Raw genomic sequence first — 179884 nt, forward strand, 5'->3', positions numbered from 1 at the left:
GAAATACCTCTTTTCGGCAGGGTTCGCGCTGCTGGTGGCGGCGACCTCAGCCTCGATCACCATGATGACGCCGCCGGCTTTCGCCAGCCAGATCAAATACGTCGTCAACAACGTACCGATCACCACTGGCGACATCCAGCATCGGGCTGCCTTCCTGCGCCTGCAGCGCAAGAAGGGCAATGCCGCCGAGGAAATGATCGAGCAGACGCTGCGCGTCGCCGAAGCCAAGCGTCTCGGCATCCGCATCAGCGACGCCCAGGTCGAGGCCGCCTATCAGCGCTTTGCCACGACCAACAAGATGCAGCTCAAGCAACTCGATGGCGTCATGGCGCAGTCCGGCGTCGGCAAGGAGCATTTCAAGGAGTTCATCCGCTCCCAGATGGCCTGGAACCAGGCGCTGACCGCGCGCCATCGCTCAGAGAGCGGCGGCTCCCTGAGTGAGCAGGACGCAGTCAGGCGCATGCTCGACAAGGGCGGCAACAAGCCGACCGCCATGGAGTACATGCTGCAGCAGGTCATTTTCGTCGTGCCGGCGGCCGAGCGCAGCGCGACGCTGTCCAAGCGCAAGCGCGAGGCCGACGCCATGCGCGCCCGCTTCAACGGCTGCAACACCTCGCGCGAATTCGCCAAGGGCCTGATCGACGTCACTGTTCGCGATCTCGGCCGGATACTGGCGCCGCAATTGCCGCCGGACTGGGCCGACCAGATCAAGGCCACCAAGGTCGGCGGCGCCACCCCCACGCGCGAAACAGACCGCGGCGTCGAGTTCATCGGCATCTGCTCGTCGCGCGAAGTGTCCGACGACAAGGCCGCCCAGATGGTGTTCCAGAGCGAAGGCTCGAGTGGCAAGGACGCCGACGAGCTCTCCACGAAATATGTCGAGGAGTTGCGGAAGAAAGCCCGCATCGTCGAGCGCTGAAGTCGCCAGAGGCAGCGCTGGCGCTGAGCGCCGGCGATCCATCCGGCGTCGGGCCGGAAATCGCCATTGCCGCCTGGCAGGCGCGTGACAGCGCTGGTGTGCCGCCCTTCTACCTTATAGCCGATCCGGCGCTGATTGCCGCACGGGCGCGCCTGCTCGGCGCCGATGTGCCAATCACGGAGACAGTGCCAGCCGAAGCGGAGCGCGTCTTTGGGCGCGCCCTGCCCGTCATGCCGCTTGCCGCCCGCTTCGTCGACGACCCCGGCCGGCCGGACCCGGCCAACGCCGCCGGCATCATCGAGGCCATCGACCGCGCTGTTGACGACTGCCTTGGCGGTCGCGCGGCGGCGGTCGTTACGTGCCCGATCGCCAAGAAGCCGCTCTACGATGCCGGCTTCCGTTTTCCCGGTCACACCGAGTATCTGGCGCATCTGGCGACGCTCCACACCGGCGCACAAGCGATGCCGGTGATGATGCTTGCCGGTCCCGAGTTGCGCACGGTTCCGGTCACCATCCACATTGCGCTGCGCGAGGTGCCGGAAGCGCTGACGACGGAATTGATCGTCGCGACCGCCCGCATCACCGCCGCCGACCTCGAATACCGCTTCGGCATTGCCAAGCCGCGGCTTGCCGTTGCCGGCCTCAATCCGCATGCCGGCGAAGGCGGCGCGATGGGCGCCGAGGACGAGCGCATCATCCGCCCGGCGATCGAAAGGCTGAGGGCGGAGGGCATCGACGCTTTCGGGCCGCTGCCGGCCGACACGCTGTTCCACGCCCGCGCCCGAGCCGGCTACGATGTGGCGCTGTGCATGTATCACGATCAGGCGCTGATCCCGGCCAAGGCACTGGCGTTCGACGAGGCGGTCAACGTTACGCTCGGCCTACCCTTCATCCGCACTTCACCGGATCACGGCACCGCTTTCGATATCGCCGGCAAGGGCATAGCCCGGACCGACAGCCTGATCGCGGCGCTCAGGCTCGCCCGCAGGCTTGCCGACATCGGGGCGAAGGCTGCCGCCGCATGAGGCTTTGCATGAGAGCGGTCGCATGAGCATCGACGGGCTGCCGCCGTTACGCGCGGTGATCGAACGCCATGGGTTGCAGGCGAAAAAGGCGCTCGGCCAGAATTTCCTGCTCGACCTCAACCTTACCGGCAAGGTCGCGCGTGCCGCCGGCGACCTGACCGACGCCACGGTAATCGAGGTCGGTCCGGGTCCAGGTGGCCTGACCCGGGCGCTGCTTTCCCACGGCGCGGCTCGGGTCATCGCCATCGAGCGCGACGAGCGCTGCATGGCAGCGCTCGCGGAGGTGTCAGATCACTATCCGGGCCGTTTGGAAATCATTGCCGGCGACGCGTTGAAGACGGATTTTGCGGCGCTTGCCGAAGGCGCACATGGGGGCAATGGATCTGTGAGGATCGTCGCCAACCTGCCCTACAATATCGGCACCGAACTTTTGATACGCTGGCTGACCGTCGCCGAGTGGCCGCCCTTTTACGCATCGATGACGCTTATGTTCCAGCGCGAGGTGGCCGAGCGCATCGTCGCCCGCCCCGGCAGCGATGCCTATGGCCGGCTGGGCGTGCTGGCAGGCTGGCGGACGGAGGCAAAAATCGCTTTCGACGTGCCGCCGCAAGCCTTCACGCCGCCGCCCAAGGTGGTGTCGTCGGTGGTGCATCTGGTGCCGCGGGCAAATCCGCTGCCCGCCGAGGTCAACAAGCTCGGCCGCGTTACCGAAGCGGCCTTCGGCCAGCGCCGCAAAATGCTGCGGCAGAGCGTCAAGAGCCTCGGCGGCGAAGCCCTGCTCACCCGCGCCGGCATCGATCCGACGCGGCGGGCGGAAACCTTGAGCGTCGAGGAATTCGTGCGACTGACCAACGCGGTGTGATTGCGCGGCCCCTAGTCCGTCTTCTCGTCGAGCAGCCCCGAGACAAAATCGAACAGGCCGGGCCGGCGGTCGCGTCTGAGCCGCTCGGCTATGACTATGCCGCGTACCTCGGCGAAGGCACGGTCGAGATCGTCGTTGATGATGACGAAATCATATTCCTTCCAGTGCTCGATCTCGTTGCGAGCGTTCTTCAGACGCGTCTCGATCACCGATTCCTGGTCCTCGGCGCGGCGCTTCAGCCGCGCCTTCAACTCTTTCATCGAGGGCGGCAGGATGAAGATCGAGACGATGTCGGCGCGCATCTTCTCCTTGAGCTGCTGGGCGCCCTGCCAGTCGATGTCGAACAACATGTCGCGGCCCTGTGCCAGCGCCAATTCGGCCGGCTCACGCGGCGTAGCATAGCAATTGCCATGCACTTCGGCCCATTCAAGCAGTTCGTCCGAATCGCGCAGCCGCTCGAACTCACGCATGGTGCGAAAATGATAGTGGACGCCTTCGATCTCGCTGCCGCGGCGCGGCCGCGTGGTGACGGAGACCGACAGTTCGAGACTGGAATCGCTTTCCAGAAGATTGCGCGCGATCGTCGACTTGCCGGCGCCGGACGGCGACGACAGCACGAGCATCAAACCCCGGCGGCGAATGCGGGAACCCAAATCCCTGGCAACCATAGGCTCCTTGGCGACCATCAGGGTTACTCCAGATTCTGGACCTGTTCGCGAAACTGGTCGACGACCGCCTTCAGCTCCAGCCCTATGGCGGTGATCGCAGCGGCGTTCGACTTCGAACACAGCGTATTCGATTCGCGGTTGAATTCCTGCGCCAGAAAATCGAGCTTGCGGCCGACGGCGCCGCCGCCTGCCAGCAGCACCCGGCCGGATGCCACATGCGTCTTCAGCCGGTCGATCTCCTCGCGGATGTCGGCCTTGGTGGCCAGGAACGCCGCTTCCATATGCAACCGGCTGGCGTCGAGATTGGCGGAGGCATCCATCAGCAGCCGCACCTGCTCGGTAATCCGTTCGCGGATCACCGCCGGCTCGCGCGACGGATCGGCCTCGGCGCGCAGTGTCAGCGCCTCGATAGCGTCGATATGACCGGACAGCAGCGAGCGCAGGGCGGCGCCCTCGCCCTGGCGTGCCTGCTCCAGCCCGCCCAGCGCCACTTCGAGCGCCGAGAGTATCGCGCTGTCGAGCGCCGCCCGCGCCTCTTCGGTTTCGACGGTTTCGGGGATGTCGAGCACGCCGCGCAGCGAAAGCAGCCCGTCGGCTGTCGCAGGCGCTGCGCCGAACATCTCCTGCAGCCGCTTGGCCAGCCCCGCCAGATCTCTCAGGAAGGCCTCGTTGACCACGGGCTGCGCCTGCTGGCCGGCTGCGCGGCCGACGGTCAGTGTTGCCTGGAAATTGCCGCGCGCAAAGCGCTTCTGCACCGTCTGCCTGACGGCCGGCTCAAGCCGCTCGAGGCCTTGCGGCAGCCGCAGCCTGACCTCGACGCTCTTGCCGTTGACCGACTTCACCTCCCAGGCGATCGACGTGCCGTCATGTTCGGCGACGGCCCGTGCAAAACCGGTCATGCTCTGCAAATTCATGATGCCCTTGCTTCCCCCTGGCGCATGATCCCGGAAGCGGTTCCGGGCCAGATCGTGCGCGGCTTCAAAATCCGGAGCGCCTGTTCGCGTCGAATCGGACGCAGGGCGCTCCTGATGACAAAATCAGCACGTCCCGGCCGTCAGACGAATCGGAGGGACGACTTCACAACCGTCCGGCGCTACTGCGCCGCCGCTCCGGCGTCGCCATCGCCGTCGTCAACCGGCGCGTCGGTCTGACCTTCCACCTTGGCGGCGTCGGCCTTGGCAGCACCGGCCTTGGCGGCTTCATCGGCCAGTTCCTTCTGCAGCGCCCGGTAGCGGGCGACGTTCTCGTTGTGCTCGGCCAGCGTCGCGGCAAAGACGTGACCGCCGGTGCCGTCGGCAACGAAATACAGGTCGTCGGTCTTCGACGGATTGGCGACGGCTTCCAGTGCCGCACGGCCAGGATTGGCGATCGGCGTCGGCGGCAAGCCGTTGATCAGATAAGTGTTGTAGGGCGTCGGCTTCTTGATGTCAGACTGATAGATCGGGCGGTCGGCGGGTTTGCCCTTGCCGCCGAACAGGCCGTAGATAATGGTCGGATCGGACTGCAGCCGCATGCCCTTGGCCAACCGGTTGAGGAAGACCGCCGCGACCCGCGAGCGTTCGTCGCCCTTGCCCGTCTCTTTCTCGACGATCGAAGCCAGGGTGACGAAGTCTTCGACACTGGCCAGAGGCAGATCGGGGGCGCGCCGCTGCCAGACTTCCTCGACAAGGTTCTTCTGGTCCGCCAAAAGCTTTTCGACCATCTGCTGGCGTGTCGCGCCGCGGGTGAAACGCAGCGTGTCGGTAGCAAGGCTGCCCTCGGGTGGAATGGTCCCCGGCATATCGCCGTCGAGCGCTGCCTGGTCGGCGATGCGCTGCAGCGCCTGCTCGACCGTCAGCCCCTCGGGGACGGTCAGCGAATACATCACCGACTTGCCGCTCTTCAGCAACTCCATGATGTCGCGCATCGAGGCCTGCGGCTTGATCTCGTATTCGCCGGCCTTCAGGGCGGAATCATTGCCAAAAGCGCGCACGCCAAGGCGGAAGATGCGCGCGTCGCTGATCAGTCCGCGCCGCTCGAGCTGCTCTGCAATCTCCTGGACGCCGGTGTTCGGCTTGACCAGGAAGGTGTCGGCATTGGCCGAAGGGCCGGGCTCGTTGAATTCCTGCTTGCCGAAATACAAGGCAAAGCCAGCCGCCAGAACCATCAGCATCACCAGGGAGATGACGAAGTTCATGAACACCACGAACTGGCTGCGCGAGGCGCGCGAGCGCTTGGGCGGCGGCGTGCCGGCTTCAGGCCGCAATGCCTCGCTGGCCGTTTTCGGCACGATCGGGCCCGACGGTGCGGACCGTTGCCCGAATTGCCCGTTGTCCGCCGAATTTGTGCTCATGGCGCCCTACCGTTTGGTCTTGCAACGAATCCCCCTGGGCACAGTAGGGGCGAATATGGCAAAATTGACGACACGCATAGACCGTGCCGGTCGGCGGACCGGTCAGCCATTGTAGCGCTGGAAGACCAGCGAGGCGTTTGTGCCGCCGAAGCCGAAAGAATTGGACAGCGCCACATCGATTTGGCGGGCGCGCGGCTTGTGCGGCACCAGGTCGATCGCCGATTCGCGCTCCGGGTTGTCGAGATTGATGGTGGCCGGCGCGATGTTGTCGCGAATGGCGAGGATCGAAAAAATCGCCTCGGCGGCGCCCGCCGCCCCCAGAAGGTGGCCTATCGACGACTTGGTCGATGACATCGATATTTTCGACGCGGCGTTGCCGACCAGCCGCTCGACGGCGCCGAGCTCGATCGTGTCGGCCATGGTCGAGGTGCCGTGCGCATTGATGTAGTCGACGTCTGCGGGCGTCAGCTTGGCCCGGTTCAGCGCCGCAACCATGCAACGAAAGGCGCCGTCACCATCTTCGGCCGGCGCGGTGATGTGATAGGCATCGCCGGTCAAGCCGTAACCGGTGACCTCGGCATAGATCTTTGCGCCGCGCGCCTTGGCGTGTTCCAGTTCCTCCAGAATGACGACGCCGGCGCCCTCGCCCATGACGAAGCCGTCGCGGTCGCGGTCATAGGGACGCGAGGCCGTTTCCGGAGCGTCGTTGCGGTCGGTCGACAGCGCCCGGCAAGCGGCGAAGCCGGCGATCGACAGCCGCGTCACCGGCGCTTCCGTGCCGCCTGCGACCATCACGTCGGCATCGCCCCACATGATCAGCCGGGCGGCATCGCCGATGGCATGCGCGCCAGTGGAGCAAGCGGTGACGACGGCGTGGTTGGGGCCTTTCAGCCCATGCCGGATCGAAACCTGGCCGGATACGAGATTGATGATCTGGCCGGGGATGAAGAACGGGCTGATGCGGCGCGGACCGCGCTCCTTCAGGATCATCGCGTTCTCGGCGATGCCTTCGATGCCGCCGATGCCGGAGCCGATCAGCACGCCGGTGGCGCACTGCTCCTCATGCGTCTTCGGTGCCCACCCCGAATCCTTCAGCGCCTCGTCGGCGGCCGCGATCCCGTAGAGGATGAAGTCGCCGATCTTGCGCAGTTCCTTCGGCTCGAGAACGGTCTCGGGATTGAAGGTGGCATTCTCACCATTGCCGCGCGGGATGACGTGGGCGACCTTGCAGGCAAGATCCTCCACCTCGAACTCGGTGATGCGCTTGGCTGCGCTGCGGCCGGTCAGAAGTTCCTTCCAGCCATGCTCAAAGCCTGCGCCGAACGGCGAAAGCAGCCCAAGGCCCGTGACGACGACACGCCTCATCGCAGGTCCTCCTCGGTGATGACTGCAAATAGCGTCAGGCCGATGCCTTGTCGATGTACTTCACCGCATCGCCGACAGTCAGGATGGTTTCGGCCGCATCGTCCGGGATCTCGACGCCGAATTCTTCTTCGAACGCCATGACGAGTTCGACCGTGTCGAGACTGTCCGCGCCCAGATCATCGATGAAGCTCGCCTGCTCCGTCACCTTGTCGGCATCGACGCCAAGGTGCTCGATAACGATCTTCTTGACGCGCTCTGCGGTGTCACTCATTTGGGCATCCTCGTCTTTTGTTTGTCTGTCTTCGTTAGCGGGCAGAATGCCGCTAATCAAGCTGAAAGATGGTCCTGTCGGAAACGCAACGGCACCGGACCGGTTTTTGCCCGAACCGCCGGGTTGCGGGCCGCATTACACGAAAATCGGCCGGGCTCCAAGGTGAAAAGGGGTGTTTTCCCGCAACTGTCAAATCATCGCCATGCCGCCATTGACGTGAATGGTCTGGCCGGTGACATAGGCGGCTTCGTTGGAAGCAAGGTAGGCGACGGCGGAGGCGACTTCGGCGCTGGTGCCCATGCGCCGTGTCGGAATCGCCGCCATGATCGCCTCTTTCTGCTTGTCGTTGAGCTTGTCGGTCATCGCCGATTCGATGAAGCCCGGGGCGACGCAGTTGACGGTGATGTTGCGCGTGGCGATCTCCTGCGCCAGCGACTTGGAAAAGCCGATCATGCCGGCCTTGGAGGCGCAGTAGTTGGTTTGGCCGGGATTGCCGGTGACGCCAACCACAGAGGTGATGTTGATGATGCGGCCATGCCGGCGCCGCATCATCGGATGGGTGAGTTCGCGGGTCAGCCGGAACACGGCGGTCAGGTTGACCTCGAGCACCGAATCCCAGTCGGCGTCCGCCATGCGCACGAACAGCCCGTCCTTGGTGATGCCGGCATTGTTGACGAGAATGTCGACGCCTTCGAGATCGGCCTCGGCCTTCTGGCCGAGCGCCTTGACCTCGTCGCGATTGGAAAGGTTCGCCGGGAACAGCTTGACCCGGTCGCCGAACTCGGCCGCCAGCGTTTCCAGCTTCTCGACGCGGGTGCCGTGCAGGCCGACGACAGCGCCCTGCGCATGCAGCACCCTGGCGATCGCCTCGCCGATGCCTCCCGATGCGCCTGTGACGAGCGCCTTGCGGCCGGTCAATTCAAACATGTCTTATCCTCTTCTCAATCGTACAAGCCGGTGAGTTCGGCTACCTCTAAACGTCGCCGCGCCAGAAGTCCTCGGCTTTCACGGTAGTTCCCTCGCCGCGCCTGATCCGCTCCAGCAGACGACGGGCCTTGCTGCGACCAGTCTTGGCCGCGAGAAAATCCAGGCGCTGCTCGACTTCAGGGGAAAGGCGGACGTGGCCATGCCCACACCTCGCTGGGATACGTGTATTCATGTGGCCAAGCGTCGGTGAATTCAAGCTTGCGTGGTTCACCCCAATGCCGCCAGCGCTGCCTCGACATCGGCCGGCGTGCCGACCGCGCCGGTGGCGAAGTCGCGGTTGATGCGCCGCGCCAGTCCCGACAGCACTTTGCCGGCGCCCACCTCGTACAGCGTCGCAATGCCGTTGGCGCCAAACCATTCCACCGTTTCGCGCCAGCGCACGCGCCCCGTCACTTGTTCGACCAGGCGGTGGGCGATCGCATCCGGATCGCTGGACGGCGTGACCGACACGTTGGAAACCACGGGCACGAACGGCGCGTTCTTCGTCACGCCGGCCAGCGCCTCGCGCATGACCTCGGCCGCCGGTGCCATCAGCGCCGAATGGAAGGGCGCCGAGACCTGCAGCATCAGCACCCGCTTGGCGCCCTTTTCCGTGCACAGCTTCGCCGCCTGCTCGACGGCCGCCCTGGCGCCGGAGATCACCAGTTGGCCACCGCCATTGTCGTTGGCGATCTGGCAAATCGACTCTTTGGCCGCTTCAGCGCAGGCGGCTTCGACATCGGCCTGTTCCAGCCCGATGATAGCCGCCATGGCGCCCTCGCCGGCCGGCACAGCCGCCTGCATGGCATTGCCGCGGATACGCAAGAGCCGGGCGGCATCGGCGACCGAAACGAAACCGGCGGCGGCAAGTGCCGAATATTCGCCGAGCGAATGGCCGGCGACATAGGCGACCTTGTGCTTCAGCGAGAGGCCGCGCGATTCCAGCGCCCGGATGGCGGCGAGCGACACAGCCATCAGCGCCGGCTGGGCATTGACGGTCAGCGTCAGCCTCTCTTCCGGCCCTTCCCAGATCAGCTTCGACAGGTTTTCGCCGAGCGCGTCGTCAACCTCTTCGAAGATCTTCCGCGATTCCGGAAAGGCGTCGGCGAGGTCCTTGCCCATGCCGACAGCCTGGCTGCCCTGTCCCGGAAAGGTGAATGCGACTGCCATGCGTGCCTCCCAAGCGGCTGATTTTTCCTGCCTGTGACGCAAGGCGGGCGGACAAGTCAAGTCCGCTAGCAGCCCGACCCGGGCCGCTCCGGCTCGGTATCGCTGGCCGAGTACCTGTTCCAAAAGGCTTTTTTTCGATCACTCATGATGAAAATCGCTCACGATTCGTTTGCTGGCTCTTCTTATTTCAGCCACAGACGCTAGCTTTTCGTGACATATCGATGACAGCTCAATGACACTTTTGTGTATGGTCGGGGGAATTGTAAGGTGGCAAGAATCAAGAAAGGCGTTGGCAAATCCGCGCCACAGTTTCTAGAAGGCGATCCGGCCACCGGCTATCTGCCGGGCCGGAAATGGCCTGTTATCCGCTATGGCCTCGTCAGCCTTCTCGCCGCCACCATCCTGGTTTTTGCCATCGAACTGATCGTGCGCGGCGACTTTGCCGGCACCGTCGGCTTCTTCCTGCAGCCCTTCAAGCCGGGCTGGACCACCATCATCATCTTCGCGCTGATCCTGATCGGCCTCGATGCCGTGCTTGGCCGCAGCCACCAGAGCCTGATGATCGTCGCGCCGCTGACGCTGGTGCTGGCCTTTGTCGGCCACCAGAAATCGCTCTATCTCGGCGATCCGCTCTATCCGACCGATTTCCTCTATTCACGTCAGATCGTCGCGCTGATGCCGCTGCTGGTGCGCGAACGTCCGGGAACCGCCATCGCTCTGGCGGTCGGCATCGTCGGCAGCCTCTCGCTGCTCGTTTATGGCTGGCGGCTGTGGCGCCGCCGCGTACCGGCGCTCGGTCGCAAGGGGCGCCTGGCCCGGCTGACGCTGACCGTGCCGCTGCTCGCCTTCTTCGTGTCGATCATGGATTACGCGACGTTCTCGTGGACCCGCGACCGGCTGCAAATCATCCCGATCATGTGGGACCAGAAGGAAAATTACGCCTCCAACGGCTTCGCACTGGCCTTCGCCCTCAACGTGCCGATGGCCCATGTCCCCGCGCCTGCCGGCTACTCCGAGAAGGCGATCGCGGCGATCGAAAGACCTGATGTGAAGGCATCGGTGCCGGCCGAGAAGCCAGACATCATCATCGTCATGAGCGAATCCTTCTGGGATCCGACCGAACTGCCCGGCGTCACCATCACGCCCGATCCGATTCCCAATGTGCGGGCGCTTCGCTCCGGCCACGTGTTCTCGCCCGAATTCGGCGGCATGACCGCCAATGTCGAGTTCGAGGCGCTGACCGGCTTTTCCAACGCCTTCCTGCCGGCCGGCAGCATCCCCTACCAGCAATATGTCCGCGCGCCGGTGCCGTCGATGGCGACGTTCCTGAAGAGCCAGGGCTATGAGACGCGCGCCATCCATCCGGGCACAAGCTGGTTCTGGAACAGAACGCCGGTCTATGCCGATTTCGGCTTCGATGACTTCAAGTCCGAAGAAAACATGCCATATCTCGAAAAGCGCGGGCCGCTGACGTCGGACGCGGCGATGACCGACGAGATCATCCGCGAAGCCGACGCCACGGACGATCCGTTCTTCTACTTCGCCGTCAGCCTGCAAAACCACGGACCCTATGAACCGAATCGCTATTACAATCCGACCCACAAGGTGCAGGCTCCGACCAGCCAGTGGGCAAAGGATTCGCTGCTGAGCTTCACGGAAGGCGCATCCGACGCCGACAAGAGCCTCGAGCGCCTCATCGAATGGGCGAAGAACCGGCGGCGACCGACGGTCATCGCCTTCTTCGGCGACCATCTGCCGCCGCTCGGTCCGGTCTATGTCGAGACCGGCTTCCTTAGGGATAACGTCGCGCCACGCAAGGAGCCGCCCGACCAGATGCTGCTGCATCACCGAACACCGCTGATCGTATGGTCCAACCGCACCGGTCCGGTCGCGGACATGGGCACTGTCAGTCCAGCCTTTCTGCCCTACCATGTCCTGACCACGGCCGGGATCAGCCACCCCTTTTACACCGGCTTCCTCGGCCAGATGCGCGAGCGCTACAGCGTCGTCGACCGCAATTTGTTATTGACGCCGACGGGCGAGGACACGCCCGACTGGGCGCGCAAGAAGCAAATCGACCCGGCGATTCGCGATTTCCGTCTGCTGCAATACGACATGATGTTCGGCAAGCGCCGTGCAGCGCCCGATTTCTTCCCGGAGACGGTGAACAAGCGGGTCCCGCATACAAGCTGAAGATGCGCGACATGTCGTCCTGAGCGCGGCGGTTTTTCGGCTCGCCCTTGTCTTGCGGCCAAATTCCTGTATAGACGCCCGCAATCTGCCGGTCCTTGCTGGGGGCTGAACGGAGGGCCGGAGGTTTTTCGAAACCTTCGTGTGGAGCCAGAAGCGCTTCCGCCTCCCGTGTCTCCGCTCTCGACCGTCTCGTCATGCTCCTTTCTTCCCCGCCCCGCCAGGGATCGCCGGGTCAGAGAAGTTGCAGAGGCTTTTGCCGCCGGGACCGGGAGAGAAACGAAGAAAGGCAAAGAACAATATGGCTCTTTACGAACATGTGTTTCTTGCCCGGCAGGACCTCTCGCAGCAGCAGGTCGATGCGCTTGTCGAACAGTACAAGGGCGTCATCTCCGCGAATGGCGGGTCCGTCGGCCGGGTCGAGAACTGGGGACTGAAGTCCCTCACCTACCGGGTCAACAAGAACCGGAAGGCATACTATACGCTGATGGACATCACCTGCCCGCCGGCCGCGCTCAACGAGATGGAGCGCCAGATGGGCCTGTCCGAGGATGTGCTGCGTTTCCTCACCATCAAGGTCGATGCGCATGAGGAAGGCCCGTCGGCGATGATGCAGAAGCGCGAAGAGCGCTCGGAACGCGGCGGATTCGGCGACCGTGACCGTGGCCCACGCTCGTTCGGCGACCGCGACCGCGGCGATCGCCCGCCGCGCAGCTTCGGTGGCGATGGTGCAGACCGTGGCCCGCGCCGTCCGCGCGAAGCTGTTGAAGGGGGTGCAGAATAATGGTCGACATCAACCAGATCCCGACCCGGCGCCCGTTTCATCGCCGCCGCAAGACTTGCCCGTTCTCCGGCGCCAACGCGCCCAAGATCGACTACAAGGACGTGCGTCTTCTGCAGCGCTATATTTCCGAGCGCGGCAAGATCGTGCCGTCGCGCATCACCGCCGTCAGCCAGAAGAAGCAGCGCGAACTCGCCAGGGCGATCAAGCGTGCCCGCTTCCTCGGCCTGCTGCCCTACGTGGTTCGCTAACACTGATCAGTTGACCATGATCTTATCCGAAAACCGGTTTCCACTTTTCGGGATCATGGTCTAGCCAGCGGGCGGTTCGCCGCCCGCTTTTCCCACGGCGACGGGCGCCGCGGGGTTGCCATCAAATCCCGGGTTGGGGTGAAGACCTCTAACTGCCGCGACAGGCAGGACAGCGACATCGGCGGCGACGCCCTCAGCTTCCTGACCTGTTCCAGTCAATTCGGCGTCGATGCCAGTGATTTGGCGCCCAAACGAAGGAACAAAACCATGGAAGTCATTCTTCTCGAACGCGTTTCCCGCCTCGGCCAGATGGGCGATACCGTCAAGGTCAAGGATGGATTCGCCCGCAACTTCCTGCTGCCGCAGGGCAAGGCGCTGCGCGCCAACGAAGCCAACAAGAAGAAATTCGAAGGCCAGCGCGCCCAGCTCGAAGCCCGCAACCTCGAGCGCAAGTCCGAGGCCATGCAGATTTCGGAGAAGCTGGACGGCAAGAGCTTCATCGCCGTGCGTTCGGCCGGCGAAACCGGCCAGCTCTACGGCTCGGTGTCGACCCGCGACATTGCCGAGTTGCTGACGGCGGAAGGTTTCTCGGTCAACCGCAACCAGATCCTGCTCAACCAGCCGATCAAGACCATCGGCCTGACCAATGTGGCGATCGCGCTGCATCCAGAAGTCGAGGTCACCATCACGCTCAACATCGCCCGCACGGCCGACGAAGCCGAGCGCCAGGCCAAGGGCGAGACGCTGACCACAGCCGAAGCCATCTATGGCGACGACATCAACGACAATGCGCGCCCGGACAACTTCTTCGATCCCAATGCCGAGTTCGAAGGCGGCGAAGACAACGGCTGATTGCACGTCACAAGGCGTCAGAGCGGCGCTTTAAAACGTTTCGTCGGCTTCCAGTCATTTCTGGACCAACGCCCGGGCGCCTCGCCCGGGCTTTTTTGTGCCAAACGGAACTTTTCGACCCCCTATATCTTGATGCAGACTATAGCGCCGCGCGTCGTTTGGACGCGCAAAGGACGCTGCAGGACTTTGGTTCGGCGCATGATCCTTTCCGAAATCGATTTCGATTGTCGGGTCATGCGCCGAGACAGCGTGTGACCGAGAGGGGACATTGTTTATGAATATTCTGCTGAAACGCATTCTCGACCGCCTGGTGCGCACCGGCAATCTCAAGGTCACCGGACCGAAAGGCCTCTCGGTGACATTCGGTGACGGCAGCGGTGATCTGGTGCACATGCACATCAAGACCACGCATGCCGAGCGCGCCATCAGCTTCGACCCGATGCTGGCGGTGCCGGAAGCCTATATGGACGGTGAGCTCGACATACTCGAGGGCGGCGTGCTGGGGGTGATGCGCATCGCCTTCCAGAACATGGATAGCGGCGGCATCGATGCCACCTGGTCGAAGGCGATAGAAGGCCTGCGTCACGCTTTCCGCCGCCTGCAGCAGATCAACACGGCGGCGCGCGCGCGCCGCAACGTGCAGCGCCACTATGATCTGTCAGGCGACCTCTACAGACTCTTCCTCGACGACGACATGCAGTATTCCTGCGCCTATTTCGAGCAACCTGACATGACGCTCGACGAGGCGCAGGCAGCCAAGAAGCGCCATATTGCCGCCAAGCTCAGGCTGAAGCCCGGCCAGACGGTGCTCGACATCGGCTCCGGCTGGGGTGGGCTCGGTCTCTATCTCGCCAAGTCCTTCGACGTCGACGTGCAAGGTGTGACGTTGTCGACCGAGCAGCATGGCGTCGCCACCGACCGCGCCCATGCGCAAGGCCTGGAAAACCGCGTGCATTTCGAAGTGAGGGATTACCGCGAGCTCAACGAGCGCTTCGACCGCGTCGTCTCGGTCGGCATGTTCGAGCATGTCGGCGTCAACCACTACCGCACCTTCTTCGACAAATCGGCGACGCTCTTGAAGCCGGACGGCGTCATGCTGCTGCACATGATCGGCCGCTCCGGCGCGCCGTGGGCAACCAGCGCCTTCATCCGCAAATACATTTTCCCGGGCGGCTACGTCCCCTCGCTCTCGGAAGTGATGCCGGCGATCGAAAAGTCGGGCCTCATCGTCACAGACATCGAAGTCCTGCGGCTACATTATGCCGAGACGCTGAGACATTGGAGCCAGCGCTTTGCCGCCAACCGCGACAAGGCCAAGGCGATCTATGACGAACGGTTTTGCCGCATGTGGGAGTTCTATCTGGCAGCCTCGGAAGCCGCTTTCCGCTGGCAGGATCTGGTGGTCTTCCAAATCCAGATCGCCAAGAAGAACGACACGCTGCCGATGTCTCGTGACTATATGGCCAAATGCGAGAAGGCGTTGCAGCTGCGCGACATGGGGCATCGTCCAAAAGCCCCTGCCGCCAAGCCCGCCCGGCGCCGCAAGGTGGCGGATATGGAATAGACCGCCGGCGATCACGCCATTGCCGCTTGCCATTGCCGGCCCACACGCTGAAAAAGGTCTCGCCGTCGCCGCGAGACTTTTTTCATGACCTATCTCATCTACATCGTTGCTGCCCTTGCCGAGATCGCCGGCTGCTTTTCGATCTGGGCATGGTGGCGGCTGGAAAAGTCGCCGCTGTGGCTGGCGCCAGGCCTGGTCTCGCTCGCTTTGTTCGGCTTCCTGCTGGCGCTGGTAGACATCAGTGCTGCGGGCCGCGCCTATGCCGCCTATGGCGGCGTCTACATCGCCGCCTCGCTCGGATGGCTGTGGCTGGTGGAAGGCGTGCGCCCCGACCGCTGGGACCTTGCCGGTTCCGCGCTCTGCATCGTTGGCGCCTCGGTGATCCTGCTCGCACCTCGGGGTGCCTGAGCTATGGAACTGCCTATCCCGCTTCGACAGGGCGTCGAGCGCCTCCTCGAAAAAGTGCCGCTGCCGACGCTGAAGCAAGCGGCAAAAACGCTGTCGGACCGCTATCGCGCCGAACTGCGCGACGGCCGCCTGCATATGGCCGAGGAGATCGCGGTCAAGGCCTATCTAGCGACGCGGCTGCCGGCGACCTATGCCGCCATCCGTGCCAGTCTCGATGCGGTCGGCGAGGCAAGGCCCGATCATGCACCCAAAACCCTGCTCGACGTCGGCGCCGGCCCTGGCACCGTGCTTTGGGCTGCGCTCGATCTCTGGCCCGACCTCGAGCAGGCGGTGCTGATCGAGGCGAGCGCCGCGGTGCGCCGGGTTGGCACGGCGCTTGCCGCCGAGGCGATGACGGCCAGGGTCGCCTGGCTGGCCGGCGATGCCACTCTCGATCTCGCCGATCTCAAGCCGGCCGAGTTGGTCACCTGCGCCTATGTGCTGGACGAGATCGGACCGGCGTCGCTGCCAAAGCTGATCGACCGGCTCTGGCAGCTGACCGACGACACGCTTCTGGTCGTCGAGCCGGGCACGCCGGCCGGATGGCAGCGCATCCTTGCCGTGCGCCGACAACTGATCGAGGCGGGCGCGCACGTGCTTGCGCCTTGCCCGCATGCGGCTCCCTGCCCGCTCGTGCCGCCCGACTGGTGCCATTTTTCGCGCCGTGTCGCGCGTTCGCGTCTGCACCGGCTGGCCAAGGACGCCGATGTACCGTGGGAGGACGAGAAATTCATCTATGTCGCCGCCTCCCGCCACGCTGTCGCCCCACCGCAGGCGCGTGTGATCGCACCGCCGAAATCAGGCTCGGGCAAGGTCCTGCTGAAACTTTGCGAAAGGGACGGCGGTGCCGACGAGAAACTGTTCACCAAGCGCGACGGCGATGTGTTCAAGGCCGCGCGGCGGCTCGACTGGGGCGACGCACTGCCGGAGTGATTGGCAGCTATTTTCCTGTTTTGTTCTCGCCCGAGAACGGCTAGGCTCGCCGTCTTGATTCGAGTCAATCGAGATTCTTTCCACCGAAAAATCTTGGCTGTGAATCGCGGGCACCGAAGCTGATTGAATGAAGACTGATGCAGATAAGTCATCACCGACCTATCCCGTTCTGATATCGAGAGACCGGCATCGAAATCGGGGACGTTATGGCAGAGGCAGCACGAAAATTCGGCGTGGCGGAAACACCGCTCTATCGCGAGGCACCGAACAACATCGAAGCCGAGCAGGCGCTGCTCGGCGCCATCCTCGTCAACAACGACGCCTTCTACCGCGTCTCGGATTTCCTGAAATCCGGCCATTTTTACGAGCCGCTGCACAGAAAGATCTTTGACGTCGCCGCCGAGCTCATTCGTATGGGCAAGATAGCGACGCCGATCACGCTGAAGACCTTTCTGCCGGCCGACGAGAGGGTCGGGGACATGACGGTTGCGCAATATGTGGTACGGCTGGCCGTCGAGGCGGTCACCGTCGTCAATGCCGCCGACTACGGCCGCGCCATCTATGATCTCGCCACGCGACGCGCCCTGATCACCGTCGGCGAAGACATGGTCAACATCGCCTACGACGCGCCGGTCGACATGTCGCCATCCGAGCAGATCGAGGACGCCGAGCGGCGCCTGTTCGAACTGGCCGAGACCGGCCGCTACGATGGCGGTTTCGAGAGCTTCACCGACGCGGTCAAGACCGCCGTCGACATGGCCAACGCCGCCTATATGCGCGACGGGCACCTGTCGGGCGTCGCCACGGGCCTGCGCGATCTCGACCGCCGCATGGGAGGCCTGCAGCCGTCCGATCTGATCATCATCGCCGGCCGCCCAGGCATGGGCAAGACCTCGCTTGCCACCAACATGGCCTTCAACATCGCCGAAGCCTATGTGCCGGCGCAACAGGCCGACGGTTCGTTCAAGGCGGCAAATGGCGGCGTCGTCGGCTTCTTCTCGCTCGAAATGTCGTCGGAACAGCTCGCCACCCGCATCATTTCCGAACAGACCGAAATCCCGTCGTCGAAAATCCGCCGCGGCGAGATCAGCGAAATGGATTTCGAAAAGCTGGTCGCCTGTTCGCAGACCATGCAGAAGATCCCGCTGTTCATCGACCAGACCGGCGGCATCTCGATCGCCCAGCTGTCGGCGCGGGCGCGGCGGCTGAAGCGCCAGCGCGGCCTCGACGTCATCGTCATCGACTATATCCAGCTGATGCAAGGGTCGAGCGCCAAGTCCTCGCAGAACCGCGTGCAGGAGATCACCGAGATCACCACCGGCCTGAAGGCGCTGGCCAAGGAGCTTGCCGTGCCGATCATCGCGCTGTCGCAGCTGTCGCGTCAGGTCGAAAGCCGCGACGACAAGCGCCCGCAGCTCTCGGACCTGCGCGAATCGGGTTCGATCGAGCAGGATGCCGACGTGGTGATGTTCGTCTACCGCGAGGAATACTACCTGAAGAACCGCGAGCCGAAGCCGGGCACCGACGAATACATCAAATGGGAACACGAGATGAACGAGATGCGCGGCAAGGCCGAGGTCATCGTCGCCAAGCAGCGCCATGGACCGACCGGCTCGGTCAGCCTCGCCTTCCAGGGCGAGTTCACCCGCTTCTCCGACCTCGCCGAGGAGCATCATATTGCGGAGAGGTTTGAGTAGCCGCTTGTCCGACGTCGCACCCAAGATGCGGGATAGCAGCGCTCTACGGCGCCCCCCTCTGTCCTGCCGGACATCTCCCCCACAAGGGGGGAGATTGGCCGTCACCCGCGGCGGGGATCTTTTCTGCAACGCTGAAAATTGGCGAAACCCGACGCGCAATCCGATCTCCCCCCAAGTGGGGGAGATGTCCGGCAGGACAGAGGGGGGCGCGAAGGATCACAGCTCTCACCAGCAGGCGGGAGGGTAAAGCTTGGCCAAGTCCCGCGTCCAGTTCATCTGCCAGAATTGCGGTTCGGTGCATCAGCGCTGGGCTGGCAAATGTGATGCCTGCGGCGAGTGGAACACGCTGGTCGAGGAGGGCACGTCCGGCGGCATCGGGTCGGGGCCGGCCAACACCCGCAATGCGCGCAAGGGCCGCGCGGTGGTGCTCACGACTTTGTCCGGCGACATCGAGGACGCGCCACGCATCGTTTCCGGCATCGGCGAGCTCGACCGCGCCACCGGCGGCGGTTTCGTGCGCGGCTCGGCCCTTCTGGTCGGCGGCGATCCCGGCATCGGCAAGTCGACGCTGTTGACCCAGGCGGCCGCAGCACTGGCGTCCAAGGGCCACCGCATCGTCTACGTCTCGGGCGAAGAGGCGGTCGCCCAGATCCGGCTCCGCGCGCAGCGGCTCGGCGTCGCCGATACTCCGGTGGAGCTTGCCGCCGAAACCAATGTCGAGGACATCCTCGCCACCATCGCCGACGGCAAGCGGCCGGACCTGGTGATCCTCGATTCGATCCAGACCTTGTGGACCGACATGGCCGATTCGGCGCCCGGCACCGTCACCCAGGTGCGTGCCGCCGCCCAGGCGATGATCCGCTATGCCAAATCCACAGGCGCGGCGATTGTGCTTGTCGGCCACGTCACCAAGGAAGGCCAGATCGCCGGGCCGCGCGTCGTCGAGCATATGGTCGACGCGGTGCTTTATTTCGAGGGCGAAGGCGGCCACCACTACCGCATCCTGCGCACGGTCAAGAACCGCTTCGGACCGACCGACGAGATCGGCGTCTTCGAAATGTCTGATATGGGCCTGCGCGAGGTCGCCAATCCATCCGAGCTTTTTCTCGGCGAACGCCATGCGAAAGCGCCGGGCGCCGCGGTTTTCGCCGGCATGGAAGGTACCAGGCCGGTGCTGGTCGAGATCCAGGCGCTGGTGGCGCCGTCGTCGCTGGGCACGCCGCGCCGCGCCGTCGTCGGCTGGGACGGCGCCCGGCTGTCGATGATCCTTGCCGTCCTTGAAGCCCATTGCGGAGTCCGCTTCGGCACGCATGACGTCTATCTCAACGTCGCCGGCGGCTACCGTATCTCGGAGCCGGCCGCCGATCTGGCGGTGGCGGCCGCACTGGTTTCCTCGCTCACCGGTCTTGCCCTTCCCGCCGATTGCGTCTATTTCGGCGAAATCAGCCTTTCGGGCGCCGTGAGGCCGGTTGCGCACGCGCAGCAGCGCCTGAAGGAAGCCGAAAAGCTGGGTTTTGGAAGCGCGGTTCTGCCCTTGGGCAGCGAGGAACTTGCCGGGGGGATAGGGGCCGGCGCTTTCCAGCCCACCGAGCTTGCCGATCTCGTGGCACGCATAGCCGGCTCACGGCGCAGCCGCGCCGACGAGCAAGAATGACGCGGCTCATGAAGTGGGGCAAAAGACATGCCGATTACGCTGCTTGACGGAATTCTCGTCGGCTTCACCTTGGTCTCGGCGATGCTCGCCATGGTTCGCGGCTTTTCGCGCGAGGTCCTTTCCGTCATCTCCTGGATAGCGGCGGCCGCGGCAGCGTTCTTTTTCTATCAACCGGTCCTGCCTTACGTTCAGCCCTATGTCGACAATGAGAAGATTGCCATGGTGGTGGCCGCCGGCATCGTCTTCATCGTCGCGCTGATCGTCGTCTCCATCATCACCATGAAGCTCGCCGACTGGATCATCGATTCCAGGGTCGGCGCGCTCGACCGCACGCTTGGTTTCCTCTATGGCGCGGCGCGCGGCATCCTGGTCGTCGCGGTGGCCCTGCTGTTCTTCAACTGGCTGGCCGGCCCCAAGGCTCCGGGCTGGGTCGCAGATGCCAAGTCAAGGCCGCTGCTCGAATCGATCGGCGCCAAGCTCGAAAGCCTGCTGCCCGAGGATCCGGAAAACGCGATCCTCAACAGGCTCAATCCGAATCAGCCGGCACCCGAGACCGGCACCGAGACACCTCCGGCAGCGGATGCACCCGCGGCGGACGCACCGGCAACCGGCGACGATGCTCCGGCGCCCGACGGCAGCGAGACCGACGCGCCACCGGCTGACAATGCACCGGCCAATCCGGCGCCTGCAAACTGACGATCATGTGAAGGCCGCAAACTCTACGTTGCTCTCGAGCCGTCATCACACTATATAGCGACTTTAGCGGAGCTGAAGATGGCAGACGCAGACGACGTGCTTTCCGCCGAAGCTGACGATCATTTCCATGACGAATGCGGCGTGTTCGGTATTTTTGGCCGGCAGGACGCTGCGGCTATCGTCACGCTCGGCCTGCATGCGTTGCAGCACCGCGGCCAGGAAGCGGCCGGTATCGTTTCCTATGACGGCACGCAGTTCCATGTCGAACATCATGTCGGCCTGATCGGCGATACGTTCACCAAACAGCGCGTCATCGACAGCCTGCAAGGCAACCGCGCCATCGGCCACACGCGCTACGCCACCACAGGCGGCGCCGGCCAGCGCAACATCCAGCCGTTTTTCGCCGAACTCGCCGATGGCGGCTTCGCCGTCGCCCACAACGGCAACCTCACCAACGCCATGACGGTGCAGCGCGCGCTTCAGAAACAGGGCGCGATCTTCTCGTCGACCTCCGACACCGAGACACTGCTGCATCTGGTCGCCACCAGCAGGGAACGCGATCTCAACTCGCGCTTCATCGATGCGGTGCGCCAGGTCGAAGGCGCCTTCTCGCTGGTGGCGATGACTTCAAAGAAGATGATCGGCTGCCGCGATCCGCTCGGCATCCGGCCGCTGGTGCTCGGCGATCTCGACGGCGCCTGGATCCTGGCTTCCGAAACCTGCGCGCTCGACATCATCGGCGCGCGTTTCGTGCGCGACCTGAAGCCCGGCGAGATGGTCGTCGTCACCGCCAAGGGCATCGAGAGCCTGTTTCCGTTCGAGCCGCAGAAGACCCGCTTCTGCATCTTCGAATATGTTTATTTCGCGCGTCCGGATTCGTCGGTCGAGGGCCGCAACGTCTACGAGGTGCGCAAGCGCATCGGCGCCGAGCTGGCGCTCGAAAGCCCGGTCGAGGCCGACATCGTCGTGCCGGTGCCGGACAGCGGCACTCCGGCGGCGATCGGCTTTTCGCAAGCCGCGGGCATCCCGTTCGAGCTCGGCATTATCCGCAATCACTATGTCGGCCGCACCTTCATCCAGCCCGGCGATTCGATCCGCCACATGGGCGTCAAGCTCAAGCATAACGCCAACCGCCGTATGATCGAAGGCAAGCGCGTGGTGCTGGTCGACGATTCGATCGTGCGCGGCACCACCAGCCAAAAAATCGTGCAGATGGTGCGCGATGCCGGCGCCAAGGAAGTGCACATGCGCATCGCCTCGCCGCCGACGCGCGCTTCCTGTTTCTATGGCGTCGATACGCCGGAGAAGTCGAAGCTGCTGGCGTCGCGCATGTCGGTGGAAGAGATGGCCGAGTTCATCCGCGTCGATTCGCTCGGTTTCCTGTCGATCGACGGGCTCTACCGCGCCGTCGGCGAGGCCGGCCGCGACAATGAGCAGCCGCAATTCTGCGACGCCTGCTTCACCGGGCAATATCCGACCCGGCTCGCCGACTTCGAAGGCTCCGACAATGTGCGCACGCTGTCGCTGCTGGCGGCGGGCGGGGCGTAGGATTGCCGGAGCACCAATTGCCTTCCCGAGTTTACCCCCTCTGTCCTGCCGCACATGTCCGGCAGGACAGAGGGCGGTGTTTTCACGCCTGCTCACGGAGGCCCTCGCATGATCCCTGCCCCTAGCCTCGACCTTTCCGGCCGCGTCGCGGTCGTCACCGGCGCCTCGCGCGGCATCGGCTACTTCATCGCCCTGGAACTTGCCGCCGCTGGAGCGCACGTCATCGCGGTTGCCCGCACCGTCGGCGGACTGGAGGAACTCGACGACCAGATCAAGGCAACGGGCGGACAGGCGACGCTGGTGCCGCTGGACCTCGCTGACATGGCCGGCATCGACCGGCTGGGCGGCGCCATCCATGAGCGATGGGGCAAGCTCGACATCCTGGTCGCCAATGCGGCGGTGCTCGGCGTCATCTCGCCGATCGGCCATGTCGAGGCCAAGACCTTCGAGAAGGTGATGACCATCAACGTTACCTCGACATGGCGGCTGATCCGCTCGGTCGACCCGTTGCTCAGGCTCTCCGACGCCGGCCGTGCCATCGTGCTTTCCTCCAATGCCGCCCATTCGGCGCGGGCCTTCTGGGCGCCCTATGCGGCGTCGAAGGCGGCAGTCGAGACGATGATGCGTTCCTGGGCGCATGAGACGGAAAACTTGGCGCTCAGGGTCAATGCCGCCGATCCCGGCGCCACCCGCACCGCCATGCGTGCGCAGGCGGTGCCCGGCGAGGATCCGGAGACGCTGCCGCATCCTTCAGAGATCGCCAAACGCATCGTGCCGCTGGCCAGCCCTGCGCTTACGGAAACCGGGCTGATCTTCCAGGCCAAGCACAACCGCTTTGTTGCCTACCGGCAACCGGAGTAGACGCATCGCGCATTTCGACGGAAGAATTGCGCCGCCGCCGACGTTATTGGAATGCCAGATTTTCGAAACGGAGGACCACCATGCGCAGACTGCTTCTCGTCACCGCCGCTGCATCTCTGGCAGCCATCGGCGTTGCATCCTCGCAGGATGCGACGATGAGCTTCTTCGTCACCAGCGTCGGCTCGGGCAAGGGCGCCGATCTCGGCGGCCTCGCGGGCGCCGATGCGCATTGCGCCTCGCTGGCTGAAGCCGCGGGCGTTACGGGCAAGACATGGCACGCCTACCTCTCGACCAGCGACACCGATGCACGCGATCGCATTGGCACGGGACCGTGGTTCAACGCCAAGGGCGTCAAGATCGCCGACGATGTCGCTTCGCTGCATAGCGATGCCAACGCCATCACCAAGCAAACAGCGCTCAACGAAAAGGGCGAAGTGGTCAACGGCCGCGGCGACAAGCCCAACCGGCACGACGTGCTGACCGGCTCCAAGCCCGACGGCACGAAAATTGCCGACCAGACTTGCGGCGACTGGACGCTCAGCGGAGCGGAAGGCGCGGCAATGACGGGCCATCACGACCGCACCGGTCTCGACGATTCGGCCGCCGCCAAATCGTGGAATTCCTCGCACGCTTCACGCGGCGGCTGCAGTCAGGAGGCCCTGAGGAGCACCGGCGGCGACGGCCTGTTCTATTGCTTTGCCGTGAACTGATCTGGCCCAACAAACGCAGAACATCACGCTGGCGTGGCGACCCACCGCGCCCGGCCGCGCTTTCGCCGATCGCCCGGAGTTGATAGGATCACCCGACTCCCACAACAAGCGAGGAAATCTCCATGGCTTCGAGCGTAGCGCTGGTCTGGTATCTGGTGATTGCCGGCCCGCAAGGCGGCATGGTGGTGCTGCCCAGCACGTTCGACACTCGCGAACAGTGCGCCTTCGCCGTCACCGAATATCAGAAGCAGCCAACGCCGGCCGGCTGGTCGGTGCAGTGTGTGCCGAGCGCCTCGCCGTTCGCCGACGAGGGCGAAAGTGAGTAGCTGGGGGCGCGCGTTTCAACGCTGCGCGCTGACCGTCAGTTCCGGCCTGGTGTTGATGGTCTGAAACACCACGCAATAGCGTTCGGTCAGCTTGAGCAACGCGTCGACGCGCTCCTGTGGCTCGTCGGTGTCGAGGCCGAAATTCAGCCGGATGGCGCGGAAGCCGACCGGCGCATCTTTTGCCACGCCTAAGGTGCCGCGAAAATCGAGATCGCCTTCGGCCTCCACCGTGGCGGCGCCGAGTTTGAACTCCAGCGCCGTCGCCACTGCCTTCAGCGTTACGCCAGCGCAAGCGACCAGCGCCTCCAGCAGCATGTCGCCCGAGCACAGTTCGAGCCCCGAACCGCCGGTAGCCGGATGCAGACCGGCAACGGCGAGCGCCCTGCCGGTCTCGACCTTGCAGGCGATCGACTGGTCGTCGATCGAGCCCTTGGCCCGAAGCGTGATCAGCGCGCATGATGCGTCGTCACGATACGCCTCCTTGAGCGGCGCCTGCGTGGCCTTCAGTCCGGTCGCGTCCATGTCAAACCCTTTTCGGCAGTCAGCTTTAGCGCTCGTCAGGATACTCGAATAGAACCGGCCTCGATTTCACGACATTTGGATCGGACTGACAAGCTGTCCAGACATTGCCGCGTCGTTAGACCTGGTGCCCTTTCATGCGACCCGGGGCCGCCACGCGATGACGCCATCCGTCCGCGCCCGCACCTCGGGTGAGGCCAGGCAGGTGGCGACGGCCTCGTAGCCGGGAGTGCCGGGGTACCGGGCGACGCAGGTTGGCGGGCTGTGATTGGCGGGGCAGAGGATGATCGCTTCGTCGGTGCCGACCGCCGCCAGGTCCAGTATCGCGCAGGAGCGCGTGAGCAGAAAAAGCGGTCGACCGCCGGGGCCGCGGCGACGCAAATGGGCAATCAGGGCTTCTTGCGAGGCGTGATCCAGCCCTTGTTCGATCATGTCGACGACCAGGATGGCCGGACCTTCGGCTTCCAATCCGACGAGTAGAGCGATCATTGCGTCGGACACCGCGGCACCGTCCTCGACGAGCCAGGCTAGCGTCTGATCGACCCGCGACCTGAGAGCTGGGTCGGCGTCCACACGAGCCAGAGCCGCCGCACAGCCATTCGCCAGTCGGTCCAAGCCAAGGAAGGCGGCGTCAGGCAATGTCTCGGCCAGGCGCTGAGCCAGCCGGGTCTTGCCACTGCCCAGCGGGCCGATGATGTAGTTCAGCGGTCGGATCTGTCCCAGTTCGAACCGCTCGCCTCCCCAAGGCCAGGGAAGGTCGAAAGCGACGCTGAGCGTAGCCTCTGGCGCCAGCAGGCGCGCCAGTTCCCCGGCGCTTGGCGCTTCGACTCGAGCGAGGTCGTCCCGCAGGCTACCGATCTTCTCTATTACGCCGACAAGCTGGCGCAGCCGGCTCTCGAGTGCTGACTGGTGCGCGGCCAAGGCCGGCTCCATGCCCCGCGAGTCACCCTCCAACACCCGCGCCACCTGGGCCAAGCTGAAGCCAAGCGCGCGCAGGGCCGCGATCTCTGCGCCCCGGCTCATTTCGACAGGACCGTAGGCCCGCCATCCGGCCGCGGTGCGGATCGGAGCGATCAGGCCGCGCTGCTCATAAAGCCGCAGGGCCTTGGCCGACACACCGAGCCGGCCGGCGGCTTCGGAAGCATTCAGGAACTGGGCGGAAGAGCTCACGAATCACCTCGTTGCTGTGGACCGCCTTTCTATCGGGCTGACCCAGGGGCCGAGCCAACAGGGATGTTCGCGGTCCGCAGGAGCCGTGCGAAAGGGATGGACATTTCGTGTCGAGCTGACACATCGGCCTTTGATGAGATGAATCGACTTGCAACGAACATTTCCGCAGGCGGCTGCAGGATACGGCAATCCTGCTGACAGTATGGTGTCAGGACAAGGCAGCATAGTCTGGTGACATGACGGGATCCCTAACCATGCCTGAGACCACCGCCGAGCGCACCCTTGGCATCATCCTGGTTTCGGCGTCGGCGGCGGTGTTCGGCCTTACCGGCGTATTGACCAAGTCGATCCATGCCGATCCGCTCACCATCACCTGCTGGCGCGGCTTCGTCGGCTCGATCCTGATCAGCCTCTATGTGCTTTGGCGCCGCCAATCCAGTGGGCGTGAAAGCCTGCGCCTCGGCTGGCGCGGCTGGCTGTTGGCGATCGAGGGCGCGCTAGCCAGCATCGCCTTCATCGCGGCGTTCAAGTTCACCTTCGTCGCCAATGTTGCGATCATCTACGCCACCGCGCCCTTCGTCACCGCGCTGCTTGCCTTCATTCTGGTTCGTCAGCGCTTCCGGCTGCAGACGCTTGCCGCCGCCGCCGTGTCGCTCAGCGGCGTGGCGATCATGGTCTGGTCCGGCTTCGGCACCGGCCATCTGTTCGGCAACGGGCTGGCGCTGCTGATGACAATCGGCAGCGCGCTCTACATGATCATGGTGCGGGCTTTCCGCGACACGCCGGTGGTGTGGGCCGGGGCGGTGTCGGCATTCCTTTTGTTCGTGCTCGGTTGGTTCGTCGCCGATCCATTGGCAGTCTCGGCCAGGGACGCAGTGTTGCTCGTCACCTTCGGCACGTCGTTCGCGCTGGCCTCTATTCTGTGGACGGAGGGCGCGCGGCTCATTCCGGCTGCCGAATCCGGCCTGCTGGGCTCGGCTGAAGTGCCGTTCGCGATCCTGTTCGCCTTCCTGTTCCTGGCCGAGGTCCCGCCAGCAGCCAGCATGATCGGCGGCGCCATCGTGCTCTGCGCGGTGTTCGCCCATGGCGGGCGCGACTGGCGGCCAGGCAGCGCTCTGCCTGAGAAAAATTAGCCCCCGAAAATAAATCTGCGGGTGCAAATAAATTAGCAAGGTCATGGAACCATCAACAGGTTCAGGCATTGTTGGCTTTGACGGGTCATCCAAGTCCCCCCAAACCCCTCGGCCCGTCTAACCTATAGCCGACCGCAAGGTCGGCTTTTTCTTTTGCGAAATCAGCTCGGTGCGCCTGCCAAGGCAAGGTTGCCGCTGAACAGCGCAGCCAGATCCTGGGCCGGGGGCTCGGCATCCTGGCGCAGCCGGATGGCGAACTCGGCGATGGGAACCTGCGGCAGCCCAAGGTCGCGCGGCGCCTCGACGATGCCGGAATGGGCAAAGCGCGCCGTCCGCAGCGTCAGGGCAATGCCGGCATTCACCGCCGTGCGCAGCCCGGCCAGGCTGGCACTGCCGGCGGCGATGCGGTAGCGGCGACCTGCCCTGTCGAGTGCAGCGATCGCCGCTTCGCGAAAGCCGCAATGCGGATCGAGTAGCGCCAGCGGCAGTTCGTCCTGGTGTGTGGCCAAGCCTCTTTGCGAACAGAGCCACATCATCGGCTCGCGGAGCACACTGATCTCGTCCGGCGCCGGAGCCTGTCGCATGGCGACCATCAGATCGAGGATGCCGGTTTGCAGCGCCTCGGCCAATTCGGCGGAGCGGCCGACGCGCAGTTCGATCCTGACGCGCGGATAGCTCGCGGCAAAGGCCCTGAGCAAATCCGGGAGGCCGCTGTCGGCGAAATCTTGTGTCGTGCCGATGGCCACGCGCCCATCCGCTCGCACGCCCTTGAGGGCCAGCCACGCTTCGCGATGCACAGCAAGGATGCGCCGCGCATGACCGGCCAGATCTTCGCCCGCCGGCGTCAGGACGCGCCCTCTTCCCTGCGGCACCAGAAGTGGTTCGCCGACAATCTCCTCAAGCCGCTGCATCTGCGTGGTCACCGCCGACGCCGAGCGCCCGACAAATGACGCCGCCTGCGCCAGCGAGCCGCGGTCGACGAAGGCGAGAAAGGTTTTGAGGAGGTCGGGGTCGAGCATTGTCATAATTCGACAGTATCAAAGTTTTCCCTGAAAACAATTCGATTTTCATAACGCAGGAGCGATGGCAAAGATTTCTGACGGCGAACAGACGCCGCGTAACCCGAGGAGAGAAATTATGCCGATCATCAATGTCAGCGTCACCGGCAAGCCCGATGCCGCTTTGTCCGCCGCTATCGCCAAGCAGGTGACCGAACTGACCGCGACGCATTTGCGCAAGGATGCGACGATCACAGCGGTGGCCATTTCCTATCATGACCCCGAGCACTGGTTCGCCGGCGGAAAGTCGCTGGCCGAGCATGGCGCCAACAGTTTCTGGCTCGACATCAAGGTGGTCGACGGCACCAACACCAAGCTTGAGCTGGAGGCCTATCTCAAGGCGCTCTTCCTTGGCTTTGGCAGCCTGCTGGGCAAGCTGCATGAGGAGAGCTATGCCTTCGTGCATGAAGTCCCGGCCGCCGCCTATGGCTATGGTGGCAAGACACAGGAATTCCGCTTCATCAGCGGGAGATTGAAGGCGGCGTGAGCCGCCCCCATCAATCCAGGCTCATGCCGCAGGCGCTTTCTCCGTCACAAGGAAACATAGACGCCGCACTTTTCATGGCCGGCCGGGCCAGTAATGCGAAGGTACCGCACCTCCGCATTGACGTTGAGCCCACTTCGTCTAGGTTCTCATCGAAGCGGTCACGAAGAGCCGCGAGGTCAAAATCTGTTGGGAGAGACGCGGCATGATCCTGACACTGGCGCTGCTTGCGGGTCTCGTCGCGGCCTGGCTGCTGATCGGCGTGGTGGAAAAATTCCGCCTCGGCCTGCGCTTCACGCAGGCGCTGCTCTATGTGCCGTTCAAGCTCGCCTACCGGATTGCCGATGATCGTATCAAGATCGCCCGCAGAACAGCCGCCCCGGTCATTTACGTCATTTCGCACCAGTCGCGTCTCGAACCGGCGCTGATGCTGTCGCTGCTGCCGGAAGACACGCTGCACATCCTCGACGAGGTCTCGGCGCGATCTCCCTGGCTCGAACCATGGCGCGAGCTTGGCCGCACCATCGCTTTCAACGCCGAGCATGTCTTCGTCAGCCGCCGGCTGGTGCGGGTGCTGAAGGGCAAGGGCCGCCTTGCCGTCTATCTGCCGGATGCGGTCGAGCCTGACATCAAGACATTTCGCCTGTTTCGCGCCGTCACCCGCATCGCCATGCAGGCCGACGCCCGCATCGTGCCGATCTTCGTTGCCGGCGCGCGCACGCTGCCGGTATCGCTGACGCCGGCGGACAAGGCGCCGCGGCGCTGGTTTCCAAGCCTGTCGATCAGCGTGCTGGAGCCGATGACCATCGCCGAGTTGGTAGCGCGAAACCCTGATCAGTCTTCGAACACCAATGCGCTGTTCGACCGTTTCGCCGAAGCCCAGCTTTTCGGCAGCGATCTTGACCGCGGCCTGTTCCTCGCCATACGCGACGCCGCCGACCGTGTCGGCGCCTCGCATCCTATCGTCGAAGACGTGGTCAGCGGCACGCTGAATTACAGAAAGCTGTTCATCGGCGCGCGGGTGCTGGGCCGCCGCTTCGAGGCGGTGACGGCGCCGAATGAAGCGGTTGGAGTGCTGCTGCCCAACGCCAACGGTGTCGTGCTGTCACTCGTTGGCCTGTTGTCGGCGAGCCGGGTGGCGGCGATGATCAACTACACCGCAGGCCCGGCCAGCGTCACCGCCGCCGTGCGCACGGCGGAGATCCGCACCGTGGTCTCGTCGCGCGCCTTTGTCGACAAGGCCAGCCTCGCTGACATCGTCGCGGCGGTAGAAGAAGGCGGCGCCAGGCTGTTGTGGCTGGAGGATGTGCGGGCCAGCGTAACCGTACTGGACAAGCTCGCCGCCGCCTTGCTGTGGCGCTGGCCGCTGCAGCCGCAGAATGCGGCCAAACCAGCGGTGATCCTGTTCACCTCAGGCTCGGAAGGCACGCCGAAGGCGGTGGTCCTGTCGCACAGAAATCTTCTCGCCAACGCCATGCAGGCTGAGGCCCGCATCACCATCTCGCCGGCAGACATCCTGCTCAACGTGCTGCCGGTGTTCCACTCGTTCGGGCTCACCGGCGGCACCATCCTGCCGCTGGTCACCGGCGTGAAACTGTTCCTCTACCCCTCGCCGCTGCACTACAAGCTGATCCCCGAGGTCGCACGCAAGGCAAGGCCGACGGTCATGTTCGGCACCGACACGTTCCTCGCCAACTATGCGCGCACCGCCAAGGACGGCGATTTCTCCAGCCTGCGCTTCATCGTCGCCGGCGCCGAAGCGGTGAAACCGGAGACGCGCCGCGTCTACCGGGAGCGCTTCCAGGCCGAGATCATCGAAGGTTTCGGGCTGACCGAGGCAGCGCCCGTCGTTGCCGTCAACACCGCCATCCACGGCCGCGACGGCACGGTCGGGCGACTGTTGCCGGGCATGCGCATGAAGCTCGAGCCGGTCGAGGGCATCAGCGGCGCCGGACGGTTATTGCTCAAGGGGCCGAATTTGATGATGGGCTACATGACCTCAGATCGGCCCGGGGAATTGCAGCCGCTCGACGGCTGGCACGATACCGGCGACATCGTTTCTGTCGACCGCGAGGGCTTCATTACCATTCGCGGCCGGGCCAAGCGCTTCGCCAAGATCGCCGGCGAGATGGTGTCGCTGGGCGCGGTCGAGATGCTGGTGCAGTCGCTGTGGCCGGAAGAGCACCACGCTGTGGTGGCGGTGCCGGACAAGCGCCGCGGCGAGCGTATCGTGCTGGTCACCACCGCCGATGACGCCGACCCCGATGAATTGCGCAAATTCGGCAGACAAGCCGGCGCGGCCGATCTGATGGTGCCGAACGACATCGTCAAGGTCGAGGAAATCCCGGTGCTGGGCTCTGGCAAGACCGACTACGTCTCGACCCGCAAACTGGCGATTGACCGACTGGGGCTCAGCGCGGCGGCCTAGCGCCTAAAGCGCGTCGCGTCTGAAGGGATTTATGCGAGGCGCTTTAAGTTCTTGCTTGAATGCATCTCGTTGTCCCAAAACCGCTGCGCACTTTTGGGCGACATGCATTAGAGGACCACCACCGACAACAGCAGGATGAACCCGACCGCCATCATCAGCAGGCCCGGCCAGTTCTGCGACAGGCCGAGGAAACCGAGGCCGCGCCGCCGCGGCTCAAGTGTCGGGCCTGGCGTTGCAAGATTTGGCGTCGAGCGATCCGGCGCCGCGCGAGCAGGCGCCGGATCGCTGAGCCGCCCACGCCAAAGGGCTGCGCCGGCCATATACACCACGCCAGCGACAATGAGCAACGCGCCAATGAGGACGACAGCCATTTCTCCTCACTCTTCTTTAAGCTCCTGCGCCTGGGACAGCAGCTTCAAGGGCTGATAGCGAGGCGTTCGCGACGTCGCTCGCCTCGCCCGCTGAGACAGAACGGTCAAGACGCCGGCAGGTTCCCGCTAGAGCGGGATGCGTCCGACTTGAACTAATTGAACTATCAGCGAATTGGCGACAGATCTGTCAGCCGAAGTCCGAAGGCGGCACCTTCTCGCCTTCGCGCTTGGCGCGCCTGGAATAGGCGCGGATGCTGAGCGGCAGGAAGAGCAGATAGCCGGCAACCGACGCCGTCAGCGTGTACCAGGGATAGGTCATCAACAGCAGGATGTAGAGGACCACACCGAGGATGATCGGCAGCACCTTGTCGCCCGGGACTTTCAGGCTTTTTCCGGAATAGACCGGCAGCCGGCTGACCAGCAGGAAGGCTATCAGAACGGTGAAACCGGCGGCGATGAAGGCGGCAGGGCGGGACGGCTCCACACCAAGCCGCAGGAAGTACAGGTAAAGCGGCAGCATCACCAGCACGGCGCCTGCCGGCGCCGGCACGCCGACGAAATACTCGGCCTGCCACTGCGGGCGATCAGTATCTTCGTCGAGCACGTTGTAGCGAGCGAGTCTCAGGCCGCAGGCGATGGTGAACAGGAGCGCGGCAATCCAGCCCGGCGAGCCGGCCTGGTCGAGCAGGAAGGCATAGAGCACCAGCGCGGGCGCTACGCCGAAATTGACGATGTCGGCGAGCGAATCCATCTGCGCGCCGAATTTGGACGTCGCCTTCAGCATGCGTGCCAGGCGGCCGTCGATGCCGTCGAGGAAGGCGGCCAGCAGCACCATCACCACTGCCGGCTCGAAACGGCCTTCGAAGCCGAAGCGGATGCCCGAGAGGCCGGCGCAGATGGCGAGCACTGTGACGAGATTGGGCAGCACCATGCGCATCGGAATTTCACGGATGCGCGGGCCGCCGCTGCCATGCGCCTCGAATTTCTTGAACGGCGCGCCCACGGCTCAGGACACCCGCACGAGCGGCGTTGCGGCAACGCCGCCGAATTCGGCCAGTATGGTTTCACCGCCGACCGCAGTCTGGCCGACGGCGACACGGGGCGTTGCGGTCGACGGCAGGAACACATCGACGCGCGAGCCGAAGCGGATCAGCCCGAAGCGCTCGCCGATGCCGATCGTGCCGCCGGTCTCGGCCCAGCAGACGATGCGCCGCGCCACCAGACCGGCGATCTGCACCGCGGCCACCGTGCCGTTGGGGCTGTCGATGACCAGGCCGTTGCGCTCGTTGTCGGCACTCGCCTTGTCAAGTGCGGCGTTGAGGAACTGGCCGGGCCGATGCTCTATCCTTGTGATGCGGCCGCGCACCGGAGCCCGGTTCACGTGGCAGGAGAAGACGTCCATGAACACCGAGATGCGGGTCATCTCGCCGCCGCCGAGGCCAAGTTCGCGCGGTGGCACTGCCGGACCGACCGCCGTGATGATGCCATCGGCCGGGCTCACCACCAGCCGGTCGTCGACCGGCGTGACGCGCTCGGGATCGCGGAAGAAATAGACGCACCAGGCCGTCAGGATGAGGCAGACCCAGAACAGGATCGAAGAGAAATAGCCGAGGAAAAGCGTCACCGCTGCGAAGGCGGCGATAAACGGATAGCCTTCGCGATGGATCGGAACCAACGTTTTCTTGATCGTGTCGACGAGGTCCATGGAATGGAAACAGCCTAGTTTCAGGTCCGGCCTCAATAGCGGAAACACCCTGTGGCCGCAACGCGACAATGAGGGAACGCCGGATCCGGCGTTCTCGTCCGCATTAGCCGATCGCGGGCGTTGGAAGGGTCCAATGCGCCTGTCCAAAAAAGGCATGACTGGTGTCGGGGCGAACCGGCCTCATGCGTCCTTGGAGATACGGGCCTTGTCAAAGCGCCCGCCGAACGAAAGCTGGAGGCAACAAATGCTGTCACGGAAATCAGCAGCAAAGGAAGCGCGGGTCGTGATGAACGGTCTGGCGTTCGGCGAATCGCCGCGCTGGCATGATGGCAGGCTTTGGTTCTGCAACTGGGGAACGGGCCAGATCATCGCCGTCGATGCCGACGGCAACAGTGAGATCATGCTCACCGTGCCGGCCACCCTGCCCTATTCGGTCGACTGGCTGCCGGACGGTCGCCTGGTCGTCGTCTGCGGGCGTGAGGGCTTGGTGCTGCGGCAGGAAGCAGACGGGACGCTGGTCACCCACGCCGATCTGCGACACCTCTCAGGGAACGCCTGGAACGAGATCGTCGTCGACGGGCGCGGCAACATCTACGTCAATGGCGGTGGGCCAGCGCCGGTTCCCGGCCAGCATTTCGGCCCCGGCACCATCGTGCTGATTGCACCGGACGGGTCGGTGCGGCAGGTGGCGGACAAGATCGCCTTCGCCAATGGGATGGCGGTGTCGCCTGACAACAAGACGTTGATCGTCGCCGAGTCCCACGCCAACAGGCTGACCGCCTTCGACATCGCCGCCGATGGCGGCCTTGCCAACCGGCGGCGATGGGCCGACCTCGGCAACGGCTTTCCCGACGGCATCTGCCTCGATGCCGAAGGCGCCATCTGGTATGCCGACGTCCCCAACCGGCACTGCGTGCGGGTGCGCGAGGGCGGGGCGATGCTCGACAGTGTCGATGCCGATCGCGGCTGCTTTGCCTGCATGCTCGGCGGCGCCGACGGCAAGACGCTGTTCATCGTCGCTGCCGAATGGCGCGGCTTCGAGCACATGATCAGCGATGCGCGCACCGGCCAGGTGCTCAGCATCGAAGCTTCCGCGCCGGGCGCTGGCTGGCCGTAGGGGCTACGACACCTCGGAGGGGCGGCGGCGGACGACAACGCCGAACTCGTCGCGCTCGCGAGCAATGCGCAACCGCTCCTCGGCCTCGGTTGCCTCACGCTGGCGATCCCACATCGACGCGTACAGGCCGGCCTTGCGCATCAAGGCGGCATGTGTGCCGCGCTCGGCGATCTGGCCGTCCTGCAGCACGATGATCTCGTCGGCCGAAATCACCGTCGACAGCCGGTGGGCGATGACGATGGTGGTGCGACCCTTGCTGACGAGGTCGAGCGCCGCCTGGATCTCCTGTTCGGTATGGCTGTCGAGAGCCGAGGTCGCCTCGTCGAGCATAAGGATCGGCGGCGCCTTCAAAATGGTGCGGGCGATCGCCACGCGCTGCTTCTCACCGCCGGACAGTTTCAGTCCGCGCTCTCCGACCATCGAACGGTAGCCGTCGGGCAGCCGCTCGATGAACGGCCCGATCTGGGCGAGTTCTGCCGCCTTGCGCACATCCTCCTCGCTGGCATCGACGCGGCCGTAGCGGATGTTGTAGGCGATGGTGTCGTTGAACAGCACGGTGTCCTGCGGCACCATGCCGATCGCCGCGCGCAAGCTCTGCTGAGTCACGTCGCGAATGTCCTGGCCGTCGATCAGAATCTTGCCGCCCTGGATGTCGTAAAAGCGGAACAGCAGCCGCGAAATGGTCGACTTGCCGGCGCCCGATGGCCCGACAATGGCAACCGTCTTGCCGGCCGGCACTTCGAAGCTGATGCCTTTCAGGATCTTGCGGTTGGGATCGTAGGAAAACTGCACGTCGCGGAACTCGACTTTGCCGGAGCCGACGACCAGCGGCTTGGCCCCCGGCTTGTCGACGATCTCCTGCGGCACATCGAGCAGATCGAACATCTGCTCGATGTCGGTCAGGCCCTGGCGGATTTCGCGATAGATGAAGCCGATGAAGTTTAGTGGCACCGAAAGCTGGATCAGCATGGCGTTGATGAAGACGAAGTCGCCAACCGTCTGCGTGCCCGCCTGCACCTCCAGCGCCGAAAGGCACATGACGATAACCGTTCCGAGACCGAAGATGACGCCCTGGCCGAAGTTCAGCCAGCCGAGCGAGGTCCATATCCTGGTGGCAGCGGTCTCGTAGCGCGCCATCGAACGGTCGAAGCGCTCGGCTTCCATGCCCTCGTTGTTGAAATACTTGACCGTCTCGAAATTGAGCAGCGAGTCAATCGCCTTGGTGCTGGCATCGGTGTCGCTGTCGTTCATGTCGCGGCGAATGACGATGCGCCAGTCGCTCGCCCTGATGGTGAACCAGATATAGAGCCAGACCGTCACCGCCACCACAGCCACGTACTTCCAGCCATAGGTGACCGCGAAGATGCCGGCTGTCAGCGCGAATTCGAGGATGGTCGGCAAGGTGTTGAGCACGGTGAAGCGGACGATCGTCTCGATGCCCTTGGTGCCGCGCTCGATGATGCGCGACAGGCCGCCGGTGCGGCGCTCGAGATGGAAGCGCAGCGACAATCGATGCATGTGGATGAAAGTGCGGAAGGCGAGCTGGCGCACCGCATATTGGCCGACGCGGGCAAACAGCGCGTCGCGCAGCTGGTTGAAACCGAGCTGCACCAGCCGCACGACATTGTAGGCGATGACCAGCATGACTGGCGCCAGCAGGAAGGCCGGCAGCGGCGGCGCCGACTTGGCGTCACCAGCCAGCGCGTCGGTCGCCCATTTGAAGAAGTACGGACCGGCAACCAGTGTCAGCTTGGCGACGACCAGAAGCACGGTCGCCCACACCACCCGCGCCCGAAGGTCGGCACGGTCGGCCGGCCACATATAGGGCCAAAGATTGCGCAATGTCTTGAAGGTCGAGCCAGAATCGGCGGAGACGGTTTTTTTGGCCATTTTATCGCCTTTTCGTATTTCTTATTGCTTGACCACGATCTTTTCCGAAAATCGGCTTCCACTTTTCGCTGACGCGGTCCGGGATGATGGTCTAGCGGCCGGAGCAGCACGAATTGACCAGCGCGGCGAGCGATGCGGAAACATCTTCGAGCGCATCGCTGTCGACTTCATAGCGCGAGCGTTGCCGATCCGGCTGGTAGCGGACGAGCCCGGCATCGACCAATATCTTTAGGTGCTGCGAAACGGTGGACTGCGCCAGGTCGAGATGGTCGACGACCTCGCGGCAGCAGCAGGAGCGGCTGGCCGAAAGGTGCCGGAGAATTTCGATCCGGGTCGGATGCGAAAGCGCGGCGAGCTTCGCGGCGACGGTCTGGCTGTCGGCGAAGCCGCAGGTCTTCTCGGTCAAGGGAGCGTTCATCGTCTATCGGCGATAGACGATGAATGCACTTTCCGCAAGAGCCCGCTAGAGAAGAAAAGGATTTCTAGTTGGCCTTTGTCGGGGCCGTCGTCATCTGGTCGCCCATCGCCTTGAGGTTGGCGGCTTCGCCTTCCTGCGATTTTCCGGGGACCTTGAACACCTGCCCCGGCCAGATGCGGTCGGGATTCCTGATCTGATCCTGATTGGCGAGGTAGATGGTCGAGTAGCGAACGCCTTGGCCGTAGACGCGCCGCGAAATCCGCCACAGCGTATCGCGGCGGCGGATGATAACGGCGCTGTCGGCGTGTTCGAGCTTCGGCGCCGCGGTCTCGGGCACTCCGGTCGGGGGCGTCGCAGCCGCCACATCGGCTGGCGCCTCGGTCGCGGGCGCCGCAGGCGTGGTTGCCGGCGCGGCCGGCTTTGCCTCGGCAGGCGCCACGGCGGCGATCGACTCGCCCGGCTCGCGCTCGAACGGCACGGCGGCACGGGCCACCACCTTGACCCCGTCGGCATCGAGCGCATCGACGTGGATCGTATAGGTGCCGACCGGAATGTTGCGCGTCGCCTCGACCAGGAAATGACCGTCGGGCGAAGTCTTCGCGTCGCCGAGCAAGATATCGTTGGCATAGGCGCGCACCTTGCGGCCGGGGTCGGCGAGCCCGGCGACGAAGATCTTGTTGCCGTCGATCTCGATCGCTTCGACGACGACCTTTGGCCCTGCAGCTAGTGTCGCCGGTGCGGCCGGCCCGCCCGGAGCGGGCGCGGGGGCGGCGTCGACGGTGGCCGGCGCCGTGGCAGCCGGTGCGGCTGGTGCTGCGGCAGCGGAGTCCCCGGCAGCGGAGTCCTCGGAAGCCGGGGCGGCCGCCTTGTCGCCGGCAGGCGGCGATTCAGGCTTTGTCTCGGGTGGAGGAACGGTGAGCAATTCGGAGGCCTTGCCCGGCTCCTCGATCATCGCCAGCACCTGGCCAGCAGGACTCTTGGGAATCGAGACGATAGCCGTCTGCGCCGAGGGGGTCACGACATTGCCGGTCATCGAGCGCAGCGCGATCGTGTAATCGCCGGGTTTCAGCGCATCGTCGAGAACGATGGCAAAAGCGCCATCGGCACCGGCGACCGTCGAGCCGAGAACCGTCGAACCGTTGAGAATCTCGACCTTGGCGTTGGGTGCGGCTTTGCCGGCGACGACAATAGAGCCCTTGATCTCGACCCGAACGATGTCGAAAGTCGGCGCAATCGCATCGGCCGCCGCCGGCGCTGCCGGTGCCATCGCACCAGCGGCAGGCGCCGGCGGCGGCGGTGCATCGGTCACTGGTTCGGCCGGCGTCTCCACCGGCGGCGTCAGCGATGCCACTTCCGCCGGCGGCGTGCGAGTGAGATACGGATCGAGCGCGCCCGACACATAGGCGGTTCCCGCCGCGGCGACGGAGCCGCCGACGACGAACAAAAACGCCTTCAAAGGATTAATTGCCATATTTCCCTGCCCTTAGCCACCTAATGCGGTCTAGCCTGTTTTGCCCAAGGCGACAAGAACAAGGGGGACCGACAAGAAAAAGGGCCGATACGAATAAACGGGGCCGACAAGAAAAAACCCGCCCGGGCTTGACCGCGAATAAAGACCCAATCACCAATCATCTCATGAACACGATTCGATCCATCTGCGTCTATTGCGGCTCGTCTCCGGGCCGCGATGTAACCTATGCCAAGGCCGGACACCTGCTTGGGCGTTCGATCGCCAAGTCCGGCCTGCGTCTGATCTATGGCGGCGGCACCAGGGGCATCATGGGAGCCGTCGCCGAGGGCGCAATGCGGGCCGGCGGCAAGGTGACGGGGATCATTCCGCGCTTCCTGATCAACAGGGAGGCCACCGAAACCGCGCTTGACAGACTTGACGAGCTCGTCATCACCGAAAACATGCACGAGCGCAAACATACGATGTTCGAGAAATCCGACGCGTTTGTGGCGCTTCCGGGCGGCATCGGCACGGTCGAGGAAATCATCGAGATCATGACCTGGGGCCAGCTCGGCCATCATCGCAAGCCGATCGTCTTCGGCAACGTTGGAGGATTCTGGGACCCGATGCTGGCGCTGCTCGACCATATGATGGCCGAAGGCTTCATCCACACCGCGCAGCGGGTCAGGCCGCTGGTGGTCGACGATCCGGAAGCGATCGTCGCTGCCATCATGGTCGCGGGATCGTCGGTCGACGCACCGACCGAAGGCGTGCAGTCGGTGATCGACAAGCTTTAGGGTATAGGGGAGTATGTAGTGCATGCCGCGCTCATGAGGCGCTGCCCTACTGCCCTACTGCCCTACTGCCCTACTGCCCTACTGCCCTACTGCCCTACTGCCCTACTGCCCTACTGCCCTACTGCCCTACTGACCTACTGACCTACTGACCTACTGACCTACTGACCCGCCAGATGACATTGCCGACATCGTCGGCGACGAGCAGTGCGCCGCTCTGATCGATAGCAACGCCGACCGGACGGCCCATCGCCCTGCCGTCACGCCCGACGAAGCCAGCGAGCACATCTTTCGGGGGACCGCTCGGTTTACCACCGCGGAACGGCACGAAGATCACCTTGTAACCGCTGAGCACACTTCTGTTCCACGAGCCGTGCTGACCAACGAACGCGCCGTTGCCGTAGGCTGGGCCGAGCGACGCCCCTTTGGAGAAGGTCAGTCCCAGCGAGGCGGTATGGGAACCCAGCGCGTAGTCGGGCTTGACCGCCCTAGCCACGAGACCGGGGCGCTGCGGCTTGACGCGTTCGTCGACGTTCTGTCCGAAATAGCTGTAGGGCCAGCCGTAAAAAGCGCCGTCACGAACCGAGGTCATATAGTCCGGCACAAGATCGTCGCCGATCTCGTCACGCTCGTTCACGGCGACCCAAAGCTTGCCGGTTTCAGGGTTCCAGGAGAGCCCGTTCGGGTTGCGCAGCCCTGACGCGAAGACCCGGGTACGGCGGGTCGACCGGTCCACTTCAAGGACGGCGGCGCGGTTCTTCTCCGCGGCCATGCCGTTTTCTCCAACGTTACTGTTGGAGCCGACGGTGACATAGAGCTTGCGTCCATCCGGACTTGCGATCACATCCTTGGTCCAATGATGGTTGAGATCTCCGGCCGGTAAGTCGACGATCTTTTCCGGCGGCGTTGTGGCTCGGGTCTGGCCATTGGAGTAGGGGAAAGCGACAAGCGCGTCGGTATTCGCTACATAGAGAATGCCTTTGGACAGCGTCATACCAAAGGGAGAATTGAGGCCTTCTGCGAACGTCCTGCGCACATCCGCAATGCCGTCGCCATTGGTGTCGCGCAGGAGCGTGATGCGGTTGGCGCTTTTGGTCGCGGCCCCGGCGCGCTTCATAGCCAGGTCCATAAAGACCTTTCTAAGGCGGAAGCCTTCGTCATGCTTGGCAGGGGCATTGGTTTCGGCAACCAGCACGTCCCCGTTCGGAAGCACGTGCAGCCAGCGCGGATGGTCGAGGCCGGTGGCGTAGGGGTTCACCGTCAGCCCGTTCGCCGGGGTCGGCATACCACCTTTCTGCCAGCCTTTCGCCTCGGCGATGTTGACGGTCGGGATCAGCGTCGGTCTTGGTTTCGGTAAGGTTGGGTTGGGGCCATAGCCGGTTATTGCCCCCGTTTTCTGCGCCGAAAAGCCAGCGCAGCCCGCAATGACGGCTCCCAATACCGCTATGAGTAGGCTTCGTGGGAAGCCGGCATGCATCGGACGTCCTCCGCATGGATTGCGTCGTGCTCTTTACGCAAACGCGAGTCAACGACGTATTATTCCAAACTGGCTCCAAACAACGGCGTTGGTACGCCGCCTCGGATGACCGTCAAAACAGTCACACGAAAACGGTTCGCCCGTGCTAATAATCACAGTCTAGGTCGCCGCCACGCGGCGTATTCGAGAGACTGGCGACGCGATCATGAACATCCCTCTCAATCCAGACGGCAGCGATCTGTCGCCTTACCTGCCGGACGAGCACGGGCTGTTCTTCGTCTATTACTTCACCGCCGAAGGCGCGAGAACCAAAGACGCGACCGCCACACACTGGACCTGGCGCAGCTACCAGCTTTCCGACATGCGCGCGCGCCACGAGATCGCCACCGAGCCGGCTTTGCCGCCGCCGGTGCGCGATGCCTTCCTGTCGGCCGGCCATGGCTGCCATATCGACCTCGAGGGCGACTGGCTGTACGGCGATTTGCCGGACCTGCGCCACGACTATTCGGCGGAGGCGCGCGGGCTTGGCCATTTCCGCTTCGCCTTCAACGACACGATGCTGATCGGCGGCCGCAAGCAACCGCTGCAATCGGTCGACAAAATCCGCAAGGCGATCGACAACGGATCGCGAAAGTTCCGCTCTCCGGCCGAACTGATCGAGGCTGTCATGGGCCAGTCGCTCGACGGCATGACGACGGAACTCGCTGGCCTTGGCGACACGCTCGATGGCATCGAGGACCGCATCGTCTGCGATGCATGGCACAATGAGCGGCAGGCGCTGGTCGATGCGCGCCGGCAACTGGTGGTGATCCATCGGCAGATGGCGACGCTGACCAGCCTGTTCCGCCATCTCGACCATTCGCATCGCAATGACCTGCCGGACGCAATCAACGACATGGCGGCACGGCTTTCGCACCGCGCCCATACGTTGCATCATGACGGCGAGCAATTGCAGGCCCGCGCCCGGCTCTTGCAGGACGAGCTGATGGCCAAGCTGACGACGCAGTCGAACCAGTTGCTTTACATGCTGTCGGTGATGACCGCGGTGCTGTTGCCGATGACGATCGTCTCAGGCCTGTTCGGCATGAATGTCGGCGGGCTGCCGCTGGTCGACACGCCGGTGGGCTTTTGGGTGGCGTCGGCGATATCGCTCGCGGTCGCGGTGGTCGTCTATCTGTTCGTCAGGCGGCTGGGGCGCGGGATGTAGCGGCACCGTTACAAGGTCGCGCGAAAATCCTCGATGACAGTGCCGGCAGCGCGCACCTCTGCCTCGTGGTTCGGCTCGCGCCACACCTCTGCAAGGGCTGCCGCGTACCATTCGCGCATCGCCGGCAGAGCCAGTAATCGCGCCGGATAGGTGGCAGCTGCGCCCTCGAAGGACAGTCCGTAGGACTGAGCCCTAAACGCCACCGGGGCAAAGAAGGCGTCAGCGGCAGTGAAGCGATCGCCAGCCAGGAACGGTCCGCCGAAGCGGCGAAGCCCATCGTCCCAGAGATCGCCGAGACGAAAGAGGTCGTGCTTCAGCGCATCCGACATCGGCACCGGCGCGACGCGGACACCGCAGTTCATCGGACAGGAGCCGCGCAAGGCGGTGAAGCTCGAATGCATTTCGGCCGCTGCCGACCGCGCCCAGGCTCGCGCCTTCGCGTCGGCGGGCCAGACGCCAGCGTGGCGCTCGGCCAGATATTCGGTGATGGCGAGCGAATCCCAAACTGCCCAGCCGTCGTCAATCAGGCACGGTACGAGGCCGCTGGGCGAGAACGGCCGGTAGAGGCTCCAGCTCGATCCGGTCGGAAACGGTGTCAGCCGCTCCTCAAAGGGGACGCCCAATGTCCGCATCAGCACCCATGGCCGCAGCGACCACGAGGAATAATTCTTGTTTGCTATGTGCAGCACGTACATCGAAAATCCTCGCTCTAACGCATTGCCGGCCGGATCTCGCGGCCGCGGAACATCGACCAGGAATAGATCGCCAGCGCCGCCCAGATCAGGCCGAAGGCGATGGCCTGGGTGCTGCCGAAGGGTTCGCCGAAAATCAGCACGGCGATCAGGAACACAATGGTCGGCGCGATATACTGCATGATGCCGATGGTGGAGAGACGCAGCAGCTTGGCCCCGAAGCCAAACAGCAGCAGCGGTATGGCGGTGACCGGGCCGCAGCCGATCAGCAGTGCGGTATCGTTCAGGGAACTGGAGACGAAATGGTCCTGCCCGGTGACGATGAGGAAGATGATGTAGCCGAGCGCCGGCACCGACAGCAAAAGCACTTCAAGCAAGAAACCCTGGCTGGGACCGATCGGCAGCGTCTTGCGGAAGAAGGCGTAGGCGGCGAAGGAAAACGCCAGCACCAGCGACACCCAGGGCAGCTTGCCGGCGTCGATCGTCAGCACCGCGACCGCGATGGCCGCCAGCACCACCGCCGCGATTTGCAGCCGGTCGAGCCGTTCGCTGAGCAGCAGCGCGCCGACGACGACGCTGACAAGCGGGTTGATGTAGTAGCCAAGCGCGGTCTCGATGGTACGGTCGACCGCGATGGCCCAGACATAGATGCCCCAGTTGACCGAAATCAGCGCCGCCGTCAGCCCCGCCATGGAAATGATGCGCGGCGAACGCAACGCCGCTTTGAAATCCGCCGTGCGGCCGGCCCAGATCAATACGGCCGCCGCGATCGGCACCGACCAGACGATGCGGTGCGCGATGACTTCGGCCAGCGGCAGATGTGCGACCGCCTTCATATAGAAGGGCAGCAACCCCCACAGGAGATAGGCGCCCAGCGCCAGCAGGAATCCGCGCCGGGCCTTTGAGTCTGCTTCGAGCTGAATTGCGTCCGTGGCCATGGCCCAACGCTATGCGCCAGCCGCCGGGCCAAGACCATCGCAAAGTTCTGATGGATCAATGGACTTTCGCTGATGGTTCAATCCTACTCCGCCGCGACCAGCCCGGCCATTTCGCGGTTCTTCATCAGCTTGTAGACGATCGAATCCATCAGCGCCTGAAATGAAGCGTCGATGATGTTTTCGGAGACGCCGACCGTCCACCAGCGGGCGCCGGTCGCATCGTGCGATTCGATCAGCACACGCGTGATCGCCTCGGTGCCGCCATTGAGGATACGCACCTTGAAGTCGGCAAGCTCGAGGTCAGCGATCTCGTTCTGGAATTTTCCAAGATCCTTGCGCAGCGCGATGTCGAGTGCGTTGACCGGACCGTGCCCTTCCGCCACCGACATCTTCTCCTCGCCATCGACCAGCACCTTGACGATCGCCTCTGAGACCGTCTTCAGCTGGCCATTGGCGTCGAAGCGGCGCTCGACCATGCAGCGGAACGAGGTGACGCTGAAGAATTCCGGCAGGCCGTGCAGCATCTTGCGCGCCAGCAGCTCGAAGCTGGCATCGGCGCCTTCATAGGCATAGCCCTCGGCCTCGCGCTCCTTGACCACTGATATCAGCGCGTCCAGCCGGTGATCGTCTTTCGGCATTTCGATGCCGCGCCGTTTCAACTCGGCGAGGAAGTTGGCCTTGCCGCCCTGGTCCGAGACCATGACCCGGCGGCGGTTGCCGACCGCTTCCGGCGGCACATGCTCGTAAGTGGCCGGCTCCTTGGCCAGCGCCGAGGCATGGATGCCGGCCTTGGTGGCGAAGGCGGAAGCGCCGACATAGGGCGCCTGCGCTTCCGGCGCGCGGTTCAGCAATTCGTCGAAGGCGCGGGACAGGCGCGATATGCCGGCCAATGCTTCGGCCGAGATGCCTGTCTCGAAGCGGTTGGAAAAGGCCGGCTTCAGCGCCAGCGTCGGCACGATCGAGATCAGATTGGCGTTGCCGCAGCGCTCGCCGATGCCGTTCAGCGTGCCCTGGACCTGGCGCACGCCGGCCTCGACGGCGGCCAGCGAATTTGCCACCGCCTGGCCGGTGTCGTCATGGGCATGGATGCCGAGATGGTCCCCCGGTATGCCTGCCTCGATGATCTTCTCGACGATGGCGCGCACTTCCGACGGCTGCGTGCCGCCATTGGTGTCGCACAGCACCACCCAGCGCGCGCCGGCGTCGTAAGCGGTCCTGGCGCAAGCCAGCGCATAATCGGGATTGGCCTTGAAGCCGTCGAAGAAATGCTCGCAGTCGACCAGTGCTTCCTTCCCGGCAGCAACCGCCGCCTCGACCGACGCCTTGATCGCCTCGAGGTTTTCTTCGTTGGTGCAGCCCAGCGCGACGCGGACATGGTAGTCCCAGCTCTTGGCGACAAAGCAGATGGCGTCCGACTTCGACTGGACCAGTGCCGCAAGGCCTGGATCGTTCGAGGTCGACACCCCTGCCCGCTTGGTCATGCCGAAGGCGACGAATTTGGCGGTGGCCGTGCGGTGCTTGGCAAAGAAGGCCGTGTCGGTCGGATTTGCGCCGGGATAGCCGCCTTCGATATAATCGACGCCGAACCCGTCGAGCAGCCCGGCGATGGCGATCTTGTCCTCGACCGAAAAGTCGATGCCCGGCGTCTGCTGGCCATCGCGCAGTGTGGTGTCGAAGAGATAGAGGCGCTCGCGGCCCATGATCATTTCCCCGCAAACTTATCCGTCGCCCGGATCAGCCAGTCGAGGATGCCCGGCTCCGAATAGGCATGGCCGGCGCCCTCGACCAGATGGAAGTCCGCCTTCGGCCACGCCTTGTGCAGCGCCCAGGCATAGCGCGCCGGGCACGGCATGTCGTAGCGGCCATGGACGATGGTGCCGGGGATGTCCTTCAACTTGAAAGCATCACGCAGCAGCTGCCCTTCCTCAAGCCAGCCAGCATGGACGAAATAATGGTTCTCGATGCGGGCGAAGGCGACGGCGTAATCGTCTTCGCCAAACCGGCTGCTGGTTTCCGGATCGGGCAACAGCGTGATCGTCTCGCCTTCCCACAGGCTCCAGGCCCGGGCGGCCTCGACCTGTGCCTTGCGGTCGCTGCCGACCAGCCGCTTGCGATAGGCGGCCATCATGTCGCCGCGCTCGGCCTCAGGGATCGGCGCCAGGAAGCGCTCCCATTTGTCGGGAAACATTTCCGAGACGCCGAACTGATAATACCATTCGAGCTCCGCGCGCGTCAGTGTGTAGATGCCGCGCACGACCAGTTCGCTGACCCGCTCGAGGTGCGTCTCGGCATAAGCCAGCGCCAAGGTCGAGCCCCACGAGCCGCCGAACACCAGCCATTTGTCGAAGCTGCACATGTCGCGCAGGCGCTCGATGTCGGCGACCAAATGCCAGGTAGTGTTGGCCTCGAGCGAGGCGTTGGGCGTCGACTTCCCGCAGCCGCGCTGGTCGAACAGGATGACATCGTAAAGCTTCGGATCGAACAGCCGTCGGTGCTTTGGCGAAATGGTGCCGCCCGGTCCGCCATGCAGGAACACGGCCGGCTTGGCGCCCCTGGTGCCGGAACGCTCCCAATAGACCTGATGGCCATCGCCGACATCGAGCATGCCTGAGTCGAAGGCCTCGATCTCCGGATAGAGGGTGCGCAGGTCATTGCTCATAATTTCAGGCCCTGCTGCGGCCAATTGGCCGTCTCGTGATCCGGATGCTGGAAGGAGATGATCGATTCCTGCCGGGTGTAGTAGTCAGGATCGTCATGGACCGGCGCGTCGAAGATCTTCTCCACCCAAGGCAGCCGGGCGGCATAGTTGATCTGGATCTGCGGTGCGAGGTCGGAGCGATCGTCAAAGGCGCCGATGGCGATCTCAAGCCCGCCAGGCTGCCTGTAGGTCAACGGCGTGCCGCAGCGGCTGCAAAAGCCGCGATCGATGTTGACCGACGACTGGAAATAGCTCGGCTCCTCGCGCACCCATTCGACACCGTCCTTCGGCACCGTCACCAGCGCGCCGAAGAAGGAACCGAACTGTTTCTGGCACATGCGGCAATGGCAGATGGAAGGGCGTCCAAGCGCCCCACGAATGCGGAAACGCACGGCGCCGCACTGGCAGCCGCCGGTTCGAACGGTTTCGGTCATGATCTTTCCTCCGGCGGCCATTGATCGGTGTCGTGGTCGGGGTGCTGGTAAGTAACGAGATCGGCGAGATAGGAGGACGACGAAACATCGGCCATCGTGTCCTCGCCAGGCAATTCGTGGATGTGATCGACATAGGGGAGTTTTGCTTCGGTACCCCACTGGATGGTCGGCGCGATCTCCTCCGCATGGTCGAAGGCCGCGATGGCGAGTGCGATGCCGTCGGGCGCCTCGAAAGTCAGCGGCGTGCCGCAATCGGCGCAAAAACCGCGCCAGGCGGCGTTGGAGGAACGAAAGCGCTTGGGCGCGCCGCGCGTCCAGTCGAGTTTTGCGCCACGCACCGACACCAGCGGCAGGTAGAAATTGCCGCTTGCTTTCTGGCACATGCGACAATGACAGACGGAGGCGTCGCCCAGCGCGCCTTCGACACGGAAACGCACGGCGCCGCACTGGCAGCCGCCTGTGTAGACCGGTCTGTTATCCAGGCTCATCACTTCACTCCGGGGTATGGCAGACGGCTTCGACATTGTTGCCGTCGGGGTCGAAGACAAAGGCGCCATAGTAGTTCGCGTGATAGTGCGGACGAAGGCCCGGCCCACCATTATCCTTGCCCCCGGCGGCGATGGCGGCGGCGTGGAAGGCATCGACTTCAGCGCGGCTGCGCGCGGTGAAGGCGACATGCTGGCGGTCCTTCGGCTTGTCCTTGCCTTGATGCAGCCAGAACACCGGCCGGTCGCGGCCATAGCCGCCGACCCTGGCGCCACCAGTGTATTCCTGCGGCACCATGTAGAGCAGCGAGGCACCGAGCGGCGCCATCGCCCTGTCGTAGAAAGCTTTCGACACGTCGAAATCGGAAACGGTGATGCCAAGATGGTCGATCATGGAACTACCTCCCTCGCTGGTTCGCCGGCCGGCATTTCGGCAGCGGCCAGGCCGGCTTCGATGACGATGTGCTGGCAGACATTGTCGATGTCGCGAATGACGTCGTCGTTCCAGAAACGCAGGATGGTCCAGCCGCTGCTCTTCAAATAAGCGCTGCGTGCTGCATCGGCCTCGGCGTGTTCAGCGTCCGCGTGCTGGGAGCCATCGACCTCAACGGCCAGCCGGTGTGTCGGACAGGCAAAATCAACAATGTAAGGTCCGATCGGCACCTGTCGGCGAAAGCTAAGCCCCATCAATCGATGGGCGCGAAGCTCGTTCCACAGTTTCAACTCGGCATCGGTCATCAGGCGACGCATGGATTTTGCGTTCTTGCGCTGACGTCGCGGAACGAGATCGTGACCCATCAGGCACCCTCGTCTTCGTGATTGGCGAAAACATCGATGAGGGCCGATCTCCCCCCTTGCGGGGGAGATGCCCGGCAGGGCAGAGGGGGGTGCTGTCCCTCCAGCCTATCAACCGATCGCAGCCACGCCCTCAGGCTGGTTTCCGGTTGCGAATGGGAAACATCGAACGTTGGCGATCCTTCCCACCCCCCTCTGTCCTGCCGGACATCTCCCCCGCAAGGGGGGAGATCGGCCGTCATCAAAGCCTTCGCCAGCCTTGCCGACATTTCAACCTTCACCCTCATCGCTTTACCTCCCAGTTGGTGATGCGGGTGCCGGTGGCGGGGTCCTTGCCGTCCTTCAACTGGATACCTTGCGCCAGCAATTCGGCACGGATGCGGTCGGCCTCGGCCCAATTTCCAGCAGCGATCTGCTCCAGGCGCCTGGCAATGGCCTTGGCGATGGCATCTTCATCGACCTTGGCCGGCGCAACGTCGAAGCCGAAGAACGATAGTGCCGCCTTCAGCGAAGCGGCAGCATCGTTGCCCGCGGCGGCAGCGTTGCCGCCACCGGCAGCATTGGAATCTACAGCCTCGCCGGCCAGTTGCGTCAGCACCTGGAACGCAGGATAGGTTGCGAGATCGTCCGACAAGGCTTCCACCACTTCGACCGGCAATTGATTGGCCGCCGCCGGTGCCAGGTCCGCCGCCCGCTTCCATTTGCGCAGCGTATTTTCCGCCTCTTCCAGCTTGCGCACGGAAAAGTCGATCGGCTCGCGATAATGCGTCATCAGCATCGCCAGCCTGAGCACCTCGCCTGGCCACTTGCGGCCACCAAAGGTCTCCGTCTCCAGCAACTCGTTGATCGAGTGGAAGTTGCCCAGGCTCTTGGACATTTTCTGCCCCTCGACCTGCAGAAAGCCGTTGTGCATCCACACCTTGGCCATCACCTCGGTGCCATGGGCGCAGCGCGACTGTGCAATTTCATTCTCGTGGTGCGGGAAGATCAGGTCGAGCCCGCCGCCATGAATGTCGAAGACCTCGCCGAGATAGGCGGCCGACATCGCCGAGCACTCGATGTGCCAGCCCGGCCGGCCCCTGCCCCACGGGCTGTCCCAGCCCGGCTCTTCCGGCGAGGACAGCTTCCACAGCACGAAATCGCCAGGGCTCTTCTTATGCGGATCGACGGCGACGCGAGCGCCGGCCTGCTGTTCGTCGAGATTGCGCTTCGACAATTGGCCGTAGTCCGGCATGGAGGCCGTGTCGAACAGAACTTCGCCTGCCGCAACATAGGCATGGCCGCGTTCGATCAAGCGTTGAATCAAGGAGATCATGTCGACTTTGCCATCTGCGCGCGGCTCGACGAATTCAGTGGCGCGCGGCTCGACCGTAGGTTGCAGGCAGCCGAGCGTCGCCACATCCTTGTGGAACTGGTCGGCGGTCTTTTCGGTGACCCGCCGGATCGCCTCGTTCAGCGACAGCTTTCCCGAGGCAATCTCGGTGCCGAAATCGCGCAGTGCGCGGTCGTTGATCTTGTCGTCGACATCCGTGATGTTGCGCACATAGGTGACGTGCGCTTGCCCGTAGAGATGGCGCAGCAGACGAAACAGCACGTCGAAGACGATCACCGGCCGCGCGTTGCCGATATGGGCAAAGTCGTAGACCGTCGGGCCGCAGACATACATGCGCACATTGCGCGGATCGATCGGGAAGAAATCCTCCTTGGTCCGCGTCAGCGTGTTGTAGAGGCGCAGGCCCTTCGATGCGTCAGACATTCGTGCCTTCCCGGTGCGTTACTTTTTGGTTGGGGCCACTTGCGCCGAGACGCAAATCGGCCACCAGCCTGCTGGCCGGGGCGTTTGTCCACTCTAGAAGGAAGATAGGCGAAAACGTCCGGACCAGCGCGAAGCTAGCCAATAATGCAGATGCCACAAATGGCGAAAGACGTTCTCATGAGCGGCTTTATCGCCTCACCCAGTGTTGCCGTCAAGTCGCAACTTTCGGCAAAAGAGCCGCTGGATCACAGGTAATGACGCGGTGAAACATTTTATTAAACATCTCGGCACAGTCATGAAACATTCACTGGCTAGATCAGCAGATGTCACGATTTGGTCGGATTCGACCAGCAAACGCGGACACGAAGACGTTACCAGGGAAGAGAAAAATGCCTCGAGCCAAGCAGGACTCCAGCAGCGCCAAGCAACCGGCGCTCGCCAGTCAATACCGGGCGATCGGCCCGGCCGCGATCGTCGCCGCCCTTCTCCACACAGCGAAGAAGAAGAAGCCGGTGCAGAAGATCACCTCGCCGCGCGCTGCCTGATGTGACGTGCGGCCGGCGGGTTCGCCAGGAAATGGCAGCGCCGGCAATGAAGGCGCTGAAGCGCCCCAGAAAATAGCAGCTACTGCTGAAACAAGCTCATCTGACTGTCGTCGGCGCCCGGCTTCCGGCGCCTGGCCTTCTCGAGCTCCGGCCACCTTTCCTGAATCTCCGGTCCGGTGTTGGCGACCTTGTTGACGAGGTCGGAAACCGGGACGGCCTCGAAGAAATCGAGTTGTGCCGGTCTGAGCAGGTCGGCCACGTCGCGCGGCTCGCGCGTGCGGCAATCCAGCCAGCGGGCGAAATCCTGCGGATCTATCACCACCGGCATCCGGTCGTGGATATGGGCAATGTCGGCATTGGCGTTGACGGTCAGGATGGCGCCGGTGTCCATCTCCGAGCCGCCCGGCTCGGCATAGGTCTCGATCAGTCCGGCGAAGGCGACAAGCCCGCCATGCTTCGGCCGCCAATAGGGCTGTCCCCGCTTGCCGCCTGATTGACGCCATTCGTAGAAGCCGGAAGCCGGCACCAAAGCGCGGCGGTGGCGCGTGGCGGCGCGAAACGAGGCCTTCTCCGCTGCTCCCTCCGAGCGCGCGTTGAACAGCAACGGAAACGCGCGCGTGTCCTTCACCCACGTCGGGATCAGCCCCCAGCGCACCAGCATCGGCTGCCGGTCTTGCAGGTTCGAGTCTGGCAGGTTCGAGCCTTGCGCTCGCGGCAAGCCTGCAATCGCCATCAGCACCGGCTGCGTCGGTGCGATGTTGTAGCGGGGCGGGAAATCTTCCAGTTCTGGCAGACCGAGAAAAGCGGCGGCCCGGTCCGGCGTGGCGGTCAAGGCGAAGCGTCCGCACATATGCTGAAACTCGTTGGATTGGTCGGATGTTAAGGTGGGGATGGAACCGGCGTTGCGCAACCGCTAATGCTTGCTCTCGCCGACCGGTCCACAACCGGCTGCGGTAAATGGCGATCGGAGATCCATGGACGAGATGCGCAAAATACTCCCGGCTGTATCGGTCGCCATTGTCCGCGGCGACACGGTGCTGCTGGTCAAGCGGGCGCGGCAGCCTTCGCAAGGATTCTACGCGTTTCCAGGCGGCAAGGTCGAGGCCGGCGAAACGCTGGAACAAGCCGCGCAGCGCGAATTGCTGGAGGAAACCGGGTTGCATGCGCACAAATACCGCCGCCTTCGGGAAATCCACATCGACGGCGGCAGCGACGGGCACCCGGTCGACTATCTGCTGACGGTATTCGGCGCCACCTATGCCGGCGGCGAGCCCGTGGCCAGCGACGACGCCGAGACCGCCGCCTTCTATACACTCAGCGAAATGACGGCGCTGCCGATTGCCGCTTCGGTGTTTGCCGTTGCCGACGAATTGCTCAGGAATACAGGCGCGTAACCTCCAAAATCGCCTTGCAGGCGACAAATTGTTTGGCCACATAGATTTATGATCCGCGCATCGGTTTTCCTTGCAGCTTGCCTCGCCGCCAGTACGGCAATCGGGGCGCGGCCGGCCATGGCCGCCGAGTCGCCGTTCGAGCCGGGGCTGATGCGGCTGGCCGAGGTGCTTGGGTCGCTGCATTTTCTGCGTAATCTGTGCGGCGAGAAGGGCGACCAATGGCGGGTCGAGATGGAGAAGCTGATTGCTTCGGAAAACCCGAACCCGGAGCGGCGCGCCCGCTTCATCGCCAGCTTCAACCGCGGCTACCGCTCCTTTGGCGGCACCTACACACAGTGTACCGCCTCGGCGACCGAAGCCATCAGCCGCTACATGAAGGAAGGCGAGACGCTGTCGCGCGACATCGCCTCGCGCTACGGCAACTGAGCCTGGCTCCCCCTGCTTGTGTCCCGGCCCGCTTGTGTCCCGGCCCGCTTGTGTCTGGTGGCGTCTTGGTGCAATTGTTGTGTTGCACTTCTGCAACGGTGTTAACAAAACGTTACGGCACGGATGTGGAATTAACTCAAACTGAAGGTTTTCATCCCGCTCGCCGGCCTAATCGGCTAAGTTTTGAATCGGATCGAACGCAGGTTTGCAAAACGTGACGAACCCTTGTCGAAACGACCCCAGAAATGTCGTATTTACAAGTACTTACTTAACCTGCGAGTAAAAGGGACAGCCCAAGCCTGATCCGCATCCGCCGGATCGCCGCTTGAAAAGGGTGGACATCGCAATGGAACATGGCGTCAACGACATCGACGCGCTGGTCAGGGAAGAAAAGCGCCTGACTGCAGTGGAAAGCCACAGCGAGGCCTGGGCGGAAGGGCTTTCGGCCGGAATCGAGACGGAAATCATCGCCGAGGCGGCCCTCGAAACCGCGTTCGGCGAGATGCTGCGCGCCAATGGCGAGACCTCGGCCCTTGCCTTGCTCGACCGCATGCGTGAAAAGGTGATAGCTGGGGCCTTCGAGCCGGGACGGCTGCGGCACTGATTGGCATCAGGCTCTTCGATGACGGCGTGCCGCTTGGGCGTCATGCCCCGGGCACCTGGGCGGGCCTGGGTAGCTGGACGGAATCATGGAGAGGCAGGCGGTGAATTTTTCGACGTCAGGCCAGCCGCGTGGCTTGGCCCTCAGCATCCAGCTTGCCGCTTTTTGCGCCGCGTTTCCGCTGGCGCTTTGCCTCGCAATCAGCCCCGCCTATGCTTTGAGTGAAATCAAGCGCGAGGACCTGCCCTCGCCAGTCACGCCGCCCGCCGATGACGACATGTCGCCGCCCGGAACCGCGGTGCCGACGCCCGGCCCGCTCGGCGCGACGCCGCCTGCGGCCAGCCAACCGACGCCACCCGACGAACGGGACCAGGTCGAACCGGGCGGGCCAACAGACGATGGTGGCATAGCCAATCCGCAAGTCGACCCGGATGAACCCTTGCCTGAGGTCGTCTACGATCTCGGCAAGCTGCCGGAGCCGGTCAGGCGCATGCACGATTTGATTATCGGGGCCTGCAAGAGCGGCGACATCGAAAAACTCCGGCCGCTGATCGGCCAGGGCGATGCGATGACCCAATTGTCGCTGAGCGAAATCGAAGGCGACCCGATCACCTTCCTGAAAGGACTTTCGGGTGACACGGAAGGCCAGGAAATCCTCGCCATCCTGGAAGAGGTGCTCAGTGCCGGCTATGTCCATGTCGATGTCGGCACGCCGCAGGAGCTCTATGTCTGGCCATATTTCTTCGCGCTGCCGCTGGACAAGCTCGACGCCAGGCAGCGGGTCGAACTGTTCAAGATCGTCACCGCCGGCGACTATGACAGCATGAAGCAGTTCGGCGCCTACATCTTCTACCGCGTCGGCATCACCCCGGATGGACAGTGGACGTTCTTCGTCGCCGGAGACTGAGCGGCATTGCCTCTCCTACCCTCAAGCCCGCCCAGCGCATCGGAGTGGATACCGGAAATCCGATGCTCAAAGAGAAGATAAGCGGCGGTACGACGCGATTTGAAAGTCCGCCGCTCTAGACCGCCAGCGCCTCGGAAAACTCCACCGCCCGACCCTGTCCGGGGGTGACGATCTCGCCTTCCCACATGACGCGCCGGCCGCGCACGATCGTGCCGACCGGCCAGCCGGTCACGTTTCTGCCGTCATAGGGTGTCCAGCCGGCCTTCGAGCCTGCCTGCGCATTGGTGATAGTCTCGCGGCGCTTCAGATCGACGATCGTGAAATCGGCGTCGTAGCCGGCGGCGATGCGACCTTTCCTGGCCATGCCGAAGATGCGCTGCGGGCCGTGGCTGGACAGGTCGACGAAACGCTGCAACGTCAGCCGGCCGGCATTGACGTGGTCGAGCATGATCGGCACCAGCGTCTGCACGCCGGTCATGCCCGACGGTGAGGCCGGATAGGGTTTTGCCTTCTCGGCCAGCGTGTGCGGGGCGTGGTCGGAACCCAGCACATCGACGATGCCCTGCGCAATGCCGTGCCAAATGCCGTCGCGGTGGCGCGATGCGCGTACCGGCGGGTTCATCTGGATCAGTGTGCCAAGCTGCGCATAATCATCCGCGCTCAGCGTCAGATGATGCGGCGTCGCCTCGCAGGTCGCGACGTCCTTGTGCTGTTCGAGCAAAACAATCTCCTCGGCGGTCGAGATGTGCAGCACGTGGATGCGGGCGCGAACCTGGCGCGCAATGCGCACCAGGCGCTCGGTGCAGCGTAAGGCGGCGATCTCGTCGCGCCACACAGGATGCGAGGCCGGGTCGCCCTCGATGCGTTCGCCGAGCCGCTCGCGCAGCCGGAATTCGTCCTCGGAATGGAAGGCCGCACGGCGGCGCGTATTCCTCAGGATCGAGGCAACGCTTTCATCGTCCTCGACCAAAAGGTCACCGGTCGACGAGCCCATGAACACTTTTATGCCGGCCGCGCCCGGCAGCCGCTCAAGGTCGCCGGCGTCCTTTGCGTTCTCGCGGGTGCCACCGACCCAGAAGGCAAAGTCGCAATGCATGCGGCCGGCGGCACGCCGAACCTTGTCGGCAAGCGCAGCATCGCTGGTGGTCAGCGGGTTGGTGTTGGGCATCTCGAAGACGGCGGTGACGCCGCCCAGCGCCGCTGCCCGCGAGCCTGTCTCCAAATCTTCCTTGTGCTCCAGCCCTGGCTCGCGGAAATGCACCTGGCTGTCGACGACGCCCGGCAGGATGTGCAGGCCGCGACAGTCGACCGTCTCGCCGGCGGAAGCCCGGCCAAGATCGCCGATAACGGCGATGCGCCCGCCGTTGATGCCGATGTCGCGCCCGCCTTCGCCATCGTGGTTGACCACCGTGCCGCCTGTCAGGATGAGGTCGTAGGTCATGGCCATGCTAATCCGGTCTCTTGCGGGGGGAGTGCCAGCGGCTTACGTAATGGCCGACTGTTTTGCAAGATCAGGTTCTTTCCGCCCATGCCCTTTGCCCAGTTGAAAGACCGCGCGCTCGTTTCCGTGTCAGGCCCGGATGCCGAGAGTTTTTTGCAGAACATTCTGACCACCGACCTCGACGCACTGGCTGCCGGCGAAGCAAAGCCGGGCGCTTTGCTGACCCCGCAAGGCAAGATCCTGTTCGACTTCCTGATCTCCCGCGCTGGCGAGAATTTGTTCCGCCTCGAATGCCGATCCGATATATCAGACGATTTCATGCGCCGGCTGATGCTCTACAAATTGCGCGCCAAGGTCGAGATCGCCAAGGCAGATCAGGGACTTGTCGCTGTTGTTTGGGGGGATGATTCAACTGCTTCGCAGTTTGATTCAACGCCGGTTGCAGATGCACGGTTCCGCGACGCGTCCGTGACGCGCTTTTATGGCGGCACGGCCGCCGGCGGCGATCCGGCCACATGGCAAGCTCTGCGCATCGCCCATGGCATTGCCGAAAGTGGCAGCGACTATCAGCTCGGCGACGCCTTCCCGCATGATGTGCTGCTCGATGAAACCGGCGGCGTCGGCTTCAGGAAGGGCTGCTATGTCGGCCAGGAGGTGGTTTCGCGGATGCAGCATCGCGGCACCGCCAGACGGCGGGTGCTGATCGTTTCGGCCGAACGGCCCCTGCCCGCTCCTGGCACAGAGGTGACAGTTGCAGGGCGACCGGTCGGCACGCTTGGCACGGCCGCCGGCACGGCGGGCCTCGCCATAGCCCGCATCGACCGCGTCAAGGCAGCGCTCGACGCCGGCCAGCCGATCATGGCGGATGACGTCCCGGTGTCGCTCACCATCCCGGCCTGGGCGAAATTCACTTTTCCGATGGAAGCCGTTGGCCCGCAGGAATCCGTCGGCGCGGAGGAGGCCTGATGGCGGCCGACCGTCCCGGCGCGCCGCCGCGCGCCTGGCAGCGCATGCTGTCGGGCCGGCGGCTCGATCTGCTCGACCCTTCGCCGCTCGACATCGAGATTTCGGACATCGCCCATGGGCTTGCCCGCGTCGCCCGCTGGAATGGCCAGACCATCGGCGATCACGCCTTTTCCGTCGCCCAGCATTCGCTGCTGGTCGAGGCGCTTTTCGGCGAGCTGGTGCCGGACGCCCCAGCCGATGCGCGGCTGGCGGCTTTGCTGCACGACGCGCCGGAATATGTCATCGGCGACATGATCTCACCGTTCAAATCGGTGATGGGCGGCAGCTACAAGGAGTGCGAGCTGAGGCTGCAGCGTGCCATCCATCTGCGCTTTTCGCTGCCGGTCGAACCGGTTGCGGGCCTGCGCAAGGAGATCAAGCGCGCCGACCAGATCGCCGCCTATTTCGAGGCGACGCTGCTTGCCGGCTTTTCGACCGCCGAAGCGACCGAATTCTTCGGCCGGCCGCGCGGCTTCAATGCCGACCGCTTCGATTTCACCCCGCGTTCGGTGACCTGGGCGCAAAACGCGTTTCTCAAACGGTATGCGACAATCGAGAAATCGCGGCGGCAAACAGTGCAGCCGGCCGACTGAAAAAACGCTAAATTAGCCGGAGCGGATAACTGCGCCGTCCTCGGGCGGGGAGCCGAAGGTGTGTGCCCGCCGCGACGGATAGAAGGCTGGGGCGTCGATCGGATACACCCCCCTGCTACCGCCCCTGTCGGTCGAGCCGCTCCAGGAACCACTGCGTCAGCCGCACCCAGACCTCGTCTTTTTCGCCGGAATCTTCCCAGCCATGGTCTAGGTTGGGATTGTCGTTGACCTCTATGACGAAGACACCGTCCTTGGTCTCTTTGAGGTCGACGCCGTAGAGGCCATCGCCGATGCAGCGCGCCGCCCTCACCGCCGTCTCGACGACATGGGCCGGCGCCTCCTTCAAGGTGAAGGTCTTGATGCCGCCCTGGTCGGGCTTGCCGTTGGCCTTGTGGTTGACGATCTGCCAGTGCTTCTTGGCCATCAGGTAGTGCACGGCAAACAGAGGCTGGCCGCCGAGCACGCCGACGCGCCAGTCATATTGGGTCGGAATGAATTTCTGTGCGATCAGGAGATCGGAATCCTCCAGCCATTCGGTGGCAAGCGTCTTCAGCTCCTCAAAGGTGGCGCATTTCTTGACTCCGCGTGAAAACGACGAGTCCGGGATTTTCAGCACCAGCGGAAAGCCCAGCGTCTGCGCCGCCACTTCAAGGTCCGAGATGCCGGCGATCATCACCGTCGGCGGCACCGGCACCTTGTTGTAGGTCATCAGCTCGTTGAGATAGACCTTGTTGGTGCAGCGGATCATCGACAGCGGATCATCGATGACCGGCATGCCTTCCTGCTGGGCGCGGCGCGCGAAGCGGTAGGTGTGATTGGAGATCGAAGTCGTCTCGCGGATGAACAGCGCGTCGTAGTTGGCGAGCTTGGCCAGATCCTTTTTGGTGATCGGCTCGATTTCGACGCCCATCTTCTCGGCGATCTTGGCCCAATAGCGTAGCGACGAGATCTCCGATGGCGGCAACTCCTCATGCGGATCGACCAGCGTGGCGAAGGTGTAGCGCGCCGGCGTGCGGCCCTTGGTGTCACGCCACTCGCGGCTGGTGTAGGTCTCAAGGCACTGAAGAAAGCGCTTTTCTTCATCCTCGGTCATCCTGGCCAGCGGATGGAAGCCGATCTTGCGGATCGACGCCCATTCGGCGCTGTCCGTGATGTGGACTTCCAACGCCGGCGCCCGGAACCAGTCGAACAAAAGCTTGGCGAAGCGATCCCATATCTTCGACGAGCCGATGCCGAAAAAGATGCAGACTTTTTGCGGAAAGGCTCCGCCCAGATCCTTGCGGCATTTGTTGAGCGCGAGTTCCAGCTCCGGCAGCGCATGCTCGTAGAGCTTGCGCTCGGACAGGTCGATCATCGTCTCGACCGTCGGAATGACCTTGTGACCGCGCGAACCGGCGAGCAGCGAGGCATAGTAGCCGCGGCTTTGGTAGCCGTAATTGTTCGACAGGTTGATGACTTTCGGCCGCTGGCCGCGAAACAGCGCCGGATGCGCAAGATAGTCGCGATTGGTGATGATCTTGTGCGGTGTCGCCACCTGATCGAGATCGTTCTGCCGGCCGGTAAGGATGACCCAGGTCATTGTCTGTCGCGCTTTCCGAGGATTATGGCGGCACGCAATCCATCGCGGCCGAATTGCGCCATGTTCATGAAGATGCCGTAAGGCACCGGAATGTTGGCGGCATCAAGGATGGTCTCCTGTCTCTCGTCTTCGACCCAAGGATCGTGGATCAGGATATGGTCGCCATCGTCGCCGATGGCCAGAACCCAGTGCGGAACCTTCTTGCCGAACATAAGGAAGCCGCTGATCAGGACCAACACCAGTTTTCCTTCTGCGATTGCGGTGCGGATATCGTCGATGGCGAATGGACGGTAATTCACCGGGATGCCGTAACGTTCCGCGCGCCGGCGAAAGTCGACCTGCGCCAGTTCCATCACCCGCCGCTTGTCTTGGCTGCGCACCGACTGCAGGAACAGCGCACCATGGAAGGAGACATATATCTCGGCCGAGAGCCCGCTTTCGTGGCCGGCAACGGCGAGGCCGAACGGCTCGCAGCCGCCCGGCCCCGACATCATGAAAACGGTGGTCGACTCGCGCCACAAACGGATTTCCATCACCGGGTCGGGCACGAAGCCGGCATCGAAATTGGCCATCGCCATCATCAGGCAGCACGGGCCGCACGTGAAATCGCAGGTCTGCTGGTAGAACGGCACCCTGGTGGCGACCGGAATGTCGCCGCGCAAGGTCTTTTCGTAGCGCAGCGCCGTGGTGCCGTCCTCGTAATAGCCCGGTTCGCGGCCGATCTTGCGGTAGCCGCTCTGCTCGTAAATGCGGATGGCTCGGCTGTTGTCCTCGCGCACCTCGAGACGCAGCATCATGCGGTTGTGCTCGAAGGCGGCTTCCTCGGCCCGTTTCAACAGCATGCGGCCAATGCCGAGCCCGCCGAAAAGCGGACCGGTGGCAATGGAATAGAGCCGCGCGACTCCGCTGCCCTTGCGAAACAGCACGACCGCATAGCCAGCGATGCGGCCGTCGTTTTCGGCAACCAGCACCTCGGCGGTCTCGCGTTCGATCAACTGACGAAAGGAACGGCGGGAAATGCGGTCGCCAGAGAAAACAGCCTTCTCGATCGCCGCGAGGTCATCGACGTCGGACGCGCGGGCCGTGCGAATCTCGGCAGGCATGCGGGCTTGGAAAACCTCGATTGGATTCTTGGAAAGGCCTGGTCAGAAGTGTCGACAACACAGCCGAAGCGCCAGCATCCGTCAAGCGCTATCGCACCTCGATTCGGGCTGAATTTTTACAGTTTCGGGGCGCATGACCTCCCAAAAAATCGAAATCGATTTTCGGAAAGGATGATGCGGAAATTAAAGTGCTACAGCGTCCTTTGCGTGTCCAAAGACGCGCGGCGCTTTAGACGCAAGCTTTGAAAAACAGCGCAGCTCAGCTGGCAAGCCCGGCGACAAGCTGGCTGTAGGCGCTCTTCGCCACTGCAGCCAGCTGTGCGCGCGGCAGCGAGCCGACGACGGCGCAGCCATAGCCCTTGTCCAACCAGTAGATCGCCTCGGGGCCGTCTTCTTCCGATCCATAAGTACCCTTGGTCTTCTCGGCCGATTCCGCTGTGACGAACAGCGAGATGCGCTCGCCCTTGGCGTCCTCATAAAGCAACATCGCGGCCTTGCTCTCGCCAGCGGGCAGCAGCCGACCGCCGACGAGCTGGAATCCTTGCGCCGCCAGATCCGGTGCGACCAGCTTCAGGCCGACCCTGTTGGACAGCCAGGTCTGCAGATGATCCTTGTCGCTGGCGGGCACTTCCACCGCATGCCGCTGCTCGGCGGCATAGATGACATGGGCTGCGATCGCCTGCTCGGCGAGTTGGTCCTCGGCCGGGTCTTCCAGACCGAGATGGTCGATGCCGGCGACATAACCGCCGACACCGCCAATGGCCAGCATCGCCGCTGCGGCAGCCGCCCGCCACCAGCGCGAGCTCGATGCCGCTGTCTTGACCGGCCCCTCGCCGAATACGATATTTTGCAACCGCGCCGGCACCGGCTCGTCGACCACGCCGGCGAAGGCGGCGCGCAGCGCTGCGCGGTCGGCGACATAGCGGACGCTCCTCGCCTTCATTTCAGGATTGGCCTCGAGCCAGGCATCATAAGCCACGCGCTCGTCAACCGGCAGCTCGTCATCGAGGGCCATATGGATGTCGCGTTCGGAAAAGTCGCGCCGGGTCATTTCTCGACGATCCTTATCGCCCGGCGACGCGCGGCATCATCCAGCAACCCGCGCAACTCGTCACGCCCGCGCGCAATGCGCGACATCAGCGTGCCGGCCGGAACGCCGAGGATGTTGGCGGCCTCGGCATAGGAAAAGCCTTCGATGGCGACCATGACCAGTGCTGCGCGCCGATCGGGGCTGATCGCCTGCAACGCGTCGATGATCTCGCGCGAGGCGATGCTCTCCACCTGCTCAGCGGGCGCTGCCTGTGCCTCGCGCGCTTCCAGCGGCAGCATCGCTGCTTCGCCGCGCCGGTTCACCTTGCGCATCTGATCGATGAACAAATGATGCATGATCGTAAACAGCCACCTCCTGGGGCTTTCTCCAGTCTGCCAATTGTCGAGCCGCACAAGCGCCCGTTCGAGACAGTCCTGAACGAGATCGTCGGCGGAATCGCGATCGCGCAGCAGCGAGCGCGCATAACGGCGCAGGCGTGGTATCTCGCCCAAGATTGCTGCCTTCTTTTCGTCCATGACCGCTGGTTCTGAGGTCGCCCTTGTTCATCCGATTGAACGCGCCTTCACGGCGCGGCGCAAGCGGCCAGCGCGAAGCGGTCCGCCGCCCCGGCCACCCAAGCAATGCAATAACGCTGCCGGCGGGAAATTTATTCCCGGTGGGATTGAGAGGCAAAGCAGAGTCCTCCCATTGCGGGCGACGCGAAGAAGGCCCCGATAACCCGCCGTGGCATGTGCGGAAGGCGCAGCGAAGCGAAATATCCCACGCCCAATTGGGACTCACAGTTGAACCGCCCGACCGGGCTCGCCAACGTCAGTTTTCCGTGCCTCGTCAGTAAATGCCTTCATGTCGAAGTTGGGATCGGATAGCCTCAACGCAGCATACTTCTCCTGCAACACCGCAACCCTGTCACAAAGGCTTGCGGGCGTGGTTACGCTCAAGTTCATGCAAAAGTGCAATCCGCACTGCTTCCGTTTTGCTTGCGGCGTTGATCTCGCGCTGCAATTTAGTGGCCAGCGCAGCCACTTCTTTGTCGCGAATATAGAGAGGCATTTTTGAATATCTCCTGCTGAACCTTCAACTATTCCATTTATTGGACATTCAAACAGATGATCCCCTCGCCGCTCTTGTCAGCAGCCGCTGATAGAACAAGCCGATGCCGATCAGCACCGCGCCGAGGCCGATGAAGGACAGCGCCCTCAGCACGCCTTCCAGTTCCGACATGTCGAAGAGGAAGACCTTCAAAACAGCGACCGAGATCAGCGCGGCCGACGCAACGCGCAGCACCTGCGACTTCAGCCAGACGCCGGCGGTGAGCAGCGCCACGCCAATGATCAGCCACAGCGCGGAATAGGTGTAGGTCTCGAGCTGGCCGAGGCCGCTCCACAGGCCGACGAACTCGCCCTTGAAAAGCCGCCGCACCGACAGCGTCGCATAGACGAAGGCGAGCAGCGCCGCCATCAGCGCCAGCATCGCGGCATACCATTTCGGCCGCTTGTCACGTGAGTAAAGCGCGAGCCCGCCGGCAGCGAGGGCCGGCAAGAGATAGGCGAGGAACAGCAGGTTGAACACCGGGATCCGGCCGGTCGATTCGTCGGTAAACAGCGGGTTCAGCTCCACAAAATGCTGGATGACGATGAAGGCGACCGAGACGACGCCCGCGGCAAGCGAACCATAGCGCAGCACCAAGCTTGGCGAGCGCATGTCGATGGCGACCAGGATGGCGCCGGCGCCGATGGCGATCAGCGTGTAGATCGCCTGCTCGGCGAGCGTCGCAGCACCCGTGTCGATGACGCCGCCATGCATGGCATGGCGCACCAGTATGGCAACCGTGAGCACTGCAAACAGTGCTGCGCCCGCTTCCATGGCGAGGCGTGGCCGGCCATTTGTGGTGCGGGCGAGTTGCCAGGCGGCGAAGCCGAAGGCAAGCGCCGGCACGCCGTAGCCCAGCAGCAGCCAGTTGAACACCGGCGTCCTCGACAGGAATTCAGCGCCGACGATTGTCGGATCAAAGGCGATGCGGCCGAGCACCGCGATGACCGCAGCGACCGAAATCCAGCCGAGCACTGGGTAGGCGCGCCAGCGGGTGGCCAGCGCCGGCAGGATGGCCGCGGCACCCAGAAGCATGGTCGTCCAGCCGGACCCAAAGGCCATGTAGAGCATCAGCAAGGCAGCGACTGCTGCCCCGCCAAGCGCGAACGAGACGGCAGCACCGCCCCGTAGCGGCGGCTGTTCACCGCGCGCAATCCACTCGCCGCCGGCGGCGAAGACCACCACCAGAAGGGCTGCAACCGCCGCGTAGACAAGATCGCGGTCGAGATTGCCGAAGGTGAACCAGAGCGCCAACAGAATGACCAGCGGTGCGACAACGCCCCATGCCGCCCATGAGGCGGCGCGGATGTGAGCCGATGAAGCAAATTTGCGCGCTGCCCAGAAGCCGGCTGCGATGAACACAAGTCCGAGAAAGATGCCGATCCTGAGCACCAGCGTATCGGCAACTGCCGCCGGCAGGCCATCGACGCCGAGAGCGCCACCTGAAAAGTCTGAAACGACGGAGGTTGGCGGAATGATGCCGAGATAGACCAGAACCGTCGCCAGCCCCGCGGCGTGCAGAAGCGCCAGCGCCAGCGGCCGGTAGAGCGCTACCGCGACCAGGGCTGCGATAAGGGCTGCTCCCGGCAGAGCATCGCCGGCAGCGTATGCGGGGTCGACGAACAGCGCCATCGCCGAAAGGCCGACGAAGAAGCCAGGAGCGACCGATGGCCAGTCGAAGCCACTGGCGGGTCCTGCTTCGCCACCGCGACGGCCGAGCCAGACGAGGGCGAGCACGGCCAGGGTCACCGCGTTGATAAAGAGGATGACAGGCAGGTTGGTGCCCGGCGCATCGGTCATGTAAAGAATGGTCCACAGGCCGGTGCCGACGAACGCAGCCGCCATCAGCAATTTCCAGTCGCGCAGGCGGGCGATCACGCCGGTAGCGGCGAGCACAATCGCCAAATAGCCGAACAGCGCCCAAGGATTCGGCGCCTGCGAGGCGACCAACATGGGCGTCACCACCGCGCCGAGCAGGCCGACGCCGGCCAGTGCCTGGCCATGGACGAGGGCTGCTGCGATCGTCGCCACACCGATGGCGCCGAGCAGCGTGAAGGCGAGCGCCGGCCCGATGAAGCCGTAGACGCCATGCGCGGCATAAACCGTGCCGAACAGGATGAAAGCACCGGCCGCCGTCAGGATCGCCGGAATATAGGCGCCGGCGACTCCCTGCACCGGCACCTTGAAGCCGGTACGGCGGATGAACTCGCCGACGGCGACCAGCACCAGCCCGAGCATTGCTGCCATGCTCAGCCGCACGCCGGGACCGAAAATGCCGGCCTCGATGGTGTAGCGGATCAGAAACAGCCCGCCCAGCGCCAGCGCGATGCCGCCGACCCAGACCGCCCAGCGGGTGCCGAGCGCCGTTTCGATATCGGGTTTTTGGGCCGGTTTCGCCGTCGCGGCCACCGGTTGTGCAGGTGCAGGCCCAGCCGGCGCCGCTTCACCCGCAGCCCACGGTCCGGATGCAGCCTCCCCGGCTTCAACCTGCGTGGGCGGCTTTTCCTCAGCAGCAGCTTCGCCCGCCGATGGCGGGGCAATGTCGGTCACGGCCGCAATTGCCGCGTCTGCCGGCATGCTGTCGTTTGCGGCCTGTTCTACCGGCTTGGCCTGCGGCGGGGCCACATGGACCCCCGAAAGCACGAGGCTGCGCAGCGCACCGAGTTCGCGCTCGATCAGGCCGATGCGGCTCTGCTGGCGCGAGATAATGACGAACAGCGCGATGATCGCGACGAGGCCGATCAGGCTTTCGAACATGGCGGTTCCCCCAAACCAAGCCAGTAGTGACCGACAAATACGGCGGCCAGACGGCCAGCCGAGTCAGCCCGCCGCCAGATTGGCGGCCGGAAAGATCGAGCACGTTTCGGTGCCGAAAGCCAGCGGCGGAGCCTTGAATTTGTTGTCGATAATGCGCTGGAGCAATTCCAGGCCGGTATATTCAGCGATGTCGGCGTGCGAAATGGTGCCGAGGCGGAGCGGCGACACCCGGCCGGGATAGAGTTCCGCTTCGCTCATGTAACGGTCTCTCCCCCGATCACCTTGTGCAGCGCATGGTGCTTGCGTAGGGCGGCGAGGAAGCCGGTGCGGGCGCCGGGCGCCTCGATACCGCGCGGCTCGTAGACATGGCGGGAAAAAAAGAAGCCAGTCAGCCGGAAGGCGTCCTCGATCGCCGCCGGATCGGCGCGCAGCCCGGAGCCGCGCTGCAGGAAGGCGGGGAGCACCAGCATCTTGTCGCGCCATGGCGCGCCTGCGGCGCGCGACACGGCGCGCCCGGACTTCGGTGAGACATAGGCAAGGTCCTGCCTGGCGCCGGTCGCGGCACACTGGCTGAGATCGAGGCCAAAGCCGAGTTCGTCGAGAATCAGCAATTCGAAGCGCGCCACCAGCTCGCCGGCGGCGTCCGCATCGTCGAGATGGGCGATCATCACGGCCAGCGTCTCGTAGAGGCCGTCATGGGCGTCGCGCTCGGGCAGCAGGCGCAGATGCGCAGCCATGGTCTGCAGCCCATAGATGGCGACGGCGCTGTCCATCAGCCGGGCGGCGTTCATCTCGATCGCCTCGGCCTGGAAGGTGCCCAGATGCTCGTCGAGTCGCGCTCGCCACAACAGGTCGACGCGGTTGCCGGGCTGTAGAACCGGCTGCTGCTTGCGCGAGCGGCCGCCGCGCACAAGGCCGAGGTGGCGGCCGTGCGCACGCGTCATGACCTCAAGAATGGCGCTGGTTTCGCCATGCTTGCGGGTACCGAGAATAATTCCTTCGTCGCGCCATTCCATGAACGGAGCTTGTCACCGCTTCGGTGACGAAATCAAGTTTTTCAGGCGCTGTGTCGGTGCCCTCCGCGGCGGTCCGCGCGGAGGTGATCGGCAAGCACTTCATCGATCACGCGTCGCGACTTTTCAACCTCGACTGGATTGATGTCTATATGGCCGGCGACCGTAATCAGCGCTTTCCATAGCGTCCAGCCACGGCCTCGCGCCCAGGTTGCCTCATCGGCCTGAAGACCGGCGCGAAACACCTCTCGGCTTTTCCCTTCGAAGAGCGTCCACGCAATCGCCAAATCGCACGAGGGATCGCCCACGCCCGAAGTCCCGAAGTCGATCACGGCGCTCAAAGCACCTTGCCTGACCAACAGGTTTCCCCAACTGGCGTCACCGTGGAACCAGACGGGCGCGCCGTGCCATGTCGCGGCAAGCGCTGCTTCCCACACCGCGCTCGCGGCGACCGTATCGATCTTGCCGTCGAGGGCTGCAATTGCCTGCCGGGTCTCACCGTCGTAGACGCTCAGTGGTCCACCGCGAAAAAAATTATGCTGCCCTGGCGCCGGTCCACCGGCGGGATCGATCCGTTGCAGGGCGACCAGGAATTGGGCCAGGCCGGCCGCGAATTGCGGCAGGCTGGCAATACGCTCCAGCGTCGCCGTCTCGCCTTCGATCCAGCGATAGACGGACCAATGCCAGGGATAGTCGTCGGCCGGGGCTCCCATCGCCAGCGGGACCGGGACAGGCAGCGGCAGCAGAGGCGCAAGCCTTGGCAGCCAGCGATGTTCCTTTTCCACCTGCAAGGCATAGGCCGCCGCACTCGGCAGCCTCACCAGCATATGGTCTCCGAGATGAAAGGTCCTGTTGTCCCATCCGCCTGATGCAACCGGCCGGACAGCAAGATCCTTCCATCGAGGAAATTGCGTGGCGACCAACCGGCTCACGAGGGCTGTGTCGATAGTGACTTCTGGTTCGAGCATGATCTTTTCCGAAAACCGGCTCCCATTTTCGGGAACATGCTCTAATGCGGAAACTCCAGCCCCATCTCGCGATAGCGCTCGGGGTCGTCGCCCCAGTTCTCGCGCACCTTGACGAACAGGAAAAGATGCACCTTCTGTTCGAGGATACCGGATATCTCCATGCGTGCCGCCTGGCCGATGGCACGGATCGTCTCGCCCTTGTGGCCGAGCACGATCTTCTTCTGGCTGTCACGTTCGACATAGATGGTCTGGTCGATGCGCACCGAGCCGTCCTTCTTCTCTTCCCATTTCTCGGTCTCGATATGGGAGGAATAGGGTAGTTCCTGATGCAGCCTGAGATAGAGCTTTTCGCGAGTGATCTCGGCCGCCAGCTGACGCATCGGCAAGTCGGAGATCTGGTCCTCCGGGTAATACCAGGGGCCGGCAGGCAGGGTTTCCGAGAGATAGTCGAGCACGTCCTTGCAGCCCGACCCGGTTAGCGCCGAGACCATGAAGGTGCGCTTGAAGGGCACTCTTTCATTCGCTGCCGCGGACAGGGCCAGCAGCACCTCGGGCTTGACCCGGTCGACCTTGTTGAGGATCAGCACCATCGGCTGGCGGACATCCTTCAGCCGTTCGAGGATCGCGTCGGCGTCGCCCCTGATGCCGCGCTCGGCGTCGATCAGCAGCAGCACGATGTCGGCGTCCTTGGCGCCGCCCCAGGCGGTCGTCACCATCGCCGTGTCCAACCGCCGCTTCGGCTTGAAGATGCCCGGCGTGTCGACGAAGACGATCTGTGCGTTATTGTGAATGGCGATGCCGCGCACGATGGCGCGCGTCGTCTGCACCTTGTGGGTGACGATCGACACCTTGGCGCCGACCAATTGGTTGACCAGCGTCGATTTTCCCGCATTCGGCGCGCCGATCAGCGCAACGAAGCCAGAGTGCGTGGTGGCGGCTTCTGTTGCCGGCGGGACGTCTTCGGTGGCGGTCATACCGCGCTCCCCTTGTTCAGCCAGACGCCTTCGCGCAACAGCAGTGCAGTAGCGGCGGTTTGCTCGGCCTCGCGCTTAGAGCGCCCGCTGCCGGTCGCCGGCGTATAGGCGCCGACCTTGACTGTGACGGTGAACAGCGGATCGTGGTCCGGTCCCTCGCGGCTGTCAATTATGTAGACCGGCACGGCGCCTGCCGCCTGATGCGCCCACTCCTGCAACTCGGTCTTGGCATCGCGGCGGGCGGCGCCGGTGGCCTGCGAGCGCGGCCGCCAGTATTTGTGGATGAAGGCGCGGACCGCCTCAAGCCCGCCATCGAGATAGAGCACGGCGATCAGCGATTCCAGCGCATCGGCCCTCAGATTGACGCGCTTGCGCCCGTCCAGGCCGCGTACGTCCGAGCCGGCACGGATCAGTTCCGGCAGGCCGATCTCCTCGGCGATCTCCGCCAGCACCTCGGCATTGACCAGCGCGTTGAGCCGGAGCGACAGCTCACCTTCGGCAGCGTCCGGATACGCCGCCAGCAGCATGTCGGCGACGACCAGGCCGAGGACGCGGTCGCCCAGGAATTCGAAACGCTCATAGTCGATGCCGGCATGGCTGCTGCGGGCGCTGGCGTGGGTCAGCGCGCGCTGCAAGCGCTGTCGATCGGCAAAGGCGTGGCCGGTGCGCTCCATGAGCGCTTCGGCGAGCGCGTCGACGGTCAGCCGTTTTGTCGCCACCATGACCTATTTGACGAATTGGAGCAGGCGCGACGCGCGCATCTGCGACGGCCATTTCCAGATTTCGAGCGGGCTGGCGCTGCCGCCGATCGAGAAGAAGATGAGGTTGGCGCGACCGACCAGGTTCTCGTCGGGCACGAAACCGACGGTGAAGCGGCTGTCCGAGGAATTGTCTCTGTTGTCGCCCATCATGAAATAATGGCCGGGCGGCACGTCGAATTCCTGTGTGTTGTCACCGATCGAGTTGGGTATCAGGTCGAGCGTGTCATAGCTAACGCCATTCGGCAATGTCTCGCGATAGACGTCGACCGGCCCGCTCTCCTCGGTGATGTCGCGATTGTCGATCTGCCCGACCTTCTGGCGCTGCACGCCGACGCCGTTGATGAAGAGCTGGCCATCCTTGACCTGGATCTTGTCGCCCGGCAGGCCGACGACGCGCTTGATGTAGTCGACGGAAGGGTCCGGCGGGAACTTGAACACCGCCACGTCGCCGCGCTTCGGCTCGGCGCCCCAGATGCGGCCCGAAAACAGGTCCGGCCCGAACGGCAGCGAATAGCGCGAGAAGCCATAGGACCATTTGGTGACGAAGAGATAGTCGCCTTCGAGCAAGGTCGGCCGCATCGACCCGGACGGGATAGAGAATGGCTGGAAAAGAAGCGTGCGGATGACCAGAGCGAGCAACAGCGCCTGGACGATGACGCTGACGGTTTCGCCAAGCCCGCCGGATTTCTTCTGGGATTTTTCAGCCACGCTCATGTCGTCCTCGATTATGCGTTGGTTGGTATAGAGTCTCGGCGCGCGCTGGGCAACGTCATGCCGGTGGTCAGATGCGATCAATATGGCGCTTCTTCGACGGGCATCGCCTCGATTATCACAAAGGCTTGAGCAAGCGGAAAATCATCGGTGATGGTGAGGTGGATCGCCGCTCTGTGCCCTTCAGGCAGGATCTTGTCCAACTGCGCCGCCGCCCCGCCGGTCAACGCCATGGTCGGCTTGCCGCTGGCCAGATTGACGACGCCCATGTCGCGCCAGAACACCCCTTGCGCCATACCGGTGCCCAGCGCCTTGGCGCATGCCTCCTTGGCAGCAAAGCGCTTGGCATAAGAGGCGGCGCGGGCGCCGCGGTTTTCGGAGCGGGCCTGTTCGACCTCGGTGTAGATACGCTGGATGAAGCGCTGGCCATGGCGCTCCAGCGATTTTTCGATGCGTCTGATATCGATCAGGTCGCTGCCGATGCCAATGATCATTGAGCGGGAACTTCCCGTCCGGCCGTTCCAGCTCTGTTCGTCAGGCGCATGGAGCGCGAGAAAGAGCGGCGTGGCCATACGTAGGTGCGCACCCGCTCGAGAAGACCATCAGGCTTGCGTCGTCGAAAAAGCACTCTGTCCCTGTCCTGATCCAATACGCCGGCCCCGGCCACCCGGTAGCGGGTCTTCAAGCACGCCGGAAGGCAATCAAGGCTTCGATATAGCGACACCCAAGTCCCAAGACAACGAATCGCTGCCGCGATGGTCTGCCACAGGAGGTAACCAAATGCGACGGGTTCGCCTTACCCCGAAGCAGCAAGTTGCATGGATGTCAGCTTGCGAGCGCCAAGCTTCAGCCGCAATCCTATAGTGCACGGCCGGCGTTGCCGGTCTCGAAAACCCAGCCGTCGGGGTAATCTTGAGCAAAGCCAGCCTCGGGAATGAGCAGCGTAGCACGGTATGGCACTGTGGGAGCCTCGTAGATGTACTCGGTCTCACTCACACGATGGTAGGTTTGCGGCAGAACAACCAAACTCGACACGCCAGCCACCAGCCAGGCCACCGGAAAATCCGCCTTGTCGCCGACCTTCAGGTTCATTCTGCGAATTTGTTGCAGGTTCGTCGCCGGCGTAAAGCTGTAGTCCAGATCCACCATCGACTGAACCGCCGGCTGCCGCTGCCCATTGACAGTCCAGCCGGTCTCGTTGCGGATGCCGGTCTCGTTGCGGATTATTGTGAGATCAACTGACTGGGAACCGATGAACCCGCGAACGCTGCCGGATTTGGTCGTCCAATCTTCGGCCAGTTGCACAGTGTAGTCCAAACGTGCCGGGCCCGCATCCGACAGGTATACAGCGGCTCCATTCAAGTGCCAGCCGAGGTCTGTCTGGGTTAGCTGCACGACATCGTGCCCTGGTTCGTCCGTCCTGCGCCAGATAGCGAGTAGAGACATGCTCTCACCTCTCGATTCGTTGTTCATCACCACGATCAATTTTTCGGCCGAGGTCGGATACGAGTTGCTGAAGGCTGCCCCCCAATATGACCAGGCTCACTCCGAGCAAGGCGACATCCTTGATCAGAAAGGCACCTAACCCGTTGAGGAAAGGAAACCCTCCGGATCCCGTTTCCCAGATCGGCAGGGTGATCATTGTCGAGGATGTCAGCGCAAAGATGACTGAACCGATGGCACCCCCCACGAGGCCAGCCCAGACGCTACGGACAGATGCTATCAGCAGAAGCGCTGTGAGCAGTTCGACCACGCCCAGGAAGTAGGAGGCTCCCGCAAACCCGAGTGCGGGATAGAGCCATGCCAGCCAAGGCGTATTCTCGACGAATGGCCTAAGTGCCTCGATCTCGATTGCGGTGAATTTCAAAATGCCGATCAACAGCAGAGGAAGCACCACCCCCAAAAGGGTTACCGCGCGACCGACGGCAGCAAGGTGGTAGCCAGCTTGATTGATGCGCGCCACGAACGGAGCGTTGGCGGTTGCGGAGGTAAACATGGCCTTCTCCTTTCGTTTGTATGCTCAAAGCATATAATAATTCGACCTTGATGTATATGCTCCGAGCATATATTTTTTGGTGATGACCGATTCCAGGATTGAAAATGTGATTGGCGCCCTTGCGCTCGCCTTTGCGGACACGTTGCAGCGGGACGCTCAGGCCAAAGCACCGGAGCCCGGCCCAGCGGCTTCCGCGATCACCCTCATTGGCCACGTACCGGGCCTGTCGATCGAGAGGCTGCGCCGCGCATTGTCACTGTCCCATTCGGGCACCGTCAGACTGGTCGATCGACTGGTCGCGGAGGGATTGGCGGCTCGGTTCTCGGCGCCTGACGACCATCGCGCGGTAGCGCTAAGGCTCACTCCTTTGGGCGAGACGACCTGCAGTGCTATTCTTTCTGCTCGCCAGAAAGGGCTCGCGTCAGCGCTTGCTGTTCTGACTTCGGAGGAATTGCAGGAATTCGGTAATCTTGCCGCCAAGCTGTTGCGTGGGCTCGTCAGCACCGAGGACCATGCATACCGTATTTGCCGGCTCTGCAACTATACCGCTTGCCTCGACTGCCCTGTGGAAGCGGAACTGGCCTGAGCTGTGGCTTTGGCAAACTAAAGCGCGTCGCACCTAGACGATGGCTGCGGCAGGCGTGAACACGGTTGCCCGCAAGCCGACCTTGCCAATGCACTTCGTTCTCGCCGAAAATCCCGGTTACCTGTTGTACCAGCTGATCTCGACGAGATTGCCGTCCGGATCGCGGAAATAGACCGACATCATCGGGCCACGGGCTCCGATCCGCTCGACCGGCCCGACTTCGACCGCAACGCCGTTGGCAGCCAGGCTGGCGCATACCTCTGCGAGCGGGCGCGCGGCGACCAGGCAAAAATCCGCGGAGCCCGGCGTCGGCGCCTTGGCCTTCGGCTCGAAAGTGTGGCCTGCCTCATGCACATTGATCTTTTGCGTTCCAAACAGCAGCGCCGTCGGCCGGTCCGGCTCGTCGAGGCGATTGAAGCCGAGCACGCGCTGATAGAAGGCGCAGGTGTCCTCGACGGAGCTAACCGTCAGCACGAAATGATCGATACCGGCAATCAACGTAGCGCCTCAGTTAATGTTTGTTTTGGCAGGTCGTGTCCCCAAACCGCTGCGCACCCTCGGTTCAAGCCCCGGTTCAAGCCCAAGGAGGGCATGCTTTTGGGCGACATGCCTTATATGTTGCGGCTGCCCGGCTTGACCGGCGGTATGGCGGCAAGCTCGGGCGGCAGCCTGTCGGCCGGGTAGGCCGGAACCTCATATTCGGCTAGCGCGATCAGCGGCACGCCGACATCGGTCTTGCCGGCCGAGCGGTCGATGATGCAGGCAGCGGCAACCACCTCGGCGCCAAGCGCGCGCAGGCAGTCGATGGTCTCGCGGATCGACAGGCCGGTGGTGACGATGTCCTCGACGATGACGACGCGCGACCCGCTGGCGATCTCGAAGCGGCGGAGCCTGAACTCGCCCCCTTCCCGCTCGACCCAGATCGCCGGTGCGCCAAGATGGCGCGAGGTCTCGTAAGCCGGGATCAGCCCGCCGATCGCCGGGCCGACGACGTAATCGATCCTGCCGGACACAGCAGCGCGGATTTTTTGGGCGAGCGCCTTGCACAGGCGCTCGGTCTTGTCGGCATGCATGAAGACCCGCGCCTTCTGCAGGAAGACCGGGCTACGCAAACCCGAAGTCAGGATGAAATGCCCCTCGAGAACGGCACCGGCCTCACGGAAAACGCCCAGCACTTCGTCGGTGTTCATTGTTCGCTCCGTCCATGGTGAATGGTGAATAGTGAATGGTGAGTAGTCAGTAGTCAGTAGTCGGCAGTAAGAGCTCCCTTCTTTCACTATTCACTATTCACTATTCACTATCCACTACTCACTACTCTCACCATTCACCCATTCACCCATTCACGCGCCGTGCATCGCTGACGCTCGAATTGTCCTTGAGCTGCGACAGCAGCCGGTTCAGGTGCTTCAGGTCCCAGACTTCGAGATCGATCAGCATTTCGGTGAAATCAGGCGCGGTGCGCACCATCGACAATGTATGGATGTTGGCATCGTTGGATGCAACGACCTGCGCGATGTCGGCCAGCGAGCCCGGCGCGTTGATGGCGGTGACCGAGACGCGCGCCGGAAACCGCTCCTTGGTGCGCTCGTCAATGTCCCAGCGCACGTCGATCCAGCGTTCTGGCTGGTCGTCGAAGGCCTGCAGCGCCGGCGACTGGATCGGATAGATGGTGATGCCGGTCCCCGGCTGCACGATGCCGACGATGCGGTCGCCGGGCACGGCACCTTCCGGCGCGAAGCGCACCGGCAGGTCGCCGCGCACGCCGCGGATCGGTACGGCGCCGTCCCTTGGCTGATCCTTGTCCTTGCGTGCGGCGCGGCCCGGAATCTGGAACAGCATGCCGGCGGCGTTGCGGATCTTCGACCAGCCCTCCTCGCGCTGCTTGGGTGCGGCCAGCGTGACGCGCTCGTCCTTGTAGTCGGGAAACACCGCCTTCATCACATCGGTGGAGGCAAGTTCGCCGCGGCCGACAGAGGCCAGCACATCCTCGATGTCCTTGCGTGCCAGCCGATGCAGCACCGACTTCAGGCTTTCCTTGGTGAAGGTCTTGCCGGACCGTTCGAAGGCGCGTTCCAGAATGCGGATGCCGAGACCCGAATACTGCTTGCGGATGGCATTCTTGGTAGCGCGGCGGATCGCCGAGCGCGCCTTGCCGGTGACGACGACCGATTCCCACGCCGCCGGCGGCACCTGCGCCTTGGAGCGGATGATCTCGACCTCGTCGCCATTCTTCAGCTCGGTCATCAGCGGCATGATGCGGCCGTTGACCTTGGCGCCAACGCAGGTGTCGCCGACATCGGTGTGCACGGCGTAGGCGAAATCGATCGGCGTCGCGCCGCGCGGCAGCGCGATCAGCATGCCCTTGGGCGTGAAGCAGAAAACCTGGTCCTGGAACAGCTCCAGCTTGGTGTTTTCGAGGAAGTCCTCGGGATTGTCGCCTTCGGCAAGCTGCTCGATGGTGCGCCGCAGCCAGGCATAGGCGTTGGTCTCCTTCGAGATCGCATGGGCAGTGCCGTTCACCTTGCCGCCGCTGTCCTTGTAGATCGAATGCGCGGCAACGCCATATTCGGCGATCTTGTTCATCTGATAGGTGCGGATCTGCAGCTCGACGCGCTGCCGCGACGGTCCGACGATGGTGGTGTGGATCGAACGGTAGTCGTTCTGCTTCGGGGTCGAGATGTAGTCCTTGAAGCGGCCGGGCACCATCGACCATGTCGTGTGGATGGCGCCGAGCGCCCGGTAGCAGTCCTCGACGGTATCGACGACGACGCGAAAGCCGAAAATGTCTGACAGCTGCTCGAAGGACAGCGCCTTGGCCTCCATCTTGCGGAACACCGACCACGGCTTCTTCTGACGGCTCTTGACCTCGGCCTTGATCGCATATTTGTCGAACAGCGTGGACAGCGCCTTCTCGATCTCGGACAGCACATCCTTGTTGCGCTCGAAGATTTCGGCGAGCCGCGCGGTGACGGCGCGGTAGGCTTCGGGATTGATGAAGCGGAAGGCGATCTCCTCGAGCTCCTCGCGCATGCCTTGCATGCCCATGCGCCCGGCCAACGGCGCATAGATATCCATCGTTTCCTCGGCGATACGCAGGCGCTTGGCTTCGGGCACATGGTCGAGCGTGCGCATGTTGTGCAAGCGGTCGGCAAGCTTGACCAGAAGCACGCGAACGTCTTCCGATATCGCCAGCAACAGCTTGCGCAGGTTTTCCGCCTGCTCGGCCTTCTTGGAGACGAGGTCGAGTTTCTTCAGCTTGGTCAGGCCTTCGACCAGCTTGCCCATTTCCGGACCGAACAGCTCGTCGATCTCGGCCCTGGTCGCCGTTGTGTCCTCGATCGTGTCGTGCAGCAAGGCAACCGCGATGGTCGCCTCATCCATGTGCATTTCGGTGAGGATGGCGGCGACTTCGAGCGGATGCGAGAAATAAGGATCGCCGGAGGCGCGCTTCTGGTGACCATGCTTCTGCATGGCGTAGACATAGGCCTTGTTAAGCAGCGCCTCGTTGACGTCAGGCTTGTAGCGCTGGACGCGCTCGACAAGCTCATACTGACGCATCATGGGCGGGATCTCGCAGTGCTGAAATGAATCATGCGCCGCACTGGCGTACGGCGCATGTCATAGATAACCACGAAACCGCCGGCGCGAAAGTGTCGGCGGCCGGTGGGAAGATTAATAATCGTCGCTTTTTTCCGGCGGCACCAGACCTTCGATGCCGGCCAGGAGGTCTTCCTCGGTCATGCGGTCGAAGGTGATGTTGTCCTCGGTGTCGTCGGCGTCGGTTGCCGCAGCGGCGGTGCCGGTCTGGTCGGCGATCGCCTCGCCGTCGGCTTCCGGCTCGTCGACCTCGACATGCTTCTGCAGCGAGTGGATCAGGTCTTCCTTGAGGTCGTCGGGCGACAATGTCTCCTCGGCGATCTCGCGCAGCGCGATGACCGGATTCTTGTCGTTGTCACGAGGAACGGTGATCTGCGCGCCCTGGCTGATCTGACGGGCGCGGTGGCCGGCCAGAAGCACAAGCTCGAAGCGGTTGTTGACCTTGTCGATGCAATCTTCAACGGTTACGCGGGCCATGAGCTGCCCCTTTCATGCCTGGATTTGATGGAAAACAGGCGCGGTCCATAACCCGAACGCTGCCAAAATACAAGCTTCTTGGCAATGCCGACCCGGGGCCTGGACCCTGGGCCTGGGTCCGGGGCCTAGGCAAGGCAATCTGGGCGCGCGCCGCCTGCGACATGCGGCACCGATCACAATTGCTTGCTATGCAGCATCATACCCTTGGATTGCCGTAAAACCGGCGTTATCTCGAATGACGAAGGTCAGCCGGTTATTTCAAGCCGACCGATAGTCACGCGCATTTAGACGACCGCTTATTTTCGAAAAGGAATATTTCCATGTTCGACCCTCGTGAGAAAATCGCTCTTTTCATCGACGGTGCCAATCTTTACGCCACCTCGCGTGCGCTCGGCTTCGACATCGACTACCGCAGGCTTTTGTCGAACTTCCAGAAGCGCGGCTACCTGCTGCGTGCCTACTACTATACCGCGCTGGTCGAGGATCAGGAATATTCCTCGATCCGGCCGCTGATCGATTGGCTCGACTATAACGGCTTCAAGGTGGTGACCAAGCCGGCCAAGGAGTTCACCGACTCGACCGGCCGCCGCAAGATCAAGGGCAATATGGACATCGAGCTGACCGTCGATGCACTGGAACTCGCCGATGTCGTCGACCACTATGTCATCTTTTCCGGCGACGGCGATTTCCGCACGCTGGTCGAGGCGCTGCAGCGGCGCGGGCGCAAGGTCTCGATCGTCTCGACCATGGCTTCGCAGCCGCCGATGATTTCCGACGATCTGCGCCGCCAGGCCGATCATTTCATCGACCTGGTGACCTTGAAGAGCGATGTCGGCCGCGATCCGTCCGAGCGGCCGGTGCGCCGGCCCGAACCGGCCGAAGTCGACGAGGACGAGTATTGACGGCGGCGGCCCTGACCGCTCCCCTGGTCGCGTCCTCCGAGCCCGATCGCGATTGCCCGCTCTGCCCGCGGCTGCATGATTTTATCGCGCAATGGCGGCAGCGCGAGCCGTCCTGGTTCAATGCACCGGTGCCAACCTTTCTGCCACCCGAGGGCGAGGATGCGGTGCGGCTGCTGATCGTCGGACTGGCGCCGGGCCTGCGCGGTGCAAACCGCACCGGACGCCCTTTCACCGGCGATTTTGCCGGCGACCTGCTCTACAACACGCTGATCGCACACGGCTTTGCCCGCGGCCAATTCAAGGCGCGGCCCGATGACGGGCTGGAGCTTGTCGGCACGGCGATCACCAATGCAGTTCGCTGCGTGCCGCCGGACAACAAGCCGGCCGGCGCCGAGATCGCCACCTGCCGGACGTTCCTGGTGCCGACGATCGCGCGGTTCAAGAACCTGCGCGCCGTGCTGGCGCTGGGCTCGATCGCGCACCAGTCGACCGTGCGGGCGCTCGGCCAGCGTGTCGCCGCTTATCCGTTCAAGCATGGCGGGCAGCAGCAAACCAATGGCGTGACGCTGTTTTCTAGCTATCATTGCTCGCGCTACAACACCAACACCGGCGTGCTGACGGAAGCAATGTTCGTCAACGTCTTCAGGGAGATAGCGGCGTTTCTGGAGAGATAGATTCGGGCGGTGGCGCAAACAGCTCGGCTAGTTTCTCCGGCCCGCCCTGAAGCACATTCAGATCGACGTCGCCGGTGATGCCGTCGACGCGACCGCTGTCGTGGTACTGCCAATAGATCCAGTCGTCATGACCTGGCTGCAGCGCCAGCGAACGAACCCAGCGCCGGCGGCCGACAATCTGGCCGGCATAGGCCCGTGCCGCGTCGTCGGTCACGTAGAGGATCGCCGTCTTGCCGAAGGCTGCCTCGACAGGGCCGAGGAAAGCCGAGAGTTCAACGCTCAATTCTTCGGGCGATGGCCGCCGCGGGCAATTGCCGACGAATTCGATATCCACCACCGGCGGCAGCAGCGTTTGATCGCGCGGCACGACGGAGATGAAATTCTTCGCCTGATCGGCGCCAGGCCGGCAGAAGGTGAAGAAATGATAGGCGCCGACCGCCAGACCAGCCGCTCGCGCCTCACGCAGATTGGCGGCGAAGGCATCGTCGACGTGGTCGCCGCCTTCAGTTGCCTTGATGATGGCGAAGGCGACATCGTCGGCGGCAACACGCCGCCAGTCGATCTGTCGCTGGTGATGGGAAACGTCGATGCCCCTGACCGGATATTTGCCGCGGTCCGGAGAAAACGGCTGGAAGTAGAAATAGCCGGCGGCCGTGACAAGGCACGCCAGGATCAGGCTGGCCGCACCCCAGAGGACAATCCGGTTCTTCAAAACAGGCCTATCCCTGTTGAACCGCCCTGCCCTGCGCTATGGCTGCGGGCGTTCGTCGCTCGAAAAGCCAAATCGTTGGCTTTTCGTCCGCTTTGCGGACCAGTCCTCACCCACGCTCCTTCAGCAGCCGGCCCTTTTCGCGCGACCAGTCGCGCTGCTTTTCGGTCTCGCGCTTGTCGTGCAATTTCTTGCCGCGGCCGACGGCGAGCAAAAGCTTCGCCCGGCCCTTTTCATTGAAATAGATTTTTAGCGGCACCAGCGTCATGCCTTCGCGATCGACGCTCTGCGACAGCTTGGCCATCTCGCGCTTGTTGAGCAGGAGTTTGCGGCGCCGGCGCGGCTCATGGTTGAAGCGGTTGGCCTGCAGATATTCCGGCAGATAGGAGTTGATCAGCCAGATCTCGCCGCCCTCGACCGAGGCGTAGCTGTCCTGGATGTTGGCCTGGCCCTGGCGCAGCGACTTCACCTCGGTGCCGGTCAGCACCAGGCCGGTCTCGATCGTGTCGAGCACCTCATAGGAAAACCGCGCCTTGCGGTTTTCCGCAACGGTCTTGTTGTTGGGATCGGCTTTTCTGACCTGGTTCATGACGTCTAGAGTCCGTTTCGAAACTCGCTCCTGCGAGTCAGATGATGGTGGCACCGAGAACCGGAGCGGAGCGTACATATAGTACGTGAGCACCGGAAGCGCAGGTGACGCCTTCAGTTGGCCGCAGGAGTAGAGTTTCCAAACGGGCTCGCTAGTTAATCAAGCCGGCGTGCTTCATGGCCGCATCGATCTTCTCGGCGGTCGACGGCTCGACGGTGACCAGCGGCGAACGCAGCACATTCTCGACCTTGCCGAGCTTCGACAGCGCATATTTCGCGCCGGACACGCCGGGTTCCAGGAAGATCGCCTTGTGCAGCGGCAGCAGGCGGTCCTGCAAGTCCAGCGCCTTGGCGTTGTCGCCGGAAAGCGTCGCCTCCTGGAATTCGGCGCACAGCCGCGGCGCGACGTTCGCCGTCACCGAGATGCAGCCGACGCCGCCATGGGCGTTGAAACCGAGCGCCGAGGCATCCTCGCCGGAAAGCTGGATGAAATCCTTGCCGCAGGTGGCGCGCTGCTCGGAAACCCGCTCGACCTTGCCGGTGGCGTCCTTGACGCCGACGATGTTCTTGAAGTCATGCACCAGCTGGCCCATCGTCTCGGGCATCATGTCGATCACCGAGCGCGGCGGAATGTTGTAGATGATGATCGGCAGGCTGGTCGCCTTGGCGACGGCAGCGAAATGCGCATAGAGGCCGCGCTGCGTCGGCCGGTTGTAGTAAGGCGTGACGACGAGTGCCGCGTCGGCGCCCGCCTTCTCGGCATATTGCACCAGGCCAACCGCCTCCTCGGTGTTGTTGGAGCCGGCGCCGGCGACGACCGGAACGCGGCCCTTTACCACCTCGACGCACACTTTGACGACGTGGCGGTGCTCGTCGTGCGACAGCGTCGGCGACTCGCCGGTGGTGCCGACCGGAACCACGCCGGTCGTGCCTTCAGCGATCTGCCAGGCGATGAAGGCGCGAAACGCTTTCTCGTCGAAACGGCCGCTCGTTTCGAACGGTGTCACGAGCGCGGTAAGCGAGCCTCTCAGCATGTCGTCCAACTCCTTGGGACTGGCGCACGAGCCCGAAAATCGGAGCCGATTCACGGAAAGATCATGCGCCAAATTTAAAGTGCCACAGCGTCCCTTGCGCATCCGAGATGACGCGCGGTGCTGCAGGTGTTTTGTCGTGCGCGCCTTCTAGCCGAAAGCGAAGCGGCGCACCATAGTCTCGACATTGTTGCGCGGCAAGCATGACAAGAATGCCAGCAAGCGCAATTTGAACGACTTCGATAGCCCCGTTTACAGGCTCTTCACCACAGCCAACTAGGCTTCAGTTGATCTGTGCCTGTTGGTGATTGTGCAAGACAGGAAATGATGAAGACGATGCCGACCCGGCAGCCTCATTTTTTCGCGCTGCTTGGCGCAATTCTCCTGTTGACGCCGACCCTTGTGGCCGCCGGCAAGGTCGATGCACAGGTCACGTCGACCATTCCGAAGCCAAACCTGCTGGATACCGGCCTGCAGGGTCCGGAATCCCCTCCCGCCAGCGTCGCCAGGCTGAAGAGCGGCCTCGATGCGCTGGCGGCAAACGACATTGCCGGTGCGCGCCAGGTGCGCGACGCCCTGCCGGTCAATTCGCTCGACCAGCACATCCTTGCCTGGGCGATCGCGTTCTATGGCGGCGACAGGGTGCCAAGCGGCGACATCGCCGATGCTGCGAAAATGCTGCCGAACTGGCCGGGCTTGATCGCCTTGCGCAAGAACAGCGAGCGCGCGCTCTACCGCGAGAACCCCGCGCCTGAGATCGTGGTGCAGGCTTTCGGCGGCAGCCAGCCGCAAACAGCCGAGGGCGTGGCGATCCTCGCCCGCTCCTATGTGTCGCAGGGCAACGTCCAGGCGGCGCGCTCGGTGCTGTCGCCTTTCTGGCGCACCGAGAAACTGGAAGCCAGGGACGAGGCGGCGATCATCCAGGAATTCGGCACGCTGATCCCCGCAGCCGACCACCGTTACCGCATGGAGCGCATGTTTTATGCCGACCGGGTCAATTCGGCGCTGCGCGTCGCCGGCCTTGCCGGCGCCCGGCAACTGGCCGACGCCTGGGCCGCGGCGGACAAGGGCGACAAGAATGCGGGCGACAAGAACGCGGCCAGACTGCTGAAGGCGGTGCCCGCCGCGCAGCGTTCGGCCGGCTATCTCTTCGCCCAAGCCCAATATCTGCGCAAGCAGCAGAAGTTTTCCGACGCCGCCGCAATGGTGATGAAGGCGCCGAGCGACCGCAGCGCTCTGATCGACCCGGATGCCTGGTGGGCCGAGCGCCGGGTGCTGTCGCGCGAACTGGTCGACCAGGGCGATATGAAGACCGCCTACAGGATAGTCGCAGCACACGCCGGCGAAACTGCTGCCAACGCGGCGGATGCGGAGTTTCATGCCGGCTGGTACGCGCTGCGCGGCCTCAACGATCCCGCCACCGCTGCCAAGCATTTTGAGCGGATCGCCGGTCTCGCCCAGGGGCCGATATCGCTGTCGCGCGCCTACTATTGGCTCGGCCGTGCCGCCGCGGCCGGCGGCCCCGGCAGCGCCAGGGATTATTTTAGCCGTGCCGCAGGTTACGGCACGACGTTCTACGGCCAGCTCGCCGGTGAGCGCGTCGGCCGGCAGGTCCTCAACATCGCCCATCCGCAGCCGAGCGCCACCGATCACCGGAATTTTTCCAGCCGCGAGGCGGTCAGCGCCATCAGGCGACTGCAGCAGGCGGGCTATCAGCGCTACGCCGACACGCTTTACCGCGACCTCGCCGGACAGTTGAGCAGTCCCGGAGAGCTGGCGCTGCTGGCCGCGATGGCGGAAAAGCAGGGCAATCACTTCCTGGCACTGAAAGTCGGCAAGATCGCCGGCGCGCGCGGCATCGATGTCGGGGCGCTTTCGCATCCGCTCGGCGTCATTCCCGAGACCGCCAATATTTCCGGCTCCGGCAAGGCGCTGGCCTATGCGATCGCCCGCCAGGAAAGCGAATTCAACATCGGCGCCGTCTCCAGCGCCGGCGCACGTGGCCTGCTGCAGCTGATGCCGGCGACCGCCAGGCAATTGGCTGACAAGGCCGGAATGACCTTCTCGCAGGCGCGGCTGACCACCGACGCCGGCTACAACGCGACCTTGGGCGCCGCCTTCCTCGGCGAGCAGCTCGGCCGCTTCGACGGCTCCTATGTGCTGACCTTCGCCGGCTACAATGCCGGCCCCGGCCGCGCCGCCCAGTGGGTGGCCAGATACGGCGACCCGCGCGGCAAGGACATCGACGCCGTCGTCGACTGGATCGAGCGGATTCCCTATACCGAAACAAGAAGTTACGTCCAGCGCGTGATGGAGAATTACGAAGTCTACAAGATGCGTATTTCCGGCAAGTACGACATTGTGGGAGATTTGGTGAACGGGCGGAGTTGATCCGTTCGGGCGAAGGCTGGCTTGGCGAAGCACCCCCCTCCGCCCTGCCGGGCATCTCCCCCTCAAGAGGGGAGATTGGCAGTTACACTGGCGGCGCCTTCCTTATCAGCGTTGGCGATTGGCGAAAGCAAAGGGACAGCCAATCTCCCCCCTTGAGGGGGAGATGTCCGGCAGGACAGAGGGGGGCGCTGTCCCGCCGACATCTCGAAAATGACGCTTCGATTTGACCACCCCCGCCCTCGCCTGTAGCAGTCGAGACGATCCGACAACGGCGAGGAATCGAGTCCCAAATGTCGAGCGGTTTTTCCGACTTCTTCTACGCCTCGCCGGACGGGCTTGAACTCCACGCCCGCATCTATGGCGAAGCGAATTCCGGCCACTGGCCGGTCGTCTGCCTGCCCGGCCTAACCCGCAATTGCCGCGATTTTCATGAGTTGGCGCTGCATCTGTCGCGGCGGGCGCAAACGCCGCGAAAAATCGTCGCTTTCGACTATCGCGGGCGCGGGCAATCCGCCTACGACCCCGATATCGGCCACTACAATATCGGCGTCGAAGCCGGTGACATCCTCGCCGGGTTGGCGGCGCTGGGCATCGAGGAAGCGGCGTTCATCGGCACGTCACGCGGCGGGCTGATCGTCCATGTGCTCGGCGCGATGCGGCCGGCAGTCCTGCGGGCTATCGTGCTGAACGATATCGGCCCGGTGCTCGAGACCGGCGGTCTCGCCCATATCCGCTCCTATCTCGAGCGCGCGCCGAAGCCGAAAACCCACGCCGAGGCCGTCGGCGCCCAGCGCGGCGCGCATGGCAGCGACTTTCCTGCTCTGACCGAGGCGGATTGGGAGCGGATGGTAGCGGCGCTCTACCGAGAGACGGTTGAAGGATTATTGCCGGATTTCGACCCGAAGCTGGTCGAGACACTGGCGGGACTCGACCTGACCCGGCCACTGCCAGACATGTGGCCGCAGTTCGAGGCGCTGACGGCGATACCCTTGCTCGCCATCCGCGGCGCCAATTCGAAGCTGCTGTCCGCCGAGACCTTCGAACAGATGCGAAAGCGTCATCCTTGTGTCGAGACGATCACGGTCGAAGGCCAGGGCCATGCGCCTTTCCTCGATACCGGCGGCCTGCCCGGCGCCATCGCCGCTTTTCTGGACAGGACCGAGCAACGCTTCGCCGGGAGCCGGTTTTTTCAACGATAATGGGTCAGGCTTGTTGATTGTGCCGGCGCTTTTCTTTATCCACCAGCGCAACGGAGAGGTGGCCGAGTGGTCGAAGGCGCTCCCCTGCTAAGGGAGTAGAGGTCAAAAGCTTCTCGTGGGTTCGAATCCCATCCTCTCCGCCATCCCGCTTCGCGCTCGCCGCTTTTCGCCATGCGGCGATTCTGCGGCAATGCCTTGGCCGGCGACTCACAGACATCGCCGCAATTGCGGCAGGCAATTGCCGGAATCGGCCGGATTGCAAGGCCTGGCCCAATGGGTCTCCAACCTGTCTCCGACGGGGCAATGGTTAATGGGAGCTTTCCGAGTGAGGCCAAATCGTGTCATTTGTGCAACAAGGCAGGGTGATAGCGCCTGCACAGACCTTTCGCCGATGCGATGGTTGTTGAACGCCGCCGCCTCATGGGTAATGTCGGGTTCGAAGGAGCGGCGCGGTGCGCATCTTTTTCGGTAGTGGGGATGGGGCAGGGAACGCTGTCCTTCAGCAAAGAATACCCAGACCCGTTTTTTAACTTTTGACTGGAGGTCAGAAAATGAACATCAAGAGCCTTCTTCTTGGCTCCGCTGCGGCTCTGGTCGCAGTTTCCGGTGCGCGCGCCGCCGACGCCGTCGTCGTCGCCGAGCCGGAACCCGCTGAATACGTCCGCATCTGCGACGTCTACGGCGCTGGCTACTTCTACATCCCCGGCACCGAAACCTGCCTGCGCATCGGCGGCTATGTCCGCTACGACATCGGCGTCGGTGACGTCGGCTCGTTCGACGGTGCTGAGAACTTCGACGTCGAGGACGGCGACATTCAGGACACCTACTACAAGCAGGCGCGCTTTAACCTGAAGACCTGGACCGGCCAGGAAACTGAGCTCGGCACCTTGAAGACCTACACCGAGACCCGCTTCAACTTCGGCAACCGGAACCGGCACGTCAGCAGCACATACGTCCCCGGTGTCGATCCGGACGGCGACGGTCCGCTGCCCGCGCCGCCAGGTGAGACTATCATTGATGTCGCTAACCCTGCCGAAAACAAAGGCATTTCGCTGAACTTCGCCTGGATCCAGCTCGGTGGCCTGCGCGTCGGTAAAGACGAATCGGCCTTCGATACGTTCATCGGCTACGCCGGCAACGTCATCCAGGATACGCTGGTTCCCTACGGCGGCTTCGACACCAACGTCGTCCAGTACTATTTCGACGCCGGCAACGGCTTCTCGGCCGTGGTCTCGCTCGAACAAGGTTATGGCGACTTCACGATCGACAGCTATGTTCCGCATGTCGTCGGCGGCGTGAAGTGGACGCAGGGCTGGGGCGCCATCACCGGCGTCATTGCTTACGATGCCAACTACGAAGAAGTTTCCGGCAAGGTCCGCCTCGACGTCACCCCGATGGAGAACCTGTCGCTGTTCATCATGGCCGGCTACGGCACTGACGACAACTACGAGGATCCCGGCTTCGCACTACCCGTCGCCGGCGGCCGCGGCATGTACAAGCTGTGGAGCGGCAACTGGGCGGTCTGGGGCGGTGGCACTTACACCATCAACGAGAAGACCTCGTTCAACACCCAGATCTCGTATGACGAAGGCGAAAACCTCGGCATCGCTGCCAATATCGCTTACGATATCGTTCCGGGCCTGACGATCACGGCCGAAGTCGATTACCTGCACGCCGGCGAGTTCGGCGAGGCCGGCTTCAGCAACTGGACCGCTGCGGACGACGAAGACAGCCTCGGCGGCATGCTCCGCTTCCAGCGCTCGTTCTAATCAGCAGCCTTTGACTGAACTCGAACCCGGCGGGCAACCGCCGGGTTTTTTCGTGTCGGCGTGGCTGTCAAGGGCGCCGATACCGGTCAGGGTCGTTCTGTGATCGGGCTGAAAGCCGGGCTGCGCAGAATTTGGGCGGCAGTGATCCTTCGCGCTGTCCCTCCGGCGTTTCGAACTATTCTGCACCGCAGCAGCGCCTGGACGGAACAGGAATAGGCGTCGCTCCACCCTGCGAAAGCATGGTGGCCTGCGGCCATCGCAGTTGGGCATTCGGCGGCTGAAGATCAGCTATACGCTTGCGACCCGCGGTCCGCGCAATGCGGACCGCCTCCCCCGGTCAAATCTCAGCAAGATCGCCTAGCGACTGGATCAGCGATTGAATTTCGTTTTCATAGTTCTTCCAGCGCTTGACCGACGATTTGTAAATCGGCTGGCGAACCTGCCAGCGGCTGGGCGTGTTGACCGAGCCATCCCTGTCGAAAAAGCGCAGGCAGGCGTCATCCCAGGGCAGCCCGAGATAATCTATCAGGCGGCGTGACTGGGCTTCCTGGTCGTCGACCAGCTTCTCGTAGCGGTTTTCGAAGATAAGGCCTGGAAAGACCTCGTTCCAGTGCCGCATCAGGCGGTCATATTCGCGATAGTACAGGCCTAGTGTTGTCAGGTCGGTGTTGTAGCTGTGTGCCTCGCTGAAGTTGAGGACGAAGCAGGAGACGCAATTGTCGATGGCGTCACGACGGCAATGAATGATGCGCGCGTTGGGGAAAAGAAGCCCGATAAGGCCGATCAGTTCAAAATTGTGCGGCGTCTTGTCCACGACGCGAAGTGCGGCAGGCGCCCGCTCCCGCAAATAGGACAGATGCTCTTCGGCCAAGGTTCTGGACAGGTCTTCCGTGATCGAGGTGATCGGCTGGCTCAAATCACCAGCCGATAATGTCTTGAGGCCGATCGCATTCGCGACCCGACTCAGTTTGCTAAGCTCCCCTGCGCCATGAACGTCCGGATGGCTGGCGCAGATCTGCTCGGTGAGCGTCGTCCCCGAGCGTGGCATGCCAACCACGAACACAGGCGCTTCGGAAGGATTTCCATAGCCGGCGCGGTCAGCCAAAAAGTCCGGCGTGAAGGTTTCGATCATCGAATCGACCCACCGACGATACAGGTCGATATCGAACCTTTGGCCGGAGGCCTGTTTCGCCTTGTTGAAATGGTCGAATGCCTCGTCATAGCGCTTGAGGTCATTCAGCACCTTGCCGGCGGCGTGATGGAGTTGCTGCGCGCCTTCCGAACCAAGTTTCGGATTACCGAGCTCACGAAGGATGGATTGGAGTTCCTCAGGCTCCTCGGTGAAGCTTCGCGTCTGTACAAGGTCGTTGTAAGCAGCCGGCACGCCAATACGACGTGCGATTGCTTCTCTCAGATATGCGGCGGCTTCATCCATACGCCCCAGGCCGCTGAGCGCGCTGGCCAGCCCGGCTCGCACCTTGGGATGATCGCGGTTGATTTTCAGCGCCTTTTCGTAAAGCGGTAAAGCCATGTCGGGCTTGTCGAACGCCGTGTAAGTGCGCCCCAATGCACAAAGTGCTTCGATAAGGCCGGGCTGCAGTTCCAAGGCATACTGCATATGCTTGATTGCTGGCGAATACTCGCTGACCTTCACATAGGCCTCGCCCAGGCTGAGATGATAGTACGGGTTTTTGGGTTCCTCGCCGACCGCCCGTGCGAAATATCGCAAGGCCCTCTCATCATCGTAACCCAGGTAGATGGTCCCCAGGATGTACAAGGCGAGCGGATGATTTGGCGTGCGCTCCAAGACCCGAAGGCATAGGTCCTGAGCCTCGTCGAGCCGCTTGGCCTGCTGAAAGGCATATGCTTGTTTCAGCAATGCGTCGTCGGCCTGCGCACGCGATTGGGCGCTTGCTTTCTGCGGGCTCACCAAAGGCTTCACTATCGGCCCCTTCACTTTCGGCGCGGGTCCGGGCTTGATGTGCTTTGACCAGGCAGGCGGGAGTCGATTGTTCATGATATCTCGCTAGCAAAAAGAGATATCTCGCTAGCAAAAAGTGAGGGGGGAATCCAGCATGCTGGCTGCAGCCAAGGCGGGAGCTTGCGCGGCCACCTGTGCCGCGCTAGCAAGAAGGCCCTTTTCGAGCGAGCCCCCTTTTCGAACGAGCCTTCGCCATGCGCCAGCGCCCTCCCCTCACGCCGATCATCAGCGCGCTTCCTTCGACGGTGCCGTTTGTCGGCCCGGAGGCGCAGGAGCGGGATCGCGGTCGCGCCTTTCGCGCCCGCATCGGCGCCAATGAGAGCAGTTTTGGCCCCTCGCCGCGCGTCATCGCGCGCATGGCCGGCATCGCCCCCGACATGTGGATGTATTGCGACCCCGACAATCACGATTTGAAGCTGGCTGTTGCCGCGCATCTTGGCGTTGGCGCCGAAAACGTGGTGGTCGGCGAAGGCATAGACGGGTTGCTCAGTCTGGTGGCGCGCATGTATGTGGCGCCGGGCGACGCGGTGGTCACGTCGCTCGGCGCCTATCCGACCTTCAATTTCCATATTGCCGGCGTCGGCGGCCGGCTGGTCGCGGTCCCCTACGAGAACGACCGGGAAAGTCTGGACGGCCTGTTGGCTGCGGTCGCCAGGGACAAAGCGCCGCTGGTCTACCTGTCCAACCCGGACAATCCGATGGGCAGCTGGTGGGAGGCGGCCGAACTCATCCGCTTCATCGAAGCCCTGCCGGAGACCACCATGCTGGTGCTCGACGAGGCCTATGGCGAATTGGGTCCCGGCTCGGCGCTGCCGCCGATCGACGTGTCACGGCCGAACGTCATCCGCATGCGCACCTTCTCAAAAGCCTACGGGCTGGCCGGCATACGCTGCGGCTATGCGGTGGCCGACGCCCAGGTGATCCGCGATTTCGAGAAGATCCGCAACCATTACGGCGTCAGCCGCATGGCGCAGATCGCCGGCGTCGAGGCTCTGGCCGATCAGGACTATCTCAAAAGCGTGGTGGCGCGGGTCGCTTCCGGCCGCCGGCGCATCGACGGGATCGCCGAGGCCAATGGGCTGAAGCCGCTGCCCTCGGCTACCAATTTCGTCACCATCGACTGCGGCGGCGACGGCGCCTTCGCGCTGAAGGTGCTGCAGGCGCTGCTGTCACGCGATGTGTTCATCCGCAAGCCGATGGTGCCGGGGCTCGACCGCTGCATCAGGGTCAGCGTCGGCCTCGACCACGAGCTCGACATTTTTGCCGAGGAATTGCCCGGCGCGCTGGCGGCGGCACGGCGGAGCTGAAAGGCGCTCTTCCTTCTCCCCTTGTGGGAGAAGGTGGATCGGCGCGCAGCGCCGAGACGGATGAGGGGTGTTGGACGGAGTGCCGGCGGTGCCAAGCTGGAACACCCCTCATCCGACCTCGCTTCGCGAGGCCACCTTCTCCCACAAGGGGAGAAGGAGGAGTCGCGCTCTTGAATTAATTGAACGTTCGTTTTATTCTTACCCTCTCAACGAGGCTTGCATGGCGCGCACGACCGGTTCCGACGGCGAAAAGACCGAAGCAGCGGTCCGCGAGGCGGCGGTCGGCCTGATCGCGCGTCTCGGCTATGAGGCAATGTCGATGCGCCAGCTGGCCGCCGAGGTCGGCGTCCAGGCGGCGGCGCTCTACCGCTATTTTCCGACCAAGCAAGACCTGTTGTTCACGCTGATGCGCGAGCACATGGAAGGCCTGATCGAGGCGTGGGACGCGGCGCGCCCGGCCGCGGCCGATCCGGCGACACGGCTCGCCGCCTATGTCGAAAACCACATCGCCTTCCATGTCGAGCGTCGCCATTCCACCCATGTCTCGAACATGGAATTGCGCAGCCTGTCGCATGACCGCCTGACGCAAATCCTGCGTATGCGCACCGCCTATGAGAAGGAGCTGCGCGTCATTTTGCGCGACGGCGCGGAAGCCGGCGTCTTCGACGTCGAAGACACAGGGCTGACAGCCATGGCGCTGATCCAGATGATGACCGGCGTCATCGTCTGGTTCCGGCCGGGCGAGCGGCTATCGATCTCGGAGGTAACCGCCACATATCTTTCAATGACGATGCGCCTGGTTGGAAGCAAAGGCCCATGGCGCGACAACGACCTGCAGCGCCGCAGCCGGCGAGCAAAGGACGCTGTAGCACTTTGATTTTGCGCCCTTCCCGAAATCGAATTCGATTTCGGGGCCGTGCGCCGGGAGAAACGGCATGTACACGCACACACTCAACTTCGGGCTTGACGAAGACATCGAAGCGCTGCGCGACCTGGTGCGGCGCTTCGCCCAGGACAAGATCGCCCCGATCGCCGCCGAGATCGACCGCTCGAATGAATTTCCGGCGCATCTGTGGGCCGAGCTCGGTGGGCTCGGCCTGCTCGGCATCACCGCCGATCCGGAATTCGGCGGCACCGGCATGGGCTATCTCGCCCATGTCGTGGCGATGGAGGAGATTTCGCGCGCCTCGGCCTCGGTCGGCCTCTCCTACGGCGCCCATTCCAACCTCTGCGTCAACCAGATCAATCGCTGGGCAACACCGGCGCAGAAGGAAAAATTTATGCCTGCGCTGTGCAGCGGCGAAAAGGTCGGCGCGCTGGCAATGTCGGAATCCGGCGCCGGCTCCGACGTCGTGTCGCTCAAACTGCGCGCCGAAAAGCGCAATGATTGCTATGTGCTCAACGGCACCAAGATGTGGATCACCAACGGCCCGGACGCCGAGACGCTGGTCGTCTACGCCAAGACCGATCCAGAACTCCAGTCGCGCGGCATCACCGCCTTCATCGTCGAAAAGGATTTCGCCGGATTTTCCGTCGCGCAAAAGCTCGACAAGCTCGGCATGCGCGGCTCCAACACCGGCGAACTGGTTTTTTCGGATGTCGAAGTGCCGTTCGACAATGTGCTGCATGAGGAAGGGCGCGGCGTCGAGGTGCTGATGTCGGGCCTCGACTACGAGCGCACGGTGCTCGCCGGCGGCCCGCTCGGGCTGATGGCGGCGTGCCTCGATGTGGCGGTCCCCTATGTGCACGAACGCAAGCAGTTCGGTCAGCCGATCGGCGAGTTCCAGCTGGTGCAGGGCAAGCTCGCTGACATGTATACGACGATGAACGCCGCGCGCGCCTATGTCTATGCCGTCGCCGCCGCCTGCGACCGCGGCCAGACGAGCCGCAAGGACGCCGCCGCCTGCGTGCTGTTCGCTGCCGAGAAGGCGACGCAGATGGCGCTCGACGCCATCCAGCTGCTGGGCGGCAATGGCTACATCAACGACTATCCGACCGGCCGGCTTTTGCGCGACGCCAAGCTCTACGAGATCGGCGCCGGCACCAGCGAGATCCGCCGCTGGCTGATCGGGCGGGAAATCATGGCGGAAGGAGTCTGATGGCGCTATCTCCTGAATTTGCCATGCTGGACGATTTGCCCCATATTTCTCCTGAGATGTCATATTTCCGGACCGAGGCAGAACATGGCGAACGGAACCGAAAAGGTCGGGTTTGACGAGAACCCGCCGACACAATTCGACGCAGGAGCTCAAAAAACTCCGCTCCGGCTGCCAGCGAAACGCGAGCGCGTCAGACTTGGCGAGGGCGGACGCTTCGTGATCCCGGCTGCGATGCGCGAGGAAATCGGCGTGAAGCCTGGTGAAGACTTGATCCTTCATGTCGAGAACGGCGAGTTGCGGGTAAGGTCGTGGCTTCGGAACCTGCGGCGCGTCCAGGCCGAATTGTCAGCGTTGAAAAAGCCCGGCGAAAGTGTCGTCGACGAATTTCTGAAGGAGCGGCGGGAAGAACAGCGTCGAAGCAACAAGCGTTTCGACCGGCTTCATGCCGAAGGAACGGCGAGGAAGGGAGCGAAGTGAAACCTTACGTCATGGACAGCTCGGCGGCGCTTGCGATCCTGCTTAACGAGAAAGGCACCGATATTGCCCTGGGTTTCGCGCCGGATGCGCAATGCAGCTCCGTCAATGCGGCCGAAATCATCGCCAAGCTGATCGACAAGGGGCGCAGCATGGAAGAGGCCGCGGACGACCTCGCCAGCCTCGGCATGCCGGTCGCTGTTTTCGACGAGATGATGGGCATCGCCGCCGGTCAGCTTCGCGAGCTGACGCGGCATCGCAGCTTGTCGCTGGGCGATCGGGCCTGCCTGGCCCTGGCAATTCGCGAGAACGCCATAGCCGTCACCGCCGACCGCGGCTGGGGCGACCTGGATATCGGCTGCAAGATCGAACTGATCCGGTAACGCCAATGGCCCCCCTCACCTCGCAGATCTCGCCAGCCTCCGACACCTTCCGCGCCAATGCCGAGCGCATGCGGGCGCTGGTCGCCGACATTGCGCAAAAGGCGGCAACCGTCGAGCGTGGCGGCTCGGAGGAAGCGCGTGAGCGCCACCAGAGCCGCGGCAAGCTTTTGCCGCGCGAGCGCCTCGCCCAATTGCTCGACACCGGCTCGCCATTCCTCGAAATCGGCCAGTTCGCGGCGTGGTCGATGTATGGCGAGGATATCTCATCGGCCGGCATCATTGCCGGCATCGGCCGCGTCGAAGGCACGGAAGTGATGGTCGTCGTCAACGATGCCACGGTGAAGGGCGGCACCTATTATCCGCTGACGGTGAAGAAGCATCTGCGCGCCCAGGAGATCGCGCTGCAGAACAGATTGCCTTGCGTCTATCTGGTCGACAGCGGTGGCGCCAACCTGCCCAACCAGGACGAGGTGTTTCCCGACCGCGACCATTTCGGCCGCATCTTCTACAATCAGGCCAACATGTCGGCTGCTGGCATTCCGCAAATCGCCTGCGTCATGGGTTCGTGCACGGCGGGCGGCGCCTATGTGCCGGCGATGTCGGACGAGACGATCATGGTACGCAACCAGGCGACCATCTTCCTCGGCGGTCCGCCGCTGGTGAAGGCCGCCACCGGCGAGGACGTCAGCGCGGAGGAACTGGGCGGCGCCGAGGTCCACACGCGGCTTTCCGGCGTTGCCGATCATTTTGCGCTAGACGACGAGCATGCGCTGGCGATCGCGCGCCGCATCGTCAAGAACCTCAATCGAAAGAAGCAGATCGGGCTGGCGCTGCGCGATCCGATTGCGCCGCTTCATGCAGCCGAAGAACTCTACGGCATCGTGCCGACCGATCTGCGCCAGCCCTATGACGTGCGTGAAGTGATCGCCCGCATCGTCGACGGCTCCGAATTCGACGAGTTCAAGCAGAATTATGGCACCACGCTGGTCACCGGCTTTGCCCATCTCAACGGCATGCCGGTCGGCATCATCGCCAACAACGGCGTGCTGTTTTCCGAAAGTGCGCTGAAGGGCGCGCATTTCATCGAGTTGTGCTGCCAGCGCAAGATTCCGCTGATCTTCCTGCAGAACATCACCGGCTTCATGGTTGGGCGAAAATACGAGGCCGGCGGCATCGCCAAGGACGGCGCCAAGCTGGTGATGGCGGTCGCCACGGCCCGCGTGCCGAAGGTCACCATGATCATCGGCGGCTCGTTCGGCGCCGGCAATTACGGCATGTGCGGACGCGCCTATTCGCCACGCTTCCTGTGGATGTGGCCGAATGCCCGCATTTCGGTGATGGGCGGCGAGCAGGCGGCCACCGTGCTGGCCGTGGTCAAGCGCGAGGGGATCGAACGCAAGGGCGGGGAATGGAGCGCGGAGGAGGAGGCAAAATTCAAGAAGCCGATCCTGATGAAATACGAGCATGAAGGCCACCCGCTGTATTCCTCCGCCCGGCTCTGGGACGACGGCATCATCGATCCGGCCAAGACGCGCGAGGTGCTGGCGCTCAGCCTGTCCGCAGCGCTGAACGCCGGGATCGAGGAGACAAGCTTCGGCGTGTTCAGGATGTGACCGATGAGCGAGATCGAGGCAAGGATTCGCGTTCATGTCGGCGACATCACCAGGCTGGCGGTCGACGCCATCGTCAACGCCGCCAACACCTCACTTCTGGGTGGCGGGGGCGTCGACGGCGCCATCCACCGTGCGGCCGGCCCCGAACTTCTGGCCGAATGCCAATCCCTCAATGGCTGCAAGGTCGGCGACGCAAAACTCACCAAGGGCTACAGGCTGCCGGCACGCTATGTCATCCACACGGTCGGGCCGGTCTGGCAAGGCGGCGGCAAGGGCGAAGCCGAGTTGTTGGCCTCCTGCTACCGCCGGTCGCTCGAACTCGCCGCCGCCAAGGATTGCAGGACGGTGGCATTTCCGGCGATCTCGACCGGTGTATACCGGTATCCAAAGGACCAGGCGACGCAGATCGCCGTTGGCGCCGTGAGCGCCTTCATCAGCCACAACGCGGTTCCGGAAACCGTCATCTTCTGCTGCTTCGACCAACAGACGGCGGAACTATGCCAGCAGACGTTGCTGCGCAATGGCGGGAGCGTGACCAGCACAGGTAAGAAGAGCCATCCATAGTTTTCAGACTTTTTTTCATTACCCGATCTGGCCAGATGAAAGAATCGCGGCTATTGCTCATTGCAAATGCCAATGGGGATTGGGCGAAGATGAGACAGCAGCTTTTTCAGAAAACAACTGTATCTGTACTTGCAGGATTGCTTATATTAGCGGCACCCGGCATTGGAGCGGCGGAATCACTGGCGGGGAACAAAGGCGATACCCGGTTTTGGCCGGCTCTGTCGGGAAACCCGAAGTCCGATTGCACCAAAGCTTACAACGCCTATGTGGCAGCCAGCGGCCATTCAGCCTATGCGACCACCCCTTATATGCGGGTGACTTCGCTGTACATCATCTGCGGCACGCATCTGAATGCGCCGTCACAGAAGGCCGCCGAGGATCTGGCGTTGAAATCCTGCAAGGCCACCCGCAGCCGCTACAAGGTCACGACCGGAGGAGCTTGCGAGATCGCCGCCTCCAAGTAGGCAGGCTGGCTTACCGATCCTTTGACAATGGCCGGACTGCAAAGCAGGGTGTTGCCACAGCTCGCGTGAAGGAGCATTCGCGCCGTTGGCGGCAAGCTCTGGCTTTGGAGGTCCCATGTTCGCCAAAATCCTGATCGCCAACCGCGGCGAGATCGCTTGCCGGGTGATCCGCACCGCGCGCAGGATGGGCGTGCGCACGGTCGCCGTCTATTCCGACGCCGACGCCGGCGCCTTGCATGTCGGGATGTCCGACGAGGCGGCGCATATTGGGCCCTCGCCGGTCGGCGAAAGTTATCTGCGCGGCGACAAGATTGTCGCCGCGGCTTTGGCCACCGGCGCCGAAGCCATCCATCCCGGCTACGGTTTTCTGTCGGAAAACCCTGACTTCGTCGATCAGGTGACAGCGGCCGGGCTCGTCTTCATCGGTCCGTCGGCCGCCTCGATCCGCGCCATGGGGCTGAAGGACGCGGCCAAGCGGCTGATGGAGAAGGCCGGCGTGCCGGTTGTGCCGGGCTATCACGGCGAGGCGCAGGAGATCGTGCTGCTCGCCTCCAAGGCACGCGAGATCGGCTATCCCGTGCTGATCAAGGCGCGCGCCGGCGGCGGCGGCAAGGGCATGCGGCGCGTCGAACATTCCGACGACTTTTCCGAGGCGCTGTCGGGTGCGCGACGCGAGGCCAAGGCCGCATTCGGCGACGACCGCGTGCTGGTCGAGAAATATGTCGAGAAGCCGCGCCACATCGAGGTTCAGGTTTTCGGCGATATCTTCGGCAATGTCGTGCATCTCTACGAGCGCGACTGCTCGGCGCAGCGCCGCCATCAGAAGGTGATCGAGGAAGCCCCCGCCCCCGGGATGACGCCGGCATTGCGCAAGGCGATGACGGAGGCGGCGGTGAAGGCCGCCAAGGCGATCGACTATTCCGGCGCCGGCACGATCGAGTTCATCGTCGACGCCTCGCAAGGGCTGAAGGCCGACCGCTTCTGGTTCATGGAAATGAACACCCGCCTGCAGGTCGAGCATCCCGTCACCGAAATGGTCACCGGCACCGATCTGGTCGAATGGCAGTTGCGGGTGGCGTCCGGCGAAAAGCTGCCGAAGACGCAGAGCGAGATCACGCTCTCCGGACACGCCTTCGAGGCGCGCATCTATGCCGAGGACGCTGCAAAGGGCTTTTTGCCGGCGACGGGCACGCTGCATCACCTGAAATTTCCGGATACAGCGCCGGAGGGCGCCAGCATGCGGATCGAGACCGGCGTGCGGACCGGCGATGCCATCTCGCCGTTCTACGACCCGATGATCGCCAAGCTCGTCGTCCATGGCAAGAACAGGCAGGCGGCGCTCGAAGCACTGGGCATTTCCCTTTCGCAAACCGAGATCGCCGGCTCGACCGTCAACACCGCCTTTCTCGCGGCTCTCGCCGCTGACGCGGATTTTTCGGCAGGCGACGTCGACACCGGGCTGATCGGCAGGCACCAGCAAGCGCTGACCGCAGTGCCGCCGCCGAGCAGCGAGATCGTCGCCGCGGCCGCACTTGCAGCGTCCGGCGCCGGGGCTCAGGCGCCGACCCGCGAGCCGTGGTCGTCGCTTGCCGGCTATGCGCATTTCCACGCGATGGCGCGGCGCACGTGGCTTCGCTACGGCGAGGACGATATCCTCGCGCTTGTATCGATGCGGCCGGACGGGCGCTTCCAGGTGGCACTGGACGCACCTTATGACAGCGCGCTTGATCTTCGCGCTGCCCCTCGCCTCGCCCGCTGGCCAGGCCATGTCACTGTCTTTTCAGGCGCCGTCGGCTACAGCTTCGCGGTGCCGGACCCGTTGGCAAGGGCCGACGAAATCGCCGCCGGTGCCGACAGCCTGCGCGCGCCGATGCCGGGACTGGTCAAGCTGGTGCGCGCGGCAAAAGGCGAAACCGTCATCAAGGGCCAGCCGCTGTTGATCCTGGAAGCGATGAAGATGGAGCACACGATTTCCGCCACGCATGACGGGACGATCGCCGAGATCGCAACAGAGGGCGCGCAGGTCACCGATGGGACGGTGCTGGTGCGTTTTGCCGAGGAAGCCCACGGCTGACGCTGTTCATCCAAGGAGAGGCGACGACGGAAGACGCGCGCCGCAAACGCATGACCAAATGAAAATGGCCGGATCTGCCCCGGCCATCTCCGATTGTCGCCAGGCGAAGCCGGCGATCAAGGCTGGATCGGCGCGTATTTGCCGTCGTGCCACTGGTTGATGTCGTAGCTGACGTTCTTGAGGTCGCCCTTTTCATCGAAAGTGACGGGGCCGACGACGGTGCTGATCGGCTGGCCATTCTTCAGCGCTTCGGCAACCTTGGCCGGGTCGTCGCTGCCGGCGCGCTTGATGCCCTCGGCAAAGGCCTGGATCACGGCATAGGAGAACAGCGTAAAGCCCTCGGGCACGAAGCCGCCCGCCTTGATCTTTTCGATGGCCTGCTTGGCTTCGGGCTTCGCCTGCGGATCCGACGGGAAGACGAACATGGTGCCTTCGCCGGCCGGGCCGGCAACCTGCCAGAATTCCGGCGTGGCAATCGAGTCCGGCATGATCAGCTGGAACTTGAAGTCCTGTTCCGCCGACTGGCGCAGGATGAGGCCGGCCTCTGGGTGGTAGCCGCCGAAATAGACCACATCAGCCTTCAGCTCCTTGAGCTTGGTGACAAGCGCCGAATAGTCCTTTTCGCCGGCGTTGATGCCCTCGTAGAGGATCTCGTTGAGGCCGTTCTGGTTCATCGTCGCCTTGACGGCATCGGCCACGCCCTGCCCATAGGCGCTCTTGTCATGCATGATGACGACCTTCTTGCCGGCGTATTTCTTGGCGATCCATGGACCGATGAAGGCGCCCTGCGCATCATCGCGCGTATAAAGGCGCATGATCGTCGGCCAGCCGGATTTCGCCGCCGCGTCCGTCAGCTCCGGGTTCGACGAAGCCGGACTCATCATCATCGCACCGGCTTCGGCATAGACGGCCGAGGCCGGGATGCTCGAGCCCGAGCAGGCATGGCCATCGATGAACTTGACGCCGTTGGCGACGATGCGGTTTGCGACCGAAACCGCCTGCTTCGGATCGCACTGGTCATCCTGGACGTCGAGCTTGATCTGGCGGCCGTCGACGCCGCCGGCGGCGTTGATCGCGTCGGCCGCGGCTTGCGCGCCCTGCTTGAACTGGTCGCCGATGGTGGCAAGCTGTCCGGTCATCGGTCCGACCACCGAAAAGGTGATGTCTTCGGCGAAGGCAACCGGCGCACTCATCACCAGGCCGACTATGGCCGCGCTCAAAATACCCAACTTTTTCATGGCGATACAACTCCTCCACTCGCGCGCGGCCGCTCCGGCCACGCCTCTTCCAGAATAGGTGGGAGAATTTCACCCTTCGCCAAGCCTGTCTTGGCGCATCGGCGGCACTCGATTGGGCCTGCCGCCTTTCTGTTTGACTATGATCTTCTTCCAAAAACCGGTTTCCACTTTTTGGGATCGTGGTCCGAAACTGCGAAAAGCCGCGCCTGCCTTGTTCCGGCCGGTCGCGGCTTTGTCGATCGAACAGTCCCGAACGCTCCCACGCGCGCCCCGAAAACCGCTCGCCTTCCCTGTCGTCGCGCAGCTGGGCGTTATCCGGCCTGCCGCGTTCTTGTCATTTGTTGGCACGACCGTCTTGCGCGGCCTTGTTCTTGCCGGTCCGGCCGTCTTCGGCGGCCTTGAAGCGTCCCTGTCGGTGATCTCAGTACGTGATGAGCTCAGGCTAGACTTAGTGCATCGTCATCCATTCGCGGGCTTCGCGCAGCGCCCTGGCGATCTCGACCTTCGACATGGCGGCCGACAGTTCCGAGCGCAGTTCCGCGGCCCGGACCGAGCCCTTGATCGCAGCGATGTTGAACCATTTGTGGGCGGCGACGACATCGGTCTCGCAATCGCGGCCGGTCGCATACATCATGCCCAGTTCGAAAAGAATGTCGGCCTGGGCAGTTGCCCCCATGGCGCCAAAGCCGGCTTCAGGCATTTCAAAACGTGCCATTTCAATCCCCTGTTCTAGCCCCTGTCAGGCTCCCGAGAGCTGCCTCGTTCTGTCCCCTGGAAACCCTTGGGGCGACTGCTCTTTCGATGCTTTCGAGAATGAACCGAAGGCTTGAATCCGTCGTTAAACGGCGTGCTTAATTTGAGGAAAACAAAGCTAAAACAAGAGGTAAACGCCGAAATTTATTAACGATGCAAAGCCAGCAATTGCGCCGGTTTGCGCCAAAATTGATGAAAATTTGCGAGGCGCAAATCAAGACTCCGCTAACCACGGAAGACAAAGCCAGCATGCCCGGCATTTCATTTCTCGCCGACCAGACCGCTTCGGGCGGCTGGAAAAATCCTGAAGTCTTCCGCAGCGGCACCGCTTTTGTTTCGTCGGGAGGTGGATTAGCTTACGTTTGCGTAAGAGGCAGACCGGCGGGGCGCAACACCCGGCCGGATGCCCACAGGGAGGAGAAACATGTTTCGCAAAATCAGCATGGCCCTCGCGGCCACATTGATCATGGCCGGCACGGCTTGGGCCGACCCGATCGAAGGCAACTGGAAAACGCAAGCCGGTTCGACCGCCGCCATCACGGGCGGTGGCGACGCATTTTCCATCACGCTCAAATCTGGCAAGTTTGCCGGCAAGCGCATCGGTTCGTTCAAGGTGTCCGGCGCCAACAAATATACGGGGACGATAACCGACCCGGAGACCGACAAGACCTATTCTGGCAAGGCCTCGGTCTCAGGCGCTTCGCTCAAGATGAGCGGCTGCGTGCTCGGCGGGCTGATCTGCCGGAGCCAGACCTGGCACAAGCTCTGATCGTTTCGACTGCACCACAATGAAAACGGGGCCGCTAAGGCCCCGTTTTTGTTCGCGCCTCTGTGTTTGCGAACACCAATCGATCGCGTGAGCTGCGCCTTCTGCGCCCTAACAGCAATTTTAGCGCATCCTTCGTCCCCTGTCGGCGAGATTTGGGTCGGCAAGATTTGGTGGACGGTCGGCAGCCGGCACTCCGTCTAAATTTGAACCGCAGATGAACGCCGGCATCAGAACCGGTTCAGTAGCACCAGGGCATTCTCATGCGTGTTGAAGGAGACACCACGCCATGTTCGCCCGCCGCTTCACCATCGTCTGCCTGCTGATGAGCCTGTTCGGCATGTCGTTCGCCATCCTGGTTGCCGGGGCCGGGCGCCCGGCCCCCTCCTGGGACCAGGCCAATTCCTGCCGGTTCGGTTGCCCGAGCCACCTTCGCCATTGACGCCGACAAAACCCCTCAAAGAGAAGCAACAAGCCATGGACCGCATCGTCGCCAACGCCCTCAAGACCCTTCGGCTTGTGCCGCGGGCGACGCTCATCCTGATGGTTCTTGCAGCGCCGGTTCTGGCCGTGCCCTCGATGCGCGCCGATGCCGGCTCGACGATCGAAGCGCCGGCGCTGAAGAAGACCGGCGTCGGCTTTGTGCTGTTGGTCAGCCTGCGGCGCGGCTAGGCCAATCGGCCGTCATCAAAACCATGCAAAAAAACGACCCTTCGGCCCCCTCCCAACCGCATGGCCAAGCCTCTATATTGGGTCATGGAAAAGCGAATCTACCCCCAAGCCATAGACTCAGTCGTGATGCCGGAGCCGTTTGGCCGGCAGATCTTCAATGATGCAGCAAAGGCCGTCGCGGCCTTGCAGGCCCTCTACGACCGCAACACCAAATTCCTGCGCGATTCGTTTACGGCGCTCGCCGCAGGCGGCGACAACAACAAGCGCTACCGGGCGTTTTATCCGGAGGTCGGCGTCACCACGACTTCGTTCACCCAGATCGACTCGCGGCAGGCTTACGGCCATATGCCGACGCCCGGGCATTTCTCGACCACCATAACCCAGCCCGCCCTTTTCGAACGCTATCTCATCGAGCAGCTTCGCCTGATCATGCGCAATCACGGCGTTCCGGTCACGGTTTCGGAATCGACGACGCCCATCCCGCTGCACTTCGCGTTCCTGGAAGGCTCGCATGTCGACGGCGCGGCAGCCGAGCGCATCAGGCGGCCGATCCGTGACCTGTTCGACGTGCCGGATCTCGACGGCACCGACGACCAGATCGCCAACGGCACGTTCGAAGTGGCGTTAGGCGAAGCCAGGCCATTGGCGGCATTCACGGCGCAACGCATCGACTACTCGCTGCACCGGATGTCGCACTACACGGCGACCAGTCCCCAGCATTTCCAGAATTTCGTGCTGTTCACCAATTACCAGTTCTACATCGACGAATTCGTCGCCCGTGCGCACGATCTGATGGCGAAAGGCGGCGGCGGATACGTCGAATTCGTCGAGCCGGGAAACGTCGTCACCAAGGCTGGACAAAGCGCGCCCAGCCATGGCGTGGCGCCGCCGCGCCTGCCGCAGATGCCGGCCTATCATCTGAAGAAGCCGAACCATGGCGGCATCACCATGGTCAATATCGGCGTCGGCCCCTCCAACGCCAAGACGATCACCGACCACATAGCGGTGCTCAGGCCGCATGCCTGGGTGATGCTCGGCCATTGCGCCGGCCTGCGCAACACCCAGGCGCTGGGCGACTATGTGCTGGCGCATGCCTATGTGCGGGAAGACCATGTTCTGGACGACGATCTTCCGGTCTGGGTGCCGATCCCGCCGCTGGCCGAAATCCAGGTGGCGCTGCAGGAGGCGGTCGCCGAAGTCACCGGCCTTTCCGGCTACGACCTCAAGCGTATCATGCGGACCGGCACAGTAGCTACCATCGACAACCGCAACTGGGAGTTGCGCGACCAGCGTGGGCCAGTGCAGCGGCTGTCGCAGTCACGGGCGATCGCGCTCGACATGGAGTCGGCGACGATCGCCGCCAATGGCTTCCGATTCCGCGTACCCTACGGTACGCTGCTTTGCGTCTCCGACAAACCGCTGCATGGCGAATTGAAGCTGCCCGGCATGGCGACCGAGTTCTACAAGCGGCAAGTGGCACAGCATTTGACCATCGGCATCAGGGCGATGGAAAAGCTGGCCGAGATGCCGATGGAACGGTTGCATTCGCGCAAGCTCAGAAGCTTTTCGGAGACCGCGTTCCAGTAGGAGCGAGCGGCCTGCGACCCTGGTAACAGCGCGGCAGGGCATTTCGTAATCTTGCTTTGGGCTGCATTTCTGCCGATAAGCAAAGTAGATGGTACCCGTTCGAAACATGATGGTGTCGGCAGCATTCGTCGCAATGCTCGTCTTCTCGGCCGCGCTGGTGGCCGGGTTTTTCGGAACGCTGCATCCGGCCTTCGATTCCTTCGCTCATTTCCGCGTCCATCTTGCCGTGCTGATGGCGCTTTGCGCGCTGCCGCTGCTGGCGACCTCGTTTCGCCTGCAGGCGGCCACAGCGCTGCTCTTTGCAGTGGCTGCCTTTGCCACCACCTCGAACGCCCTGTCGGTGCCCCGCCTGTGGCCGGTCCAGGCAGCCTACGAAGCCGAGGCCGGCGACCAGCCCGTTTACCCCGGTGATCAGCCGATTCACCCCGGTGACCAGGCGGTCTACCGCCTGCTGCAGATGAACCTGCGGTTCAGCAATCCAACGCCTGAAAAAGTATTGTCGCTGATCGGCCGGACCCAGCCTGATGTGATCACCCTCGACGAGGTGTCCGACATGTGGAAGGCGAAACTTGGCCATCTTGCCAGCGCCTACCCTTACCGGATCCTCTGCCCCTACCCCAATGGCGTTTTCGGCGTTGCGCTGCTGTCCAGACGGCCGTTTGCCGCCGGCACGCAACCGCGCTGCGATGGCCGCGGCGCGATGGCCATCGCGACGGTCGATTTCGGCAGAACCGACGTCGAAGTCGCCGCCATGCACCTCATCTGGCCATGGCCGCGTAACCAGTCACGGCAGATCGGCGGATTGTCGGGGGAGTTCGCCTCGCTCGGCGAGACATCGATCATGGCATGCGACTGCAATGCAGTGCCGTGGAGCGCCGCCGTCCGGCGCGTGGCAGGTCTTGGCAAGCTGACCGTGGCGCCTTCGCCGGGGCCGACCTGGCTCCCTATCAAGCTGCCGGAATTCCTGCGCTTCGCCGGACTGCCGATCGACCTTGTTTTCAGCAAGGGCGCGGTTCTCATCCATTCGGTGTCGAGGCTAGAAAACACCGGCTCCGACCATCTTCCGCTGATGGTGGAGTTCTCGCTCAGGCAGGAACAGAAGAAGCCGGTCGACGAACAAGAAACCGCGACGGCATCGGTGAGACAGAACGGCAGGACCCGAGGCTGAGCTACTGCTTGCGCAACAGCGCCCTGATGAGGTGCTCGACATGGCCGCCGTCGCGATGCTCGCGCGCGTCGAAGGCGTTCTGTTTCGCTTCGTATTCGGCATAGACGGCCTTGATCCGGCGCCTCGCCTCGCGGTGCGTCTTGCTGCAAAACAAGTTGTCGGCGAACTCCAGTCCAGTGATCGATCTTTCGGTCGCCCGCATCATTGTCCTGGCGATGCGGCCATGGTTATGCTCGTGAGCACGAACGCCCGCGAAAAACCGCTTCCAGCGCTTCTGCAGCGCCGGTGTCGCGGCTGAGGCCAAACGCGGCAAGGTGTAGGTGAGATCGAGCGTGCCATTGGCTTGGCGCAGACGGCAGACACCACCCTCCCTTGTGACGTCAAGGTCCCAATCTACGGTATAGGCGGCCAGCGCGATGGCGTGCGTCATGAAGCCGTGCCGCTTCGGACCGTTGCGGTCCATGGCCTCGATCAGGGCGGCGCCCGTGGTTCCAGTGATGTCGTAGGTCCGGGTCTTGACCAGCACCTTCGTGTCAGCCAATGCCGGCGGTGCGAAGCCGCACAAGCCGCCAATCGCCACAAGGCACGTCAGAACCGCCAGGCGCATGGTCATCTCCCGGGTCAGAAAGAATGGAACCACAGGCGCCGCCCCGCTTCAACTTCTTTTAGACGCCGCACATATAATAGGCCTTCACGCGCTTTCATTTTGGTCAACGGGCGAGACGGCCGCCGGGCCGTTCTGGCTTGCTAGGCTACATGTTTTGGTAGACTGGTCCCTCTCCACCTTGTGGCGGCACCCAGGTAATGTTTCGGTTCGGATCCTTGATGTCGCAGGTCTTGCAGTGGACGCAGTTCTGCGCGTTGATGACGAAGCGCACGTCCTTCGCCGCGGGATCGGCGGCGGCGTTGCCATCCTTGTCGACCCATTCGTAGACGCCGGCCGGGCAGTAGCGTGTCGAGGGCCCGGCATAGACATCGTGTTCGGAGCGCTGCTGCAGGTCCATATCCGCGACCAGCAGGTGGACAGGCTCGTTTTCCTCGTGGTTGGTATTGGACAGGAACACTGAGGACAGGCGGTCGAAGGTGAGCACGCCATCCGGCTTCGGATAGGCGATCTTCTTATGCTTGGCGGCCGGTTCAAGCGTCGCATAATCGGCCTTGCCGTGCTTCAGCGTGCCGAAAGGCGAGAACCCGAACAGCGAATTCAGCCACATGTCGAGGCCGCCGATGCCGACGCCGACGACGGTGCCGAAGCGCGACCACAACGGCTTGACGTTGCGCACCTTCTTCAAATCCTTGCCGATGTCGGTCGCCCGCCATGCCGCCTCGTAGGAAGCCAGTTCGTCATTGGCGCGGCCGGCGCCGATCGCCTCGGTGACATGCTCGGCCGACAGCATTCCGGAGAGCACGGCATTGTGCGAGCCCTTGATGCGCGGCACGTTGACGAAGCCGGCAGCACAACCGATCAGCGCGCCACCGGGGAAGGACAGTTTCGGCACCGACTGCCAGCCGCCCTCTGTGATGGCACGGGCGCCATAGCCGAGCCGCTTGCCGCCCTCGAATGTGCCCCTGATCGCCGGGTGGGTCTTGAAGCGCTGGAACTCGTCGAACGGAGACAGATAGGGGTTCTTGTAGTTGAGGTGGACGACGAAGCCGACCGCCACCTGGTTGTCCTCCAGATGGTAGAGGAAGGAGCCGCCGCCGGTCTTCATGTCGAGCGGCCAGCCGAAGGAGTGCTGGACAAGGCCCGGCCGATGGTTCTCCGGCTTGACCTGCCAGAGCTCTTTGAGACCGATGCCGTATTTGCCGGGCTCGCGGCCGTCGGAAAGATGGTATTTGGCGATCAACTGCTTGGCCAGCGAGCCGCGCGCGCCCTCGCCGATCAGCACATATTTGCCCATCAGCGCCATGCCCGGCGCGAAGCCCGGGCCACGCGTGCCATCCTTCTCGACGCCCATGTCGCCGGTGACAACGCCGGTGACCGCGCCCTCGTCACTGTAAATGAGATCCACGGCGGCAAAGCCCGGATAGATCTCGACGCCCAGCGCCTCGGCCTTGGTCGCCAGCCAGCGGCAGACATTGCCGAGCGAAACGATGTAGTTGCCGTGGTTGTTCATCAGCGGCGGCATCAGAATATTGGGCAGACGGAACGAACCGGCGGGGCCGAGGACCAGGAAATGGTCTGCCGTGACCGGCGTCTTGAACGGATGTCCCTCCTCGTCACGCCAGCCCGGCAGCAGCCGGTCGATGCCGATCGGATCGACGACGGCGCCGGACAGGATGTGGGCGCCGACTTCGCCGCCCTTTTCCAGGACGACGACGGAAAGCTCGGGATTGACCTGCTTGAGACGGATAGCGGCAGCGAGGCCGGCCGGACCGGCGCCGACGATGACCACGTCGAATTCCATGCTTTCGCGTTCGATCTCGCTCATCAACCCCTCACTGGCTGCCGCATTTGCGCATCTTGCTGGCTTATCCGCTGCATAGCGCATCAATTCGCGACGCGAAACCGGCGCTGACGTGACAATGCCGATTTCGTCAAAAAGGCCGCGCATCGTACTACAAAATCGCGATTTGCGGGTCCACCAACATCGATCCGAGTCCAAAGAGAGCCGTTGCCCTGATTTTTTTTAATTGTTCGACGGCTTGCTTATCGGCCATACTTCGCACCATGCGCACATACGGGCCATCCGGCTTTTCATCGACGCGCTTTTTTTCGTCGCCCGGACGGATTTGCCGGGCGCTCGTTTTGGCCCTTTTGCCCCTGGCGTCCGTTGGCGCCCGCGCCGAGCCGCAAAGGGTCTGGGTGGCCGGAGCCTACTCCTTTTCCGACGAGCTGGGCGGCTTCCGCATCACCAGCGCCTCGGGCATCGGGACAAAGGAGGACCCGCTTGTCATCACCGAAGAGCTGAATTCGGCGACACCAGTGACACTGACGATCCGCACGACAAAGCCGATCCAGCCCTTCGGCACTGCGGGCCAATTTGCCAACGGCCTCATGTATATGCGCGTCGACGTGCTCAACAACAGCGGCCAGGCCTGGGTCGAGTTCCAGTTCGAGCTCCAGGAGATACTCCACCGGCCGAGCGTGTTCGGCGACGGCCTGTCGTTCGACCAGCGCAACAAGACGCCTGACAACATCTGGTCGAGCAGCTTTGCCGATTTCGATCGCGACTTCGAACCCTATGACCGGCTGCTGTTCAAGAGCGGCAAGATCGACCCGTTGAAGACAGCGAAATTCGATTACCTGATCACCGACTACACACCACGCTGGACGTTCTATCTGGTTCAGGATCCGCGTATACCGTCGAGCTGAACCATTTCGTCATCCAGGGCGAAGCAGGAGCGAAGCGACGTCGCTGAGGCCCTGGATGACGAAATCATGAAGCATCGCGCCAATCACGATGTTGCAAATTCCTGCCGCGCGACTGAATGTGAAAGCATGACTGCCGTTTCCCGAGACAACCGACCTGATATTGCGGAGCTGCTGGCCTTCTACGCCAGCGCCGGCGTCGATGAAGCGCTCGAAGAGGAGCCGCTGAACAGGTTTGCCGAGGCTGCGTCAAAGCCGCCTGAGCGGGGGCCAGCGACAGTTACGCCGCCAACCGGTGAGAACGCAGCGCTGCCTCGCTCGACAAGCCTGTCACGCGCCGGAATGGGCGAAAGGCAAGCTGCGGCACCGGCGGTGCGCGCGCCGTCCGGTACGGCGACAGTGCCCGACGAGCAGCAAGCGGCATTGGCGCGACACTTGGCGACGACGGCGGCAACCCTGGACGAGCTTCGCCAGCACATGGCGGCTTTCGACGGCTGCAACCTCAAATTCACCGCCAAGAACCTGGTGTTCGCCGACGGCAATCCGAATGCTGCCGTCATGCTGGTCGGCGAGGCGCCCGGGCGCGACGAGGACATCGAGGGATTGCCGTTCGTCGGCCGCTCGGGCCGGCTGCTCGACCGGATGCTGGCCGCAATCGGCCTCGACCGGACCTCGGCCTACATCGCCAATGTCATTCCCTGGCGGCCGCCGGGCAACCGCACGCCGACGCCGCACGAGACCGAGATTTGCCGGCCGTTCATCGAACGGCAGATCGAGCTGGTCAATCCGAAGGTGCTGGTCAATTTAGGCGGCCCCTCGGCAAGCACCCTTCTCAACACCACAGAGGGCATCCTGCGGCTGCGCGGCAACTGGCGCGTCCACACGACCGCCGCCGGCATTGCCATTCCCGCCATGCCGACGCTTCATCCGGCCTATCTCTTGAGAACCCCCGCGCACAAGAAGCTGGCGTGGCGGGATTTTCTTGAGGTGAAGGCGAAACTGCGGACGCTGGGTTGAGGGTGAAGGGAAGAGCGGCGCTATAACCTCCCCGGTAATTGAAATGCATCTGCGGCCGGCCTAGTCATGCGCTCATGACAGCAACCCAGACTTCCGCCGGCAGCCTCATTCGCGAATGGCGCATGCGCCGGCGCATGAGCCAGCTCGATCTCGCCATGGAAGCCGAAATCTCGCAGCGGCATCTGAGTTTCGTGGAAAGCGGCCGCGCGGCACCCTCGCGCGACATGGTGCTGCATCTGGCCGAGCAGCTGTCGATCCCGCTGAGGCAGCGCAACCGGCTCCTGCTGGCCGCAGGCTTTGCCCCTAGCTTCAGCGAGCGTCCGGTCAGCGATGCCTCGCTGGCGCCGGCGATGGCGGCGGTCGAGATCGTGCTCAGGGGGCACGAACCCTTCCCGGCTCTGGCTGTCGACCGGCACTGGAACCTGGTGTCGGCGAACACCGCCATCGGCCCGTTCCTGGCCAATGTTGCCGAGCCTTCCTTGCTGAAGCCGCCAGTCAACGTGCTGCGGCTCAGCCTGCACCCGGGTGGCATCGCGCCGCGCATCGTCAACCTGGCCGAATGGCGCGCGCATCTTCTCGACCGGCTGAAACGCCAGAACGACGCCACTGGCGACCCGGTTCTGGTCGAACTGGAGCGCGAGCTTCGGACCTATCCGTCCGGCCTGAACGGCGCACGGCCGCTGCAGGTCGAGCCGAACGCGATCGTGCACCCGCTGCGGCTTGCGCATGGCGATGCCGTGCTGTCGTTCATCAGCACCATCACCGTGTTCGGCACGCCGCTCGACGTGACGCTGTCGGAACTGGCGATCGAATCCTTTTTCCCCGCCGATGAGCAGACAAGGACCGTGCTGGTGCGATTGGCGAACGAGCGGGCCGAGCCGTCCTGATCATCCTTGCGGCGGGGTCGCCTGGCGGGTGCGGGCACGTTCGAGACCAAGCTGGCGCTCGCGCCAGATGATGAAGATGCCCGCGGCAACGACGATCACGCCGCCGATGAGCATATGAACCGTCGGGACGTCGCCAAAGGCGAGATAGCCGACAACGATGCCAAGCAGCATCGACGTGTATTCGAAAGGCGCTACGACCGAGGCCTCGGCATGGCGATAGGCGGCCGTCATCAGAATCTGGGCGAGCCCGCCGCAAAAGCCTGCAGCAATGAGCAGGCCCGCCTGCGCCGGTGTCAGCGCCCGCCAGCCGAACGGCAGCGACAGCAACGCCAGGAGGCTCGCCGTCACCGAAAACCACAGCACGATGGTTGCCGTCGGTTCGCTCTGGACGAGGTTGCGCACCAGCAGCATGGCGACGGCCGAGATCGCTGCCGCGAACAATGCGGCGATGACGCCGAGCACCTCCTGATCGCCGAGCGCTGCGCCCGAACCCAGCAGCGTCAGTTCCGGCCATGAGATGACCAGCACCCCGAACAGTCCGACCGCAACCGCGCTCCAGCGATAGACGCGGATCGCTTCGCCGAGGAAGATCGAACTGAACACCACCACCAGCAGCGGCTGTGCGTAGTTCAGCGCGATCGCTTCCGGCAGCGGCAGCCGTATCAGCGCGGAGAAGCCGAGCCCCATGGCGCAGACGCCGACAACGCCGCGCGCAATGTGGTTGAGCGGGCGCTTGGTCGAAAACGCGGTGCCAAGTTTTCCCTGGAAGGCCAGGAACACGACGATCGGAAAGATGGCAAAGAACGAGCGGAAGAAGACGATCTGGCCGGCCGGCACCGTGCCCGCCGCCTTGATGCAGGACGACATGGCGACGAAGACCGCCACCGAGACGATCTTGAGCATGATCCCGGTCAGCGTGTTGTGCCCGCCGGGATGGTCCGTCGGGTTCACTTGGCAGCTGCTTCCTGGATCGCCGCCCAGATGCGCGCCGGCGTTGCCGGCATGTCGATGTGCCTGATGCCGTAGGCGCGATAGAGCGCATCCGTCACCGCGTTGAGGGCGGCCGGCGTCGCTCCGATCGTGCCCGCCTCGCCTGCCCCCTTGATGCCGAGCGCATTGGTGGTCGAGGGCACGTTGCGGGTCTCGAAATGGAAGAACGGCAAATCGTCGGCGCGCGGCATGGCATAGTCCATGAAGCTTGCCGTCAACAGCTGCCCGTCCTCGTCATAGACCGTGTTCTCGGTCAGCGCCTGGCCGATGCCCTGGACGACGCCGCCATGCACCTGGCCGGCCAGCAGGACAGGGTTCACGGTGACGCCGAAATCGTCGACGATCGTATAGCGGACAATTTCCGTCACGCCGGTGTCGGGATCGATCTCGACCTCGCAGATGTGGGTGCCGTTTGGATAGGTGCATTTGTCCTGCACGAACTCGCCAAAGCCCTTGAGATCGTCCGGGTTCCTGGCGGCCTTGGCGATGCTCGAAAAATCGATCGTGCGGTCGGTGCCGACGATGCGGGCAACGCCGTTGGACAATTCGACGTCGTCGGCCGAGGCTTCCAGCTCATCGGCGGCGATGCGCCTGATCTTGATGGCCAGATCCTCGCCGGCGCGAGAAGCTGATACACCGCCAAGCGGAATGGAGCGCGAGCCGCCGGTGCCGCCGCCGGCCTTCAGCTCGTCGGTGTCGCCCTGGCGAACATGAATCTTGTCGATGTCGAGATGAAGCTTTTCCGAGAGGAACTGCGCATAGGCGGTCGCATGCCCCTGCCCGTTGGTCTGGGTGCCGATCTTCAGCGTCACCGTGCCGTCGCCGTTCAATTCGATAAAGGCCGGTTCGGAGCCGGGAAAAGCACAGGCCTCGATATAGGTCGCCATGCCGATGCCGCGGATTTTGCCTTCCGCCTTCGACTGCGCCAGTCGCTCCGGAAACGCCTGCCACTCCGCTTGTTCGATGGCGCGGTCCATATGGCCTGCGAATTCGCCGGTATCATAGAGGCGGTCGGTCTGCGTGCGGTAAGGGAACTGCTCGGGCCTGATGAAATTGCGCCGGCGGATCTCTTCGACTGGCAAGCCCAGATCGTGGGCGCAGGCGTCGACGAGCTTTTCCAGCAGGAATGCCGCTTCCGGACGGCCGGCGCCGCGGTAGGCATCGACTGGGCAAGTGTTGGTGTAGAGCCCGGTCACCGAAACGTCGAGCGCTTGGATGTCGTAGACGCCGGTCGACATGGTGACGCCGATATAGGGGATGAACGGGCCGTATTGCGAGATATAGGCGCCGATATTGGCGAGGAGATCGACCTTCATGCCGAGAAAGCGGCCGTCCTTGTCCATCGCCATCTCGGCGGTCACGACATTGTCGCGGCCTTGCGCATCGGTGAGGAAATGCTCGGTGCGGTCGCCGGCCCATTTCACCGGGCGGCCAAGGCGCCTGGCGGCCTCCAGCACCAGCGGATGCTCGCGATAGACGAAGCTTTTCGGCCCGAAGCCGCCGCCGACATCCGGCGTGATGACGCGCAGTTGGTTCTTCTTGATCTTGAAGACGTCGGCCAGGATGTACTGCATGGAATGCACGCCCTGCGAGCCTGTGGTCAGCACGAAGCGGTTCTCCTGCGTGTTCCACTCGCCGATCGCCGAACGCGGCTCCATGTAGTTGCAGACCAGCCGGTTGTTGATGAATTCGATGCGGGTGACATGCGCCGCCCTGGCGAATGCCGCCGCGGTCTTCGCCTTGTCGCCGATGTGGTAGCTGAAGGCGCGGTTGGAGCCGAGTTCCGGCCAGACCAGCGGCGTGCCTTCGTCAAGCGCCGTGGCGGTTCCGGACGCGGCATCCTCGCCCTCGTATTCGACCTCGATCAGTTCGGCCGCGTCCTGCGCCAGCGCGCGGCTGTCGGCGACGACGAAGGCGACGGCGTCGCCGACATAATTGACCCGGTCGCGGCAAAGGACCGGAATGTCGCGGGTCGGCGCCTTGGTGCCGTCCGGCTGCCTCTGCATGACGCCGGATTTCAGCTTGCCGAGATGAGCAAGATCCGCACCGGTCAGCACCAGATGGACGCCAGATGCCGCCTTGGCCGCCTCGGTCGAACCGAGGGTGAAGCTTGCCTTGGCCACCGGCGAGCGCAGGACATAGCCATGCAGGAGGCCGGCCGGTTGGATGTCGTCCGTATAGCGGCCGAGACCCTTGATGAAGGCCTGGTCCTCGCGACGCAGCACAGAGGCGCCCATGCCGAATTTCGGTGTGACGACGGTCATGGATACCTCGCGACGATGATTGGAAAACGAGTGCCTGAAATAGGCGCTGCGCCAGTTTTGTCGAGTGACGGTTTCGTGTAAAGAGCGCGTGCTTCACATTTCTTCGACCAGCGGACCCACCTGCCGCTGCGGGAATCGACAGGAAAACCAACGGAATGCGCACGGACACCGGCCAGGTCTTCAAGCTCGAAGACTATCGCCCCACCGACTATCTCATTCCGGAAACCGGCCTGACTTTCCGCCTGTCGCCGGAAGCCACGCGCGTCATCGCCGTGCTGACGGTCGAGCGCCGCGACGGCGTCGCGGCGTCAATGCCGCTGGTGCTGGACGGCGATGGCCTGACGCTCAGCCGCATCGCAATCGACGGCCAGACACTTGCGCCGGCCGATTTTTTCGCCACGCCCGATCAGTTGACGATCACCACGCCGCCTACAGCAGCCCGCTTCCAGCTCCTGATCGAAACCGAGCTGGCGCCGGCGCACAACGAAGCCCTGATGGGCCTCTATCGCTCGAGCAACGTCTATTGCACGCAATGCGAGGCCGAGGGCTTTCGGCGCATTACCTATTTTCTCGACCGTCCCGATATCCTGTCGGTCTATACGGTGCGCATCGAGGCGCCGCACCACGAGTCGCCACTGCTTCTTTCCAACGGCAACCCGGCTGGCGGCGGCGAACTTGCCGACGGCTGGCACTATGCAGTCTGGCACGACCCCTTCCCCAAGCCGTCCTATCTGTTCGCGCTGGTCGCAGGCGCTCTCGGCAAGGTCGCGGACAGCTTCGTCACATTGTCCGGCCGCGAGGTCGAGCTCGGCATCTTTGTCGAGCCGGGCAAGGAGCGGCTCGCCGGCTACGCCATGGACACCCTGAAACGGTCGATGAAATGGGACGAGGAGGCGTTCGGCCGCGAATACGACCTCGACGTCTTCAACATCGTCGCCGTGTCCGACTTCAACATGGGCGCGATGGAGAACAAGGGCCTCAACATCTTCAACGACAAGTATGTGCTGGCCGACCAGGAGACCGCAACGGACGCCGATTTCGCCAATATCGAGGCGATCATCGCGCACGAGTATTTCCACAATTGGACTGGCAACCGAATCACTTGCCGTGACTGGTTCCAGCTTTGCCTGAAGGAAGGGCTGACGGTTTTCCGCGATCACGAATTCTCCGCCGACCAGCGATCGCGAGCGGTGAAACGCATTGCCGAAGTGCGCACGCTCAAGGCACATCAGTTTCCCGAAGACCAGGGACCGCTGGCGCATCCAGTGCGACCGCGCCGCTACCGCGAGATCAACAATTTCTACACGGCGACAGTCTACGAAAAGGGCTCGGAAGTGGTGCGCATGATCCGCACCATTCTCGGCGCCGAGACGTTCCGGGCCGGCATGGATCTCTATTTCGAGCGCCATGACGGCGAGGCTGCGACAATCGAGGACTTCATCAAGGTGTTCGAGGATGTGTCCGGGCGCGACCTCGCGCAATTTTCGCTCTGGTACCATCAGGCCGGCACGCCCAATCTGACCATCAGTTCGACGCACAATGCGGCGGCCCAGGAATTCACGCTCGAGATCGAGCAGTCGGTGCCGCCAACGCCGTCCGAAAGCCGCAAGCGGCTGATGCATATTCCGCTGGCCTTCAGCCTGGTCGGCACCGACGGCAAAGCGATAGAATATAGCGGCGTCGAGGGCGCCAGCGTCGAGGACGGCGTCATCCATATCCGCAGGCGCCGGCACATGGTGCGCTTCTCGGGCGTCGCCGAGCGCCCGGCGATGTCGCTCAACCGCGGCTTCTCGGCGCCGGTGACGCTTTCCGTCGAGCAGAGGGCCGACGATCAGTTCTTCCTTGCTGGCCATGACAACGATACCTTCTCGCGCTGGCAGGCGTTCAATACACTTTTGACCGAGGCTCTGATATCCACCTTCCGCCAGGTCCTTGACGGCAAGCAGCCCGGTTTCGCATCGCGGTTGATCGAGCTTGCCGGCAAAATAGCCGGCGACGAGACACTCGAACCGGCCTATCGGGCGCTGGCCCTGGCGCTTCCAAGCGAAGCCGATATCGCCCGTGACATCGGCAAGAACATCGACCCCGATGCCATTTTCTCGGCCCGCGAGGCGCTGACGGTCGCAATCGCCGAGGCGAATCGGGAGATATTCTCCGACCTCTACGATCGACTGACCGACAAGGACGCTTTCAGTCCTGATGCGGCAAGCGCCGGTCGCCGGGCGCTGCGCAACACCTTGCTCGACTATCTTTCGCTGCTGCAAGGAGGTGCGACGCTTGCGGCCCGGCATTTCCAGTCCGCGACCAACATGACCGACCGCGCCGCCGCATTGAGCGTGCTTGCGCTGCGCCATGGCGGTTCGCCCGAGACGGTCAAGGCGCTGGCGGAGTTCGAAGCGAAATATGCGACCGATCCGCTGGTGATGGACAAATGGTTCCATATCCAGGCCAGCGTGCCGGGCCCGCAAACCATTCATGCGGTGCGCGCCCTGACCGGCCACCCGGCCTTCTCGATGGCCAACCCGAACCGGGTGCGCTCGCTCGTCGGCACGTTTTCCAGCGCCAACCAGACCGGCTTCCATCGCGCCGACGGCGAAGGCTACCGGTTTTTCGTCGAAACGGTCCTGCAGGTCGAAAAGCGCAACCCGCAATTGGCCGCCAGGCTGGCGACGGCACTCAGATCATGGCGCTCGCTGGAACCTGCCCGGCAGGGCAAGGCAAGGGAAGCGCTGCTTTCGATTGCCAATACCGAGAACCTGTCGGCCGATTTGCGCGACATCGTCGAGCGCACGCTGGCGTAAGGTGTGTCGATATTCAGGTGATGCCGGCCTGCGAACGGCGGTTTCCTGCGCTTCCGGTGCTCACGTACCCAAAAGTACGGTCCGCTCCGGTTCTCGGAATCCACCGTTCTCGGCACGGCCTGACCTGAATCTCAACACACCTTAGAAGGTTGCCGCCCGGCATCATCGGGCGGGAAAGTCCATTATTTTAGTCGATTTTTAATCTTTTTTCGCCGCGCCTCTGGACAAGCCGAATCACCTTTGATTCTTTAGCTGAAGATTCGGAAGTGCGGCGTCGCCGGATCGTCAAGCAGATTTAAAATCGGGGAGAGCCATTTATGGCGAAGGCGGACGCGTGGGGCGCGCCCGGAGGGACGGGTTTTGAGCAGCGTGAGGCGGGAAGCGACGGTCTCGCCGGCAATGCGCGGCTGATCGCCGAACCCGCCTACCGACGGCTTCTGGCAGCCGAGCCATTGCTGCGCCGATCGATACCGGCCCTCATCATCATTTTCCTGATTGTCATCGCGGCACTGCGGTTCCTGTCGCTGATGCACGAGCGCGACGACGTGGAACGCGACGCCAAGGCGATCCTCTCGCTCGCGGCGGGCCAACTGGCCAGTTCGATCAGCGTCGATGCGAGCATGGCCTCGACGCCTGGCGCGACGCAGGACCTGTTGGAGGGCATCAGCCGTCAGGGCGCCATGGGCCAAAGCCACGTGCTTGCGGTCACCGACAGCGCGTTCAAGATCGTTGCCGTGACACCGCAATCGACGGGCTGGGAAGGGCGGTCGCTCGACGCCATCGCCCAGGGCGGTCAACCGCTGTTCATGTTCGGCGACCGCGCCGGGGTGATGGAGGTCAGCATCGGCGGCCAGGACTGGTATGCGGCGGTGAGCCTGGCAAACGGCAGGAATGGTGCTGCCGCAGCGCTCGTCCCGCAGGATGCGGTCTTCGACACGTGGCGCAAGACCGTTTCGCTCAACGTCACGCTGTTCGTGCTGACGGCCGGCGTGCTGATCATCGTTCTCTATGCCTATTTCGGCCAGGCGGCGCGCGCCCAGACCGCCGACCGCATCTATCTCGAAGCGCACCAGCGCATCGACATGGCGCTGGTGCGCGGCCGCTGCGGCCTGTGGGATTGGGACATGGTGCGCGGCAAGATGTACTGGTCGCGTTCGATGTACGACATGCTGGGCTATGAGCCCTGCGACACGATGCTGTCGTTCGGCGAGGTCGACGGGATCATCCACCCGGAGGACGGCGACCTGTTCCAACTCGCCAACAGGATCGTCGCACGCGAGATCGACCACATCGACCAGGTGTTCCGGATGCGCCACGCCGACGGACAATGGGTGTGGATGCGCGCAAGAGCGCAGGTGATCGACCCGGAAGCGCCGGAGATCCAGTTGATCGGCATCGCCGTCGACGTCACCGAGCAGCGGCATTTGGCGCTGCGCTCCGAGGCCGCGGATCTTCGCCTGCGAACGGCCATCGAAAACATCAACGAATCCTTCGTGCTCTGGGATTCGGCCCAGCGCCTGATCATGTGCAATTCCAAGTACCAGCAGGACAACGGCCTGTCGGATCGCGACGTGATGCCGGGCGCCTCGCGCGCCGTTCTTGAAGATCGCATGCTTGCCTTCGCCTCGGAGCGCCGGCTTGCCAACACCAACGGGCAGCAAGGCGGCGTGACCTTCGAGCGGCAGCTTGCCGATGGCCGCTGGCTGCAGGTGAACGAATTGCGGACCAGGGACGGCGGCACCGTCTCGGTCGGCTCCGACATCACCCAGATCAAGCTGCACCAGGAGAAGCTGGTCGACAGCGAGCGCCGGCTGATGGCGACGATCCACGATCTCAGCCTTGCCCGCCGGGCAGAGGAAGAGCGGTCGCGCGAACTGGTCGAGCTCAATCACAAATACATGAAGGAAACCGAGCGCGCCGAGGCCGCGAACCGGGCCAAATCCGAGTTCCTGGCCAACATGTCGCATGAATTGCGCACGCCGCTCAACGCGATCATCGGCTTCTCCGAACTGATGGAACAGGCGCTGTTCGGGCCCCTGGGTTCGCCGCGCTACGAGGAATACGCCACCGACATCAACGGCAGCGGCAAATATCTTCTGGGCGTCATCAACGACATCCTCGACATGTCGAAGATTGAGGCCGGCCAGTTCTCGATGGATCAGGAGGAAATCGACCTCTGCCCGCTGATGCGGGAAACGGTGCGCGTCATCTCGCTGCAGGCGGCGGAAAAGTCGATCACCGTCGAAACACGCATTTCCGATTCGCTGACACTGTTCGCCGACCGCCGGGCGATCAAGCAGATCATCATCAACCTGCTGTCGAATGCGGTGAAGTTCACCGGCCAGGGCGGCCGCATTGCGGTAAGGGCCCGCAACACCTCCAGCGCTCTGGTGCTGACGATCGAAGACAATGGCTGCGGCATCCCGAAGGAGGCGCTGAGCAAGCTCGGGCGGCCGTTCGAGCAGGTGCAGAACCAGTTCTCCAAGAGCCATGGCGGTTCCGGCCTCGGCCTTGCCATCTCACGCTCGTTGGCCGAGCTTCAGGGCGGCGCCTTGAAAATCCGCTCCACCGAAGGCACCGGCACGATCGTGTCGGTGCGCATTCCGACCAGGAAGCCGACGCAGCCGGTCAGGGCCGCCGCCTGACCCTCTGTCGTCGTGAAGCGGTTACAACTTTCGGAAAACGCCGGACCGACAGCAACCCCGATGCTATTCGAAACAGCCGATTGGCGTTGCGCCATCACGGTCGTTTCGCACGAAGCAAAAAGCCAAAATCCTTCCTGACATTTTGCGACGTCTCCTTGAGGTGCGCTTCCAGCACGCCGAAATCCGGCAGGTCGGTGACCGCCAGTAGCAGATCCGAAAGCCCCGGCGGAACGTCGTCGCGTTCGAATACGCCGGTGAGGCAGAGCCGCGTCATCTGGGTCAGCGCCAGATAGAGCGCATAGGCATCGCAAAGCTCCTGCCTGATCTGCGCCTCGGCGAAATCCGGCGCCAGCCTCGACAGCACGTCCGCCGTCCCGGTGACCCGGCGGCCGGCTTCGATCTTTCCCGTGATCACCGCCACCTGCGCGATGAATTCGAGATCGATGAGACCACCCGGGATCAGCTTGATCTCCCAGAGATCGCGCGGCGGTTTTTCCTTCTCGATCATCGCGCGCATCTCGGCCGCCTCGGCCATCACCTTGGCGCTGTCGCGCGGCAGGGCAAGCACCTGTGCCACTTCGGTCTCGACCTCGGCGCACAGCGCTTGATCGCCGCCGATCGCGCGGGCCCTTGACAGCGCCATATGCTCCCAGGTCCAGGCGTCCTTGCGCTGGTACTTCTTGAAGGCATCGACATGGGTCGCCACCGGCCCCTTGTTGCCGGACGGCCGCAAGCGAAGGTCGAGTTCGTAGAGAACGCCCTCGGCGGTCGGCGCGGACACCGCAGCGATCAGCCGCTGCGTCATCCTGGCGTAATAGTGCGACGGGGCGAGCGGCTTGTCGCCATCGGATTCGTCGGCATCGGCGTCGTGATCATAAAGCAGGATGAGGTCGACGTCTGAGCCGGCCGTCAATTCGCGGCTGCCGAGCTTGCCCATGCCGAGCAGCGCAACCGTGCCGCCGGCGATGCGACCGTGGCGTAGCGCGAACTCGGCGATGACCGCCCGCAGCGCCGCGTCGATGGTGAGATCGGCCAGATCGGAAAAGGCACGGCCGGCGCGCGCCGGATCGATCGAGCCGGCAAGCAGCCTGACGCCGATCAGGAATTTTTGCTCGGACGCAAAGATGCGCAAGCGGTCGAGCACGTCCTCATAGGCCCTGTCGCCTTCGAGAAACGCGGCGAGACGGCCGGACAGATAGGCGCGGTCCGGCAGTTCGGTCAAAAGGGCCGGATCAAGCAGGCCGTCAAACACGTGCGGCCGGCGTGTGATGATGGCGGCCAGCCGGGGCGCCGCGCCCATGATGGTCGCCAGCAGCTTCAGCAGAGCCGGATTGGAGTGGAGCAGCGAGAACAGCTGAATGCCGGCGGGCAGACCGGCAAGGAATTCGTCGAAGCGTATCAACGCCTCGTCCGCGCGGCGCGTCTGGCCGAAGGATTGCAGCAGCGCCGGCGTCAGTTCGGTCAACCGCTCGCGCGCCTCGGCTGACTGGGTGACGCGATAGCGGCCGAAATGCCAGCCGCGGATGACGCGGCAGATGTCGCTCGCCCGCTGGAATCCCAATCTCTGCAGGGTCTGCAACGTATCGGGGTCGTCGACATCGCCGGTAAAGACCAGATTGCCGATGCCCGCCGAAAGCTCGGGCGCGGTCTCGAAAAGCGCTGCGTAGTGGCGTTCGACCTGATGGAGTGCGGCGCGGAACGCCTCGGCAAAGGTCGCCGCATCGGCAAAACCGAGCAGGCGGGCAATGCGTTCGAGCCCTTCGTCATCGTCCGGCAGTATGTGGATCTTCTCGTCGGCGACCATCTGAACGGCGTGCTCGACGCGGCGCAGGAGCCAGTACTGCCTTGTGAGCGTATCGCGCGCATCGGCAGTGATCCAGCCGCGTGCCGCAAGCTGGCCAAGCATCGGCACCGTCTCGCGGCCGCGCAGTTCGGGGAAGCGGCCGCCGGCGATGAGCTGCTGGGTCTGGACGAAGAACTCGATCTCGCGGATGCCGCCGCGGCCGAGCTTGACGTTGTGGCCCTTCACCGCGATCTCGCCAAGACCCTTGTGGGCATGGATCTGGCGCTTGATCGAATGGACGTCGGCGATCGCCGCATAGTCCATGTATTTGCGCCAGATGTAGGGCTGGAGCTCCTTCAGGAACGCAGTGCCGGCGGCGACATCGCCGGCCACCGGACGCGCCTTGATCATTGCGGCCCTCTCCCAGTTCTGGCCCCGCGCCTCGTAGTAGCGCAGCGCCGCCTCGACCGGGATCGCCAGCGGCGTCGAACCGGGGTCGGGACGAAGCCTGAGGTCGGTGCGGAAAACATAGCCGTGTTCGGTGCGGTCCTGGAGCATGCGGACCAGCCGGCGGGTCAGGCGCGAAAACAGCTCCGTCGCATCGAGCGGATCGACGACTGCTGGCGCTTGCGGGTCGAAGAAAACGACGAGATCGATGTCGGAGGAGAAGTTCAGCTCATGCGCGCCAAGCTTGCCCATGCCGAGCAGGATCCAGCCCGACCGGCGCGCCGGATCCTTGAGATCCGGCAGTTTGAGCTTGCCTTGTCGGTGCGCGTCGCGAAGCAGGAAGTCGACGGCAGCGCGGGTGCAGGCGTCGGCAAGATCGCTCAGCCGCCGTACTGTGATTGCAGTTTCGGCCTCGCCTGCAAGATCGGCCAGCGCGATCAGAACATGCGCTTCCGCTTTCCATTGCCGCAGCTCCATCATCAGGCCGTTCTCAGAGATGGCTTCCGCCCGCGCGGCCTTGTCGATGGCGGCGCCGATCGACGCCAGCCGGGCCTCGACGGTCTCGTCGAAAAGCGCATCCAGGATCTGCGGGCGGCGGCGCACCGTGTCGCGCAGGAACGGCGACAGGTCGAAAACTGCCGCGAGGAACTCCTGGACGGCGCCCTCGCCGGCCAGGAATTTCGCCACCCCGGCAAGCTCCTCTTCCTGCGCTGCGGAAGCGATCTCCGACAATTCCCGCCGGGCTCGGTTCTGATCCAGAGGCACGAGCTTTGCCGCCGGCTTCAGAAGCCAGTTGGTGTGTTCCGCAGCCGCCTTCACCGCCATCAGCGATCCTCCCGTTCGGGAAAACTCACGACGACGGATAATCCAGGATTGGCGGGCAGGAGATCAAGCCGCCCTTTGTGGAATGTCATGATCGCCTTGGCGAGGCTGAGGCCGAGACCGGAACCCGGCTGCGAGCGGCTCTTCTCCAGCCGCACGAAACGCTCGGTCGCCCTGGCGCGATCGGCGTCGTCGGGAATACCCTGGCCGTTGTCGGTGACGGAAAGCCTGATTTCGCTGCCGACGCGTTCGAGCGCCACGCGAACGGTCGGCTTGGCTGTCGAGTCGGTCGAATATTTGATCGCGTTGTCGACGATGTTCGATAGCGCCTGGCCGATCAGCTCGCGATTGCCTTCAACGGCGAAGCCATCCTGCACCGAGGTCTCGAGTGTCACTCCCGCCTCCTCCGCCACAGGCTCGTAGAGCTCGACGACATCGCGCACGGAAGCCGCCAGATCGACCCGGCTGGTGATTTCTGAGGAATAGCCCGCCTCCAGCCTTGAGATCATCAGGATGGCGTTGAAGGTCTTTATCAGATGGTCGGACTCGGCGATGGTCGCTTCCAGCGCCTGCCGGTAGTCGGCGGAGTTGTGCTTGCCGGAGAGCGTCGCCTCGGCGCGGTTGCGCAGCCGGGTCAGCGGCGTCTTCAGATCGTGGGCGATGTTGTCGGAGACCTGCTTCAGTCCTTCATTCAGCGTGGCGATCCTGGCCAGCATGGAATTGAGATTTTCGGAGAGCCGATCGAACTCGTCGCCGGCGCCGGTGACCGGCAGCCGGCCGGAAAGGTCGCCGCCCAAGATGCGGCGACTGGCCTGCGACACCGAGTCGATGCGCTTCAGCGCCGCGCGTCCGACGAAGAACCAGATCAAAATTCCGCCAAGCGCCATCATGCCGAGCGCCAACGTCAAGGCGCGGCGGATGACGGCGCGGAACCGCTCAGGCTCGCCGAGATCGCGGCCGACCAGCATGATCATCTGGTTCGGCAGGCGCAGCACCAAGGCAATGGCGTTGTGGCCCTTCTCGCCTTCGACCTGGACTTCGCTCTGGCTGGGTTCGTTCGGGTCGGCGATCGGGTTGCGTTGCCGCTCGAGCTCGCCCTCGCCAAAGCGCCGGTAGGAAAACGGCTCCGTCGTCCAGCCCTCGGCCACGAGAACGCCGGGTTCCAGGCTCTGCACGTTGCCGGTCAGGATCTGGCCGTTGGCATCGGCGATCAAATAGAGATTGGCGCCGGGTTGGCGGGAGCGCTGCTCGACCACCCGGACCAGCAGCGGCAAGCCGCCGCGCTGATAGACCCGGGCGAGGCCGAGCACCTCGTCGTTGATGGTCTCCTGCGTCTGGCCGGTCAGCATGCGCGCCGACAGCGAGGTCATGTAGAAGACGAGCAGCACCGCACAGATGGCGAACAGCAGGAGATAGAGCGCCGAAAGCCGCGCTGCCGTCGTCTTCATGATGGCCGGCATTGAAAGGGCCATGCTAGCCGCTCTTGAGCATATAGCCGGCGCCACGAACCGTGTGCAGGATCGGTTTGTCGAAGCCCTTCTCGATCTTGCCGCGCAGCCGCGAGACGTGAACGTCGATGACGTTGGTCTGCGGATCGAAATGATAGTCCCAGACATTTTCCAGCAGCATGGTGCGCGTCACCACCTGGCCGGCATGGCGCATCAGATATTCGAGCAGGCGGAACTCGCGCGGCTGCAGCGTAATCTCTCGGGCCGCGCGCCGCACCGAATGCGACAGCCTGTCGAGTTCGAGATCGCCGACCCGGTAGACGGTTTCGGCCTCCCTGGCGCTGGCGCGGCGGTTCAGCACCTCGACTCGGGCCAGAAGCTCGGAAAAGGCATAGGGCTTGGTCAGATAGTCGTCGCCGCCGGCGCGCAAGCCGGTGACCCGGTCGTCGACTTCGCCGAGCGCCGACAGGATCAGCACCGGCGTAGTCTTGCCTCGGGATCTAAGACCGGCGATGACCGACAGGCCGTCGCGGCGCGGCAGCATGCGGTCGACGACCATCACGTCATAGTCGCCGGAGTCAGCGAGCGCGAAGCCGGTTTCGCCGTCGCCGGCGACATGGGCGGTATGTCCGGCCTCGGTAAAGGCTTTCTGGAGGTAATCGGCCGCTTCGCGATCGTCTTCTATGACGAGAATCTTCATGGGACCGTTATACGCGATTTCGCTGGAAGAATGAGTGGCCGGCATAGGCATCATGGTCTCGAGGTGCATCGCGAACAAAATGATTCAAGAACGAGCAGTAAGTCTTTGTTTTGGAATGTTTTTGGCCCCGAGCCGCGGCATCCTCGGATTTGGGCGAGATGAGCATGTCAACCGCTTCACACTTTTGGGCGACATGCTTTGTTGTTTGAGCATGTCGTCATCCCAAAACCGCTTCACACTTTTGGGCGACATGCTTTTTTGTTGCTTGAGCATATCGTCATGCTTCTGTTCGAGCGGCAGCGGGCGATGGGAGCCCGCTGCCGCTGGGGCGGAACACGATGACTGACTAGTGTATTCAAGCCCCGTGCTTTCCCATGCGACGGCTCGGGGTATTTGAAACCGCCGCATGGGAAAGGCTGGAACGTCAGCCCTTGGCGACAGGCAGCGCGACGAAGCGGTTGCTGTCGTCGCGGGTGATCTGCATCAGCACCGCCTTGCGGCCCGACTTCACCGCGTCGGCCATGGCCTTGGCGACGTCGTCGGTGCCATTGACCTCCGTCGAATTGACCGAGGTGATGACGTCGCCGGGCTGGATGCCGCGATCGGCAGCATCGCTGTCGGGATCGACATCGGTCACCACAAGCCCTTTGCCATCGTCGGACCTGGTGACGGTGAGACCGAGATCGGCCAGCGTATCGGCCGTTGGCGGAGCGGAAGGCTGCTGGTCGGCCGAAGCCTGCTTGTCAGTCGAAGGCAGCGTGCCGAGGTCGACCTTGACCGTTTCACTCTTGCCGTCACGCCACAGCGTGACGTCGACCGGCTTGCCGGGCGGGTAGGCGCCGATCAGACGGGCGAGCTCCTTCGGCGAAGCGACGTCCTTGCCGTCCACCTGAGTGATGACGTCACCAGCCGATATGCCGGCGTCCTTGCCGGGACCATCGTCCTGGGCGCTGGAAACGAGCGCACCCTTGTCGGACTTCAGCCCGAGCGATTCGGCGATTTCGGAGGTGACCGGCTGGATCTCGACGCCAAGCCAGCCGCGCTGGACGGTGCCGTCCTTCATCAGATCCTGCACGACCTGTTTTGCGGTCGAGGCGGGAATGTCGAAGGCAATGCCGACGCTGCCGCCGGACGGCGAGAAGATCGCTGTGTTGATGCCGACGACCTGGCCGTTGAGGTTGAAGGTCGGGCCACCCGAATTGCCGCGGTTCACCGAGGCATCGATCTGGATGAAATCATCATAAGGACCGGCGCCGATGTCGCGACCACGGGCCGAGACAATGCCGGCAGTGACTGTGCCGCCGAGGCCGAACGGATTGCCGACGGCCACCACCCAGTCGCCGACGCGAACCTTTGAATCATCGGCGAAGTCGACATAGGTGAACTTGCCGTCGCCTTCGACGACCTTGAGCACTGCGAGATCGGTGCGCGGATCTGTGCCGACCAACTTGGCGTCGAGTTCCTTGCCGTCATGCATCACCACCGTGAAGGACGAGCCCTCTCCGACGACATGGTTGTTGGTGACGAGGTAGCCATCCTCAGAGATGAAGAAGCCGGAACCTTGAGCGACCGGCCGTGGCTGGCGGTCACGGCGTTCGAAACGTCGCATTCCATCCCGGCCATCCTGATCGCCAAAGCCACGGAACTCCCTGAAGAAGCGGCGCAATTGCGGATCGTCGGGGAGATTGCCGAAGGCGTCGGGCAGGTCGGAGCCGTCGTCGGCGGTCGATTCTATCTTGGCTTTGACGCGGACACTGACGACCGCCGGCGAAACGCGCTCGACCACGTCGGCGAAGCTCGGGACCTGAGGCGCCTCGACACGCACGGCCTCGGCCAGGACGGGGGCTGTCCCGGTGGCAACCGCGCCGAAGCCGATCGCGCCGGCAATGGCCACTGATGCGGCGGCAGCCATCAGGCGCTTGCGGGTGCGGGAATGTGAATTGGGGGCAATATTCATGGGTCTCGTATCCTCTTTCAAGGGATGCGCTTCGCTCGGCATCCTCGGGCAAGAGAAATAGAGGCGCGCACATTACGGCGCCATTTCCAGTGCATGAAACTTTGGTAATGTTTGCAGGCACCAACCCTTTGGTTGCGCCCGCCCGTTGCCCTATGTTGTACACAGTTCAGCACAAGGCTTTCACCATGACCGCAAGCGCCACCATGACGATACGGGTTTCGTCCGAAACCAAGCTGAAGCTGGAGCGGATCGCCGCCGACACGCGGCGCAGCAAATCCTTCCTCGCGGCCGAGGCGATATCGGCCTATGTCGATCGCGCGCTTGAGATCATCGAAGGCATCAAACGCGGCATGGCCGATGCGGCAGCTGGCCGTGTCGTGCCGCACGACGAAGCCATGGCGGAAATCGACGCCATCATCGAAGCGTCGGAAGCCAGGCGCGCAGACAAGGCTTGAAGCGGTTCGTCACCTGGTCGCGAGACATCGTGACACGGCCGCGGTCTTGGCGACGGGGCGGCCGGGCCGAATTAGTTATTCAGCACCTTGTCCAACGCTGCCTTCTCCTCGGCGGTGAGCATGGCCGCAGGCGTCGAACGGCGCGACCGGGCGGTCAGCACGATGAAAATCCCGCCGGCAAGCAGCAGAAGGACCGGCGTGCCCCACAACAGCGCATTGCGCAGGCTGAAGCGCGGCTTCAACAGCACGAACTCGCCATAGCGGGAAACGATGTAGTCGATCACCTGCCGGTCGGTATCGCCGGCGACCAGGCGCTGGCGCACCAGCACGCGCAGGTCGCGGGCAAGCTCGGCATCGGATTCGTCGATCGACTGGTTCTGGCAAACCATGCAGCGCAGTTCTTCCGAAAGCGTCCGCGCCCGCGCCTCGAGCGCCGGGTCGGCCAGAACCTCGTCCGGCCTCACCGCAAGTGCGGCGCCGGCAAACAACAGCGTCAGCAGCAGGATCAGGGAGGCCAGTGAAGTTTTTCTTGCGGTCATGGCAGGCTCGCCGAAGGCATGGCGCCCGCCGACTTGCGGCGGCGCGACGGTGCGCCGACCCGCAGCCGCCGGTCCATCAGCGACATCGCAGCGCCTGCCATCATGACAAGGGCGCCGCCCCAGATCAGCGTCACCAGCGGCTTCCACCACAGCCGCACCACGACGGAGCCGTCGGTCGCCTCATCGCCAAGCGAGAGGTAGAGCTGGCTGAAACCGATCGTCTTGATACCGGACTCGGTCGTCGTCATCTGCCGGACCGGATAGGAGCGCTTGGACGAGGTGATCACGGCGGTGGTGCTTCCATCAGCGCCGAGCAGGGCGAAGCGGCCGCGATCCTCGCTGTAGTTAGGCCCCTGGGCCGGATAGAGCCCTTCGAAGCGCAGTGTGTGGCCGGACAGTTGCACGGTCTCGCCGGCACGCATCGACAGGATCTTCTCGGTGCCGAAGCAAAGCGTGCCGACGATGCCCAGCGTCGTCAGCCCGACGCCGAGATGGGCGAGCGCGGTGCCGAAGACCGAACGCGGCAGGCCGGCGAAGCGCCTGAGCATGACGCCGGGCGCGACACTGCCAAAGCCGGACTTGACGGCAATATCGGTGAGCGCGCCGCAGATCAGCCAGAAGGCCAGGCCGACGCCAAGTGCAGCGAACACCGACGCGCCGTCGATGAACAAGGCCGTCACCAGCACGGCCAGAAGTGCGGCGGCGAAGGCCGCCATCAGCCGCTGGGCGACGGCGAAAATGTCGCCGCGCTTCCAGGCCAGAAGCGGCCCGAACGGAACCGCGACCAGGAGCGGCACCATCAGCGGGCCGAAGGTCAGGTTGAAGAATGGCGCGCCGACCGAAATCTTGTCGGCTGAAACGGCCTCGACGACCAGCGGATAGAGCGTGCCGATCAGCACGGTGGCGGTGGCCGTGGTCAGGAACAGATTGTTGAGGACCAGCGCCCCTTCGCGCGAGATCGGATGAAACAGGCCGCCGGCCGTCAGCCTCGAGGCGCGAAAGGCGAACAACGCCAGTGATCCGCCGATGAACAGTGTCAGGATGCAGAGAATGAACACGCCGCGCGTCGGATCGGTGGCGAAGGCGTGGACGGAGGTGAGCACGCCGGAGCGCACCAGGAAGGTGCCGAGCAGCGACAGCGAGAAGGTCAGGATCGCCAGCAACAGCGTCCAGATCTTCAGGGCTGAGCGCTTTTCCATGACGATCGCCGAATGGAGCAGCGCCGTGCCGGCCAGCCAAGGCATGAACGAGGCGTTCTCGACCGGATCCCAGAACCAGAAACCGCCCCAGCCAAGTTCGTAATAGGCCCAGTAGGAGCCCATGGCGATGCCGCCGGTCAGGAACATCCAGGCGACCAGCGTCCATGGCCGCACCCAGCGCGCCCAGGACGCGTCGATGCGGCCTTCGATGAGGGCGGCGACCGAGAAGGAAAAGCAGATCGAGAAGCCGACATAGCCGAGATAGAGCAGCGGCGGATGGATGGCGAGGCCGAGATCCTGCAGGATCGGGTTGAGATCGCGGCCCTCGATCGGCGCCGGATTGAGCCTGGCGAACGGGTTGGACGTCGCCAGGATGAACAGCAAGAAGGTGGCGCCGATCGCGCCTTGCACGGCCAGCACGTTGGCTCGAAGGGTCGCTGGAAGATTGCTGCCGAAAGCAGCGACGAGCGCCCCGAAGAAGCTCAGGATCAGCACCCAGAGCAGCATCGAGCCCTCGTGATTGCCCCAGGTGCCGGTGATCTTGTAGATCAGCGGCTGCAGCGAATGCGAGTTGTCCCAGACGTTGGCCACCGAAAAGTCGGACGTCGCATAGGCCGTCGCCAGCGCCGCGAAGGACAGAGCGGTCAAGGCAAAGCCGGTCACCGCGACCGGACCGCCGACGGCCATCATCTTCTGGCTGTTGATACGCGCGCCGAACAGCGGCACCAGCGCCTGTACCAAAGACAGCGCGAACGCCAGGACCAGCGCGAAATGTCCGGTTTCAACCATTGTGGCCAAGCCCGCCAGGTTTTTGCTTTGCCGCAGGGTCTTGCCGCAAAATCGTGGGAACCCTCCGGTCAAGCCCGAGGGCAGGCTTTTGCGGAACCTGCTTAGTCACTTTTTGCTCTCCTGCCACACGCCCCTGGACTTGAGGCCGTCGGCCACCTCCTTGGGCATGTAGTTCTCGTCGTGCTTGGCCAGCACGCTGTCGGCGACGAAGACGCCGTCCGGGCGAAAAATGCCTTCAGTGATGACGCCCTGCTCCTCGCGGAAAAGGTCGGGAAGAATGCCGGTGTAGGTGACCTTGACCTGCTTCTGGTTGTCGGTCACCGAAAAAGCGACGGTGGTCCCCTGACCGCGCTCGATCGTGCCTTTTTCGACGAGGCCGCCGAGCCTGATACGCTGCCCGGGCTGCAGGCTGGCGGTGGTCAGATCGGCGGGCATGTAGAAGTAGGAGGCCTTCTGACCGAGCGCGTAGAAGGTCAGGCCGGTGGCGGCACCGAGGAAGGCCAACCCTCCGGCGATCACCGACAGTCGTTTCTGCTTGCGCGTCATTTCTTACTCCGTCGCCGTCAGGCCAAGCGAGGCGGCAAAGGCGGTGAATTTCTTCGCTTCGTCACTATCGGAGCCAAAAACGGCGATACCGCGATTGAGCGCGTCGCGCGCCTGATCGGCCTTCCCCAGCACGACATAGGAACGAATAAGCTGCATCCATCCTTCCACATCGCGCGGGTTTTGCCGCAGTTTTTCGTCAAGCCCCGCAACCATGGTGTTGATCATCGCTTCCCTATCCTGCGGCGACATCGACGAGGCGGCGTCGACATCCCCGACGTTCGGGCCTTTTGCAGGCACTCCCGAAGCGACGCTGCGCCTGGCGGTTTCGGCCAGTGCCTGCGCGACGGCGCCGCGCCAGGGCGAGTCCTGCGGCAAGGCCGCGAGCATTTTCTGCCAGCCGGCCGTCGCCTCCTCGATGCGGCCTTCCTGCGCCATGCCCATCGCCAGATAAAAGCTGGCCTTCGGAGTCGCCGGATCGAGCTTCAGCGCCGCCTCGAAGGCTGCCTGGGCATCGGCCGAGACAATGCCGCCCGCTTCGCTGGCGATCGCCTCGCCGAGGCCGGCCTGGCGAGTTGCGCTGTCGCCGTCGAGGCGAATGGCGTTGCGGTACGCCGTCACCGCGTCGGAGAACCGCTGCATGCGCAGATAGATTGGCGCCAGCACGTCCCAACCCCTGCCATCGGACGGGTTGGCGGCAAGGTGGGCCTCGGCGCGTGCCACCAGTTCGTCGACCGAACTGTCGGCGGGATTCTTGGCCAGTCGCTCGCTGAGCGGCTGCGACGGCAGATCGGGCGAGCCGAGTTGGCTGTACAAGCCCCAGCTGACCAGCGGGACCGCCAGGACCGCAGCCGTCGCAACCAGCCTGGTCGCCATCGACGGTTGCCGCGCCGCTGCCTTGTCGGCAGCATTGTCCAGGCGAAGGATGCGACGGGCGATCTCCGCACGCGCCTCTTCGGCCTCCGCCGGCTGGATCAGGCCACGCGCCACGTCGCGGTCAAGCTCGGACAACTGGTCGCGATAGACTTCAAGGTCATGATCGCTGCTCGCCGAACCACCCTTCGGGCCGCCGGCCAGCGGCAGCAGAACCGCCAGGCTTGCACCCAGCGTGAGAATGGCGGCTATGACCCAGAACAGCATGTTTCTTCCAATAACGGCAGAGCCCTGCCCTGCCAACACAGGCGTCCTGCGACGCTTTGACGGCAGATGCGTCGCATGTCCTTGATTGATGTCAACCGGACCTTAAGCGCGTCGCGATCGACCGACGTAATGGGACGCGCCTTAGGTAGTTGTTTTCATGCATGTCGTCATCGCAAAACCGCCGCACACCCCGGGGGCACGCTTTTGCGCGACATGCACTATCCGGCCGGTCGTTACGTCAGCGGCGTCCAGCTGCCATCGGCGTTGCGGCAAGCGGTTCCGCGCGCGGTGGCGCCGGCGGCGCCGGTGAACACCGTATGGGTGTATTGTCGGCAGTCCTGCGAGCCGACGCGATAGGGCTGGGCGGGCACGACTTCACCGTAAAGAGCCGACCGATCGCTCTTCCACGTCACCTTCTGGCTGCTCGCCGTGTACTCGAGGGCCCTGTATTCCGCCTCCAGTGCCTTGCGCTTTTCGGGGCCGCTCAAGCCGGTACCGATCGATCCGCTGACGAGGCCGCCGCCCATGGCGGAAATGACCGTCGTCGCGATCTTGCCTTCACTTGGCGGCGTTGCGGCCGGCTGCGGCGCCACCGTGGGGCCAGGGTTCCTGCCCAGCGTCGTGCAGCCGGAAACGGCCAGCAGTGCGGAGACGAGCGCGACGCGAATCTTCATGCCAAAAACCGGTCTCTTGAGTTAAAGCTGGGGGCCGCGCCATCGGGGAAGTCGGCGTGGCCATAGTGTCGATGTTTGTCGGAAATTTGGCCGCGGCCGACGGCTCCGGGACCAGTCGACATGCCGCCATATCACGCACCGACGATCAATGTCGACCGGCCCAGCAAAAAGCATGGGCCTAGTGAAGGCTCCGCAATCGAACCACCGCCTTCAACCCGCCCATGCTGGACCGTTCCAGAGCCAGAACGCCTCCGTATTCGTTGACGAGGTCGGCGACAATGGCAAGTCCAAGCCCGGTCCCCGGCTTTGTCTCGTCGAGACGCCGCCCGCGCTTCAGCGCCTCGCGCGCCTTGTCTTCCGGAATGCCCGGGCCGTCATCCTCGATGCTGATCTCGAACAGGTTGACAGCACCCTCCTTGCCGGCGCCACTCTTCTTGGTGGAGCCACCCTTGCCCGAGATTGGCGCCACCGACACAGCGACCGCGCTCTTTGCCCATTTCATGGCGTTGTCGAGCAAATTGCCAAGCAATTCTTCCAGATCCTGGCGTTCGCCGGCAAAGACGATATCGACTGCCGGCAGCGAAAGTGAGAGAGCTGTCTGCGGATTGAGTTTTTGCAGCACGCGCACCATGCGCTGGACCAGCGGCGCCACCGGCGTGCGGTAGACGACGCTGTCGCGTTGCGCCGCAACGCGGGCGCGCTGCAGATAATGGTCAATCTGCTTCTGCATCGAGGCGGCCTGTTCGGCTATGAGCTGGCCCTTGGCACCGCCGAGCGCCCGTCCCTCGTTGATCAGCACCGCCAGCGGCGTCTTCAGCGAATGGGCGAGGTTGCCGACCTGCGTCCGCGAGCGCTCGACGATACGCTTGTTGTTTTCGATCAACGCGTTGGTCTCGTCGGCGAGCGGCTCGATCTCGGCGGGGAAGCGACCGTCGAGCTTTTGCGCGGTTCCTTCGCGCACCATGGCGAGAGCGTCCCTGACCCGCCGCAATGGCTGCAGGCCCAGCAGGATGGCGATGGCGTTGATGGCGATCATGCCGACGCCGAACAGCGAAAGATAGGTCAGCAGGCGACGCTGAAAGGCGCTTATCTCCTGCTCGAGCTCGGTCCGGTTGCCCATGACGCGGAAGCGCGCTGCGCGATTTTTCGCGTCGAGAACGAATTCGCTCTCGAACACTTCCAGTTCCTCGCCATCGATGCCTTCTGTCGTATAGCTGCGCTGGAAGCTGGCATTGAACGGAACCTCGGCGACGCTTGGCGACAGGATCGCCGTGGTCATCGAGGAGGAGTGCAACTCACCACTCACGCCTTCCGACGCAGGCTCCACCGACCAGTACCAGCCGGACTTCGGCTCCGAGAACCGAAGGTCGCCCAGGTCGGGAGCGCCGGTCAGCGAACCGCCTTCGGACACGCCGACCGAGCCGATCAGATTGAACAGATGCGCCGACAGCAGGCTGTCGAAACCGCGCTCGTTCGCCTGGCGATAAAGGGTCGTGATCAGCGTGAAGATGACAATCAGGGTGAGTATCGCCCAGACCGTGGAAAAGGCGATCACCCGGAACGCCAGCGAACGCGGCCCGAACCGCAGTGAAAGCGGCGTCCTTGCAGTCTGTCTGAGCGGTTCCGCCTTACGCCTCCGGCTCACGCATTCGATAGCCCATGCCGCGAACGGTTTCTATCATGTCGATGCCCATCTTCTTGCGAAGCCGCCCGACAAAGACCTCGATTGTGTTGGAATCGCGGTCGAAATCCTGATCGTAAAGGTGCTCGACCAACTCGGTTCGGGACACGACCTCGCCCATATGGTGCATCAGATAGGCAAGCAGGCGAAATTCATGCGACGTCAGCTTCAACGGCACGCCGTCGAGATCGGCCTTGGAGGCTTTGGTGTCGAGCCGCAGCGGCCCGCAGGTCAGCTCGGACGACGCATGGCCGGCCGCGCGCCGGATGAGCGCTCGGACCCTGGCCAGCACCTCTTCGATGTGGAACGGCTTGGTGACATAATCGTCGGCGCCGGCGTCGATGCCGGATACCTTGTCGCTCCAGCGATCGCGCGCCGTCAAAATCAGGACCGGCATCTTGCGGCCGCCGCGCCGCCAGCGTTCGACCACGCTGATGCCGTCCATCTGCGGCAAGCCGATGTCGAGCACCACGGCGTCATAGGGCTCGGTGTCGCCGAGGAAATGCCCTTCCTCACCGTCGAAAGCCCGGTCGACAACATAGCCGGCATCGACCAGCGCGTCTGATATCTGCCGGTTCAGATCCTTGTCATCTTCGACGACGAGTACGCGCATGCGGGAATCATACCCAGTTGAAGAATCGGCCTGTTGAAAAATCGGCCTGTTGAGGAGCTGCACGTCAGATATAGGCCGATTCCAGCGCCTGGGATACGGCAGGCATCAGTTCAGCGGAACGACGATCTCCGTGCGGCGCGGACGCTGCCCATCCTTGCCCGGAACCAGCACGACGATGACGCAGACCGGCTGGCCACCGCGCGTCGACTGCGACGCCTTGGCCAGCGTGCCGCCATTCTGCTCGGCGACCTGCTGACCGATCGCGTAGCAGTCGGAGGCGGCCAGGACGATCGGCCGGTTCTGCTCGGGCACGACGACCGGCAGCGCCGTCGCCTGCGACGCAAACAGACCGGCAGCGCAGAGAGCAAGTGTCGCGGTTGGGAAGTGGGAGCGAAGCGTTTTCATGATCAGCGTCCTAACGCATCGGTGCTGAACGTGATATGAACATTGCCTGCAACACATGCCTGTCTCACCCCCTGAAATGCGACACAACCAACCCCGGTGATTTGGCCGCCCCAACCCGGCAAATCCAGGCGCCAGTCTAGACTGTGTTGCAGCCTTATTGAAAGCGCGTCAGGCGTTTTCTTCCGTCACGGCAAGAAAGCGCAGCAGCCCGTGACAGGCTGAAAGATCCTGGTCGTAACGGACCTCGGTGAATTCGAGCCTGAGATTGACGCGGTGATGCTCGTCGAGCGCGAGCGCCGCATCCTGGAGGCGGGCGCTGACCATGTCCATCACGTCGAGCATTTCTTTCCTGGCCTCGGATTTCGACCAGAAATGCAGAGTGAAAAGCTGCTCGGCGTCTTTCTCCCTGCCTGTTACCCAATCATAGACGCTGGTCCGGCCGAACGTCACATAGGGAAACGGGATGTTTTCCGGGACATGGTCGAATAGTTTTGCGCCGCCCAGCGCCGCTGACAGGGAACCGTCAGCGTCCAGCGCCTGGAACAAGGCCTTCTGCAACGCGGCAGCCGGCGCGGTCATTGTATTCTCCCTCGCCCGTCGCGGCTGAACAGGCCTTTGTGCCGTCAACGATTCGTGCTTGCAGCGTAGCCGCGTTGAGGTGGCTGCGCCAGATCAGGGGGATCTCAGGTGGCTACCCACACCTTTCATTTGACATGCAAGGCGTTTGAAAAACGGTGCTATGGAGTGTTTGTTTCTCCAGACCTTCGAGGTTGTTTTCGTGCGCGAGCCATCGCTGCTGCCTGTTTTCGGAAAGCTTGGGATCAAGACGCCAGTCGTCGTTGCGGCGGCGCCGACCATGTCGAAAAGCATTAAGAACATTGTGTCCCGCATGCGGGAGGTTCTGTCTTCATACGGAGGCCTAGCCTTGAAGCTGTTCGTCGTCGTTTGGACGGTCCTTGTCGTGGCGGCAGTGTTCTACATCACGCAGGCCTGACCAATTGCATTCATCGATCGGGGGCGGAAACGAAACGGATGCCGGAATGGCAAACCGCTACGCACTGCGCATGGAGCATCCGCACAGCTGGACCGTCTTCGATGGCTTCACCGGCCAGCCCGTCGAGCTTAAGCACCAGGTCTTGGTTGGCATGAACACGCGCGATGCAGACGCGATGGTCGGATCGGCTGAACAGCCGAGATGTCAAGCGACGGGCAAAGGCGGAGAGCAAGCCCTGATCCTGCCGCTAGGTTCACTCGGCACATTCGTGCGCCTGGATCGGATCTGGCGCGTTGGCCCTGAACGCGATGACGTTCGGGATTTAACGAAAATCGGCCGCCGTCAGCACATATATGCTCTTGCGGGTCCGGTCATAGGCATTCCTGGCGACGTCGTGGATGGAGCTGGAAGCCGTATCGAAGGCGGCGAGATAGGTGGCTTCTGCAGTTGGTGTCCCTGACTCTGCCTTCGAGATGGCATCCGTGGCGACGGAGAAGGAAATCTGGAACATGCCGTCATGGCCGACGAAGCGGATGCGTTTGCCCGCCTCGTCGTAGCTGCGGCTTCGATTGGGAAATGTCAGGCTCATGACTTGACCTCCGTTGATGCAACGTCTGCTTTCTTGATCGCCCGCGACGCCCGCTTTTTCTTGGGGGCGACGGGATTGAGGGCCTCCGCGGCGCGGTCGGCCTCTTCCTTGGCCAGCCGCAACGCCCGCAATCTTGCCGTCTTAATGGTCCTGGCCTTGGCCTCTGAAACATATTCGGCCGTTGCCTGATTGCGTTCCGCGGTTTTCTTCTGCTTCTCCATGAAGCGCGCTTCGGCTTTTTCCATGATGTTCTGGCTAACTTCCGCCATCGATTAAAACCTCCTTTTGGCTGCAATGATGAAAATGATTTTCTCCCTTAAAATAGTCACTCGATGTGGAAAAATCAAATTCTGACCTATTTTTGATCGAGCAAATTTCTGAAGCGAAAAGGCAAAATAATACTATTCAATGTTTTACGGCGGCCAACGAATATTTTTTGGCACTCCTATCTATCGAGTGCCAACGCGCCTATAGAAGGGAGCGGCCGCCTAAGCCGGCCCCAGAAAGAAGTCTCCATGAAATTCCGGCCACTCCACGATCGCGTCGTCATTCGGCGCGCCGAAAGCGACACCACATCCAAGGGCGGCATCATCATCCCCGACAATGCCAAGGAAAAGCCGCAGGAAGGCGAAGTGATCGCCGTCGGGCCGGGCGCGCGTGACGAAAGCGGCGCGCTGATCGCGCTCGATGTCAAGGCCGGCGACCTCATCCTGTTCGGCAAATGGTCCGGCACCGAGGTCAAGATTGACGGAGAGGACCTTCTGATCATGAAGGAGGCCGACATCATGGGCATCATCGACAAGAGCGAGATGGGATCATCGACAAGAGCGAGATGGGCATCATCGAGAAGACCGGGGCTGCCAAGAAGGCCGCCTGATTGGAGCGCCGCGCGTCTTGGACGCGCAAAGGACGCTCCAAATTTTTGATTCAGGCGGTGCTGACAGCGCCCTGCCGCAACCAACCGAACTGGAAAAATCATGTCTGCCAAGGAAATCAAATTCTCCACCGATGCGCGTGACCGCATGCTGCGTGGTGTCGAAATCCTCAACAACGCCGTCAAGGTGACGCTCGGCCCCAAGGGCCGCAACGTCGTCATTGACAAGGCCTATGGCGCACCGCGCATCACCAAGGACGGGGTGGCGGTAGCCAAGGAAATCGAGCTTTCCGACAAGTTCGAGAACATGGGCGCGCAGATGGTGCGCGAAGTGGCGTCGAAGACCAACGACCTTGCCGGCGACGGCACCACCACCGCCACGGTGCTTGCCGCCTCCATCTTGCGCGAGGGCGCCAAATTCGTTGCCGCCGGCATGAACCCGATGGACCTCAAGCGCGGCATCGACCTTGCCGTTACCGCTGTCGTCAAGGAAATCCAGGCACGCGCCAAGAAGGTCAAATCTTCCGGTGAAATCGCGCAGGTCGGCACCATTGCCGCCAATGGCGACACCACCGTCGGCGCCATGATCGCCAAGGCGATGGACAAGGTCGGCAATGACGGCGTCATCACCGTCGAGGAAGCCAAGACCGCCGACACCGAACTCGACGTCGTCGAGGGCATGCAGTTCGACCGCGGCTATCTCTCGCCCTATTTCGTCACCAATGCCGAGAAGATGCGCGCCGAGCTGGAGGACCCTTACGTCCTCATCCATGAAAAGAAGCTCGGCAATCTGCAGGCGATGCTGCCGATCCTCGAAGCCGTGGTGCAAAGCGGCAAGCCGCTGCTGATCATCTCCGAGGACGTCGAAGGCGAAGCGCTGGCGACGCTGGTCGTCAACAAATTGCGCGGCGGACTCAAGGTTGCGGCCGTCAAGGCGCCGGGCTTCGGTGACCGCCGCAAGTCGATGCTGGAAGACATCGCGGTGCTCACCGCCGGCCAGGTGATTTCGGAGGACCTCGGCATCAAGCTCGAAAACATCACCATCGCCATGCTAGGCCGCGCCAAGCGCGTGCTGATCGAAAAGGACACGACGACGATCATCGACGGCGCCGGCGAGAAGGCCACGATCCAGGCGCGTGTCCAGCAGATCAAGGGGCAGATCGAGGAAACCACTTCCGACTACGACAAGGAGAAGCTGCAGGAGCGGCTGGCCAAGCTCGCCGGCGGCGTCGCGGTCATTCGCGTCGGCGGCGCGACCGAGTCCGAGGTCAAGGAAAAGAAGGACCGCATCGACGATGCGCTGAACGCCACGCGCGCGGCAGTGGAAGAAGGCATCGTTCCCGGCGGCGGTGTCGCGCTGCTGCGCGCCAAGGCCGTGCTGAACGGGCTGACCGGAGCCAATGCCGATGTGACGGCGGGCATTTCGATCGTGTCGAGAGCGCTCGAAGCGCCGATCCGCCAGATCGTCGAGAACTCCGGCGTCGAAGGTTCGATCGTTGTCGGCAGGCTCACGGACAGCAAGGATCACAATCAGGGCTTCGACGCCCAGAACGAGACCTATGTCGACATGATCAAGGCTGGCATCGTCGATCCCGCAAAGGTGGTGCGGACCGCGTTGCAGGATGCCGGGTCGATCGCGGCGCTGCTGATCACCGCGGAAGCCATGATCACCGACATTCCAGCAAAAGACGCTGCGCCTTCGGCCGGCATGGGCGGCTACTGACCACCCCTCCCGTAAATAGGCCCTGCAAGGCCTGGCCCCAGCAAGGCCGGGCGACCGATCCCAACATCAACCAGGAAGGAACTGTCCGTGGCCACACAAAGCAGCAAGCCATCTCTCGCGCGTCGATGGGAAGATTACCAGCCGGCCAAATCCACGCTTTTGTGGCATGCGCTGCAACCTTCGTCGCCACGCTGATCATCGGTTTCAACTGGGGCGGCTGGGTGACCGGCGGCACCTCGCGCGCGCTGGCGGCCACCGCCGGCGATACGGCGCGCGGCGAACTGGCCTCGGCGGTCTGCGTCGATCGCTTCAATACGGCGCCCGACGCGGCCGCCAAACTTGTCGAGTTCAAGGCCATAACTGACAGCTACAAGAAGCGGCAGTTCATCGAGACGGGCGGCTGGGCGACCATGCCCGGAAAAACCTCGCCCGACAGGCTGGGTGCGCAAAGCTGCGCGGTCGCTCTCGCCACCTAACATCTTCGACCTCTCGGAGAGAACGTGCTCTTGACGAGAGCCCGAAAGACAGCCGCCGGGGCATCCTCCGGCGCGCAGCCGTCGGCAAGGAGATCGATCCATGATTGCATTCGTCCCGAAGCCAAATGCTGTAGTAAAGACCAAAGTGGCCGAGGAAAGCCGCTTCGATCGCATTCGCAGACTCGCCGCCGACAGGCACAGGAAAGCCGATGCCGGCACGATCCGCCGCGACCCGCAGAAGGCAGGCGACAAGCGCCCCATGTAACGCGCTCGCTGAACTACATCACGAGACCGGTGCTGCGCCACCCTCTTCCGTGCGCCGCGCAATGAATTCGTCGAGAACACCTGATGTGGCAGCGGCGCAAGCCGGCGGCCGAAAATCGGCCAGCAGCCGTTTCCAGATACCGGTGGCGCGCTCCGTGGCGGTTCTTGACCCGGCCTCAGTCCAGTTGCCGAAATTCGACCAGTCGGCGACCAGCGGTTCGTAGAAAGCGGTGCGGTAGCGCGCCATTGTGTGCCCGGCCGAGAAGAAATGCCCGCCCGGCTGCACTTCAGCGATGGCCTCGAAGCCGATCGCGGCCTCGTCGCCGGGAGTCGCGGCGCAGAGTTCCGCGATGGTCTGCAGCGCCTCGATGTCGGTGATCAGCTTCTCGAACGAGACGCTCAAGCCGCCTTCGAGCCAGCCCGCGGCATGAATGCAGACAGTGGCGCCGGCGAGCACCGAGCCCCACAGCGCGAACTGCGTTTCGTGGGCTGCCTGCGCGTCCGAAACGTTGGCGGCACTGCCGCCGCCGGACCGCCAGGGAAGGCCGGTGAAGCGTGCAAGCTGACCGGCGCCGAGCGTCGCCTTGACGTGCTCCGGCGTGCCGAAGGCCGGCGCCCCGGACTTCATGTCGACATTGGAGGAGAAGGAGCCATAGACGACCGGCGCGCCCGGCCGCACGATCTGGGCCAGCGTCAGCCCGGCCAGCGCTTCGGCGTGCTGCAGCGTCAGCGCGCCGGCCACGGTGATCGGCGCCATGGCGCCGGCCAGGCAGAAGGGTGTGATGATCAGCACCTGCCCCGCCTTGGCAAAGTCGATGATGCCTTGCGCCATCGGAATGTCGAGTTGACGCGGCGAGTTGGTGTTGATGACGGTGTAGCAATGAGCGCCCGAACGGAATTCGTCCTCGGACAGGCCGCGCGCCAGCCGCAGCATCTCGAAGCCGTCTTCGACCTGCGGCGTGCCGCGCGCGAAGACGAACGGCAGCTTGTCCGACATCGTCAGCTGCGCGCGGTTGACGGCATAATGCCGGAAGCGGTTGTCGATGTCCTGCGGCTCGATGCAAGGTCCCAGCATGTGCAGCACGTCGAAATGCTGCACCAGGCGGATGAGATCCTCGAAAGCGGCAAGCGTTCCCGGCCGCCGGCCGTGCTCCAGATCGGTGACGTTCGGCGCCCCGGATCCTGCCAGGAACGTCATTGAGCCGAGTTCGAGCGTCAGGTCGCGGGCACGGGCACCGGCATGGACGCGGATCGATTTCGGCGCCGAGCCCAGCGCCGCCGAGACGATGTCGCGGCCGATGCGCACCATCTGGCTGTCCTCGTCGACCAGCACGAGCAAGAATGGCGCGCGCCTCCGGCAGCAGCACCTTGGCGCCGAGTTGCTCGAGCACGCGCAGCGCCGTGTCGTGGATCGCGGCGACCTGGTCGGCCGAAAAGATCGGCTGCGGCAGGAACGGGTTCTTCAGCGAACGATAGTCCGGCCGGCGGCTGGTCTCGCTGCCGGCCTCGCCGGTTCGCCCGCGCCTGCGTTCGCGCCTGAGGTTGCGTGCTGCGTCATCGACCATGGCGGATGCTCCTCATTGCCGTATTGCCCTGTCTTGCGGATCGTAGGCAGGAGCCGCGATGACGCACGTCGGCCGCTCGGCCCAGTTGAGGCAGGCAGGATACTTGCGCTGTACATATGTGTCTAGTACGGTTGTATGCAGTTCGCCCTCATGCCTATTGTGCGGCCATGACCATGATTGCTCCGCAGCACGAGCCGGCGCCCGGCAACATCAAGGTGACGCGCCGGGGCTGGATCAATCTTGCGCTCCAGACACTGATTTCAGACGGCATCGCAAGCGTGCGCGTGCTGCCGCTCGGCCAGAAGCTCGGCGTATCGCGCTCAAGCTTCTACTGGTATTTCGAGAGCCGTCAGGACCTGCTCGACCAGTTGCTTGCCCATTGGCGGGACACCAACACCAAGTCGATCGTCGAACGCGCGCAGCGGCCGGCCGAAAGCATCATCATGGGGGTCATGAACGTGTTCGAATGCTGGGCGGACGAGCGCCTGTTCGATCCCAGGCTCGACTTCGCCATCCGGGAATGGGCGCGTCGCTCCGAGGACGTGCGCCGGGCCATCGACCAGGCCGACAATGACCGACTGGGTGCGATCCGCGACATGTATCGCCGGCATGGCTACGGCGAAGAGGATGCCTTCATCCGCGCCCGTGTGCTCTACTACATGCAGATCGGCTATTATGTGCTCGACCTCAAGGAACCGGTCGAGGCGAGGGTCAGTCATCTCGCCGCCTATCTGCGCAGTTTCACCGGCCAGGAGCCAAGCGATGCCGACGTGGCGCATTTCATGCGCTTTATCGCGGCGCAGTAAGCGGGCGCGAGGTGGCGGAGGTGGCAGGCCCGACCCTGGTATCAACAAACTGTACCGCGAAAGCTCCCCCACCCTTGTGAGCGAGGCCAAAATGGACAAATAGTCTGGTAGGAGTGCCGCTTCTCAGTGGGAGGCGTAGCCGCAGCCGGAACTTGGAATGGCCAGTCCTTTGAAAACACGCAGGAGAAGGGGTCCGATTGCCGCAAGACTGCTGGCGGCGGATGCGTGGTTCGATTCCTCGCTCTACGAGACCGGCTTCAAGGCGCGCCGGTTCTGGGAAGCGGCCACCATTTTTTTCCGGCGCTTCCGCGTCTCCGGCTGGCGCCGCGGCATCATCGAACTGTTGAGTGAGGGCTTCACGCTCGGCGCCGGCGGCATCGTCGTCATGCTGGCGCTCGCCTTGCCGGCCTTCCAGGAAACCGCCGGCGACTGGCGCGCCCAGGGCGATTTCGCCATCACCTTCCTCGACCGCTACGGCAATGAGATCGGCCAGCGCGGCATCATCCAGCGCGATTCGGTGCCGGTCGACGAGATGCCCGACCAAGTCATCAAGGCGGTGCTGGCCACCGAGGATCGGCGTTTCTTCGATCACTACGGCATCGACGCGCTCGGCCTTTCGCGCGCGATCTTCGCGAATGTGCGGGCGAATTCCGTGGTGCAGGGCGGCTCGAGCATCACCCAGCAGTTGGCCAAGAACCTGTTCCTGACCAATGAACGGACGTTGGAGCGGAAGGTCAAGGAAGCCTTCCTGGCGCTGTGGCTCGAGGCCAATCTGTCAAAGAAGGAGATTCTGCAGCTCTATCTCGACCGCGTCTACATGGGCGGCGGCACGTTCGGCATCGAAGCGGCCGCCGATTTCTATTTCGGCAAAAGCGTCAAGGATGTGAACCTCGCCGAAGCGGCGATGCTGGCCGGCCTGTTCAAGGCACCGACCAAATACGCGCCGCACATCAACCTGCCTGCTGCCAGGGCGCGGGCCAATGTGGTGCTGTCGAATCTCGTCGAGGGCGGCTTCATGAGCGAGGGTCAGGTGCTGCAGGCGCGGCTGCATCCGGCTGAAATCGTCGACCGCGGCGAGCAGAAGAGCCCGGATTACTACCTCGACTGGGCATTCGAAGAGGTCAAGAAGATCGCCGCGAAGTCCGGCCAGCATTCGCTGGTCGCCCACACCACTTTCGACGCCAACATCCAGAAGGCGGCGGAAGAATCGATGGAGTTCCATCTCCGCCAGTTCGGCAAGGAATACAACGTCACCGAAGGCGCCATGGTCGTCATCGAAACCAATGGCGCAGTCAGGGCGATCGTCGGCGGCCGCGACTACGGTGCCAGCCAGTTCAACCGCGCCACCAAGGCGCTGCGCCAGAGCGGCTCATCGTTTAAACCCTACGTATACGCAACGGCGATGGAGCACGGCTTCACGCCGGACTCCGTCGTTTCCGGCGCGCCGATCTCCTGGGGTGCCTGGTCGCCGCACAATTACAATGACGGACGGGCCGGCAAGGTCACGCTGATCACGGCGATGGCCAAATCGGTCAACACCGTGCCGGTGCGGCTGGCCAAGAATCATCTCGGCATCAAGCCGATCAAGGCGATGGCGGAAGCCATGGGCGTCGAATCGCCGCTCGAATCGCACAAGACGATGGTGCTCGGCACATCGGGCATGACCGTGATGGACCAGGCGACAGGCTTTAGCGTGTTCGCCCAGAACGGCTTTGTCGGCTCCCGGCATGGCGTCACCCAGCTCGTCACCCGTACCGGCGAGGTGGTTTACGATTTCGCCAAGGATGCGCCGCCGCCGCGCCGTGTGCTCTCGGAGCAGGCGCTGAAATCCATGAACACCATGCTGGCGGCGGTGCCGGTGATGGGCACGGCGCGGCGCGCTGCGCTTCCCAATATCGTTTCGGCCGGCAAGACCGGCACAACGCAGTCTTACCGCGACGCCTGGTATGTCGGCTTCACCGGCAACTACACCGCTGCCGTGTGGCTCGGCAATGACGACTTCACCCCGACCAACAACATGACCGGCGGCTCGCTGCCGGCGATGGTTTGGCAGCGGCTGATGGTCTATGCGCACCAGAATATCGACCTCAAGCCGATCCCCGGCCTCGATCATCCCTTCGTCGACGAAGAGATCGCCGCCAAGGCCGAGGAAGCGGAAAAGAAGAATGCCGAGCAGGCAGCGGCCGACACCGCTGCCGAGCGCCCGCCGGTGCTGTCCAGCCAGACGACGCGGGCGCTCAGGGACATCACCAGGCTGTTCCAGTCGGCGCCCGTCCTCCAGGCGCCTGCGACACCGGAGACCCTGTCGGCGCTTTGATGCCGGCACGACGGGCCAGGCCATCCCTCGCGCCGCAATTCCACAGAGGTCCGCTTGCCATGGCCCCCTGCCCCGCGATATCCCCGAGCGGCACTCCTCTTGCCCGCGGCTCTTCATGCTCAAGAACGCATTCCTGACGCTCCTCGCGCTTGCCATAGCCATCGGCGGCGGCGGCGGCAGCGTCTGGTACGCTCTCAAGACGCAGGATGGCATTGGCGCGATCAGGATCGGCCAATGGACGGCGTTTCCCGATATCGGCACGCAGACGGCGGATCCTTATTCGAAAGCCCGCGTGGCGCGCGAGGGTGTCCTTGCACTCGGGCAGGCAGAAGGCCTGTCGTTTATCGCCGAACGCGATTCCGATGGCGAACTATTGAAACGCCAATGCGGCTATGAAATTGAAGGCGGATTTCCCACAGCCCGGTTCTGGACCCTCTATGCCGCCGATCGGTCGCTCGGCGTGGTCGAGACCGGCAAGCCAAGGCTTGCGGCACTTCAGTCCTACCAGGTGCTGCGCCAGCCCGACAATTCCGTGCTTATTTCCGTCAGCAACCGCCCCGCGCCCGGCAACTGGCTGCTTTCCGACGGCTTCGGCCGGATGTATCTCGTGCTGACATTCTACGACACGCCGATCGCCAGCAGCACGGGCCTTTCGGATGTCACGCTGCCGCAGATCGTAAAGGTCGGCTGCAATGCGTAGGCTGCTGCACGCGATCCTGCTCGGCCTGCTTGGCGCCGGCATCGTACACATCATCGTGCTGCTGCTCGCCCCGGAATTTTCCGAACGCAATGCCTGGTCGCGGCTGGCCATGGCCTCCAACCTTTATCGGATGACCAGGCTGGACGCTGAGGCCGGCGGTACGCCTGTGGTGAAATCGGTCGATCCGCTGTTTTATGCTGCGGCTTGCCGCTTCGATCTGTCCGATGGGATGGTTCGGGTGAAGGCACCGGGAAACGTCCCGTTCTGGTCCGTATCGGTCTATGACCGCAGCGGCCATAACATCTACTCCTTCAACGACCACAGCGCGACCGGAAGGGTGCTGGACAGTATCGTACTGACGCCGGCGCAGATGATCGAGATCCGCAAGGATCTCCCGGAGGAATTGCAAGGGGCAATCTTCGTTGAAGCGCCGATCGACGAAGGCATGTTCGTCATCCGCTCCTTCGTGCCCGACGACAGCTGGAAGCCGACCGTGTCGCGGTTTCTCGAGCAGAGTTCCTGCGAGCTGCAGGACTACTGACGTCAACCGAGATATGCCGCCGGTTCCGGCCCATGCCTTGCGAGCCGAACAGGGCCGCGGCTCTCATTCAACGGGATAGAGCGTCCTTTGCGCGCCCAACGGGGCGCGGCCAATCCATTCAGCCGCGACGCGCTTCAATGATGCGGAACAGGCAACGTCCCCGACGTCCCCGGCATCGTCCTTGACGAACCCGGCTTGTCCGGACCGGCGCCTGGCCGCGTCTCGCCCGTCAGTGGCGGTTGCTCGTAGCGGACGCCGGGGAAAATGATCACCGCCGCCGGCGCTCCGGTGTTTCGGTCTGCTCGATTGGTTGCCGCCGGTCGCGGCACGAAAGACAGTACCATGCCCATGGTTCGTGCATTCCTCTCGGTTGCCCCGGAGCACAACGCAACGCCTCCAACCTGATTAAGGAGCCAGTAGGTTAACGGAACGCTAACGGATCGCCGCTAATTTGATCTTTGTTCTGAGGTCAGGAAGTCCTGACCCGTGGCAAATGCGAAACCGACACAGTCCCGGTCGAGCATGGTCCAGATTGTGTCGAGTGTCAGGCGTATCCTTCGTGTCATCTGCGGATTTCAGGCAAATCGCTATACGGGCTGAACCGGGAAAGGCCGAAAGGCTGTTCCGCGCCACGGTGTCGGCGTTCTGTTCGCTGACCCGCCCTTCGCGCCGGGAGATCGCGCAACTTGAGGATCTGACGCTTCCGCTTTTCGCCGATGTGTCGGTCGAATCGCGCCGCTACGTCGCCGCCGCCCTTTCCGAATGCGAATATGCGCCCGCTGCGCTGGTCCGGCGGCTTTGCGAGGAGCCGGTCGACGTTGCCGCGCCGCTGCTCATCCGCTCGCGCGCGCTCAGCGATATCGACCTCATCGCGCTGATCGGCCGCCATGGCCTGCCGCATGCGCGCGCCATTGCGCGCCGCAAGGATCTGAACCCGACCATCGCCCACCTGATCAGGGCGCTTGAAAAGCCGACGCTGGTGAGCGTGCGGCAGCCTGAGGCGAACGCCAAGACGGTGCCCGAAAGCGCCGAAGTCGTCGCCGATAGCAGCCAGCAGGTGCCCGGCGCCGCCGCCGAGACTGCACGGCGCCGGCTGCGGTCGATGATGCGTGATGCCGAAAGCGGCGGCGCGACGATCAATCCGTTCGCCGGCGCTAACACCTATGTCAAACTGCGCGAGACGGCGCTGACCGGCAATGCCGCATTCTTCCAGACAGCACTGGCCGACGCGCTCGAGATCAATTTTTCAACGGCGCGGTCGCTCACCGCGAACCGGAACTACACGTCGCTGCTGGCCGCCCTGCGCGCGCTCGATCTCGGCGAAGAGAGGGCGTTCCTGATCACCGCCGCCGTCTATCCCACAGAGTTCTCGCATCCGCAGGCCATTCGCATCTTCCTCGACCGCTATCGGCTGCTGCATCGCGACGCAGCGCTGGACAGGCTACGCGGCTGGAAAGCCGAGACACTGTCGAAGGCCATTCGCAATGCCGGACCGATCGCGGCAAACGCCGACGTCCGCAAAGCGGACAGCGACAATGCTGCCACCAGCCCTAAAGCGCGTCGCGTTTGACCCGCCTCATGCGACGCTTTAGGCTGTTGTTTTTAAGCATGTCGTTATCGCAAAACCGCTGCACACCCTCGGGTCAGGCCCGAGGGCATGCTTTTGCGCGACATGCTTTAGGCGCGTCGCGACTGAAAAAGAGATTCAAGCGAACGCTCTAAGCCTTTGTCTGCATATCGCTACTGCGACTTGACGGAAATAAGCTCCTCGACGGGAACAGAGCCGGCCTCGATCTCGACCACCCAGATGTCGGGGTCGAATTTCTTCTCCCTCTCCAGTCGCGCGTCAAAGACGGCGGCATCGTCGCCGGCGCCGAGCAGACTGAAGAAACGGTCGTCGGGTTTGGCTGAATCGTAGCTCGTCTGCGGCGCCGGGCCAAACAAGGCAATCTCGCCCATGCGGCCACGCGCCAGCACGAAGACGGCGCCGGCCTCGGTTGCGCCGCGCTTGACCACGGCGGCAAAGCCACCGGCGCCGAAAACCCGGCGCAGCAGGGCCGACACCCACAGATCGGTGGTTACGCGCATGGCAGCATTCCGGACGACATCGGGCGGTACTTAGAGCGCTTTGCGTTTGGGTGAAACCAAAACTGCGCGCCTGCGCCCATCAGTTGGTCAGGCCGATCTCGCGCATCTTGACATAGACGACCTCGTCGGGCTCGCCGGTCTCAGGCAGCCCGAACAGCGACTGAAACTCCTTGATCGCTGCCTTGGTGCGGGCCCCGACCACGCCATCGAGCTGCATGTCGTCATTGCCGAATGCCTTCAACCCGGCCTGGATCTTGATGATGCGGGCGTCGGGTGCCTGCGCCGGCGCATCTGACGGCGAAGCCGAGACGGGAATCGCGGCCATGTCGTCCGGACGGGGTGCCGGATGCGGCACGACCGTCGAGGCGGTTGGCATGGCGCCCAGTTGATCGAGCAGAATGCTGTCGATCTCGCCGGAAGCGTTGAGCCCGACCTTCTGCTGATAGGCTTGGATGGCCTTGCGCGTGTTGGGGCCGGAAATACCGTCGACGGTGCCGGAATAGAAATCGAGATCCTTCAATATGCCCTGGACCTGCTCGACGACCGGATCGCTCTTGATCGGGGCCGGCTCCGGCCGCACGATGTTGATGGTGGTTTCAGGCTCGTCGGCGCCGGCTCGAGGAAAGCCCTCCATGCTCCTGGTCGCAAAAAACGCGCCGGCATGAGGAAAAGGCTGATACCACAAAGCGTTCGCCGAGACGTAGAACAGCGTCACCAGGAAGGCGGTCGAACCGCCAACCAGAACCGGATTGCGTGAAATCTGGCTGCCGAGGGCGACCGCGCTGCGTTGGAAGGCATTGCCGCGGCGCTTGACCGCCTTAGGCTGTTTTGCGGAGCGACCCATGCCTGTCCCCTTTCGTCTCCGCCTTGGCTGCAGGCATCGGCAGTACGCCGGGCTTGTCGTTCGAATGTCCGTTCGGTCCGTTCACCGGCAAGCTGATCGTGACCGTGGTGCCCTCCCCCGGCATGCTTTCGATCGACATCGTGCCCTCGTGCAGCGCCACCAGACCCTTCACCAGTGACAGGCCGAGCCCGGTGCCCTCGAAGCGGCGCGTATAGTCGTTCTGGATCTGCATGAACGGCTTGCCGAGATTGGCAAAGTCTTCCTCGGCGATGCCGATGCCGGTGTCCCTGACCCAGAAATGCAGTCGCGAGCCGATCCGCTTGGCGCCGACGACGACATCGCCGCCATCGGGCGTGAACTTGATGGCGTTGGAGACGAGGTTGATAAGTATCTGCTGCACGGCACGACGGTCGGCGTTTATCTCGCCTGCATCCGGTGCGATCTGGGCCTGAAGATCGATGTTCTTTGCGTCGGCCTGCAAGCGCATCATCGACTGGCACATTTCGACCGCTTCCACGAAACGGAATGGTTCCGGCTCGGTTGCGTAGGCGCCGGCTTCGATCCTCGATACGTCGAGTATCGAGGTGACGACGGCAAGCAAATGCTGGCCGGACTCCTTGACCAGGCCGACATATTCCTTCTGCCGCGGATCCTTGAAGGTGCCAAACATCTCATGCAGCAGCATGTCGGAAAAACCGATGATGGCGTTCAACGGCGTGCGCAGCTCGTGGCTGACGACCGCCAGAAACCGTCCCTTTGCCACTTCGGCAGACGCGGCCGCCTCTTTCGCAGCGGCAAGCTCTTCGCGCAAGCCGGCGAGTTCGTCGTTTTCGCGCAGGACGAACGTGAGGACGTCCTGCTGCTCTTCCCCGCGCGCCAATTCAAGCGAAAACGGCCGGTAATTGTCCGCCGTCGGGCCATTGCCGTTTTGCGGCAGCCGGACGCGAAGATCCAGCCGGCGCGCCGGCGCGCCATCGCGCATGTCGGCCAGCGCGCTGAGGTATGCGACGCGATCGGAAAGATGGATGCGGTCGAACAGGCCGGTACCGAACAGCAGCTCCGGCTGCAGCTTCAGGATCGTGCGCGCCTTTGCCGACGCATCCAGAACCTCGCCATGCCTGCCGGCCCGCAGGACAACTGCGTCGATGATGTTCTCGAGCCGGTCGTCGGTCGCCGGATCGAGCTGCGCGCCGGCCGGGCTGCCAAGCGCTGCGAGGCGGGGAACGAGGGTAAGCGCCCAGGCCAACGGCAGCAGCCAATGCCAGGCGGCGATTTCCGCCGGCCCGAACGAAAAGACAGAACCGGCAAAAGCCTGCAGCAGGACAGCGATACATGCGGATACGGCACCCCAGAGTGCAGCGCGACGAGACGCGCCGATCCACCAGGCTTCGAACGGCAGCGCCACGACAAGCATGGCGACCGGCGAGGCCATCCCGCCCGCCGCGGCGATGACACCGGCAAGAGCAAGACTGCCCATCACCAGGGCGACCTGGCCGGCGAACGCCATCTTGCCCGATGCTGCCACCAGCAAGGCAGCAAACCAGCAGAGGCCGAACGTCGCAAAGATCGCAGCCATAGTCACGGCCACGCCCATGCCCGAGGTGACCAGCGTGACTGCTGCGCCTGCGGCAAAGAACGGAGCGGCCAGCATGACACCGATAAACCGCCTCTGGCACCGGCGGTCGTTCTGTCCGAGGATCGACGGATGAACCATACGTTCGCAACCGGCTGCCATCGCGCCGGGCAACTCAACGTATCTGGCCCTTATCGAACTCAACTCAACGCACTCGCACCTGGTCGTGAACAGCCCTGCTTCGCAGTTGCTTTTGTTGATCTGAAACTCGCATCCAGCGTTTAAGGAATGGATAAGGCAGGACCGATCAATGCCCGGCCTGAGGCAGATATTGGGAGGCCCGCACGGGGCAAACCTTGGCAATTGCGGCCATAGTAAATGGAGCGTTATCCGGGCGAACCGCCCTCCCGCCTTTGACAGTCGCCCCCGGTAAGCCGCGCTTCTGGAAAATATATAATGAAAACAGTTGGATAGATGGTTAACCTTAAGTGAAGAAAATCGGCTGGATTTGAGACAAATCCATTGCAAATGCTTCGTTTCGAATTTGCCTAAAATTTGAGGAAAATTTTTGCTGACCGGGCAAGCCGTCCTTTGCGCGTCCATGCCACTATCGTATCCATAAAGAGGTCATGTCGCATGAACGCATGATCCGGTCACGAATGAGGGCATACAGATGGGCTTTCTGATCAGAATGGCTTTCTGGTTTTCGCTGGTGCTTCTGGCGCTGCCGCTGAATGTCGGCTCCGACGAGACAGGCCACCAAAGCGTCGGGCCGATCCAGGCGTTGTTTGCGGCACGCGAGGCGGTCGGCGACATTGCCGGCATATGCGAGCGCAAGCCTGACGTCTGCGAGACCGGCAAGTCCGCAATGCACACGATCACCGCCCGGGCCAGGGAGACAGCCAAGATCGCGGCCGCCATGTTGGACGACAAGACCGCCGAACCCGACACGGCGACAACGACCGGCAGCGTGCCCGAAGACATCGTCTTGCCGGCGAAAGTCGATTTGCCGGCGAAAAACTGAGATATTTTTCAGCGCATCTGTCACCCACCGCAGGCCGTCCGCGCTCTCGGCGCCTATGGTGTTTTCCTCTTTTTCCGTGACGCGAGGTCACCGGATCACTATATCCGGAGTGATGACTACGACGATCCAAACGATCCGCGACGACTTCTCCCTGCTTGACGAGTGGGAAGACCGCTATCGCTATGTGATCGAACTGGGCGAGGCCCTGCCGCCATTTCCCGATGAGGAACGCAACCCTGCCAACAAGGTGCCCGGCTGCGTCAGCCAGGTCTGGCTGACCACCGAGTATGGACCGGGGTCCGACCCAGTCGTCACCTTCGCCGGTGATTCGGACGCGCATATCGTGCGCGGTCTCGTCGCTATCATGCTGGCGTTGTTTTCCAGACGACCCGCCAGCGAGATCCAGAAAACCGATGCGGAAGCCACGCTGAAGGCACTTGGCCTCGACGAGCACCTGTCGCCGCAACGCGCCAATGGTCTTCGTTCAATGGTCAAGCGCATCAAGCGCGACGCAGAGGCGGCCTTGAAGCAGACCGCCTGATCAGACGAACAGCGCGCGATGGCCCGACATGATCGGAGCCGCACATGTTGCGACGCATATCGATTGCTCCAGCATCGCCCCAAGATCAAAACGGCGCCCGGAGGCGCCGTTGATCATCTAACCCAGGTTGGGAAGGGAGCCGGTATCAGCGCCCTTTGCGCTTGCGGCCGAGACCCATCTTCTTGGCGAGCTGTGAGCGGGCGGCAGCATAGTTGGGAGCAACCATCGGGTAGCTTGCGTCCAGGCCCCATTTTTCACGATACTCGTCGGGCGTCAGACCGTAGTGGGTCATCAAGTGACGCTTCAGCGACTTGAACTTCTTGCCGTCTTCAAGACAGACGATGTAGTCGTCATGGACGGAGCGCTTCGGGTTTACTGCCGGCTTCTGCTTGTCGGCAGGAGGCTGTTCACTAGCCCCGCCCACGCGCCCGAGGGCGGCATGGACATCGGCGATGAGGCTAGGCAGTTCGCCGACCGGCACCGGATTGTTGCTGACATAGGCGGCCACGACATCGGCCGTCAATTCGATCAGCGCATCACTATTTCTGGAAGGTGTTTCGATAATATCCATGGCTTCCTGGCCCCAACGTGAGTTGTTTCTACCTGCGCCCTATTTTTGATAGGTCGGGCATCGCGCGAAATTTTTGCAGGAAAAAGCCTCTGCGATTCGCGTCGCAGCATCCTAATGAGCCACTAAACCAAGTAAGTCAATTCGCTTCTTGCGCTGTATTCATCGATGGCAATAAAATATTCGACGATCAGCTTCAACCTTTCGTGCACTCTGTAACTTTGCGATATTTTCTGGGCAGACCAGCAGCGGCGGACGCCCAGTCAAGCTGCCGTTACATCCATGAGAGCAGTAAAAAAATCTCAATGCTTGGCTATGCTTGGTTGTAGCGTAGGCTATCTGGTTGTTTTTAGAATCTACAAAACCATAGGTTGCGATTTGCTGTTGCAAGCAAGCCGGAAATCAGCACCGCGGACCGGCACCGATCCATCAATGTGGGGTGATGTATTTTCCGTAGACCCAGCCGGTGACGAAATTGCCGTTCTGGGCCGGATCGTGCCAGACTTCGCACCAGCGATAGCGGATCTTCTGTTCCTGCTTCCAAACCGGCTGTTTGCCGATGTCGAGCAGGTTTATGCCGCCGGTGCATCTCCCGGTCATCTGCAAAACAGCACCGTTGGGATAAGCGGCCTGCCTCTGGGACGATCCCGCCGGATACTTGCGCACGTTGAGCGTGTCGCCAAACGGAAGGTTGGTCACTTGCCAAGCTGCGAACACGGTTGCATGAGATTGGCCGATAAAGGCCAAGACTGTCGAAGCGACGGCGAAAGCCGCAGCAGCGTGAAAACGGAACTTCATTTTTCCCTCTCCTCCGGCTCATCTTCTGGAGCCCGGCGCAAACATATACTCCGGCTCTTGAACCTGCGCTGATCGGCGTGTTCATTCTCCATACAAGTAACTTCCACAGCGAGACGCAATGACCCGAACCCCAGCATTTCCGACTGTCAGCCCGCCGCAACCAGAGAAGCGACCGGTCTTCGATGTGCACCATGGAGTGACGCGGACGGACGACTATGCCTGGCTGAGAGCCGACAACTGGCAAGAGATGTTCAGGGATCCGTCGCTGCTCGACGCCCAGATCCGCGCCCATCTCGAAGCCGAGAACGTCTATCAGGCAGCCCTCATGGCCGAGACCGTCCAGGTGCGGAAGCAGCTTTTCAAGGAGATGAAGGGCCGCATCAAGGAGGACGATTCGTCCGTGCCGATGAAGGATGGGCCGTACGCCTATGGGTCATCTTTCAAGCTTGGCGGCGAGCAGCCGCGTTATTTCCGCACGCCGCGCGAGGGCGACGACCAAGAGATCCTGCTCGACGGCGATCTCGAGGCCGAAGGAAAGGCCTATTTCCGCCTCGGCGGTGTCGACCATTCGACCGACCACCGCAAGCTTCTGTGGGCCTTCGACGACAAGGGTTCCGAATTCTACACGCTTCGCGTCCGCGACCTCGCCGACGGCAACGATCTGGCCGACAGGATTCCGGATACCGGTGGCGGCGGCGTGTGGGATGCCGGAAATGACGGATTTTTCTACACCCGCCTCGATGCCAACCACCGTCCTTCCAAGGTGCTGTTCCATGCCCTTGGCGACAGTCCTGAGAACGACCGACTGATCTACGAAGAAACCGATCCAGGTTTCTTCATGAATGTCGGCGGCACACGCTCCAACGAGTGGATCATGGTTGGCATCAACGACCACGAGACCTCGGAATATCGCATCATGAGCGCCAGCGAGCCGTTCGCCGAACCGAAGCTGGTTGCCCCGCGCGAGACCGGCCTGCAATACGACCTCGAAGAAGGTGGCGATATCTTCTTCATTCTCACCAACGCCGACGGCGCCAAGGATTTCAAGATCATGACTGCGCCGGCGAGCGACCCGGTGCGCGCCAACTGGCAGGAGTTGGTGCCGCACGAAGCGGGCCGGCTGATCCTTTCGGTGATCGGCTTCAAGGACCACATGGTCAGGCTTGAGCGCAAGGAAGGCCTGCCGCGCATCGTCGTGCATGACCGCAACAGCGGCGAGGAACACCTGATCTCCTTCGACGAGGAAGCCTTCTCGCTCGGCCTGTCGGGATCCTATGAATACGATACCGAGATCATGCGTTTTTCCTACTCATCCATGACAACGCCGGCGCAGGTCTTCGACTACAACATGCGAACCCGTGAGCGCGTGCTGCTGAAGACCCAGGAAGTTCCGTCCGGTCACGACCCGGACCATTACGTGACGCGGCGGCTGATGGCGCCCGCAGCCGACGGCGAACTGGTGCCGGTCTCGCTCATTCACCATCGCGACACGCCGCTCGACGGATCAGCGCCTTGCCTGCTTTACGGCTACGGCTCCTACGGCATCACGGTCCCGGCCGCCTTTAACACCAATTTGTTATCGCTGGTCGATCGCGGCTTCGTCTACGCGATTGCCCATGTCCGCGGCGGCAAGGACAAGGGCTATGGCTGGTACGACGACGGCAAGCGGGCGCACAAAATGAACACGTTCACCGATTTCATCGCAGCCGCCCACCATCTCGTCGCCGAACGCTATACGCAACATGACCGCATCGTCGGTCAGGGCGGCTCGGCCGGCGGCCTGCTGATGGGCGCCGTCGCGAATATGGCGCCGGAATGCTTCGGCGGTATTGTCGCCGAGGTTCCGTTCGTCGACGTGCTCACCACCATGCTCGACGCGACCCTGCCGCTGACGCCACCGGAATGGCCCGAATGGGGCAATCCGATCGCCTCGGAGGAGGACTACCGAACGATCGCCGCCTACTCGCCCTATGACAATGTCGCCGCGCTCGACTATCCGCCGATCCTGGCGCTTGCCGGCCTCACCGACCCGCGTGTCACCTATTGGGAGCCGGCCAAGTGGGTGGCGCGGCTGCGCGACCGCAAGATCGGCGACAATCCGGTGCTGTTCAAGATCAACATGGACGCCGGTCATGCCGGTGCATCCGGCCGGTTTTCCCGGCTCGAGGAAATCGCCTTCACCTATGCCTTTGCGCTGAAGGTGGCGGGCAAGGCCGACCTTGCCACCACAGCGCCGCCGACCCTGTTGGACGCACAGACGGCGCTGTAGGAGCTTGATCTTGCGCACCATCCCCACCAGCGGAAAATCGATTCCGGATCAGGTCAGGTCGATTTTCCGCTCGCGATTGCCATAGCTGCGCGCTACCCAATGAGCGGCTTTTCGCAGCCGCGCCACCCAAAAATCATCCAGTCACGCCAAGGGTCCGCCATGTTGCTCGTCGACGTCTATCTCGACAAATCGCCCATCCAGGGCATCGGTGTCTTTGCCAAGAACCACATTCCCCGCGGCACACTGGTCTGGAAGCTCCATCCCAATTACGACCGGCGCATCCCAGTCGAGGTCTATGAACGCGAAACCGGGCCGGTCAGAGCCTATCTCGATCGCTATTCCTATCCCGACCGGCGCGATCCAAACTTTGTCGTCTTCGAAGCTGACGACGCCCGCTACATGAACCATGCCGACGACCCGAATTGCGACGTCGCCTCGCCCGAGGAGACTTATGCACTGCGCGACATCGCGCCCGGCGAGGAAATGACCTGCAACTACAATCATTTCTTCGAGACCGGCTTCGATTTCCTCGGCGATCGCCACCCGTAAATCGGGAACGTGGAATGCATCGCGGGCAGGATTGACAACACCGGACCTTCAGCGCACCTTCCAAACAGGTGGATACAACCTGCTGCTTGCGCCCTCCGGGGTAAGGTGAATGTATCGAGCCACTTCAGGCTCCCTTTGCCCGAACGAACGGGTCAGTAACGCAAGCTCTGACGTCTTCCGTTCTTCGAAGCAAAGGATGATTCCATGCGCGATTTCCGCGATGCAAAAGCCATGCGCAAACGCTGTCCGAAGCGCTGAGCGCCAAATCCGTTTCCCTGTCCCACAGCGAAAGCCTCGAGCTCATTGCTAGGGTCCTCGGCTTGCGCGACTGGAACGTATTGGCTGCAAGGATTCAGGCGAGCCAACCAGTCGGTGCTGGGCCCAGAAACCCGGCGCCCGAGGCCAGCCCGCCCCCGTCCTCCGGCGCGGATCTGCCGATTTTTCCAATGCGGGATTTCGTGCTCTTTCCGCAAATGACTGTTCCGGTCTTCGTGGGCCGCGACAAAACGCGGCGCGCGGTGGAGCACGCGATGGCAGGCGACCGCCGCGTTCTTGTGGTCGCACAGAGGCAGGCGACCGACGACGATCCCGGCTACCTCGATTCTCTCTATCCGGTGGGTGTCACGGCTAGCGTGATAAACTGCCAGACGCAGGTGGATGGGGTACTCAAGGTCTCGGTCTCCGGCCTCCAGCGAGCCGCGATCCTTCACCTGGTCAACGCCGACTTTCTGGCGGCGGAGGTCGCGCCAGTCGAAGAGCAGCGTCGCCAATCGGCGGAGGCGGTAACACGTTCGAGCGCGGTTCTCGATACATATCAGAGCTATGCCAACATCGATTTTTCCTCGCTTCCACGAAGGGCCAAGGCGCGACTCGGCCTGCCCTCCATCGGCGATCCCGGTGTCCTAGCCGATACGCTCGCGCCGCTGCTGTCGATCAGTATCGAACAGAAGCAGCAGCTTCTGGAAACCAGCGATGTCGTCGCCCGGCTTGAAAAGATCCTCGACCTGATGAAGGCTGGCCGGCCTGAGAATGGGCCAGAGCCAGCCGGCTGACGGGTGCTAATTCGCCGGCTTGCGTGGGGGATAGCCGTTGGGGTGCGGCGGGATGGCCTTCAGATAGGCCGCGATCGCCGCACGGTCGTTCGGTGCCAACTCGGCCATGTTTCTCTGCACGTCGACCATGGCGCCACTGACGGAATCGAAATCCGGGGTGAAGCCGGTCTCCAGAAAGTAGGCTATGTCGGCCTCCGACCAGTCACCGAGCCCGCCTTCGCCCGAAGTGATGTTCGGCACGATGCCGCTGCCTTCGGCAGCGGTGGCTCCGGCCAGCCACTCGCTCTTCCTGGTGCCGCCAGCAAAATCGCGCGGCGTGTGGCATTCGCCGCAATGGCCGGGCCCTTCGACCAGGTAACGGCCGGCCATCACCGGATCCGGCGCGCCATCGGGGAAGGAAACCACCGGCTGGTCACTCAAATAGAGACGTTTCCACAGCCCGATGCCGCGACGGATGTTGAATGGGAACCCCAGCGAATTGGGCGGCGCCTTGCCCGCCACCGCCGGAAGAGTTTTCAGGAAGGCATGGAGATCGGCAATGTCGGCCGGCTTCATGCGTGCGTAGGACGCATAGGGAAACGCCGGATAGAAGTGCTCGCCGCTCGGCGACACGCCCTTCAGCATGGCGTTGGCGAGGTCTTCGACCGACCAGCCGCCGATACCGTCCGTGGCATCCTGCGAGATGTTCGGTGGCACGAAGATGCCGAACGGCGTCTTGAGTTCGAGACCGCCGGCCAGTTGAAGACGGGCGTCGCCTTGCGAGCCTGGCTTCGCATGACAGGACGTGCAGCCGCCGGCATAAAAAATGCGCTTGCCCCTGGCGGCATCGCCGGGGCCGAGCTGCGCCAGAGCCTCGCTGTCGAGCCTGACCGGCGCCGACAGGAACCAGCCGGCAACCGCGCCGGCGACGCCCAGAACGAGGGCGGCGCCGACGAGTTTTTTCAGCAGGCGCATCGCCCGCTATCAGCCCTTCTTAATCCTGTATGTCTTGTGGCAGGTGCCGCAATCGCCGCCTATGGTGTTGAACCCCGCCTTCAAGGCATCGACGTCGGCAGGAGCGGCGGCCGCCGCAGCCTTGACGTCGGCGAGATATTTGTCTTCCACCGCCTTGAAGCCGGCCATATCCTGCCAGATTTTTGGAGCAGCGGTGGTGTCGCCGGTGTCGCTGCCAGCCGGGAAAAGAGTGTCGACGTTTGCATGGAACTTCTCGGCGTTTGCCTCCAGCGCCTTCAACGCCGCCAGCACGGCCGCTGCGTCGTAAGCGGTCTCGCCCTTGACGACTTTCGACAATTGGCCGGCGATCTTTCCACGTTCCTTCATAATGGCCTGCCGCTCCTGGATCGGATCGGCAAACGCCGCCGAACCGGCGAAGGCGAGCATCGAGATGGCGACGATAAGCTTTCTCATTCAACTGGCTCCATGGTGAAGATGCTTCGGGTGAAGGTCCGACTGATCGATATAACGGCAAAACTGGCTTGGAAATTCCGGAAATTCGCCTCACGCCTGTGTGAATTTTTCGCGACGATCGTTGGAAAAGGGCGGCCGATCATTTGGCACATAGAGAAAAGCCCCGGTTTTGCCGGGGCTCTTTTGCAACTCAGTCAGGGCTACGCCTTTTCGTAGAGCTCGAGGACATGGTCCCAGTTGATGAGACTGTCGACGAAGGCTTCGAGATATTTCGGCCGGGCGTTGCGATAGTCGATATAGTAGGAGTGCTCCCAGACATCGACGCCCAGGATCGGGGTCGCGCCATGGGCCAGCGGGTTCTCGCCGTTCGGGGTCTTCGAGATCGCCAGCTTGCCGTCCTTGACCGAAACCCAGGCCCAGCCCGAACCGAACTGGGTGGTGCCGGCGGCGATGAAATCGGCCTTGAACTTGTCGTAACCGCCAAGATCGCTGTCAAACGCCTTTTGCAGCGCGCCCGGCAATTTGTTGCCGCCGCCGCCCTTCTTCATCCACTGCCAGAAGTGGATGTGATTGTAGTGCTGGCCGGCATTGTTGAAGAGCCCGGGGTTCTTGCCGAAGGATTGTTTCACAACCTCTTCGACCGACAAATCGCCGAGCCCGGCTTCGGCAGCCAGCTTGTTGCCGTTGTCGACATAGGCCTTGTGGTGCTTGTCGTGGTGATACTCCAGCGTCTCCTTCGACATGTAAGGCTGCAATGCCTCGTAGTCATAGGGCAAGGCGGGCAATTCAAAAGCCATCGGTCGTACTCCTCGTGGAAAAAATCCGGTGTCGATACCGGACTAACATAGGTCTGGATTGGTGTGGAGCAACTCCGGAACGAAGCGCCGGTTCGCTTTTTAGCCAGTCAGCCGGCCGAAGTCGAATGCGCCCACTCCCAATAGAGTTCGCGCGCCTTTTTCGCTACAGGCCCGGGCTGGAGACTGCGATCCTCGATGCGGGTGACCGGCACGACTTTCGAGTGGTTTCCGGTCGAGAATATCTCGTCCGCTTCGAGGAATTCGCGCACCGACAGCGCCTTTTCGATGGTCTTGAAGCCATACTCGTCAAGCAGCGTCATCGTCCGCGAGCGGGTGATGCCGGACAGGAACGTGCCATTCGGCGCCGGCGTCAGGACATGGCCATCCTTGACCAGGAAAATGTTCGAGGTTCCGGTCTCGGCGACATTGCCCAGCATGTCGAGCACCAGCGCGTTGTCGAAGCCGCGCATCTTGGCTTCGAGGATGGCACGACCGTTGTTGGGATAAAGGCAGCCGGCCTTGGCGTTGGTCGGCATGGTCTCGATGGTCGGGCGCCGGAACGGCGAGACGGTGACCGAAAAGCCCGACGGCGGGATCATCGGCGATTCATAGAGGCAAAGGCAGAAACGGGTCGAGGCCGGATCGGCCGGCACGCCCATATAGCCACCATGCTCGGCCCAGTACATCGGCCTTATGTAGACCGCCGTCTTGCCGTCCAACTTCTTCAGCCCGTCCCAGGTCAGCCCGACGATCTTTTCGGCGCTCATGGATGGTTTGAGACCAAGCGCGATCGCCGAGGCGTTCACCCTCGCGGCGTGGCGGTCGAGGTCGGGGGCGACGCCCTCGAACCAGCGGGCGCCATCGAACACGCTGGTGCCGAGCCACATGGCATGGCTGCGCGGCCCCAGAATGGCGACGTTGCCTTCATACCAGTCGCCATCCACGAAGGTCCATGTCGCGGATTGCGCCGCAGCCGCCAGTGTCATCGCTTGATTCCGCGTTTCAGAGCTGTCCTGTCTCGCCATTGGAAGATGCTTTGGCGTCTGCCGTCAACTGATTTGGCTGAGATTTGTTAAGGCCAGCGGCATGCGAAATTGCAATCCGTGCTTGCGCCCGGCCTTGCCTCGCCGCAAAACTGTTACCATGCAACATGCGGCTTACGTTTTCGACGCTTACGGAACGCTGTTCGACGTGCACGCAGCCGTCCGCCGTCATGCCGACCAGATCGGACCGGACGGCCAGCTCCTGTCGGAGATCTGGCGCGCCAAACAATTGGAATATTCCTGGGTGAGGACGCTGATGGGCGCCTACGCCGATTTCTGGCAACTCACCGAACAGGCGCTGGATTTCGCCTTGCGCAAGGTTCCCTCCGCCGACAAGGGGCTGAGGGCCAAGCTGCTCGACGCCTATTGGCGGCTGGACTGCTATCCGGAGGTGCCGGCCGTGCTCAAGGCGCTCAAAGCATCTGGCGCCAAGCTGGCGATCCTATCCAACGGCTCGCCTGAAATGCTGGAAGCGGCGGTCAAATCGGCCGCGCTCGACCAGGTTCTGGACGACATCTATTCCGTCGAGGCCGTCAAGCGCTTCAAAGCCGATCCGTCGGTCTACGACATGGTCACGACAGGCTGGCGTCTCTATCCGGGTGCGGTGTCGTTTCAGTCATCCAACCGCTGGGACGTCGCCGGCGCCACCAAATTCGGGTTCCGGACAGTCTGGATCAACCGCTCCGACCAGCCCGAGGAATACCGGGACTTTCCGCCGGCCCTGATCCTGCCCTCGCTCGAAGGCCTGCTCGCCGCAGGCTGACACATGAGCCCAAATCGGAATCGATTTTTGGAAAGGATCATTACGCGCGGCGCTGCGGGCCTGTTGCCTCGGCGCAACAGGGGCTGAACCGTCACAGCTTTGCCTTTGTTTGTTCACCCTCAGGCCAGAATCGGAACCGCCTATCGCGCCAGGCATTGGTAGGGCTGGCGCGCCGTAGTGATTGGCGTATTCATGTTCTGTTTCGATATGAGACTTAAAAAAGGCAACGATGTTCACAACCGAAATCGACTCCTATCGCCTAAGCCGTCGCGGCTTTCTCAACGCCGCTGCGCTCGGCGCCGCCTCGATTGCGGTTTCCGCCTGCACCACGACGGCAGGCCGGCCTGTCGAGCCGCCGCCGCCTGCCAACGTCGAGCCGCCGCTCATGGACTATGCAACAATGTACGGTCCGGTCAGCGACAATGGGTTCGAGCTGCCGGGCATACCCTACGAGAAAATCGACGAGCAATTTCTGCGTCAGATCGTTCCCGATCCGACCGGCCAAGCGCCCGGCACCATCGTCGTCGATACGGCCGGCCACCACCTCTATCTCACGCGTCCGGGCGGACAAGCCATTCGTTATGGGGTCGGGCTGGGTCGCGCCGGTTTCGAATGGTCTGGCGATGCCGTCGTCCAGTGGAAGCAGAAGTGGCCCAAATGGACGCCGCCGGCCGAAATGATCGCCCGCCAGCCAGAGCACGCAAAATACAGCGCCGAGAATGGCGGCATGCCCGGCGGGCTCACCAATCCGCTCGGAGCGCGGGCGCTGTATCTCTTCGAGGGCAACGAGGACACGCTTTACCGCCTGCACGGCTCGCCGGAGTGGTTTTCCATCGGCAAATCGGTGTCATCTGGCTGCGTTCGCTTGATAAATCAGGACATTATCGACCTTTATGACCGTGTGCCCAACAAGACGCCGGTGATCGTTACCTCCGGTGTCGGTCAGGAACTGGTTGCCACGGCAGACCGCAAAGCCATTCCAATCGATGCGGGCGTCCCGGAAGGATCGATCCTGCTCGGCCCGGCAAGGGCGATCTCGGAACCGATCTTCTGAGCTGGTCGAAGGCGCTGGAGCGGCGGACTTTCGGCGCCGCGAATTTCCGGTCCGATGCTTTTCCCCGAGCATCGGATTCTCGCAAAACCGGTGCCCGGTTTGGATCCGATGCGGTGCTTTCAGCGCCGCCCCCTGGCCAGGCTGCCGAGGATGCCGCGCACGATCGCCCGTCCAACCGACGTGCCGACCGAGCGAACCACCGATTTGATCGCCGCCTCCGCCACCGTCTGGCGATTGGACGCTCGTGGCGCCGGTGCCCGCCTGCCGCCGGTGGGCTGGGGCGCGGGATCGTCATTGCCGAAGCCTGGAATGGTCCAGCGCGAGCCGCCGCTCTCCTGCTGCTGCGCCTCCGCGTCCAACGCATCCTTGGCTTTTTTCTGCAGCATCTCGAAAGCCGATTCGCGATCGACGGTCTGATCGTACTGCCCCACAACCGGGCTCTCGGTGATCAGCGTGCGGCGCTCGTCAGGCGTGATCGGGCCAAGTCGCGACGACGGCGGGCGAACCAGCGTCCGCTGGACCATGGACGGAACACCTTTGGCTTCCAGCGTCGAGACCAGCGCCTCGCCGGTGCCGAGCTGCGCGATCACGGTAGCACAGTCGAAGTCGGGATTGGGCCTGAACGTCTCGGCGGCGGTCCTCACGGCCTTCTGCTCCCGTGGCGTGTAGGCGCGCAGGGCGTGCTGCACCCGGTTGCCGAGCTGGGCCAGAACGGTTTCGGGGATATCCAGCGGATTCTGGGTGACGAAGTAGACGCCGACGCCCTTCGAACGGATCAGGCGGACCACCTGCTCGACGCGGTCGATCAGCACCTTCGGCGCGTCGTCGAACAGAAGGTGCGCCTCGTCGAAGAAGAAGACCAGCTTTGGCTTGTCGGGATCGCCGACTTCGGGCAGCTCCTCGAACAGTTCCGACATCAGCCACAACAGGAATGTCGCATAGAGCCGGGGATTCATCATCAGCTTGTCGGCGGCCAGCACGCTGATCGCGCCGCGCCCGTCGCGGGTGGTGCGCATGATGTCGGCGATCCGCAATGCCGGCTCGCCGAAGAAATTCGTCGCGCCCTGCTGCTCCAGAACCAGCAGCGTGCGCTGGATTGCGCCAACCGAAGGTTTCGTCACATTGCCGTAGCGAGCGCCGATTTCTTCGGCGCGTTCGGCGATGTTGGCAAGAAGCGCTTGCAGGTCCTTCAGGTCCAGCAGCAACAAGCCTTCCTCATCGGCGATGCGGAAGGCGATGTTCATGATGCCTTCCTGCGCCTCGGACAGGTTCATAAGCCGCGACAGCAGCAGCGGCCCCATTTCCGAGACGGTGGCGCGGATCGGATGGCCCTGCTCGCCGAAAAGATCCCAGAATATGACCGGAAATTCCTGGAAATCATAGGGATCGAGCTTGACCTGCTCGGCGCGCTTGACCAGAAAATCCTGTGCCGCGCCCATCATGGCGATACCGGACAGGTCGCCCTTGATGTCGGCGCAGAAGACCGGCACGCCGGCATTGGAGAAACCTTCCGCCAAAATCTGCAAGCTCACGGTCTTGCCGGTGCCGGTCGCGCCGGTGACCAGGCCATGACGATTGCCATACTGAAGCAGCAGGTTTTCGGCGCGCTGGTAGCTGTCATCAGGCTTTCGGCTGGCTCCGATGAAAATACTGGTGTCGTCAGCCATGTGTCGGGTCTCCGCAACCTGAAGTGTTGAATGCCCTGATCTATTGAAAGTAGCGGGGCTCGCCGCAGGTATAATGACGCCATTGCGCAGCGACAATGGCCATGGTCGAAATTGGGTTTTGGAGCTTGCGGATTTTGCGCATGTTTGGCAATCGGTTGACGGTTCACCGTCGCAGGGCGCGTGTTGCATTGTGATATGCGACGGGGAACCGTAGACTGACGTTCCAGGCCTATCGGCCGAGAAGACGAGGAGAGCGGATGGCCGGTGCCTTGAACCACGATGCCGAACTTCCGAACCCTGACCGGCAGCGGTGGCTGGCCCTTGCGGAAAAAGCCTTGGCCGGCGGATCCTTCGAGGAAAAACTCGTATCCCATACGGACGATGGCATCCGCATCGAACCGCTTTATGATCGCTCGGTCACCGCAGAGCCTCTCCCACGGGCAAACCCCGGATCGCCGTGGATCGTCAGCCAGCGTATCGACGATCCGGATGTCGGCCGCGCCAAGGCCCAGGCCCTGGAGGACGTCGCACAGGGCGCCACCGGATTGTCGCTTGTCTTCGAAGGCGCGCCGAATGCGTTCGGCTACGGCCTGCCGAGGACTGCCGAGGCGCTGGAGACCGTGCTGGACGGCGTGCCGCTCAACCGCATCCAGGTCCGCATCGACGCGCATCCCTGGAGCCGCGCCGTGGCCGACTGGCTGGTTGCGTTCTTGAGCAAGCGCCGGTCAGACCCGGCAAAGCTCAACCTGTCCTTCGGCATCGACCCGGCGGCGATCTTTGCCGGAACCGGCCGGTTGCGGATGTCGATCGAGGCCTTGCAGGCGTCGATGCCGCAGTCCCTGGCGCACTTTTTCTCGATGGGCGTGCCCGGGGTCCTGCTGGAGGCAGACGGACGCGTCTTCCACAATGCCGGTGCCACCGAAGCGCAGGAGCTGGGCACCATGATGGCTTCGGCGGTCTCCTATCTCCGGATGTTTGAGGAGGCGCGCCAGCCGCTTGTCTATGCGGCGCCCCATATCGGCTTTGCGCTGAGCGTCGACCAGGACCAGTTCGTATCGATGGCCAAGGTCAGGGCCCTGCGCAGGCTGTGGGCGCGGGTCCAGGAGGCATGCTCGATCTCCGCCGCCACCGCCAACATCCATGCCGAGACATCGTTCCGCATGATGACTTCGGCGGACCCGGAGACGAACATCCTGCGCACCACGATCGCCGCTTTTGCCGCGGCAGCCGGCGGGGCGGACTCGGTCTCCATCCTGCCTCATACGATCGCGCATGGCCTGCCGGCGGGCTTTGCCCGCCGTGTTGCCCGCAATACGCAACTGATCATGGCCAACGAAAGCCATATCGATCATGTCGCCGACCCTGCTTGCGGTTCGGGCGCCGTTGAAGCGCTGACTTCCGAACTCTGCGAAGCTGCGTGGGAAGAATTCCAGCGGATCGAGGCGGAAGGCGGCGTGCTGTCCAGCCTGCAGCAAGGACACATCCAGAAACGGGTTCAGGCGGCCGCCGCCCGCCGCAATGCCGCCTATCAGGCGGGCGACCGGGCCATCATCGGCACGACGCTTCACCCATCGAAAATCGAACGTCCGGTCGAAACCTTGGCGGCGGAGCGGCGGCCCTCGGTCACCGAGGGCGTCGCGGTGTGCGAGCCGCTGTTTCCGATCCGTATCGATCAATCGATCGGAGCAGCATCATGATTCCGGATTTCAGCCAGATCGGCTGGTCGGTGCCGCGCCGGGCGCCGATTGAGGTCAAGGGCCAGCGGATGACCCCGGAAGGACTGGCCATCAAGCATCTGTACAACCAGGGCGACCTCAAGGGGTTGCCGCATCTCGACACTTATCCGGGCCTGCCGCCATTCGTGCGCGGCCCCTACCCGACCATGTATGTCCAGCAGCCGTGGACGATCAGGCAATATGCCGGCTTCTCGACGGCGGAAGAGTCGAACGCCTTTTACCGGCGCAACCTCGCGGCCGGCCAGAAGGGACTGTCGGTGGCTTTCGACCTTGCCACGCATCGCGGCTACGACAGCGATCATCCGCGCGTTGCCGGTGATGTCGGCATGGCAGGCGTCGCCATCGATTCCATCCTCGACATGCGCCAGCTCTTCGACGGCATCCCGCTTGACGAGATGACGGTGTCGATGACCATGAACGGCGCGGTGCTGCCGATCATGGCGCTCTACATCGTCGCCGCGGAAGAACAGGGCGTTGCGCAAAAGGACCTCGCCGGGACCATTCAGAACGACATTCTGAAAGAGTTCATGGTGCGCAACACCTACATCTATCCGCCAAAACCTTCGATGCGGATCGTGTCGGACATCTTCTCCTATACGTCGCAGCACATGCCGAAGTTCAATTCGATTTCGATCTCCGGCTATCACATGCAGGAGGCAGGGGCGACCGCCGACCTCGAGCTCGCCTACACGATCGCCGATGGAATCGAATATGCCCGCGCCGGTGTCGCGGCGGGTCTCGATATCGACCGTTTTGCGCCGCGCCTGTCCTTCTTCTGGGCGATCGGCATGAACTTCTTCATGGAGGTCGCCAAGCTGAGGGCAGCCCGCCTTTTGTGGTCGACCCTGATGCTGAAGAACTTCTCGCCGAAGGACGAGCGCTCGCTGTCGCTGCGCACCCATTGCCAGACTTCGGGCTGGTCGCTAACGGCGCAGGACCCTTACAACAACATCATCCGCACCATGATCGAGGCGATGGCGGCGACGCAGGGTCATACGCAATCGCTGCACACCAACGCCTTCGACGAGGCGATGGCGCTGCCGACCGACCATTCGGCCCGCATCGCCCGCAACACGCAGCTCATCCTGCAAAAGGAATCCGGCAATACCCGCATCATCGACCCGTGGGGCGGCTCTGCCTATCTCGAACGGCTGACGCATGACCTGGCGGCGCGCGCGCTTGCCCATATCGAAGAGGTCGAGAGCCTGGGCGGCATGGCCGCCGCAACCGAAAAAAACATACCGAAGCTGCGCATCGAAGAGGCCGCCGCGCGCACGCAGGCGCGGATCGATTCCGGCGAGCAGATCCTGGTCGGCGTCAACGCCCATCGTCCCGAGACGGATATCAAAGTCGACGTGCTGAAGATCGACAACGCCGAAGTCAGGGCCCGGCAATTGTCGAAACTGCAGCGGCTGAAAGGCACGCGCGACGTCGGCGCCGTCGAGAGCGCACTGAGTGCGCTGAGCCGGGCTGCGGAGAGCGGCGAAAATCTGCTGGAGTTCGCCATTCGCGCCGCACGCGCCAACGCCACGGTCGGCGAGATTTCACTGGCGCTGGAAAAAGTTTTTGGCCGCCATGTCGCCTCCGTCCAGACGATCTCCGGCGTCTATCGCAAGGCGCTCGGCGACAATCCGGCGGTCGATCGGCTGCAGGACAAGATCGTCGCGTTCGAGGAGAAGTCCGGCGGCAAGCCACGCATTCTCGTCGCCAAGATGGGACAGGATGGCCACGATCGCGGCCAGAAAGTGATCGCCACCGCCTTTGCCGATCTAGGCTTCGACGTCACCGTCGGGCCGATGTTCCAGACGCCGGACGAGATCGCCAGGCTTGGCGTCGAGCACGACGTGCATATCATTGGCGCCTCGTCGCTGGCCGCGGGTCATTTGACGCTCATTCCCGAACTCAGGGACGCGCTGAAGAAGCTTGGCCGCGACGATATGCTGATCGTCGCCGGCGGCGTCATCCCGCCGCAAGATCATGAGGCGGTACGGCAGGCGGGTGCTGTGGAAATCTTCCCGCCAGGCACCGTCATCCCGGAAGCGGCGGAGCGGCTGATGGATAGGCTGCTGCAGGCCGGCTGAACTTGTTATAATCCATGTTGCAACGACCAACAATTTGAGTTATAATTGGCGTTGCAACAAGGGTTGAATCCATGAACACGACCATTCGCAAAATCGGCAATTCCGAAGGCGTGATCCTGCCCAAGGAAATTCTCGATCACCTGAATCTGAAGGCCGGCGATCAGCTTGAGATCGTCGAAACGAGCAAGGGCATCGCCCTTCGGCCAGTGGACGACAGCTTCGGGCGGCAGATGGAAGCTGCTCGCCAAGTCATGGACAAATACAAAGTCGCGCTTCAGAAGCTCGCCGAATGAGTTGGGAGTTCCTGAGCCGGCGTGCGGTCGAAGCCATGCACGCCGAGCAGTTGCGTCGGCACGGCGGAGCGCACGGTTTGAGGGATGAGAATGCCCTCGAATCGGCGCTCGCCCGAGCCGAGAACAAGGCGAACTATGGTGATCCATCGATCGAGGATCTGGCGGCGGCCTATATCTTCGGCATCGCCAGAAATCACGCCTTTGTCGACGGCAACAAGCGCGCGGCCATCATCGCCGCCGGCGCGTTCCTGATTGTCAACGGCTATGTGCTGACGGCCGACAACGGCACGATCTATGAGTTCGTCATGGGCGTCGCCGCCGGCGAAATCGACGAGGCGGGTGCTGCGGCGTTCTTCCGCGACCATGTCGTCAAGGTCGAGGGCTAATGTGCGTCGCGTTCGGGATGGATTCCCGCGACGCGCTTTAAGTTCTCGTTTTTATGCAGTCGCTATCGCAAAACCGCTGCGCACCCTCGGGTCAGGCCCGCATGCTTTTGGGGCGACATGCATTAGCTGTCGGAGAGCTTCACAATCTCCCACTCCCTGCCGTTCACCACGGCAATTTCGCCGACCTTCTTGCCGAACAAGGCCAAGGCCATCGGTGAAACATGGGAAATCGTCCCCTTGGCCGGATCGGCCTCATCCTCGCCGACAATCCTCCAGTGCACCTTCCTGCCGTCCTCGCCTTCCAGCGTGACGCCCATGCCGAAGCGAACCAGGTCGCTGCCCGGTTCCGGCACGGAAAGCTCGGCGCTTTCACGCCGCGCGGTCCAGTAGCGCAGGTCGCGCGAGATGAGCGCGATGCGCTCGCGGTCGGCCCTCTTTTCCGCTCTGCCCAGATCGTCGCGCAGGGCAGCCAGTTCGGCGTCGATCAGCGCCAGGCCGCGTTGCGTCACCAGATTGCGATGGTGGCTGATCGGCCGCTCGCCGATGCCGGCGATGGCGTTTTCGCTATCTTCTTCGCGCGTGAAGGCTCTGCTCATCAGTCGAGCTTATGCCTCGCGTGGCGACTCCACAAGCTATTGCCGGCAAACCGGATCTGCCGATCCGGCGTGACACGATTCCTGCGGCGCGACGGCAGGACGCTGGGAATTTGTGTGGCTTTGCGCAACTGACCGTCGGACGCAATCATGCGAGCTGAATGCCCGTTCTCAGTCCAGCGCAGCAGTAGGGCGGAGTGAGCCGACCTTGGCGCCGATCCGGCTTTCTATGGGCGGATGTGCCTCTTCGATCAGTATCGCCGCCAGCGCCTTGTCGGCGTGCAAAAACCTGGCCAGCACGGCCGCGACCGTGACTTCAGCGGCGCGGCCGGCGCCATCATCGCATTTCAGCGCAATGCCAAGGCCAAGCTCGGGAAGTGCCGCGCAATAGACGCCTTCGGCCCCTCCCTTCACAAAAATCCGGCCTGACGCGGCCTGCATCAGCGCAACATCAGCCCTGCCCGTGCCGGCGACCAGAAATGGCTCGGCCATGCAGGCGGAAAGCAGCCGCTTTGCGGCCTTGGCGCGCACGGGTTCAAAGCCGGCACCGGTCGCCATGCGGGCAAAGCCGAGGGCGAAGCTGCGCAGCGGCACGGCATAGGTCGGGATCGAGCAGCCGTCGGTGCCGCAATGATCGACATCATGGGCGGCACCGGTCACCGCTTGCATCGCATCGCGCACCATCTCCTGCGAGGCATGGCCGGATTTGACGTAGCCGCGATGGGCGACGCCGGCGTGGACGCAGGTGCAGAGGAAGCCCGCATGCTTGCCGGAACAATTGTTGTGCAGCGCGTTTGGCAAATTGCCGTTGCTGGCCAGCGCAACGGTCGCGTCATGGCTGGACGGCCAATGCGCGCCGCATTCCAGCGCCGCCACGTCCAGCCCGGCCTTGGCCAGCATCGCCCGCGCCAGTTCGACATGCGCCGGCTCGCCGGAATGCGAAGCGCAGGCCAGCGCCAGTTCGCGGTCGCCGAAACCGTACGCATCGGCGGCGCCGCTTTCGACCAGCGGCAGCGCCTGGATCGCCTTGACCGCCGAGCGCGGGAACACCGGGCGAGCCGTATCGCCGATTTCCCAGACCGGCTTGCCATCGGCATCGAAGACCGCAATGGCGCCACGATGCGCGCTCTCGACCACGGCGCCGCGCAAAACTTCGACCAGAACCGGATTTGTCATGAATTCCCCGCTAACGCATGATCCTTTTCGAAAATCGGATTCGATTTTCGAAAAGGATCATGCGTAAAATCAAAGTGTTACAGCACCCTTTTCGCGTCCGGAAGGGCGCGCGGCGCTGTAATGCGGGCCGCTTTTATCTGATCCGATCGAGAATGGAAACGTAGTTGGCGACCGCGGCACCGCCCATGTTGAAGATGCCGCCGAGCTTTGCTCCGGGCACCTGGATGCCGCCGGCCTCGCCGACGAGCTGCATGGCGCTCAGCACGTGCATCGAGACGCCGGTGGCGCCGATCGGATGGCCCTTGGCCTTCAGCCCGCCTGACGGATTGACCGGCAACCGGCCGTCCTTCGCCGTCTCGCCGTCCAGCGCCAGTTTTGCGCCCTCGCCCGGTTTGGCCAGGCCCATCGCCTCATATTCGATCAGCTCGGCGATGGTGAAGCAGTCATGCGTCTCGACGAAGGACAGATCGTCGAGCGTCACACCGGCCTTGTTCAGCGCCTGATTCCACGCCTGCTCGCAACCCTCGAATGCCAGGATGTCACGCTTCGACATCGGCAGGAAGTCCTGCACATGCTCGTTGGCGCGGAAAGCGACGGCGCGGCGCATCTTCAATGCCGTCGCCGTGTCGGCAAGCACCAGCGCGGCGGCGCCGTCCGACACCAGCGAGCAGTCGGTACGCTTCAGGGGACCGGCGACGAAGGGGTTCTTCTCGCTCTCGTGCCGGCAGAACTCATAGCCGAAATCCTTGCGCATCTGCGCATAGGGATTGTCGACGCCGTTCCTGTGGTTCTTGGCGGCGATCATCGCCAGCGCGTCCGACTGGTCGCCATAGCGTTGGAAGTAGGCTTGGGCGATCTGGCCGAAAACGCCGGCGAAGCCTGCCGGCGTGTCGCCCTCCTCGGGCAGATAAGAGGCCTTGAGAAGATTCTTGCCGATTTCTGGACCTGATGTCGTCGTCATCTGCTCGGCGCCGACCACCAGCACGATGCGAGCCGCATTGGCGTCGATGGCGCGGATGCCTTGCCTGACCGCCGCCGAGCCGGTGGCGCAGGCGTTCTCGACGCGCGTCGCCGGCTTGAAGCGCAGCCGGTCATCGGCCTGCAGGACCAGGCTTGCGGTGAAATCCTGTGCGGAAAAGCCGGCATTGAAGTGGCCGAGCACGATCTCGTCGACCTCGTCCGGACCGATGCCGGCATGATCGAGCGCCTCGCTAGCCACCTTGGTGATGAGGCCCTCCAGTGTCTCGCCTTCGAGCTTGCCGAAGCGCGAATGCGCCCAGCCGACGATGCATGCTGTCATGGTTATCTCCATCCCTGCGGGCCGGGCTACGCGATGTGGCGGCGCGCTATCAACATTGTTCAAGAATGAACCGTTCCAGCGACTTCGTAAAGGGGCCAGAACCACACAACCACTTGATCTTGATATCTGGTCACGGCAGCTGACATTTGCCACAAAATCGCGTCAGATTTTTGTTGATTGATCCGTCAATAAAAAATAATCTTGCCACAACGGACCGGAGCAAAGATGCCGAAAATCGGAATGGAGCCGCTGCGCCGCAGGGCGCTGATCGACGCGACGATCTCGGCGATCGGCGAGCGCGGTTCGCTTGATGTGACGATGTCGGAAATCGCCGGGCGCGCCGGGGTGTCCTCGGCGCTCGCCCATCACTATTTCGGCGCCAAGGACGAACTTTTGCTGGCGACGATGCGGCACATCCTGGCCGAGTTGACCGCCGACACGCGGCGCGCGCTTCGATCGGCCAGCACGGCACGCCAGCGCGTTTCGGCCGTGGTCGCGGTCAATTTCTCCGCCGTCCAGTTCCAGCCGGAAACGATAGCCGCCTGGCTCGCCTTCTATGTCGAGGCGCAGAAATCGCCAGCGGTGCGCCGGCTGCTCAAGGTCTATGCGCGGCGCCTGCATTCCAATCTGTTGAGCGGGCTGACCGGCATCCTGCCGAGAAGCGAAGCCGACCGTGTCGCCGAGGCGACAGCGGCGCTGATCGACGGGCTCTACATCAGGCGCGCGCTGAAGGACGGGGTGCCCAATGCCGCGACCGCGATCGCGCTGATCGAGGACTATCTCGAAACGAAACTCGGCCGGCGGAGCGCGCAGTGACGTCGAAGCGACCCAATTTTCTGATCGTCATGGTCGATCAGCTCAACGGCACATTGTTCCCGGATGGGCCGGCGGACTTCCTGCATGCGCCGCATCTGAAGGCGCTGGCGGCTCGTTCGGCGCGCTTCAAGAACAATTACACCGCCTCGCCGCTCTGCGCGCCGGGCCGTGCGGCGTTCATGAGCGGCCAGTTGCCGTCGCGCACCGAGGTGTATGACAATGCCGCCGAATTCGCCTCTTCGATCCCGACCTATGCGCATCACCTGCGCGCCGCCGGCTACCACACCTGCCTGTCCGGCAAGATGCATTTCGTCGGGCCGGATCAGTTGCATGGCTTCGAGGAGCGGCTGACCACCGACATCTATCCGGCCGATTTCGGTTGGACGCCGGATTATCGCAAGCCCGGCGAGCGGATCGACTGGTGGTATCACAATCTCGGCTCGGTGACCGGCGCCGGCGTCGCCGAGATCACCAACCAGATGGAATATGACGACGAGGTCGCCTTTCACGCGGTGCAGAAGCTTTATGATTTCGCCCGCGTCTCGGACGATGCCGCGCGCCGGCCGTGGTGCCTGACCGTCTCCTTCACCCATCCGCACGACCCGTACGTCGCGCGCCGGCGCTATTGGGATCTCTACGAGGATTGCCCGGCGCTCGAGCCGGAAGTCGGCTTCATCCCCTATGACGAACAGGATCCGCATTCGCAGCGGCTTTACCGCGCCAGCGACTATGACAGTTTCGACATCACCGGCGAGCAGATCCGCCGCGCGCGGCGCGGCTATTTCGCCAGCATCTCCTATCTCGACGACAAGGTCGGCGAACTGCTGTCGGTGCTCGAGCGCACGCGGATGCTCGACGACACGATCATCCTGTTCTGCTCCGATCATGGCGACATGCTCGGCGAGCGCGGCTTGTGGTTCAAGATGTGCTTTTTCGAGGGCTCGGCGCGGGTGCCGCTGATGATCGCCGGAAAAGACATTTCGGCCATCCTGATCGACGCGCCGGTTTCCAATCTCGACGTCGTGCCGACGCTTTGCGACCTCGCCGGCATCGACATGAGCGCGATTGCGCCATGGACCGACGGCCAGTCGCTGCTGCCGCTGCTCGACGGCAAGACGCGCGCTGAACCTGTGCTGATGGAATATGCGGCCGAAGGCTCCAATGCGCCGTTGGTGGCGATCTGCGAGGGCCGTTACAAATTCATCCATTGCGAGATCGATCCGCCGCAACTGTTTGATCTTGAATCGGATCCGCGGGAATTGACCAACCTCGCCGCCGACCCGGCGCACGCGGCTTTGGTGGCTTCTTTCACCGATAAGGTCCGGGCGCGCTGGGACATGGCTGCCTTCGATGCCGCCGTGCGCGTCAGCCAGGCGCGCCGCTGGGTGGTCTATCCGGCGCTGCGCAACGGCACGCATTACCCCTGGGAATTCCAGCCGCTGCAGAAGGCCTCGGAACGTTACATGCGCAACCACATGAACCTCGACCTGCTCGAAGAGCAGAAGCGCTTTCCGCGAGGCGAATGATGACAACCCTTGTCCCCTCCCTCGATCACCTCAAACAGGCCTATGCCGTCACCGCCAAGGCGACGCAGATCACGCCGCTGCTGGAATCGGCGGCCTTGGCCAGAGAGACCGGCGCCTTGCGCGTCTTCGTCAAGCCGGAGTCGCTGCAATGGGCGGGTTCCTTCAAGGTGCGCGGCGCCTATTGGCGGCTGAAGCGGCTTTCGCACGATGAAGCCAGGAAGGGCGTCGTCGCCTATTCCTCCGGCAATTTTGCGCAAGGGCTGGCCGCCGCCGGCCAGGCGCTGGGCATTCCAGTGACCATCGTCATGCCGATCGACGCGCCGGCCGCCAAGCGCGACGCAACGACCGGCTATGGCGCGCGCGTGGTGCTGACCGACCATGGCGAGCGCGCGCGTGAGGAGGTTGCCGCCGCCACAGCGCGAGAGATCGCCGAGACCGAGGGGCTGGCGCTGCTGCATCCGTTCGATGACCCCGAGATCGTCGCCGGCCAGGCTGGTGCCGGGCTGGAGGCACTCGAGCAACTCGATGCCAGGAATGCCAGCGCCGATCTGTTGTTCTGCGCGGTCGGCGGCGGCGGGCTGATCGGCGGCGTTTCGCTGGCTTTCCATTATCTGTCGCCGGTGACCGAGATCATTGGCGTCGAGCCGGAAGGTTTCAACGGCATGGGCGCGTCGCTGGCGCATGGCGTCATCGAAACCATGCCGATCGGGCCGAAATCGATATGCGACGGGCTGATGGCGCGCAGGCCCGGCGACGCACCGTTCGCGGCGGTCCGGACCGCCGGCGTTCGCGGCATCACCGTCGACGATCAGTCGGTGCGCGGCGCGATGCGCGTCGCCTTCGAATGGTTGAAGCTGGTGCTGGAACCTTCGGGCGCTGCATCGCTGGCGGCGCTGCTCGGCGGCAAGGTGGATGTGAGCGGCAAGAGCGTGCTCGTGGTGGCAACCGGCGGCAATGTCTCGCTCGCCGATTTCATGACGCATATGAACGATGGGCGCATATGAACCATGCTTGAGGCGGATTTCGTCATCATCGGCGCCGGCTCGGCCGGCTCGGCAATGGCCTACCGGCTGTCGGAGGATGGCAAATATTCGGTGATCGTCATCGAATTTGGCGGCAGCGACATCGGGCCGCTGATCCAGATGCCGTCGGCGCTGTCGATCCCGCTCAATATGAGCCTCTACGACTGGGGTTTTGCCAGCGAGCCGGAGCCGCATCTCGGCGGCCGTGTGCTGGCGACGCCGCGCGGCAAGGTCATCGGCGGCTCGTCGTCGATCAACGGCATGGTCTATGTACGCGGTCACGCCCGCGATTTCGACCATTGGGCAGAACAGGGCGCGGCTGGCTGGGGGTTTGCCGACGTGCTCCCCTACTTCAAGCGCATGGAGGACGCCAACGGCGGCGAGAATGGCTGGCGCGGCCACGGCGGCCCACTGACCGTGCAGCGCGGCTCAAGGACGAATCCACTCTACGGCGCCTTCGTCGAGGCAGGCCGTCAGGCCGGCTTCGAGCTGACCGACGACTACAACGGCGCGAAGCAGGAAGGCTTTGGTCCGATGGAGCAGACCATTCGCGGCGGCCGCCGCTGGTCGGCGGCGAGTGCCTATCTCAGGCCGGCGCTGAGGCGGAAAAATGTAAGCCTGGTCAAGGGCTTCGCCCGACGGGTGATCATCGAGAATCAACGCGCCACCGGTGTCGAGATCGAAGTGCGCAGACGGATTCAGGTGATCAAGGCGCGACGTGAAGTGATCGTTGCCGCCTCCTCGATCAATTCGCCCAAGATCCTGATGCTGTCCGGCATCGGCCCGGCCCAACATCTGAGGGAATACGGCATTCCGGTGATCGCCGACCGGCCCGGCGTGGGCCGCAACCTGCAGGACCATATGGAACTCTACATCCAGCAGGAATCGACGCAGCCGATCACGCTGAATTCGGTGCTGAACCCGTTCTCCAAGGCGCTGATCGGCGCGCAATGGCTGTTCTTCAAATCGGGCCTCGGCGCAACCAACCATTTCGAGGCGGCCGCCTTCGTGCGCTCGCGCGCCGGCGTCGACTATCCCGACATCCAGTATCATTTCATCCCGGCGGCGGTCCGCTATGACGGCAAGGCGGCGGCGAAAGCGCACGGTTTCCAGGCGCATGTCGGGCCGATGCGATCGAAGTCGCGCGGTTCCGTCACGCTGCGCTCGCCCGATCCCGGATCGAAGCCGGTGATCCGCTTCAACTACATGTCGCATCCGGACGACTGGATCGAGTTCCGCCACTGCATCCGGCTGACGCGCGAGATCTTCGGCCAGTCGGCCTTCGACTCTTATCGCGGCAAGGAGATCTCGCCGGGCTCGCAGGTGCAGTCGGACGACGATCTCGATGCCTTCATCCGCGATCACGCCGAAAGCGCGTACCACCCCTGCGGCACTTGCAAGATGGGCCGCAAGGATGATCCGATGAGCGTCGTCGATCCGCAATGCCGTGTCATCGGCGTCGACGGGCTGCGGATCGCCGATTCTTCGATCTTCCCGCGCGTCACCAACGGCAATCTGAACGCGCCGTCGATCATGACCGGCGAAAAGGCCGCCGACCACATTCTCGGCCGCACGCCGCTGGCGCCGTCCAACCAGGAACCATGGATCAATCCGCGCTGGCAGGTGTCGGATCGATAGAACGACGTAGCGTCCATTCGGACGCACAAGCGCTCTATCGCTTTTTTCGTCCTCGCATCGTGCTTTCCGAAAATCGATATCCGATTTTCGGGCCGATGCGATAAGCGATGATCCGGCGGTGTCTGCCCGCCGGGCCCATCGAAAGACAATTTGGAGAAGATCCCATGCGCGCCCAGCCAAAGGCATCGCACTATGTCAACGGACGCTACATCGACGATGAGCAAGGTGCGCCGCTGCCGGTCATCTATCCGGCAACCGGCGAGACCATCGCGATGCTGCGTTCGGCGACGCCGAACGTGCTTGAACTGGCGATCGAAGCAGCGCGTGCAGCACAACCGGCCTGGGCGCGGCTGAAGCCGGTCGAGCGCGGGCGCATCCTGCGCCGCGCCGCCGACATATTGCGCGTGCGCAACGCCGACCTGGCGCGCATCGAGACGCTGGATACCGGCAAGGCGATCCAGGAGACGCTGGTGGCGGACGCGCCATCGGCAGCCGACTGCCTCGAATATTTCGGCGGCGCGGTCGCTGCCTATAATGGCGAGTCCGTCGATCTCGGCGGCGCCTTTGCCTATACAAGGCGTGAGGCGCTGGGCGTCTGCGTCGGCATCGGCGCCTGGAACTACCCGATCCAGATCGCCGGCTGGAAATCGGCGCCGGCACTCGCCATGGGCAACGCCATGGTGTTCAAGCCGTCGGAGAATACGCCGCTGTCGGCGCTGGCGCTCGCCGAAATCTACACCGAGGCCGGCCTGCCCGACGGCCTGTTCAACGTCGTGCAAGGCTATGGCGATGTTGGCGCCGGCCTCGTCGGCCACGATGTCGTCGCCAAGGTCTCGGTGACCGGTTCGGTGCCGACCGGCCGCAAGGTGCTGTCGCTCGCCGGCTCGAAGATGAAGCATGCCACCATGGAGCTTGGCGGCAAGTCGCCGCTGATCATCTTCGACGATGCCGATCTCGAAAATGCCATCGGCGGCGCCATGCTCGGCAATTTCTATTCGACCGGCCAGATCTGCTCCAACGGCACGCGGGTGTTCGTGCAGAAGGGCATCCACGACCGTTTCGTCGAACGGCTGGTCGAGCGGACCAAGAAAATCCGTATCGGCGATCCGCTCGACCAGGAAACGCAGATGGGACCGCTGGTCTCCAAGGCCCAGCACGAGAAGGTCATCGGCTATATCGAGACCGGCAAGCAGGATGGCGCTGTGCTCGCCTGCGGCGGCAATGTACCTTCGCTGCAAGGTTTCCAGGGCGGCTTCTTCGTCGAGCCGACGGTCTTCACCGGCGTCACTGACACGATGCGCATCGCGCGCGAGGAGATTTTCGGGCCTGTCATGAGCGTGCTGAAATTCGACGGTGAGGACGAGGTGATCGACCGCGCCAACGATACCGAATTTGGCCTTGCCGCCGGCGTGTTCACGCGCGACCTGCCGCGCGCCCACCGCGTCATCGCCGAGCTGCAGGTCGGCACCTGCTGGATCAACGCCTACAACCTGACGCCCGTCGAAATTCCCTTCGGCGGCTTCAAACAATCGGGAATCGGGCGAGAAAACTCGCTTGCCGCGTTGGCACTCTATTCGCAGTTGAAGTCGGTCTATGTCGAGACCGGCGACGTCGCGAGCCCCTATTGAGGCTCACCGGCGCCGCCGACCAGAGACCTTAGCCAGAGAACTTAGAAGGTCTGGTTGTAGGCGCCGACCTCAGGGCTGCGGCGCAGCACCGCATCGACGGCTTCGAACATCTGCCGGCGCCGCTCGGATGACACCGGGCTCTCCACCACGACGACAAGCTCCGGCTTGTTCGACGACGCCCGCACCAGGCCCCAGGTGCCGTCCTCGGCAACGACGCGAACGCCATTGACGGTGATCAGCTCAGCGATCTTCTGGCCGGCGAAGATGGCGCCGTCATGTTTCATGGCTTGAAAGTCGGAAACGACCCGCTCGACCACGCCATATTTCAGCTCGTCGGCGCAGTGCGGCGACATGGTCGGCGTGCCGAAGGTCAGCGGCAGGTCGCGATAGAGATCGGCCATGCTGCTTTTGGGGCTGCGATCCAGCATCTCGCAGATGGCGATGGCTGTGATCAGACCATCATCATAGCCGCGCCCGATCGGCGGGTTGAAGAAGAAATGACCGGATTTCTCGAAACCGGCGATGGCGCCAAGCTCGGCGACGCGCCGTTTTATGTAGGAGTGGCCGGTCTTCCAATAATCGGTGACGGCGCCATCGGCGCGCAGCGCGGCGTCGGTATTGAACAATCCGGTCGACTTGACGTCGACGACGAAGGTCGAGCCTGGATGCAGGCGCGCAATGTCGCGCGCGAGCATGACGCCGACCTTGTCGGCGAAGATCTCGTTGCCTTCATTGTCGACCACGCCGCAGCGGTCGCCATCGCCGTCGAAGCCAAGCCCGACATCTGCTCCTGTCTCCAGCACCTTGTCGCGGATCGCGTGCAGCATCTTCATGTCTTCGGGATTGGGGTTGTAATTCGGAAACCTATGATCGAGCTCGACATCGAGCGGGATCACCTCGCAGCCGATCCGTTCCAGCGCTTCAGGTGCAAAAGCGCCGGCAGTGCCGTTGCCGCAGGCGGCGACCACCTTGAGCTTTCTCGCTATGCGCTTGTCGCGGGTCAGGTCGTCGAGATAGATCTTGCGGAAATCCGCAACGAAGTCATAGGAGCCGCCGCCGACCAGGTCGAAGTCGCCGGCAAGCACGATCGTCTTCAATGCGCTCATTTCCTCCGGACCGAAGGTCAAGGGCCGCGCCGCCCCCATCTTGACGCCGCTCCAGCCGTTCTCGTTGTGCGAGGCGGTGACCATGGCGACAGACGGCGTGTCGAGCGCGAACTGGGCGAAATAAGCCATCGGCGACAGCGCCAGCCCGATATCCCTAACCCGCGCCCCGGCGGCCATCAGCCCGGAAACCAGCGCCAGCTTGATCGCCAGCGAATAGGAACGGAAATCATGCCCGGTCACGATATCCGGCCCGGCGCCCAGGCGCCGGATCAGCGTGCCGAGCCCCATGCCGAGCACCTGGACACCGATCAGGTTGAGCTCCGGCGGCTCGGCAGAGCCCGGATGGCCGAACCACCAGCGCGCATCATACTCACGAAAGCCGGACGCCTTGATCAGCGCCGAGGTTTCAAACTCGAAGGTGTTGGGAACGGCTTCACTAACGATCTTCAGGGACAAGACAGCAACTCCAAGCGGCTGGATTCAGAGTGGTTTCAACGCAGGTGGCCATGCCTATAACACGAGCCTTTAAGCGGTGTTTATCCCGCAGGGAACTGAAACCTGTATGACGTTAGAGCGAAACGGCAAGAAATGCGACAGAAGCGCTGCCATTGGCGCTTGCAGGAACGAAGTACGGCGGCTATAAGCCCGCGGTCTGGTCACGGAGTGTAGCGCAGCCTGGTAGCGCACATCGTTCGGGACGATGGGGTCGCAGGTTCAAATCCTGCCACTCCGACCAGAAAAAACAATGGGTTAGGCAACCCGAAGACTGCCTGCCCCACAGATATCCCCCACAGAAAAAAATGGAAAAGCATCTAGGCCGCTCGATGGGGCTGGCAGACGCATAACTATTAGACTGCGACACGCTTTTGCTGCCATTTCACTCGCCAGCCCAGGTCGGCTGTTTCCGGCACATACCAAACCACTCGCGATTTTGCAGAATCTGAGGCCGCGCCATCTAACCTATGTCTGCTTCGCGCCAAACGTGTTCAATCGGCGATAGTTGTCGAATGACTTCACTCGGGGACGGAAGCGGAACGTCCGCTTTCGGGATGATGGGGCTAGAAAGCCGACCTTTTCATCCAGGGTAGTGCCGACCGCCTTGCGCCAGAAGCTGGCCTCCGTGATTTCATGTCCAAATATCGCGTTTTCAGAGTCGGATACCTGAAGAACGCCGTTGGCGAGGGTAGCGACGACATCGACAACGATGGACACAGCGAATTCGACATCGACACAGGGCGGCTTCGGCCGCCACGTTTGATGGCAACGGATGACGTTCAGGGCCCTGTAGCACGGCGGCGACGAGCCCGACACGATGTCGCAGGCGAATCCACGCGACGGGCACCAAGGGCCGTCCCCGACTCTATGTTCCCTTCACGATTCTCGGCTTAATTGGTCGGCGGGATTGAGCCGCACTCTCAAGGGGCAAGGCCAGCCGCTTCTCGTCTTCGATGGCGCGATCGACTGCCTCGATTTCCTCTTGGAGCTCCTTTAGCTTGGCTCCGTAGCTGGAGCCGTCGCTGTCCCCGATCTGAAAGCCACTTGCCCGCATTGCGTCGCGGGTATGGTGCACGTTACGGACTCCTTCGCGTCGAGTCGCGACCAGGATTTCCCTGAACTCTCCAAGACGTTCAACGTGATTTCGAGTCATTGCGTTCTCCTATTTCGTCGTCATCGGCGCTGACGGCGATTCAGCACGGCTAAAACTTACGGCGCAGAAGGTTTAAGCGACTCTAAGAGATACGCTCGACAAAACATGAATGCGGAAGCTCAAATTTGACCGTCTTGCAATAAACTGGAGCGCGGGAGGAGGAAATTGGCTTGGGACCCGACCGATCACCGACCAGGTGCTAGACTCTTCGAGGGTCCGTTTCTGAGCGCACAGCGACGCTGGTCTCAATGTCCGATAAGGCTGCATTGCTGCTCGAGAGCATAGTGGGCCGTAAGCAGTCCGGCAGCTATCAGGAAGCGGCGCAACAAGCGGCCGTTCTGTTGACGGCCCCTTTTGCGGACTCAAAAGCAGGGTTCACAGACGAAGTGAGAACGATAGCGTGGGTCCTCTAACAGCGTGCCAAAGCCGAGAAGAAATGCTCCCTGTGCGAGCACAACTGCCACAGCCATGATGCCAACTCCTGAAGCCAGTTTGCAAGCCAAGCCGACCGATGAAGAAAAGCGCCAAGGGCGTATCAATGCAACGATTGCGGCTGATGCCAGCAGAATAAGCGCTGGAACGCCTAAGACCACAGCGTGCATCTCCAGCATAAGGGCGAACGGAGTATCCGCTTTTATCATCGGCTTAATCTCCCCTAAAACCTGAAGGCATTCAACATCGCGACTCCAATGACTGAAGCGTTAACATTCCACCATTTGTAACCTGCCATTGGCGCTGTGCGCGGGACTTAGGCTGCCGCGGATCGGACACCGCCGGCACCGACGAGTCGTCCAACGATCTTGCTCAGCGTTCGCAGCGTCCAGGCCAGCGGCGCCAGAACCATCCTCAGCAGAGAAGCCAGGACAAGACAGAGTATGAGGTAGGCTGCAAAGGCGCCGAGCCAAGCCGGGAGACCTGCTTGTTCGGCTATCCAACCGGCTGCGTTTGTCAGAAGGTGAGGTCGCGTGATCGCCACATAGGGAAGTGCGACGACGGCGGCGACACCGGCTGCGGTACCGACAGCGGAAAGCGATTGGAACGCACCTTTGCCCGCAGCCCTCAGATGTACTATCCGCATCGTTCCGCGACCAGCCGCAGCCACCGGTGCCCTCGCAACGCGCAATGCCTTGGCTGCGGCTCCCACGCCCCCGACAACGATTACCGCATCGAAGGCCGCCCAACCCATCTCGCCCCAAGTCGGAAGCCGCTCGCCGCGGGTGATCACCCCTTCCAGATCGGAAACGCCGCCCAGGACTATGTTCTTCGCACCAAGCAGTGTGCGGGTGAACTGTCTGCGGACTGCTGTTCCGTCAACGATCTCGAACTCCGACAGCATCTCATGCCCGCGATCCTTGAGCTCGTGAATGGCAATAAGCCCATATTGCTCCGGCGAAATCTGGGCGAGGCCGAATCCCATCTGCCGGTCCTCCCACAGGCTCGAGAGGCCCTGACCGACGGTTTCCTGCAACAAGTACTGCGACGATCCATTCTTCACGAAGTAAGCAATCACCGGCACGACCGGATGGCCGAGGCGGTCGAAAACCTCCACGAAATCCGCATCCTCGCCATAGACGAGGAACACTCTGGCTGCATCGTCGCCATATTTCGCCGCTGCCTCATGCCAGCCGAGCCCGCCTGCCGCGCAGGCTGCAAGAACCCATGGCCGAGCCTGCTCCACAGCTTTGCTGTTGAGCGGGCAACGGGTGTCGTCCTGGCGAACTTCCTCCGCCAGCGCGGCTCGCATGACGTCATCCTCGAAGTGATGGGGCTCCAGCCATTCCCATCTGAGCGTCAGGACGATCGCCACAACGAGTGAGGCTGCTAGCAGATATCTCATTCTCAAGGGGGCATCCTCCCGCAGTCATGTCATGCCAAGACGTGCCGAAGCTATCAGCCAATCCCGATGAAGCGATCGTTAGTTCTGGGATGTGGTGGAAATTTGCTGAAGGGTGGCCGACAGCGGACGTTCCGTTTTCCACCAAACCTCGCCGTTCATGGTCATTTTGGGGCCGGCAACGGAACGGCAGCTTTTGGCGTCCAGAATGCGAGTGGCGGACATCCAAACCGGTTGAGCTAAGGTTCCCGGATTGGCTCTAAGCGGCGGCTGGCAACTCTGATCGAGCGCGAGTGGGGCCTCACTAGACAGCGTCCCTTGACGCGAGCGGCAGATTGGGGTTCTTGCCGGGCCCCGCTGTGAAGGAGCCCACTGATGAACGATGTCGCTATCGAGAAGGAAAAGGGACGCGCTGCTTTCGGATTAGACCCAGCAGGTTATCACCAGGCTCGTCCGGATTATCCAGAATGGGTGTTTGAGATCCTGCGATCTCGTTGCGGCTTGGGCGAAGGAACTTCAACGTTTGAGATCGGTGCCGGGACAGGCAAGGCGACGCGCCGAATGCTGGAGAGTGGGGCAAATCCTCTGGTCGCGATAGAGCCGGATGCTCGCCTCGCAGGCTTTCTCGAAGAGAAGGCAGGATCACCGGCACTTCGCGTCGTCAACAGCGCCTTTGAAGATGCTGTGCTTGCGAGGTCATCATTTGACCTCGGGACAAGTGCAACCGCGTTTCACTGGGTCAACGAAGCTGATGCACTGCAGAGGATCGTCGATGCCCTTCGAGTAGGTGGGTGGTGGGCGCCATTCTGGAACATTTTTGGCGACCCCGACCGCGACGATCCATTCCACGAAGCAACGAAGGTCCTTCTCTCTGATGGTCCGGCGAACCCGTCAAACAGCGACTCATCCAATCTTGAGTTCGGTGCTGATAAGGTCGCGCGCTTGGCCGCTTTAGAAGCGGCGCAAGCGTTTGACATGATCGGCGTTCAGGCAAGCACCTGGTCGATAGAACTCGATCCAGATCAGACGATGCAACTCTATTCGAGCTACTCCAACGTAACGCTCCGTCCTGATCGAGAGCGCGTGATTGGCGAGATCGGGCGCATCGCGCAAGACGAATTTGGCGGGCGTGTTACTCGAAACATGACAACCATCCTCTATGTGGCCCGCAGAGCGGTTTGATCGTGGGGCTTAGATGGCCGCTTCTGGCGCGAAGCGGACGTTCAGAAGCGCTGCTCCTGGCCCCAAAGCGGAACGACAGCTTTTGGGAAGCCGCGAGAGTCACCTGAACGACAGAGATTAGGCGCATTGCGGACCAACAGCGGTGGGCCGTATGCGACCGGAAGCTTCAGGAGAAAAAGACCTCCTAGGCGGATAGTTCGCATGCCGCCGTGTCCGGCTTATAGCGGACATTCGGCAATTTGGCAGCGAATGATCACATTATGACAATCTTGCCGAAGACGAACGTCTAACCTAAACCTCATCGCAGGACATCAACCGAATTGGAGCCACTGTTTGGGACCGGGCGTAGTTGCGACGTTTGCCCTATCCGGACGTGTGAGCAAATGCCGTGGGCAACCGTGATGCGTGCATTTTTTCGTTCGGTTGCTGCGATGATCGTGATGTCCGGCCTGGCAGGTTGCACCAGCATTTCCTACTACGCACAATCCTTGAAGGGTCACGTGGAGATCATGGCGGCGCGCCAGGATGTCGNAGAGCTGATCGACGATCCTTCGANNCCTGGGACATTGCGCGCTCGAATGGCATCGGCGAGCGCCATCCGACAGTTTGCGATAGATGAACTAGCGCTGCCGGACAACAATAGCTACCGCAGCTATGTTAACGTTGGTCGGGACGCGGTGACATGGGCCATCTTCGCCGCGCCGGAATTCTCGCTGACGCCACGAACATGGTGCTTTCCGGTGTTCGGATGCGTTCCGTACCGAGGATACTTCTCCAAAAGGTCTGCGATTGAAACCGCTGTCGAACTTCAGAGACAGGGCCTGGACGTCTATG

Annotated in this window: 172 protein-coding genes, 2 tRNA genes and 4 pseudogenes (1 of these 178 running past the window's edge); 86 read left to right on the forward strand and 92 right to left on the reverse strand. The window is 63.1% G+C overall.

Annotated features, from left to right (window positions below):
• The 3 genes in view from M727_RS0110570 to rsmA are tightly spaced (at most 22 nt apart) and all read left to right on the forward strand, a layout consistent with a single transcriptional unit that may run on beyond the window.
• Nucleotides 1-919, forward strand: partial view of a peptidylprolyl isomerase gene (locus M727_RS0110570; RefSeq protein ID WP_027152665.1) — the 3' portion only. It extends 14 nt beyond the left edge of the window; the window shows 919 of its 933 coding nt (coding positions 15-933); the start codon falls outside the window, past its left edge; the stop codon is at nucleotides 917-919.
• Nucleotides 916-1944 (forward strand): 4-hydroxythreonine-4-phosphate dehydrogenase PdxA, encoded by a 1029-nt coding sequence (pdxA, locus tag M727_RS0110575; protein WP_027152666.1) that lies wholly within the window; start codon nucleotides 916-918, stop codon nucleotides 1942-1944. Before M727_RS0110570 ends, pdxA begins: the two co-directional genes overlap by 4 nt.
• A gap of 22 nt (nucleotides 1945-1966) precedes the next feature.
• The gene (gene rsmA / locus M727_RS0110580) at nucleotides 1967-2806 is read left to right on the forward strand and encodes a 16S rRNA (adenine(1518)-N(6)/adenine(1519)-N(6))-dimethyltransferase RsmA (protein ID WP_027152667.1); all 840 of its coding nucleotides are present in this window, start codon (nucleotides 1967-1969) and stop codon (nucleotides 2804-2806) included.
• Nucleotides 2807-2817: 11 nt separating this feature from the next.
• On the opposite strand, the gene gmk is transcribed toward rsmA, so the two are convergent.
• The 7 genes from gmk to fabD all read right to left on the reverse strand — a co-directional run bounded on the left by gmk (nucleotide 2818) and on the right by fabD (nucleotide 9578).
• Nucleotides 2818-3492 (reverse strand): guanylate kinase, encoded by a 675-nt coding sequence (gene gmk / locus M727_RS0110585; protein ID WP_027152668.1) that lies wholly within the window; start codon nucleotides 3490-3492, stop codon nucleotides 2818-2820.
• Nucleotides 3493-3497: 5 nt separating this feature from the next.
• Nucleotides 3498-4388, reverse strand: a complete 891-nt coding sequence (locus tag M727_RS0110590; RefSeq protein ID WP_027152669.1) for a YicC/YloC family endoribonuclease — start codon at nucleotides 4386-4388, stop codon at nucleotides 3498-3500.
• Nucleotides 4389-4567: 179 nt separating this feature from the next.
• Nucleotides 4568-5806 (reverse strand): endolytic transglycosylase MltG, encoded by a 1239-nt coding sequence (gene mltG, locus M727_RS0110595; protein WP_027152670.1) that lies wholly within the window; start codon nucleotides 5804-5806, stop codon nucleotides 4568-4570.
• A 102-nt stretch (nucleotides 5807-5908) separates the two neighbouring features.
• Nucleotides 5909-7171 carry a beta-ketoacyl-ACP synthase II gene (gene fabF, locus M727_RS0110600; protein ID WP_027152671.1) on the reverse strand — a complete coding sequence of 421 codons (1263 nt, stop codon included), beginning with the start codon at nucleotides 7169-7171 and terminating at the stop codon, nucleotides 5909-5911.
• A 34-nt stretch (nucleotides 7172-7205) separates the two neighbouring features.
• Entirely contained in the window at nucleotides 7206-7442 is a 237-nt protein-coding gene (locus tag M727_RS0110605; protein WP_006203723.1) for an acyl carrier protein, read from the reverse strand.
• A gap of 189 nt (nucleotides 7443-7631) precedes the next feature.
• On the reverse strand, nucleotides 7632-8369 hold the full coding sequence (fabG, locus tag M727_RS0110610; protein WP_027152672.1) for a 3-oxoacyl-[acyl-carrier-protein] reductase: 738 nt from the start codon (nucleotides 8367-8369) through the stop codon (nucleotides 7632-7634).
• Nucleotides 8370-8636: 267 nt separating this feature from the next.
• Nucleotides 8637-9578, reverse strand: coding sequence for an ACP S-malonyltransferase (fabD, locus tag M727_RS0110620; protein ID WP_027152673.1), 942 nt, complete (start codon nucleotides 9576-9578; stop codon nucleotides 8637-8639).
• A 267-nt stretch (nucleotides 9579-9845) separates the two neighbouring features.
• Here fabD and M727_RS0110625 point away from each other — a divergent pair, with 267 nt between their 5' ends.
• From M727_RS0110625 to M727_RS0110690, 14 genes are all read left to right on the forward strand, one after another.
• Complete coding sequence (locus M727_RS0110625) at nucleotides 9846-11771, forward strand: LTA synthase family protein (RefSeq protein WP_027152674.1); 1926 nt, start codon at nucleotides 9846-9848, stop codon at nucleotides 11769-11771.
• A 298-nt stretch (nucleotides 11772-12069) separates the two neighbouring features.
• On the forward strand, nucleotides 12070-12552 hold the full coding sequence (rpsF, locus tag M727_RS0110630; protein WP_027152675.1) for a 30S ribosomal protein S6: 483 nt from the start codon (nucleotides 12070-12072) through the stop codon (nucleotides 12550-12552).
• Nucleotides 12552-12800 carry a 30S ribosomal protein S18 gene (gene rpsR, locus M727_RS0110635; protein ID WP_027152676.1) on the forward strand — a complete coding sequence of 83 codons (249 nt, stop codon included), beginning with the start codon at nucleotides 12552-12554 and terminating at the stop codon, nucleotides 12798-12800. Before rpsF ends, rpsR begins: the two co-directional genes overlap by 1 nt.
• Before the next feature lie 267 nt (nucleotides 12801-13067).
• Nucleotides 13068-13652, forward strand: a complete 585-nt coding sequence (gene rplI / locus M727_RS0110640) for a 50S ribosomal protein L9 (protein WP_027152677.1) — start codon at nucleotides 13068-13070, stop codon at nucleotides 13650-13652.
• A 274-nt stretch (nucleotides 13653-13926) separates the two neighbouring features.
• A complete protein-coding gene (locus M727_RS0110645) occupies nucleotides 13927-15216 on the forward strand; it encodes a cyclopropane-fatty-acyl-phospholipid synthase family protein (protein ID WP_027152678.1) in 1290 nt (429 codons plus the stop codon).
• Nucleotides 15217-15300: 84 nt separating this feature from the next.
• Complete coding sequence (locus M727_RS0110650) at nucleotides 15301-15624, forward strand: YnfA family protein (RefSeq protein ID WP_027152679.1); 324 nt, start codon at nucleotides 15301-15303, stop codon at nucleotides 15622-15624.
• Between the two features lie 3 nt (nucleotides 15625-15627).
• Entirely contained in the window at nucleotides 15628-16596 is a 969-nt protein-coding gene (locus M727_RS0110655; protein WP_027152680.1) for a small ribosomal subunit Rsm22 family protein, read from the forward strand.
• Nucleotides 16597-16802: 206 nt separating this feature from the next.
• Nucleotides 16803-18293: a replicative DNA helicase gene (locus M727_RS0110660; protein WP_027152681.1), complete on the forward strand. Its 1491-nt coding sequence runs from the start codon at nucleotides 16803-16805 to the stop codon at nucleotides 18291-18293.
• A gap of 250 nt (nucleotides 18294-18543) precedes the next feature.
• Nucleotides 18544-19947 carry a DNA repair protein RadA gene (gene radA, locus M727_RS0110665; RefSeq protein WP_023800715.1) on the forward strand — a complete coding sequence of 468 codons (1404 nt, stop codon included), beginning with the start codon at nucleotides 18544-18546 and terminating at the stop codon, nucleotides 19945-19947.
• Nucleotides 19948-19974: 27 nt separating this feature from the next.
• Nucleotides 19975-20643 (forward strand): CvpA family protein, encoded by a 669-nt coding sequence (locus tag M727_RS0110670; RefSeq protein WP_027152682.1) that lies wholly within the window; start codon nucleotides 19975-19977, stop codon nucleotides 20641-20643.
• A gap of 78 nt (nucleotides 20644-20721) precedes the next feature.
• Complete coding sequence (purF, locus tag M727_RS0110675; RefSeq protein WP_023800717.1) at nucleotides 20722-22191, forward strand: amidophosphoribosyltransferase; 1470 nt, start codon at nucleotides 20722-20724, stop codon at nucleotides 22189-22191.
• Between the two features lie 108 nt (nucleotides 22192-22299).
• Nucleotides 22300-23052, forward strand: a complete 753-nt coding sequence (locus M727_RS0110680; protein WP_027152683.1) for an SDR family NAD(P)-dependent oxidoreductase — start codon at nucleotides 22300-22302, stop codon at nucleotides 23050-23052.
• An 80-nt stretch (nucleotides 23053-23132) separates the two neighbouring features.
• Nucleotides 23133-23762, forward strand: a complete 630-nt coding sequence (locus tag M727_RS0110685; protein WP_027152684.1) for a hypothetical protein — start codon at nucleotides 23133-23135, stop codon at nucleotides 23760-23762.
• A gap of 122 nt (nucleotides 23763-23884) precedes the next feature.
• A complete protein-coding gene (locus M727_RS0110690; protein ID WP_027152685.1) occupies nucleotides 23885-24088 on the forward strand; it encodes a hypothetical protein in 204 nt (67 codons plus the stop codon).
• Between the two features lie 15 nt (nucleotides 24089-24103).
• Here M727_RS0110690 and M727_RS0110695 read toward each other — a convergent pair whose 3' ends face one another.
• Both M727_RS0110695 and M727_RS0110700 read right to left on the reverse strand, forming a co-directional pair.
• Nucleotides 24104-24610 carry an OsmC family protein gene (locus tag M727_RS0110695; RefSeq protein WP_027152686.1) on the reverse strand — a complete coding sequence of 169 codons (507 nt, stop codon included), beginning with the start codon at nucleotides 24608-24610 and terminating at the stop codon, nucleotides 24104-24106.
• A gap of 132 nt (nucleotides 24611-24742) precedes the next feature.
• Nucleotides 24743-25777 carry a MerR family transcriptional regulator gene (locus M727_RS0110700; protein WP_027152687.1) on the reverse strand — a complete coding sequence of 345 codons (1035 nt, stop codon included), beginning with the start codon at nucleotides 25775-25777 and terminating at the stop codon, nucleotides 24743-24745.
• Nucleotides 25778-26031: 254 nt separating this feature from the next.
• On the opposite strand from M727_RS0110700, the gene M727_RS0110705 reads away from it, so the two are divergent.
• Nucleotides 26032-26910: a DMT family transporter gene (locus M727_RS0110705; RefSeq protein WP_027152688.1), complete on the forward strand. Its 879-nt coding sequence runs from the start codon at nucleotides 26032-26034 to the stop codon at nucleotides 26908-26910.
• 161 nt (nucleotides 26911-27071) lie between these two features.
• On the opposite strand, the gene M727_RS0110710 is transcribed toward M727_RS0110705, so the two are convergent.
• Nucleotides 27072-27935, reverse strand: a complete 864-nt coding sequence (locus M727_RS0110710; RefSeq protein ID WP_027152689.1) for a LysR substrate-binding domain-containing protein — start codon at nucleotides 27933-27935, stop codon at nucleotides 27072-27074.
• Nucleotides 27936-28047: 112 nt separating this feature from the next.
• Between M727_RS0110710 and M727_RS0110715 the strand changes: the two genes are divergently transcribed.
• Both M727_RS0110715 and M727_RS0110720 read left to right on the forward strand, forming a co-directional pair.
• Entirely contained in the window at nucleotides 28048-28455 is a 408-nt protein-coding gene (locus tag M727_RS0110715; protein WP_027152690.1) for a 4-oxalocrotonate tautomerase family protein, read from the forward strand.
• Between the two features lie 202 nt (nucleotides 28456-28657).
• A complete protein-coding gene (locus tag M727_RS0110720; RefSeq protein WP_027152691.1) occupies nucleotides 28658-30880 on the forward strand; it encodes an AMP-binding protein in 2223 nt (740 codons plus the stop codon).
• A gap of 107 nt (nucleotides 30881-30987) precedes the next feature.
• Here M727_RS0110720 and M727_RS0110725 read toward each other — a convergent pair whose 3' ends face one another.
• From M727_RS0110725 to M727_RS0110735, 3 genes are all read right to left on the reverse strand, one after another.
• Complete coding sequence (locus M727_RS0110725; protein WP_023800726.1) at nucleotides 30988-31251, reverse strand: hypothetical protein; 264 nt, start codon at nucleotides 31249-31251, stop codon at nucleotides 30988-30990.
• 187 nt (nucleotides 31252-31438) lie between these two features.
• Entirely contained in the window at nucleotides 31439-32254 is an 816-nt protein-coding gene (locus M727_RS0110730; protein WP_027152692.1) for a phosphatidylcholine/phosphatidylserine synthase, read from the reverse strand.
• Nucleotides 32255-32257: 3 nt separating this feature from the next.
• A complete protein-coding gene (locus M727_RS0110735; RefSeq protein ID WP_023800728.1) occupies nucleotides 32258-32956 on the reverse strand; it encodes a phosphatidylserine decarboxylase in 699 nt (232 codons plus the stop codon).
• 244 nt (nucleotides 32957-33200) lie between these two features.
• Here M727_RS0110735 and M727_RS0110740 point away from each other — a divergent pair, with 244 nt between their 5' ends.
• Entirely contained in the window at nucleotides 33201-34073 is an 873-nt protein-coding gene (locus M727_RS0110740; RefSeq protein ID WP_036262072.1) for an SMP-30/gluconolactonase/LRE family protein, read from the forward strand.
• A gap of 3 nt (nucleotides 34074-34076) precedes the next feature.
• Here M727_RS0110740 and M727_RS0110745 read toward each other — a convergent pair whose 3' ends face one another.
• The 3 genes from M727_RS0110745 to M727_RS0110755 form a co-directional block, all read right to left on the reverse strand.
• Nucleotides 34077-35963 carry an ABC transporter ATP-binding protein/permease gene (locus M727_RS0110745; RefSeq protein WP_027152694.1) on the reverse strand — a complete coding sequence of 629 codons (1887 nt, stop codon included), beginning with the start codon at nucleotides 35961-35963 and terminating at the stop codon, nucleotides 34077-34079.
• Nucleotides 35964-36054: 91 nt separating this feature from the next.
• A complete protein-coding gene (locus tag M727_RS0110750) occupies nucleotides 36055-36381 on the reverse strand; it encodes a metalloregulator ArsR/SmtB family transcription factor (protein ID WP_027152695.1) in 327 nt (108 codons plus the stop codon).
• Nucleotides 36382-36445: 64 nt separating this feature from the next.
• Nucleotides 36446-37852: an Ig-like domain-containing protein gene (locus M727_RS0110755; RefSeq protein ID WP_027152696.1), complete on the reverse strand. Its 1407-nt coding sequence runs from the start codon at nucleotides 37850-37852 to the stop codon at nucleotides 36446-36448.
• Between the two features lie 164 nt (nucleotides 37853-38016).
• On the opposite strand from M727_RS0110755, the gene M727_RS0110760 reads away from it, so the two are divergent.
• Complete coding sequence (locus M727_RS0110760; protein WP_027152697.1) at nucleotides 38017-38628, forward strand: TIGR00730 family Rossman fold protein; 612 nt, start codon at nucleotides 38017-38019, stop codon at nucleotides 38626-38628.
• Between the two features lie 142 nt (nucleotides 38629-38770).
• Here M727_RS0110760 and M727_RS0110765 read toward each other — a convergent pair whose 3' ends face one another.
• On the reverse strand, nucleotides 38771-40102 hold the full coding sequence (locus M727_RS0110765; protein WP_027152698.1) for a sorbosone dehydrogenase family protein: 1332 nt from the start codon (nucleotides 40100-40102) through the stop codon (nucleotides 38771-38773).
• 205 nt (nucleotides 40103-40307) lie between these two features.
• On the opposite strand from M727_RS0110765, the gene M727_RS0110770 reads away from it, so the two are divergent.
• The gene (locus tag M727_RS0110770) at nucleotides 40308-41309 is read left to right on the forward strand and encodes a transporter (RefSeq protein WP_027152699.1); all 1002 of its coding nucleotides are present in this window, start codon (nucleotides 40308-40310) and stop codon (nucleotides 41307-41309) included.
• Between the two features lie 8 nt (nucleotides 41310-41317).
• Here the strand turns inward: M727_RS0110770 and M727_RS0110775 are convergent, their stop codons facing one another.
• The 9 genes from M727_RS0110775 to cysS all read right to left on the reverse strand — a co-directional run bounded on the left by M727_RS0110775 (nucleotide 41318) and on the right by cysS (nucleotide 49107).
• The gene (locus tag M727_RS0110775; protein ID WP_027152700.1) at nucleotides 41318-42004 is read right to left on the reverse strand and encodes a glutathione S-transferase family protein; all 687 of its coding nucleotides are present in this window, start codon (nucleotides 42002-42004) and stop codon (nucleotides 41318-41320) included.
• Nucleotides 42005-42018: 14 nt separating this feature from the next.
• On the reverse strand, nucleotides 42019-42939 hold the full coding sequence (rarD, locus tag M727_RS0110780) for an EamA family transporter RarD (protein WP_027152701.1): 921 nt from the start codon (nucleotides 42937-42939) through the stop codon (nucleotides 42019-42021).
• 83 nt (nucleotides 42940-43022) lie between these two features.
• The gene (gene cimA / locus M727_RS0110785) at nucleotides 43023-44639 is read right to left on the reverse strand and encodes a citramalate synthase (RefSeq protein ID WP_027152702.1); all 1617 of its coding nucleotides are present in this window, start codon (nucleotides 44637-44639) and stop codon (nucleotides 43023-43025) included.
• A 2-nt stretch (nucleotides 44640-44641) separates the two neighbouring features.
• A complete protein-coding gene (gene pip, locus M727_RS0110790; RefSeq protein WP_027152703.1) occupies nucleotides 44642-45598 on the reverse strand; it encodes a prolyl aminopeptidase in 957 nt (318 codons plus the stop codon).
• On the reverse strand, nucleotides 45595-46071 hold the full coding sequence (locus M727_RS0110795) for a GFA family protein (protein ID WP_023800738.1): 477 nt from the start codon (nucleotides 46069-46071) through the stop codon (nucleotides 45595-45597). The genes pip and M727_RS0110795 overlap by 4 nt, the downstream gene beginning before the upstream one ends.
• Complete coding sequence (locus M727_RS0110800; protein ID WP_027152704.1) at nucleotides 46068-46559, reverse strand: GFA family protein; 492 nt, start codon at nucleotides 46557-46559, stop codon at nucleotides 46068-46070. Before M727_RS0110800 ends, M727_RS0110795 begins: the two co-directional genes overlap by 4 nt.
• Before the next feature lie 4 nt (nucleotides 46560-46563).
• Nucleotides 46564-46950 (reverse strand): VOC family protein, encoded by a 387-nt coding sequence (locus tag M727_RS0110805; protein ID WP_027152705.1) that lies wholly within the window; start codon nucleotides 46948-46950, stop codon nucleotides 46564-46566.
• Nucleotides 46947-47354 carry a DUF559 domain-containing protein gene (locus M727_RS0110810; protein ID WP_027152706.1) on the reverse strand — a complete coding sequence of 136 codons (408 nt, stop codon included), beginning with the start codon at nucleotides 47352-47354 and terminating at the stop codon, nucleotides 46947-46949. Before M727_RS0110810 ends, M727_RS0110805 begins: the two co-directional genes overlap by 4 nt.
• A 280-nt stretch (nucleotides 47355-47634) precedes the next feature.
• Complete coding sequence (gene cysS, locus M727_RS0110815) at nucleotides 47635-49107, reverse strand: cysteine--tRNA ligase (RefSeq protein WP_027152707.1); 1473 nt, start codon at nucleotides 49105-49107, stop codon at nucleotides 47635-47637.
• A 389-nt stretch (nucleotides 49108-49496) separates the two neighbouring features.
• Here cysS and M727_RS39845 point away from each other — a divergent pair, with 389 nt between their 5' ends.
• Nucleotides 49497-49652 carry a hypothetical protein gene (locus tag M727_RS39845; protein ID WP_023800743.1) on the forward strand — a complete coding sequence of 52 codons (156 nt, stop codon included), beginning with the start codon at nucleotides 49497-49499 and terminating at the stop codon, nucleotides 49650-49652.
• 79 nt (nucleotides 49653-49731) lie between these two features.
• On the opposite strand, the gene M727_RS0110825 is transcribed toward M727_RS39845, so the two are convergent.
• A complete protein-coding gene (locus M727_RS0110825; RefSeq protein ID WP_027152708.1) occupies nucleotides 49732-50502 on the reverse strand; it encodes an SOS response-associated peptidase in 771 nt (256 codons plus the stop codon).
• 124 nt (nucleotides 50503-50626) lie between these two features.
• Here M727_RS0110825 and M727_RS0110830 point away from each other — a divergent pair, with 124 nt between their 5' ends.
• From M727_RS0110830 to M727_RS0110845, 4 genes are all read left to right on the forward strand, one after another.
• A complete protein-coding gene (locus M727_RS0110830) occupies nucleotides 50627-51046 on the forward strand; it encodes an NUDIX hydrolase (protein WP_027152709.1) in 420 nt (139 codons plus the stop codon).
• A 48-nt stretch (nucleotides 51047-51094) separates the two neighbouring features.
• Entirely contained in the window at nucleotides 51095-51472 is a 378-nt protein-coding gene (locus tag M727_RS0110835) for a TIGR02301 family protein (RefSeq protein ID WP_027152710.1), read from the forward strand.
• A gap of 346 nt (nucleotides 51473-51818) precedes the next feature.
• Nucleotides 51819-52076 (forward strand): hypothetical protein, encoded by a 258-nt coding sequence (locus tag M727_RS0110840; RefSeq protein WP_023800747.1) that lies wholly within the window; start codon nucleotides 51819-51821, stop codon nucleotides 52074-52076.
• A 100-nt stretch (nucleotides 52077-52176) separates the two neighbouring features.
• The gene (locus M727_RS0110845) at nucleotides 52177-52980 is read left to right on the forward strand and encodes a hypothetical protein (RefSeq protein ID WP_027152711.1); all 804 of its coding nucleotides are present in this window, start codon (nucleotides 52177-52179) and stop codon (nucleotides 52978-52980) included.
• Between the two features lie 115 nt (nucleotides 52981-53095).
• Here M727_RS0110845 and M727_RS0110850 read toward each other — a convergent pair whose 3' ends face one another.
• Complete coding sequence (locus M727_RS0110850) at nucleotides 53096-54427, reverse strand: dihydroorotase (RefSeq protein WP_027152712.1); 1332 nt, start codon at nucleotides 54425-54427, stop codon at nucleotides 53096-53098.
• 81 nt (nucleotides 54428-54508) lie between these two features.
• Here M727_RS0110850 and M727_RS0110855 point away from each other — a divergent pair, with 81 nt between their 5' ends.
• Together M727_RS0110855 and M727_RS0110860 are read left to right on the forward strand one after the other, a co-directional pair.
• Complete coding sequence (locus M727_RS0110855) at nucleotides 54509-55387, forward strand: folate-binding protein YgfZ (RefSeq protein WP_027152713.1); 879 nt, start codon at nucleotides 54509-54511, stop codon at nucleotides 55385-55387.
• Nucleotides 55387-56019, forward strand: a complete 633-nt coding sequence (locus M727_RS0110860) for an HD family hydrolase (RefSeq protein ID WP_027152714.1) — start codon at nucleotides 55387-55389, stop codon at nucleotides 56017-56019. The genes M727_RS0110855 and M727_RS0110860 overlap by 1 nt, the downstream gene beginning before the upstream one ends.
• A 115-nt stretch (nucleotides 56020-56134) precedes the next feature.
• On the opposite strand, the gene M727_RS0110865 is transcribed toward M727_RS0110860, so the two are convergent.
• The 16 genes and pseudogenes from M727_RS0110865 to M727_RS36225 form a co-directional block, all read right to left on the reverse strand.
• Nucleotides 56135-57598: a RimK family protein gene (locus M727_RS0110865; protein WP_027152715.1), complete on the reverse strand. Its 1464-nt coding sequence runs from the start codon at nucleotides 57596-57598 to the stop codon at nucleotides 56135-56137.
• The gene (locus tag M727_RS0110870) at nucleotides 57595-58701 is read right to left on the reverse strand and encodes a peptidase C39 family protein (protein ID WP_027152716.1); all 1107 of its coding nucleotides are present in this window, start codon (nucleotides 58699-58701) and stop codon (nucleotides 57595-57597) included. Before M727_RS0110870 ends, M727_RS0110865 begins: the two co-directional genes overlap by 4 nt.
• 259 nt (nucleotides 58702-58960) lie before the next feature.
• On the reverse strand, nucleotides 58961-59752 hold the full coding sequence (locus M727_RS0110875) for an anti-sigma factor (RefSeq protein ID WP_027152717.1): 792 nt from the start codon (nucleotides 59750-59752) through the stop codon (nucleotides 58961-58963).
• Nucleotides 59749-60267 (reverse strand): sigma-70 family RNA polymerase sigma factor, encoded by a 519-nt coding sequence (locus M727_RS0110880; protein ID WP_027152718.1) that lies wholly within the window; start codon nucleotides 60265-60267, stop codon nucleotides 59749-59751. Before M727_RS0110880 ends, M727_RS0110875 begins: the two co-directional genes overlap by 4 nt.
• Before the next feature lie 391 nt (nucleotides 60268-60658).
• Nucleotides 60659-60802, reverse strand: coding sequence for a type II toxin-antitoxin system VapB family antitoxin (locus M727_RS43980; RefSeq protein ID WP_348627158.1), 144 nt, complete (start codon nucleotides 60800-60802; stop codon nucleotides 60659-60661).
• Between the two features lie 48 nt (nucleotides 60803-60850).
• On the reverse strand, nucleotides 60851-63598 hold the full coding sequence (locus M727_RS0110890) for a DUF2339 domain-containing protein (protein WP_027152719.1): 2748 nt from the start codon (nucleotides 63596-63598) through the stop codon (nucleotides 60851-60853).
• 63 nt (nucleotides 63599-63661) lie between these two features.
• Entirely contained in the window at nucleotides 63662-63856 is a 195-nt protein-coding gene (locus tag M727_RS0110895) for a hypothetical protein (protein WP_027152720.1), read from the reverse strand.
• Nucleotides 63853-64614 (reverse strand): DNA repair protein RecO, encoded by a 762-nt coding sequence (recO, locus tag M727_RS0110900; RefSeq protein ID WP_027152721.1) that lies wholly within the window; start codon nucleotides 64612-64614, stop codon nucleotides 63853-63855. The genes M727_RS0110895 and recO overlap by 4 nt, the downstream gene beginning before the upstream one ends.
• 41 nt (nucleotides 64615-64655) lie before the next feature.
• Entirely contained in the window at nucleotides 64656-65579 is a 924-nt protein-coding gene (locus tag M727_RS0110905) for an aminoglycoside phosphotransferase family protein (RefSeq protein WP_036262080.1), read from the reverse strand.
• Between the two features lie 41 nt (nucleotides 65580-65620).
• A complete protein-coding gene (gene era, locus M727_RS0110910; protein WP_027152723.1) occupies nucleotides 65621-66553 on the reverse strand; it encodes a GTPase Era in 933 nt (310 codons plus the stop codon).
• Nucleotides 66550-67275, reverse strand: a complete 726-nt coding sequence (gene rnc / locus M727_RS0110915; RefSeq protein WP_027152724.1) for a ribonuclease III — start codon at nucleotides 67273-67275, stop codon at nucleotides 66550-66552. The genes era and rnc overlap by 4 nt, the downstream gene beginning before the upstream one ends.
• A gap of 3 nt (nucleotides 67276-67278) precedes the next feature.
• On the reverse strand, nucleotides 67279-68028 hold the full coding sequence (lepB, locus tag M727_RS0110920) for a signal peptidase I (RefSeq protein ID WP_027152725.1): 750 nt from the start codon (nucleotides 68026-68028) through the stop codon (nucleotides 67279-67281).
• A gap of 77 nt (nucleotides 68029-68105) precedes the next feature.
• Complete coding sequence (gene acpS / locus M727_RS0110925; RefSeq protein WP_027152726.1) at nucleotides 68106-68519, reverse strand: holo-ACP synthase; 414 nt, start codon at nucleotides 68517-68519, stop codon at nucleotides 68106-68108.
• 32 nt (nucleotides 68520-68551) lie between these two features.
• Nucleotides 68552-68653: pseudogene (locus tag M727_RS43000) on the reverse strand (DUF2062 domain-containing protein); the annotation flags it as partial.
• Nucleotides 68654-68883: 230 nt separating this feature from the next.
• Nucleotides 68884-69498, reverse strand: a complete 615-nt coding sequence (locus M727_RS0110930) for a putative glycolipid-binding domain-containing protein (protein WP_084646694.1) — start codon at nucleotides 69496-69498, stop codon at nucleotides 68884-68886.
• Nucleotides 69476-70021 (reverse strand): DUF417 family protein, encoded by a 546-nt coding sequence (locus tag M727_RS36225; protein WP_051505588.1) that lies wholly within the window; start codon nucleotides 70019-70021, stop codon nucleotides 69476-69478. Before M727_RS36225 ends, M727_RS0110930 begins: the two co-directional genes overlap by 23 nt.
• Before the next feature lie 82 nt (nucleotides 70022-70103).
• Between M727_RS36225 and M727_RS0110940 the strand changes: the two genes are divergently transcribed.
• Nucleotides 70104-70607, forward strand: a complete 504-nt coding sequence (locus M727_RS0110940; protein ID WP_051505589.1) for a MarR family transcriptional regulator — start codon at nucleotides 70104-70106, stop codon at nucleotides 70605-70607.
• A gap of 117 nt (nucleotides 70608-70724) precedes the next feature.
• Here the strand turns inward: M727_RS0110940 and M727_RS0110945 are convergent, their stop codons facing one another.
• The 4 genes from M727_RS0110945 to rpoZ form a co-directional block, all read right to left on the reverse strand.
• Nucleotides 70725-71105: a VOC family protein gene (locus tag M727_RS0110945; RefSeq protein WP_027152729.1), complete on the reverse strand. Its 381-nt coding sequence runs from the start codon at nucleotides 71103-71105 to the stop codon at nucleotides 70725-70727.
• Between the two features lie 113 nt (nucleotides 71106-71218).
• Nucleotides 71219-71797 (reverse strand): orotate phosphoribosyltransferase, encoded by a 579-nt coding sequence (gene pyrE / locus M727_RS0110950; RefSeq protein ID WP_027152730.1) that lies wholly within the window; start codon nucleotides 71795-71797, stop codon nucleotides 71219-71221.
• Between the two features lie 142 nt (nucleotides 71798-71939).
• A complete protein-coding gene (locus M727_RS0110955; protein WP_027152731.1) occupies nucleotides 71940-74168 on the reverse strand; it encodes a bifunctional (p)ppGpp synthetase/guanosine-3',5'-bis(diphosphate) 3'-pyrophosphohydrolase in 2229 nt (742 codons plus the stop codon).
• Nucleotides 74169-74279: 111 nt separating this feature from the next.
• Entirely contained in the window at nucleotides 74280-74681 is a 402-nt protein-coding gene (rpoZ, locus tag M727_RS0110960; protein WP_023800772.1) for a DNA-directed RNA polymerase subunit omega, read from the reverse strand.
• Between the two features lie 320 nt (nucleotides 74682-75001).
• Between rpoZ and M727_RS0110965 the strand changes: the two genes are divergently transcribed.
• Together M727_RS0110965 and M727_RS0110970 are read left to right on the forward strand one after the other, a co-directional pair.
• Nucleotides 75002-75583, forward strand: coding sequence for an NYN domain-containing protein (locus tag M727_RS0110965; protein WP_027152732.1), 582 nt, complete (start codon nucleotides 75002-75004; stop codon nucleotides 75581-75583).
• The gene (locus M727_RS0110970) at nucleotides 75580-76257 is read left to right on the forward strand and encodes a uracil-DNA glycosylase (RefSeq protein WP_236371712.1); all 678 of its coding nucleotides are present in this window, start codon (nucleotides 75580-75582) and stop codon (nucleotides 76255-76257) included. The genes M727_RS0110965 and M727_RS0110970 overlap by 4 nt, the downstream gene beginning before the upstream one ends.
• On the opposite strand, the gene M727_RS0110975 is transcribed toward M727_RS0110970, so the two are convergent.
• The 3 genes from M727_RS0110975 to dapA form a co-directional block, all read right to left on the reverse strand.
• Nucleotides 76226-76969 carry a GH25 family lysozyme gene (locus tag M727_RS0110975; RefSeq protein WP_027152733.1) on the reverse strand — a complete coding sequence of 248 codons (744 nt, stop codon included), beginning with the start codon at nucleotides 76967-76969 and terminating at the stop codon, nucleotides 76226-76228. The two genes, M727_RS0110970 and M727_RS0110975, sit on opposite strands and share 32 nt — an antisense overlap.
• Before the next feature lie 106 nt (nucleotides 76970-77075).
• On the reverse strand, nucleotides 77076-77555 hold the full coding sequence (gene smpB / locus M727_RS0110980) for an SsrA-binding protein SmpB (protein ID WP_027152734.1): 480 nt from the start codon (nucleotides 77553-77555) through the stop codon (nucleotides 77076-77078).
• Between the two features lie 151 nt (nucleotides 77556-77706).
• Entirely contained in the window at nucleotides 77707-78588 is an 882-nt protein-coding gene (gene dapA / locus M727_RS0110985; protein ID WP_027152735.1) for a 4-hydroxy-tetrahydrodipicolinate synthase, read from the reverse strand.
• Between the two features lie 333 nt (nucleotides 78589-78921).
• Here dapA and M727_RS0110995 point away from each other — a divergent pair, with 333 nt between their 5' ends.
• The 4 genes from M727_RS0110995 to M727_RS0111010 all read left to right on the forward strand — a co-directional run bounded on the left by M727_RS0110995 (nucleotide 78922) and on the right by M727_RS0111010 (nucleotide 83944).
• The gene (locus M727_RS0110995) at nucleotides 78922-80976 is read left to right on the forward strand and encodes a lytic transglycosylase domain-containing protein (protein ID WP_027152736.1); all 2055 of its coding nucleotides are present in this window, start codon (nucleotides 78922-78924) and stop codon (nucleotides 80974-80976) included.
• A 290-nt stretch (nucleotides 80977-81266) separates the two neighbouring features.
• Nucleotides 81267-82175, forward strand: a complete 909-nt coding sequence (locus M727_RS0111000; RefSeq protein ID WP_027152737.1) for an alpha/beta hydrolase — start codon at nucleotides 81267-81269, stop codon at nucleotides 82173-82175.
• Between the two features lie 52 nt (nucleotides 82176-82227).
• A tRNA-Ser gene (locus M727_RS0111005) sits at nucleotides 82228-82318 on the forward strand.
• Between the two features lie 408 nt (nucleotides 82319-82726).
• Entirely contained in the window at nucleotides 82727-83944 is a 1218-nt protein-coding gene (locus M727_RS0111010) for a porin (RefSeq protein ID WP_027152738.1), read from the forward strand.
• 337 nt (nucleotides 83945-84281) lie between these two features.
• Here the strand turns inward: M727_RS0111010 and M727_RS0111015 are convergent, their stop codons facing one another.
• Nucleotides 84282-85961 carry a sulfotransferase gene (locus M727_RS0111015; RefSeq protein ID WP_027152739.1) on the reverse strand — a complete coding sequence of 560 codons (1680 nt, stop codon included), beginning with the start codon at nucleotides 85959-85961 and terminating at the stop codon, nucleotides 84282-84284.
• Between the two features lie 158 nt (nucleotides 85962-86119).
• On the opposite strand from M727_RS0111015, the gene M727_RS0111020 reads away from it, so the two are divergent.
• From M727_RS0111020 to M727_RS0111060, 9 genes are all read left to right on the forward strand, one after another.
• Nucleotides 86120-87232, forward strand: a complete 1113-nt coding sequence (locus M727_RS0111020) for a pyridoxal phosphate-dependent aminotransferase (RefSeq protein ID WP_027152740.1) — start codon at nucleotides 86120-86122, stop codon at nucleotides 87230-87232.
• A 220-nt stretch (nucleotides 87233-87452) separates the two neighbouring features.
• Entirely contained in the window at nucleotides 87453-88109 is a 657-nt protein-coding gene (locus M727_RS0111025) for a TetR/AcrR family transcriptional regulator (RefSeq protein WP_027152741.1), read from the forward strand.
• Between the two features lie 58 nt (nucleotides 88110-88167).
• A complete protein-coding gene (locus M727_RS0111030) occupies nucleotides 88168-89331 on the forward strand; it encodes an isovaleryl-CoA dehydrogenase (RefSeq protein WP_027152742.1) in 1164 nt (387 codons plus the stop codon).
• An 84-nt stretch (nucleotides 89332-89415) separates the two neighbouring features.
• Complete coding sequence (locus tag M727_RS0111035) at nucleotides 89416-89808, forward strand: AbrB/MazE/SpoVT family DNA-binding domain-containing protein (RefSeq protein ID WP_027152743.1); 393 nt, start codon at nucleotides 89416-89418, stop codon at nucleotides 89806-89808.
• Nucleotides 89805-90188 carry a type II toxin-antitoxin system VapC family toxin gene (locus tag M727_RS0111040; RefSeq protein WP_027152744.1) on the forward strand — a complete coding sequence of 128 codons (384 nt, stop codon included), beginning with the start codon at nucleotides 89805-89807 and terminating at the stop codon, nucleotides 90186-90188. The genes M727_RS0111035 and M727_RS0111040 overlap by 4 nt, the downstream gene beginning before the upstream one ends.
• Before the next feature lie 5 nt (nucleotides 90189-90193).
• Nucleotides 90194-91801 carry a carboxyl transferase domain-containing protein gene (locus M727_RS0111045; RefSeq protein ID WP_027152745.1) on the forward strand — a complete coding sequence of 536 codons (1608 nt, stop codon included), beginning with the start codon at nucleotides 90194-90196 and terminating at the stop codon, nucleotides 91799-91801.
• A 3-nt stretch (nucleotides 91802-91804) separates the two neighbouring features.
• Nucleotides 91805-92365 (forward strand): O-acetyl-ADP-ribose deacetylase, encoded by a 561-nt coding sequence (locus M727_RS0111050; protein ID WP_027152746.1) that lies wholly within the window; start codon nucleotides 91805-91807, stop codon nucleotides 92363-92365.
• A gap of 89 nt (nucleotides 92366-92454) precedes the next feature.
• Complete coding sequence (locus M727_RS0111055; protein ID WP_027152747.1) at nucleotides 92455-92829, forward strand: hypothetical protein; 375 nt, start codon at nucleotides 92455-92457, stop codon at nucleotides 92827-92829.
• Nucleotides 92830-92944: 115 nt separating this feature from the next.
• Nucleotides 92945-94903, forward strand: coding sequence for an acetyl/propionyl/methylcrotonyl-CoA carboxylase subunit alpha (locus M727_RS0111060; RefSeq protein WP_027152748.1), 1959 nt, complete (start codon nucleotides 92945-92947; stop codon nucleotides 94901-94903).
• 116 nt (nucleotides 94904-95019) lie between these two features.
• Here M727_RS0111060 and M727_RS0111065 read toward each other — a convergent pair whose 3' ends face one another.
• Both M727_RS0111065 and M727_RS0111070 read right to left on the reverse strand, forming a co-directional pair.
• Nucleotides 95020-96141, reverse strand: coding sequence for an ABC transporter substrate-binding protein (locus M727_RS0111065; protein ID WP_027152749.1), 1122 nt, complete (start codon nucleotides 96139-96141; stop codon nucleotides 95020-95022).
• A gap of 448 nt (nucleotides 96142-96589) precedes the next feature.
• Entirely contained in the window at nucleotides 96590-96856 is a 267-nt protein-coding gene (locus M727_RS0111070; protein WP_027152750.1) for a sel1 repeat family protein, read from the reverse strand.
• 462 nt (nucleotides 96857-97318) lie between these two features.
• Here M727_RS0111070 and M727_RS0111075 point away from each other — a divergent pair, with 462 nt between their 5' ends.
• The 5 genes from M727_RS0111075 to M727_RS0111095 all read left to right on the forward strand — a co-directional run bounded on the left by M727_RS0111075 (nucleotide 97319) and on the right by M727_RS0111095 (nucleotide 101087).
• Entirely contained in the window at nucleotides 97319-97663 is a 345-nt protein-coding gene (locus M727_RS0111075) for a DUF2147 domain-containing protein (RefSeq protein ID WP_027152751.1), read from the forward strand.
• Nucleotides 97664-97949: 286 nt separating this feature from the next.
• Nucleotides 97950-98102 (forward strand): hypothetical protein, encoded by a 153-nt coding sequence (locus tag M727_RS42340; RefSeq protein WP_198032632.1) that lies wholly within the window; start codon nucleotides 97950-97952, stop codon nucleotides 98100-98102.
• A 35-nt stretch (nucleotides 98103-98137) separates the two neighbouring features.
• Nucleotides 98138-98332: a hypothetical protein gene (locus M727_RS0111085; protein WP_027152752.1), complete on the forward strand. Its 195-nt coding sequence runs from the start codon at nucleotides 98138-98140 to the stop codon at nucleotides 98330-98332.
• A 126-nt stretch (nucleotides 98333-98458) separates the two neighbouring features.
• Nucleotides 98459-99919, forward strand: coding sequence for an AMP nucleosidase (locus tag M727_RS0111090; protein WP_236371758.1), 1461 nt, complete (start codon nucleotides 98459-98461; stop codon nucleotides 99917-99919).
• Nucleotides 99920-100007: 88 nt separating this feature from the next.
• A complete protein-coding gene (locus M727_RS0111095) occupies nucleotides 100008-101087 on the forward strand; it encodes an endonuclease/exonuclease/phosphatase family protein (RefSeq protein WP_027152754.1) in 1080 nt (359 codons plus the stop codon).
• A gap of 1 nt (nucleotide 101088) precedes the next feature.
• Here M727_RS0111095 and M727_RS0111100 read toward each other — a convergent pair whose 3' ends face one another.
• Nucleotides 101089-101694: a DUF922 domain-containing protein gene (locus M727_RS0111100; protein ID WP_027152755.1), complete on the reverse strand. Its 606-nt coding sequence runs from the start codon at nucleotides 101692-101694 to the stop codon at nucleotides 101089-101091.
• Between the two features lie 145 nt (nucleotides 101695-101839).
• On the reverse strand, nucleotides 101840-103519 hold the full coding sequence (locus tag M727_RS0111105) for an electron transfer flavoprotein-ubiquinone oxidoreductase (RefSeq protein ID WP_027152756.1): 1680 nt from the start codon (nucleotides 103517-103519) through the stop codon (nucleotides 101840-101842).
• A 239-nt stretch (nucleotides 103520-103758) separates the two neighbouring features.
• Between M727_RS0111105 and M727_RS0111115 the strand changes: the two genes are divergently transcribed.
• The 3 genes from M727_RS0111115 (at nucleotide 103759) to M727_RS0111125 (ending at nucleotide 106304) form a co-directional block, all read left to right on the forward strand.
• Nucleotides 103759-104403 carry a hypothetical protein gene (locus M727_RS0111115; protein WP_023800801.1) on the forward strand — a complete coding sequence of 215 codons (645 nt, stop codon included), beginning with the start codon at nucleotides 103759-103761 and terminating at the stop codon, nucleotides 104401-104403.
• 126 nt (nucleotides 104404-104529) lie between these two features.
• Nucleotides 104530-105417, forward strand: coding sequence for a uracil-DNA glycosylase (locus tag M727_RS0111120; RefSeq protein ID WP_027152757.1), 888 nt, complete (start codon nucleotides 104530-104532; stop codon nucleotides 105415-105417).
• 74 nt (nucleotides 105418-105491) lie between these two features.
• On the forward strand, nucleotides 105492-106304 hold the full coding sequence (locus tag M727_RS0111125; RefSeq protein WP_027152758.1) for a helix-turn-helix transcriptional regulator: 813 nt from the start codon (nucleotides 105492-105494) through the stop codon (nucleotides 106302-106304).
• On the opposite strand, the gene M727_RS0111130 is transcribed toward M727_RS0111125, so the two are convergent.
• Both M727_RS0111130 and M727_RS0111135 read right to left on the reverse strand, forming a co-directional pair.
• Nucleotides 106305-107207 (reverse strand): DMT family transporter, encoded by a 903-nt coding sequence (locus tag M727_RS0111130; protein WP_084646702.1) that lies wholly within the window; start codon nucleotides 107205-107207, stop codon nucleotides 106305-106307.
• A gap of 44 nt (nucleotides 107208-107251) precedes the next feature.
• Nucleotides 107252-109558 carry a xanthine dehydrogenase family protein molybdopterin-binding subunit gene (locus M727_RS0111135; protein WP_027152760.1) on the reverse strand — a complete coding sequence of 769 codons (2307 nt, stop codon included), beginning with the start codon at nucleotides 109556-109558 and terminating at the stop codon, nucleotides 107252-107254.
• Between the two features lie 155 nt (nucleotides 109559-109713).
• Here M727_RS0111135 and pepN point away from each other — a divergent pair, with 155 nt between their 5' ends.
• Nucleotides 109714-112359, forward strand: coding sequence for an aminopeptidase N (gene pepN / locus M727_RS0111140; protein ID WP_027152761.1), 2646 nt, complete (start codon nucleotides 109714-109716; stop codon nucleotides 112357-112359).
• A gap of 317 nt (nucleotides 112360-112676) precedes the next feature.
• The gene (locus M727_RS0111145) at nucleotides 112677-115004 is read left to right on the forward strand and encodes an ATP-binding protein (RefSeq protein WP_027152762.1); all 2328 of its coding nucleotides are present in this window, start codon (nucleotides 112677-112679) and stop codon (nucleotides 115002-115004) included.
• A gap of 94 nt (nucleotides 115005-115098) precedes the next feature.
• Here the strand turns inward: M727_RS0111145 and M727_RS0111150 are convergent, their stop codons facing one another.
• The 4 genes from M727_RS0111150 to M727_RS0111165 all read right to left on the reverse strand — a co-directional run bounded on the left by M727_RS0111150 (nucleotide 115099) and on the right by M727_RS0111165 (nucleotide 122161).
• On the reverse strand, nucleotides 115099-118059 hold the full coding sequence (locus tag M727_RS0111150) for a bifunctional [glutamine synthetase] adenylyltransferase/[glutamine synthetase]-adenylyl-L-tyrosine phosphorylase (protein WP_027152763.1): 2961 nt from the start codon (nucleotides 118057-118059) through the stop codon (nucleotides 115099-115101).
• A complete protein-coding gene (locus M727_RS0111155) occupies nucleotides 118059-119528 on the reverse strand; it encodes an ATP-binding protein (protein WP_027152764.1) in 1470 nt (489 codons plus the stop codon). The genes M727_RS0111150 and M727_RS0111155 overlap by 1 nt, the downstream gene beginning before the upstream one ends.
• A 1-nt stretch (nucleotide 119529) precedes the next feature.
• On the reverse strand, nucleotides 119530-120204 hold the full coding sequence (locus M727_RS0111160; RefSeq protein WP_023800810.1) for a response regulator transcription factor: 675 nt from the start codon (nucleotides 120202-120204) through the stop codon (nucleotides 119530-119532).
• A gap of 424 nt (nucleotides 120205-120628) precedes the next feature.
• Entirely contained in the window at nucleotides 120629-122161 is a 1533-nt protein-coding gene (locus M727_RS0111165; protein WP_027152765.1) for a Do family serine endopeptidase, read from the reverse strand.
• Between the two features lie 185 nt (nucleotides 122162-122346).
• On the opposite strand from M727_RS0111165, the gene M727_RS0111170 reads away from it, so the two are divergent.
• The gene (locus tag M727_RS0111170) at nucleotides 122347-122616 is read left to right on the forward strand and encodes a CopG family ribbon-helix-helix protein (protein ID WP_027152766.1); all 270 of its coding nucleotides are present in this window, start codon (nucleotides 122347-122349) and stop codon (nucleotides 122614-122616) included.
• A 71-nt stretch (nucleotides 122617-122687) separates the two neighbouring features.
• Here M727_RS0111170 and M727_RS0111175 read toward each other — a convergent pair whose 3' ends face one another.
• From M727_RS0111175 to M727_RS0111215, 9 genes are all read right to left on the reverse strand, one after another.
• Entirely contained in the window at nucleotides 122688-123155 is a 468-nt protein-coding gene (locus M727_RS0111175) for a cytochrome c-type biogenesis protein (protein WP_027152767.1), read from the reverse strand.
• Nucleotides 123152-125143, reverse strand: a complete 1992-nt coding sequence (locus tag M727_RS0111180) for a heme lyase CcmF/NrfE family subunit (protein ID WP_027152768.1) — start codon at nucleotides 125141-125143, stop codon at nucleotides 123152-123154. Before M727_RS0111180 ends, M727_RS0111175 begins: the two co-directional genes overlap by 4 nt.
• Before the next feature lie 105 nt (nucleotides 125144-125248).
• Nucleotides 125249-125689 carry a cytochrome c maturation protein CcmE gene (ccmE, locus tag M727_RS0111185; protein WP_023800816.1) on the reverse strand — a complete coding sequence of 147 codons (441 nt, stop codon included), beginning with the start codon at nucleotides 125687-125689 and terminating at the stop codon, nucleotides 125249-125251.
• A 3-nt stretch (nucleotides 125690-125692) separates the two neighbouring features.
• Nucleotides 125693-126826: a c-type cytochrome biogenesis protein CcmI gene (gene ccmI, locus M727_RS0111190; RefSeq protein WP_027152769.1), complete on the reverse strand. Its 1134-nt coding sequence runs from the start codon at nucleotides 126824-126826 to the stop codon at nucleotides 125693-125695.
• Between the two features lie 233 nt (nucleotides 126827-127059).
• Nucleotides 127060-127500, reverse strand: coding sequence for a hypothetical protein (locus tag M727_RS0111195; RefSeq protein ID WP_027152770.1), 441 nt, complete (start codon nucleotides 127498-127500; stop codon nucleotides 127060-127062).
• Between the two features lie 178 nt (nucleotides 127501-127678).
• Nucleotides 127679-129145: an ATP-binding protein gene (locus M727_RS0111200; protein WP_027152771.1), complete on the reverse strand. Its 1467-nt coding sequence runs from the start codon at nucleotides 129143-129145 to the stop codon at nucleotides 127679-127681.
• Entirely contained in the window at nucleotides 129129-129794 is a 666-nt protein-coding gene (locus tag M727_RS0111205) for a response regulator transcription factor (protein ID WP_027152772.1), read from the reverse strand. Before M727_RS0111205 ends, M727_RS0111200 begins: the two co-directional genes overlap by 17 nt.
• A 105-nt stretch (nucleotides 129795-129899) precedes the next feature.
• Nucleotides 129900-130199 (reverse strand): hypothetical protein, encoded by a 300-nt coding sequence (locus M727_RS0111210; RefSeq protein ID WP_023800821.1) that lies wholly within the window; start codon nucleotides 130197-130199, stop codon nucleotides 129900-129902.
• Between the two features lie 168 nt (nucleotides 130200-130367).
• Complete coding sequence (locus M727_RS0111215) at nucleotides 130368-130778, reverse strand: DUF3168 domain-containing protein (RefSeq protein WP_027152773.1); 411 nt, start codon at nucleotides 130776-130778, stop codon at nucleotides 130368-130370.
• Between the two features lie 145 nt (nucleotides 130779-130923).
• On the opposite strand from M727_RS0111215, the gene M727_RS0111220 reads away from it, so the two are divergent.
• Nucleotides 130924-131193, forward strand: a complete 270-nt coding sequence (locus M727_RS0111220) for a hypothetical protein (RefSeq protein WP_245268524.1) — start codon at nucleotides 130924-130926, stop codon at nucleotides 131191-131193.
• A 322-nt stretch (nucleotides 131194-131515) separates the two neighbouring features.
• On the opposite strand, the gene M727_RS0111225 is transcribed toward M727_RS0111220, so the two are convergent.
• Both M727_RS0111225 and M727_RS0111230 read right to left on the reverse strand, forming a co-directional pair.
• Entirely contained in the window at nucleotides 131516-131782 is a 267-nt protein-coding gene (locus M727_RS0111225) for a DUF1488 domain-containing protein (RefSeq protein ID WP_027152775.1), read from the reverse strand.
• The gene (locus M727_RS0111230) at nucleotides 131779-132051 is read right to left on the reverse strand and encodes a hypothetical protein (RefSeq protein WP_027152776.1); all 273 of its coding nucleotides are present in this window, start codon (nucleotides 132049-132051) and stop codon (nucleotides 131779-131781) included. Before M727_RS0111230 ends, M727_RS0111225 begins: the two co-directional genes overlap by 4 nt.
• A gap of 246 nt (nucleotides 132052-132297) precedes the next feature.
• Between M727_RS0111230 and M727_RS36230 the strand changes: the two are divergent.
• From M727_RS36230 to M727_RS42345, 4 genes and pseudogenes are all read left to right on the forward strand, one after another.
• Nucleotides 132298-132588 (forward strand): annotated as a pseudogene (locus M727_RS36230) (co-chaperone GroES); the annotation flags it as partial.
• Between the two features lie 171 nt (nucleotides 132589-132759).
• Nucleotides 132760-134379 (forward strand): chaperonin GroEL, encoded by a 1620-nt coding sequence (gene groL / locus M727_RS0111240; RefSeq protein ID WP_027152777.1) that lies wholly within the window; start codon nucleotides 132760-132762, stop codon nucleotides 134377-134379.
• A gap of 87 nt (nucleotides 134380-134466) precedes the next feature.
• Nucleotides 134467-134855 (forward strand): annotated as a pseudogene (locus tag M727_RS36235) (hypothetical protein).
• A 100-nt stretch (nucleotides 134856-134955) separates the two neighbouring features.
• A complete protein-coding gene (locus M727_RS42345) occupies nucleotides 134956-135120 on the forward strand; it encodes a hypothetical protein (protein WP_198032633.1) in 165 nt (54 codons plus the stop codon).
• 18 nt (nucleotides 135121-135138) lie between these two features.
• Here M727_RS42345 and M727_RS36240 read toward each other — a convergent pair.
• Nucleotides 135139-136684 (reverse strand): annotated as a pseudogene (locus M727_RS36240) (trimethylamine methyltransferase family protein).
• A 167-nt stretch (nucleotides 136685-136851) separates the two neighbouring features.
• Between M727_RS36240 and M727_RS0111260 the strand changes: the two are divergent.
• The 5 genes from M727_RS0111260 (at nucleotide 136852) to M727_RS0111280 (ending at nucleotide 142618) form a co-directional block, all read left to right on the forward strand.
• Nucleotides 136852-137490 (forward strand): TetR/AcrR family transcriptional regulator, encoded by a 639-nt coding sequence (locus M727_RS0111260; protein WP_027152778.1) that lies wholly within the window; start codon nucleotides 136852-136854, stop codon nucleotides 137488-137490.
• Nucleotides 137491-137647: 157 nt separating this feature from the next.
• Complete coding sequence (locus M727_RS0111265; RefSeq protein WP_027152779.1) at nucleotides 137648-139807, forward strand: PBP1A family penicillin-binding protein; 2160 nt, start codon at nucleotides 137648-137650, stop codon at nucleotides 139805-139807.
• A gap of 115 nt (nucleotides 139808-139922) precedes the next feature.
• The gene (locus M727_RS0111270; RefSeq protein WP_027152780.1) at nucleotides 139923-140507 is read left to right on the forward strand and encodes a DUF1214 domain-containing protein; all 585 of its coding nucleotides are present in this window, start codon (nucleotides 139923-139925) and stop codon (nucleotides 140505-140507) included.
• Nucleotides 140500-141048, forward strand: coding sequence for a DUF1254 domain-containing protein (locus M727_RS0111275; protein ID WP_027152781.1), 549 nt, complete (start codon nucleotides 140500-140502; stop codon nucleotides 141046-141048). The genes M727_RS0111270 and M727_RS0111275 overlap by 8 nt, the downstream gene beginning before the upstream one ends.
• A 559-nt stretch (nucleotides 141049-141607) precedes the next feature.
• A complete protein-coding gene (locus tag M727_RS0111280; protein ID WP_027152782.1) occupies nucleotides 141608-142618 on the forward strand; it encodes a DUF2336 domain-containing protein in 1011 nt (336 codons plus the stop codon).
• 170 nt (nucleotides 142619-142788) lie between these two features.
• On the opposite strand, the gene M727_RS0111285 is transcribed toward M727_RS0111280, so the two are convergent.
• The 3 genes from M727_RS0111285 to M727_RS0111295 all read right to left on the reverse strand — a co-directional run bounded on the left by M727_RS0111285 (nucleotide 142789) and on the right by M727_RS0111295 (nucleotide 145694).
• A complete protein-coding gene (locus M727_RS0111285) occupies nucleotides 142789-143136 on the reverse strand; it encodes a DUF1491 family protein (RefSeq protein ID WP_027152783.1) in 348 nt (115 codons plus the stop codon).
• Between the two features lie 79 nt (nucleotides 143137-143215).
• Nucleotides 143216-143980 (reverse strand): peptidoglycan-binding protein, encoded by a 765-nt coding sequence (locus tag M727_RS0111290; RefSeq protein ID WP_027152784.1) that lies wholly within the window; start codon nucleotides 143978-143980, stop codon nucleotides 143216-143218.
• Nucleotides 143955-145694, reverse strand: coding sequence for an ATP-binding protein (locus tag M727_RS0111295; RefSeq protein WP_027152785.1), 1740 nt, complete (start codon nucleotides 145692-145694; stop codon nucleotides 143955-143957). The genes M727_RS0111290 and M727_RS0111295 overlap by 26 nt, the downstream gene beginning before the upstream one ends.
• A gap of 532 nt (nucleotides 145695-146226) precedes the next feature.
• Between M727_RS0111295 and M727_RS0111300 the strand changes: the two genes are divergently transcribed.
• Together M727_RS0111300 and M727_RS0111305 are read left to right on the forward strand one after the other, a co-directional pair.
• The gene (locus M727_RS0111300; protein WP_023800834.1) at nucleotides 146227-146577 is read left to right on the forward strand and encodes a DUF5330 domain-containing protein; all 351 of its coding nucleotides are present in this window, start codon (nucleotides 146227-146229) and stop codon (nucleotides 146575-146577) included.
• 112 nt (nucleotides 146578-146689) lie between these two features.
• Complete coding sequence (locus M727_RS0111305; protein ID WP_027152786.1) at nucleotides 146690-147118, forward strand: SufE family protein; 429 nt, start codon at nucleotides 146690-146692, stop codon at nucleotides 147116-147118.
• A 145-nt stretch (nucleotides 147119-147263) separates the two neighbouring features.
• Here the strand turns inward: M727_RS0111305 and M727_RS0111315 are convergent, their stop codons facing one another.
• Both M727_RS0111315 and M727_RS0111325 read right to left on the reverse strand, forming a co-directional pair.
• Nucleotides 147264-147689, reverse strand: coding sequence for a MucR family transcriptional regulator (locus M727_RS0111315; protein WP_023800837.1), 426 nt, complete (start codon nucleotides 147687-147689; stop codon nucleotides 147264-147266).
• A gap of 426 nt (nucleotides 147690-148115) precedes the next feature.
• Entirely contained in the window at nucleotides 148116-148484 is a 369-nt protein-coding gene (locus M727_RS0111325) for a hypothetical protein (protein WP_023800838.1), read from the reverse strand.
• Between the two features lie 118 nt (nucleotides 148485-148602).
• Here M727_RS0111325 and M727_RS0111330 point away from each other — a divergent pair, with 118 nt between their 5' ends.
• The 3 genes from M727_RS0111330 to M727_RS36245 all read left to right on the forward strand — a co-directional run bounded on the left by M727_RS0111330 (nucleotide 148603) and on the right by M727_RS36245 (nucleotide 152354).
• Nucleotides 148603-150753, forward strand: a complete 2151-nt coding sequence (locus M727_RS0111330) for a S9 family peptidase (protein WP_027152787.1) — start codon at nucleotides 148603-148605, stop codon at nucleotides 150751-150753.
• A 159-nt stretch (nucleotides 150754-150912) separates the two neighbouring features.
• On the forward strand, nucleotides 150913-151302 hold the full coding sequence (locus tag M727_RS0111335) for an SET domain-containing protein-lysine N-methyltransferase (RefSeq protein WP_027152788.1): 390 nt from the start codon (nucleotides 150913-150915) through the stop codon (nucleotides 151300-151302).
• Between the two features lie 320 nt (nucleotides 151303-151622).
• Nucleotides 151623-152354 (forward strand): LON peptidase substrate-binding domain-containing protein, encoded by a 732-nt coding sequence (locus M727_RS36245; RefSeq protein WP_245268525.1) that lies wholly within the window; start codon nucleotides 151623-151625, stop codon nucleotides 152352-152354.
• A gap of 6 nt (nucleotides 152355-152360) precedes the next feature.
• Here the strand turns inward: M727_RS36245 and M727_RS0111345 are convergent, their stop codons facing one another.
• The 4 genes from M727_RS0111345 to M727_RS0111365 all read right to left on the reverse strand — a co-directional run bounded on the left by M727_RS0111345 (nucleotide 152361) and on the right by M727_RS0111365 (nucleotide 155544).
• The gene (locus M727_RS0111345; protein ID WP_027152789.1) at nucleotides 152361-153308 is read right to left on the reverse strand and encodes a cytochrome c; all 948 of its coding nucleotides are present in this window, start codon (nucleotides 153306-153308) and stop codon (nucleotides 152361-152363) included.
• 9 nt (nucleotides 153309-153317) lie between these two features.
• Nucleotides 153318-153761, reverse strand: coding sequence for a cytochrome c (locus tag M727_RS0111350; protein WP_027152790.1), 444 nt, complete (start codon nucleotides 153759-153761; stop codon nucleotides 153318-153320).
• Between the two features lie 200 nt (nucleotides 153762-153961).
• Entirely contained in the window at nucleotides 153962-154558 is a 597-nt protein-coding gene (locus M727_RS0111360) for a superoxide dismutase (RefSeq protein ID WP_027152792.1), read from the reverse strand.
• 107 nt (nucleotides 154559-154665) lie between these two features.
• Complete coding sequence (locus M727_RS0111365; RefSeq protein ID WP_027152793.1) at nucleotides 154666-155544, reverse strand: branched-chain amino acid aminotransferase; 879 nt, start codon at nucleotides 155542-155544, stop codon at nucleotides 154666-154668.
• 157 nt (nucleotides 155545-155701) lie between these two features.
• Between M727_RS0111365 and M727_RS0111370 the strand changes: the two genes are divergently transcribed.
• Both M727_RS0111370 and M727_RS0111375 read left to right on the forward strand, forming a co-directional pair.
• Nucleotides 155702-156364: a haloacid dehalogenase type II gene (locus M727_RS0111370; RefSeq protein ID WP_023800845.1), complete on the forward strand. Its 663-nt coding sequence runs from the start codon at nucleotides 155702-155704 to the stop codon at nucleotides 156362-156364.
• 229 nt (nucleotides 156365-156593) lie between these two features.
• Entirely contained in the window at nucleotides 156594-157418 is an 825-nt protein-coding gene (locus M727_RS0111375) for a L,D-transpeptidase (RefSeq protein WP_027152794.1), read from the forward strand.
• Nucleotides 157419-157537: 119 nt separating this feature from the next.
• Here M727_RS0111375 and M727_RS0111380 read toward each other — a convergent pair whose 3' ends face one another.
• Nucleotides 157538-159085 (reverse strand): helicase HerA-like C-terminal domain-containing protein, encoded by a 1548-nt coding sequence (locus tag M727_RS0111380; protein WP_027152795.1) that lies wholly within the window; start codon nucleotides 159083-159085, stop codon nucleotides 157538-157540.
• A gap of 257 nt (nucleotides 159086-159342) precedes the next feature.
• On the opposite strand from M727_RS0111380, the gene M727_RS0111385 reads away from it, so the two are divergent.
• The 4 genes from M727_RS0111385 (at nucleotide 159343) to M727_RS0111400 (ending at nucleotide 163581) form a co-directional block, all read left to right on the forward strand.
• Nucleotides 159343-160782 (forward strand): methylmalonyl-CoA mutase subunit beta, encoded by a 1440-nt coding sequence (locus M727_RS0111385; protein WP_027152796.1) that lies wholly within the window; start codon nucleotides 159343-159345, stop codon nucleotides 160780-160782.
• A complete protein-coding gene (gene scpA / locus M727_RS0111390; RefSeq protein WP_027152797.1) occupies nucleotides 160779-162902 on the forward strand; it encodes a methylmalonyl-CoA mutase in 2124 nt (707 codons plus the stop codon). Before M727_RS0111385 ends, scpA begins: the two co-directional genes overlap by 4 nt.
• Nucleotides 162903-162973: 71 nt before the next feature.
• Complete coding sequence (locus M727_RS0111395; protein ID WP_027152798.1) at nucleotides 162974-163195, forward strand: AbrB/MazE/SpoVT family DNA-binding domain-containing protein; 222 nt, start codon at nucleotides 162974-162976, stop codon at nucleotides 163193-163195.
• Complete coding sequence (locus tag M727_RS0111400; RefSeq protein ID WP_027152799.1) at nucleotides 163192-163581, forward strand: type II toxin-antitoxin system death-on-curing family toxin; 390 nt, start codon at nucleotides 163192-163194, stop codon at nucleotides 163579-163581. Before M727_RS0111395 ends, M727_RS0111400 begins: the two co-directional genes overlap by 4 nt.
• Nucleotides 163582-163703: 122 nt before the next feature.
• Here the strand turns inward: M727_RS0111400 and greA are convergent, their stop codons facing one another.
• From greA to M727_RS0111415, 3 genes are all read right to left on the reverse strand, one after another.
• Nucleotides 163704-164177 (reverse strand): transcription elongation factor GreA, encoded by a 474-nt coding sequence (greA, locus tag M727_RS0111405; protein ID WP_023800852.1) that lies wholly within the window; start codon nucleotides 164175-164177, stop codon nucleotides 163704-163706.
• Between the two features lie 168 nt (nucleotides 164178-164345).
• Complete coding sequence (locus M727_RS0111410; RefSeq protein ID WP_027152800.1) at nucleotides 164346-165350, reverse strand: asparaginase; 1005 nt, start codon at nucleotides 165348-165350, stop codon at nucleotides 164346-164348.
• A gap of 133 nt (nucleotides 165351-165483) precedes the next feature.
• The gene (locus tag M727_RS0111415) at nucleotides 165484-166650 is read right to left on the reverse strand and encodes an acetyl-CoA acetyltransferase (RefSeq protein ID WP_023800854.1); all 1167 of its coding nucleotides are present in this window, start codon (nucleotides 166648-166650) and stop codon (nucleotides 165484-165486) included.
• 225 nt (nucleotides 166651-166875) lie between these two features.
• Here M727_RS0111415 and betI point away from each other — a divergent pair, with 225 nt between their 5' ends.
• From betI to betB, 5 genes are all read left to right on the forward strand, one after another.
• Nucleotides 166876-167466 (forward strand): transcriptional regulator BetI, encoded by a 591-nt coding sequence (gene betI, locus M727_RS0111420; RefSeq protein ID WP_027152801.1) that lies wholly within the window; start codon nucleotides 166876-166878, stop codon nucleotides 167464-167466.
• Entirely contained in the window at nucleotides 167463-168992 is a 1530-nt protein-coding gene (gene betC / locus M727_RS0111425; RefSeq protein WP_027152802.1) for a choline-sulfatase, read from the forward strand. The genes betI and betC overlap by 4 nt, the downstream gene beginning before the upstream one ends.
• Nucleotides 168989-169996 (forward strand): threonine/serine dehydratase, encoded by a 1008-nt coding sequence (locus M727_RS0111430; protein WP_027152803.1) that lies wholly within the window; start codon nucleotides 168989-168991, stop codon nucleotides 169994-169996. The genes betC and M727_RS0111430 overlap by 4 nt, the downstream gene beginning before the upstream one ends.
• Before the next feature lie 3 nt (nucleotides 169997-169999).
• Complete coding sequence (gene betA / locus M727_RS0111435) at nucleotides 170000-171652, forward strand: choline dehydrogenase (protein WP_027152804.1); 1653 nt, start codon at nucleotides 170000-170002, stop codon at nucleotides 171650-171652.
• Nucleotides 171653-171816: 164 nt separating this feature from the next.
• Entirely contained in the window at nucleotides 171817-173280 is a 1464-nt protein-coding gene (gene betB, locus M727_RS0111440) for a betaine-aldehyde dehydrogenase (RefSeq protein ID WP_027152805.1), read from the forward strand.
• A 41-nt stretch (nucleotides 173281-173321) separates the two neighbouring features.
• On the opposite strand, the gene M727_RS0111445 is transcribed toward betB, so the two are convergent.
• The gene (locus tag M727_RS0111445; protein ID WP_027152806.1) at nucleotides 173322-174842 is read right to left on the reverse strand and encodes a phosphomannomutase/phosphoglucomutase; all 1521 of its coding nucleotides are present in this window, start codon (nucleotides 174840-174842) and stop codon (nucleotides 173322-173324) included.
• Nucleotides 174843-175045: 203 nt separating this feature from the next.
• Between M727_RS0111445 and M727_RS0111450 the strand changes: the two genes are divergently transcribed.
• A tRNA-Pro gene (locus M727_RS0111450) sits at nucleotides 175046-175122 on the forward strand.
• Nucleotides 175123-175346: 224 nt separating this feature from the next.
• Here the strand turns inward: M727_RS0111450 and M727_RS0111455 are convergent.
• The 4 genes from M727_RS0111455 to M727_RS0111470 form a co-directional block, all read right to left on the reverse strand.
• The gene (locus tag M727_RS0111455; RefSeq protein WP_156941518.1) at nucleotides 175347-175598 is read right to left on the reverse strand and encodes a hypothetical protein; all 252 of its coding nucleotides are present in this window, start codon (nucleotides 175596-175598) and stop codon (nucleotides 175347-175349) included.
• Nucleotides 175599-175746: 148 nt separating this feature from the next.
• Nucleotides 175747-176034 carry a hypothetical protein gene (locus M727_RS0111460; RefSeq protein WP_027152808.1) on the reverse strand — a complete coding sequence of 96 codons (288 nt, stop codon included), beginning with the start codon at nucleotides 176032-176034 and terminating at the stop codon, nucleotides 175747-175749.
• A gap of 362 nt (nucleotides 176035-176396) precedes the next feature.
• Complete coding sequence (locus M727_RS41455) at nucleotides 176397-176675, reverse strand: hypothetical protein (RefSeq protein WP_143747790.1); 279 nt, start codon at nucleotides 176673-176675, stop codon at nucleotides 176397-176399.
• A gap of 107 nt (nucleotides 176676-176782) precedes the next feature.
• Nucleotides 176783-177871 carry a hypothetical protein gene (locus M727_RS0111470; protein ID WP_156941519.1) on the reverse strand — a complete coding sequence of 363 codons (1089 nt, stop codon included), beginning with the start codon at nucleotides 177869-177871 and terminating at the stop codon, nucleotides 176783-176785.
• Nucleotides 177872-178243: 372 nt separating this feature from the next.
• Between M727_RS0111470 and M727_RS0111475 the strand changes: the two genes are divergently transcribed.
• Together M727_RS0111475 and M727_RS0111480 are read left to right on the forward strand one after the other, a co-directional pair.
• Entirely contained in the window at nucleotides 178244-179050 is an 807-nt protein-coding gene (locus M727_RS0111475; protein ID WP_027152810.1) for a methyltransferase domain-containing protein, read from the forward strand.
• 383 nt (nucleotides 179051-179433) lie between these two features.
• Nucleotides 179434-179884 (forward strand): aminopeptidase (locus M727_RS0111480; protein WP_245268526.1); only part of this gene is annotated, 451 nt, incomplete at its 3' end.

The sequence above is a fragment of the Mesorhizobium sp. WSM2561 genome (assembly GCF_000513915.1).
In the GTDB taxonomy this organism is placed as follows: domain Bacteria; phylum Pseudomonadota; class Alphaproteobacteria; order Rhizobiales; family Rhizobiaceae; genus Mesorhizobium; species Mesorhizobium muleiense.

Excerpts from the sequence above, each read along its gene's own strand:
- M727_RS0111065 (WP_027152749.1), bottom strand. The coding sequence starts at position 96,141 with ATGAAAAAGTTGGGTATTTTGAGCGCGGCCATAGTCGGCCTGGTGATG.
- M727_RS0111120 (WP_027152757.1), top strand. The coding sequence starts at position 104,530 with ATGACTGCCGTTTCCCGAGACAACCGACCTGATATTGCGGAGCTGCTG.
- M727_RS0110750 (WP_027152695.1), bottom strand. The coding sequence starts at position 36,381 with ATGAACGCTCCCTTGACCGAGAAGACCTGCGGCTTCGCCGACAGCCAG.
- M727_RS0110655 (WP_027152680.1), top strand. The coding sequence starts at position 15,628 with ATGGAACTGCCTATCCCGCTTCGACAGGGCGTCGAGCGCCTCCTCGAA.
- M727_RS0111345 (WP_027152789.1), bottom strand. The coding sequence starts at position 153,308 with ATGCGCCTGCTGAAAAAACTCGTCGGCGCCGCCCTCGTTCTGGGCGTC.
- M727_RS0111130 (WP_084646702.1), bottom strand. The coding sequence starts at position 107,207 with ATGCTCAAGATCGTCTCGGTGGCGGTCTTCGTCGCCATGTCGTCCTGC.
- M727_RS0111090 (WP_236371758.1), top strand. The coding sequence starts at position 98,459 with ATGCCGGAGCCGTTTGGCCGGCAGATCTTCAATGATGCAGCAAAGGCC.
- M727_RS0111365 (WP_027152793.1), bottom strand. The coding sequence starts at position 155,544 with ATGACACTGGCGGCTGCGGCGCAATCCGCGACATGGACCTTCGTGGAT.
- M727_RS0111460 (WP_027152808.1), bottom strand. The coding sequence starts at position 176,034 with ATGACTCGAAATCACGTTGAACGTCTTGGAGAGTTCAGGGAAATCCTG.
- groL (WP_027152777.1), top strand. The coding sequence starts at position 132,760 with ATGTCTGCCAAGGAAATCAAATTCTCCACCGATGCGCGTGACCGCATG.
- M727_RS36225 (WP_051505588.1), bottom strand. The coding sequence starts at position 70,021 with ATGTTTACCTCCGCAACCGCCAACGCTCCGTTCGTGGCGCGCATCAAT.
- M727_RS0110695 (WP_027152686.1), bottom strand. The coding sequence starts at position 24,610 with ATGGACGCGACCGGACTGAAGGCCACGCAGGCGCCGCTCAAGGAGGCG.
- M727_RS0111165 (WP_027152765.1), bottom strand. The coding sequence starts at position 122,161 with ATGAATATTGCCCCCAATTCACATTCCCGCACCCGCAAGCGCCTGATG.
- M727_RS0111380 (WP_027152795.1), bottom strand. The coding sequence starts at position 159,085 with ATGGCTGACGACACCAGTATTTTCATCGGAGCCAGCCGAAAGCCTGAT.
- M727_RS0110965 (WP_027152732.1), top strand. The coding sequence starts at position 75,002 with ATGTTCGACCCTCGTGAGAAAATCGCTCTTTTCATCGACGGTGCCAAT.
- M727_RS0111225 (WP_027152775.1), bottom strand. The coding sequence starts at position 131,782 with ATGAGCCTGACATTTCCCAATCGAAGCCGCAGCTACGACGAGGCGGGC.
- rarD (WP_027152701.1), bottom strand. The coding sequence starts at position 42,939 with ATGGCCACGGACGCAATTCAGCTCGAAGCAGACTCAAAGGCCCGGCGC.
- M727_RS0111290 (WP_027152784.1), bottom strand. The coding sequence starts at position 143,980 with ATGGGTCGCTCCGCAAAACAGCCTAAGGCGGTCAAGCGCCGCGGCAAT.
- M727_RS0111050 (WP_027152746.1), top strand. The coding sequence starts at position 91,805 with ATGAGCGAGATCGAGGCAAGGATTCGCGTTCATGTCGGCGACATCACC.
- M727_RS0111430 (WP_027152803.1), top strand. The coding sequence starts at position 168,989 with ATGATGACAACCCTTGTCCCCTCCCTCGATCACCTCAAACAGGCCTAT.
- M727_RS0111395 (WP_027152798.1), top strand. The coding sequence starts at position 162,974 with ATGAACACGACCATTCGCAAAATCGGCAATTCCGAAGGCGTGATCCTG.
- M727_RS0110725 (WP_023800726.1), bottom strand. The coding sequence starts at position 31,251 with ATGGCTGTCGTCCTCATTGGCGCGTTGCTCATTGTCGCTGGCGTGGTG.
- cimA (WP_027152702.1), bottom strand. The coding sequence starts at position 44,639 with ATGGGCCGCGAGCGCCTCTATCTCTTCGACACCACACTGCGCGATGGC.
- pip (WP_027152703.1), bottom strand. The coding sequence starts at position 45,598 with ATGAGCAATGACCTGCGCACCCTCTATCCGGAGATCGAGGCCTTCGAC.
- M727_RS0111155 (WP_027152764.1), bottom strand. The coding sequence starts at position 119,528 with ATGGCCCTTTCAATGCCGGCCATCATGAAGACGACGGCAGCGCGGCTT.
- M727_RS0111305 (WP_027152786.1), top strand. The coding sequence starts at position 146,690 with ATGACTACGACGATCCAAACGATCCGCGACGACTTCTCCCTGCTTGAC.
- mltG (WP_027152670.1), bottom strand. The coding sequence starts at position 5,806 with ATGAGCACAAATTCGGCGGACAACGGGCAATTCGGGCAACGGTCCGCA.
- M727_RS0110645 (WP_027152678.1), top strand. The coding sequence starts at position 13,927 with ATGAATATTCTGCTGAAACGCATTCTCGACCGCCTGGTGCGCACCGGC.
- M727_RS0110760 (WP_027152697.1), top strand. The coding sequence starts at position 38,017 with ATGAACACGATTCGATCCATCTGCGTCTATTGCGGCTCGTCTCCGGGC.
- betI (WP_027152801.1), top strand. The coding sequence starts at position 166,876 with ATGCCGAAAATCGGAATGGAGCCGCTGCGCCGCAGGGCGCTGATCGAC.
- M727_RS0111330 (WP_027152787.1), top strand. The coding sequence starts at position 148,603 with ATGACCCGAACCCCAGCATTTCCGACTGTCAGCCCGCCGCAACCAGAG.
- pepN (WP_027152761.1), top strand. The coding sequence starts at position 109,714 with ATGCGCACGGACACCGGCCAGGTCTTCAAGCTCGAAGACTATCGCCCC.
- M727_RS0111000 (WP_027152737.1), top strand. The coding sequence starts at position 81,267 with ATGTCGAGCGGTTTTTCCGACTTCTTCTACGCCTCGCCGGACGGGCTT.
- M727_RS0111205 (WP_027152772.1), bottom strand. The coding sequence starts at position 129,794 with ATGCGCGTACTCGTCGTCGAAGATGACAAGGATCTGAACCGGCAGATA.
- M727_RS0111230 (WP_027152776.1), bottom strand. The coding sequence starts at position 132,051 with ATGGCGGAAGTTAGCCAGAACATCATGGAAAAAGCCGAAGCGCGCTTC.
- M727_RS0110940 (WP_051505589.1), top strand. The coding sequence starts at position 70,104 with ATGACCGATTCCAGGATTGAAAATGTGATTGGCGCCCTTGCGCTCGCC.
- M727_RS0110800 (WP_027152704.1), bottom strand. The coding sequence starts at position 46,559 with ATGAGCCTGGATAACAGACCGGTCTACACAGGCGGCTGCCAGTGCGGC.
- rpoZ (WP_023800772.1), bottom strand. The coding sequence starts at position 74,681 with ATGGCCCGCGTAACCGTTGAAGATTGCATCGACAAGGTCAACAACCGC.
- M727_RS0110720 (WP_027152691.1), top strand. The coding sequence starts at position 28,658 with ATGATCCTGACACTGGCGCTGCTTGCGGGTCTCGTCGCGGCCTGGCTG.
- M727_RS0110835 (WP_027152710.1), top strand. The coding sequence starts at position 51,095 with ATGATCCGCGCATCGGTTTTCCTTGCAGCTTGCCTCGCCGCCAGTACG.
- rplI (WP_027152677.1), top strand. The coding sequence starts at position 13,068 with ATGGAAGTCATTCTTCTCGAACGCGTTTCCCGCCTCGGCCAGATGGGC.
- M727_RS0111325 (WP_023800838.1), bottom strand. The coding sequence starts at position 148,484 with ATGAAGTTCCGTTTTCACGCTGCTGCGGCTTTCGCCGTCGCTTCGACA.
- fabD (WP_027152673.1), bottom strand. The coding sequence starts at position 9,578 with ATGGCAGTCGCATTCACCTTTCCGGGACAGGGCAGCCAGGCTGTCGGC.
- M727_RS0111260 (WP_027152778.1), top strand. The coding sequence starts at position 136,852 with ATGACCATGATTGCTCCGCAGCACGAGCCGGCGCCCGGCAACATCAAG.
- M727_RS0110995 (WP_027152736.1), top strand. The coding sequence starts at position 78,922 with ATGCCGACCCGGCAGCCTCATTTTTTCGCGCTGCTTGGCGCAATTCTC.
- M727_RS0111370 (WP_023800845.1), top strand. The coding sequence starts at position 155,702 with ATGCAACATGCGGCTTACGTTTTCGACGCTTACGGAACGCTGTTCGAC.
- M727_RS0111035 (WP_027152743.1), top strand. The coding sequence starts at position 89,416 with ATGGCGAACGGAACCGAAAAGGTCGGGTTTGACGAGAACCCGCCGACA.
- M727_RS0110670 (WP_027152682.1), top strand. The coding sequence starts at position 19,975 with ATGCCGATTACGCTGCTTGACGGAATTCTCGTCGGCTTCACCTTGGTC.
- fabF (WP_027152671.1), bottom strand. The coding sequence starts at position 7,171 with ATGAGGCGTGTCGTCGTCACGGGCCTTGGGCTGCTTTCGCCGTTCGGC.
- M727_RS0110765 (WP_027152698.1), bottom strand. The coding sequence starts at position 40,102 with ATGCATGCCGGCTTCCCACGAAGCCTACTCATAGCGGTATTGGGAGCC.
- M727_RS0110895 (WP_027152720.1), bottom strand. The coding sequence starts at position 63,856 with ATGAGCGAAGCGGAACTCTATCCCGGCCGGGTGTCGCCGCTCCGCCTC.
- M727_RS0111375 (WP_027152794.1), top strand. The coding sequence starts at position 156,594 with ATGTTCACAACCGAAATCGACTCCTATCGCCTAAGCCGTCGCGGCTTT.
- M727_RS0111180 (WP_027152768.1), bottom strand. The coding sequence starts at position 125,143 with ATGGTTGAAACCGGACATTTCGCGCTGGTCCTGGCGTTCGCGCTGTCT.
- rnc (WP_027152724.1), bottom strand. The coding sequence starts at position 67,275 with ATGGTGGCGACAAAACGGCTGACCGTCGACGCGCTCGCCGAAGCGCTC.
- gmk (WP_027152668.1), bottom strand. The coding sequence starts at position 3,492 with ATGGTCGCCAAGGAGCCTATGGTTGCCAGGGATTTGGGTTCCCGCATT.
- M727_RS0111030 (WP_027152742.1), top strand. The coding sequence starts at position 88,168 with ATGTACACGCACACACTCAACTTCGGGCTTGACGAAGACATCGAAGCG.
- M727_RS0111010 (WP_027152738.1), top strand. The coding sequence starts at position 82,727 with ATGAACATCAAGAGCCTTCTTCTTGGCTCCGCTGCGGCTCTGGTCGCA.
- M727_RS0111160 (WP_023800810.1), bottom strand. The coding sequence starts at position 120,204 with ATGAAGATTCTCGTCATAGAAGACGATCGCGAAGCGGCCGATTACCTC.
- M727_RS0110590 (WP_027152669.1), bottom strand. The coding sequence starts at position 4,388 with ATGAATTTGCAGAGCATGACCGGTTTTGCACGGGCCGTCGCCGAACAT.
- M727_RS0111175 (WP_027152767.1), bottom strand. The coding sequence starts at position 123,155 with ATGACCGCAAGAAAAACTTCACTGGCCTCCCTGATCCTGCTGCTGACG.
- M727_RS0110860 (WP_027152714.1), top strand. The coding sequence starts at position 55,387 with ATGGCGGCCGACCGTCCCGGCGCGCCGCCGCGCGCCTGGCAGCGCATG.
- M727_RS0110890 (WP_027152719.1), bottom strand. The coding sequence starts at position 63,598 with ATGTTCGAAAGCCTGATCGGCCTCGTCGCGATCATCGCGCTGTTCGTC.
- M727_RS0110795 (WP_023800738.1), bottom strand. The coding sequence starts at position 46,071 with ATGACCGAAACCGTTCGAACCGGCGGCTGCCAGTGCGGCGCCGTGCGT.
- M727_RS0111020 (WP_027152740.1), top strand. The coding sequence starts at position 86,120 with ATGCGCCAGCGCCCTCCCCTCACGCCGATCATCAGCGCGCTTCCTTCG.
- M727_RS0111415 (WP_023800854.1), bottom strand. The coding sequence starts at position 166,650 with ATGACAGCATGCATCGTCGGCTGGGCGCATTCGCGCTTCGGCAAGCTC.
- rpsF (WP_027152675.1), top strand. The coding sequence starts at position 12,070 with ATGGCTCTTTACGAACATGTGTTTCTTGCCCGGCAGGACCTCTCGCAG.
- M727_RS0111085 (WP_027152752.1), top strand. The coding sequence starts at position 98,138 with ATGGACCGCATCGTCGCCAACGCCCTCAAGACCCTTCGGCTTGTGCCG.
- M727_RS0111025 (WP_027152741.1), top strand. The coding sequence starts at position 87,453 with ATGGCGCGCACGACCGGTTCCGACGGCGAAAAGACCGAAGCAGCGGTC.
- M727_RS0110710 (WP_027152689.1), bottom strand. The coding sequence starts at position 27,935 with ATGACAATGCTCGACCCCGACCTCCTCAAAACCTTTCTCGCCTTCGTC.
- rpsR (WP_027152676.1), top strand. The coding sequence starts at position 12,552 with ATGGTCGACATCAACCAGATCCCGACCCGGCGCCCGTTTCATCGCCGC.
- M727_RS0111125 (WP_027152758.1), top strand. The coding sequence starts at position 105,492 with ATGACAGCAACCCAGACTTCCGCCGGCAGCCTCATTCGCGAATGGCGC.
- M727_RS0110905 (WP_036262080.1), bottom strand. The coding sequence starts at position 65,579 with ATGCTCGAACCAGAAGTCACTATCGACACAGCCCTCGTGAGCCGGTTG.
- M727_RS0111135 (WP_027152760.1), bottom strand. The coding sequence starts at position 109,558 with ATGACCGTCGTCACACCGAAATTCGGCATGGGCGCCTCTGTGCTGCGT.
- M727_RS0110865 (WP_027152715.1), bottom strand. The coding sequence starts at position 57,598 with ATGACCTGGGTCATCCTTACCGGCCGGCAGAACGATCTCGATCAGGTG.
- M727_RS0110880 (WP_027152718.1), bottom strand. The coding sequence starts at position 60,267 with ATGGACGAAAAGAAGGCAGCAATCTTGGGCGAGATACCACGCCTGCGC.
- M727_RS0110930 (WP_084646694.1), bottom strand. The coding sequence starts at position 69,498 with ATGAACAACGAATCGAGAGGTGAGAGCATGTCTCTACTCGCTATCTGG.
- M727_RS0111270 (WP_027152780.1), top strand. The coding sequence starts at position 139,923 with ATGCTCAAGAACGCATTCCTGACGCTCCTCGCGCTTGCCATAGCCATC.
- fabG (WP_027152672.1), bottom strand. The coding sequence starts at position 8,369 with ATGTTTGAATTGACCGGCCGCAAGGCGCTCGTCACAGGCGCATCGGGA.
- ccmE (WP_023800816.1), bottom strand. The coding sequence starts at position 125,689 with ATGACGCGCAAGCAGAAACGACTGTCGGTGATCGCCGGAGGGTTGGCC.
- M727_RS0111105 (WP_027152756.1), bottom strand. The coding sequence starts at position 103,519 with ATGAGCGAGATCGAACGCGAAAGCATGGAATTCGACGTGGTCATCGTC.
- M727_RS0111385 (WP_027152796.1), top strand. The coding sequence starts at position 159,343 with ATGGCCGGTGCCTTGAACCACGATGCCGAACTTCCGAACCCTGACCGG.
- M727_RS0110605 (WP_006203723.1), bottom strand. The coding sequence starts at position 7,442 with ATGAGTGACACCGCAGAGCGCGTCAAGAAGATCGTTATCGAGCACCTT.
- M727_RS0111285 (WP_027152783.1), bottom strand. The coding sequence starts at position 143,136 with ATGCGCGTAACCACCGATCTGTGGGTGTCGGCCCTGCTGCGCCGGGTT.
- M727_RS0111215 (WP_027152773.1), bottom strand. The coding sequence starts at position 130,778 with ATGACCGCGCCGGCTGCCGCGTTGCAGAAGGCCTTGTTCCAGGCGCTG.
- M727_RS0110775 (WP_027152700.1), bottom strand. The coding sequence starts at position 42,004 with ATGTACGTGCTGCACATAGCAAACAAGAATTATTCCTCGTGGTCGCTG.
- M727_RS0110770 (WP_027152699.1), top strand. The coding sequence starts at position 40,308 with ATGAACATCCCTCTCAATCCAGACGGCAGCGATCTGTCGCCTTACCTG.
- M727_RS0110680 (WP_027152683.1), top strand. The coding sequence starts at position 22,300 with ATGATCCCTGCCCCTAGCCTCGACCTTTCCGGCCGCGTCGCGGTCGTC.
- M727_RS0111095 (WP_027152754.1), top strand. The coding sequence starts at position 100,008 with ATGGTACCCGTTCGAAACATGATGGTGTCGGCAGCATTCGTCGCAATG.
- M727_RS0111150 (WP_027152763.1), bottom strand. The coding sequence starts at position 118,059 with ATGGCGGTGAAGGCGGCTGCGGAACACACCAACTGGCTTCTGAAGCCG.
- M727_RS0111400 (WP_027152799.1), top strand. The coding sequence starts at position 163,192 with ATGAGTTGGGAGTTCCTGAGCCGGCGTGCGGTCGAAGCCATGCACGCC.
- acpS (WP_027152726.1), bottom strand. The coding sequence starts at position 68,519 with ATGATCATTGGCATCGGCAGCGACCTGATCGATATCAGACGCATCGAA.
- purF (WP_023800717.1), top strand. The coding sequence starts at position 20,722 with ATGGCAGACGCAGACGACGTGCTTTCCGCCGAAGCTGACGATCATTTC.
- greA (WP_023800852.1), bottom strand. The coding sequence starts at position 164,177 with ATGAGCAGAGCCTTCACGCGCGAAGAAGATAGCGAAAACGCCATCGCC.
- M727_RS0110830 (WP_027152709.1), top strand. The coding sequence starts at position 50,627 with ATGGACGAGATGCGCAAAATACTCCCGGCTGTATCGGTCGCCATTGTC.
- M727_RS0111470 (WP_156941519.1), bottom strand. The coding sequence starts at position 177,871 with ATGAGATATCTGCTAGCAGCCTCACTCGTTGTGGCGATCGTCCTGACG.
- M727_RS0110705 (WP_027152688.1), top strand. The coding sequence starts at position 26,032 with ATGCCTGAGACCACCGCCGAGCGCACCCTTGGCATCATCCTGGTTTCG.
- M727_RS0110875 (WP_027152717.1), bottom strand. The coding sequence starts at position 59,752 with ATGACCCGGCGCGACTTTTCCGAACGCGACATCCATATGGCCCTCGAT.
- M727_RS0110735 (WP_023800728.1), bottom strand. The coding sequence starts at position 32,956 with ATGGACCTCGTCGACACGATCAAGAAAACGTTGGTTCCGATCCATCGC.
- M727_RS0111300 (WP_023800834.1), top strand. The coding sequence starts at position 146,227 with ATGGGCTTTCTGATCAGAATGGCTTTCTGGTTTTCGCTGGTGCTTCTG.
- M727_RS0111360 (WP_027152792.1), bottom strand. The coding sequence starts at position 154,558 with ATGGCTTTTGAATTGCCCGCCTTGCCCTATGACTACGAGGCATTGCAG.
- M727_RS0110650 (WP_027152679.1), top strand. The coding sequence starts at position 15,301 with ATGACCTATCTCATCTACATCGTTGCTGCCCTTGCCGAGATCGCCGGC.
- M727_RS41455 (WP_143747790.1), bottom strand. The coding sequence starts at position 176,675 with ATGATAAAAGCGGATACTCCGTTCGCCCTTATGCTGGAGATGCACGCT.
- M727_RS0110955 (WP_027152731.1), bottom strand. The coding sequence starts at position 74,168 with ATGATGCGTCAGTATGAGCTTGTCGAGCGCGTCCAGCGCTACAAGCCT.
- M727_RS0111115 (WP_023800801.1), top strand. The coding sequence starts at position 103,759 with ATGCGCACATACGGGCCATCCGGCTTTTCATCGACGCGCTTTTTTTCG.
- M727_RS0110805 (WP_027152705.1), bottom strand. The coding sequence starts at position 46,950 with ATGATCGACCATCTTGGCATCACCGTTTCCGATTTCGACGTGTCGAAA.
- M727_RS0110755 (WP_027152696.1), bottom strand. The coding sequence starts at position 37,852 with ATGGCAATTAATCCTTTGAAGGCGTTTTTGTTCGTCGTCGGCGGCTCC.
- M727_RS0111170 (WP_027152766.1), top strand. The coding sequence starts at position 122,347 with ATGACCGCAAGCGCCACCATGACGATACGGGTTTCGTCCGAAACCAAG.
- M727_RS42340 (WP_198032632.1), top strand. The coding sequence starts at position 97,950 with ATGTTCGCCCGCCGCTTCACCATCGTCTGCCTGCTGATGAGCCTGTTC.
- M727_RS0110715 (WP_027152690.1), top strand. The coding sequence starts at position 28,048 with ATGCCGATCATCAATGTCAGCGTCACCGGCAAGCCCGATGCCGCTTTG.
- era (WP_027152723.1), bottom strand. The coding sequence starts at position 66,553 with ATGACCGCCACCGAAGACGTCCCGCCGGCAACAGAAGCCGCCACCACG.
- M727_RS0111195 (WP_027152770.1), bottom strand. The coding sequence starts at position 127,500 with ATGAAGATTCGCGTCGCGCTCGTCTCCGCACTGCTGGCCGTTTCCGGC.
- lepB (WP_027152725.1), bottom strand. The coding sequence starts at position 68,028 with ATGAGCGTGGCTGAAAAATCCCAGAAGAAATCCGGCGGGCTTGGCGAA.
- M727_RS0111055 (WP_027152747.1), top strand. The coding sequence starts at position 92,455 with ATGAGACAGCAGCTTTTTCAGAAAACAACTGTATCTGTACTTGCAGGA.
- M727_RS0110870 (WP_027152716.1), bottom strand. The coding sequence starts at position 58,701 with ATGCCTGCCGAGATTCGCACGGCCCGCGCGTCCGACGTCGATGACCTC.
- M727_RS0111335 (WP_027152788.1), top strand. The coding sequence starts at position 150,913 with ATGTTGCTCGTCGACGTCTATCTCGACAAATCGCCCATCCAGGGCATC.
- M727_RS0110810 (WP_027152706.1), bottom strand. The coding sequence starts at position 47,354 with ATGGGTCACGATCTCGTTCCGCGACGTCAGCGCAAGAACGCAAAATCC.
- betA (WP_027152804.1), top strand. The coding sequence starts at position 170,000 with ATGCTTGAGGCGGATTTCGTCATCATCGGCGCCGGCTCGGCCGGCTCG.
- M727_RS0111075 (WP_027152751.1), top strand. The coding sequence starts at position 97,319 with ATGTTTCGCAAAATCAGCATGGCCCTCGCGGCCACATTGATCATGGCC.
- pyrE (WP_027152730.1), bottom strand. The coding sequence starts at position 71,797 with ATGAACACCGACGAAGTGCTGGGCGTTTTCCGTGAGGCCGGTGCCGTT.
- M727_RS0111045 (WP_027152745.1), top strand. The coding sequence starts at position 90,194 with ATGGCCCCCCTCACCTCGCAGATCTCGCCAGCCTCCGACACCTTCCGC.
- M727_RS0111210 (WP_023800821.1), bottom strand. The coding sequence starts at position 130,199 with ATGAAAACGCTTCGCTCCCACTTCCCAACCGCGACACTTGCTCTCTGC.
- M727_RS0110740 (WP_036262072.1), top strand. The coding sequence starts at position 33,201 with ATGCTGTCACGGAAATCAGCAGCAAAGGAAGCGCGGGTCGTGATGAAC.
- ccmI (WP_027152769.1), bottom strand. The coding sequence starts at position 126,826 with ATGCTGTTCTGGGTCATAGCCGCCATTCTCACGCTGGGTGCAAGCCTG.
- dapA (WP_027152735.1), bottom strand. The coding sequence starts at position 78,588 with ATGCTGAGAGGCTCGCTTACCGCGCTCGTGACACCGTTCGAAACGAGC.
- M727_RS0111315 (WP_023800837.1), bottom strand. The coding sequence starts at position 147,689 with ATGGATATTATCGAAACACCTTCCAGAAATAGTGATGCGCTGATCGAA.
- M727_RS0110745 (WP_027152694.1), bottom strand. The coding sequence starts at position 35,963 with ATGGCCAAAAAAACCGTCTCCGCCGATTCTGGCTCGACCTTCAAGACA.
- M727_RS39845 (WP_023800743.1), top strand. The coding sequence starts at position 49,497 with ATGCCTCGAGCCAAGCAGGACTCCAGCAGCGCCAAGCAACCGGCGCTC.
- cysS (WP_027152707.1), bottom strand. The coding sequence starts at position 49,107 with ATGTCTGACGCATCGAAGGGCCTGCGCCTCTACAACACGCTGACGCGG.
- M727_RS0111070 (WP_027152750.1), bottom strand. The coding sequence starts at position 96,856 with ATGGCACGTTTTGAAATGCCTGAAGCCGGCTTTGGCGCCATGGGGGCA.
- betB (WP_027152805.1), top strand. The coding sequence starts at position 171,817 with ATGCGCGCCCAGCCAAAGGCATCGCACTATGTCAACGGACGCTACATC.
- M727_RS0111265 (WP_027152779.1), top strand. The coding sequence starts at position 137,648 with ATGGCCAGTCCTTTGAAAACACGCAGGAGAAGGGGTCCGATTGCCGCA.
- recO (WP_027152721.1), bottom strand. The coding sequence starts at position 64,614 with ATGGAATGGCGCGACGAAGGAATTATTCTCGGTACCCGCAAGCATGGC.
- rsmA (WP_027152667.1), top strand. The coding sequence starts at position 1,967 with ATGAGCATCGACGGGCTGCCGCCGTTACGCGCGGTGATCGAACGCCAT.
- M727_RS0111410 (WP_027152800.1), bottom strand. The coding sequence starts at position 165,350 with ATGACAAATCCGGTTCTGGTCGAAGTTTTGCGCGGCGCCGTGGTCGAG.
- M727_RS0111350 (WP_027152790.1), bottom strand. The coding sequence starts at position 153,761 with ATGAGAAAGCTTATCGTCGCCATCTCGATGCTCGCCTTCGCCGGTTCG.
- smpB (WP_027152734.1), bottom strand. The coding sequence starts at position 77,555 with ATGAACCAGGTCAGAAAAGCCGATCCCAACAACAAGACCGTTGCGGAA.
- M727_RS0110855 (WP_027152713.1), top strand. The coding sequence starts at position 54,509 with ATGCCCTTTGCCCAGTTGAAAGACCGCGCGCTCGTTTCCGTGTCAGGC.
- M727_RS0110840 (WP_023800747.1), top strand. The coding sequence starts at position 51,819 with ATGGAACATGGCGTCAACGACATCGACGCGCTGGTCAGGGAAGAAAAG.
- M727_RS0111145 (WP_027152762.1), top strand. The coding sequence starts at position 112,677 with ATGGCGAAGGCGGACGCGTGGGGCGCGCCCGGAGGGACGGGTTTTGAG.
- M727_RS0111100 (WP_027152755.1), bottom strand. The coding sequence starts at position 101,694 with ATGCGCCTGGCGGTTCTGACGTGCCTTGTGGCGATTGGCGGCTTGTGC.
- M727_RS0110690 (WP_027152685.1), top strand. The coding sequence starts at position 23,885 with ATGGCTTCGAGCGTAGCGCTGGTCTGGTATCTGGTGATTGCCGGCCCG.
- M727_RS0110685 (WP_027152684.1), top strand. The coding sequence starts at position 23,133 with ATGCGCAGACTGCTTCTCGTCACCGCCGCTGCATCTCTGGCAGCCATC.
- M727_RS0111015 (WP_027152739.1), bottom strand. The coding sequence starts at position 85,961 with ATGAACAATCGACTCCCGCCTGCCTGGTCAAAGCACATCAAGCCCGGA.
- M727_RS42345 (WP_198032633.1), top strand. The coding sequence starts at position 134,956 with ATGATTGCATTCGTCCCGAAGCCAAATGCTGTAGTAAAGACCAAAGTG.
- M727_RS0110825 (WP_027152708.1), bottom strand. The coding sequence starts at position 50,502 with ATGTGCGGACGCTTCGCCTTGACCGCCACGCCGGACCGGGCCGCCGCT.
- scpA (WP_027152797.1), top strand. The coding sequence starts at position 160,779 with ATGATTCCGGATTTCAGCCAGATCGGCTGGTCGGTGCCGCGCCGGGCG.
- M727_RS0111275 (WP_027152781.1), top strand. The coding sequence starts at position 140,500 with ATGCGTAGGCTGCTGCACGCGATCCTGCTCGGCCTGCTTGGCGCCGGC.
- M727_RS0111295 (WP_027152785.1), bottom strand. The coding sequence starts at position 145,694 with ATGGTTCATCCGTCGATCCTCGGACAGAACGACCGCCGGTGCCAGAGG.
- M727_RS0111060 (WP_027152748.1), top strand. The coding sequence starts at position 92,945 with ATGTTCGCCAAAATCCTGATCGCCAACCGCGGCGAGATCGCTTGCCGG.
- M727_RS0110850 (WP_027152712.1), bottom strand. The coding sequence starts at position 54,427 with ATGGCCATGACCTACGACCTCATCCTGACAGGCGGCACGGTGGTCAAC.
- M727_RS43980 (WP_348627158.1), bottom strand. The coding sequence starts at position 60,802 with ATGCCTCTCTATATTCGCGACAAAGAAGTGGCTGCGCTGGCCACTAAA.
- M727_RS0110660 (WP_027152681.1), top strand. The coding sequence starts at position 16,803 with ATGGCAGAGGCAGCACGAAAATTCGGCGTGGCGGAAACACCGCTCTAT.
- M727_RS0111475 (WP_027152810.1), top strand. The coding sequence starts at position 178,244 with ATGAACGATGTCGCTATCGAGAAGGAAAAGGGACGCGCTGCTTTCGGA.